Genomic DNA, 181,607 nt, shown 5'->3' with positions numbered 1-181,607 from the left:
AAGCGCTTCGTCGCACGCCGCGTCTTCCACGACCTCGCCACCGACCTCCGACCACCCAGACTCACTGCTTGACATCCATAGGACCATCCAGCATGTGGTGCTACGCCCTGTCCTCGAGCGCAATCGAGCGGCGCCGCCTTCATGCTGATCGAGTAGCCCGCGGAGCGGGCGTATCGAGATCCGCCACTCCGTCGACATCAGCCGGTGACGACGATCGTGACGGTGCGGACGGTGTTCGTCGTGCCGGTGTCGCTCGCGGTGAGGGTGTGGCTGCCCGGCGTCGCGAGCGCGGGAGGAAGAGTGACCTCGGTGACGAAGGCGCCGTGCTCGTCGGTGACGACGGAGGTGAACCGTCCTCCGCTATCGAGCCGGAATCCGACGCTGGTCATGATCGGCCAGCCTGCACCCGTGAGGGTCAGCCTCGGACTCCCGGCGGAGATCGTGGTGCGCAGAGCGGTCACGGAGGGCCCTGAGGCCGGCGCGGGCGCGGCGGGCCGATCGAGATCGACGGCGAGGCTGATCACCTCGCCGTGACGAGCGGCGACGATCTGCGTCCGTCCGCCGGCCGCCTCCGGGGAGAGGGTCAGCGTGAAGGCGCCGTCGGCGCCGGTGGTGACGGGGTCGGAGAGGTCCGGACCGTCGCCGTACCCCTCGGACATCCCCGGAGGCAGATGGCGCAGGACGACGGAGGTGCCTGCGGGGACGATTCCGGTGACGGTGCGTCCGTTCACGTGGAGGTCGTCGAACGCGAGTGGGACGGTCGTCGCGGCACCGGCGGTGCTGATGCTGAGCAGGTGCTCGGTGCGCGTGTACTCCCCGCTGTCGGTCGGAGACGTCCACAGCCGGTACTCGCGGGTCGTCCCCGGTCCCTGGAACGGGGTCGGCCCGGAATCGCAGCGCCAGAGGCCCTCCTGGTCGACCTTCTGCGCACCGCAGACGAGGGCGCCCGTCGCCTCGTCGGTGACCCTCACGAACGTGAGCGCCGTCCCCGTGCCCTTCAGCAGGGACACCGTCTGCTCCGCCGAGCGCCCGCCGGTGGTGATGAAGGCGGTCGGCAGGTCGGTGCGGGTGATCGCGTGGACCACCTCGACCGGGTCGACGGAGGGGACGACGAGGGCGTTCTTCGACGGGTCGAACAGGCGCAGGCTGTTCTCGGCGTGCTCGTACAGGTCCAGGGTCTCGTTCGTGATCGACCCGAACTGCGCCTCCGCGGCGCCGTGGTAGGCGTCCGGGTCGATCGGACGCGTGTTCACCGAGGGCAGCTCGTCCACCGAGACCGTGTGCTTGACGGACCCGCACTGGGTCAGGCCTCCCTTCTCGTTCACCGACTCGACCCACTGCGCACGGAAGTCGGTGAAGGTCTTCCCGGCGTTGACCTCATCGGTGAGCACGCGGATCGTCGTGCGCAGGTCCTGGAGGCCCGCCTGCCAGGTCAGCTGGAGCGCCTCGTTCGCGGAGACCTGGATGTCGTCGATCGCGCCCTGCACGGACGGCGGCAGCGTCTCCGCGGTGTACCCCTGCGCGGCCGCGTCCAGCACGATCCGCGACTGCGCGAACCGGGCCCGGTAGGCGATCTGGTCCTGCGCCAGCCGCACCGCGGTCAGCTCCTTCTCGGCCGCGACCCGCGTCATCCGCGACAGCGCCTCGTGTGCCGGCCACTGGAACGCGTCGATCAGCTTCTGCCCCGGTGACTCGCACTCCGCGGGGTCCGACCCGCGCAGCCACAGATCGAGCATCGCGATCACCAGCGCCACCGGACCCAGCTCCGGGAACGCCAGTGCCACCAGACCCACGACCGCCTCCGCCAGCTGGAACCCGTCCTCCGTCTCGGCGAAGTTCCGCAGGTTCAGCACCGTCCCCAACCCCACCGCGAGCGGACCCATCTCCGGGACCACCACCGAGGCCACCCCCGAGACCGCGACCGCGTCCGTCAGCGCGTCCGAGTCCCCGCTGAACGCATCGACCAGTCCCTTCACGGCGAACACCGCGTTCGCGATGCCCTCGCCGCTCCCGACCGAGCCCCGCATCAGCTCGGACGCCGTCGCCTCGAACCCCTTCCACACGCTCGCCCGCGCCTCAGCAGGCACGTACTCCCCGCCGAACCGCTCCGCCAGCGCCGCCATCCGCGCCGCCGCAGCGTCGTCCGCCAGACCCGCCTCCGGAGCCAGGCCCTTCCCGGAAGGCGACTGCTCCCGCCCGGGCGGGCCCGTCTCCGCAGCCGGTCTCTCCTCGGGCGACGGTTCCTCCTCCGGCGCGGAACCCTCCGGAGCGGGACCCGGGACCGTCCTCGGGCGGGCCGCGGTCGAGCCGGCGCCGTCGACGGCGCTCGGGCTCAGGTCGCAGAGGACGCACAGGGCGTCCGCGGCCGCCGGTGCCGGTTCCTCGGGGCTGTTCGTCCGCGACCAGACGGCGGCGAGGGTCGTCTCCCATCGGAGGTAGGGGGACCTGAGCGGATCCATGAGGTCGATGTGCCCGATCGGCCCGGCCTTCTCGAACGACCCGACGTTGTTGAGGAGCGTCCCGGCGCCGTTCCTCCGCACCATCGGCTCGTATTCGGCGCGGGCCGGGATGTGCAGTTCCTCGGCGATCCTGATCTCGGTGGGGTGCTGCGTCACGAGCCGGTCGAGGGCTCGCGTTCGACGCCCGAGAGCATCGCGGACGTGCTCGGGTCCGCTCTCCGCGCCCTGCTCCTCCGTCGTCGCCCGCATCAGTGCGAAGTTCAGGAACGGATTCGGGCCCCGCGCGAAGTGTGCCTCCCCGTAGGAGTCGTCGCGCCCCGACTCCGCTGCAGCCTCCTCCCCGGGATCTGCGGGGTCGGGACTCAGGAGCCAGTCCTTCACCGCCGCGAGACCGCGCGGTCCCCCCTGCGTCACGAGCTCGTCGACCAGGCTGAAGACCCGCTGATCCTTCTCCGGAGTGCCGGGTGTCCCCAGATCGCCACTGCGCACAGGGGTGGGGATCGAGAGCTCGTACTCCTTGCCGACCTGCGAACCGGCGAGCGCCTGGACCGAGTGGTACAGCTCGTGGGCGAAGGTCGCCGTCGGTGAGAAGGCGCGGATCTGCCCGGTCTCCTCATCGAAGTACGACGAGATGCGGTCCGGGTCGAAGGTGAGGAACGAGTCGGACCCGGTTCCTGCGATGGCGTGCTCCCTGCTCAGACGGGACGACGACCAGCTGTCCCCCGGGACGACGAGGACCCGGATGTCGGAGACGTCGCCGTTGACCTGCAGGAACCGGTTGCCCTTCACCTCGCTCGCCCCGAGGAGGTCCGGGACCACCTCGACGAGGCTCTTCGACGGCTCCGCCGTCAGGAGCTCGGACAGCATGGAGCTCACGAGCCGCTGGGTCCGCAGGCCCTTCGGCGAGATCGCCATCCCCCCGACACCGCTCGGCTGAGTGGCGACCGCGATCCCCGGAGCGACCTCCCACGCCTTGTAGACGAGACCTGTCCTCGGACTCTTCACGAGGCTGAAGGAGGCGGGCGGCAGCTCGCTGCCAGCCGGCGAGCCGCCGCCGGGCGCGGCCGACGCCCCGCTCCCCGAGATCAGGACGCTGACGACCGCGATCGCCGCGACGGCTGCGCTCAGTCGCCCCGTTCGTCCACGGTCCCGCCGCGTCGATCGGGGGAGGGGGATCGATGCTGCCAGACGCAGGATCGGAGCTGAGAGAACTGACATGCCCTCATCATAAAAATCCGCCGAGCAGCCGCGCAGAGCCGTGACGCGCGATCACGGGCCGAGCGCGAGACCGGTGAGCAGGTGCCGTCAGAAGCCGCGGAGCCGCTCGATCTCGCGCCGATCGCGCTTTGTCGGGCGGCCGGCGCCCCGGTCGCGCTCGATGATCGCGGGGGCCGCCTCGCGCGGCGGCGGCGGGGGAGTGCGGTCCTCGAAGCACTCGGCCGCGACCGGCGCGCCGACCCGCTTCACGATCAGGCCGCGGACGACGAGCTCGCGGTCGAAGCCGCCGATGCGGGCGCGGACCTCGTCGCCGACCTTCACGGTCTGCGCGGCCTTGGCCCGCTCGCCGTTCACCCGGACGTGACCGGCCCGGGCGGCCGTCGTGGCGGCGGAACGCGTCTTGTACACGCGGACCGCCCACAGCCAGGCGTCCACGCGGACGGAGCCGGTCACCGGGATCTGCATCCGTCCAGTCTACGAAGCCATGATGGGGGTGGTCCCATCGACGAGGGATCCGCGGCCCCACCGGCCGCCGACCGAGGAGGTTCACCATGAGCACGTACCACAGCTACGGCGAGGACACCGGCGAGGGCGTCCCCACCCGCGGAGCGCCCGAGCACAGCGGCTCGCCGTCCGAGCTGCGCGAGAGCCCCTTCCCGCACGCCGGACTCGAGTTCCTCCTGGTCCCGTCGGGTCACGAGGAGTGGCAGGTCCGCCACCCGGACGGCCGCGCGGTCGGCGTCCTCGCGATCATCTCGCACAGCGGCGAGGAGGGCGAAGCGGTCTTCGTGACCCGCCGTGTCGGCTCCGACGAGGCCGTCGCCGAGGGCACCGACTGGCGCGGCATCGTCACCGCCGTGATCAACGACGAGGCGGCCGACGAGCGCGTCCAGGGCAGCCTCGACCCGGCGCTGGACTACACGCGCGGCGGCCTGCTGCACCGCGGTGCGGCCGACGTCGAGGACCAGGTCTGAGCGGTCGCGCCTGAGCGGGCCGGTCCGAGCGACCGCCCCTAGCGCGCGAGGAGCGCCGCGTTGATCCGGGCCGTGAGCTCGTGGTCGACGCGGCGCTCCTGCGCGTCCACCGCGCGGATCGGCGCGGCGTTCCGCGCGCTGGAGACCAGCCAGGCGGCCTCGGCCGCCGCGAGGTCCTCGGCCCGCAGCGGGCGCTCCGCTGTGCCGAGCCCGAGCCCGCCCGCCAGCTCGAAGAGGTCCGCCTGCGTCGTCCCCGGCAGCAGCCCCAGGCTCGGCGGTGGAGTGACCAGCTCGCCGCCCGCGAGCAGCACCAGGTTCGAGGTCGGCCCCTCCAGCAGGAAGCCGTCGCTGGAGACGAACAGCGCGTCGTCCGCCCCGCGCCGCAGCGCCTCGCGCGAGGCCGCCCGGTTGACCGCGTAGGAGAGCGTCTTCGCGCCGGCGAGCAGCCACGGCGACGTGTGCTGCACGTCGGAGCGCAGTCCGCGGTCGAGCAGCACCACCCGCACGCCGTCCCGGCGGGCCGGCCCGAAGTCCGGGCTCGTCTGCACGAAGACGACGCCGGTCGGCCGTCCGTCGCCCTCGACCCCGCGGCTCAGGATCGTCTTCACCATCGCCTCGGGCACCCGCGGGTGGGCGGCGACCGCCTCGTCGATCGCCGTCCGCCAGGCGGCGCGGTCCGGGTGGGGAAGGTCCAGCATCCGCGCCGAGTCCTCGAACCGGTCGAGGTGCGCGTCGAGCGCCTGCAGCCGCCCGTCGACCAGGTTGATCGTCTCGAAGACCCCGTCGCCGCGGGTGAAGCCGAGGTCGGTGACGTCCAGCCCGCCCCGACCGGTCGGATCGAGCACGGGTGCGGAGCCTGCGTCGTGCGCCGGGGCGTCGAGCGAGGGGCGGCCGAGGACGACGAGGGTGTCAGCGGGCATGGGCGGTGCGGTCCTTCCGGGGGCGGAGCGGGAGACGGGCGAGCGCGACGACCAGCAGCGCACCGAGGAGGGCCCCGGTGCCGTTCGAGACGAGGTCGCGCACGTCCGCGACGCGCGAGGGCAGTGCGAGCAGCTGGATCGTCTCGACGAGCACCGAGACGCCGAGGCCGAGCGGCGCGGCGAGCAGCCGGCGCCGCCGCGGCAGCTGCAGCGCGACCAGCGCGCCGAGCGGCACGAACATCAGCACGTTGGCGACGAACTCGGCGACGTCGAAGGTGAACCAGGCGGTCAGCGGCGTGGAGGCGAGGAACGCGATGATCCCGCGGACGAGCACCGAGGGCTGACCGGCGGGGTACGGCGCCGGCGTCAGGGTGATCAGCGCGATCACGCCGAGCCAGGCGAGCGTCGCGGGCAGGAGGATCCTCGAGCGGCGCATCCGTCGATTCTGCCAGGTGCTCGATTCGACCCGGTGAGCGACTCGGTGCTGTGCGGCGGGCGGTCCGGGACGGTCGGCGCGATGTGGAAGGCTGGAGCGCATGACGAGCGACGGCCCGGCCGACGGCGGAGCGCTTCCGCGCCACCCCTTCGACGCCGCACTCGGTGACGGCTGGGTCGAGATCGGGGACGGGCGCCGCTTCTGGGGCCGCTTCGGCGCCGCCGGTCTGCTGCTGCGCGACCCGGACGGCCGCGTCCTGCTCCAGCACCGCGCCACCTGGAGCCACTTCGGCGACACCTGGGGACTGCCGGGCGGCGCCCGCCACCCCGAGGAGACCGCCTTCGAGGGCGCCCTGCGCGAGTCGGTCGAGGAGGCCGGAGTGCCCGACGGGATCGTCGTGCCCGTCCTCTCCCGCGTCGTCACCATCGGCCCCTGGAGCTACACCACCGTCGTCGCCCGGGCCCTCGAGCACTTCACCCCGCGGATCGCCGACGCCGAGAGCCAGGAGCTGCGCTGGGTCCCGCCGGCCGAGGTCGACGCGCTCCCGCTGCACCCGGGCTTCGAGGCCTCCTGGCGCGAGCTGCGCGCCCTCGATACCGAGCCGTGCGTCCTCGTCGTCGACGCGGCCAACGTCGTCGGCTCGCGTCCGGACGGCTGGTGGCGCGATCGCGCGGGTGCTGCGGAGCGGCTCGTCGCGGCGCTCGGGCGCCTCGCGAACCGGGGTGTCCCCGGCTCCCTGTTCGCCGTCGAGGCCGACACGGTCTGGCCGCAGATCGCCGTCGTCCTCGAGGGTGACGCCCGGGCGGCACGCACCGCCGACGCGGTCGGCGCGGCTCCGCGCGGGCGGCTGAGCGTCGAGAGCGCCGCCGGGTCGGGAGACGACGCGATCGTCGAGCGCGTCGCGGCGATCGGGTCGACCGCCCGCGTGGTGACCGCCGACCGCGGCCTCGTCGCCCGGATCGAGGAGCTCGGCGCCACGGCTCTCGGCCCGCGCACCCTGCTCGACCTGCTGGACTCCGCGGCGCCGACCACCCCTCCCGCAGCCCGGGAATAGCGCGCGGATCGGGTCGGTTGCATCCGTCATGGCCACGACAGCGATGACTCTCGACACCCACGACCAGACCGTCTCCGACGGCATCGTCCTCATCGACTTCTGGGCGGAGTGGTGCGGCCCGTGCCGCCAGTTCGCCCCCGTCTTCGAGGCGACCAGCGAGAAGAACCCGGATGTCACCTTCGCGAAGGTCGACACCGAGGACCAGCAGCAGCTCGCCGGCAGCTACGGCATCTCCTCGATCCCCACCCTCGTCGTGTACCGCGACGGCATCCCGCTGATGGCGCAGCCCGGCGCCCTGCCCGCCCCGGCCCTCGACTCCCTGCTCGAGCAGGTCCGCGGCCTCGACATGGTCGCCGTCCGCAAGCAGTACGAGGAGGCGAAGGCCGCGCAGGAGTCGGGAGCCCCGCAGAAGTTCGACCACGGCGCGCAGATCTGATCCGCACCACCCGCAGACGGAACCCCCGGCAGCCGCTCAGGCCGCCGGGGGTTCCGTCGTTCGTGCGGGAGTCCCGCGGCGAGCGGTATCAGCCCGTGTTCTGGAGGCCGGCGGCCACGCCGTTCACGGCCAGCAGCAGCAGCCGCTGGTTCTGCTCGGTGCCCGAGCCGCCCGGGTCCGTGCGCAGCGCCCGGAGCGCGCGCAGCTGCAGCAGCGACAGCGCGTTGACGTAGGGCGTGCGCAGCCGCACGGCGCGCCCGAGCACGCGGTGCCCGGTGAGCAGGCTCTCCTCGCCGGTGATCGAGAGCACCCAGCGGCGGGTGAGCTCCATCTCGTCGAGCACCAGCCCGGCGAGGTCGTCGCGGGAGTCGAGCGCCAGGTAGCGGCGGGCGATGCCCTCGTCGGTCTTGGCCAGCGACATCTCGACGTTGTCGATCATCGTGGTGAACAGCGGCCAGGTCTCGTAGGCGGTGCGCAGCTCGTCCAGGTCGCCGACCGCCTCGAGGGCGCTGCCGAGTCCGAACCAGCCGGTCAGGTTGACGCGGGCCTGGGTCCAGGCGAAGACCCACGGGATCGCGCGCAGGTCCTCGAGCGACTCGACCGAGAGGCCGCGGCGGGCCGGCCGCGAGCCGAGCGCGAGCAGGCCGACCTCCTCCTGCGGGGTGACTCGGGCGAACCAGGGCGCGAAGCCGTCGGCCTTGACCAGCTCGAAGAAGCGGCGGCGCGACTCGCGGTCCATCGTCGCGGCGACGTCGCGGAAGCGGTCCGCGGCACCGGCGTTGCGCTCGCCGATCGAGGGCGAGGAGGCCAGCAGCGTCGCGCCGGCGACCTGCTCGATGTGCCGGGTGGCGATGTCCGGGTTGCCGTAGCGGGCGAAGATGACCTCGCCCTGCTCCGTCAGCTTGAAGCGGCCGTCGACCGAGCCGGGCGGCTGCGCGAGCACCGCGCGGTTCGCCGGTCCGCCGCCGCGGCCGAGGGCGCCGCCGCGGCCGTGGAAGAGCGTGAGCACGATGCCCTCGTCCTCGGCCCACTTCGCGATGCGCGCCTGCGCGTCGTAGAGCGCGAGCGTCGCCGAGACCGGGCCGACGTCCTTGGAGGAGTCGGAGTAGCCGAGCATGACCTCGAGCCGGTTCCCGGTCGCCGCGAGGCGCGCGCGCACCTGGGGCAGCTTGATCATCTCGGCCAGGATGTCCGTCGACGCGTCGAGGTCGGCGAAGGTCTCGAAGAGCGGGACCGCGTCGATGATCGGCGGGTTCCCGTCGGTCGCCGCCTCGGCCAGGTCGAAGACCGTCTTGAGGTCCTCGGCCGACTGGGTGAACGACACGACGTAGCGGCGGGCCGCGTCGGTGCCGAAGCGCTCCTGGATCGTCGCGATGGCGCGATAGACCGAGAGGACCTCGATGCTGCGCTCGTCGAGCTCGCCGCCGGCGCGGACCGCCGCGAGGGTCTCGCGGTGCACCTTCGAGTGCTGCCGCACCTCGATCTCGGCGAGGTGGAAGCCGAAGGTCTCCACCTGCCAGAGCAGGTCCTGCAGGTCGCCGTAGGCCGAGCGGACGTCGCCCGCCTCGATCAGCGAGTCCTGCAGGGTCCGCAGGTCGGCGAGCAGCTCGGCGGCGGAGCCGTAGGCGAGCGCGCCGCCGGAGCGGGTCGCCGCGAGCCTGTCCGCGGTGAAGAGCAGGACGCGGCGGTGGGTCTCGCTCGGCGAGCGCTCGGCGATGACCGCGGCGAGCTCGGGCGCCTTCTCGACCCCTGCGGCCCAGAGCGCCTCGACGGCCGCCGACGGGGGAGTGGTGCCGGCGTCCAGCGTGAGGGAGCGGCCGACCCGGCGGGCGACGCGCTCGAGCCCGATCAGGACGTGCTCGGCGGCGATGTCGACGGCCTCGAGGGTCGTCTCGGCGGTGACGAACGGGTTGCCGTCGCGGTCGCCGCCGATCCAGGTGCCCAGGCGCACGAACGCGGGGGCGACCGGCTTGCGGGTGCCGGAGGCGTCGCCGAGCAGCGCGTCGTCGAGCCGGCGGTAGACCCGCGGCAGGACGGAGAACAGCGACTCGTCGAACACGCTCATCGCGGTCCGGACCTCGTCGAGCGGGCTGGGCTTCGACTCGCGCAGCGGCGCCGTGCGCCAGAGCGTGTCGACCTCGGCCAGCAGGCGCCGGCGGTTCTCGACCAGCACGACGCCGCCCGTGCGCGGGTCGTCCCGCTGCTCGAGCAGGGCGCTGATCCGGCGGATGGTGGAGGAGACCGCGCGGCGGCGCGCCTCCGTCGGGTGCGCGGTGAGGACCGGGCGGAACTCCAGGCGCGAGAGGCGCTCGAACGCCTCCTCCTCGCCCAGCTCGTCGGTGAGGGTCGCCATCGACGCGATGATCGAGTCCTCGGGCCGCTGGGCGCCGGCGTCGGCGTCGCGGCGGCGCAGGACCCGCACGCGGTGGAACTCCTCCGCCACGTTCACGAGGTGGAAGTAGCAGGTGAACGCCCGCGCCACCTCCTCGGCGCGCTCGGCGGTCAGCGACGCGACGAAATCCTCCGCCGCGGCCAGCTCGTCCGGGTGCCCGCTGTCGTAGGCGCCGATCGTCAGAGCGCGGAGCCGCTCGACATCGGTGTAGAGGCTGTCGTCGCCCGATTCCCGCAGGACCTGGCCGAGGAGCTCGCCCAGCAGATGGACGTCGCCGCGGATGCGGTCGTCCATCGGCGGCGCGACGGTCCCGTCGGCGGAGGAGGCGGAGGAGGCGGGTGCTGCGGTCGCGGCTGGCGCGTCGGAGATCGGAGGCACGGCACGACCTTAGCGGCGGCGCGTGTCCGGCGGATGACGCCACTGTCACGCGGCGGAATGGAATGATCGAGGGGTGACCGTGACCCCTGCACCTCCCGCCCCCGCCGTCCAGACCGAGCAGGCCGCCCCTCACGTCGTCGTCCTCTTCGGGGCCGTGGGCGACCTGTCCCGCCGCAAGCTCATCCCGGGCATGGCGCACCTGGCGCTGTCCTCGCTCGCACCCGACCTGCAGATCGTCGGCACCTCGCTCGAGGAGCACGACGACGAGTCCTTCCGCGCCTTCGCCAAGCTCGCCTACGACGAGTTCGGCAGCCGCTCGCTGACCCCCGCCCAGTGGGACGAGTTCGCCTCCAAGCTCCGCTACGTCCCGCAGTCCGCCGGCCCCGCCGCGCTGGCGAAGGCGGTCACCGACGCGGAGAAGGTGCTCGGCCCGGACGTCAGCCGCCTGCACTACCTCAGCGTCCCGCCGCGCGCCGCCCTCTCGGTCGTCCGCATGCTCGCGGAGGCCGGCCTCGTCGAGCGCTCGCGGATCATCATGGAGAAGCCCTTCGGCGTCGACCTCGAGAGCGCCGTCGTCCTCAACGCCGAGCTGCACGAGACGTTCGACGAGGAGCAGATCTTCCGGATCGACCACTTCCTCGGCAAGGAGCCGGCGCAGAACATCCTCGCCTTCCGCTTCGCCAACGGCCTCTTCGAGCCGATCTGGAACCGCAACTTCATCGACCACGTCCAGATCGACATCCCCGAGAAGCTCACCCTCGACCGCCGCGCCGAGTTCTACGAGTCGACCGGCGCCTACAAGGACATGGTCGTCACCCACCTCTTCCAGGTGCTCGCCTTCATGGCGATGGAGCCGCCGACCGCCCTCGAGCCGAAGGCGATCAGCGAGGAGAAGAACAAGGTCTTTCGCTCGATGCGGCTGCTCAACCCCGAGAACGTCGTCCGCGGCCAGTACATCGGCTACCGCGAGGAGCCGGGCGTCGCGCCCGACTCCGAGACCGACACCTTCGTCGCCCTCAAGTGCGAGATCGACAACTGGCGCTGGGCCGGAGTGCCGTTCTACCTGCGCACCGGCAAGCGGATGGCGGAGGGGCAGCGGATCATCTCCATCGCCTTCCGCGAGCCCCCGAAGAGCATGTTCCCGCAGGGCTCCGGAGTCGGCGCGCACGGCCCCGACCACCTCACCTTCGACCTGGCCGACGCGTCCAAGGTGTCGCTGTCCTTCTACGGCAAGCGCCCCGGCCCGGGCATGCGGCTCGACAAGCTGAGCATGCAGTTCGCGCTGCAGGAGACCGACCGCGCGGGCGACGCCCTCGAGGCCTACGAGCGGCTGATCCTCGACGCGATGCGCGGCGACCACACGCTCTTCACCACCGCCGAGGGCATCGAGCGCCTCTGGGAGGTGTCGGCGCCGCTCCTGCAGGACCCGCCGCCCGTGCGCCTCTACGCGCCGGGCTCCTGGGGCCCGAACGCGATCCACCAGCTGATCGCCCCGCACGCCTGGCGGCTGCCCTTCGAGCGGGTCTGGCGCGACAAGCGCTGACGAGGGCTCCCGGCATGGCGCGCGCGGCGGAGGACCGCATCTGGACGGTCCCGAACATCCTCAGCATGGTGCGGCTCGCACTGGTGCCGGTGTTCCTCGTGCTCATCATCGAGGGCGAGGACGCGCTCGCCCTGCTGACGCTCGTCCTCTCCAGCCTCACCGACTACCTCGACGGCTGGATCGCGCGCCGCTTCGACCAGATCACGCGCCTCGGCGCCGTCCTCGATCCGGCCGCCGACCGCCTCTACATCTTCGCGACAGTGATCGGCCTCGCCGTCCGCGAACTGGTGCCGTGGTGGCTGGTGGCCGTGCTGGTCGCGCGGGATCTGATGCTCGTCGTGCTCGCGGTCGTCCTCGCGAACCACGGCTACGGACCGCTGCCGGTGCACCACCTGGGCAAGTTCGCCACGTTCTGTCTCTTCTACGCGCTGCCGCTGATCATGCTCGGGCAGGCCTTCCCGGCGCTGGCCCCGGCGTCCCTCCCCGTCGCCTGGGCCTTCGCGCTCTGGGGCGCGTTCCTCTACTGGTGGGCGGGGATCGTCTACGCGGTGCAGACCCGAGGCCTCGTCCTGGGGGTCGACGGAGCGTCAGGGGCGACCGGCGGGCCCTCCGATTCCGATACGCTGAGGGGATAGCGAGGAGGTACGTCTTGGTCGAGTCCGTGCGCGGAGCGTCATCCGCAGATCCGTCCGTTCCCGTCGAGCCGTCGACGGAGACGACCCTCACGTTCACCGACGACATCGGCGCCCAGCTGGCGGCGCTCGACAACCGGGCGTCCCGCGAGGAGGCCGAGGCCGTCGGCGCTCTGCCCTCCGGCTCCGCTCTGCTCGTCGTCCGTCGTGGGCCCAACACCGGGGCCCGCTTCCTGCTCGACATCGACTCGACGACCGTCGGCCGGCACCCGGATGCGGGCATCTTCCTCGACGACGTCACCGTCTCGCGCCGGCACGCCGAGTTCGTGCGCCGCAGCACCTCGTTCGAGGTCCGCGACCTGGGCTCGCTGAACGGCACCTACTTCGACGGTGTCCGGATCGAGTCCGCGATCCTCACCGACGGCTCCGAGGTGCAGGTCGGCAAGTTCCGCCTCACCTTCTACGCGTCCCGCGCCGACCTCGTCGCCGCTCCGGACGCGTAGCCGTGGGTCGTTCGACCGCTCGCGCACTCCCGTCCGGCCCGGCCGCTCTCCTGAGCATCGGCCAGGTCCTCTCGCACCTCACCACCGAGTTCCCCGACGTCACGCCGTCGAAGCTGCGGTTCCTCGAGGAGCAGGGGCTCGTCTCGCCCGCCCGCACCGATTCGGGCTACCGCAAGTTCTCCACCGGCGACGTCGAGCGCCTGCGGATGATCCTCGCGCTCCAGCGCGACCACTACCTGCCGCTCAAGGTGATCCGCGGCTACCTCGACGACGTCGACGCCGGCCGTGAGCCGTCCCTCCCCGCCGGTGCCGGTGGCGCCGCCCCGTCCCTGCTGGCCCCCGCCACCCGGCTCACCCGCGACGGCCTCGCGAGCGAGTCGGGAGCGAGCCCGGCGCTGGTGCGCGAGGCGATCGCCGCCGGGCTGGTCCGCGGTGGGGACGTCTTCGGCGAGGAGGCGGTCACGACGCTCAAGGCGCTCGTCGATCTCGGTCGCTCGGGCATCGAGCCGCGCCACCTCCGTCCGCTCCGCATCGCCGTGGAGCGCGAGATGTCGCTGATCGAGAGCGTCGTCGCCTCGAGCACCCGCCGCGGCGACGCGTCCGGATCGGCCGGCGCCGCTGAGAACGCGATCGGCCTCGCCGCGCACCTCGGCGCCATCCGCGAGGCGATGGTGCGCAGCGCCCTCTCGCGGATCGCGCGCTCGTGATCCGCGGCCGAGGCGGACGACACGCCCCCTCGGAAGAGCGGATGTCGTTTACTCGGCATCCCCGGGTCGGTAGCTTAGGGAGCGCGTTCGGAGCGACCGGCGTTCGTATCCGGAAGGCACAGGGATGAGAGAAGTCAGCCGCGACGTCAGCGGCCAGCGCGACCTCGTCCTCTTCACCGACGGACTGCCCGACCTCGACGCCGACGCGGGCTACCGTGGAGCCGTCGCTGCACGGGCCGCCGGGATCACCTACCGCCAGCTCGACTACTGGGCGCGCACCGAGCTCGTCGAGCCGACCGTCCGGGGCGCCTCCGGCTCCGGCACTCAGCGCCTCTACGGCTTCCGCGACATCCTCGTGCTGAAGCTCGTCAAGCGCCTCCTCGACACCGGCATCTCCCTCCAGCAGATCCGAACCGCCGTGAACCAGCTCCGCGAGTCCGGCGTCGACGACCTCGCGCAGACCACGCTGATGAGCGACGGCGCGAGCGTCTACCTCTGCACCTCGAACGACGAGGTCATCGACCTCCTCAGCCGCGGCCAGGGCGTCTTCGGCATCGCCGTCGGCAAGGTCCTCCGCGAGGTCGAGACCAGCCTCGTCGAGCTCGACCACCAGTCCGTCGACCCCTCCGACGAACTCGCCCGCCGCCGCGCCTCCCGCAAGGTCGGCTGACCCGTCCAGGTCGAGCGCTCCCTGCCGCGCGGCGCCCGCACAACATGCTGGTCGAGTAGCCCCGAAGGGGCGTATCGAGACCCACCGTCCCCAGCACGCCCCGTGTGCAGACCCGCCGTCCGACGCCGGCGTTCCGGCGTGACCCGCTCCCGCACACAGCGACGGCGCCGCAGCCGAGGCTGCGACGCCGTGCGCGGACCTCGCCGGGCTAGTTCGTCGCCGCCGGCACCGCCTGCTCGCCGATGCGCCCCGTGCGGATGACGCGGTCGAGCAGCAGGTCGAAGTTGTGCGCCATCTCCTGCGCGCTCTCGCCCGGCCAGACGTGCACCGGCTTCGCGGCGCCCTGCGCCTGCTGGAGCGAGGTGCGCTCGGGCAGCTGCGGGCTGAGGACCAGCGGGCCGAACATGTCCCGCAGCTCCTTGATCCGGAACTGGTGCTCGAGCGACTGCACGCGGGCGCGGTTGACGATGATGCCGAGCGGCTGCAGTCGCGGGCTGAGACCGCGGCGGATCTCCTCGATCGCGCGCAGCGCGCGGTCGGCGGCGGCCACCGAGAACAGGCCCGGCTCGGTGACCACGGCGACCCGGTCGCTCGCGGCCCAGGCCGTGCGGGTGAGCGCGTTCAACGAGGGCGCGCAGTCGATCAGGACGAGGTCGTAGTCGGCCTCGACGCTCGCGAGCGCCTCCTCGAGCTTCCAGATGTCGCGGATGCTGGGGTGCGGTCCGTCGAAGTTGATCGCGGACGGGCTGCCGATCAGGACGTCGATGGTGCCCTGGCGCTCCTTCGTCCAGCCGGAGGGGGCGATCGCCGAGCGGACGATCTTCTCCTTGGGCGACGTGAGGACGTCGGCGATGTTGAGGTGACCGGCGACGTTGATGTCCATGCCGGTGGAGACGTCGGACTGCGGGTCGAGGTCGACGACCAGCGTTCGCAGGCCCTTCGAGAACGCCGCGGATGCAAGGCCGAGCGTCACGGTGGTCTTGCCGACGCCGCCCTTGAGGGAGCTCACGCTGAGTACATGCATGGCTGAGTACTTTACTTTCCCTCGGGTGGGAGAACCTAACCGTTCCCTGCACACGGTTCCACTCGGCGCCTAGCAGGCGCGAGGACGGGAGCAGAGCCCCCGTGCGCCGCCGGGCCCGTCGGTACACTGGCGGCAAGCGGAAGGAGGCTCGTTCGCATGGATGAGCGCAACGACGACCAGCCCGATCTCGACACCGGCCCGACTCCGCGGACGGCGCTCGACGCGGCGCGGGACTCCGAGCAGTACGCCCCGCGCGCGAGCGACACCGCTCCGACCCGCATCCCCGACGGCATCCGCCTCGACTCGCCCGCTCCGGCGCGCCGTCGGTCGAGCGCTCCGGCGCCCGTGGAGGACCCGACGATCGACGTCGGACGCCTCGGCATCCCGGACGCACCGGGCGCCGTCCGGCCGGTCTCGGCCGGCATCGCCTCGCGCGACGAGGTGTCGGTGCTCCCCGAGGACTCGGGCGAGCGACCGCGCGGTCGTGGCGAGCAGCGTCCTGCCGAGCCCGCCCCGGAGATCGAGCGCGAGTCCGAGACGGCTGCTGCGGATCCGGCTCCCGGCGTCACCCGGCGCGACCGCCTCCGCGCCGAGTCCGGCACCGGCGGGTCGTCCTCCGCGCCCGAGTCCGCGTCGATGCTGACGCCCGACCGGCTCCTCGAGGTCAACCGCAAGACCCGGCCCGCGCCGACCGGCGGCTGGAACCGCTTCGTCTACGGACTCACCTTCCACACCGTCAATCTCGGCGACTCCGCGAAGGTCCAGGCGTGGAAGGCGATGGACGAGCGGATCGGCCGCCAGTTCGAGGGCGGCACCCGCTTCGTCCCGGTGATGACCCGCAAGGGCGGCGTGGGCAAGACGACCGTCACGACCCTGCTCGGCATGGCCCTCGCCGACTCGCGCGAGGACCGCATCATCGCGGTCGACGCCAACCCCGACCGCGGCACCCTGGCCGAGCGCGTCCCCAAGCAGACCCGCTCGACCGTCCGCGACGTCGTCAACCGCGCCTCCGGCGTGACCGGCTTCACCGAGTTCTCGACGATGGTCTCGCGCGACGAGACCCGGCTCGACGTGCTCGCCTCGGACACGGACCCGCAGCTCTCCGAGGCCTTCGACGAGGACGACTACAACGTCGTCGCCGATCTCGTCGAGCGCTTCTACTCGATCATGCTCACCGACTGCGGCACCGGCATCGTGCACTCCGTGATGCGCGCCACCCTGCAGCGCGCGGACAGCGTCGTGATCGTCTCCGGCGGCAGCGTCGACGAGGCGCGCCTGGCCTCCGAGACCCTCACCTGGCTCGACGCCAACGGCTACGGCGACCTCGTCCGGAACGCCGTGGTCGCGCTGAACACGGCGACCCAGGGCACCAGCCTGGTGAAGCTCGAGGAGATCGAGTCGCACTTCCGCTCGCGCGTGCGCGACATCGTCCGCATCCCCTACGACCCGGTGCTCGCCGCCGGCTCGGTCGTCAAGTGGGAGCAGCTGCGCCCGGCGACCCAGGAGGCGGCGCGCCTGCTCGCCGCGCTCGTCGTCGAGGGCATCCCGGTCCGTCGTGCCTGACGCGGTTCTGCAGGACGCCGTGGCGGTCGACTCCACGGAGACCCTCGCGTTCGATCTGATCGTGCTCGGCGCCGGCTCCGGCAACTCGATCGTCGGCCCCGAGTGGGCCGGCTCCCGCGTCGCGATCCTCGACGACGGCGAGTGGTTCGGCGGCACCTGCCTCAACGCCGGCTGCATCCCGACCAAGATGTTCGTGCACGTCGCCGACATCGTGACCGACGTCGACCAGGGCGACCGGGTCGGCGTGCACGGCCGAGTCGCCCGGCCCGAGTGGGCCGAGGTGCGCGACCGCGTGTTCGGTCGCACCGACGCCATCAGCGCCGGCGGCCTCGACTACCGGGCGAACCGCTCCGAGAACGTCACCGTGCTGCGCGAGAGCTTCGGCTTCGAGTCGCTCGGCGACGGCGACCGGCCGCACGTGCTGGTCAGCGCGAGCGGGGTCCGGATCAGCGCACCGCAGGTGGTCGTCGCCGCGGGCTCGCGTCCGCGTCCGCTCCTCGCGGCCTACGAGCCCGACCCGCGGATCCATGACTCCGACTCGATCATGCGGATCGACGAGCTCCCCGCACGGATGCTCGTCCTCGGCGGCGGCGCGGTGGCCGTCGAGTTCGCCCACATCTTCTCGGCCTTCGGCACCGCGGTGACGGTCGCCGTCCGCGGTGACCGTCTGCTCCGCTCGCTCGACGAGGGCATCGCCCGCGGCTTCACCGCGCTGGCGCGCGAGCGCTGGGACGTCCGCACCGGCGTCTCCGCCGAGAGCGTCGAGGCGACTCCGGGCGGCCTCGTCACGACCTTCGACGACGGCTCGCGCGTCGAGACCGACACGATCCTCGTCGCCACCGGGCGCGACCCGAACAGCGACACCATCGCCGCGGCCTCCGTCGGCATCGACCTGCACCCGGACGGCCGCGTCGTCGTCGACGACGAGCAGCGGGTCCTCTCAGGCGGGCGCGTCGTCCCCGGGCTCTTCGCCCTCGGCGACGTCTCCTCGGAGTGGCAGCTCAAGCACGTCGCCAACCACGAGGCGCGGCTCGTCGCGCACAACCTGCTGCACCCGGGCGAGATGCTCTCGAACACCCTCGCCCCCGTGCCCGGCGCGATCTTCGCGCACCCGCAGATCGCGCACTTCGGCCTCACCGAGAAGGAGGCGGGGGAGCGCGGCATCGACGTCGTCGCCGTCACTCAGGAGTTCGGCTCCACCGCCTACGGCTGGGCGATGGAGGACGACTCGAGCATCTGCACCCTCGTCGTCGGACTCGACGGCGAGCTGCTCGGCGCGCACCTGATGGGCCCGCAGGCGAGTATCCTCATTCAGCCGCTCGTCCAGGCCGCCAGCGCGGGGGTCGGGATCCGCGGTCTCGCCCGCAGCCAGTACTGGCCGCACCCCGCGGCGAGCGAAGTCGTCGAGAACGCCCTCCTCTCCGCCGAGGAGGCACTGAGGGAGCGCACCGCATGACCGAACGCCAGATCCGGATCTTCGGCGATCCCGTCCTGAAGACGGTGTCCACCCCGATCGAGACCGTCGACGACGGGATCCGCGGACTGGTCGAGGACCTCGTCGACAGCGTGCGCACCCCCGGCCGCGCCGGCGTCGCCGCCCCGCAGATCGGCGTCAACCTCCGCGCCTTCAGCTACAACGTCGACGGCGTCGTCGGCTACATCCTCAACCCCGAGATCGTCGAGCTCAGCGGCGAGCCGGAGCCCGTCGACGAGGGCTGCCTCTCCGTCCCCAACCTCTGGTACCCCGCGATCCGCTACCCGCACGCCAAGGTCCGCGGCACCGACCTCGACGGCAACGAGGTCGTCCTCGAGGGCGACGGCCTGATGGCTCAGGCCCTCCAGCACGAGTGCGACCACCTCGACGGCCGCCTCTACCTCGACCGCCTCTCCAAGGACGACCGCCGAGCCGCCATGAAGGAAGTCCGCGAGAGCTCCTGGTTCTGAGTTCGTTTCCGAGCCGGTCCCTGCCCGGCTCGGCGCGGTCGGCCTCCTGGGGTGGTCGCGTTCCGCAGAGCGTCGTGCGTCCGCCGACGGCGAAGCGCTGTAACGCGCTTCGCCGGATACGGCTCGGCCTTCGGCCATCGTCCTTCGGCCGGCTTGCGCATCATGCTGATCGAGTAGCCCGCGGAGCGGGCGTATCGAGATCCGCCGTCGCACAGACGGTGGTCTCGGTACGCCCTGCGGGCTACTCGACCGGCGGAGGACCTGCGGTCTCCGCGGTCGGACGTCATGCTGATCGAGTAGCCCGCGGAGCGGGCGTATCGAGATCCACCAGCGTCAGGAGTGGAGTCTGCAGACCCGCCCTGCTGAGGGGGGTGGGTCTCGATACGCCCCTGCGGGGCTACTCGACCAGCATGAGCGTGCCCATGCTGATCGAGTAGGCCGCGGAGCGGGCGTATCGAGATCCACCGTGGTGCAGACGTGGACCCGTCAGCGGAGGCTGATGCCCTCCGTGGCGGGGGCGGCGCTGTAGACGCTGCTGATGGTCGCGGCGAAGTCGTCGAGGATGACGTTCCGCTTGATGCTCATCTTCGGGGTGAGGTGTCCGCTCGCCTCGGTGAACTCGGTGGGCAGGATCACGAACTTGCGGATGGACTCGGCGCGCGAGACGCGGGCGTTCGCGGCGTCGACGGCGCGCTGCACCTCGGCGAGGACGGCCGGATTCACGGCCGCCTGCTCGAGCGAGAGCTTCGCGTCCTGGCCGTTGTTGGCGAGCCAGGTCGGCAGCATCTCGGAGTCGAGGGTCACCAGAGCCGCGATGAACGGGCGCTGGTCGCCGACGACGACGACCTGGCCGACGAGCGGGTTGGCGCGGATCGGATCCTCGAGCGCGGCCGGCGCGACGTTCTTGCCGCCCGCGGTCACGATGATCTCCTTCTTGCGCCCGGTGACGCGGAGGTAGCCCTCCTCGTCGAGCGAGCCGAGGTCGCCGGTCTTGAACCACTCGCCGTCGAAGGCGTCGGCCGTCGCCTTCTCGTCGTTCCAGTAGCCGCCGAAGACGTCGATGCCGCGCACCTGGATCTCGCCGTCGGCGGCGATCCTGATGGAGCAGCCGGGCATCGCCGGGCCGACCGATCCGATCTTGAACCGCTCCGTCCGGTTGACCGTCGCGGGCGCCGTCGTCTCGGTGAGCCCGTAGCCCTCGAGGATCTTGATGCCGAGGCTGTGGAAGAAGTGGCCCAGCCGGTCGCCGAGGGGCGCGGACCCCGACACGGCGAAGCGGACGTTGCCGCCCATCGCCGTGCGCAGCTTCGAGTAGACGAGCCGATCGAACAGCAGGAACTGCAGCTTCAGCGCGAGCGGCACCGAGCCGGCCTCGACGGCGATCGAGTGGGCGACGGCGACGTCGGCCGCGCGCCGGAAGATCTTGCCCTTGCCGCCGGCCTCGGCCTTCTGCTCCGCCGAGTTGTACACCTTCTCGAACACGCGCGGCACGGCCAGCAGGAACGTCGGCTTGAACGAGCCGAGCGAGGGGAGCAGTTGCTTCGTGTCGGCCTGGTGGCCGACCTTGACCCCGCCGTGCACGCAGAGGATCGCGATGAAGCGGGCGAACACGTGCGCGGTCGTGATGAAGAGGAGCGTCGAGGCGCCCGGCTGGTGGATCAGCTCCGTGAGCGCGACCGCGGAGTTGCGGCTGAGCTCGACGAAGTTGGAGTGCCGGATGATGCAGCCCTTGGGTCGGCCGGTCGAGCCCGAGGTGTAGATGATCGTCGCGATGTCGGCGCCGGTGGCGATCGACCGGCGGCGCTCGATCTCGGCGTCCGGCACGTCGACCCCGCGCGCGGCCAGCTTGTCGAGGTCGCCCAGGCCGATCTGCCAGGCGAGCCGGACGTCCGGGAGATCCGGCCGGACCTCGTCGAAGCGGGCGAAGTGGTCCGCCGTCTCGACGATGACGGCCCGCGCTCCGGAGTCGAAGAGGTTCCACTGGACCTGGGCGGGGGAGGAGGTCTCGTAGACCGGCACGAGCACGCCGCCGGCGAACCAGACGGCGAAGTCGATCAGCGTCCACTCGTAGCGGGTCTTGCAGATCAGGCCGACCTTGTCGCCGGGCTCGATGCCCGCCGCGACGAGGCCCTTCGCGAGCGCGGTGACCTGGTCGAGGAACTCGCGGGCGGTGACGTCGCGCCAGCCGCCGGCCTCGGGGAGGGCGAAGAGCGCCCGGTCGGGCGTCTCCCGCACACGGTCGAGCAGCAGCGCCGTCGTGTTGGCCTGCGGATCCGGCGCGACCACGAGGGGGGAATCGAACTGCTCCACGGCAACTCCTTCGGTACCTGAATGATTGTCGGATCCAGCCTACCGGCGCTTCCCGACTGTGTATCCACTCAGGGTAACGATCCGCACGTCGGTTCTCAGCGGGTCACTACACTCGATGTGGCCGCCGCTCCAGGGCGGACCCGCGGCGCAGCGGCGCCGGAGGCTAGCGGAAGGCGGTTCGCGTGCACGCGATCGGTATCGACATCGGCGGCACGAAGATCGCGGGAGCCCTGGTCGACGAGTTCGGCGGCATCGTCCGCGAGGACCGCCAGCCGACGCCCGCCGGTCACCCCGAGCTCATCGTCGACGTCGTCGTGGAGATGGTGGCGCGCCTGCGCGAGGGCCTCCCCGCCGGCGACGTCTCGGCGGTCGGCGTCGCCGCGGCCGGCTTCATCGACGCCTCGCAGTCGATCGTCTACTACGCCCCCAACATCAACTGGCGCAACGAGCCCTTCCGCGAGAAGCTCTCGGCGCGGATCGACCTGCCGATCATCATCGAGAACGACGCCAACGCGGCCGGCTGGGCCGAGTTCCGCTACGGCGCCGGCCGACTGGTGAGCGACATGCTGATGCTCACGATCGGCACCGGCGTCGGCGGCGCGATCGTCATCAACGACCGGCTCCTGCGCGGCGGCTTCGGCGCGGCGGCCGAGATCGGCCACATGCGGGTCGTCCCCGGCGGCCTGCCCTGCGGCTGCGGCGCGCGCGGCTGCATCGAGCAGTACGGCTCCGGCCGCGCACTGCAGCGCTTCGCCGCCGAGCTCGCCGACGCCGGCGGGATCGGCCAGGGCATCGCCGACGCGCGCGCGAGGAACGGCGGCGAGCTCGACGGCGGCGTGATCGCCGAGCTGATCAGCGCGGGCGACCTGGGCGCCCTCGCGGCTCTCCGCCAGCTCGGCCACTGGCTCGGCGAGGCGGCGGCGAGCCTGAGCGCGGTCCTCGACCCGCAGATGTTCGTGATCGGCGGGGGAGTGGCGCAGGCCGGCGACCTCCTGCTCGACCCGATCCGCCAGGCCTACCTCGACAACCTGCCCGCCCGGGGGTACCACCCCGAGCCCGAGTTCCGCATCGCGGAGCTCGTCAACGACGCGGGGGTCGTCGGCGCCGCCGACCTCGCCCGCCTGCACGCGAGCTCGCTGTGACCCCGGTCGCGGACCGCTGAGGAGCGCCCCTTGTTCTACTGGTTCATGAAGCACATCGTCGCGGGGCCCCTGCTCAAGACGATCTTCCGGCCCTGGGTGGTCGGCGCCGACCGCGTCCCTGCCACCGGCGGCGTCATCCTGGCGAGCAACCACCTCTCCTTCATCGACTCGGTGTTCCTCCCGCTGGTGATCGAGCGCAACATGGTCTTCCTCGCCAAGAGCGACTACTTCACCGGCAAGGGCCTGAAGGGCTGGGCGACGAAGCTCTTCTTCACCGCCACCGGCATGCTGCCGATCGACCGCTCCGGCGGCAAGGCGTCCGAGGCGTCGCTGAACACGGGGCTCCGCGTCCTCGCCGGCGGTGAGGCGCTCGGCATCTATCCCGAGGGGACCCGCAGCCCCGACGGGCGGATGTACCGCGGCCGCACCGGCGTCGCGCGGATGGTCCTCGAGGCGCGGGTGCCCGTCGTCCCGGTGGCGATGATCGACACCGCACGGATCATGCCGATCGGCAGCCGACTCCCGAAGCTCGGGCGGATCGGCATCGTCTTCGGCGAGCCGCTGGACTTCAGCCGCTTCGAGGGCATGGAGGGCGACCGCTTCATCCTCCGCTCGATCACCGACGAGATCATGTACGAGCTGCTGGCATTGAGCGGCCAGGAGTATCTCGACGTCTATGCGACCTCGGTCAAGGAGAAGCGCGCGGCCCTGCTGCGCTGAACCTCACGACTCGGCGCACCTCCGCTGAGCGTCCTGCCGAGCCGATAAGCTCGTCAACCGTCGCCGTCCGACCGGGCGGCGATCACTGCGCGCGCCGCGCGCCCGTCAGAACCAGGAACCCTCGTGGTCATCGATCCGAACGAACCGTACGTCCTCGCCGCCCCCTCCGTGGTCGCCGGCCTGGACTATTGGCGTGAGCTCGAGGTCAAGCAGCAGCCGAACTGGCCGGACGCCGCCGCGGTCGCCGCCGCGTCCGCCGAGGTCGCCGCGCTGCCGCCGCTCGTCTTCGCGGGCGAGGTCGACCAGCTGCGCGAGCGCCTGGGCGCCGCGGCCCGCGGCGAGGCCTTCCTGCTGCAGGGCGGCGACTGCGCCGAGACCTTCGCCGGAGCGACGGCCGACCAGATCCGCAACCGGGTGAAGACCGTGCTGCAGATGGCCGTCGTGCTCACCTACGGCGCGAGCATGCCCGTCATCAAGATGGGCCGCATGGCGGGCCAGTTCGCCAAGCCTCGCTCGAGCGACCTCGAGACCCGCGGCGACGTGACGCTGCCCGCCTACCGCGGCGACATCGTCAACGGCTACGACTTCACTCCGGAGTCGCGGACCGCCGACCCGCGCCGCATCGTGCAGGGCTACCACACGGCCGCCTCGACGCTGAACCTCATCCGCGCCTTCACCCAGGGCGGCTTCGCCGACCTGCGGCTCGTGCACTACTGGAACAAGGGCTTCACCGAGAACCCGCAGAACCAGCGCTACGAGCAGCTCGCCCGCGAGATCGACCGCGCGGTGAAGTTCATGGTGGCCTGCGGCGCGGACTTCGAGGGCATGAAGCGCACCGAGTTCTACACCGGCCACGAGGGCCTGCTGATGGACTACGAGCGCCCGATGACGCGGATCGATTCGCGCACCGGCACGCCGTACAACACCTCCAGCCACTTCATCTGGATCGGCGAGCGCACCCGCGAGCTCGACGGCGCGCACGTCGACTTCCTCTCGCGCGTCCGCAACCCGATCGGCGTGAAGCTCGGCCCGTCGACGACGCCCGAGACGATGCTCGAGCTGATCGACAAGCTCGACCCGGACCGCGAGCCCGGCCGCCTCACCTTCATCACACGGATGGGCGCCGGCAAGATCCGCGACGCCCTCCCGCCGCTGCTCGAGGCGGTCAAGGCGAGCGACGCTCTGCCGCTGTGGGTCACCGACCCGATGCACGGCAACGGCCTGACGACGCCCACCGGCTACAAGACCCGTCGCTTCGACGACGTGGTCGACGAGGTCAAGGGCTTCTTCGAGGCGCACCGCGCTGCGGGCACGCACCCGGGTGGCATCCACGTCGAGCTCACCGGCGACGACGTCACCGAGTGCCTCGGCGGCTCGGAGCACATCGACGAGGCGACCCTCGCGACGCGCTACGAGTCGGTCTGCGACCCGCGCCTCAACCACATGCAGTCGCTCGAGCTGGCCTTCCTCGTGGCCGAGGAGCTGCGCGAGCGCTGAGCCGCAGTGCGGTGCGCGCCGGCGCTGTCCGGCGCGCACCGCCATCGGCTGTCTGTCGTCGGCTGCCGGTTTCCCGCTACAAGCGCGCAGTCAGCGCATGCCCGAAGAGCATTCGTGCTACGTACCGAGAACCTTCAACGACAGGTTCACCACAGTGCCGGGTAGGACGAGGTCTCCGGCGCTCTGGTCCGCTCCTGTGACCTGCGTCGCGGGATCAGGGATGAGATCCCACCCACTGGCGTACCCGGCGGTGAGCCTCGCATCGCTGAGCGCGGCCTTCGCCTGGTCGCGCGTCATCCCGACGACGTTCGGGACGGCGACGGGCTGCGGGCCCTTGGAGACGACGACGGAGACGGTGTCGCCGGTGGTCGCGGGCGCCTCCGGGTTGATCTGGGTGAGGACGACGCCTGCGGCGACAGTGTCGCTCCAGTCCTCGCGCTCGCGGTCGAGGGCCAGCCCGGCGTCCTTCGCCGCGGCGGTCGCCTCGTCGACGGTCAGGCCGACGACGTTGGGGATCTCCCCGAGGCTGACCGTCATCGCGATCGTGCTCGTCTCGGACATCGTCGCGGGCAGCTCGCCGCCGTCGGGCAGCGCCGCCGAGACGACGACGCCCGCGGGGACGTCGGCGTCGAAGATCCGCGTCACGTCGCCCACGGTGAACGGCGCGGCCTGGATCGCGGCCGTCGCCTCCTCCTCGGAGACACCGGCCAGTGCGGGCACCTCGATCTGGCGAGGGCCGCTGGAGACGACCAGCGTCACGACCTCGCCCTTGTGCAGACCCTGGCCGCCGGGCGGGTCGGTGCTGAGCACCGTGCCGGCGGGCACGGTCAGGTCGTTCGCCTGCTGCGGCGACACCTCGAAGCCCTGGCTCACCAGCGCGGCCGTCGCCTCGTCCTGCGACCGGCTCACCACGTCCGGCACGTTCACGATCGCGCCCGGGCCCTCGCCGTACCACCACGCGGTCCCGCCGCCGATGAGGGCGAGCAGCAGCACGATCACCGTCAGCAGCACGCCTCGACGGCGCCGCGTGCGGCGCTTGGTCGCGAGCCGCGCGACCGCGTCGTCGTCGTCGCGCTGCTCGAGCTCCGCCGGCGAGCCCTCGATCACCGAGGTGTGCCCGGTCACCGCCTCGTCGAACAGCAGCGCGGTCGCGGGCTCCGCCACCGGAAGGGGGGTGACGGCCTGGGTGTCCGCGCCGCGGCGGTCGGTCGGCGTGATGCCCATCAGGCGCTCGGCCTCGAGCAGCTGCGCCAGCATCACGCCGGCATCGCGCGGACGCATGTCCGGGTCGCGCTCCGTCGCCCAGAGCACCAGCTCGTCGAGCGAGGTCGGCACCGAGGGCACCTTCGCGCTGGGGTAGGGGACCGAGTCGTTCGCGTGCTGGTAGGCGATCTGCATCGGCTGCTCGCCCGTGAAGGGCTGCTCGCCGGTGAGCATCTCGTAGATCATGATGCCGATGGCGTAGATGTCGCTGCGGGTGTCGGCGGTGCCGCGGGTGACCAGCTCGGGGGAGAGGTACGCGATCGTGCCGAGCAGCGCCTGACCCGACGCGGTGTTCGCGCTCGCCGCCCGCGCGAGGCCGAAGTCGCCGATCTTGATCCGGCCGTCGTCGGCGAGCAGCACGTTCTCGGGCTTGAGGTCGCGGTGCAGGATCCCGGCCCGGTGCGCGGCCGCGAGGCCGGACAGCACCGAGTGCATGATGTCGACGACCTGCTGGGCCGTCAGCCGCCCGCGCTCCTTGAGCAGGTCGCGCAGCGTGATGCCGGGGAGGTACTCCATGACCAGGTAGGCCATGTCGGAGTCCTGGCCCTGGTCGAAGACGCTGACCACGTTCGGGTGGGCCAGGCGGGCGGCGGAGCGCGCCTCCTGGACGAAGCGGTTCTTGAACGTCGCGTCGTCGGAGAGGTGCCCGTGCATCACCTTGATGGCGACCCGGCGCTCGAGACGCTGGTCGTGCGCCAGATAGACGGTGGCCATGCCGCCCCGCGCGATGCGGGAGCGCACCTCGTACCGGCCGTCGACGAGACGGCCGAGGAGAGGGTCGAGCTGGCTGGTGGTCACGCGACGAGTCTAGGCAAGACCCTCCGGACAACCGGCGTGCAACGCGGAGGCGGCTCGTGGCACTCTTGACGGGTGACCGACTCGTCCGCTGCCTCCGCCTCCCCGTCCGCTCCCGAGATCGAGTGGCTGACCGTCCCCGACCTGGTCGAGGTCACCGGTCTCGGCGTCAGCCGGGTGCGCCGCCTCCTGGAGGAGCGCCACCTGCTCGGCACCCGCCGTGACGGCAAGCTCGTCGTCCCCTCCGTCTTCCTCCGCGACGGCGAGCCGCTCAGCGAGATCCGCGGCACCGCGATCCTGCTGTCGGACCAGGGCTTCTCGGACGACGAGGCGATCGACTGGCTGCTCTCGGACGAGGACAGCCTCGGCACCAGCCCGGTGCAGGCGCTGCTCGCCGGCCGCAAGGCCGAGGTGCGCCGCGTCGCCCAGGCACTCGCCTGAGCCGAGCCGGCACGCAGCCGGTTCGGCACTGAGCCGGTCCGGTCCGAGCTGTCCTACGCCGTCCGGGCGGTGACCCGGTCGGCGAGCTCGCGGAGCTCCGCGACGCCCTCCTCGCGCAGCGGCGCGTCCGGCAGCACGGCCAGCGCGGCCTCGACGTCGCGGGCGATGCGCTCCTCGAGCCGGTCGAGCGCCCCGGAGCCCGCCACGATCTCCTGAGCGCGGGCGATGTCGTCGGCGCTCGCGTCCGCACGGCCCACCACGGCGTCGAGCTCGTCGCGCTCGCCCGCCGAGGCGGCCGCGCGGGCGAGGCCGAGCAGCACGGTCCGCTTGCCCTCGCGGAGGTCGTCGCCGGCCGGCTTCCCGGTCACGGCCGGATTGCCGAACACGCCCAGCACGTCGTCGCGCAGCTGGAAGGCGATGCCGAGCGGCAGGCCGAAGCGGCGCAGGGCGTCGATCTGGGCGTCGTCGCCGCCGCCGAGCGAGCCGCCGATGGTCAGCGGCGCCTCGATGCTGTACTTCGCGCTCTTGAAGACGACCACGCGCTCCGAGCGCTCGAGGTGCTCGTGCTCGGGGTGCCGCACCCAGGCGCTCTCCTCCAGGATGTCGAGGTACTGGCCCAGGGTCACCTCCGTGCGCATCAGGTTGAACTCCGCCCGGGCCCGCGCCGCGGCGGTGCGGTCCTCGAGCGCCCACTCGGCGTCCGCGAAGATCTCGTCGGACCAGACCAGCAGCAGATCGCCGAGGAGGATCGCCGAGGAGCGGCCGAACTCGTCCGCGTCGCCCGACCAGCCGCCGCCCGCGTGCAGCGACGCGAAGCGGCGGTGCGCCGAGGGGGCGCCCCGGCGGGTGTCGGAGTTGTCGATCACGTCGTCGTGGACCAGGGCCGCGGCGTGGAACAGCTCCAGGCTCGCGCCGACCCGGGCGATCGGATCCGAGGCGCTCCGGTGCGCGTCGCTCGGGACCGCGGAGACCGCCGTCCAGCCCGCCTCGCAGAAGCGCGCCCGGAAGCGCTTGCCCCCGCTGAGAAAGTCCCGCGAAAGGTCGCCGAGGGCGGAGACGTCCTCTCCGATGGAGCGCAGAATTGGCGTGCGCCCGGTGAGGAATTCATCGATTCGGAACTGGACGCGATCGACCAGACGAGTGCTGTGGTTCACCCGACCAGCCTATGCACCGATGGCGCCTGGCGCCTCGGCGGGCCGCGGTCTACACTGAAGCGCCACCAGCCCGGTCGAGCAGACCGCCCGCCCACCCTCGGTGCCGTCCCCGCCGGGTCGACGCCACACCCTGAAGGGGTCCCGATGCCGCTTTCGGAACACGAGCAACGGCTCCTCGACGAGATGGAGCGCAATCTCTATCAGAACGACGCCGACTTCGTCGCGGCGGTCAGCAAGGGCCGGGGCGGCACCAACTACCGCGCGCTCGTGCTCGGCATCCTCCTCGCCATCGTCGGCCTGGGAGTCCTCGTCGCCGGCGTGATCGTCCGTCAGCCCCTCGTCGGCGTCGCCGGCTTCGCGCTGATGCTGGCCGGCGTGGTCGTCGCGATGCGCCCCGCACCCGGCGGCTCCACCACCTCCGGAATCCCCGAGGCGGGCCGGCCCTCGAAGCCGCGCTCCGCGAGCGGACGCCAGGGGTCCAACTTCATGGACCGTCTGAACGACCGGTGGGACAACCGCGGCGACGGCCGCTCCTAGCGCTCCACGGCGCGGGCCCTCCACCCCGCACCACCCACAGGGTCGATCCTCATGGATCGGCCCTTTTTTCGTGCCCGGACGCTCCCCGGGAGTGCGATTCCCCTCCACTGCGCTCCACCGCTGCGGATCCGCGGAACGACGCGGATCGACGGGGTGACTGCGGCGCGCCGCGGCGGTTCGGAGGGTTGTGGGTGGGGGGAAGTGGAGTACTGTGGGGCCCACACCAACCTTGGCCGGAGAGAAGTGGGGGCAGTCCGTTGTTCCTCGGCACTCATTCCCCCAAGCTCGACGAGAAGGGCCGCGTCATCCTTCCCGCCAAGTTCCGCGACGAGCTCTCCTCCGGAGTCGTCGTCACGCGCGGCCAGGAGCGGTGCCTCTACGTCTTCAGCCAGCGCGAGTTCGAGGCGATGCACGAGAAGATCCGCCAGGCGCCGGTCACCAGCAAGCAGGCCCGCGACTTCCTCCGCGTCTTCCTCTCCGGCGCCAGCGCCGAGACGCCGGATAAGCAGAACCGCATCACCCTCCCGGCGCCGCTGCGCGCCTACGCCGGTCTCGACCGCGACCTCACCGTCATCGGTGCGGGCAATCGCGCCGAGATCTGGGCCCAGGACGCCTGGGACAGCTACCTCACCGAGCAGGAGTCCGTGTTCTCCGACACCGAGGAGGAGGTGATCCCCGGACTGTTCTAGCTCCTGCCGCGCGACTCCCAGCCACTCGGCGCCCGGACGCACCTTCCCCGGTGTCCGGTCGTGAGCTGGATGGGGATCGGACGGCAGGAACAGGACGGCGGGACCGCCATGACAGAGAGCACCGAGAGCACCCCTGCGCACCGCGCGGACGTGAGCGCGGTCGACGCGACCAGCGCCGACGCCGCTCGCGCTGGCGTGCGCCCGACCGAGGAGCGGCACATGCCCGTGCTCCTCGAGCGCTGCGTCGAGCTGCTCGCGCCGGCGCTCGAGCGCGACGGCGCCGTGCTCGTCGACGCGACGCTCGGCATGGGCGGCCACTCGCTCGCGCTGCTCGAGCGCTTCCCGCGCCTCCACCTCGTCGGCCTCGACCGCGACCGGGAGGCCCTCGAGCTGGCGGGTGCCCGGCTCGCCGCGCACTCCGCGCGGATCGACCTCGTGCACGCCGTCTACGACGAGCTGCCCGACGTCCTCGACGAGCTCGGCATCGACACGATCGACGGCGCCCTGTTCGACCTCGGTGTCTCCTCGCTGCAGCTCGACGAGACCGAGCGCGGCTTCTCCTACTCCAAGGACGCTCCGCTGGACATGCGGATGGACGCGTCGGCGCCGCTCACCGCGGCGAGCATCCTCGCGGACTACGACGAGATCGCGCTCCGGCGGATCTTCCACGAGTACGGCGAGGAGCGGCTCGCGGCGCGCTACGCCAAGAAGATCGTCGAGGCCCGCGCGTCGGCGCCGATCGTGCGCTCCGGCCGGCTCGTCGAGATCATCCAGGCGGCGACCCCGGTCGCGATCCAGCGCAACGGGCACCCGGCCAAGCGCGTCTTCCAGGCGCTGCGCATCGAGGTCAACCAGGAGCTCTCCGTGCTCGAGCGGGCGATCCCCGCCGCACTCGGCCGGATCGCCGTCGGCGGGCGCCTCGTCGTCGAGGCGTACCAGTCGCTCGAGGACCGCATCGTCAAGCGCGCCCTGCAGGCCGCCTCCTCCTCCACGGCGCCGGTCGGCCTGCCGATGGAGCTGCCCGAGCACCGACCCGAGTTCCGGCTCGTCATCCGCGGCGCCGAGCTCGCCTCGGACGACGAGAAGGCCGCCAACCCCCGAGCAACACCCGTGCGACTGCGCGCGGCCGAGAGGATCAGGAGCACCGCATGAGCGCGACCGCCGTCATCGACCCCGTCATCGACCGCAGCACCGCACGACCGGCGCAGCCCGCCGAGCCGGCCCAGCGACCCCGCATCGAGGCGGTCCCCGCTCCGGCGCGCCAGGCCCGGCCGAAGCTCGTCTACGGGATCGTCGCCGTCGCGGGGCTGTTCGCGATCATCGTGATCCAGCTCCTGGTCAGCGTCGGCCTCTCCGAGGGCGCGTACCAGATCGCCACGCTGCAGGGCGAGCAGAAGACGCTCACCCGCGGCAACGCGGAGAAGCAGGACGCGGTCGACACCCTCAGCTCGCCGCAGAACCTCGCGACCGCCGCGCAGGGCCTGGGCATGGTCGCGAACACCGCGCCCGTCTACCTCCGCCTCTCCGACGGTGCCGTGCTGGGCGATCCCGCCACCGCCGCCGCGAGCGAGGTCGGCACCGCCGCGACCGCCTCCGCCGTGCCGAACGCGCTGATCGCACCGCCGGCCGCCGCGGCCGCACCGGGCTCCGCCACGGCGGTCGCACCGCTGCAGGGCGAGCTGCCCGCCCCGATCACGCACTGACTCCGCCCGAGCACGCACTGAGCCGCTCCGACCACGCACCGAAGGGCCCCTAGCGCCGTGAGACACCACCGTTCGAGCAGGCGACGCACCGCCGTCACCTTCCTCGTCATCGCCGCCGTCGTCGGACTCTTCATCGGCAAGCTGGTCGACATCCAGGTCGTCCGCGCCAATGAGCTGACCGATGAGGCGGCGCAGAACCAGTCGAACAGCGTCATCACCTACGGCACGCGCGGCTCGATCGTCGACCGCTCCGGCACGGTGCTCGCCGACGCCACGACCCGGTACCGGCTGACGACGTCGCCGAAGAACGTCGCGGAGTTCCTGCGCGAGATGCCCGACGGCCAGGAGGTGATGGTCAGCGTCGAGCAGGCCGCCTCCGAGATCGGCACCATCACTGGGCAGACGGTCCCGCAGATCGTCACGACCGTGAGCGACGCGGTCGCGAAGGACCCGAAGGCGAACTACCTGATCCTCTCCGAGGGCCTCGACCTCGAGGCGTACCAGAAGCTCGTCGCCCTCGACATCCCGTGGACCTACTTCGAGACGCAGCAGGGCCGGACGTACCCGAACGGCGCGGTCGCCGGCAACCTGGTCGGCTACGTGGGCGGCGACGGCGCCGCGCAGGAGGGCATGGAGTACGCCGAGAACGCCTGCCTCGCCGGGGCCAACGGCTCCGAGAGCTACGAGCGCAGCGCCGACTACGTCCGCATCCCCGGCAGCACCGTGGCGGAGACCCCCGCGGTCGACGGCGGGACGCTCGAGCTCACGATCGACGCCGACCTGCAGTACTACTCGCAGCAGGTGCTCGCGCAGCGGGTCGCCGAGGTCGGCGGCAGCTACGGCATCGTCGTGGTGCAGGAGGTCAAGACCGGCAAGCTCCTGACCGTCGCCGAGACGCCGACCGTCGACCCGAACAACGTTGCCGCCAGCGCGCCCGACGACCGCAGCTCGCGGGCGTTCCGCGCTCCGTTCGAGCCGGGATCGACCTTCAAGCCGATGACCGCGGCGATGCTGATCGATCAGGGCCTCGCGAGCCCGACGAGCCAGGTCGTCGTCCCCGACACCTTCGAGAAGGACGGCGCCTCCTTCAGCGACGACTTCGCGCACACGCCCACGAACTACACGCTGACCGGGATCCTCAAGGACTCCTCGAACGTCGGCATCGCGATGATGGGCTCCAAGCTCTCCGCCTCGCAGCGCTACGACTACCTGACGAAGTTCGGCCTCGGCGCCTCGACCGCCGTGGGCTTCCCCGGCGAGTCCGGCGGCCTCCTCGCCGACTCCGACGACTGGGACAACCAGACCAACTACACGACCATGTTCGGCCAGGGTGTCTCGGCGACCGCGGTCCAGGTGGCGAGCATCTACCAGACCCTCGGCAACGGCGGGGTGCGCCTGCCCGCGCAGCTGGTCGAGGGCTGCACCACGCCCGACGGCTCCGTGATCGACGTGCCCGACAGCACCGGGACCCCGGTGGTCTCCGCCGGTGCCGCGAAGGACGTCGTGGACATGCTGCAGACCCACTACAACGAGGGCTGGCTGGCGAACGACATCCACGTCGACGGCTACAACATCGCCACCAAGACCGGCACGGCGCAGCAGCCGGACGGCAACGGCGGCTACTCGAAGAGCTACACCGTCTCGCTGGCCGGCCTCGCGCCCGCGGAGGACCCGGAGTACGTCGTGACGGTCACCATCGCCGATCCGGTTAAGATGAACACGTCCCAGGCGACGGCCCCCGTGTTCCAGCAGGTCATGACCCAGGTGCTCAAGACCAACCGGGTGGAGCCGTCCACGGTCCCGCCGGTCGAGTACCCCACCACGTGGTGACCGCCCTCCCCGGGACCAGACGCAGCAGACCAGAGACAGCACCGGCGCGAGAGACAGCACGGGCACGAGAGACAGCACCAGCAGGAGAGAGAGGGCGGGCATTGCACGACACTCGCCCGCAGTCCTCCCTCCGGCCCGAGCACCCGGCACCGCGCGCGCTCGCGCAGCTCGTCGCCGAGTTCTCGCTCGGGCGCGTCCGCGGGATCGACGGCGTCGAGGTCAGCGGGGTCACCCTCGACTCGCGCTGCGTCCAGCCGGGCGACCTCTACGTCGGCGTCGCCGGCCGAGCCGCGCACGGCGCCGCCTTCGCGACCGGTGCCGCCGCCGCGGGAGCGGTCGCGGTGCTGACCGATCCCGAGGGCGCCGAGCTGGCCGCCGGCAGCGGCCTCCCCGTGCTGGTCACGCCCGACCCCCGCGCCGCCCTCGGCGACGTCGCGGCCTGGATCCACCGCACCCGCGAGGACGCGCCGACGCTGTTCGGCGTGACCGGGACCAACGGCAAGACGAGCGTGGTCTACCTGCTCGACGCGCTGCTGCGCCGCCTCGGCGTCGTCTCCGGTCTCAGCTCGACCGCCGAGCGCCGCATCGGCGACGTGGCCGTCGTCAGCTCGCTGACCACTCCGGAGGCGAGCGAGCTGCACGCGCTGCTCGCCCGGATGCGCGAGTCGGCGGTGCGCGCGGTCTCCATCGAGGTCTCCGCGCAAGCGCTCAGCCGCCACCGGATCGACGGCCTCGTCTTCGACGTCGTCGGCTTCACCAACCTGACGCACGACCACCTCGACGACTACACCGACATGGCGCACTACTTCGAGGCGAAGGCCGACCTGTTCGGTCCGGACCGCGCGCGCCGCGGCGTGGTGACCGTCGACAGCAGCTGGGGCCGCGAGCTCGTCGAGCGCAGCCGCATCCCCGTGACGACGCTCGCCAGCTCGCCCGTCGTCGGAGTCGCTCCGAGCACGCCGGCCGACTGGTCGATGACCGTCGTCGAGGGCACCGCCGACGGCACGACCTTCCGCCTCGAGGGGCCCGAGAACCGCGCGGTCGTCGTGAGCATTCCGCTGATCGGCTGGTACATGGCGGCCAACGCGGCGCTCGCGATCGTCATGCTCGTCGAGTCGGGCTTCGACCTCGAGGCCATCGCGCACGCGCTGGGCGAGGGCGCGCTCGACGTCTACATCCCCGGTCGCGCCGAGCGCGTCTCCGGGGACCGCGGTCCGCGCGTCTACGTCGACTACGGCCACACCCCGGACGCGTTCTCGAACGCGCTCGAGGCGCTGCGGGCACTGACGCCCGGCCGGCTGATCATGGTCTTCGGCGCCGACGGCGACCGCGACACCACGAAGCGGGCCGACATGGGGCGCATCGCCGCGGAGCTGTCCGACGTCGTGATCGTGACCGACTTCCATCCGCGCTGGGAGGACCCGGCGGCGATCCGCGCCGTCCTCGTCGGCGCGGCGACCGAGGCCGTGCCCGGCCGGGAGATCCACGAGATCCCCGACCCGCGCGCCGCCGTGCGGGCGGCCGTCGCCCTCGCGGACGAGGGCGATGCGATCCTCTACGCCGGACCCGGCCACGAGGACTATCAGGAGATTGCAGGAGTGCACATGCCGTATTCGGCCAGAGACGACGTCCGGCAGGCCCTGCGCGAGGCGGGCTGGCTCTAGATGATCGCCCTGACCCTCACCGAGATCGCCGCGGCCGTCTCCGGCCTGCTGCACCTCGCCGGCTCCTCCGCGAACGCGAGCACCGTCGTCGACGGCGCGACCGAGACCGACTCCCGCGAGATCGCGCCCGGCGGGATCTTCGTCGCCAAGCGCGGCGAGCACACCGACGGCCACCTCTTCGCTCCGGTCGCCGTCGAGCGCGGCGCCGCCCTGCTGATCGTCGAGCGGCCGCTCGACCTCGACGTGCCGCAGGTGCTCGTCGACGACTCCGTCGAGGCGCTGGGCGCTCTGGCGACCGAGGTCGTCCGCCGCGTGCGCGCGCTCGGGAACCTCACCGTCCTCGCGGTCACCGGCTCCAACGGCAAGACGACCACCAAGAACCTCCTCCGCACGATCCTCGAGCGCGAGGGCGAGACCGTCGCCCCGCAGGGCTCGTTCAACAACGAGGTCGGTGCGCCGATCACGATGCTGAAGGTGTCGCCCTCGACGCGCTTCCTGGTGGCCGAGATGGGCGCCAGCGCGGTCGGCGAGATCCGCCGCCTCGTCCGGATGGCGAAGCCCGACGTCGGGATCGTCCTCGCGGTGGGCCTCGCTCACGCCGGCGAGTTCGGCGGCATCGAGCGCACCCTCGAGGCGAAGACCGAGATGGTCGCCGACCTGACGGCTGACGACGTCGCGGTGCTCAACGCCGACGACGGCCGCGTCGCCTCGATGCAGGCGAGGACCGCCGCCCGGGTGCTGTGGTTCGGCCACGGCGAGCAGGCGGACGTCCGCGCCGTCGACATCGAGCCGACGGCAGAGGGCACGCGCTTCACCATCGAGATCAGCGCGGGGGAGGGTCGCGAGGCCGCCCGCGCCGAGCTCTTCCTCCGCGTCCTCGGCGAGCACCACGTGATGAACGCGCTGGCGGCCACCGCGGCCGCGCTCTCCGTCGGCGTCCCGCTCGATGCGATCGTCGACGCGCTCGGCACCGTCACGCTCGCCGAGCGCTGGCGCATGCAGGTGCTCGGCGGCGCCGACGTCACGGTCGTCAACGACGCGTACAACGCCAGCCCCGACTCCACCGCCGCCGCCCTGCGGACCCTCGCCCAGATCGCGAAGCCGGAGGGACGCACCGTCGCGGTCCTCGGCGAGATGAGCGAGCTGGGGGAGTGGGCCGACGAGGAGCACGACCGCGTGGGCCTGCTCGCGGTCCGGCTCAACATCGCGCAGATCGTGGTGGTCGGCGCGAAGGCGCGACGGATCCACGTCGCCGCCGAGCGCGAGGGCTCCTGGAGCGGCGAGTCCGTCTTCGTCGAGACCGCCGACGAGGCCTACGACCTGCTCGACGGCTATCTTCGGAGCGGCGACACCGTCCTGGTGAAGTCGTCCAACTCCGCCGGGCTGCGATTCCTGGGCGACCGACTGGGAGAGCGCCACCGATGAGAGCACTCCTTCTGGCCGGAGCCTTCTCCGGCGCCTTCACGCTGCTGCTGACGCCCCTGTTCATCCGGCTGTTCCACCGCCTGCAGTGGGGCCAGTTCATCCGCGAGGACGGACCGAAGTCGCACCACGTCAAGCACGGCACGGCGACGATGGGCGGCATCGTCATCATCATCGCCACCGTGGCGGGCTACTTCCTCGGCTCGCTCTTCGGCAACCGGGCGCTCGCGCCGTCGGCGCTGCTGGTGCTGTTCATGATGGTCGGGCTCGGCTTCGTCGGCTTCATCGACGACTTCCTGAAGACCCGCAATCAGCGCAGCCTCGGGCTCGGCGGCTGGGCCAAGATCGCCGGGCAGATCATCGTCGCGGCGGCGTTCGCGGTCATCGCGATCATGGTGCGCGACTCCAACGGACTGACGCCCGCCTCGACGTCGATCTCGTTCATCCGCGACCTGCCCTTCGACTTCGCCGCGCTCGGCTGGATCGGCATCGGGCTGTTCGTGCTCTGGATCTGCGTGATCGTGACCAGCACGTCCAACGGCGTCAACGTCGCGGACGGCCTCGACGGCCTCGCGACCGGCTCGTCGATCCTCGCGATCGGCTCCTACGTCATCATCGGCTTCTGGCAGTCCAACCAGTGGTGCTTCGACGCGCAGCTCAATCCTGAGGTGGCCGACAAGTGCTACCAGGTGAGCGATCCGTTCGACCTCGCGATCATCGCCGCGGCGATCTCCGGCGCGCTCGTGGGCTTCCTCTGGTGGAACACCTCGCCCGCGCAGATCTTCATGGGCGACACCGGGTCGCTGGGCCTCGGCGGCGCGCTCGCGGCCCTCGCCATCCTCACCCGCACCGAGCTGCTCGTCATCCTGATCGGCGGCCTGTTCGTCATCGTCACCGGCTCGGTGATCGTGCAGCGGATCTACTTCAAGCTCACCCGGGGCAAGCGCATCTTCCTGATGAGTCCGCTCCATCATCACTTCGAGCTCAAGGGCTGGGCCGAGATCACGGTGGTGGTCCGCTTCTGGATCATCGCCGGCATCTTCGTCGCGGCCGGCGTCGGGCTCTTCTACCTCGAATGGCTCTCCCTGGCATGACCGATCCCGCCTCGTCCGCCCGCCCCGAGTCGCTGACCAGCTGGCACGCCGACTGGCGCGGCCTGCGCGTCGCCGTGCTCGGCCTCGGGGTCACCGGCTTCTCCGTCGCCGACACGCTGACCGAGCTGGGCGCCGAGGTGCTCGTCCTGGCCGATCGCGCCGACGAGGAGCGCGAGCGCCTGCTCGAGGTGATCGGGGCGCGCCTGCACCGGGCCGAGCGGCTCGACCGCGTCCCGGAGGAGCTGGCGTCGTTCGACCCCGAGCTCGTCGTCGTCTCACCCGGTTTCGCGCCGACGCATCCGATCGTCGCGTGGGCGGGGGAGTCGGGCGTCGCACTCTGGGGCGACGTCGAGCTCGCCTGGCGTGTGCGCGACAAGGTCGTCCGCGCCGACGGCACCCCGGCCGACTGGGTGCTGGTCACCGGCACGAACGGCAAGACGACGACCGTGCAGCTCACCGCGACGATGCTCGTCGCCGGCGGGCTGCGCGCGGCCCCCTGCGGCAACATCGGCATCCCGGTGCTCGACGCGGTCCGCGACCCGCAGGGCTTCGACGTCCTGGTGGTCGAGCTCTCGAGCTACCAGCTGCACTACCTCGGCCGGATCGAGCCGCTCGCGAGCACCTGCCTGAACATCGCCGACGACCACCTCGACTGGCACGGCACCTTCGAGGCCTATCGCGCCGCGAAGGCGAAGGTCTACGCGAACACCCGGGTCGCCTGCGTCTACAACCGCGCCGACGCCGCCACCGAGCAGATGGTGGTCGACGCCGAGGTGATCGAGGGCGCGCGCGCCATCGGCTTCGGCCTCGGGGTCCCCGGGCCGAGTGACTTCGGCGTCGTCGACGGCATCCTGTGCGACCGCGCCTTCCTCGAGGATCGCGCGACGAGCGCGATCGAGATCGCGACCGTCGACGAGCTCGCCGCTCGCGGACTCGCCGCCCCGCACATCGTGCAGAACGTGCTGGCGGCCGCCGCGCTCTCGCGGGCCTGCGGCATCGAGCCCGCCGCCGTCCGCCGCTCCCTCGCGAGCTTCGAGCTCGACGCGCACCGCATCCAGGTGGTCGCGGAGAGCTCCGGCGTGGTCTGGGTGAACGACTCGAAGGCCACCAATCCGCACGCCGCCGACGCCTCGCTCCGGGCCTACCCGTCCGTCGTGTGGCTCGTCGGCGGGCTGCTGAAGGGCGTCGACATCGACGCTCTCGTGGGCGCCCACGTCGGCCGCCTGCGCGGCGCCGTGGTCATCGGCGCGGACCGCGCGGAGGTCCTCGAGGCATTCCGGCGACACGCGCCCGCCCTCCCCGTGACCGAGGTGGTCCCGGATGACACTGGGGCGGTGATGCAGGCGGCCGTCGAGGCCGCCGCGGTGCTCGCCCGCACGGGTGACGTCGTCCTGCTCGCACCTGCTGCGGCGTCGATGGACCAGTTCCGCGACTACGCGGAGCGGGGCCGCTTCTTCGCGGCCGCCGTGGCGACGTATCTGGGAGGGGGAGCCGATGACCGCTCCGACGACGAACCGCAGCCCGGGCCGCTCGCGCACTGACCGCTCGCGCGCCGAGGCGACCGAGGGCGAACAGCACAGGGAGCGCGGCGGACTGCGCACCGCGCGGATCGTGCTCGCCCGCGTCCTCGCCTCGGGATCGCCGAACTTCTTCCTGCTCTTCGGCACGACGCTCTTCCTCGTGCTCTTCGGGCTGACGATGGTGCTCTCCTCCTCGTCGGTCACCTCCTACGTGCGCAGCGACGACTCCTTCGGCGGCTTCTTCCGCCAGGGCGGCTTCGCCCTGCTCGGCGTGCCGCTGATGCTCGTGGTGTCGCGCGTGCCGATCCGCTTCTGGAAGAAGGCCACGCCGCTCCTGCTCGGGGCCGGCTGCGTCCTGCAGCTGCTCGTGCTGTTCTCGCCGCTCGGCTGGGAGGTCGGCGGCAACCGCAACTGGCTGCGGATCGGCGGCTTCACGATGCAGCCGTCCGAGATCATCAAGCTCGCGCTCGCGCTCTGGCTCGGCCTGCTGCTCGCCCGCCGCTACCGCGGCCCGAAGGACTGGAAGGACGCGCTGATGCCCGTCCTGATCGTCGCGGGCGGCTCGATCGGCCTCGTCCTCGGCGGCGGCGACCTCGGCACCGTCCTGATCCTCGCCGGCATCGTGCTGGCCGCGCTCTTCTACGCGAACGTGCAGATGAAGGTGCTGATCCCGATCGTGCTCGTCGGCGCGGTCGGCGCCGTGCTCTTCGCCATCTCGAGCGAGAACCGGCTGACCCGGATCATGTCCTTCCTCGGCGACTGCTCGGGCTCGGAGCAGTACGAGACCTCCTGCTGGCAGCCCGTGCACGGCACCTGGGCGATGGCCTCGGGCGGCATCTTCGGCGTCGGCCTCGGCAACTCCAAGGCCAAGTGGTCCTGGCTGCCCGCGGCCGACAACGACTACATCTTCGCGATCATCGGCGAGGAGCTCGGCCTGATCGGGGCGATCGTGGTCCTCGCGCTCTTCGTCGTCCTCGCGATCGCGTTCTTCCGCATCATCCACGCGTCCACCGACCCGTTCGTCCGCATCACCACGGGCGCGGTCATGGTCTGGCTGATCGGCCAGGCGTTCGTCAACATCGGGGTGGTGCTCGGGGTGCTCCCGGTGCTCGGAGTGCCGCTGCCGCTGATCTCCTCCGGAGGCACCGCCCTGCTCAGCTCGCTCCTCGCCATCGGCGTCGTGCTCTCCTTCGCGCGCCACCAGACCTCGCCGAGCGACGGCGCCGCCGCGCGCGCCGCCAAGAAGGCCGCCGCCCGATGACCCGCTTCCTGCTCGCCGGCGGCGGCACCGCCGGCCACGTCAATCCGCTGCTCGCGACCGCGGACGAGATCCGCGCGCGGAACGCGGAGGACGAGGTCCTCGTCCTCGGCACGGCCGAGGGACTCGAGGCCCGACTGGTCCCGCTCCGCGGCTACGAGCTGTCGGTGATCCCGCGCCTGCCGTTCCCGCGCCGCCCGAACGGCGCCGCCCTGCGCTTCCCCTCCGCCTTCCGCGCGACGATCGACGGCATCGTCCGCACCCTCCGCGAGCGCCGGATCGACGCGGTCGTCGGCTTCGGCGGCTACGCGGCCGCACCCGCCTACCTCGCCGCCCGTCGCGCCGGGATCCCGTACGTGGTGCACGAGGCCAACGCCCGGCCCGGTCTCGCCAACCGGCTCGGCGCCCGCTTCACCCCGTTCGTCGGCGTCGCCTTCGAGGGGACGCCGCTGCGGAACGCGCAGGTCGTCGGCATGCCGCTGCGCCGCGAGATCGCGCAGCTGGACCGCGCGGCCGTGCGCGACGAGGCGATGGCCGCCCTCGGTCTCGATCCCGCGCGCCGCACCCTTCTCGTCACCGGCGGCTCGCTCGGCGCCCGGCGGATCAACGCGACCGTGCACGCGAGTGCCGCCGCGCTCGTCGCGACCGGGTTCCAGGTGCTGCACATCACCGGCGACCGCGCCGAGATCACCGACCCCGGCGTCCCCGGCTACCACCTCCTCGCCTACTGCGACCGGATGGACCTCGCCCTCGCGGCGGCGGACGTCGCCGTCTCCCGCGCGGGGGCGGCCACCGTGAGCGAGCTCAGCGCGCTCGGCCTGCCGGCGGTGTACGTGCCCTACCCGGTCGGGAACGGCGAGCAGCGCTTCAACGCGCGCGGTGTCGTCGATGCCGGCGGCGCGGTCCTCGTCGAGGACGCGGCGTTCACCCCGGCGTGGGTCGCGAGCGACCTGGTGCCGCTCCTGCACGACGCTCCACGCCTGGCCGAGATGGGCCGCCGTGCCGCGTCCGTCGGCGTGCGCGACGGCTCCGGCCGACTGGTCGACCTCATCGGGTCCGGTCTCCGTCCGCACTGATCGCTCCGCGGTTAAACTGATCCCTTCGCCCGGCCTGCGGCACCCCGCACGCCGAGCCGACCACCCGAAAGCGAGAGCCCCGTGATCAAGCCCGACCTCGGCATCACCGTCCCCGACGAGCTCGGCTCGGTCCACTTCATCGGCATCGGCGGCTCGGGGATGAGCGGGATCGCGCGGCTGTTCCACCGCGCCGGTCACCGCGTCACCGGCTCCGACGTGCGCGAGTCGCACCCGATCGAGCAGCTCCGCGAGCTCGGCATCCCGGTCGCCATCGGGCACGACGCGGCGCACCTCGGCGACGCCGAGGCCGTCGTCGTCACCTCGGCCCTCTGGCCGGACAACCCCGAGTACCTGCTGGCGAAGGAGCGCGGCCTGCCCGTCCTGCATCGCTCGCAGGCGCTCGCCTGGCTCGTCCGCGGCAAGCGCCTGGTCGCCGTCGCCGGCGCACACGGGAAGACCACCTCGACCGGCATGATCGTCACCGGCCTGCTCGGTCTCGACGCCGACCCCAGCTTCGTCAACGGCGGGATCATCGAGGGCCTCGGCACCTCCTCCGCGGCCGGCTCCGGCGAGGTCTTCGTCGTCGAGGCAGACGAGTCGGACGGCAGCTTCCTGCTCTACGACACCGCGGTGTCGCTCGTCACCAACGTCGACCCCGACCACCTCGATCACTACGGCTCGCTCGAGGCGTTCGAGGAGGCGTTCGTCACCTTCACCTCGAGCGCGCGGGAGCTGGTGGTCATCTCCTCCGACGACGCCGGCGCCGTCAGCGTCACCCGCCGGATCGACGGACCGAAGGTCCTGACCTTCGGCGAGGCGGAGGGCTCGGACGTCCGTGTCGTCGACCTCGAGCTGGTCGGCCCGGTCGGCTTCACCGTCGAGTACGAGGGCCGCCGCTACACGACGCGACTGCGCATCCCGGGTCGCCACAACGCGATCAACGCGGCGGGCGCCTTCGCCGTGCTCATCGGCCTCGGCTTCGAACCGGCGCCCGCCCTGGCGGCGATCTCCGAGTTCGGCGGCACGGAGCGCCGCTTCGAGCTGCACGGCGCCGTGCGCGGCGTGAGCGTCTACGACGACTACGCGCACCACCCCACCGAGGTCGCCGCCGCCCTCTCGGCCGCGAGGACAGTCGTCGGCTCCGGCCGGATCATCGCCGTGCACCAGCCGCACCTCTACAGCCGCACCCGGCTCTTCGCCCGCGAGTTCGCCGAGGCGCTGGAGACCTACGCCGACGAGACGATCGTCCTCGACGTCTACGGCGCGCGCGAGGACCCCGAGCCCGGCGTCACCGGCGCGCTGGTCAGCGAGAAGTTCGCCGACCCCTCGCACGTCTCGTTCCTCGCCGACTGGCAGGAGGCGTCCCGCCGCACCGCGGAGATCGCGCGCGAGGGCGACTTCGTGATCACCCTCGGCTGCGGCGACGTCTACCGGATCATCCCGCAGCTGCTCGAGTCGCTCGGCGCGAGCGAGGTCGCGCCGGTCGCGCGATGAAGCGGCCGGACGGCGTGCGGCCGCCGAGCGGAGTGCGCTCAGCGTCCGCTCGTCCGGCGAGCCCTGCGCCGGCGGAGCCGCGCCCGTCCGGCGACGACGAGCACCCCACCGAGCCGATCCGGCTGACGACGCCGGCGTCGCTGCGGGTGCCGTCCGCTCCCCGGAGTGCGGCGGGGAAGCTGCAGGCCGAGCGGCTGAAGGCGGAGAAGGCGGCGGAGGCCGGGAGATCGGTGAAGGCCGCGAAGGCCGCTCCCGCGAAGACCACTCCCGTAAAGGCCGCACCCGCGAAGGCCGCAGCCGCTGAGCCCGCGTTCGCGGAGGCGAAGCCCGAGAAGGCGGTACCCGCGAAGGCGGAGCCCACCACGGCCGATTCGGAGGAGGCTCCGCCCGAGACGGCGGCCGAGCCGCGGAGGACGCCGCTGTCCCGGCTCCGGGGTCTCCCACTGCACGGCTCGGAGGGCCGCGCCCTCGCGAAGGCGGCTCGGGAGCGCCGGCGCTTCGAGCGCGGCGAGGTCCGCCGCTTCACCAAGCGCGCGCGTCGCCGCCGCACCATCGCCCTGGTCACGGCCGGCTCGCTCGTCCTCCTCGCCCTGGTCGTCGCTGCAGCGGCCTACTCGCCGCTGATGGCCGTGAAGACGATCGAGATCACCGGCACCCAGCGCGTCAGCGCCCAGGACATCCAGGATTCGCTCGCCGACCAGGTCGGGGTGCCGCTCACGCTGGTGGACCGCGCCGCCGTCGGGCGGGTGCTCGGCAGCTACCCGCTGGTGCGCAGCTACTCCGTGCAGACGCGACCGCCGAGCACGCTGATCGTCAGCGTCGTCGAGCGGACCCCGGTCGGCGTGATCGCCGACGGCGCCGAGTTCGACCTCGTCGACCCGGCGGGCGTGGTGATCGAGACGGCGCCCGCCGCGCAGGAGGGCTACCCGCTGCTCAGCACGCCGACCGGCTCCGCCTCGGGAGCGGCGTTCCGCGCGACCGCACGGGTGCTGCTCACCCTGCCGGAGTCGCTCGAGAGCCAGGTCGCCTCGGCGGCCGCGACCACGGGGGACGACGTCTCCCTGACCCTCGCGGACGGCGCCGTCGTCTTCTGGGGCGGGTCGGACGACTCCGCGCTCAAGGCCGTCGTCCTGGAGAAGCTGATGGCGGCGACGGACCCCGCGGCGGTCGCCTCCTACGACGTCTCCTCGCCCGAGGCCGCCGTCGTCGCCCGGCGGTGAGCGGCGCGCCCGGACGGATCCGCACGGCTCTTTTCCGATTGCGGGCGTGTCTGTCGCAGCGCGGCGCGCACTCCGCCTACCGTCGAGCCCACACCCCAAATGCATACTCAGCATAACTTTAAGCCTCAACTACAGGTTTAAGGTTCAGCCCGGAGGCCGGACACGTGACTTCAAACCAGAACTACCTCGCCGTGATCAAGGTCGTCGGCATCGGCGGTGGCGGCGTCAACGCCGTCAACCGCATGATCGAGCTCGGCCTCCGCGGCGTCGAGTTCATCGCGATCAACACCGACGCGCAGGCGCTGCTGCTCAGCGACGCGGACGTCAAGCTCGACGTCGGCCGCGAGCTGACCCGTGGACTCGGCGCCGGCGCCGACCCCGAGGTCGGCCGCCGCGCCGCCGAGGACCACGCGGAGGAGATCGAGGAGGTGCTCGCGGGCGCCGACATGGTCTTCGTCACCGCGGGCGAGGGGGGCGGCACCGGCACCGGCGGCGCGCCCGTCGTGGCGCGCATCGCGAAGTCGATCGGCGCGCTCACCATCGGTGTCGTCACGAAGCCCTTCGGCTTCGAGGGCCGCCGCCGCCAGACCCAGGCCGAGGCGGGTGTCGCGACCCTGAAGAACGAGGTCGACACCCTCATCGTCGTCCCGAACGACCGCCTGCTCGAGATCAGCGACCGCGGCATCTCGATGCTCGAGGCCTTCGCCACGGCCGACCAGGTGCTGCTCGCCGGTGTCCAGGGCATCACCGACCTGATCACCACCCCGGGCCTGATCAACCTCGACTTCGCCGACGTCAAGTCGGTCATGCAGGGCGCCGGCTCCGCGCTGATGGGCATCGGCTCGTCGCGCGGCGCGGACAGGGCGATCAAGGCGGCCGAGCTGGCCGTGGCATCGCCGCTGCTCGAGGCGAGCATCGACGGCGCGCACGGCGTGCTGCTCTCCATCCAGGGCGGATCGAACCTCGGCATCTTCGAGATCAACGACGCGGCGCGCCTGGTCCAGGAGGCCGTGCACCCCGAGGCGAACATCATCTTCGGCGCCGTGATCGACGACACCCTCGGCGACGAGGTGCGCGTCACCGTGATCGCGGCGGGCTTCGACGGCGGTGAGCCCGGCGCGACCGGTCCCGCGGCCGTCGCGGCACCGCGCCCGCAGCAGAGCCTGCCCGCGGAGGCGTCGTCCGAGCCCGCCCCGGCCCCGGTCGCCGCGCCGTCGGCCGGGTCGATCTGGTCGAGCACCCCCGTCGCCGCGCCGGCTCCCGTCGCCGACCCGTCGTTCGACGACGACGAGAGCGACCTCGACATCCCCGACTTCCTCAAGTAGTCGCCGCCGTGGTGGATCGCGAGCTGGCCGAGCGCTGGGCCTCGGTGACCGAGCAGGTCGCCGACGCCGCCCGCTCGGCCGGTCGCGACCCGTCGGAGCTGACCACGATCGTGGTCACCAAGTACCACCCCGTCTCCCTCCTGCGTGACCTCCTCGAGCTCGGCGTCGCCGACTTCGGCGAGAACCGCCACCAGGAGGCGCAGGAGAAGGCGGCCGAGCTCGCCGGCACGCCCGCGCGCTGGCACTACATCGGCCAGCTGCAGAGCAAGAAGGCGCGGCAGGTGAAGCGCTACGCGAGCTCGATCCACTCGGTCGACCGGCTCGCCCTGGTGCCGCTCCTCGACGCCGGCCCGCCCGAGCCCGGGCAGGCGCCCCTCGACGTCTTCCTGCAGGTCAACCTCACCGACGACCCCGACCGCGGGGGAGCGGCCCCCGACGAGGTCGAGCCGCTCGCGGAGGCACTCGCGGCCGCCCCGGGGCTGACTCTGCGCGGCGTGATGGCCGTCGCTCCGCTGGGCGAGGAGCCCCGCCCGGCCTTTGCGCGGCTGCGCGCGATCTCGGAGCGCGTGCGGTCGATCGATCCCGGAGCGACCGACATCTCCGCCGGCATGTCGAACGACTTCGCCGAGGCGATCGCCGAGGGTGCGACACACCTGCGAATCGGGTCGGCAATCACCGGCAATCGGCCCGCCCGCCCGTAGCCTCGTCGTGACCCAGCTGTGGGTGAGACGACAACACGGAGGACACTGATGGCCAACCCGCTGAAGAAGACGATGGTGTACCTCGGACTCGCCGACGAAGAGGTCGAGTACGAGCGTGCCGAGACCGTCGAGGCGGCCCCCGCGACAGCGCACCGCGCCCCGGTCTCCCCGGTCCAGCCGGTCCCGCCGGTCGAGCCGACCCCGCAGCAGCCCCGCGCGACGGTCACCCCGCTCCGCAAGCCCACCCCCCAGACCCCGAAGGCGACGGCACACGCTGAGATGAACGAGATCCTCACCGTCCACCCCAAGCAGTACCGCGACGCTCAGGTGATCGCGGAGAACTTCCGCGACGGCATCCCCGTCATCATCAACCTCTCGCAGATGAGCGACGCCGACGCTCGCCGCCTGATCGACTTCGCCAGCGGCCTCTCGCAGGGCCTCTACGGCCGCATCGAGCGCGTCACCAGCAAGGTGTTCCTCCTCTCCCCGTCGCACATCACGGTCGCGGGCGATTCGGCCTCCGCCGAGAGCGACGCCGACGCGTCGTTCTTCGCGAAGTCCTGATCCCGGGAGCCCTGTCGTTCGGTGAGCTCCGTCATCTCGCTCTTCGCGAGCGTCCTCTACTTCGCGCTCCTGCTGTACTTCTTCGCCATGTGGGCGCGGTTCGTCCTGGATCTCGTCCGGGTGATCCGCCGCGAATGGCGCCCCCGCGGCGTGGGACTCGTGGCGGCCGAGACCGTCTACACGGTCACGGATCCGCCGATCTCCTTCTTCCGCCGCGTGATCAAGCCGGTCTCGATCGGCCCGATCGCCCTCGACTTCGGCTGGAGCCTCACCATGCTCTGCGTCATCGTGGGCATGTACATCGCCACCTGGCTCCAGCGCGTCTGATGCCCGGCGGTGCACGGGTCGCCCGCGTCCCCTGTATCGTTGGCGTCGATCGGACGTGCTCCGCTGTGCCCGCACTGCGCCGCGCGCTCCCAGTTGCTAGCTTTAGTCGTTGCTAGCTCCAGCCGAACGTTCTTGAACGTGTACCTACTTGAAATCGAAGGTGGAAAGCCATGGCGCTCACTCCCGAAGATGTTGTCAACAAGCGGTTCCAGCCGACGAAGTTCCGCGAGGGATACGACCAGGACGAGGTCGACGACTTCCTCGACGAGGTCGTCGTGGAGCTCCGCCGCCTGAACCAGGAGAACGAGGAGCTGCGCCAGCGCCTCTCCTCCGGTGACTCGCGGCCGACGGACGCCCCCGTCGTGTCCACGCCGGCCCCCGCTCCCGTGGTCGACGAGAGCCCGGCTCCCGAGCCGGAGCCCGAGCCCGAGCCGGAGCCCACCCCGGCTCCCGCCCAGGCCGCTCCCGCCGCCTCGCAGTCGGCTCCGGTCGACGAGGCCGAGAGCTCCAGCGGACTCCTGCAGCTCGCGCGCCGTCTCCACGAGGAGCACGTCCGCGAAGGTGCCGACAAGCGCGACGCTCTCGTCGCCGAGGGCCGGGCCACCGCCGCGCGCATCGTCGCCGAGGCCGAGGCCAAGCAGCGTGCCCAGGTCGCGAAGCTCGAGGAGGAGCGCGCGACGGTGGAGCACCGCATCGACGAGCTCCGCACCTTCGAGCGCGAGTACCGCCAGAAGCTGAAGAGCTACATCGAGGGCCAGCTCCGCGACCTCGACACCCAGCCGGTGTCGGCCGAGTCGTCCTCGTTCCCCGGCTTTGGGGCGTAGCACCACCGCAGCGAACGTCAGGCCGAGGGTGCTCGTCACCCTCGGCCTCGTTGCGCTCGCGGTGTTCGCGATCGACCAGACCGCGAAGCACCTCGTCAGCACCGGGCTCACGCTCGGTGAGGACGTGCACGTCCTCGGCGACGTGCTGATCCTGCACTACGTGAAGAACCCCGGAGCCGCGTTCTCGCTCGCGAGCGGCTCCACCTGGATCTTCTCGATCATCGCCGCGTGCGTGGTCGTCGCCGTGATCTGGTTCTCCCGGCGCATCCGCTCGACGGCGTGGGCGCTGTTCTTCGGGCTGCTGCTCGGCGGCACGCTCGGCAACCTGTTCGACCGCCTCTTCCGCGAGCCGTCGTTCGGTCTCGGCCACGTGGTCGACTTCCTCTACACGCCGTGGCTGCTGCCGGCGATCTACAACGTCGCCGACATCGCGATCTGCACGGCGATGGGGCTCTTCGTGATCCTCAGCCTGCGCGGCGTGAACCTCGACGGCACGCGCTCCTCGCGCAAGGCCGAGCAGGCCGCCGCGGAGGACGCTGCGGACGCCGACAGCACCGCGGCGACCGACTCCGAGCCGCGCGGCGGCGCCTGATGGTGCAGTCCCGCGCGCTGCCCGTCCCCGACGGACTCGCCGGCCTGCGCGCCGACGCGGCCGTCGGCAAGCTCCTCGGCTTCTCGCGCACCTTCGCCGCCGAGGTCATCGATGCCGGCGGCGTCACCGCCGACGGCCGGGTCCTCGACAAGAGCGACCGCGTCGTCGCGGGCGCCTGGCTGAGCGTCGAGTGGAGTCCCCGCGAGGAGCCGCGCATCGTCCCGATCGCGGTTCCCGACCTCGGCATCGTCCACGACGACGACGACATCGTGGTGATCGACAAGCCCGTCGGGGTCGCGGCGCACCCGGCCGTCGGCTGGGAGGGCCCGACCGTGCTCGGCGCCCTCGCCGCGGCCGGCTTCACGATCTCGACCTCCGGCGCCGCCGAGCGGGCGGGCATCGTGCACCGGCTCGACGCCGGCACGAGCGGCCTGATGGTGGTCGCGAAGTCCGAGCGCGCGTACACGCATCTCAAGCGCGCCTTCCACGACCGGCTGGTCGAGAAGATCTACCACGCCGTCGTCCAGGGGCACCCCGATCCGCTGACCGGCACGATCGACGCGCCGCTCGGACGCCACCCCTCCTCGGACTGGAAGTTCGCGATCCGCGCCGACGGCAAGCCCTCGGTCACGCACTACGAGACGATCGAGGCGTTCCCCTTCGCCTCGCTCCTCGAGATCCGGCTCGAGACCGGCCGGACGCACCAGATCCGCGTGCACATGGCGGCCCAGCGCCACCCCTGCGTGGGCGACGCGATGTACGGGGCCGACCCCACGCTCTCGAAGCGCCTGGGCCTCACCCGGCAGTGGCTCGACGCCGTGCGGCTGGCCTTCACCCACCCGGGCACGGGGGAGTGGGTGCAGTTCGAGGCGACCTACCCGGACGACCTCGCACACGCGCTGGACGTCCTCCGCGGGGAGTGACGCGGGTAGACTTTCGGTCTCCCTGCCCGCAGTCCGTCGGAGGCGCATCCTTTGCCGAGTAACGATTCCTTCGTCCACCTGCACGTGCACAGCGAGTACTCGATGCTCGACGGTGCCGCCCGGGTCAAGCCGCTGATCGACGCGGCGGTGGAGGAGGGCATGCCGGCGATCGCCGTCACCGACCACGGCAACGTGTTCGGCGCCTTCGACTTCTGGCGCACCGCGACGGCGGCGGGCATCAAGCCGATCATCGGCACCGAGGCGTACATCACGCCCGGCACGCACCGCTCGGACAAGACCCGGATCCGCTGGGGCGACGGCGGCGGCGACGACGTCTCCGGCTCGGGCGCCTACACGCACATGACGCTGCTGAGCTCGACGACGACCGGCATGCACAACCTCTTCCGGCTGTCCTCGCGCGCCTCGATCGAGGGCTACTACTTCAAGCCGCGGATGGACCGCGAGATCCTCGCCGAGCACTCCGAGGGTCTCATCGCGACCACCGGCTGCCCGAGCGGCGAGGTGCAGACGCGCCTGCGCCTCGGGCAGTACAAGGAGGCGCGGCAGGCGGCCGCCGACTACCGCGACATCTTCGGCAAGGAGAACTACTTCGCCGAGATCATGGACCACGGCCTCGAGATCGAGCGCCGCGTCATCGGCGATGTGATCCGGCTGGCGAAGGACCTCGATCTGCCGCTGGTGGCGACGAACGACCTGCACTACACCCACGCGCACGACGCCACCTCGCACGCGGCGCTGCTCTGCGTGCAGTCGGGCACCACGCTCGACGACCCCAAGCGCTTCAAGTTCGACGCGGACGAGTTCTACCTCAAGTCCCCGCGCGAGATGCGGCAGGTCTTCCGCGACCACCCCGAGGCCTGCGACAACACCCTGCTGATCGCCGAGCGCTGCGACGTGCAGTTCGACACCTCCGCGAACTACATGCCGCGCTTCCCCGTCCCCGAGGGGGAGACCGAGGACACCTGGTTCGTCAAGGAGGTCGAGGCCGGGCTGAACGAGCGCTATCCGGACGGCATCTCGCAGGAGGTGCGGGACCGCGCCGACTACGAGACCCGCGTCATCCTGCAGATGGGCTTCCCGGGCTACTTCCTCGTCGTCGCCGACTTCATCAACTGGTCCAAGCGCAACGGCATCCGCGTCGGCCCGGGCCGCGGCTCCGGAGCGGGCTCGATGGCCGCCTACGCGATGAAGATCACCGACCTCGACCCGCTGAAGCACGGCCTGATCTTCGAGCGCTTCCTCAACCCCGACCGCGTCTCGATGCCCGACTTCGACGTCGACTTCGACGACCGTCGCCGCGGCGAGGTCATCCGCTACGTCACCGACAAGTACGGCGACGAGCGCGTCGCGCAGATCGTCACCTACGGCACGATCAAGGCGAAGCAGGCGCTCAAGGACGCCTCGCGCGTGCTCGGCTTCCCGTTCGGGATGGGCGAGAAGCTCACCAAGGCGATGCCGCCCGCGATCATGGGCAAGGACATCCCGCTCACCGGGATCAACGACCCGGAGCACCCGCGCTACAAGGAGGCGCTCGACGTCCGCAACGTCATCGCCGAGGACCCGCAGGCGAAGCTCGTCTTCGAGACGGCCCTCGGCCTGGAGAACCTCAAGCGGCAGTGGGGCGTGCACGCGGCCGGCGTGATCATGTCGAGCGACCCGCTCAAGGACATCATCCCGATCATGAAGCGGGAGCAGGACGGCCAGATCGTCACGCAGTTCGACTATCCCGCCTGCGAGTCGCTCGGCCTGATCAAGATGGACTTCCTGGGGCTGCGGAACCTCACGATCATCGACGACGCGCTCGACAACATCCGCGCCAACCGCGGTCAGGACCTCGTCCTCGAGGACCTCGCGCTCGACGACCCGGCCGCCTACGAGCTGCTGGCACGCGGCGACACGCTCGGCGTCTTCCAGCTCGACGGCGGGCCGATGCGCGGCCTTCTGCGCCTGATGAAGCCCGACAACTTCGAGGACATCTCGGCGGTCCTCGCGCTCTACCGGCCGGGCCCGATGGGCGCCGACTCGCACACCAACTACGCGCTGCGGAAGAACGGCGTGCAGGAGATCACGCCGATCCACCCGGAGCTCGAGGAGCCGCTCGCGGAGGTGCTCGGCGGCACCTACGGGCTGATCGTCTACCAGGAGCAGGTGATGTCGATCGCGCAGAAGCTCGCGGGCTTCACCCTGGCGCAGGCCGACCTGCTCCGCCGCGCGATGGGCAAGAAGAAGAAGTCCGAGCTGGACAAGCAGTTCGAGGGCTTCTCCGGCGGCATGGCCGACAACGGCTACTCGATGGCCGCGGTGAAGACCCTCTGGGACATCCTGCTGCCCTTCTCCGACTACGCGTTCAACAAGGCGCACTCGGCCGCGTACGGCGTCATCTCCTACTGGACCGCCTACCTCAAGGCGCACTACCCCGCGGAGTACATGGCGGCGCTGCTCACCAGCGTCGGCGACTCCAAGGACAAGATGGCCGCCTATCTCAACGAGTGCCGGCGGATGGGCATCAAGGTGCTGCCGCCGGACGTCAACGAGTCGATCGGCTTCTTCACCGCCGTCGGGCCCGACATCCGCTTCGGCCTCGGCGCCGTCCGCAACGTCGGGACCAACGTCGTCGAGGGCATCCGGGTCGCCCGGGAGGAGAAGGGGCGCTTCGAGTCGTTCCACGACTTCCTGCGCAAGGTGCCGCTCCCGGTCGCGAACAAGCGCACCATCGAGTCGCTGATCAAGGCGGGCGCGTTCGACTCGCTCGGCTCGACCCGGCGCGCGCTCGTCGAGGTGCACGAGGACGCGGTCGAGGCGGCCGTCGGCGAGAAGCGCAACGAGGCCAACGGCCAGGTCGGCTTCGACTTCGACAGCCTCTGGGACGAGCCGCAGGCCGCGATCCAGGTGCCGACCCGGCCGGAGTGGGCCAAGCGGGACAAGCTCGCCTTCGAGCGCGACATGCTCGGCCTCTACGTCTCCGACCACCCGCTCGCCGGGCTCGAGACGGAGCTGGCCAAGCACTACAGCACGACGATCGCCGACCTCCTGGTCTCGGAGTCGATCGGCGACGGCGAGACGGTGGTCGTCGCCGGACTCGTCACGAGCGTGCAGCACCGGATGGCGAAGGCCTCCGGCAACCAGTACGGGATGATCCAGGTCGAGGACTTCGGCGGCGAGATCACCTGCATGTTCATGGGCAAGGCGTACCAGGAGTTCGCTCCGGCGCTGACGAACGACTCCATCGTCGTCGTCCGCGGCCGCGTCAGCATGCGCGACGACGGCATGAACCTGCACGCGTTCAGCCTCTTCGCCCCCGAGATGAGCCAGGACGGCGACTCCGGGCCGCTGACCGTCTCGATGCCGGAGTCGCGCGCGACCACCGACACCGTCTCGCAGCTCAGCGACGTGCTCATCCGCCACTCCGGCCGCACCGAGGTCCGCCTCAAGCTGATCAAGGGCGACACCGCCCGCGTCTTCGAGGTCCCGTTCCCGGTCCGGATCACGCCGGACCTCTTCGGCGAGCTGAAGAGCCTCCTCGGGCCGAACTGTCTGTACTGAGCCGTCGTGCGAGCCGGTCCCTGCCCGGCTCGCCGCGGTCGGCTCGTGCGGGTGATTGCGTCGAGTAGAGCGTCCTGCGTTCGGCTGCGGCGATCCGCTGGCACGCGGATCGCCGATTCGCCTCGAGTCGTGCGCTGCCCATGCTGGTCGAGTAGCCTCGCAGCGGCGTATCGAGACCTGGCGTCGGCGGCGCGGGTGGCGCCCGCGGGGGAGCGGCGCGAGCGCGGCCGGTAGGCTGGGGCGGCCATGATTCAGACTCTCGATCTGCGGGGGCGGCGTCCGTCCGCCGCCGAGCTCCTCGCCCTCGTTCCGCGCAATCCGGGCACCTCCGCCGCCGTCGGGCCCGTCGTCGCCGAGCTGATCGCCGACGTCCGCGCGCGCGGCGCCGAGGCGCTGCTCGAGCAGGCGGAGCGCCTCGACGGCGTCCGCCCGCCGCGCCTGCGCGTGCCCGCCGAGGACATCGCCGCGGCGGTCCGCGACCTCGATCCCGCGATCCGCGCGGCCCTCGAGGAGGCGATCACCCGCGTCCGCAAGGCCAGCGCGGCGCAGATCCCCCCGGCGCGCACCACGGTGCTCGACGACGGCGCCACCGTCACCCAGCGCTGGCAGCCCGTCGGCCGCGCCGGCCTCTACGTCCCCGGCGGCAAGGCCGTCTACCCCTCCAGCGTGATCATGAACGCCGTGCCCGCCCAGGTCGCCGGCGTCGGCTCCGTCGCGCTCGCCTCGCCGCCGCAGAAGGCGTTCGGCGGCTCCGTGCACCCGACGATCCTCGCCGCCGCCGGGCTCCTCGGCGTCGACGAGGTCTACGCCATGGGCGGCGCGGGAGCGGTCGCCGCCCTCGCCTACGGCGTCGACTCCCTCGGCCTCGACCCGGTCAGCATCATCACAGGCCCCGGCAACGTCTGGGTCACCACCGCCAAGCGCCAGGTGCTCGGCCAGGTCGGCATCGACTCCGAGGCCGGACCCACCGAGATCCTCGTCATCGCCGACTCCAGCGCCGACCCGCGCCTGATCGCCGCCGACCTGGTCAGCCAGGCCGAGCACGACGAGGCCGCCTCCGCCCTCCTCGTCACCGACGATCCGGCCCTCGCCGAGGCCGTCGGCCGCGAGATCGTCGAGCAGGCCGCGCGCACCCAGCACTCCGAGCGCGTCGGCATCGCCCTCTCCGGCCCGCAGTCGGCCCTCGTGATCGTCGACGACCTCGAGATCGCCTGCGCGTTCAGCGACGCCTACGGCCCCGAGCACCTCGAGCTGCACACCGTCGACCCCGAGGCCACCGCCGAGCGGATCCACGACGCCGGTGCCGTCTTCCTCGGCCCGACCACCCCGGTGAGCCTCGGCGACTACCTGGCCGGTTCCAACCACGTGCTGCCGACCCTCGGGCAGGCGCGCTTCTCCTCCGGTCTCGGCGCGCACACCTTCCTCCGCCCGCAGCAGCTCGTCTCCTACGACCGCGCCGCCCTGCAGCGGGTCGCCCCGCACATCCGCGCGCTGAGCGACGCCGAGGCGCTCCCCGCGCACGGCGACGCCGTCGACGCCCGCTTCGCCTGACCTCGAGAGGCACCCGAGATGTTCTGCCCCTTCTGCCGGCACCCCGACTCCCGCGTGATCGACTCGCGCACCAGCGACGACGGCCTCTCCATCCGCCGCCGCCGCCAGTGCCCGTCCTGCGGCCGCCGCTTCTCCACCACCGAGACCGCGAGCCTCGTCGTGATCAAGCGCAGTGGAGTCGTGGAGCCGTTCAGCCGCGAGAAGATTGTGAGCGGCGTCCGGAAGGCCTGCCAGGGCCGCCCGGTGACCGACACCGACCTCGCCGTGCTCGCCCAGCGGGTCGAGGAGAACCTCCGCTCCACCGGCGCCTCGCAGATCGACGCGAACGACATCGGGCTCGCCATCCTCGTCCCCCTCCGCGAGCTGGACGAGGTCGCCTACCTGCGCTTCGCGAGCGTCTACCAGGCGTTCGACTCCCTCGACGACTTCGAGTCGGCGATCGCCCTGCTGCGCGCCGAGCGCCCCGCCGCCCTGCACACCGCCGACGAGCTGTGAGGGCCGCCGTGTACCCGCTGCTGTTCTCCACCGTGCTCAAGCGCCTCGATCCCGAGCGGGCCCACCACCTCGCCTTCCCGGTGATCCAGGCGCTCGGCCCGGTCGCCCCGCTCGTCCGCCGGCTCACCGTGCCGCGCGCCGATCTCTCGGTCGAGGCGCTCGGCCTGCGCTTCCGGACGCCGTTCGGCGTGGCCGCCGGCTTCGACAAGGACGCGACCGCCGTGCTCGGTCTCGGCGCGCTCGGCTTCGGCCACGTCGAGGTGGGCACGCTGACCGCCCGCGCCCAGCCCGGCAACGACCGCCCGCGGCTCTTCCGGCTGATCGCCGACCGCGCGCTGATCAACCGGATGGGCTTCAACAACCACGGCGCCCGCGCGGCGGCCGGTCGCCTCGCCCGCCTGCGCAGTGCCCGGGGCCGCCCCGTGATCGGCGTCAACATCGGCAAGAGCCGGGTGGTCGACGTCGACGACGCGGTCGAGGACTACCTGGTCAGCGCCCGGATGCTCGCGCCGCTCGCCGACTACCTGGTCGTCAACGTCAGCTCGCCGAACACCCCGGGCCTGCGCGGCCTGCAGGAGATCGACAAGCTCGAGCCGCTGCTCGCCGCGGTCGCCGAGGCGGCGGACACGACGCCGCTGCTGGTCAAGATCGCGCCGGACCTCTCGGACGAGGAGGTCGTCCGCGTCGCCGAGCTCGCGGTGCGCCTCGGCCTCGCCGGCGTCATCGCCACGAACACCACCCTGTCCCGCGAGGGACTGCGCACCGACCGCGCCGTCGTCGAGCGCGCGGGAGCGGGCGGGCTCTCCGGCGCTCCGCTCGCCGCGCGCGCGCTCGAGGTGCTGCGGGTCATCCGCGGTGTCGTCCCCGCGGAGTTCTGCGTGATCTCCGTCGGGGGAGTGGACACCGCGGAGGACGTGCAGGAGCGGCTCGACGCCGGCGCGACGCTGGTGCAGGGCTACTCGGCGTTCGTCTTCCGCGGCCCGCTCTGGGGCCGTCAGATCAACCGCGGGCTCGCCAGGCTGCGCGCCGCGTAGTCCGGCGCCGCTGGGTCCGGCCTCTGCCGGCCCGGTTCGTGCCGCCGGGTCAGGCCGGGAACGCTCCGCGCTTGACCTGAGGCTTGGGCAGGCGCATCACGCGCAGCTGCAGGGCGCGCATCGCGGCGTACCACGGGATGCCCTTCTCGACCTTGTCCGCGCCGCCGAAGCGCTCGGCGAGCTTCTTCTTCAGCCGGCGGCCCAGCAGGATGCAGTCGAGGACGGCGAGCAGGAAGAACGCCCACAGGATGATCAGGGTGAGCGAAGCCAGCTCGGGCTGCGGGAAGAAGCTGATCAGCAGCACGACGACCATCACCGGGATGAGGAACTCGCCGAAGCTGAAGCGCGCGTCGACGTAGTCGCGGACGTACTTGCGCTGCGGGCCCTTGTCGCGCACCGGCAGGTAGCGCTGGTCGCCGGCGGCCATGCCGACGCGGGCCTGCTCGCGCAGCTCCGCGGTCTTCACGCGGGCGTCCCGCGCGGCCTGCTTGCGGTCGGTGACGACCAGCGGACGCTTGCGGGCGAGCTCCTGCTCGCGGCGCGTCGGGGTCGGCCGGCCCTTCCCGATGGCCGTCACGTCGGCGTCGTCGGGGGTGTCGGGTGCGATCGGGTGCTTGGCCACAGGGGAACGTCCTTGGAATCGAGGGTCTCTTAAGATTACCTCCATGGCTCACGACGCTCCGACTCCGTCCTCCACCCTGTCCGCCGCCGAGGAGGAGGTGCTCGCCGCCGTGCGCGACGACCTGCCCCGCTCGCTCGGCGAGCTGGGCCGGCTCGTCCGGATCCCCTCCGTCTCGTGGGACGGCTTCGACGCCACCCGCGTCGCCGCCAGCGCCGAGGCGATCGCCGAGCTCGCCCGGGAGACGGGTGTCTTCGACGAGGTCTCGATCCGCAGCTCCACCATCGGCGACTCCGACCTCCTCGGTCAGCCCGCCGTCCTCGCGACGCGGGCCGCCCGCAACGGCGCACCGACCGTCCTGCTCTACGCCCACCACGACGTCCAGCCGCAGGGGGCGGAGGAGGCGTGGGAGACGCCGCCGTTCGAGCCGACCGTGCGCGGCGACCGTCTCTACGGCCGCGGTGCCGCGGACGACAAGGCGGGCGTGGTCTCGCACCTCGCCGCGGTCCGTGCCCTGCGCCGGGTGGCGGGCGACGACCACGACCTCGGCCTCGTGCTCTTCATCGAGGGCGAGGAGGAGTTCGGCTCCCGCTCGTTCCCGACCTTCCTCCGCGAGCACCACGACGCGCTGCGGGCCGACGTGATCGTCGTCGCCGACAGCGACAACTGGGACATCGACACCCCCTCGCTCACCGTGGGCCTGCGCGGCAACGTCACGCTGACCCTCACCGTCCGCACCCTCGACCACGCCTCGCACTCGGGCATGCTCGGCGGCGCGGTGCCCGACGCGATGCTCGCGACGATCCGCCTCCTCGACACGCTCTGGAACGAGAACGGCTCGGTCGCGGTCGCCGGGCTCACCGAGCACGACGGTGCCGTCCCGGAGACCACCGAGGAGGACCTGCGCCGCGACTCCGGCCTGCTCGACGGCGTCTCGCCGATCGGCTCCGGACCGCTCCTCTCCCGGATCTGGTCGAAGCCGTCGATCACGGTCACGGGCATCGACGCGCCCAGCGTGGTGGACGCCTCCAACACCCTGAGCCCCTCCGTGCGGGTCAAGATCAGCGCCCGCATCGCTCCCGGGCAGGAGGCGCAGGAGGGCTTCACCGCCCTCGAGCGGCACCTGCGGGCGCACGCCCCGTTCGGCGCTCACCTCGAGATCGCCGACGTCGACACGGGGGAGCCCTTCCTGGTCGACACCTCGGGCTGGGCCGTCGGCCTGGTCGAGCAGGCGATGGCCGACGCCTGGGGCCGCGCGCCGCTGGAGACCAGCGTCGGCGGCAGCATCCCCTTCATCGCCGACCTCGTGCGCGAGTTCCCGGACGCGCAGATCCTGGTCACCGGCGTCGAGGACCCGGACTCGCGCGCGCACAGCCCGAACGAGTCCCTCCACCTCGGCGTCTTCCAGCGCGCGGCGCAGACGGAGGCGCTGTTCCTGCTGCGCGCCGCCGAGCACCGGGCCTGAGCGATTCGGAATAGCCCGGCCCGCGCCCGGGTTGCCACCGTAGAATCGTCGGCAGCACGCCGTCCGATCCCGCCAGCTCTGTTCCCGCTCGGCTCCGTTCCGACCGATCCCACCGAGGAGTGACATGTCCGACACGACACTGACCGCCAGCACCACCACCGCGGCGCACGGCGTCTCGATGACCCCCGTCGCCGCCGCGAAGGTGAAGAGCCTCCTCGAGCAGGAGGGCCGCGACGACCTGCGCCTGCGCGTCGCCGTCCAGCCCGGCGGCTGCTCCGGCCTGATCTACCAGCTCTACTTCGACGAGCGCACGCTCGACGGCGACGCGGCGGTCGAGTTCGAGGGCGTGGGCCTGGTCGTCGACAAGATGAGCGTCCCCTACCTCGACGGCGCCTCGATCGACTTCGAGGACACCATCCAGAAGCAGGGCTTCACCATCGACAACCCCAACGCCGGCGGCAGCTGCGCCTGCGGCGACAGCTTCCACTGATCGACCGCGGCGACACGCCGCACGGCCCGCTCGAACGGCGCCCGACTCCCCGCTCCGGCGGGCGGCCGGGCGCCGTTCGCCGTTGCAGCACCACTTCGGCGAGAGGTCAAGAGCGGGCGCCGGTGCACTCCCTGCCGACGACGGCGGGTAGGCTAGGGCCGGTCTAATACAGTTTCGTGTGAACTGGTCCCCAGTCTTCCGAAAGGTCACCGGTGCGCTTCAATCGCCGTCTCCGCCGATGGGTCGCAGTACCCGTCGCAGGAGCTCTCGCCCTCGTCCTCGCGGGCTGCACGCAGGAGCAGCTGCAGGGCTGGCTCCCCACTGAACCCGGCACGACGAACCACGTCGACCGGGTCATCGGACTCTGGGTCACCTCCTGGATCGTCCTGCTCGCCGTGGGTGTCATCACCTGGGGTCTGACGATCTGGGCGGTCGTCGTCTACCGCCGCCGGAAAGGCCAGACCGGCCTCCCGGTGCAGCTGCGCTACAACATGCCGATCGAGATCTTCTACACGATCGTGCCGCTGATCCTCGTGATCGGCTTCTTCGCCTTCACCGCGCGCGACCAGGCCGCCATCGAGCAGGCCTACGACGACCCGGACGAGACCATCCAGGTGTACGGCAAGCAGTGGGCGTGGGACTTCAACTACGTCGACGAGGACGTCTACTCCGCGGGCATCCAGGGCCAGTACGAGGACAGCGCCGACGGCGCCGGCTCGCTGGTCGAGTCCGAGGTCCCGACGCTCTACCTGCCGGTGAACCAGAAGATCAAGATCCAGCTCGACGCCCGCGACGTCATCCACTCCTTCTGGGTCGTCGACTTCCTCTACAAGAAGGACATGATCCCCGGCAAGACGAACTACATGTACGTCACGCCGCTCAAGGAGGGGACCTATGCCGGCAAGTGCGCCGAGCTCTGCGGCGAGTACCACTCCGCGATGCTCTTCAACGTGAAGGTCGTCTCGCAGGGCGAGTACGACGACTACATCCAGTCGCTGCGCGACGCGGGCCAGACCGGCCAGCTCGGCGCCGAGTACGACCGCAACAGCAACCTGCCCGGCACCGGCGCGCCGGCCCGCACCGAGAACGAGGAGTAGAGGGAGCATGAGCACCGCCACAGCACCCGCCCCGTCCCGCTCATTCGGCACACCGCCGGTCGAGCGCAAGGCGAACGTCCTCGTTCGCTGGATGACGTCCACCGATCACAAGGTCATCGGGTACATGTACCTGATCACCTCGTTCATCTACTTCTGCATCGCGGGCGTGATGGCCCTAGTCATCCGCGCCCAGCTCTTCGAGCCCGGCCTCGCCGTGGTCGAGACCCGCGAGCAGTACAACCAGCTCTTCACCATGCACGGCACGATCATGCTGCTGATGTTCGCGACGCCGCTCTTCGCGGGCTTCGCCAACGTCCTCATGCCGCTGCAGATCGGCGCTCCGGACGTCGCGTTCCCGCGACTCAACGCGTTCGCCTACTGGCTCTACAGCTTCGGCTCGCTGATCGCGGTCGCCGGCTTCATCACCCCGCAGGGCGCCGCGTCCTTCGGCTGGTTCGCCTACGCGCCACTCTCGAGCACGACGTTCTCGCCAGGGCTCGGCGGCAATCTCTGGGTCTTCGGCCTGGCGCTGTCCGGCTTCGGCACGATCCTCGGTGCGGTGAACTTCATCACCACGATCATCACGATGCGCGCGCCCGGTATGACGATGTTCCGCATGCCGATCTTCACCTGGAACATCCTGGTGACGTCGATCCTCGTGCTGCTGGCCTTCCCGGTCCTCGCCGCCGCGATGTTCGCCCTCGGTGCCGACCGCGTGTTCGATGCGCACATCTACGACGCGGCCAACGGCGGCGTGCTGCTCTGGCAGCACCTGTTCTGGTTCTTCGGCCACCCCGAGGTGTACATCATCGCGCTGCCGTTCTTCGGCATCGTCTCCGAGGTCTTCCCGGTCTTCAGCCGCAAGCCGATCTTCGGCTACAAGACGCTGATCTACGCGACCATCGCGATCGCCGCCCTGTCCGTGACCGTGTGGGCGCACCACATGTACGTCACCGGCTCGGTCCTGCTGCCGTTCTTCTCGCTGATGACGATGCTCATCGCGGTCCCGACCGGCGTGAAGATCTTCAACTGGATCGGCACCATGTGGCGCGGATCGGTGACGTTCGAGACCCCGATGATCTGGGCGATCGGCTTCTTGATCACCTTCACCTTCGGTGGCCTCACCGGCGTCATCCTCGCGTCGCCGCCGCTGGACTTCCACGTGTCCGACTCGTACTTCGTCGTCGCGCACTTCCACTACGTGGTGTTCGGCACCGTCGTGTTCGCGATGTTCTCGGGCTTCTACTTCTGGTGGCCCAAGTGGACCGGCAAGATGTTGAACGAGACCCTGGGCAAGTGGCACTTCTGGCTGCTGTTCATCGGCTTCCACACCACCTTCCTCATCCAGCACTGGCTCGGAGTCGTGGGCATGCCCCGCCGCTACGCGAGCTACCTGCCCGAGGACGGCTTCACCTGGATGAACCAGCTGTCGACGATCGGCGCGATGATCCTCGCGGTCTCGCTCATCCCGTTCTTCCTCAACGTGTACATCACGGCCCGCAAGGCGCCGAAGGTCACGGTGAACGACCCGTGGGGCTTCTCGCGCTCGCTCGAGTGGGCGACCTCCTGCCCGCCGCCCCGGCACAACTTCACCTCCATCCCGCGCATCCGCAGCGAGGCTCCGGCCTTCGACCTCAACCACCCCGAGGCCGGCATCCCCGTCGGCATCGGTCCGGCGAAGGACGCTCCGGACGCCCCCACGTACGACAAGTCCGAAGGCACGGTGAAGTAGGGCCATGCGCGCCAACGTCAATCTGTTCTGGCTGCTCGCCGGGTTCTTCCTCCTCGCGGACGTCACCTACATCCTCTGGTCGCTGATCGACACCGGCCAGGTCGAGTGGGTCGGCACCGTGGGCATCGCGCTCTCGTCGGTGCTGGGCGGCTTCATCGCCTTCTACGTCGGCCGGGTGCACAAGGCCCAGGGCGCTGAGCTGCCCGAGGACCGCCTCGACGCCGACATCGACGACGGCGACCCCGAGCTGGGCTTCTTCAGCCCGTGGAGCTGGTGGCCGCTGATCCTGGGCGGCTCCGCCGCACTGGCCTTCCTCGGCCTCGCGGTCGGCTTCTGGATCACCTACATCGCCGTCGGCCTCTTCCTGGTCGCCATCGCCGGCTGGGTGTACGAGTACTACCGCGGGTACTTCGCCCGCTAGGCGGACTGCACGGCTCCGAGGGCCGGGTGCGGGAGGTTTCGACCTCCGGCACCCGGCCCTTTCGCGTGGGGCGAGTGAGCCCGCAGGGCGGGCCCGGGCCTCTGCAGACCACTCGGAGTGCGGACACGCGCGAACGGACGCGAAACGGGCTCGGAGGGGCCCCCGGAGGCTGCTCCGGGTCCACTCGCACCGCCACTGGGCCGCGAGCGGACCCGTAACGGGACTCGGCCGGCGGCGCGCGTCCGCTATGGGGAATCTGGAGAGGCAGAGCTCCCTTCATGCAGGTCGAGCAGCCCCACGGGGACGGATCGAGACCTGGCTTCCTCAGCGGGGCGGGTCTGCAGGCCACTGTTCTGAGGGTGGTGGATCTCGATACGCCCGCTTCACGGGCTACTCGATCAGCAAAGTCGACTCCACGCCGGCAGTGTGGATCTCGATACGCCCGCTTCACGGGCTACTCGATCAGCGATGTCGGCTCCACGCCGACAGGGCGTCCGAGAGAGGCACGCTGACACGGTGGTCAGCAGCCCCGCAGCGGCGTCGAGACCCGGCCCCTTCTGCGTCTTCTGGCGTGGGTGGATCTACTTGGAGGAGACGCGCGCAGACATGCTGGTCGAGTAGCCCTGCAGGGGCGTATCGAGACCCGCCCACCGCAAGGACGTCGGTCTCTCTTCCCCGCCCTCCGACGGCGCCGAAGGCGCCCACCTCCGCTCGATACGCGACCTGCGGTCGCTACTCGGGCAGCAGGGGGCCGGCCCGGCGGGAGCCGTCCGAGCCGCTGTGCGGCGTCTCGGGAGGTGGTGCCGCGTCGTCCACTCATGGCGTGGGGGAGGAGCCGTGCTTTCTCCCTGCTGGTCGAGTAGCCCCGCAGGGGCGTATCGAGACCAGCGGTCCCCAGCGGGGCGGGTCTGCAGACTCCCGTTCCGACGCCGGTGGATCTCGATACGCCCGCTGCGCGGGCTGCTCGATCAGCATGAGGGCGGCCGTGCTGTCCTTGCTGGTCGAGCAGCGCCAGAGGGGCTTATCGAGACCCGCCGTCCTCAGGAGAGCGGGTCTGCAGACTCTTGTTTTGACGGTGCTGCGCGGGCTGCTCGATCAGCATGAGGGGGCGGGCTCTGCTGTGCGGGGGTGCCGCTCGGTCAGTGGTGCGCTCTGTGAGGGAGGGTCGAACAGGGGACGACGAAGGGCCCGGACGCTGTGCGTCCGGGCCCTTCGGGGGAGGGGGGTCAGTGCTCGCTGTGCGAGCTCTCGAGCTCCTTCTGGGTGACGGGGGTGATCCGGTCCTCGAAGAACCAGCGGGAGAGGCCGGCGCGCACGCGCTCCGGGGCGGTGATGCGGCCGCGGGAGTCCGGGCGGATCATGAGGGGCTCGTACTCCTCCTGGCCGACCAGCTTCCAGCGCTCGTACGCGTCGAGCTGCTGGTGCACCTCGATGAACTCGCCGCCGGGGAGGCGGACGATGCGGCCGGACTCGAAGCCGTGCAGGGCGATCTCGCGGTCCTTCTTCTGCAGGGCCAGGCAGATGCGCTTCGTGACGAAGTACGCGATGACCGGACCGGCGAAGAGGAGGAACTGCAGGGCGTGGATGACGCCCTCCATCGTGAGGTGGAAGTGCGTCGCGATGATGTCGGAGGACGCCGCAGCCCAGAGGACGGCGTAGAACGTGACTCCGGCGGCACCGATCGCGGTGCGGGTGGCGGCGTTGCGCGGGCGGTCGAGCAGGTGGTGCTCGCGCTTGTCACCGGTGATCCAGGCCTCGAGGAACGGGTAGAGCAGGACGACGACGATGAACAGGCCGACCACGGAGAGCGGCAGGAGGATGTTGAACGAGATCGTGCCGAGGCCCGGGATCGCCCACTCGAGTCCCGGCGGGACCAGACGCAGGGCACCGTCGGCGAAGCCGATGTACCAGTCGGGCTGGGTGCCGGCCGAGACGGGGGAGGGGTCGTACGGGCCGTAGTTCCAGATCGGGTTGATCGTGAACAGCGAGGCGATGAGGACGACGACACCGAAGACGATGAAGAAGAATCCACCGGCCTTCGCGGCGTAGACCGGGAGCACCGGGTAGCCGACCACGTTCTGCTCGGTCTTGCCCGCACCGGGGAACTGGGTGTGCTTGTGGACGACCACGAACACGAGGTGCAGGGCGATGAACGCGAGCACCAGTGCAGGCAGCAGCAGGATGTGCAGGGTGTAGAGGCGGCCGACGATGTCGGTGCCGGGGAACTCGCCGCCGAAGAGGAGGAACGAGACCCAGGTGCCGACGATCGGGATGCCCTTGACCATGCCGTCGATGATGCGGAGGCCGTTGCCCGAGAGCAGGTCGTCCGGCAGGGAGTAGCCGGTGAAGCCCTCGGCCATCGCGAGGATGAAGAGGACGAAGCCGATGACCCAGTTGATCTCGCGCGGCTTGCGGAACGCACCGGTGAAGAAGATGCGGAGCATGTGCAGGCCGATCGAGGCCACGAACAGCAGGGCCGCCCAGTGGTGGATCTGGCGCATCAGCAGGCCGCCGCGGATGTCGAACGAGATGTCGAGCGACGAGGCCATCGCCGCGGACATCTCGATGCCCTTGAGCGGCAGGTAGCTGCCCTCGTAGTGCGTCTCGACCATGGAGGCCTGGAAGAAGAACGTGAGGAAGGTGCCCGAGAGCAGGATGATCACGAAGCTGTAGAGCGCGACCTCGCCGAGGAGGAACGACCAGTGGTCCGGGAAGATCTTGCGGCCGAACTCCTTGACGACCGCCGAGATGCTCGTGCGCTCGTCGATGTAGTTGGAGGCCTTGCCGACGTATCCCTTCTGCAGCTTGCCGCTGCCGAGGATGACGCCGTCGCCGGGCTCCGCGGGCGATGCCGCGGGGCGGGAAGGTGTGGTGGTGGACATGTGTGTCATCGCTCCCAGAAGGATGGTCCGACCGGCTCCGTGAAGTCGCTGCGGGCGACCAGGTATCCGTCGGCGTCGATGGTGATGGGGAGCTGCGGAAGCGGGCGCTTCGCAGGACCGAAGATGACCTCGGCCTCGCGCTTGATGTCGAACTGCGACTGGTGGCACGGGCACAGGAGGTGGTGGGTCTGCTGCTCGTACAGCGCCACGGGGCAGCCGACGTGCGTGCAGATCTTGGAGTAGGCGACGATGCCGTCGTAGTTCCAGGTCTCGCGACCCTCGCTGACGGTCAGGTCCTCGGGCTTCAGGCGCATCAGGAGGACGGCGGCCTTGGCCTTCTCCTCCAGCTTGCCCTCGACCTCGTCGAGTCCCTCGGGGATGACGTGGAAGGCGGAGCCCAGCGTGACGTCCGATGCGAGGATCGGCGCTCCGGAGGGGTCCAGGGTGAGCCGCGTGCCCTCGCGCCACATCGTGGTCTTGAGGAGGGCGACGGGGTTCTGATCCTGCGGTCCGAGGCCGCGGAACAGGATCACGGCGGGCAGCGGGAAGACGATCAGCGAGCCGATGAGGCTGTTGCGGATCAGCGAGCGCCGGCCGAAGCCGGACTCCTTGTCGGACTGGTCGAAGATCTCGAGCGCGCGGGCACGGGTGTCCTCGGCGCTGCGGACGGGGTGACGGATGTCGATGCCCTCGTGGTCGGACATCAGCTGCTTGCCCCAGTGGACGGCGGCGATGCCGATGCCCAGGAGTGCCAGCGACATGCCGAGGCCGATGAACAGTGTGTTCAGCCGGACCGACTCGATGCTCTCCGTGATCGGGAACGCCATGTAGGCGGCCACCGCGAAGATCGAGCCCGCGAAGGAGAGGTAGAAGAGCGTGTAGACCGTGCGCTCGGCCCGCTTCGCGACCTTGGGGTCGACGTCGGTCATCCGGGGGCGGTGCGGCGGGAGGCCCGGGTCCTGGACGCGGTCCCGCGTCACGACCGCGGTGCCGGCCGGAGCACTCCCGTGCCCGGTGGCCGACGAGGTGGCGAGGTCGGTGCCACCCTCATCGTGCTCTGCCATGGTTCTCCTTTTCACGCCGTGTCGACGCCGCTCGGCGTCGTGGGGGTCGAGCGCCCGCCAGGGCGCCGGTGTCTGCTAGTTGGATCGTGCGGTGATCCACACCGTCAGGGCGACGATGGAACCGAGTCCGAAGATCCAGAGGAAGAGGCCTTCGGCGACGGGGCCGAGGGAGCCCAGGGCGAATCCGCCCGGGGAGGGGTTGGCCTCGATGTACTTGAGGTAGGAGATGATGTCGCGCTTGTCTTCCGGCGAGATGTTGAGGTCGTTGAACACCGGCATGTTCTGCGGGCCGGTGACCATCGCCTCGTAGATGTGCGCCTCGGTGACGCCGCCCAGCGGGGGAGCGAACTTGCCTTCGGTCAGCGCGCCGCCGGCGCCGGCGACGTTGTGGCACATCGCGCAGTTGATCCGGAAGAGCTCGGCGCCGTTGGCCGAGTCGCCCTGGGCGTCGAGGACCTCGCCGGTGGGGATGGCGGGGCCGGGCGCCAGCGAGGCGACGTAGGCCGCCAGCTCGGCGACCTGGTCGTCGGTGAACTGCACCGGCTTCTCGAGGGCCTGCGGGCCGTGCATCTGCATCGGCATGCGGCCGGTGCCGACCTGGAAGTCGACCGAGGCGGCGCCGACGCCGATCAGCGACGGGGCGTTGTCGGTGCCCGCGGCGTCGAGGCCGTGGCAGGTGGCGCAGTTGGCGGCGAAGAGCTTCGAGCCCTCGTCGATCGTCTGCTGGCTGGTGGCCGAGGTCTCCGCGGAGGCGGAGGTCGCGACGCCGACGGCCGCGTAGGTGCCGCCGGTGAGGCCGAGGCCGATCGCGATCAGGGCCAGCGTGGCCAGGGGGTGACGGCGACCCTTCTTGGCGCGGCTCTTCGTCTTCGGGGAGGCCATCGAGGCAACCTTCCTGCGGGGTTCGGGAGTGTGGTGGGGCATGGAGGCGGCTGGCCTCACTTCAGGAAGTAGATGACGACGAAGAGGCCGACCCAGACGACGTCGACGAAGTGCCAGTAGTAGGACACGACGATCGCGCTGGTCGCCTCCTTGTGGCCGAAGTTCTTGACGGCGAAGGCGCGGCCGATGACGAGGAGGAAGGCGATGAGCCCGCCGGTCACGTGCAGGGCGTGGAAGCCGGTGGTGAGGTAGAACGCGGAGCCGTAGGCGTTGCTCGAGAGCGTGACGCCCTCGGAGACGAGGGTCGCGTACTCGAGGACCTGACCGCAGACGAAGACCGCGCCGAGGGCGTAGGTGAGGAAGAACCACTCGACCATGCCCCACTTGAACGGGCTGAGCCCGGTGGAGCGCGGCTGCAGGCGCTCCGCGGCGAAGACGCCGAACTGGCAGGTGAACGACGAGGCGACCAGGATCACCGTGTTCACGCTCGCGTAGGGGACGTTCAGGATGCTGGTCTCGGCCGACCACAGCTCCGGTGAGGTGCTGCGGAGGGTGAAGTAGATCGCGAACAGGCCCGCGAAGAACATGACCTCGCTGCCCAGCCAGACGATCGTTCCGACCGCGACCGGGTTGGGTCGGTTCACTGCGGGCACGGTGGCCGTGGGGGAGAGAGAGGTGCTCGTCACACAGACCATTATGGACGATCGCAAGGGGGGGAACTCGCACTTCCCGTGGGGCCTTCGTAGTCGCATAATCTGAGAGCCATGTCGGAAACCCTGTCCTGGCCGCTCATTCTCGGCTCCCTCCTCGACTCCTCCGATCTCTCGGTGTCGGAGGCGACCTGGGCCATGGAGCGGGTGATGCAGGGCGAGGCCACGCCGGCGCAGCTCGCGGGTCTGCTGATCGCGCTGCGCGCGAAGGGCGAGACGGTCGACGAGATCGTCGGCTTCCGCGACGCGATCCTCGAGCACGCGGTGCCGCTGGACGTGGATCCGATGGCCCTCGACATCGTCGGGACCGGCGGGGACCGCTTCGGCACGGTCAACATCTCCTCCACCGCGTCGATCATCGCGGCGGCCGCGGGCACGCCGGTCGTCAAGCACGGGAACCGTGCGGCGTCCTCCTCCTCGGGCTCCTCGGACGTGCTCGCGGCGCTCGGCGTCGATCTGACGCTCTCCGCCGACCGGGTGGCCGAGGTGTTCCGCCGGACGGGGATCGCCTTCGTCTTCGCCGCGATGTTCCACCCCGGCTTCCGCCACGCGGGTCCTGTGCGGGCCGAGCTCGGCGTGCCGACCGTCTTCAACTTCCTCGGGCCGCTCTGCAACCCGGCGCGGCCGGAGGCGTCCGCCGTCGGGGTCGCGCACCTGGACCGGGTCCCGCTCTTCGTCGGGGTGTTCCAGACCCGCGGCGCGACCGCGCTGGTCTTTCGCGGCGACGACGGGCTCGACGAGCTGACGACCACCGGTCACAGCCACATCTGGGAGGTATCGCGCGGCTCGGTCGTCGAGCACGACCTCGACCCGCGCGACCTCGGCCTGCGCCGCGCGAGCATCGACCAGCTCCGCGGGCGCGACGCCGCCTACAACGCGCAGGTCGTCCGCTCGGTCCTGGCCGGCGAGGAGGGGCCGGTGCGGGACATCGTGCTGCTGAACGCGGCGGCGGGACTGATCGCGTTCGATCTGGCGCGCGACCCGGGGCTGATCCGGACGGCGATCCTCGACCGCCTCCGCTCGGCGCTCGACCGCGCCGCGCAGGCGGTCGACTCGGGTGCCGCGACGGCGAAGCTGGACCAGTGGGTCGAGGAGACCCGGCGCGGCGCCTGAGCCGCGCGGCCGGGCCTGCGCGAGCCGGGACGGCGGGCGTAACGTGGAGCCGCTGTCCGCGACGGAGCGGAGCGCCCTGGAGGAGACCTCGATGAAGAAGCTCATCAACGACCCGAAGAACGTCGTCGCGGAGTCCGTGGCCGGATTCGGCCTCGCGCACGCCGACCTGGTGCGGGTCGAGCCCGATCCGCTGTTCGTGGTGCGCGTCGACGCTCCTCGGCAGGGGAAGGTCGGCATCGTCAGCGGCGGCGGCAGCGGGCACGAGCCCCTGCACGCCGGCTTCGTCGGCGTCGGCATGCTCGACGCCGCGGTGCCCGGGCCGGTGTTCACCTCGCCCACTCCCGATCCGATCGTCGCCGCCACGAAGGCGGTCGACGGCGGTGCGGGCGTCCTGCACATCGTGAAGAACTACACCGGCGACGTGCTCAACTTCGAGACGGCGGCCGACCTGGCCCTCGCCGACGACGTGGAGGTCCGCTCGGTGATCGTCGACGACGACGTGGCGGTGAAGGACTCCCTCTACACGGCGGGGCGCCGCGGCGTGGCCGGGACGGTGATGGTGGAGAAGATCGCCGGAGCGGCGGCCGAGCGCGGCGACTCGCTGGACGAGGTGGCGGCGATCGCCGAGACGGTCGTCGCGAACGTCCGCTCGATGGGCGTCGCGCTGCGGCCCTGCACGGTGCCGCACGCGGGGGAGCCGAGCTTCGAGCTGGCCGAGGACGAGATCGAGATCGGCATCGGCATTCACGGCGAGCCCGGCCGCGAGCGGATCCCGCTCGAGCCGGCCGACCGGATCGTCGACCGCCTGCTCGCGCCGATCCTCGAGGACCTGCCCTTCTCCTCCGGCGACGACGTCCTCCTCTTCGTCAACGGACTGGGCGGCACCCCGCAGGTCGAGCTCTACCTCGTCTACCGGCGTGCCGCGGAGGTGCTGGCCGAGAAGGGCGTGACGGTGCGGCGCAGCCTGGTCGGCAGCTACGTCACCTCGCTGGAGATGCAGGGCGTCTCGATCACGCTGCTGAAGCTGGACGACGCGCTGACGGAGCTCTGGGACGCACCGGTGCAGACCGCCGCGCTGCGCTGGGGACGCTGAGAGGCGTCGAGCAGAGGGCGGGCGCCCGGCCGGGACAGCGGCGCGCACACGACGACACGACCGCACGACGACACGACGGTCGCAGAGGCGACACAGGGAAAGAGGACGGATCGATGCAGGACGGACAGGGAGCGCAGGAGCTCGACGCGGCGTGGGCGGTGGCCTGGATCCGGGCCGCGGCGCAGGCGGTCTCGGAGCACCGGGTGGAGCTGATCACACTCGACCGCGCGATCGGCGACGGCGACCACGGCGAGAACATGGACCGCGGCTTCCAGGCCGTGGTGGCGAAGCTCGACGCGGCTGCCGAGCTCGCGACTCCGGCCGAGGTGCTCAAGCTGGTGGCGACCACGCTGATCTCGACGGTGGGCGGAGCCTCCGGGCCGCTGTTCGGCACCGCGTTCCTCAAGGCGTCCGGCGCGGTCACCGGGCAGGAGTCGCTCGACGGTGCCGCGGTCGCGGCGCTGCTCGCGGCGGCGCGCGACGGGATCGTGCTGCGCGGCAAGGCCGAGGTCGGCGACAAGACGATGGTGGACGCGTGGACGCCGGCGGTCGAGGCCGCGCAGGCCGCCTCGGCCGACGGCTCCTCGGCGGCCGCCGTGCTCGCCGCGGCAGCGGACGCGGCACAGGGCGGAGCGGAGTCGACCGACCCGCTCGTCGCGCGGAAGGGCCGGGCGAGCTACCTGGGCGAGCGGGCCGTCGGGCACCGCGATCCGGGCAGCGTGTCGAGCGTCCTGCTGCTGCGCGCCGCGGCCGAGGCGGCGGCGTGAGCGTCGGGCTCGTCCTCGTCTCGCACAGCGCGCGACTGGCCGAGGGACTCGTGGAGCTGGCGGCGCAGATGGCGCCCGACGTCGCGCTGATCGCCGCGGGCGGCACGGACGACGGCGGGATCGGGACGAGCTTCGAGCGGATCACCGCGGCGCTGGCCGAGGCCGACTCCGGCGAGGGCGCCGTGGTGCTCTGCGACCTCGGCTCGGCGATCATGACAGCGGAGACCGCGGTGGAGTTCCTGGACGACGAGGCGCGGGAGCGGGTCCGGATCGCGGACGCGCCGCTCGTGGAGGGCGCGGTGGCGGCGGCCGTGGCGGCGGGCACCGGTGCCGCGCTGGCGGACGTGGTCGCGGCGGCGGAGTCGGCGCGGGGTGCGCTCCTCGCCGAGTCGCCCGCGGCGCCCGCCGAGTCGGCGAGCGTGCGGCGGACGGTGCGGCTGATCAACCCGAACGGGCTGCACGCCCGGCCGGCGGCCGACTTCGTCACCCTCGCCACCCGCTTCGACGCCCGGATCGACGTGAACGGCAAGGACGCGACGAGCCTGCTCGGTGTGATGTCGCTCGGGCTCGATCGCGGCGACGAGGTCGCGATCTCGGCGACCGGTGCCGAGGCGGAGGAGGCCGTGGGGCGGCTCGCCGACCTGGTCGCGTCGGGGTTCGGCGAGGTCTAGCCGTCCAGGGCTCAGGGAGTCGCGGAAGGCGCCTCCTACCCTGGAGGCATGCCTCTGCGTGGAACCCGGCCCCCGTCCGTCCTGCTGCGGCGCGTCCTCGCGGTGCCGCGCGCCGTGCGCCGGGCCGATGCCCGCGCCGCCCGGAAGCTCAACGCGCGCCGTCCGGTGCCGCTCGTGGACGGAGCGCTGGTCGGGCTCTCGCGCGCCGCCGATCACGGGGTGCTCTGGTTCGGGCTCGGGGCGCTGCTGCTGCTGGCCGGCCGGCCCCGGGAGGCGGCGCGCGGCGCGGCCTCGCTGGCCGTCGCGAGCGCCGCGGCGAACCTCGTCGGCAAGCAGCTCTTCGGCGGCGTCCGGCCGCTCGTGGTGGACGTACCGGTGGGGCGGCGGCTCGCCCGCGTGCCCACTTCGCCGAGCTTCCCCTCCGGCCACGCGGCGAGTGCCGCCGCCTTCGCCGCCGGGGTCGCGCTCGAGAACCCGCGGGTGGGACTGGCCGTCGCGCCGCTCGCCGCGGCCGTGGCCTTCTCGCGCCTGCACGTCGGGGTGCACTGGCTCTCCGACGTGGTCGGCGGAGCGGCGCTCGGCGCGGCCGTCGCGGGCCTCGGGAAGGTGCTGGTGCCGGCGCGCCCGCGGCACGTCCCCGTCTCGGAGCGGACGAGCCGGCCGCCGGTCGACGTGCGTCCGCTCGGCGACGGTGCCGGCCTGCTGGTGGTGCTCAACCCGAGCGCCGGGCGCGACTCGCACCGGCCGGATCCGGAGCCGCTGATCCTGCAGCGCTTCCCCGCGGCGCGGGTGCACCGGCTGGCCGAGGGCGAGGACCTCGGCGACGTGGTGCGCTCGGCGCGCGCCGGCGACGCTCCGCCCGAGGTGCTGGGCGTCTACGGCGGCGACGGGACGATGGCGGTCGGCGCGGGGCTCGCGCGGGCCGAGGGGATGACGCTCCTGGTGCTGCCGGGCGGGACGATGAACCACTTCGCCAAGGCGCTGGGCCTGGTGACGATCCAGGACGCGCTCGACGCGGCGGCGCACGGCGAGCGCCGCGACGTCGACGTGGCCGAGGTGACGGCCGGGGACGCCGAGCCGGTCACGGTGCTGAACACCGTCTCGATCGGGCTGTACCCGGAGTTCGTGGCCGCGCGGGAGAAGCGCGAGAAGGTGATCGGCAAGCCGCTCGCCGCGGTCCTCGCCGCCTTCGAGGTGGTGCGCTCGACCGATCCGTTCGAGCTGCGGCGCGACGGGCGGACGGAGCTGGTCTGGTCGTACTTCGTCGGGGTGAACCGGGAGCACCCGCGCACCGCGACGCCGCTCGCCCGCCGGCGCCTGGACGACGGGCAGCTCGACATCCGCGTGCTGCACTCGGGCCGGACGCCCCGGACCCGCGGCGCGGTGTCGCTGGCGCTCGGGCGGGGCGCGACGCCGGTGGTCGGGCGGGTGCCCGGCTGGCGCGCGCCGGTGGTCGAGTCGGCCAGCACCGCGGGCGTCGCGGTCGGCGCGCGGCGACCGGCCGGCGTGGACCCGGAGTGGGCGCACGACGGCGAGAGCGAGGTGTTCGACGGCGAGCCGGAGGGCTTCCACGAGGCGAGGGTCCGGATCGTGCCGCTGGCGCTGCGGGTCTACTCGGCGGCCGACGACCGCGGGCACGGCGAGGGCGGGGCCGGGAAGTAAAGCCCCCGGCGGATGTCCGCCGATCCGCCTGCGCGCCGGGGAGCGCGTGCCACCCTGGGGAGGGAGCCGGCCGGGCTCTCCTGCAGCCGGCCGCTCCGCCGACTGAAGGAGTCCGCCGTGCGACGCATCCACTACGCCGAGGGGAGCGTCCTCACCGGGGACGACATCGCGGACGCGGTGCTCGAGTACGCCCGGATGCTCGCCTCGACGGCGACCGCCGCCACGGTGGAGATCCCCGTCCGGCGCGGCGAGGGCGTGCTGACGGCCCGGCTGCTGCTCGGGCCGTCGAGCCAGATGCTGGTCGAGGACGAGCCCGAGGACGCCGCGGAGATCGTCGACGAGGCGCTGGTCGCGGACCTGGCCGACCGCGCTCGCCGGCTCGGACGGCCCGTGCCGATGGCGACCGACGACGACCTGGCGATCCCGCTGGACGTCCTCGACTACTGAGCGGAGTCCCGCGCTTCCGGGCGCCGGGCCGCCGATCGGTCCGCGGCGGTCAGAGCCCGCTCGAGATCGTCGAGGGCGGGCACCTGGCCGGCGGTGATCTCCTCGCGGGCGCGCTCGAGCGCCAGCCACTCCGCGCGCTCGATCTCCGGGTAGGCGCGGAGCACTCCGGAGCCGCGCGGCCACTCGAGCTCGAAGGTGTTGCTCGCGACGAAGGCGATCTCGTCGGCGCACTCGGCGGCGAAGACGGTGACGGTCTTCCCGGAGCGCTGGCGGTAGGCGCCGAGGAGCGCGTAGTCGAGGTCCGGGGCGGCGACGCCGATCTCCTCCTCGAACTCGCGCCGGGCGGCGTCGAGCGGTGCCTCCTCGGGCGTGTGCAGGCCCTTGGGGATCGACCAGGCCCGCGGGCGGCGCGTCCACAGCGGTCCGCCCATCCGGCCGAGGAACACCTCGCGCTCGCCGTCACGCAGCCGGTGCAGGAGGATCCCCGCGCTCGTGGGTCCCGTCATCGCTGCGCTCATCCGCCCATCCTGCCGCCTGCCCGGGCCGCCGTGGAAGGATCGAGGGGCCGACCCGCGATCCGCCCGGAGTGACCCGCATGAGCAGCACCGAGACCAGCAGCACCGAGACCAGCAGCACCGAGACCAGCCGCGCCGAGACCGTCCGCACGGGGACCGGCATCGGAACGAGCACCGGGACGACCGGCCGTGCGCTCGTCCTCCGGAGGCTGCGCGAGGAGCTCGGCGACGCGGTGACGACCGAGGGGCCGGACTTCGAGTCCGCGCACACCGACAAGTCCGGTTGGACCGCCGGCGGTCGCGCGCTCGCCCTGGTCCGCGCGCGCTCGGTCGCCGACGTGCAGGCGACGCTCCGGCTCGCCACCGAGCACCGGGTGCCGGTCGTCCCGCGCGGCGCGGGGACGGGGCTCGCGGCGGGCGCCGTTGGCCGGGACGGCGCGATCGTCCTCTCGACGGCGGCCATGGACCGCATCCTCGAGATCTCGCTCGAGGACGAGCTCGCGGTCGTGGAGCCGGGCGTGCTCAATCAGGCGCTGTCCGACGCGGTCGCCGCGGACGGGCTGATCTTCTCGCCCGATCCGGCGAGCAAGGCGATCTCGAGCATCGGCGGCAACATCGCCACCAACGCGGGCGGGCTGCTCTGCGCGAAGTACGGGGTCACCCGCGAAGCGGTGCTCGGTCTGGCCGTCGTGCTGGCCGACGGGCGCCTGGTGCGGACCGGGCGGCGCAGCGTGAAGGGCGTCGCCGGCTACGACCTCACGGCGCTGCTCACCGGCTCGGAGGGGACGCTCGGCGTGATCGTCGAGGCGACGGTGAAGCTGCGGCCGATCCCCGCGGGCCGCGTGGTCACCGTCGGCGCGTACTTCCCGAGCGTCGTGGCCGCGGCGGCCGCCTCCGCCGCGATCACCGCCGCGCGCCTCCGACCGGCGGTGATGGAGCTGATGGACGAGGGGGCGCTCGCCGCGATCGGCCGCTACACGGGCGCGCCGCTCGACCGCGGCGCCGCCTACCTGCTCGTGCAGACGGACGGCGGGGGAGCGGAAGACGAGGCGCGCCGGATCCTCGCGATCGTCACCGGGGCCGGCGGGGACGCCGAGTCGACGGACGACCCGGTGGCGGGTGAGGCGCTGCTCGCGGTGCGGCGGGCCTTCCATCCCGCGCTCGAGGCCGAGGGCGAGGTGCTGATCGAGGACGTCTGCGTGCCGCGCTCGGCGCTGCCCGCGATGTTCGCCGCGATCCGCGGGATCGAGGAGCGCACCGGGCTGAGCATCCCGACCGTGGCCCACGCGGGCGACGGCAACCTGCACCCGAACTTCGTCGTGCCAGCAGGGTCCGACGGGGTCGGCGAGGAGGTCTGGGCGGCCGCGGGCGAGCTGTTCCGCACGGCGCTCGCGCTCGGCGGCACTCTCACGGGCGAGCACGGGGTGGGGCTGCTGAAGCGGCGCTGGCTCGCGGAGGAGCTCGGCGAGGACTCGATGGCGCTGCAGCGCGGGATCAAGGCGGTGTTCGATCCGCTGGGGATCATGAACCCGGGGGCGGTGTACTGAGGGCTCCCGCCCGGGGTCAGAGGAGCTCCTCGGCGAGCAGCCAGGCCGTCAGCACGATCGTGGCGGCCGACATCAGCCAGTAGAGGATCGTCTCGCGCCAGGAGCCGGCCGAGCCGAGCACGGGGATCGCGGCGTAGCCGCCGGACGTCCAGAGCCGCCGCAGCACGGGCGTGCGGCGCACCCAGCGCGGAGAGCGGATCCGCAGCGGCCAGAGCCAGTTGATCCCCTCGGTGGTGAGGGCGTCGCCGGCGACGTGCACGAGGTAGCCGAGGGTCGCGGCGACCTGCAGCCAGGCCCAGGTGCCGTCGGCGAGGGTGACCAGGAGGACGGTCACGACGAGCGCTCCGGCCCAGGCGATCGGCCAGGAGGGCGCCGCCCTGACCGCCTTCGCGGCGAAGGCGATCGCCGGCAGGGTGAGCACGGCGGCCAGCGAGACCGGGCCGACCAGCGGCACGGGGAAGCGTAGGGCGACCAGGAGCGGGACCAGGTACCAGACGACGGCGACGGCGAGCAGGGAGTGCATCCCGTGCCGGTGGCCGCCGCTGATGCGGCCGGCGGTCGCGGTGAGGAGGGACGCGCCGGGTGCCGAGCGCGAGATCGTCGCCCGGGCGTGGTCGGCGTCCGGGACGAGCGCCCAGCCGGCGGCGACGCCGAGGCCGACCAGCCGGAGGTCGAGCGGGAGGCCGGCGAGACCGAGCGGTGCGGCGAGGGCCGGGACGGTCGTGACGACGGACCAGGCGAGCGCGCCGGAGACGGCGTGGGAGCGACCCATCACGAGAGTGCCTCCGCGGGGTGGATCTTCAGAGCGATGAGAGCCGAGTCGCCACGCAAGAAACCGAATCGATCACGACTCCGGTCTGCAGAGTTGACCTCGCCGACTGCGATCGTAGCTCGACGCGATCGATCGGCTCGACGCACCGCGCCATCATGCGAATATCGGCGATATCGGTACCGCGCGGGCCACTGATGGCAGGAGCAGGGTCCCAGAGAGGGTCACTCGGCGGCGAAACGTCCGAGAAGATCGGCTTCTCGGGCGATCAGACGCTCGACCAGTGCTGCGGCATCGCCGTCCGGAACGACTGTGAGGCCGGCGACCTCGACGGTCGGAAGCTCCCGCAGGACCAGGGGCCGGTTCGCATCCTCCGCCGCACTCATGGGATCAGGCTAGGCCGGAGCGCAGCGAACTCGCGATTCCAGTCGCGTCCTCTGGCACGGCGTCAGCGGCACGGGCACGGCGTCTCTGGCACGGCCGCCGCACGCTTGGTGATGGACATCGCCGGAAATGCGAGAACCCCCGGCGGACCGGGGGTTCTGGTGGTGGGCGATACCGGACTCGAACCGATGACCTCTTCCGTGTGAAGGAAGCGCGCTACCAACTGCGCCAATCGCCCTGACGGCCGTCTTGTGGACGACCCGAGAAACGATCGTAGCGGATCCGCGGCGCTCCGCTGCACCGGGAACGGCGCGCCACGCCCGGGTGAACAGCGGATTGCGGGGCGGTTTCGCGCGGAAAGACGCGGGTCCGGCGTCGCGGTGCGCGAATCGGGCCGCCGTCGATTTGGAAGTTCGCGCGGCGTTCGGATACAGTCTTCTAGGTCGAGCCGGGCAGCGAAAGCGCCGGGGAGACAGGCAAGAAAAGCAAGTGGCAGCAAGACCGTGTGGCAACACACACATCATGCGGATGTGGCGCAGTGGTAGCGCATCACCTTGCCAAGGTGAGGGTCGCGAGTTCGAATCTCGTCATCCGCTCGAAGAACCGGCCCCCGGGTCGGTGTTTCACCTGGTCGGCCCGAGGAGCTCACGCTCCGAGGGGCCGCCGACACCGAATCCCGTACACGGTGGATTGGCCGAGAGGCGAGGCAGCGGCCTGCAAAGCCGTATACACGGGTTCGAATCCCGTATCCACCTCGATCGTTCACCGAGCGAGGCGCTCCTCCGGGAGCAGCGGGCGATTGGCGCAGCGGTAGCGCGCTTCCCTGACACGGAAGAGGTCACTGGTTCGATCCCAGTATCGCCCACCACGACGACACCCCCGGCTCCGGCCGGGGGTTCGTGCGTTAACGGGGCGGATCGTCGAGGACCACGTGCGTCGGCGGGTCCGCTCGGTCTAGCCTCGCAGGGTGTCAGCCTCGATCGCCGTCGGCCACGGCACCGTCCTCCGCCTGATCGTCCGCGAGGACGGTCCCGCGCTCGCCGAGGCGTACCGCCGCAACCGGCGCCGCCTCGCGCCCTGGGAGCCGCTGCGGTCGGCGCGGTTCTTCGAGGCCGGCGGGCAGACCGACGCGATCACCGACGCGCTGCACGGGCACCGATCCGGGGCGCTGCTCCCGCTGGTGCTCGAGCGCGGCGACCAGCTCGTCGGGCGGGTGACGCTCTCGAACGTGGTGCGCGGCGCCTTCGACAGCGCGGACCTCGGCTACTGGGTCGACGGCGAGCTCGAGGGCCGCGGGGTGATGACCCACGCGGTCGGCGCGACCCTCGGCCTCGCCCGTGACGAGCTGCGGCTGCACCGGGTGCAGGCGGGCACGCTGCTGCACAACGTCGGCTCGCAGACGGTGCTCGAGCGCAACGGCTTCGAGCGGATCGGAGTGGCCCGGCGCTACCTGAGGATCGCGGGGGAGTGGCAGGACCACCTGCTCTTCCAGGTGCTGCTCGAGGACGCCGCAGCGACGCCGCTGCTGCCGCCGCAGCCGTCGCCGATGCGGCTCGTCTAGGGTGATCGCGCCGACGCTCGCTCGGCGCGGGCAGCCGGAGGGACGACGGACGATGAGGCGCACGATCGGCGGACGCGGGTTCGACTTCGAGCGGGAGGTCGCGGTGATGGCGGTCGTGAACCGCACGCCCGACTCCTTCTACGACAAGGGCTCCACCTTCGCGCTCGACCGGGCCGTCGAGGCCGCGGTGCGGGCCGCCGAGCAGGGCGCCGACTGGGTCGACATCGGCGGCGTGCCGTTCGGCCGCGGGCCCGCCGTCTCGCTCCATGAGGAGCTGGATCGGGTGGTGCCGGTGGTCGCGGCCATCCACCGGCGCAGCGACGTGGTGATCTCCGTCGACACGACCCGCGCCGAGGTGGCGCGGGCGAGCATCGCCGAGGGCGCCTCCGTCGTCAACGACACCAGCGGGCTGCACGATCCCGGGATGCTCGCGGTGCTCGCGGACTCCTCCGCCCAGCTCGTCGTCACCCACAGTGTCGGTGCGCCGCGCAGCGAGCCGGCGGCGCCGCAGTACGAGGACGTCGTGGCGGAGGTGATCGAGCACCTCCGCGTGCGCGTCGACCGGGCGCGGGCGGCGGGGATCCCCGACGACCGGCTGATCGTCGATCCCGGGCACGACCTGAACAAGAACACGCTGCACACGCTGGAGCTGACGCGACGGCTGGGGGAGCTGTCGGTCCTCGGGCTGCCGGTGCTCGCGGCGGTGTCGAACAAGGACTTCATCGGCGAGACCCTCGACCGGCCGCAGGGCGAGCGGCTCGAGGGGTCGCTGGCGGCGGCGGTGATCTGCATCCTGAACGGGGCGCGGATCGTCCGGATGCACGATGTGCGGCAGGCGGTCGACGCGGTGCGGCTGACCGAGGCGGTGCTGGGCTGGCGGGCGCCGGCGTATCTGCGGCACAACGTCGCGGCCGACGAGACGGCGGATCGCGCGTGAGCACGGCGATCGACCGGCTCCGGCCGGCGCCCGCCCGGGACCTCGACGACGAGCAGCTGCTCGCGGCATACGCGGACGGCTCGGGCGAGGCATGGCTGCGGGTGAACTTCGTGTCGAGCATCGACGGCGCGGTGACCCGCGAGGGCGTCTCGGGGGCGCTGGGCGGCGAGGCGGATCTGCGGGTCTTCGATCTGCTGCGGCGTCTGGCCGACGTGGTGCTGGTCGCGGCCGGCACGGTGCGGACCGAGGGCTACGGGCCGATGGTGCTCGGCGACGAGGCCGCGGCGGCGCGGACGGCGGCCGGGCTGCCTCCGCATCCGGTGTTCGCGATCGTGTCGGGGTCGCTGGACCTCGATCCCGGGTCGCGGATCTTCACCGAGGCGCCGGTGCGGCCGATCGTGGTGACGACCGGGGCGTCGCCGGAGCGGCGGCGCGCGGAGCTGGCCGACGTCGCGGACGTGCTGGTCTGCGGCGAGGACGCCCTGGACGCGGGACGGATGCGCGCGGCACTCGTCGAGCGCGGGCTCGGCCGGATCCACTGCGAGGGTGGCCCGGGCCTCGTCGGCACACTGCTGGCCGCGGACGTCGTCGACGAGCTGTGCCTGACGATCAGCCCGTCCCTCGAGTCGGGCGACGCCGGCCGCATCGCCCGCGGCCCTGCGACTCCGCGCGAGATGCGCCTGGCTCACGTGCTCGCTGCCGGCGACACCCTCCTCCTCCGCTACCTGCGCTGACACGTCCCGCGAGATGCCACTTGTGCACGCGACACGCCGAGGAGGGCGTGCACAAGTGGCATCTCGCGGGAGGGTGGGGGGATGAGCGGGCCGGATTTGAGCAGGCAGACGTCGATGGTCGGGGTGCGGGTGCCCGAGGTGGCGATCGCGCTCAACGGGGGAGTCGCGCCGGAGCTGGTGTGGCGGAACCAGCTGGACGGGCTGACCTTCCGGGTGCGGGACGGGTACCTCAAGTGGAATCCGCGGGCGAGCGGTGTCGACCTCGGGCGGGAGGCGGCGCGGCTCGAGTGGCTCGCCGGACGGCATCCGGTGCCGCGGATCCTCGAGCGCGGGGAGGACGCCGAGGCGCAGTGGCTGCTGACGGCGCCACTGCCGGGGACGAGCGCCGTCGATCCGGGGTGGGTCGCTAGGCCGGAGGAGGCGGTGCGGGCGATCGCGGCGGCACTGCGGGCGGTGCACGCGCTGCCCGTCGCCGACGTGCCTGCTGGGCTGCGGGGGGACTCGTGGTTCGACCGGCGGCCCGCGGCGCTCGGCGCGGCTCCGGCGCTGGACGAGCCCGTCGTCGTGCACGGGGACGCCTGCGCGCCGAACACCCTGATCGGGGTCGACGGGCGCTGGTGCGCCTCCGTCGACGTCGGCGATCTCGGCGTGGGCGACCGCTGGGCCGATCTCGCGGTCGCGGTGGTCAGCCTCGGCTGGAACTACGGCGAGGGCTGGGCGCCGCTGCTGCTCCGCGAGTACGGGATCGAGCCGGACGAGGAGCGGGCGCAGTACTACCGGGAGCTGTGGGGGCGCGAGTCCTGAGCCGAGTGCGACTCGGGAGCTCGGCCATGCTGATCGAGCAGCCCGCGGAGCGGGCGCATCGAGATCCGCCGGCGTCGGGTCAGGAGTCTGCGGAGCTGGTGTGCTGAGGACGGTGGGTCTCGATACGCCCCTGCGGGCCTACTCGACCAGCATGGGGGCCGCTGCCGCGTCCTTTTCCGGGTCAGTCCTTCGCGGCCGCCCTCTCGGAGTCCTTCGCGGCCTTGTCGTCCTGGGAGGGGCCCTTCTGCCCGCGGTTCTCGCTGGAGAGGCGCAGCCAGCGGCCGTCGCGGACGTCCTTCTCGTGCACGGCGGCCTTCTTCTCGCTCGCGGCGGTGTCGCGCGGGGGCAGCTGGATGGTCTCCTCCGCCTCGATGCCGGCCTGGAGCTCGCGGCCGCGCTCGAGCTCGGCGTCGAACTCGGCGCCGAAGAGCAGAGCGATGTTGGTGATCCAGATCCAGAGCAGGAAGACGATCACGCCGCCGAGCGAGCCGTAGGTCTTGTTGTAGTTGGAGAAGTTGGCGACGTAGAACGCGAAGCCGACCGAGGCGAGCAGCCAGATGGCGAGCGCCAGGATCGACCCGACGCTGATCCAGCGGAACTTCGGCTGGCGGATGTTCGGCGCCCAGTAGTAGAGGATCGCGATGGTCAGCACCGCGATGATCACCAGCACCGGCCACTTGGCGATGTTCCAGACCGACAGCGCGGCGGGGCCGAGACCGACGACGTCGCCGACGGCGCTGGCGACCGGGCCGCTCAGCACCAGGATGAGCGCGGCGACGACGATCAGGATCACGGTGACGACGGTGACGCCGAGCATGGTCGGGCGCAGCTTCCAGAACGGGCGGCCCTCGTCGATCTCGTAGACGCGGTTCATCGCGCGGCCGAAGGCGCCGACGTAGCCGGAGGCGGACCAGAGCGCGCCGACGAGACCGGTGACGAAGGCGACGCCGGCGGCCGGGGAGTTCACCAGCGACTGGATCGGGTCGCGGAGCACGTCGACGACCTCGGCGGAGGCCAGGTTGCCGACCAGGTCGAGCACGGTCTGCGTGGTCGCCTGCGCCTGGCCGAAGAGGCCGAGGACGGAGACGATGGCGAGCAGCGCCGGGAACAGCGCCAGGACGGCGTAGTAGGTGAGGGCGGCGGCGAGGTCGGTGCACTGGTCGGCGCCGAACTCGCGTCCGGTCTTCTTCAGGACGTAGAACCAGGAGCGCTTGGTGATGTCGGTGACGTCGTCGGGCTTGCGCGCGTCGTCGGGCTCGGGCGCGGTCTTCTCGCGGGTCGTGCTCTTCTCGGCCATGCCGCCACGCTATTGCCCCGGGCGAGAGAACGGTGGCCCCTTGACGCCGAGCCGCCCGGTCGGGGAGGGGGAGCGCTCTCAGACAGCGCCGTCGACCCGGTGCCCGCGGGCCGTGCTCCCGCGCCGGCGCCTCGGACGGTGCCTCAGGCGCTGCGGCCCTGGCGGCTCGCGGCGAGGATCCCGAAGGCCAGGAAGGAGCAGGTCGCGGTGAGCACGATCAGCAGCGGGGCGTCCCAGCCGCCGCTGACGTCGTGCGCGAGGCCGACCACGGTCGGGGCGGTGGCCGCGACGGCGTAGCCGAGGCCCTGCACGGTGGCGGACAGCCGCGAGGCGTGCCGGTCGGAGCGGGAGAGGCGCACGAGCAGGACGAAGACGACGGTGATGCCGCCGCCCTGCGCCGCACCGCCGAGGAGGCACCAGAGCGCCCAGAGCGACGGCGCGAGCAGCAGGCCGAGCGGGACGGTGCACCAGAGCGCGCCGATCAGGACGATGCTGCCGAGCGGCCGGAGCCGGCGGACCACCAGCGGGACGCCGATCGCGCCGATGATCGCGGCGATCTGGAAGACGGAGGAGCTCGCTCCGGCCGCCTCGATCGAGAAGCCGTTGCGGTCGACCAGGAGCGAGGGCAGCCAGGCGGTGACGCCGTAGTAGGAGAAGGCCTGGCTGGCGAAGCAGACCGCGAGCGCGAGCACGGTGGCGCTGCGCCAGATCCGGGGCGCCGGCTCCTGCGGTCCGCGCGCGGCCGGCGGGCGCGGGGCGGGGCGGAGGGCGCGGGCGGGTCCGCGGGCGAGCAGCCAGCCGGCGACGGCCAGGGCGTTGAGCACCAGCCAGGCGAGCAGTGCGCCGCGCCAGCCGAGGACGAGGGCGAGCGGCGCGGTGCCGAGCGAGGTGATGGTCGAGCCGATGTTGAGCGCGGCGGTGTAGACGCCGGTCGTGAGGTCGACGCGCTCGGGTGCGACGTCGCGGCGGATGACGACGGGGACCACGACGTTGCCGATGGTGATGAAGACGCCGATGAGGATCGTGCCGGCGACGACGGAGACCACGTCGCCGGCCGAGCGCAGGATCGTGCCGAGGGCGACGCCGAGCACGGTGACGGTCACCGCGGCGTCCGGCCCGACCCGGCGGATCACGAGCAGGGCCAGCGGCGTGGCCAGGGCGAAGCAGAGCACCGGGATGCTGGTGAGGACGCCCGCCTGGCCGGAGGAGAGCGCGAGGTCGCCGCGGATCGCGTCGATGACGGGAGCCACGGCCACGATCGGGCCGCGGAGGACCAGCGCGACCAGGGCGACGGCGACGACGAAGAGCCAGGGGGCGCTCCGCCGCGTCACGCCGGTCAGCTGGAGAGCCCGGCGGCGCGTGCCAGGAAGGACAGCACTCCGAAGACGATGCCGATGACACCGGTGATCAGGCCCGCGGTGGCGAAGCCGCGGCCGCCGAGCTGCGCGGAGGCGGCCCGGCCGCGGACGCCGAAGACGATCGCGAGGATCGACGGGACGAGCAGCGGGTTGATCAGGATGCTGGCGATGCCGAGGACGAGGCTCGCGATCGCGAGGGAGTTGCGGCGCGCGGGGGCGGCGCCGTAGCCCGGGGCGGCGCCGTAGCCGGCGGCCGGGCCGTAGCCGGGGGCCGGCCCGGAGCCCGGGGTGACCGGGTACTGCGGGGCGGCTCCGTAGCCGGGGGCGGCCCCGTAGCCGGGCGCGGCTCCGTAACCGGGGGTGGCGGGCTGCTCGGGCTCGGGCGTCCCGTAGGCGGGAGCGGGCGGCACGGCGGGGCGCGAGCGATCCGTCCAGGCCGCTCCGTCCCAGTAGAGCTCGGCGCCGAGGTCGGCTGGGTGCGGGTACCAGCCGGGCGCGGGAAGAGGGGCGGAGTCGTCGGGCATGCGCTGATTCTAGGACGGCGGCGCGGAGCAGCGCGGCCGGGCAGCGGGACCGGGAGCGCGGTCCCGCCCGGTCGCCGCGGGGTGCGGGACCGCGGCGCAGGGCAGGATGGACCCGTCGAGCGGGCTCGCCGCGCGGCCGCCGGAGGAGGAGCCATGGGCTGGAGCATCGTCGAGGTCGAGTGGGCGGACCCCCGGGCCGAGAGCCTGCGGTCGGCGCAGCGGGTCGAGCTGGACGAGCGCTACGGCTCGGACGACCACGAGCCGGGGACGCCGCCGTCCGCCGACGACGTGCCGGTCTTCCTCGTCGCCGTCGACGAGGGCGGCGCCGCGGTGGCCTGCGGGGGGCTGCGCCCGCTGCCGGACTCGGTGCTCGGGCCGGACGTCGTCGAGGTCAAGCGGATGTTCGTCGACCGGGCCGCTCGCGGCTCCGGAGTCGCCGGGGCCGTGCTCGCCGCGCTGGAGGACAGGGCCCGCGAGCGCGGGGCGGTCCGCCTGGTGCTGGAGACGGGCACGCTGCAGCCGGACGCGATCCGGTTCTACAGGAAGCAGGGCTACGCGCCGATCCCGCTGTTCGGCTCGTACCTCGGCTCGGAGCACTCGGTCTGCTTCGGGCGCTCGCTGCGGCCGGCGCGCATCGAGGCGTCGGCGGACGTCGATCCGCGCGCCGAGGTCGGCGACGGGACGCTGGTCTGGCACCTGGCCCAGGTGCGCGAGCAGGCCCGGGTGGGCCGGGACTGCGTGATCGGCCGGGACGCGTACCTCGGCCCGGGCGTCGTGGTCGGCGACCGCTGCAAGATCCAGAACCACGCGCTGGTCTACGAGCCGGCCGTGCTCGGCGACGGGGTGTTCGTCGGCCCCGCCGTGGTGTTCACGAACGACCTGCGGCCCCGCGCCGTCACTCCGGACGGGGCGCTGAAGTCGGCGGACGACTGGCACGCGGTCGGGGTCGTGGTGGAGGAGGGCGCGGCGATCGGCGCCCGGGCCGTCTGCGTCGCTCCGGTGCGCATCGGCGCCTGGGCGATGGTCGCGGCCGGCGCCGTGGTGGCCGCCGACGTGCCGCCTTTCGCCCTCGTGGTCGGCGTGCCCGCCCGGCGGGTCGGCTGGGTCGGGCGGGCCGGTGCGCGACTCGAGGCGGCCGGCGACGGCGCGGAGGGCGCTCTCTGGCGCTGCCCGGAGACCGGCGAGGAGTACGTCGAGCGCGACGGGGAGCTGAGCCGGGTCTGAGCTGCGGGGCTGCCCGGCACAGGGCCCGGCCCGCACCGCATCCGGCACCGCGGCCCGCACTGCGGCCCGCTCAGCTGCGGTGCGGAGTGAGCCCGCTCCGCTCCGGGACGGGGTCGCGGTGCCGGACCAGGGCGGGCGGGGTGCTGTGCCCGGCGTGCGGGGCGGCGCGGAAGGCGGGCGGGGCGTCGTGCGCGGAGGTCACTGCGCTCGGCGCGGCGATCGGGAGACGCGGAGACGGTGCCGCCGCCGTCGAGGTGCCGGCCGGAGCGCCCCGTCGACCGACGCGCCGGCCGTCGACGGCGCGGGCGATCGAGATCGCGCCGAAGAGCAGCACCACGCCGCCGACGGCGACCATGATCACCGCGCGGAGTCGGTCCGAGATCTGCTCGACGGCCTTGCCGGGCGTCTGCACCTCGAGCGCGGTGAAGAGGTAGCGGTCGTCCGCGCCGTTGATCGTCTGCATGCTGCGCAGCGTGTCGACGAGCCGGTCACCGAGCGCCGTCGTCGTGGCGAGCGAGCCGTCGGCCGTCGGGGCGTCGGCGGTCACGCTCAGCAGCAGCCCCTGGCCGGCCCAGGCCGAGCGCTCGACCGCGAACTGGGTGCTGAGACCCTGCGCGGCGAGCGCCTCCGCGGTGTCGTCGCTGTTCATCACGGTGACGAGCACCTGGGCGGCGAGCGAGTTGTCCGAGGAGCGCAGGTACGGGTTGTCGGAGTTCAGCGCGGCGAGGGCCGGGTCGGCCTCCAGCTCCGCGGTGGAGGGCAGCTTCGGATTGACCAGCGCGTAGGTCGCGGTCGAGGCGTAGGTGCGCGGTGAGAGCACGAGGACGTACGCCATCGCGGCGACGGTGAGCACGAGGACGACGCCGGCGAGGAGCCGGTGGCGCCAGAGGGTGCGGAGAACGGAGACGGGGTCCATCAGGACAGCCTTTCTGGGACGTGATCGATCGCGCCGCGGGCGGGGACGGAGGCGTCCGTGCTCAGGGCGGAGGGGAGTCCGAGCTCGGCGCGGACCAGGAGCCAGCAGCTCCCGGACAGGCCGAGCACGAACGGGTACAGCAGGGCGAACACCGGGAAGCCCAGTGAGTCGAAGGTGGCGGAGGCGACCGCGGCGACCGTCGCGGAGGCGGCGACGCTCCCGGTCAGGGCGCGCAGGCGCGGGTCCCGGGCGAACTGGGCGGCGATCAGCCCGAAGAGGGCCGGGACGCCGAAGTAGGCGAGCACCGCGACGGCGCCGAGGAGGCCGAGCGTGATGGCGGCGCCGAGGTACTGGTTGTCGAGGATGAGCAGGGCGCTGTCCGGGAGGTAGGTGCCCGGGCCGGTGCCCAGCAGGGGCTGGTGCGCGACGAGGGCCGCCACGCGCGGGTAGTTGTCGAGGCGGTTGGTGATCGAGGAGTCGCTGGTGCCCGCACCGATCGAGCCGGTGAGGGTGCCGAGCAGGCCCGGGGTGGTCACGAAGAACGCGGCGACGGCGACGGGCGCGATCACGTAGCCCCACCGCCGGGCGTAGGCGGGCAGGAAGACCGCGCAGACCACTGCGCCCACCACCAGGGAGAGCACTCCCGACCGCGAGACCGTCAGCGCCAGGGCGACGACCAGCAGCACGCAGGACGCGGCGCGGAGGAACCGCGGGGTCGTCCGGTCGTACAGCAGCCGCCAGACGGCGAGCGGCAGGAGCATCGCCGAGACGACCGCGAGCTCGATCGGGTGGAAGGTGGTGCCCGCCACCCGGGTGAGCCCGTCCCGGTCCTGGAACGGCGTGCTGCCGCCGTTGTCGACGAAGCCGACCATGACGCTCCGGATCCACTCGACCGGGTCGACGTGGGTCGTGAACTGGATGATCGCCACGATCGCGCAGATCGACGCCGCGTTCACGAGCGAGCCGAGCAGCACCCGCGCGTCCTCGAGGGTGCGCACGCTCTGGGTGGTGACCAGGGCGATCCCGGCGGAGGCGAGCAGCAGCAGCAGCCAGCGGTCGGCGCTGAGCTGCCCCTCGCCGGTGCGCGGGATGGTGTCGTTCACGGCGTAGCGGACGTAGGACGCGATGCTCACGAGCAGCAGCAGGGTGAGCGCGGCCCGCCCCGGGTGGCGCATCGGGATCGGGTCGTGCAGCCCCAGCAGGGCCGACGCCGCCCACGCGCCGGTGAGCAGCAGCGCGAGCACCATCGCGACCGAGCCGGACGCGCCCAGGGGAGCGAGCACCTGATCCGCGGGGAAGAGGAACAGCGCGTAGGCGACCAGGCGCAGCAGCGTCGGGGGCCCGGTCCGCTCGATCATGACGGCCACGGGTCAGGCCCCCGACTGCGCGGAGGAGGCCCGGCGGGTGGTCTCGTCACGGGTCCAGCCCGCCGCCTGCAGCTCCGGCAGCCGGCTGGCGAGGGCGAAGCAGAGGTAGACGGCGGCGTCGGCGAGCTCGAGCGGACCCCGGGCGGACCGCAGCACCTGCACGGCGGTGCGGGACGAGCGGCGCTCGCCGCCGGGGGTCGCCGCCGCCAGCTGCGCGCTGCCGCGCTGGGTGCGGCGCAGGACGCCGAGCAGGCTGGTCGCGCTCCGGGGCACCTGCACCACGGCGGGGGCGGTGGCGACGACGGCGCGCTCGGCGACGGAGAACCGGCCGTCGACGAACTCGTCGTCGGCGATCAGGGCGGGGAACGTCCCGATCCGCTCGTGTCCCGGGCCGCTGACGGCGTAGCCGCCGGCGCCCCAGAGCGCGGTGTGCAGCGAGGCCGTGCGCGAGCGGGCGCGGTAGTAGGCCCGGACCAGCGGGTCGGCTCCGGTCGCGTCGTAGACCGCGGTCGGTCGGGCGGCGAGCAGCCCGCCGCGGGTGACGGCGTCGAAGACGTTCCAGACCGCGTCCGCCGTGACGCCGACGTCGGCGTCGAGGTAGAGGCGCGGCCAGGTGGCGGCCACCGCGTCGCCCGCGTTGAGGGCCGCGGTCTTGGACGCCTCGGCGATCTCGACCACGGTGACGCCGGCGAAGCTGCGCGCGATCTCGGCGGTGGCGTCGGTGCAGGCGTTGCAGACGACGATCACCTCGAGGGCGCCGCTCGCGGCAGCGGCGGCCAGCGGCGCCAGGGTGCGGGCGATCACCGCCGCCTCGTCGTGCGCGGGGACGACGACCGAGCCGCTCGGGTGCGGTGCGGCCAGCGGGCGGGCGAGCGCGCCGGAGGGGAGCGAGGCGAGCCGGGCGCCGACCGCGAGCGCGAGGGCCGCGTGCCGGTGCTCGCGGCCTCGGGCGCCGGGGAGGACGCTGCGGGCCGACTCCGCGGCCAGCACGACGAGGCGGAAGGTGCTCGAGTACAGCGCGCCGTGGAACTTCTGCACGTAGCGCACCCGGTTCACGGCGAGCAGCGCGGCGAGGGCGGTGGAGGAGCCGGAGCCGCCGCCGTCGTGCACGACCTGCGCGGCGGGCTCGAACCAGGCCTCGGCGCCGAGGTCGCGGGCGCGGCGGAAGTAGTCCGTCTCCTCGGAGTAGAGGAAGAACCGCTCGTCCCAGTCGCCGAGACGGGCGGCGACCAGTGCGTCGATCAGCATCGCGGCGCCGGTGGCCCAGTCGATCCGGTGGGCGTGCCGGTAGCTCTCCGCGTCGCTGTCGGTCTCGCTGGAGAACGCGGGGCGGTCGAGGACCTTGTCGCCCAGCAGTGCGTCGCCGAGGGCGCGCAGCCGGGTCGGCTCGCGGCGGAGCGAGCGCGACGGGGCGCCCGCGGCGTCGAGCAGGAGCGGCACGACGATGCCCGCGGAGGAGGAGTCCATCCGCGCCAGCAGCGTCGAGACGGCGCCCGGCAGCACGACCAGATCGGGGTTCAGCACGAGCAGCGCGCCCGCGTCGCCCGCGTGGCGCCGGGCGATGTTGATCGCGGCGGCGTAGCCGACGTTGGCCCCCGCGTCGACGGCGACGACGTCGGAGTGCGCCGCCGCGAGGGCGAGCGAGCCGTCGTCGGAGGCGTTGTCGACGACGACCACGCGGATCCGGACGCCGGTCGCGGCCTCGGCGCGCAGGCTCGTCAGCAGGCGCTCCATCGTCGCGGCCGAGCGGTAGCTGACGACGAGGGCGGCGACGTCGGCGCGCTCGCCGGCTCCGACGAAGCGGGCGCTCCCGCCGGGCAGGATCACGGGCAGCACGGGGGACGGCGCGGCGGGCTGCGCGGCCCTGCCGAGCACGGGGCCGCGCTGCGGGGTGGTCGAGCTGTGCCGGCGCAGGCTCGCGTAGGCGAGCGGGCCCTCGACGAGGTAGCGGCGCGCGAGGCGGCGCGGCTCGAGCGCGAGGCGCCAGAGCCACTCCACGCCGCGGTCGGCGACCCACTGCGGCGCCCGGCGGACGGAGCCGCCGAGGAAGTCGACGGCCGCGCCGAAGGCCAGCAGCACGTGCGCGCCGGTGCGCGGGCCGTGCTCGTCGATCCAGAGCTCCTGGCGGGGCTTGCCGAGTCCGACGATGAGGAGGTCGACCCGCGCACCGCGGATCGACTCGACCAGCGCGGCGTTGGCGGCGGGGTCGGCGAGCTCGGCCCGGGACGGCGACCAGAGTCCGGCCATCACCAGGTCGGGCCGCTCCTCGGCCAGGCGGGCGCGCAGCCGGGACTGCGCGGCCTCGGAGCCGCCGAGCACGCCGACGCGCACGCCGTCGGTCGCGGCGCGGTCCAGCAGCGGCCCGATCAGGTCGCTGCCGGCCAGGCGCGGCCAGGAGACGCCGGTGAGCCGCTCGGCCTGCTTGGCGATCGGGCTGCCGTCGATGAGCGAGAGCCACTCGACCGGGCGGGCCGGGACGTCCAGCGGCGCGTCGGTCCACTCGGTCTCGCCCTCGGCCACGGGGACCAGGACGAGGGTCGGCGCCTCGGCGACCGGCAGGGCGCGGCGCTCGAGCACGTGCTGCCAGCGTCCGCCGTGGCCGAAGTGGTTGACGTGGTCGACGTTCACGGAGAGGACGCCCAGCGGCGCGTCGTGCAGGGCGGCGGCGCGGTCCGCGATGGTGCGGACCGCCTCCTCGTGCCGGGCGAGATCGACGGGGCTGCCGCCGAGGACGACCCGGCGGTGGGTTTCGAGGGTCATGGGTCAGCTCTCCGATCGAGCGGGGGCGAGTGAGGGGACGAGCGCGGGGACGAGCGCGGGGGCCGGCGCCGCGGTGCGTGCCGGGCCGGCGACGGTCGAGCGGGCGAGCTCGTCCAGGACGACGCGCTCGACGACCTCCTGGGCGATGCCCCAGCCGTGCCGGACGCCGGCGGCGACCTCGCGGCCGGGCCGGGCGGCGTCGACCGCGCGGCCGAGCGACTCCGCGATGCCGGCCGGGGTCGGCCGGGCCCAGCTCGCGCCGGGGTGCGGCAGATCCGCGCGGGCGTCGACGGCGTCGTTCACCACGGCGACGGCGCCGCAGGCGAGCAGCTCCTCCGCCACCAGCGAGATGTTGGTGAAGGAGAGCGCGATGCCGGCCGAGCAGCGGTTGTAGAGGGCGGCGAGCTCGCTCGGCGCGAGGGTGCCGTGCTCGATCACCGGCACGTCCCACGCTCCGGGCGCCGTGCCGTAGACGTGGATCGGCACCTCGGGGTGCTCGGCGTGGAAGAGCGCGAGCGCCCGCCGGCCGAGCAGGTAGCCGCGCCGGTCGGCGGCGGGCTTCGCGTAGAACACCACGCCGGAGCGCTCGCCGTCGGGGTTGTCCAGCGTGTAGGTGGTGGTGTCGCAGCCGAACGGCGCGAGGTCGCTCGCGACGCCGAGCGCGTCGAGGTGTGAGCGCACCATCTCGCCGAGGGCGATGGTGCGGAAGCCGAACCGGTAGCTGTCCTCCGCCAGGGCCGCGAGGGTCCCGCGCGGGTGGAAGAACGGCTCGTAGTCCTGCACGAAGTACAGCCGAGCCATCGGCGCCGTCCCGCGGGTGGCGAGCACGTGCGCCGTCTCCCAGGAGGTCGCGACGGCCGCGTCGACGCCGGTGACGCCGTCGTCGGCGCTGCGGATGTCCACGTCGAGCCAGGGCCAGCCGGCCCGGATGATCGCTGCGCGGGTCTCGAAGTCGGCCCCGTGCCGGTCGTAGAGGAAGAGGGTGCAGCGGTGGCCGCGCTCGACCAGGCCCTGCACCATCCGGAACAGGGTGGTGTGACCGCCGGAGCCGCGGTCGGGCGGGGTGCAGATCCAGCCGATCGACGCGGGGCCCTCGGCGCGGGCCGGGGCAGAGGGTAGGTGGAGGAGACCGGAGTCGGCGATGTCGCCGGGGAGCAGCGGCATGTCGAGCTCGCGGACGCCGACGCGGTCGCCGAGCGAGCGGACGGCGCGCTGCAGCAGATCGCGGCCGCCGGTGCTGCGCAGGCGCCGGACGAGCTCTCGGGGGACGCGGGAGGCGCGCATCAGAAGCTCCCCTCGCGATGCCAGCGGCGCCAGGACCGGTCGGTGCGCAGGCGCCGCAGCACCCGCTCCAGCAGGAAGCGGGGGGAGAAGCGGTCGCTCGGCGCGCTCAGCAGCCGCGACTGCAGGCGCTCCCACTCGGGCAGCCGCGCCGCATCGCCGTAGACCCCGTGCGCGAAGCCGAGGTGCTCCTCGAGGTCCGCCGCGGTGGCGCCGCCGCTGTCGAAGCGCTGCGCGCCCTTGACGAGGGCGTCGCGGGCGAGGGCCCGCCGCGCGAGGTGCTCGAGCTCGTCGCGCCGCTCGAGCGGTCCGCCGGGATCGGCGAAGAACGTCTCGAAGGCGAGCAGCCGCTCGCGCAGGTCGTGCAGCGGCGTCACCGTGTCCGAGCGGCTGCCCGCGTGCTCGCGGTGCCAGGCCTGATCGACGCCCTGGATGTAGGCGACGTCGGACGCGGCCGAGAGGCGCAGCCAGAGCTCCATGTCGTAGGTGTGCGGCAGCGGCCGGGGCCAGCCGACGCGGTCGAGGACGGACCGGCGCACGAGCACCTCGGGCGAGGTGATCACGTTGAGCCCGGTGCGGCAGCGCTCGTGCAGCCAGTCGCCGCCGGACCAGAGCAGCCACGACGTCGGGGTCGTCCGCGCGGTCGGCAGCACCGAGCCGTCCGGGAAGTGCACGGGGTGGCCGTAGACCAGCCCGACCGAGGGGTGCGCGCGGGCGACGGCGACCGCGCGGGCCAGGGCGCCCGGGGCGATCACGTCGTCGGCGTCGAGATACCAGGAGAACTCGCCGGTCGCCACGGCCAGCGCGGCGAGCACGCTGCCGACGGGACCGAGGTTCCGCGGGTTCGCCAGCACCAGGACGCGGTCGTCGCCGGCCGCGATCGAGCGGGCCACCGCGAGCGAGTCGTCGGTGGAGCGGTCGTCGACGATCACCAGCTGCACGCGGACGCCCGTCTGGCCGAGGGCGCTCGCCGCGGCGGCGGGCAGGAACTGCGCGTAGTCGTGCAGCGGGATGAGGACCGAGACGGTGGCGTCGGAGGTGGCGACCTCCTCGACCGGCACCGTGCGACCGCGCCGGGTCGCCGCGGCCAGGGCGGTCGTCACGACAGCACCCCCGCCGGGCTCGGGGCCGCGGAGGTCGTGCTCCGCAGCGCGGCGATCAGCGACTCCGCCACGTACTCCTGCTGCGCCGCGGTGATGCCGGGGAACAGCGGCAGCGTCAGCAGCTGCCCGGCGAACGCCTCGGCGCGCGGCAGCGAGCGCGGGCGCCCGGAGGCGGGGAGGAACGGGGCCAGCAGGTGCACCGGCGTCGGGTAGTGCACGCCGGTCGCGACGCCCGCCTCGGCGAACGCGCTGCGCAGGCGGTCGCGCTCCGGCGTGCGCACGACGTAGAGGTGGTGCACGTGCTCGTTGCCCGGCGCGGTGCGGGGGAGGACCAGCCCGTCGACGCCGTCGAGGAGCTCGGCGTAGCGGGCGGCGGCGTCGCGGCGCTGCTGGTTCCACTCGTCCAGGTGCGCGAGCTTCGCGCTCAGCACGACCGCCTGCAGCGAGTCGAGCCGCGAGTTCGTGCCGACGACGTCGTGCCGGTAGGCGCTGAGGCCGCCGTGGTTGCCGAGGCGGCGGACGGCCGCGGCGAGCTCGTCGTCGTCGGTCATCACTCCGCCCGCGTCGCCGTAGGCGCCGAGGTTCTTGCCCGGGTAGAAGCTGGTGCCGGCGATGGCGCCGAGCGAGCCCGCGCGGGCGCCGAAGCGCCGGGCGCCCTGGGCCTGCGCCGCGTCCTCGACGATCCGCACCTCGTCGCCGAGAGCGGCGGAGAGCCGCTCCACCGGGGCGCACTGCCCGTAGAGGTGCACGGCCATCACCGCGCGGGTGCGGGGAGTGACGGCCTCCGCCGCCGAGTCGACGTCGATCAGGTAGTCGTCGTCGCAGTCGACGAACACCGGCTGGGCGCCGGCGCGGACGACGGCCTCGGCGGTCGCCACGAAGGTGTTCGCGGGGACGAGCACCTCGTCGCCGGGTGCGAGGTCGAGCGCCAGGAGGGCGAGCTCGAGCGCGTCGGTCCCGTTGCCGACGCCGATGGTGTGCCGCACGTCGCAGTACGCGGCGAACTCCTCCTCGAAGCGGGACACGTCCGGACCGCGGACGAACGACGAGTCCGCGAGCACGCGGTCGAAGCCCTCCCGGATCACGTCGGCGACGACGAGGTGCTGGAGGTGCAGATCGGCGAGCGGGACGATCGGCTCGGTGGTCATGACGGGTTCCTTCGGTCGGAGGTGAGCTCGCGGACCCGGCGCAGCAGCCAGGTCCGCAGGAGGAGGAGGTAGAGGACGCCGCCGATCGCGCCGCCCAGGAGCAGGGCGAGCCAGTCGGCGTCGAGGCCGACGGCGGCGAGGCCGATCGGGACGAGCAGTGCGGCACCGGCGGCGGCCGCCGCGGCGAGCGCCGGCGGCAGCAGGGAGCGGCCGACGGCGCGCAGGTCGACGTCGATCGAGCGCAGCAGCCAGGCGAAGACGGGACCGACCACGAGCGCGGCCACCCCGATCTGCGCCCAGGCCGCGCCGACGAATCCGCCGCCCAGCACCGCGGGGACGAGCGCGAGCGTGAGCGCCGCGAACCAGACGCCCTGCACGATCGCGACGCGACCGGAGTCGCCCTTCGCGAGCGCCGCCGAGCTGAAGAGATCGGCCACCACCCGCAGCGCGCCGACGACGCCGAGCAGCCCCAGCGCCGCCGCGGCCGGAGCCCAGCGCTCGCCGTAGACGACGTGCACGAGCGGGGCGGCCAGCGCGGCGAGCAGTGCGCCGAGCGGAGCGGCGAGCGCCCAGGTCAGCCCGGTCGCCGCGGCGACGGGCAGGGGCCGGCCGTCCTCGTGCGCCCGGGAGAACGCGGGCAGCGCGACCGAGCGGACGACCTGGCCCACCGCGGTCATCGGCCAGGTGGAGATGTTGAAGGCGAGGACGTAGTAGCCCAGCGCCACCGGGTCGATCAGGCCGGCGATCACCACCTTGTCGGTGCCGAGCACGCCCCAGGAGATCAGGTTGGCGATCGCCACCGGCAGTCCGAAGCGGAGCGCGGAGGGGGCGATCGAGCGGTCCCAGCCCAGGCGCGGCCGCTCGCGGGCCGCCACGAAGAGCAGCACCATCGTGCAGGTCTGCGCGACGACGCGGCCGACGGCCAGCGCCAGCACCCCGGTCCCGGCGGCGAGCAGCGCGAGGGTGATCGCGGTGGAGACGACGAAGTCGACGGCGGCGATCAGGAAGAGCGGCCGCTGGGCGAAGCGGCGCTGCAGCGCGGCGTAGGGGACCACTCCGGCCCCGGCCAGAGGCAGGGTGATCGCGAGGACCGCCAGCACGCCGGCCGTCTCGGGCGAGCCCGTCGCCGCGGCGATCATCGGCGCCGAGGCCGCCATCGCCGCGCCGAGAGTCCCGCCGAGGACCAGGCCGAGCACGGCCACGGTCGGCGCGCGCCGCTCGGGCTCGCTCGAGCGGATCAGATCGGTGCTGAGTCCGAAGTCGGACAGCGCCATCAGCACCGACTGCACGGTGAGCGCGAGCGCGTAGACGCCGAACGCCTCGGGAGCGAGCAGCCGGGCCAGCACGACGCCCAGGGCCAGGCTGCCGAGCCGGAGCGCGATCGTGCTGAGCGCGCTCCAGCCCAGGGCCGACGCGATGCGGCTCCGGCCCGCGGTGACCGGAGGGGACTCGACGGCGGTCACGAGAGCGGCCTCCGCGCGCGCTCGCCGGCGCGGACGAAGCGCCGCCACTCGGCGGTGTCGACGACGGCCGGCCAGCACTCGGCGGCGATCGAGGCGTAGCGGGCGCCCTCGGCCTGGTCCTCGGGGCGCGCCGAGGCGCGGCTGCGCAGCGCCAGGCCCATCGCCTCGTGGGCGAGGGCGCGGCCGGCGTTCGCGCGGCGGTCCCCGCCCTGCGCCCGGCGGCCGGAGGAGTCGTGCCCGGCGCTGGTGAAGAAGTGCTCGATGGTGCCGCGGCGCTCGCGCAGCTCCGCCAGCGGGTCGATGGTCGGCTGCGGGTGGCAGCGGGTCTGGACGACGCCGCTGATCCGGCCGATTCCGCCGAGTGCCGCGAGCCGCAGCCCGTAGTCGAGGTCGGCGGTGCGGGGGAGGTCCTCGGCGTAGCCGCCGAGAGCGTCGGCGAGGGAGCGGCGGACCAGCACGGCGTGGTCGACCAGGAGGTCGGAGCCGTGCCGGCTCGTGCGCTCGATCCAGTCGGCCCCGCTCCACAGCGTCCACTCCACGCGCCCGGTGGCCGCGGTCGCGGGCCGGACCGAGATCTCGGCGTCGCCGTGCACGGCGCCCACCCACGGGTGCGCGGCCAGCAGGGCCGCCGCCCGCTCGAGCGCCCCGGCGGTGAGCGCGTCGGTGCTCGGCAGCACCAGCACGGACTCGCCGCGGACGAGCGCGAGCCCGGCGTTGCGGGCGGCGATCGCGCCGAGGCCGGCGGGCACCTCGAGCACGCGCACGCGCTCGTCGTCGACGACCGGATCCGCGTCCGTCACGACGACGACGTCCAGCCGGACGCCGCGCTGCACGAGGACGCTCGCCAGCGCGGCGGTCGGCGACACGCCGTCGACGGCCGCGATCACGACCGAGACGAGCGGCGCCGGGCCGGAGAGGGGGAGCACCGGCGACCGGTGCCCGCGGACGGCGCTCATGCGGACGCTCCTTCGAGAGTGCTGTCCGCGCGCCGGACGGCGTCGGGATCGACCCGCGGTGCGGCGGGCACGCCGAGCCAGGTCTCGCCGGCCGGCTGATCGCGCAGCAGCACCGCGCCCATGCCGAGCGTCGCCCGGCGGCCGATCCGCGAGCGCTCGCGGACGGAGGCGCCCATGCCCAGGTACGCCTCCTCGCCCACCCGCACCCCGCCGCCGAGGGTGACCCCGGCGCAGAGGGTGGCGAACGAGCCGATGCGGTCGCCGTGGGTGAGGGTCACGTTCGGCATGGCCACGACGTGCCGGCCGATCGCCACATCGGCGGTCAGCACGACGCCGGCGAGCAGGATGCTCCCCGCGCCGATCCGGCAGTCGTCCGGCACGTGGATGGCCGGGTGCACGATCCGGGCGTAGCGGTGGTCGTGCACGCCGAGCGCGCGGAGGCGGTCGACGATGCGCGCCCGGCCGCTGCCGTGGCCGACGCAGACGGCGATCTCGGCGCGGGGGTGCTCGGCGATCGCGTCGAGGCCGCCGATCACGGGGACTCCCGAGATCTCGGTGCCCCAGCGCGCGGCGCCGTCGTCCACCACGCCGATCACGCGGTGGCTGCCGCTCACCGCGAGGAGCGCGAGGGTCTCCCGCGCCAGTCCGCTCGCGCCGACGAGGATCAGCTCACGCACGGAGGACCGCCGTCTCGTGCTCGCGGGCCAGGCGCGACGGGGCCAGAACGGCCTCGATCACCCGGTCCTGGTCCTGCTCGGTGAGGGCGTGGAAGAGCGGCAGGATCAGCGTCCGGTCGGTCAGGCGCTCGGTGACGGGCAGGCGGTCGGCGTTCGGGTGGTCGCGGTACGGCGGCTGGCGGTGGGCCGCCATGATGCCGCGGCGGGCGGAGACGTCGCGGGAGGCGAGCTCGGCCATCAGGCCGTCGCGCTCGAGCGGGTAGTCGTCGCCGACCTCGATCCAGAACGACTGGAAGTTGCCCGTGCCGTGCTCCGGGTCCGTCACCGTCCGCAGGCCCGGGACGTCGGCGAAGGCCGCCGCATAGCGGGCCGCGAGCGCCCGGCGGCGCTCGATCAGCGCCGGCAGCCGGCCGAGCTGCACGAGGCCGAGGGCGGCCTGCAGATCGGTCATCCGGAAGTTGAAGCCGACCTCGTCGTAGTGCTCCGGTGCGGCGAGCACGCTGCCGTGCCGGTCCGCCGCGGAGACGGACATCGAGTGCTCGCGCAGGCGGCGGGCGCGGGCCGCGAGGTCCGCGTCGTCCGTCGTGAGCATCCCGCCCTCACCGGTGGTGAGGAGCTTGCGGGGGTGGAACGACCAGGCGGTCAGCGCCGCGCCGGCGCCGACGGAGCGGCCGCGGTACCGCGAGCCCGCGCCGCAGGCGGCGTCCTCGAGGACGAGGATCCCGAGCGGGTCGCAGAGCGCGCGGATCGGCTCGAGGTCGACGGGCACGCCGCCCTGGTCGACCGCGATCACCGCGCGGGTGGCCGGGGTCAGCGCCGCGGCGATCGTCTCCGCGGTGACGTTGCCCGTGACCGGGTCGACGTCGGCGAAGACGGGCCGGCCGCCGGCGTGCACGACCGCGTTGGCGGTCGCGATGAAGGAGAAGGAGGGGACCACGACGTCGTCCCCGGCGCTCACGCCGCCGACCACGAGCCCGAGGTGCAGGGCCGTGGTGCAGCTGGACAGCGCGACCGCGTGGCCGACGCCCATCGCCTCGGCGAAGGCCGCCTCGAACCGCGCGACCCGGGGGCCCTGTGCGATCCAGCCGGAGGCGATCACCTCGGCGAGCGCGTCGCTCTCCTCGGTGCCCAGCCAGGGGCGCATCACGTCGATGCGCCCGGTGCTCGCTGCGCCGGTGCTCGCCGCGCTCATCGGGTCGCTCCGCTCAGGACGGCGGCGTCGAGCCGCTCGGCGCGCCACCACTCGACCAGCGAGCGCAGACCGCTCTCCAGGTCGTACGCGGTGACGAAGCCGAGCTCGTCGCGCGCCGCCCGGGTGTCGGCCAGGCGGCGGGTGACGCCGTTGACCGAGCGCGCCGGCGCGAAGACGACGTCGAGGTCGGACTCCATGACGTGCAGCAGCGTGCGGGCGAGCTCCAGCAGGCTGGTCTCGACCCCCGTGCCGATGTTGAACGCGCCGTCGCGTCCGGCCGTCGCCGCGACCACGTTGGCCCGGGCGACGTCGTCCACGTGCACGAAGTCCATCGTCTGCGCGCCGTCGCCCATGATCAGCGGCGGGACGCCCGCCTCGATCCGCTCCATCCAGCGCACGAGCACCTCGGTGTAGAGGCCGTGCACATCCATCCGCGGTCCGTAGACGTTGAAGTAGCGCAGCGCCGTCGAGCGCAGGCCGTTCATCGCGCCGAAGCTGGTGAGCATGCCCTCCGAGAAGGCCTTCGCCGCGCCGTAGATCGTGTCGTTGGCGTAGGGGTTGTTGCTCTCCGGAGTGGGGAACTGCGTCGCGAGTCCGTAGACGGAGGCGCTGGACGCGGCCACCACCCGGCCGACGCCGTGCGCCGCCGCCGCCTCGAAGACGGTGAAGGAGCCCTGGGCGAGGACGTCGAAGGCAAGGCGCGGGTCCTCCGCGCACTGGGTGATCCGGATCGCCGCCTGGTGGAAGACGACGTCCTTGCCGCGGACGACCGAGTCGACCGTCGCGCGGTCGCGGATGTCGCCCTCGATCAGCCGGACCCGGCCGTCCGCGAGCGCGTGCTCGAGGTTCTGCCGGCGCCCGCGGACGAGGTTGTCGAGGACGTCGACCCGGCTGACGCCGGTGTCGAGGAGGCGGTCGACGATCGTCGAGCCGATGGTGCCGGCACCGCCGGTCACCAGGACCTCGGCGCCCTCGAGCGAGACGGGGGAGGGGGTCAGCTCAGCCACGACGCCTCCTCCAGGCGGACCGCCGGAGCGGTGGTGCGGCTGACCTGGCCGGCGTCGAGCAGCCGGTCGCTGACCTGCTCCAGGACGCTGAGGACGCGCAGGGCGGCGCGGCCGTCGGTGCGGGGCGCGCGGCGCTCCGAGATCGAGGTCGCGAACTCCGTGACCATGTCGGCGAGCGGCTCGCGCTCGGGCAGGGCGGGCGACCAGGTGTCGCCGAGGCGGTAGGAGATCGCCGCATCGTGGCGGGAGGTCACGCCGCGGAGCGAGGTGCCGAGGTCGACGCCGCGGTCGAAGACGCTCAGCCGCTGCTGCGGGTTCACGTCGTCCCAGACCAGCGTGCGCCGCGAGCCGCCGATCACCATCCGGCGGATCTTGGTCGGGCTGAGCCAGTTCACGTGCACGTTGGCGATCGCGCCCTGGCCGAGCGGGACGGTCAGGTAGCCGACGCAGGCGCGGCCGGAGCCGAGCGGGTCGGAGCCCTGGGCGGCGACGTTCCCGGGGCGCAGGCCCCCGGGGATGATGAAGTCGAGGATCGACAGGTCGTGCGGGGCGAGGTCCCAGAACACGTCGACGTCGGGCTGGATGAGACCGAGGTTGATCCGCACCGCGTCGACGAAGAGCACGTCGCCGAGCGAGCCGGCGGCGATCAGCTCCTTCATCTTCAGCACGGCGGGCGTGTAGCAGTAGGTGTGGTCGGCCATCAGCACGACACCGGCGCGCTCAGCGGCGTTCACCATGTCGATCCCGAGCACGCTCGAGTCGGCGAGCGGCTTCTCGACCAGCACGTGCAGCCCCGCGGCGATCGCCGCCATGGCGATGGCGTGGTGGGTGCGCGCCGGGGTGGCGATGGCGATCGCGTCGAGCCCGGGCAGGTCGAGGACGTCCGAGAGGGAGCGCAGCACCGGCACGGAGCCGTTGGCGCGGGAGACGGCCTCCGCGCGGACCGGGTCGAGGTCGCAGATCGCGACCAGGTCCCAGTCGGCGCTGGCGGAGAAGTTCCGGGCGAGGTTCGGGCCCCAGTAGCCGGCGCCGACGAGCGCGACGCGGAGCCTCCGGGAGGGGATGGTGGTGGTCATGGCGGGTTCCTTCGGGTGAGGAGGGCGGCATGCGGGCACGCCGAGGGGACCGGGCGCTCCGACCAGGGAGAAGGAGCGCGCGGACGAGAGGGGACGGCGCGTCGGGGCGCGCCGAGGGAGGGGACGGCGGGGAGAGCGCCGGAGGGGAGAGGAGAGGAAGGAGGGGAGCGGTCGTGCGTCAGTACGCGCCGACCGGGCGCAGCATCACGCGCAGGGTCCGCCAGAGGATGAGCAGGTCGCCGGCCAGCGACCAGTTCTCGACGTAGTAGAGGTCGAGTCGGATCCCGTCCTCCCAGTCGAGCTCGGAGCGGCCGCCGGTCTGCCAGAGGCCGGTGATGCCGGGCTTGATGTAGAGGCGGCGGTTCACGACGTCGTCGTAGCGCTCCACCTCGCTCAGCAGTGGCGGGCGAGGGCCGACCAGGCTCATGCTGCCGCGCAGCACGTTCCAGAACTGGGGCAGCTCGTCGAGCGAGTACCGCCGCAGCACGCGGCCGAGCGGGGTCACCCGCGGATCGTCGCGCAGCTTGAACAGCAGGCCGGAGCCCTCGTTCGCCGCGCTCAGCTCCGCCAGCCGCGACTCCGCGTCGATGCTCATCGAGCGGAACTTCAGCATGGTGAAGAGGTGCCCGGCGCGGCCGACCCGCTGCTGCCGGAACAGGGCGGGCCCGGTGCTGTCGCGCCGGATCATGACCGCGAGCACGGCCAGCAGCGGCGAGAGCACCAGCAGCGCGAGGGCCGAGACGCTCACGTCCAGCACGCGCTTGAGCGCGTGGCGCGGACCGGAGTAGCGCGGCGGCTCGACCCGCATCAGCGGGAGTCCGTCCACCGGGCGCCAGTGGATGCGCGGTCCGGCGACACTGCTGAGTCCCGGTGCGAGCACCAGCTCGACCGCGAACGGCTCGAGCGCCCAGCAGAGCCGGCGGAGGTAGGCGTCGCCGCCGTCCACCTGACCGGCCACGACGACCGCGTCGGCGCGCTGCTCGACGACCGCCTGGGCGATCGTGTCGATCGCTCCGACGACCGGGATCGAGCGGCCGCGCACGGTGATCGAGCGCCGCAGGTCGGCGAGGCGGGTGCGCTCACCGCCGGTCGAGAGCGCGACGCCGACGACGTCGTACTCGACGCGGCCGCGCCGGCGGTCGATCTGCGTGACGATGTGGGTCACGTCACCGGCGCTGCCGACGACGATCACCCGGGACAGGGCGCGACCGGCCCGTCGCTCCCGGGCCAGGTGCCCGCGGCTGAGGGCGTGCGCCGCCAGCATCCCGCCGAGCCCGACGGGCAGGGCGATCAGCACGTGCACCCGCGGCAGGTCGACGTGCGTGAGGACCGAGGCGACGGAGGCGAGGCCGAACGTCGCGACCGTCGCCGAGAGCAGACGGCGGAACTCGTCCGCTCCCGCTCCGATGCGGTGCGCGAGGCGCCGCTGGGCGAGGAGGACGGAGCAGACCCAGAGGGCGCCGAGGACGGCGGCGACCACGAGGTCGGCCGAGCGCGCCTCGGCGGATCGCGCTTCGGCGGTCGAGCGCAGGCCGGCGGCCAGCGACACGGCCCCGAGCACGACCAAGACGTCCGCGGCCAGGACCCTCCGCGAGAATCGGCGTCGCCAGCTCGAAGCCTCCGCCGGCGGTGCCGGAACGAGGACGAGGGCGCGCGGATCGCGCTGAGGAGTCGGGGCCGCGGTGGAGACGGCGGTCACCGCGGTCTCCTGCTCTCACCGCCGCTCGTATGCCGGGTCGCCGGGGGGAGGCGACGGGGTCTCGAGGAGGGAGGGAGCCGTGTGGGCGCGCTGAAGGCGCGCACCAGTGGTGCATACAAAGGGATCAACCTGCATTTCGGGTTTACAGGGGAAGGGGTACTGCAGGGCGGGCTCGGAGGCGAGCGCGGTTTCGGGGCCGCACTGCTTCGTCGCCACATCGGCACCGCTGTGACCGTCGTGCTCCCAGGATGAGCAGATCGATCGAGGCGGGGCCTCGCGTCGGGAGGCGGTGCACGACAGGGTTCGTGCGCCGCCGGTTCCGGTGGTCGGGTGGTTCTCAGCTGAACATAGCGGCACTGGCAACCCGGTACCTGACCCCAGTAAGGGGGCCGCACAGGTAGTGACATCCTCGACCACTTTCCCGGGCTTCCTCAGCGGTCCTCCTAGAATCGTCCCGGTGCCGGGAGTGCGATCGGGTCGTGCCCCGGTGCCAGGGGAGCACTGTCGCCCCCGATCGCCAGGAATCGAGACGGGGCGCGGGAATCCCTGCGCGGCCCGGGAGGTCACCTCCCGGGCCGCGTCGCCGCGTCGAGGCGGCCGCGCCGACGACTAAAGTCGAGGGGTCCCCCAGCCCCAGAGGAGCACCCGCGCGTGTCGAACGCATCGTCGAACGTCCCCGAATCGTCCCGTCCCGCCGCCGACGCCGCCGTCGTCACCGAGGCCGGCACGGGGTTCACGCACTTCACCGACCGGGCGGTCGTCGCGATCCGCGTCAACGGCGAGCTGAAGGACCTGGCCGCCGACGTCGTCCCCGGCGACAGCATCGAGCCCGTCCTGATCTCCTCGCCCGACGGCCTGAGCATCCTCCGCCACTCCGCCGCGCACGTGCTCGCGCAGGCCGTGCAGCAGAGCAACCCGGAGGCGAAGCTCGGCATCGGCCCGCCCGTCACCGACGGCTTCTACTACGACTTCGACGTCACCGAGCCCTTCACGCCCGAGGCGATGAAGGCGCTCGAGAAGGCGATGGACCGCATCATCCGCCAGGGTCAGCGCTTCGTGCGCCGTGTCGTCACCGAGGACGAGGCGCGCGCCGAGCTGGCCGCCGAGCCGTACAAGCTCGAGCTGATCGGGCTCAAGGGCGCGGGCGCCGACGGCGAGTCGGTCGAGGTCGGCGGCGCCGAGCTCACCATCTACGACAACGTCGACCCGCGCACCGGCGAGACGGTCTGGAAGGACCTCTGCCGCGGCCCGCACCTGCCCAACACCCGGATGATCGGCAACGGCTACGCGCTGACCCGTAACGCCGCGGCCTACTGGCGCGGCTCGGAGAAGAACCCGCAGCTGCAGCGCGTCTACGGCACCGCGTGGCCCACGAAGGACGAGCTGCGCGCGCACCAGGCCCGCCTCGAGGAGGCCGCCCGCCGCGACCACCGCAAGCTCGGCCACGAGCTCGACCTCTTCTCCTTCCCGGACGAGATCGGCTCCGGCCTCGCGGTCTTCCACCCCAAGGGCGGCATCATCCGCTACGAGATCGAGCAGTACATGCGCGAGCAGCTGCTCGCCCACGACTACGAGCTCGTCTACACGCCGCACATCACCAAGGGCGACCTCTTCATGACCAGCGGCCACCTGCAGTGGTACGCCGAGGGCATGTTCCCCCCGATGCACCTCGACGAGCTGCAGGACGAGGACGGCACCGTCACCCGCCAGGGCCAGGACTACTACCTGAAGCCCATGAACTGCCCGTTCCACAACCTGATCTTCCGCTCGCGCGGGCGCAGCTACCGCGAGCTGCCGCTGCGACTGGCCGAGTTCGGCACCGTCTACCGCTACGAGAAGAGCGGCACCCTGCAGGGCCTCACCCGCGTCCGCGGGCTGACCCAGGACGACGCGCACATCTACGTCACGCAGGAGGACGTGTCGGCCGAGCTGACCCGCAACCTCGAGTTCGTGCTCCAGGTCCTGCGCGACTACGGCCTCGACGACTTCTACCTCGAGCTCTCCACCAACGAGGAGGGCAACCCGAAGTTCGTCGGCGACCCCGAGCAGTGGGAGTCGGCGATCGAGTCGCTGCGCGCCGTCGCCGTCGAGTCCGGCCTCGAGCTGGTCCCCGACCCGGGTGGAGCCGCGTTCTACGGCCCGAAGATCTCGGTCCAGGCGCGCGACGCCATCGGCCGCACCTGGCAGATGTCGACGATCCAGCTCGACTTCAACCAGCCCGAGCGCTTCGAGCTCGAGTACACCGCGTCCGACGGCTCGAAGAAGCGCCCGGTGATGATCCACCGCGCCCTCTTCGGCTCGATCGAGCGCTTCTTCGCCATCCTCACCGAGCACTACGCCGGAGCGTTCCCGGTCTGGCTCTCGCCGGTGCAGGTCGTCGGCATCCCGATCGCCGACGAGTACCTGCCCTACCTCGAGGACGTCGTCGGTCAGCTGAAGAAGGCCGGCGTCCGCGCCGAGATCGACTACTCCAGCGACCGGATGCAGAAGAAGATCCGCAACGCGACCCTGCAGAAGGTCCCGTTCCAGCTGATCGTCGGCGAGAAGGACCGCGACGCCGGAGCGGTCAGCTTCCGCTTCCGCGACGGCACCCAGGAGAACGGCATCCCCGTCGCCGACGCCGTCGCCCGCATCCGCGAGGCCATCGCGACCAAGGCCCAGGTCTAGCGGTGGGAGAGCCGCTCGACGACGCCGTCCCCGAGGGGGCGGAGTCCTCCGCGCACCTCGCCGGCGTCCCCGACGAGTTCCAGCGCCTGTGGACCCCGCACCGGATGGTGTACATCCGGAAGGGCCAGCCCGGCGACGACGACTGCCCGTTCTGCGTCGCCCCGACGCTGAGCGACGAGGAGGCGCTGATCGTCGCCCGCGGCGAGCACGCGTTCGTCCTGCTGAACCTCTTCCCGTACAACTCCGGCCACCTCCTGGTCTGCCCGTACCGGCACATCCCGCTCTACGACGAGGCCACTCCCGAGGAAGTGGCCGAGATCGGCGCGCTCACCCAGACAGCGATGCGCGTCCTCCGCGAGGTCTCGAACAACGACGGCTTCAACCTCGGCATGAACCAGGGCGCCGTCGCCGGCGCCGGCATCGCCGCCCACCTGCACCAGCACGTCGTGCCGCGCTGGGCGACCGACGCCAACTTCTTCCCGATCATCGCCCGCACCAAGGCCCTGCCCCAGCTCCTCGGCGACGTCCGAGCGAGCCTCGCGGCCGCCTGGCCCCGCCCCTAGCCGGCCGCACCCACGCCTGTCGAGCAGCCGCGCTGCGGCCGCCCGTCCCTCTCAGCAGTCGCGCCGCGGCCGCCCGTGGTGTTGAGCAGCCGCGCTGCGGCTGCCCGTGCTGTTCGAGTAGCGGCGCAGCGGCTGCCCATGCTGGTCGAGTAGCCCCGCAGGGGCGTATCGAGACCCACCGTCGTCAGCAGGCCGAGTCTGCAGGCTCCTGTCTTGGTGCCAGTGGATCTCGATACGCCCGCTCCGCGGGCTACTCGATCAGCATGGGTCCGCCTGCTGCCGGTCGAGCAGCCGCGCAGCGGCCCTCATGCTGGTCGACCAGCCCCGCAGGGGCGTATCGAGACCCACCCCGCCCCGCTTGTCCAGCGCCGATGTCGAGCAGCCCCGTCTCGTAGACTGGACGCTGCCGTCGGCGGAAGTCGCCGCACAGAACAGGACTCGCGAACATGACCGACACCACCCCCACGTCCTCCTCCGCCTCGGAGCAGTTCGGCTCGAGCCGCGTGAAGCGCGGGCTCGCCGAGATGCTCAAGGGCGGCGTCATCATGGACGTCGTCAACGCCGAGCAGGCGCGCATCGCCGAGGACGCCGGAGCCGTCGCCGTGATGGCGCTCGAGCGCGTCCCCGCCGACATCCGCTCGCAGGGCGGCGTCGCGCGGATGAGCGACCCCGACCTCATCGACGGGATCGTCGCCGCCGTCTCCATCCCCGTGATGGCCAAGGCCCGCATCGGCCACTTCGTCGAGGCGCAGATCCTGCAGGAGCTCGGCGTCGACTACATCGACGAGTCCGAGGTCCTCTCGCCCGCCGACTACGTGAACCACATCGACAAGTGGAAGTTCACCGTCCCCTTCGTCTGCGGAGCCACCAACCTCGGCGAGGCCCTGCGCCGCATCACCGAGGGTGCGGCCATGATCCGCTCCAAGGGCGAGGCCGGCACCGGCGACGTCTCCGAGGCCACCAAGCACATCCGCACTATCTCGGCCGAGGTCAACCGGCTGAAGTCGCTGACCAAGGACGAGCTCTACGTCGCCGCCAAGGAGCTGCAGGCGCCCTACGAGCTGGTCGCCGAGATCGCGCAGACCGGCAAGCTCCCCGTCGTGCTCTTCACCGCCGGCGGCGTCGCCACCCCGGCCGACGCCGCGCTGATGATGCAGCTCGGTGCCGACGGCGTCTTCGTCGGCTCCGGCGTCTTCAAGTCGGGCGAGCCCGCGAAGCGCGCCGCCGCGATCGTCAAGGCGACGACGTTCTTCGACGACGCCAAGGTGGTCGCCGAGGCGTCCCGCGGTCTCGGCGAGGCGATGGTCGGCATCAACGTGGCCGACGTGCCCGCGCCGCACCGCCTCTCCGAGCGTGGCTGGTAGCGAGAGCGCGCCCGTCGCGGGCGAGGACGAGACCCGGGAGTCCCTCGCGGGGCTCCGGGTCGGCGTCCTCGCCCTGCAGGGCGACTTCCGCGAGCACGCGCACGTGCTGCGGGAGCTCGGCGCCGAGGTGGTGCTGGTGCGCCGCCCGGCCGAGCTCGCCTCCGTCGCGGGTCTCGTGATCCCCGGCGGCGAGTCCACGGTGATGGACAAGCTCTCGCGCCTGTTCGGCCTCGCCGAGCCGGTGAAGGAGGCGATCGCCGCGGGTCTGCCGGTCTACGGCACCTGCGCCGGGCTGATCATGCTCGCCGACCGCGTGCTCGACCGCATCGACGGCCAGAGCAGCTTTGGCGGCCTGGACGTGACCGTCCGCCGGAACGCGTTCGGCAACCAGCTGGACTCCTTCGAGACCGACCTCGACATCGACGGCATCGGCGACCCGCCGATGCACGCGGTCTTCATCCGCGCCCCCGTCGTCGAGGAGCTGGGGGAGCGGGCTCACGCCCTCGCCGCGCTGGCCGACGGCCGCGTCGTCGCGGTCGAGCAGGGCGCCCTGCTGGGCACCTCGTTCCACCCCGAGATCACCGGCGACTACCGGTTCCACGAGCTGTTCCTGCGCAAGGTCGCGGCCACCCGCTTCGGCGCCGACACGTAGGGGCGCGCCGGTCTCCTCGGCCGCGGACCCGCTCGCACGGAGAGCGGGCCCGCAGGGACCGCTCAGACCTCGACGGTCGTGTTCCTCTCCGTGAGGTCGGATCCTCGGGTGTCCGCGGCGTCTCCGGAGGAGTCTCCCCGCGTCGCTGCCCGGGCGGAGAGGCGGCCCGACGACGCGCTCGACGGCGGGACGGACGCGGGGGCGCCGGGTGCGGCGGCGGTGGCGATCACCGGGCTCGCCGAGGCGACCGCCGCTGAGGAGCGCCGCGCGACTCGGGGCGACGCCTTGCGGTCGACGCCGCTCTCGCAGCCGTCCGGATCGGAGATCCCTCGGCAGATGTGGTCGGGGTGGTCGTGGTGGCGGCCGATCATCGTGGTGCTCCTCGTCGTGGGTCGTCGTTGTGGGTCGTCGTTCTGGGTCGTCATCGGCGCGGTGCGGGCGCCCCGGGCCACCGAGAGCCTGACGGCGGAGCGCCTGCAACGACGAACCCGTGGCGTGGACGAGGCGCTCTGGCAGGGTTCGACACACCGATGTGCGTCGTGCTCCTCCGCCGCGACCATCGGCGGCTCCTCCCGAGGGTCGCCGCCGATCGCCTCGGCACGGCACAGTAGGGGGATGCCCGAACTCCCCGAAGTGCACGCGCTCGCCCGCGACCTCGACGAGCGCCTCGGCGGCCGCGTGCTGGAGCGCCTCGACGTCTTCGCGATCTCCGCGCTGAAGACCGTGGCGATCCCGCCGTCCTCGCTCGCGGGGGAGACGGTGCACGGGGTGAGCCGGCACGGGAAGTTCCTCGATCTCGCGACCGGCGACGTGCACGTTCTGCTGCACCTGGCCCGCGCGGGCTGGGTGCGCTGGCGTCCCGAGCGGCCGACCGCGCCGGTGAAGCCGGGCCGTGGCCCGCTCGCCGCGCGCCTGATCCTCGACGACGGCTCCGGCTTCGACATCACCGAGGCCGGCACGAAGAAGAGCCTCGCGATCTCGATCGTCGAGGACCCGCGGGACGTGCCGGGCGTGGCCAGGCTCGGTCCCGATCCGCTCGACCCGGAGTTCACCCGCGAGATCCTCGGCGCGATCCTGGCCACCGCGGGCCGTGCCCAGCTCAAGGGCGTGCTGCGCGACCAGTCCCGGATCGCCGGGATCGGCAACGCCTACTCCGACGAGATCCTGCACGTCGCGCGGATGTCGCCGTTCAAGCCGGCGACACTCACGCCGGACGAGCTCGACCGCCTGTACACCGCGCTGCACTACACCCTGGAGGAGGCGCTCGGCCGGGCCGAGGGGCTGCACGCCGCCGATCTCAAGCGCGAGAAGAAGCTCGGGATGCGGGTGCACGGCCGCACCGGCGAGGCCTGCCCGGTCTGCGGCGACACGATCCGCCAGGTGATCTACTCCGACTCGACGCTGCAGTACTGCCCCACCTGCCAGACCGGCGGGAAGCCGCTGGCCGACCGGGTCCTCTCCCGCCTGCTGAAGTAGCGCGCCATCGGCTCGGCGCGCTCGCCGCCGAGGACGTTCTCCTCGGCTCGGCTGGAGCGGAGGAGCTCCGGTCAGACGTCGATGGTGCTGGTGGCGGACGGCAGACCCCATCCTTCGGTAGCGGAGGGATCCGGGCCCGAGAAGACCGGCCCTCGCACGATGGCGATCGTCGCGGAGAACGCGCCCCTCGGACTGGCACTGAGGCGTGTCACCGGGGGCCTGGAGGAGAAGGAGACCCAGAGGAGAGTGGTGCCGAAGGGGTAGCTCTCGATGACCGGGTACGATCCGGCGGGGAACAGGAAGCGCCCGGAGCGGGGTCCCTCGGGTACGACGCCGGTCCCCCAGGACTCGACGTCGTGTTCGACCGTGATCCTGACCTCGACGTCCTCCGCGAGCACGATCTGCCCGGTGGCGTTCCGGTCGCCGTTCACGATGACCCTGGTCTGGAAGCTGCGGGGGTAGACCCTCGACAGGATGAGGCCGGCGAAGGTCCCGGTGCCGACCGGTGCGGGTGACGCGGTGGCGCCGGGAGCCGCTACGGCGGCGGCGACGACCGGGGTGGTCCATGCGGCGGCGACGGCGGTGCGGCGCGCGATGCCCGGGGGCTGAGACGAGCGGAGACCGTCGTCGTGGTGGTGGTCCTGCGTCATGGTGTGTCCTCGTCCTCATTCGCATCGCGGGGCCGCGCGGAGCGTTCCTGCGCCTGCATCACCTTCCCGATGGGAGGTGGCGAGCGGCGAATCTCTGGCATCGATCGTGCCGCCTGGCGGGATCCGCCGGGGGCGCGGCCTCGGCGGCGACTCCGGCCGTTCGCCCACAGCCTCTTCGTGGAGGACCGGACCTCCTCCGATCGACGCCGCAGGACTGCCCGTTCCGACCGACCTGCCGGACCGGCGAGAAGCCCGCTGGCCGACCGCGTCGCTCCCGCCTGCTGCGCTGACCGCGGGCGATCGTCAGACCTCGATCACGGCGGTAGAAGACGGAAGGCCGCGTCCCCCCGTGACGGACGGGTCGGGTCCGGGGAAGACCGGGCCGCTGGCCACCGCGACGGTCACGGGGAACGAGCCGGCCGGAGAGGCAGTGAGGATGGAGATCTGCTGTCCGAGCGGGTTCGCGAGCGAGACCGGGCGTCCGAGGACCAGGAAGGTGTTGATGATCGAGTACGGGCCCGCCGGGACGAGAAGGCGGCCCGTTCGGGGACCTTCGGCGACGATTCCGGGTCCCCACTCCGCGACGTCGTGCCCCGCCGTGATCCTGATCTCCGCAGCGCGCTCGAGCCCGATCGTCGATGCGGATGTCTGAGGGGCATTGAGGAGGACCTGTGTGATGAAGATGCCGGGGCGGGAGTCTCTTCGGACGGTCACACCCAGGTACGTTCCGATCACCAGAGGGGCGGGGGACGCCGAGGCTCCGGGAGCCGCGACCGCGGCGGCGACCACCGGGGTCGTCCACGCGGCCATGACCGCGGTCCGCCGCGCGACTCCGGGCGAAGGGGGCGATCGGAGCTCGTCGTCGTGCGGGGGGTGCTCGTCGGGTGTCATCGGTCCTCGATCTCGTTCGCGGCGACCGGACGGCAGAGAGCTGCCCGGCTCGCCGGCCACTCTGCCGACGAGGGGCAGTGAGCGCCGAATCGGTGGCGCAGATCGTGCCGGTGGCTCGATCGGACGATCCCGAGCGCGCGGATCCTGCACGTCGGATCGTCACCGCGCCTTCGGACGACCGGCTTCCGCAGAAGACCTTGACGATCCGGTCCGTCCCCGCCGGGATCGAGGCGTGCCCGGCACGTGGACCCTCGCAGAACCGACCTCGTTCCTCCTTGTGCACGCGCGTCTGTGTGCCAGGGGCCTAGGGGCGGACCTCGGGCTCGTGGAACATCCCCCGGCTCGCTGGCCCGGTCCGTTCGGACGTGCCGGACGCAGCTCCTCGTGCCGGAGAGCCGCGCGGCTGATCTCCGGCGCGCGGAACAAGTCTCCGACGTGCGGAATCGACCGGTTCGAGCGTGCCGGAACGCGTCTCAGAACGTGAGGACGGCCACCGCGGACGGGCGGCCGTGGATGCCGGTCGCGTACGGGTCGGGACCTCGATAGGTGGGTCCCCGCGTCACCTTCGCCTCCACCGCGAATCGTCCCCGCGGCTCGGGGGCGAGCTCGCACACGGTCTGAGGCCCCGGGTACGGGGCGGTGACCACCACGCTCCTGGTGCGGACCGTGTAGCTCTCGACGGTGCGGTAGATCCCGGCGGGGATCGTGATCGTGCCGACCCGAGGCCCCTCGGGAACGATCCCGTCCGGCCAGACGGCGACGTCGTGGTCCGGTGAGTCGACGCGCACGACCGCGTCCTGGGGGAGGACGACCGGGGTCCCCGGAGTCCCGGTCCCGTTGAGGTACACCTCGACGCGGAAGGCCCGCGGGGACTCGCCGCCGAGGGAGGCGAGCCAGACGCCGAGGAAAGTGCCGTCCTCCTTCGGGGGCGTGGAGGCGGAGGCCGCAGGGGCGGCCACGGCGCCCGCGATCACCGGGACCGTCCAGGCGACCGCGAGCGCCGACCGGCGCCCGATCCCCGGTGGACGACCCCCGTCCAGTCCGGTCGTGTCGTCCCTCCGCGGGTCGTTCGTCATCGCGCTCCTCGTTCTCGTCTCGGCCGCGCGGCCCTGCGTCCTGGTGCGTCGACGTCCTCGTTCGAATCGCGGGTGCCGCGCGGAGCGTTCCAGCGCCGGCATCACCTTCTCGGTAGGAGGGAACGAGGGGCGAATCTCTGGCACCGATCGTGCCGCCTGGCGGGATTGCCGCGGAGCGCGGCCACGGCGGCGACTCCGGCCGTCCGCCCACAGCCTCCTGGCGGAGGACGGAATCCAATCCGATCGACGCCGCAGAGCTGCCCGCTCCGCCCGATCTTCCGGACCCGCGACGCGTCGGAGGCCGACCGCGTCCTCTCCCAGCTGCTGCGCTGACCGCCGGCGATCGTCAGACCGTGATCATGATGGTCTGCGAGGGAAGCCCGTATCCCTGCGTGACGGACGGGTCGGGACCGGGGTAGACCGGTCCGCTCACCACAGCGACGGTCACGGGGAACGAGCCGGTCGGAGAGGAGGTCAGGCCGGAGGTCAGCTGTCCGAGTGGGTAGGCGACCGAGATGCGTCGTCCGTCGATGTCGTAGATGGCGGAGACCGAGTACGAGCCCGCAGGGACGAGCAGGCGGCCCGCTCGGGGGCTCTCTGCCACGATCCCGGATCCCCAGTACGCGACGTCGTGCCCCGCCGTGATCCGGATCTCCGCAGCGCGCTCGAGCACGATCGGCGACAAGGACGTCTGAGGGGCATTGAGGAACACCGCCGTCACGAAGACACCGGGGCGGTAGCCCTGAAGGGTCACACCCAGGAACGCTCCGCTTCCCGCAGGGGCGGGGGACGCCGAGGCGCCGGGAGCGGCGACCGCGGCGGCGACCACCGGGGTCGTCCACGCGGCCGTAACAGCGGTCCGCCGTGCGATGCCCGGCGGAGGGGAGGATCCGCGCTCGTCGTCGTGCGGGTGGCGCTCATCGGGTGTCATCGGTGTCCTCGTTCTCGTTCGCGTCGACTGGACGGCAGGGTGCGACCCGGCTCGCCGGCCACTCTGCCGACGAGGAGCGGGCGGCGCCGAATCGCTGGCGCAGATCATGCCGGTGGCTCGATCGGGCGATCTCGAGCGCACGGGTCCTGCCCGTCAGATCGTCACCGTCCCTCTGAAGGACGGACTCCCGTAGACGGACGTCACGATCGGGTCCGACCCGCGGTACAGGGGTCCGCGGGTGACGGCGGCCGAGACGGCGAAGCTGCCGGTGGGGGAAGCCGTGAGCCGACAGAAGAAGGCCCTCCTGGCGACCGCGGCGAGTCTTCCCTCGGTCTCGTAGGTGGTGGTGATCGGGTGCGAGCCGGCCGGGATCGAGACGTGCCCGGCGCGCGGACCGTCCGCCACGACGCCCTCGCCCCAGGAGGCGACGTCGTGCTCTGCGGTGACGTCCACGCGGACGTCCTCGCCGAAGACCAGGTCCGCCGTGGTCGTGGTCGTGGTCGTGGTCGCCGTCGTCGTGAGGAGGACGAGGACGACGAACCGGCCGTCGCCGGCACCGGCGCCGATCGACACTCCGGCGAACCCGCCGGCCGCGACCGGGGAGGCGGAGGCGCCGGGCGCGGCGACTGCGGCGGCGATCACCGGGGCGGACCAGGCGGCCGCGACCGCTGCGCGGCGTGCGACTCCCGTGGGGTGGATCGGCGGGCGAGGGCCGTCCTCCGGGTGCTGGCGGTCGGTCACACCGTGACCGTGTCTGTCGTGGACGACCGCCCGTAGGTGCCGAGCAGTGCGGCCGAGACGGTGTCGATCGGGCCGCTGGTCACCGTGCCCGACACCGGGAAGGTGCCGGTCGGTGAGTCGGTCAGGAGCGCGGTGAAGGGACTCCGCGCCAACGCGACCGACACGTCGTGGCCGTCGCGCTGGTATCCGGTGTAGTTCGCGTACCGGCCGGCCGGAATGACGATCCGGTGCGTGCCGGGCCGGACCAGGCGGGCGAAGTCCGGCCATGCGACGGTGTCGTGCTCCAGGGTGATCTCCACCTGCCCTTCCTCCAGGCGCTCGACATCGGAGAGCAGGGGCGGGTTGCCCGGTCCGGTGGTCTGGAAGCGCGTCACGTAGAGATTGACCGCCACCTCCCGCGGGTTGAAGGAGCCGACGACCAGTCCGAGGACGACTCTCGCGTCGGCGACAGGACTCGGGGTCGACGCGGCGGCGCCCGGTGCCGCGACGGCAGCGGCGACCACGGGCGTGGTCCACGCGACCTCGATCAGCGATCTCCGTCGGACGCCGGCAGTGGTGGTCGCGGGACCGGGTCCCTGGGTGTGGTTCTGAGCTGTCATCGTCTCTCCTCGGGTCGTCGACCACCGTGGGGCCGCAGCGGGCCCACCGCGGCCGGGGTCTTCCCGGTGAGCGTTCCGGGTGCCGGCCGGATCCGCGAAGTCCGTGGCACGGATCGTCCGGCCTGTCCGATTCGCACCCCTCGCGCGGAGTCGCAAGGGCTCTTCCCTCGGGCGCGGCTCGGACCGCCCGCCCGGCGCTCGATTACACTGGACCAGCCATCAGCGGCGCCCGAGGGAGTCGCACGAACGAGATTTCCGAGGGAGCACCGTGTCCGGGCATTCCAAGTGGGCCACGACCAAGCACCAGAAGGCGATCAAGGACTCGCGCCGCGCGAAGTCCTTCGCCAAGCTGATCAAGAACATCGAGGTGGCCGCCAAGATCGGCGGCGCCGACATGTCCGGCAATCCGACGCTCGTCGACGCCGTGCAGAAGGCCAAGAAGACCTCCGTCCCGAACGACAACATCGACCGCGCGATCAAGCGCGGCGCCGGCCTCACCGGCGAGGTCATCGACTACACGACGATCATGTACGAGGCCTACGGCCCGAACGGCATCGCGCTGCTCGTCGAGTGCCTCACCGACAACAAGAACCGCGCCGCGGCGGACGTCCGCACCGCGATGACCCGCAACGGCGGCACCATGGCCGACCCGGGCAGCGTCGCCTACAACTTCGCGCGCAAGGGCGTCATCACCGTGCCGCACGGCGACGGCGTCACCGAGGACGACGTGCTCGGCGCGGTCCTCGACTTCGGCGTCGACGACGTCATCGACCACGGCGAGTCCTTCGAGGTCCGCACCGAGGCCGCCGAGCTGGTCCCGGCGCGCACGGCGCTCCAGGAGGCGGGCATCGACTACGACGCCGCCGACGTCGAGTTCGTCGCCTCGCTGCAGGTCGAGGCCGACGCGGAGACGGCGCGCAAGGTCTTCCGCCTGATCGACGCGCTCGAGGACTCAGACGACGTGCAGAACGTCTACACGAACCTCGACATCGCGCCCGAGGTCCGGGCCGAGCTCGAGAACGACGAGGAGTGACCCGGTGACCCCGGCCCGTCCCGGGCGGACGCGCTGATGCGCGTCCTCGGGATCGACCCGGGGCTCACCCGGTGCGGTGTCGGCATCGTCGACGTCGGCCGTGACCGCCGCGCGACGCTCGTGCACGTGAGCGTCCTGCGCACCCCGGCCGACGCGCCGCTCGAGCGCCGGCTGCTCGCCCTCGGCGACGGGATCGAGGCGCTGCTCGACGAGCACCGGCCCGACGCCGTGGCGATCGAGCGCGTCTTCGCGCAGAACAACGTCAGCACCGTGATGGGCATCGCCCAGATCAGCGGCGTCGCGCTGGTCGCGGCCGCCCGCCGCGACCTCGTCGTCGGCATGCACACGCCCAGCGAGGTCAAGGCCGCGGTCACCGGCTACGGCTCGGCCGACAAGCGCCAGGTCACCACGATGATCCAGCGCATCCTCCGGCTCGACGCCCCGCCGAAGCCGGCCGACGCGGCCGACGCCCTCGCCCTCGCCGTCTGCCACGCCTGGCGCGGGCCGATCGCCGCGGGCCCCGCCGCCGCCGAGGGGGAGACCACGGCGCAGCGGGCCTGGCGCGCCGCGGAGGCCGCCACTCGAACGCCTGTTCGAGCCTCTAGACTGACGCGGTGATCTCCTCCCTCCGCGGCACCGTCCTCTCCGCTCGCGGGAGCCTCGCCGTCGTCGACGTCCACGGCGTCGGCTACGCGGTCAACGTCACGCCGCAGCACGCGCTCGAGCTGCGGGTCGGCGACGAGACCGTGCTGACGACGACGCTGATCGTCCGGGAGGACTCGCTGACCCTCTACGGCTTCCCGGACGAGGAGCAGCTCGAGATCTTCGAGCTGCTGATCGGCGTCACCGGCGTCGGCCCCAAGTCCGCGCTCGGCGTGCTCGGCGCGGTCGAGCCCGAGCGCATCGCCCAGGCCGTCGCCGACGAGGACGACGCCGTCTTCCGCAAGGTCTCCGGCATCGGCCCCAAGACCGCGAAGCTCATCATCCTGTCGCTCGCGGGCAAGCTCGCCGTCCGCCCGCGCGCCGCCCGCGGCTCCGGGCCGGGTGCGACGGCCGCCCAGAGCGTGCTCTCGGCACTCGTAGGCCTCGGCTGGCCCGAGCGCGTCGCCGCCGAGGTCGTCGACGAGATCCTGCTCGACGCCCAGGCCTCCGACGCCGCGAGCGTGCAGTCCCTGCTCCGCCTCGCCCTGGCCCGGCTCGGTCCGGCGGCGCGCTCGTGAGCGGCGACGACGTGATGGGCCCGGAGGTCGCCTCCGAGGCCGAGATCGCCTTCGAGGGCGCGCTCCGCCCGAAGAACCTCGGCGAGTTCGTCGGCCAGCGCAAGGTCCGCGGCCAGCTCGAGCTGCTGCTCAAGGCGGCGGCGATGCAGGGCCGCACGCCCGACCACATCCTGCTGGCCGGCCCCCCCGGCCTCGGCAAAACCACCCTCGCGATGATCGTGGCGGAGGAGAGCTCCTCACCGCTGCGGATGTCCAGCGGCCCCGCGATCCAGCACGCCGGCGACCTGGCCGCCGTGCTCTCCTCGCTGCTCCCCGGCGAGATCCTCTTCATCGACGAGATCCACCGCATGGCGCGCTCCGCAGAGGAGATGCTCTACCTCGCGATGGAGGACTTCCGGATCGACATCATGGTCGGCAAGGGCGCCGGCGCGACCTCCGTCCCCCTGGATCTCGCGCCGTTCACCCTCGTCGGCGCGACCACGCGCTCGGGCCTCCTGCCGAATCCGCTGCGCGACCGGTTCGGCTTCACCGCCCACCTCGAGTTCTACGCCGAGGACGAGCTGCGCCAGGTGCTGACCCGCGCCGCGCGGCTGCTCGACCTCGACATCGACGGCGAGGCGGTCGCCGAGATCGCCGGCCGCTGCCGGGGCACCCCGCGCATCGCGAACCGCCTGCTGCGCCGGGTCCGCGACTTCGCGCTCGTGCACGGCGGCCGCGCCGACGTCACAGCGGTCCGCGCCGCGCTCGACCTCTACGACGTCGACGAGCTCGGCCTCGATCGCCTCGACCGCGCCGTGATGGACATCGTGCTCACCCGCTTCGACGGCGGACCGGTCGGCCTCAACACGCTCGCGGTCTCCGTCGGCGAGGAGGCGGAGACGGTCGAGGCGGTCGTCGAGCCGTTCCTGGTCCGGATCGGGCTGCTCACCCGCACGCCCCGCGGGCGCGTCGCGACCCCGGCGGCGTGGCGCCACTTCGGCGTGCAACCGCGCGGGTCAGCCGGTCCGGCCTCCCAGCGGCCCCTGTTCGGAGATGACCTATAATCTTCAAGGCCCGACGGGCCGCTCGATCTGCATGCGCCACCCCTTGTGTGCGCGGCGGATCACCCTCAACTCCGGAAGGCTCACCCATGGATCCGACGATCATCCTGCTCGTCCTGCTTCTCGCCGTGATGATCATCTTCATGTTCCGCAACAACAAGAAGCGGCAGCGCGACGCGGAGAAGATGAAGTCCGGGCTGGTCCCCGGTGTCGAGCTGATGACCGGCTCCGGCCTGTTCGGCACCGTCGTCTCGATCGACGACGACGAGAACAAGATCGTCATCGAGTCGACCCCCGGGACGCTCCTGACGATCCACCGTCAGGCCATCGCCCGCCTCATCGACCCGACCGAGAACGCGGTCGTCGCCGACGAGGACGAGGCCGAGTCCGTGGCAGCCGTCGAGTCGCCCGCGTTCGGCGAGCGCGACGCCGCGCACACGTCCGACCCGCTGGTCGACCCGGTCGAGCGCGACCGCAGGCCCGACGCGCAGTAGTCTCCAGGGCGGGCAGGGTGCATCGGCGCCCCGCCCGCCCTTCCACGTCCGGGGTGCGCCCCGGACCGAAGACCGTCGATCGGACGACAGGCGCGGCCCCCGGGGTCGGCGCCTGCGCGAGGATCGACGTCGACCGCAGAGCCAGCGTCGGCCGGAGAGCCGGCGCCGACCGAAGAAGAAGGTGAGCCCTGGGTGGCCGCATCAACCCCCGTCCGGAAGGCTCGGCGCTCGCTGAGCTGGCTCGGCGTCCTGATCCTCGCGCTCGTCGGCCTCAACGCCGCCGCCGTCGCCTTCGGCGGCGGCTCCTGGACGCCGAAGCTCGCGCTCGACCTCGAGGGCGGCACCCAGATCGTGCTCCAGCCCCAGCTCTCGGACGGCCAGACCGTCTCGTCCGAGCAGCTGACGCAGGCCGTCTCGATCATCCGCCAGCGGATCGACGCCGCGGGCGTCTCCGAGTCCGAGATCACGACCCAGGGCTCGAGCAACATCGTCGTCTCGATCCCGGGGACGCCGGACGACGCGACGCTGCAGCGCATCGAGGCCTCGGCGAAGCTCGACTTCCGCCCGGTGCTCGTCGCCAGCCAGGCGACCAACAGCTCGGTCGGCGGCGATTCGACCGCCTCGCCCACGCCGACCCCGGTCGACCCCTCGCTCGCCACCGAGCCGACGGCCGCGCCGACCAGCGCGAGCGACCTCGCCTACATCACGCCGGCGCTCGAGGCGCAGTACACCTCCTTCGACTGCGCGTTCCTCAATGCACAGGACCCGAACCTCGCGCCGGCCGATCAGCCCCTGATCACCTGCGACGACAACGACACGGCGAAGTACATCCTCGGACCCGTCGAGATCACCGGCGAGGACATCGCCGACGCCTCGAACGGCCTGATGACGACGTCCTCCGGCGCCAGCACCGGCACCTGGGCCGTCAACCTCTCCTTCGACGACCAGGGCACACAGGCCTTCGGCGACGTCACCTCGCGCCTCGTCGGCCTGCAGGGCGCGCAGAACCAGTTCGCGATCGTCCTCGACGGCCGCGTCATCTCGGCGCCGTCCACCAACGCGGCGATCACCGACGGCAACGCGCAGATCTCCGGCTCCTTCACCCAGGAGTCGTCGAAGACCCTCGCCGACCAGCTGAAGTACGGCGCCCTGCCGATCGGCTTCCAGGTGCAGAGCTCGGACAGCATCTCCGCGACGCTCGGCTCGACCCAGCTCGCCAGCGGCCTGCTCGCGGGCCTGATCGGCCTCATCCTCGTCGTCGTCTATTCGATCGCGCAGTACCGCGTGCTCGGCGCGGTCACCATCGCCTCGCTGATGGTGGCGGCGATCGTCACCTACCTCGTCGTGACGCTGCTCTCCTGGCGGGAGGGACTCCGCCTCTCGCTCGCGGGAGTCGCGGGTCTGATCGTCGCCATCGGCATCACGGCGGACTCCTTCATCGTCTACTTCGAGCGGATCCGCGACGAGCTGCGCGACGGCCGCGGGCTCGAGTCCTCGGTCGAGGCCGGCTGGCGGCGCGCGCTGCGCACGATCTTCGCCTCCGACATGGTGAACCTGCTCGCCGCCGTCGTGCTCTTCGCCCTCGCGGTCGGCAGCGTCCGCGGCTTCGCGCTCACGCTCGGCATCACGACGCTGATCGACCTCGTGGTGGTGATCCTCTTCACCCACCCGATGCTGCAGCTGCTCGCGACGACCAAGTTCTTCTCCGAGGGGCACAAGGCCTCCGGGCTGGATCCGCGCGCACTCGGCGCGGTCTACCGCGGCCGAGCGGCGTTCCGCCCGCAGGACGCCGTGCTCGCCGGCAAGGCCGCCTCGGGCAAGGGCTCGTCCGCCGCCCGCGAGGCCGCCCGCCGCCAGACCATCGCCGAGCGCAAGGCCGCCGAGGCGGCCGCCGCGCGCAGCTCCTCGAACGACTCGAACGGGAAGGACGCGTGATGGCCAGCTTCTCGCAGTTCGGAAACGACCTCTACACCGGCAAGCGCTCGGTCGACTTCGTCGGCCGCCGCCGCACCTGGTACCTCATCTCGATCGCGATCATCCTGCTCACCGTGCTCGGCACGGCGGCGCGCGGTGGCTTCAACTTCAGCATCGAGTTCACCGGTGGCTCCGAGTTCACGGTCACCTCACCGGAGAACCTGGATCAGACCGCGGCGACGGACGCCGTCACCTCGGTCTCGCCCGACGCCGTCCCGCGCGTCTCGATCGTCGGCGACGACTCGATCCGGGTGCAGACCAGCCAGCTGTCGACCGACGAGTCGACCCAGGTCCGCAACGCGCTGTCCGAGGCGTACTCCGTCCCGACGGAGCAGGTCGCGTCGTCCTTCATCGGCGCCGCCTGGGGCTCGGACGTCACGCAGCAGGCCGTCCGCGGCCTGATCATCTTCGTGATCCTGGCCGCCCTGGCGATGTGGGCCTACTTCCGGACCTGGAAGATGTCCCTCGCCGCCATCGTCGCGCTCCTGCACGACCTCGTGATCGTGGCCGGCGTCTACGGCATCACCGGGACGGAGGTGTCGCCGGCGGCGGTCATCGGACTGCTCACGATCCTCGGCTACTCGCTCTACGACACGGTCGTCGTCTTCGACAAGATCCGCGAGAACACCGCGGAGGCGCTCGGCAGCACCACGAAGACCTTCTCCGAGACGGTCAACCTCGCCGAGAACCAGACGCTGGTGCGCTCGATCAACACCTCGATCGTCGCGGCCCTGCCGGTCGCCGCGATCCTCGTGATCGGCGCCTTCGTCCTCGGTGCCGGCACGCTGCGCGACATCTCGCTCGCGCTGCTGATCGGCATCATCGTCGGCACCTACTCGACGATCTTCGTCGCCGCCCCGCTCTACGCCCAGCTACGCAGCGGCGAGGCCGAGATCGGCAAGCACGACAAGCGGGTCGTCTCGGCCCGCGAGCGCGCCGCAACCCCCGTCGTGCAGGGCTGATCGTGGCCGACTACGCACAGGTCACCGCCGCGGACGCGATCGGCCTCGTCGAGCGCGACGAGGTCTGGCTGCTCGACGTGCGCGAGCCCCACGAGTGGGCTCTCGGGCACGCCGCAGCCGCGCACCACATCCCGATGGGCAGCATCGGCGAGCGGCAGGACGAGCTCCCACGGGACGTGGCGATCCTCGTCGTCTGCCACTCCGGCGTCCGCTCGGCCATGGTCGTCCAGGCGCTCGACGGCGCCGGCTACGAGACGGCGAACATCGAGGCCGGGATGACCGCCTGGGCGGCGGCCGGCGGCGAGGTCGTCGACGACGAGGGACGCCCGGGCCGGATCGACTGACCGCGGGCCTGTCCGCTCCCGGCGGACCGCTCACGAGGCGCCCCGCGACGGGCGATAATGAGGCGATGGAGATCTCCGCGTGAGCGACACCACGACCACGTCCTCGACCGCCGCCCTGCGCCGGCTGGTCCCGCGGATCTTCTCGCGCGCACAGCCCTCCGGCGCGGTGGACACGCTCGTCCGGACGGTGCGGACGCACCACCCCAAGAGCGACATCGCGCTGATCGAGCGGGCCTACTCGGTCGCCGAGCGCGCGCACGCGAACCAGAAGCGCCGCAGCGGCGAGCCGTACATCACGCATCCGCTGGCCGTCGCGCAGATCCTCGCCGACCTCGGCATCGGCTCGAAGACCATCGCCGCCGCGCTGCTGCACGACACCGTCGAGGACACCGACTACAAGCTCGACGAGCTGCGCGCCGACTTCGGCGACGAGGTCGCGATGCTGGTGGACGGCGTCACCAAGCTCGACAAGGTCAAGTACGGCGACAGCGCGCAGGCCGAGACCGTCCGCAAGATGATCGTGGCGATGTCGAAGGACATCCGCGTTCTGATCATCAAGCTGGCCGACCGCCTGCACAACGCGCGCACCTGGGGCTTCGTCCCCGCCGAGTCCGCGGCCCGCAAGGCGACCGAGACCCTCGAGATCTACGCGCCGCTGGCGAACCGCCTCGGCATCCAGGCGATCAAGTGGGAGCTCGAGGACCTGTCCTTCGCGGTGCTCTACCCGAAGATCTACAACGAGATCGAGAGCCTCGTGAAGGTGCGGACTCCGCAGCGCGAGGAGTTCGTCCAGAGCATCATCGACCTCATCGGCGAGGACCTGCGGGCGGGCAAGATCCGCGGCCGCGTCGTCGGCCGGCCGAAGCAGTACTACTCGATCTACCAGAAGATGGTCGTCCGAGGCCGCGACTTCGACGAGATCTACGACCTGGTCGGCATCCGCGTCCTCGTCAACTCGGTGCGCGACTGCTACGCCGTGCTCGGGTCGATCCACGCGCGCTGGAGCCCGATGCCCGGGCGCTTCAAGGACTACATCGCCACGCCCAAGTTCAACCTGTACCAGTCGCTGCACACCACGGTGATCGGGCCGAAGGGCCGCGCGGTCGAGATCCAGATCCGCACCAACGAGATGCACCAGCACGCCGAGTTCGGCATCGCGGCGCACTGGAAGTACAAGGAGCAGATGGCGACGGGCAAGGTCGCCTCCGGCTCGAACGACACCGACCTCGCCTGGCTCGCGCACCTCTCCGACTGGCAGTCCGAGACGACCGACCCGAACGAGTTCCTCGACTCCCTCCGCTTCGAGATCGGTGCGAAGGAGGTCTACGTCTTCACGCCCAAGGGGCGCGTCATCGGCCTGCCGACCGGCGCGACCCCGGTCGACTTCGCCTACGCCGTGCATACCGAGGTCGGCCATCGCACCATGGGCGCCAAGGTCAACGGGCGCCTCGTGCCGCTCGAGTCCTCGCTGACCACCGGCGACGTCGTCGAGGTCTTCACCTCGAAGAACCCCGACTCCGGTCCGAGCCAGGACTGGCTGAACTTCGTGCAGAGCCCTCGGGCCCGGAACAAGATCCGCCAGTGGTTCACCAAGGAGCGCCGCGACGAGGCGATCGAGCAGGGCAAGGACTCCATCGCGCGGGCCATGCGCAAGCAGAACCTGCCGCTGCAGAAGCTCATGAGCCAGGACACCTTCACCGAGGTGGCCAGCCAGCTGCGCTACAACGACGTCGAGGCGCTCTACGCCGCGGTCGGCGAGGGGCACGTCTCCACCCAGTCGGTGCTGGAGAAGGTCGTCGCGACCATCCAGGGCGACCCGGAGTCGGACGAGCACGAGGTCACCCTCCCGCGCTCCCCGCGTCCGCGCAGCCGCAGCAGCGAGTCCGGGGTCCTGGTCAAGGGCGCGCCGGACATCCTGGTCAAGCTCGCGAAGTGCTGCACCCCGGTGCCGGGCGATCAGATCGTCGGCTTCGTCACCCGCGGTGCCGGCGTCTCGGTGCACCAGGCCAACTGCCACAACGTGCAGGAGCTGCTCAAGGAGCCGGAGCGGATCGTCGACGTCGAGTGGGCGCCGTCCTCGAAGAGCATCTTCCTGGTGCAGATCCAGGTCGAGGCGCTCGACCGGTCCGGCCTGCTCAGCGACGTCACGCGCGTGCTCTCCGAGCACCACGTGAACATCCTGTCGGCCACGGTCTCCACCTCCAGCGACCGACTTGCCATCAGCCGGTTCGTGTTCGAGATGGGCGACACGACGCACCTCGACCGGGTGCTCAACGCCGTCCGCAGGATCGACGCCGTCTACGACGTCTACCGGGTGAACGCGGGCTGATCGGCCGGCGCGGCCGGCCTGGAGCGAGGCTCCGTGCCGGGTCAGCCGAGCGCCGCAGTCAGGCGGAGCAGGGCGATCCGGCGGCTCGAGACGGGAGGGCCGCTGTCCAATCGCTCGAGCACCCGCTCGAGCGAGACACCGGTGACGGACACCAGGCTGCGCAGGAGATCGTCGTCGCAGGTGCTGCGGGTGCGCGCCAGATCGATCAGGGTGCGCTCGGGGGTCGTGACGGAGCAGCCGCCGAGGAGCACGACGTCCTCGTCGGTGAGCCGGACCTCGTGGAAGCGCACCCGCGCGAGCATCGGCGGGTGCAGGCGGTTCCGTCGGTCGATGGAGGCGCTGTGCACGGGGGGAGCGGCGGGCATCGCGCCGTGCACCCAGGCGGCCGACAGCCGGTCCGCCACCGCCTTCGACGGGACGACCGCCCGCAGCGCCGCCCCGCGCTCGGCCGGGCCGACCGGCAGATCGGCGAGGAGGAAGCCCTCGTCGAGCGCGACGACCTCGCCGTCGAGACGGGCGGCGCAGAGCTCCGCGAGCGGCAGCTGCCCCGGGAGCAGCACGGAGGGGAGGAGGCGCGTCATCCGCCCATGCTGGCCGAGCCGCGGCCCCCGCGGGACAGCCACGGCACATCTGTGGACGGATCCGCACGAGCCGGCGTCGTGCGGTTCCCGCCGGCGAGCGGTGGGTCTCGATACGCCGCCTCCGGCGGCTGCTCGACCAGCATGACGGTCACGGACGCGTGCTCATGCTGATCGAGCAGCCCGCGCAGCGGGCGCATCGAGATCCACGTCGTGCGAGGGACGGGTCTCGATACGCCGCCTCCGGCGGCTGCTCGACCAGCATGCCGGTCACGGACGCGTGTTCATGCTGATCGAGTAGCCCGCGCCGCGGGCGTATCGAGATCCACCTCGCTCGAGGAGCGGTTCTCGACACCCCGCCTCCGGCGGCCACTCGACCAGCACGCGAGCCGGCCGGGCTCAGCCGAGGGCGTCCAGCCACACCTTGCGGGCGTCGAGGGCCTCCTGCGCCTGGGCGATGGCGGCGCGGTCGCCGCGGGCCTTCGCCTCGTCGAGCTCGTCCTGCAGCTTCTGGATGGCGGCGGTCAGCTGCGAGGCGAGACCCTCCGAGCGCGCCTTGCGCTCGGGGTTGCTGCGGTTCCAGTGCTCCTCGTCGAGCTTGCGCACGTGCGCCTCGACCTTGCGGAGGCGGTCCTCGACGGTGCGCACCTGCTCACGCGGCACGCGGCCGACGGCGTCCCAGCGCTCCTGGACGGAGAGCAGCACGCGCTTGGCCTTCTCGCGGTCCTGCTCCTGCAGGAGCGGCTCCGCCTCCGCGAGGAGGGCGAGCTTGAGGTCGAGGTTCTCGGTGTACTCGACGCTCTCCTGCGCGACGACCTCGGCCTTCGCGCCGTAGATCGCGTCGCCGGCGGCCTTGAAGCGCGCCCAGAGGGCGTCGTCGAACCGCTTGCCGGCGCGACCGGCGACCCGCCAGCGCTCGAGGAGCGCCCGGTACTCCGGGATCGCCTCGGCGCCGCGCGAGACCAGGGCGTCGGCCTGATCGATCAGCGACTGCTTGGCCTGCTTGGCCTCGCGGTGCGCCGAGTCGAGGTCGGCGAAGAACGCCTTGCGGTTCTGCTCGATCGTCGTGCGCGCTCCGCGGAAGCGGCGCCACAGCTCGTTGGCGTCGTTCTTGGGGAGGCGCGGACCCTGCTGCTGGTGGCTCTGCCAGCGCGCGAAGAGGTCGTCGATCGCGGCGCTGGCCTGCTTCCACTGCGTCTTCGCCGGGTCGACGGCGGCCAGCGCCTCGGCCTCGGCGACGATCGCCTCGCGGTGCGCGATCGCGTCGCTGAGAGCGGCCTTCGTCTCGGCGGCCTGCTGCTCGGTCAGATCCTCGACCGAACCGCTGAGCGCGCTGACGCGGGCCTGCAGGGCGTTGAGGTCGCCGACGGCGTGCGCCTGCGAGATGGCCGCGGTGAGCGTCTGCACCCCGCGCGACACGTCGTTCGCCGGAGCGCCGCGCTTGGCCCGCTGCTCGAGCAGGGAGACCTGCCCGGCGAGCTCGGTGTACTTGCGCTCGTAGTAGGCGAGGGCCTCCTCGGGAGTCGCGTCGGGGTACTGGCCGACCTCGCGCTCCTCGTCGCCGACGCGGACGTAGACCGTGCCGTCGTCGCCCACGCGGCCCCACGGCTGCCGGGCGCCCGCCTGCGGGCGGGGAGCCGTCGGGACGGCGGGAGGCACCGCGCCCTCGGGAGTCGTCGCCTCCTCGGAGGTCGAGGCCTCGTCGGAAGTCACCGCCTCGTCGGAAGTCACCGCCTCGTCGGAGGGCACCGCCTCGACGGTGGTCGCTGCCTCCTCGGGTGCCGCCACGTCGTCGGAGGTCGCCGCCTCGGCCGTCTCGGATCCGGACGTCGCCGCCTCGGGGGAGTCCTCTCCCGTCTCGGGAGCGTCCGTCTCGGCCGGGCCGTCGGCGCCCTCGGGGGCGCCGGTGCTCTCGGGAGCGTCGGTCGTCTCGGAGGACGCGCTGTCGTCGGGTGACACGGTGCCGGGGGTGGACACGGTGTCGATGTCGCCGTCTGGAGTCAGCATCGGGTGCCGCCTTTCGCTGTCGTCCCGCCCCTCGGCCTCGGTGCTCGACAGCCGGAGGCCGACGACCGCGCTCAGCCGCGAACGGGCAGTGACGACAAGCCTATTGCACTCCCCGCGCCCCCGTTCGTCCGCGGTCCCGCGGGTCGTGCGCGCCGCTCGCCGGCGGCGCGCACTAGGGCTACTGCAGCGTGATGCCGCCGATCGTGACCGGCTCGGCGGGAGCGCCGTCGCCGGAGCCGTCCGCTGTGCCCTTCGCGACCACGTCGGCGATCAGCGCATCGAGACCCGAGGTGACCTGCCCGACCACCGTGTAGCCGCCCGCCGCGTCCTCGGGGAGCTGGGTGTCCTGGTAGACGACGAAGAACTGGCTGCCCTGGCTGTAGCCGTTGCCGCCCTGGCGAGCCATGGCGATCGTGCCCGCGGGGTAGACGCCGTCGGCGGGCGCGTTCTCGACGGGTCCGTAGCTGTAGCCGGGGCCGCCGGTGCCGTCGCCGTTCGGGTCACCGCACTGCAGGACGTAGAGGCCCTCGGTGGTCAGGCGGTGGCAGGAGACGCCGTCGTAGAAGCCGGACTGCGACAGGGAGAGGAAGGAGGAGACGGCCTGCGGGGCAGCCGCGCCGGCCAGGGTGATGCCGAGCTCGTCGCTGTTGATCGACATCGTGCCGGTCCAGTCGCGGCCCTCGGCGAGGTCGGCGGAGGGGACGTCTCCGGTGTTCTGGCCGGTCGCCTCGGGGGTCGGCGTGGGGGTCGCGCTCTCGGAGGACGTCGGCTCGGCGACCGGGGTGCCCGGGCCGCCGGAGAAATAGAGGAGTTGTGCGACGACCGCGAGGGCGATCACGATGACGCCCGCGACGGCCGCGATCACGTTGTCGCGGACCCGGCGCTTGGCGCGCGTGCGGTGCAGGGTCTGCCGCGCCTGATAGGCCCTCAGCCGGGTGCGCGCCTCGCGATCGTTCGTCCTGCCCTGGGCCACGTGTTCCTCCGCCGTCGTGCGTCGCGCCTGCGTCCGGCGCGGCCCCGCGCGAGCGCGGAGCGCGTCGAGCCTACGAGAATCGCCGCGCCCTCGCCGGACGCCGCGGCGCCGGGTGCCGGGTCGGCGCCGGGGCCGACTGTCGGAGGCCGTCGTTACGCTGGTGCGATGACCATGCAGCAGGCCGGACTCCGCTCCGGGGCGACACCGCTCGCCGTGCGCATGCGTCCCCGGAGCCTCGAGGAGGTCGCGGGGCAGCGGCACCTGCTGACGCCAGGTTCGCCGCTGGTGGCCCTCGCGGCCGACACCACGGGTGAGCGCGGCGCCGTCTCCGTCATCCTCTGGGGTCCGCCCGGCACCGGCAAGACGACGCTCGCCCAGGCCGTCGCGCACTCCAGCGGCCGGCGCTTCGTCGAGCTCTCCGCCGTCACGGCCGGCGTGAAGGACGTCCGCCAGGTGATGGAGGAGGCGCTCTCCACCCGCGACCTCTACGGCACGTCGACCGTCCTCTTCCTCGACGAGATCCACCGCTTCACCAAGGCGCAGCAGGACGCGCTGCTGCCCGGCGTCGAGAACGGCTGGGTGATCCTCATCGCGGCGACGACCGAGAACCCGTCCTTCTCGGTGATCGCCCCGCTGCTCTCGCGCTCCCTGCTGCTCACGCTGAACACCCTCGACGACGAGGACCTCGGGCTGCTCGTCGACCGGGCCCTGCACGACGAGCGCGGGCTGCGCGGCTCGGTGCGACTCGACGACGAGGCGCGGGCGAGCATCGTCCGGCTCGCCTCGGGGGACGCGCGCCGGGCCCTCACGGCGCTCGAGGCCGCCGCCACCTCCGCGAGGTCGGAGGCGCGCGAGGCGGACCGCGTCGCGCGGGCGTCCGCGGTGGAAGGGGACGACGAGGACGACGACGACGAGGACCCCGCCGAGCCCGCCGAGGCGGAGGAGTCCGAGCTCCCGCTGATCACGGTGGAGGTGGTCGCCCGGGCCGTCGACCGCGCGCTGCTGCGCTACGACCGCAACGGCGACGAGCACTACGACGTCATCAGCGCGTTCATCAAGTCGATCCGCGGCTCGGACGTCGACGCCGCGCTGCACTACCTGGCCCGGATGATCGAGGCGGGGGAGGACCCGCGCTTCATCGCCCGCCGGATCATCGTCTCCGCCTCCGAGGACATCGGGATGGCCGACCCGCAGGCGCTCGTCGTCGCGATCGCCGCGGCCGACGCGGTCCAGTTCATCGGCATGCCCGAGGGGCGGATCCCGCTCGCGCAGGCGGTCGTCCACCTCGCCACCGCGCCCAAGTCGAACGCCTCCTACACCGCCATCGACAGGGCGATCGCCGACGTCCGCGCGGGCAAGGCCGGCCGGGTGCCGCCGCACCTGCGCGACGCGCACTACCCGGGTGCCAAGCGGCTCGGGCACGGCAAGGGCTACCGCTACCCGCACGACGCCGAGCTCGGCGTGCTCGAGCAGCAGTACCTGCCGGACGAGCTCCGCGGCGCCCGCTACTACGCGCCGACCGAGCACGGCAACGAGCGCGACGTGTCGGCCCGGCTGGCGAAGCTACTCCGGATCATCCGCGGCCGCGGCTGACGGCCCGGGACGGCGGACCCGGAACCGCGCGTGACGCCGGCCCCCGCGCCTGGTAGTCTTGCGAGGTTGCCCACCGCTCTGTAGCCGAGCGGAGCAGCGCATCCCTCTGAATCGCGCAGTCCGCCACCGCGGTCACCCTGCCTCCCGCACCCGCGGGGGGACACGACCTCGGCGCCCGCCCTCCTCCCGGAGCCGGCGGACGAGGACTGCGACCGAACCTCTCAGACTCTGGAAGGACCACAGTGTCGACCACCTCACGTACCCGTTCGAAGACGCGCCTCTCGCGCGCCCTCGGCATCCCCCTGACCCCGAAGGCCGCCCGCTACCTCGAGAAGCGTCCCTACGCTCCCGGTGAGCACGGCCGCTCGAAGCGCAAGGCCGACTCCGACTACGCGGTCCGCCTGCGGGAGAAGCAGCGTCTGCGAGCCCAGTACGGCATCCGCGAGAAGCAGCTGCGCATCGCCTTCCAGGAGGCGCGCCGTACCCAGGGCCTGACCGGTGAGAACCTGGTCGAGCTCCTCGAGATGCGTCTCGACGCCCTCGTCCTGCGCTCGGGCTTCGCCCGCACCACGGCGCAGGCCCGCCAGTTCGTCACCCACCGCCACATCATGGTGGACGGCCAGACGGTCGACCGTCCCTCCTTCCGCGTGAAGCCGGGCCAGGTCATCCACGTCAAGACCCGCTCCGAGGGCACCGAGCCCTTCCAGGTCGCGGCCGCCGGCGGACACGTCGACGTCCTCCCCAAGACCCCGGGCTACCTCGAGGTCGAGATCGACAAGCTCCAGGCGACGCTCCTGCGCCGCCCGAAGCGCGCCGAGGTCCCCGTGACCTGCGAAGTCCAGCTCGTCGTCGAGTACTACGCGGCCCGCTAGTCAGCGCACCCCCGTTGGAAGGCCCCGGCTCCTGCCGGGGCCTTTCCTCGTTCCCGGGCCCGTTCGGCCCGCGGCCGGTGCGCTCCGGGCGCGGCCGTCCGGCTCGCGATCCGAGCTCCGGCTCGCGGGATCCGGGTGCTCCGGCGTGCCGGGGCTGCTTCCGCGTGCCGGAGGTCCGCCGGGCCGAGCTCCGGCCCGTGATCACTGCCTCGGCTCGCGGGAATCGCCTGATGCGGCGTGCCTCAGGTGCTTCCGCGTGCCGGAGGTCCCCGACCGTCGCCGGGGGAGCCGGGGCCGCCGCGCGCCGTCGGTAGGCTGGGGTGCCGCATCCGGCGGCGCCGAAACGGAGGTCATCGTGTCCGGTGGAGACATCGCAGGGCTCATCGCCGCGGGGGTGTTCGCGATCCTCGTCGCCGTCGCCGCGATCCCGCTCTGGAAGCTCGGTCGGGTCTTCGACAGCACGAGCGAGGCCATCAAGCAGGCCAGCGACGGCCTGACCCCGATCCTCGACGAGTCGGCGTCGACGCTCCGCGAGGCGAACCAGCAGCTGGCTCGCGTCGACACCATCACGAAGGACGTGGCCGAGGTCACCGGCAACGTGAACGCGCTCGTGGCCCTCACGGCCGCGACCATCGGCGGACCGCTGATCAAGCTCGCCGGCTTCACCGCCGGAGTCCGCGCCGTCCTCGTCGCCGGCCGCACCGCCGACAAGGCGGGTGACGCGGTCGGACGCGGCGCCGCGCGCCGCTCTCGGCGCACCCGCAGGTCGTCCTCCAGGTAGCCCCCTGCCCGCGCCCTACAATCGAGGGGGTCGTCGCGCCCTCGGGCCGGCTGCCGTGAGCAGGAAACGCTGTGGGAGGAATCGCTGTGAAGAACATCGTGCTGATCGTCATCGGGATCGGCCTCGGATTCGCGGTCGCGCACCAGGTGGCGCGCACCGAGGCGGGTGCCCGTCTCTTCGAGGACATCAACCGCACGGCGAAGGAGCTCGGCGACGCCGTCTCCGAGGGCTACCACCAGCGCGAGGCCGAGCTCAAGGCCGCCATCGGCGAGGGCTGACTCCCTGCCCGTCCCGGCGCACCCGACAGACCCGCACGACCCGCTGGAACCGCACCACCCGACAGACATCCGCGTCGACCCGGTCGACCGAAACGTAACGGAACCCATGCAGACCGCAGACATCCGCAACCGCTGGCTCGACTTCTTCGGAAGCCGCGGGCACACCGTGGTCCCCTCCGCCTCCCTCGTCAGCGACGACCCGAGCCTCCTCTTCACCGTCGCAGGCATGGTGCCCTTCGTGCCCTACCTCACCGGGGTCGTCCCCGCGCCGTTCGACCGCGCGACGAGCGTGCAGAAGTGCATCCGCACGAACGACATCGAGGAGGTCGGCAAGACCCCTCGCCACGGCACGTTCTTCCAGATGAACGGCAACTTCTCCTTCGGCGACTACTTCAAGGAGGGGGCGATCGGCTACGCCTGGGAGCTCCTCACCGGCAGTGAGAGCGACGGCAACCTCGGCTTCGACGAGAAGGACCTCTGGGTCACCGTCTACAAGGACGACGACGAGGCCATCGCGCTCTGGAAGAAGATCGCCGGACTGCCCGACGAGCGGATCCAGCGCCTCGACAAGGACACCAACTACTGGTCGACCGGCCAGCCCGGCCCCGCCGGGCCCTGCTCGGAGATCTTCTTCGACCGCGGGCCCGCCTACGGCATCGACGGCGGCCCGGCCACCGACGACGACCGCTACGTCGAGATCTGGAACCTCGTCTTCATGCAGTACCTGCGCGGGCAGGGCACGAGCAAGGTCGACTTCGACATCCTCGGCGAGCTGCCGAGCAAGAACATCGACACCGGCATGGGTCTCGAGCGCGTCGCGTTCCTCAAGCAGGGCGTCGAGAACATGTACGAGATCGACCAGGTGCGCCCGGTCCTCGACCGCGCCGCCGAGCTCTCGGGCCGCCGCTACGGCGCCGTGCACGAGGACGACGTGCGGATGCGCGTCATCGCCGACCACGTCCGCTCCTCGCTCATGCTGCTCTCCGACGGTGTCACGCCGTCGAACGAGGGCCGCGGCTACATCCTGCGCCGCCTGATGCGCCGCACCGTGCGTGCGATGCGCCTGCTCGGCGTCGACACCGCGACGTTCCCCGAGCTGTTCACCGCCTCGCGCGACGCGATGGCCTCGGCCTACCCCGAGGTCTCCACCGAGTTCGAGCGCCTGTCGACCAGTGCCTACGGCGAGGAGGAGGCGTTCCTGCGCACCCTCGCGGCCGGCACCGAGATCCTCGACCTCGCGGTGCTGAAGACCAAGAAGGCCGAGGCGGCGACCCTGCCCGGCGACACCGCCTTCCTCCTGCACGACACCTTCGGCTTCCCGATCGACCTCACGCTCGAGATCGCCGAGGAGTCGGGGCTCAGCGTCGACCGCGAGGCGTTCGACTCGCTGATGACGGCGCAGCGCACCCGCGCGAAGGCGGACGCGAAGTCGAAGAAGAACGCCCTGGCCGACCTCTCGGTCTACGCCGACTTCCGCGCCAAGGGCGAGACGCTCTTCACCGGCTACGACGTGCTCGACACGGAGTCCCGGATCCTCGGCCTCATCGTCGGCGGCCACGCTGTCCAGAAGGCGGTCGCCGGCGACATCGCCGAGGTCATCCTCGAGGCGACGTCGCTGTACGCGGAGTCGGGCGGTCAGGAGGCCGACGCCGGCCGCATCGTCGGCAACGGCTTCGACCTCGAGGTCCTCGACGTGCAGAAGCCGGTCAAGGGCCTGATCAGCCACAAGGTCCAGGTCGCCAGCGGCGAGGTCGGGGTCGGCGACGCCGCCACGTCCGTCGTCGACCGCGACTGGCGGCGCGGTGCGCGCCAGGCGCACTCCGGCACCCACCTCATCCACGCCGCGCTCCGCCAGGTCCTCGGCCCGCAGGCGCACCAGTCCGGCTCGTTCAACAAGGCCGGCTACCTGCGCCTCGACTTCTCCTGGAACCAGGCGCTCTCGCTCGAGACCCGCAGCGAGATCGAGGACATCGCCAACGGCGCCATCCGCGACAACCTCGAGGTCGTCACCCGCGAGCTCCCGCTCGACGAGGCGAAGGCGCTCGGCGCGATGGCGCTCTTCGGCGAGAAGTACGGCGAGGTCGTCCGCGTCGTCGACATCGGCGGCCCCTGGTCGCGCGAGCTGTGCGCCGGCACCCACGTCGGCACCTCCGCGGAGATCGGGCTGATCAGCCTGATCAGCGAGTCCTCGGTCGGCTCGACCAACCGCCGCGTCGAGTCGCTCGTCGGCCGCGAGGCGCTGAGCGAGCTCGTCGCCGAGCGCGCGCTGGTCAGCACCATCTCGTCCTCGCTCAAGACCCCGCGCGAGCAGCTGCCCGACCGGATCGCCGAGCTCGTCGCGAGTCTCAAGGCCGCCGAGAAGCGGATCGCGACCTTCGAGGCCCGCGCCCTCGCCGAGCGGGTCCCCGCGATCGCCGCCACGAAGCGCTCGATCAACGGCGTGACGATCGTCGCCGAGAACGTCGGCACGGCCGGCTCGGGCGACGAGCTGCGCTCGCTCGTCATCTCGGTGCGCGAGCGCCTCGGCCAGGACGCGGCGGTCGTCGCCCTCGCGGCCGACGTCGCCGGCAAGCCCGCCGTGATCGTGGCGACCACCCCCGCCGCCCGCGAGCTCGGCCGGAAGGCGGGCGTGCTCGCCCGTCGCGCGGCCGGTGTCCTCGGCGGCGGCGGAGGCGGCAAGGACGACCTCGCCCAGGGCGGCGGCTCGGACGTCTCCGCCATCGGCGCGGCGCTCGACGCCGTCGTCGAGGAGGCGACGCGCTAGATGGAGAGGTTCGGCGTCCGGCTCGGCATCGATGTGGGCCGCTCCCGCATCGGTGTCGCGCGCTGCGACGCCGACGGCCTCCTCGCCGTGCCGGTGGAGACCGTCGCGCGCGTCGCGGAGGCGCCGGACGGCGCCGACGTCGCCCGGATCGCGGCCCTCGCCGCCGAGTTCGGCGCGTCGGCGATCGTGGTCGGCCTCCCGCTGTCGCTGTCGGGCGCCGAGACGGCCTCGACGGACGACGCTCGCGCCTTCGCGGCGCGCCTCGCCTCCGCCGTCCCGACCGCCCCGGTGCGGCTGGTGGACGAGCGGCTCTCGACGGTGAGCGCCCAGAGCGCGCTGCACCGCTCGGGACGCAGCACCCGCGGCTCCCGCGCCGTGATCGACCAGGTCGCCGCCGTGGTGATCCTGCAGCACGCCATCGATTCCGAGCGCTCGTCCGGTACCCCCGCCGGATCCGCGCTCGAACCGAACGAAGGACGACCCAGCCGTGACCGACGTCCCCCCGAGCCGCCGCGCCGCCCGCGCCGCGGAGGCCGATCAGCAGAGTCAGCTCCCGCACGACCCGGAGCAGCACCCCGCTTCTGAGACGGAGCCGACGGCGCCCGACTCGATCGACCACCTGTTCGCCGGCCCCGAGGTCGGCGCCCCGCGCGACCGCGGAGAAGCCGTCGCCGCCGCGCACCCCGACGCCGCCCCCTCCACCCGCCGCCGCCGCGCGAAGCGCGAGAACAGGCCCCGACGCAGCCGTCGCGGGCTGATCGGCGGGCTCCTCGCCTTCGGCGTCTTCGTGGCCCTGGTCGCGATCGCGGTGACGATCTTCGTCGAGCCCGTCCGCGCGCTGTTCGCGGAGCCGGAGCCGACCGACTTCACCGGCACCGGCACCAGCGAGGTGGTCTTCACCATCCACCAGGGCGACGGCGGCAGCACCATCGCCGAGAACCTCGTCGCGGACGGCGTCATCAAGTCCTACACGCCGTTCTACGAGCTGCTCCTCGCGGAGAATCCCGAGCCCGTCTTCCAGCCCGGTGCCTACTCGCTGAAGGCGGAGATGAGCGCGAAGGCGGCGCTGTCGGCGCTGCTCGACTCCGACTCGACCCGGCTCGCGAACACCTTCGTCATCCCGGAGGGCACCTCGCTCAAGGGCGCGCTGCCGCTGATCGCGGACGGCTCGGGCGTCGCCCTCGCCGACCTCGAGGCCGCGGCCGCGGACTGGGGCTCCTACGGGCTCCCCGCCGAGGCGACCAGCCTCGAGGGCTTCCTGTTCCCGGCGACCTACGACATCGACCCGGGCACCTCGGCGCACGACATCCTGCAGACGCTCGTGAACCGGATGTACCAGTCGCTCGACGCGGCGGGCGTGCCGGTCGAGAACCGCTACCGGACCGTCGTCTTCGCCTCGCTCGTCCAGCGCGAGGCCCGCGTCGCGGACGACTTCCCGAAGGTCGCGCGGGTGTTCCAGAACCGCCTCGACCAGGGCTGGCGCCTGCAGTCGGACGCGACCGTCGCCTACGGCACCGGTGCCACCGACCGGGTGACCACGACCGACGCGGAGCGCAACGACGCGAGCAACATCTACAACACCTACCAGCGCGACGGCCTGCCGCCCGCGCCGATCTCGAACCCCGGCGACGTCGCCATCCAGGCGGTGCTGCAGCCCGCGGACGGCACCTGGCTCTACTTCGTCACGGTGAACCTCGAGACCGGCGAGACGGTGTACTCGACCACCGATGCGGAGCACAACGCCGCGGTGGCGCAGTGGCAGGCGTGGATGCGGGACCACCCGGAGTACCAGTGACCGCGGAGCCGGCGCCGGGCGGGCGCCGGCTGGCGGTGCTCGGCTCGCCGATCGCGCACTCGCGCTCGCCCGAGCTGCACGCGGCGGCCTACCGGGTGCTCGGGCTCGACTGGAGCTACACCGCGGTCGAGGCGACCGAGGCGTCGCTCGCGGCGCTCGTCGGTGATCCGGTCGCGCAGTGGCACGGCCTGTCGCTGACGATGCCGCTCAAGCACGTGGTGCGGCCGCTGCTCGACGAGGAGGACCTGGTCGCGCGGGCGACCGGTGCCGTCAACACCCTGCTGATCGACCGCTCCGCCGGCGCACCCCGCCTGCGCGGCTTCAACACCGACGTGGCCGGGATCGTCCGGGCGCTCGGCGAGGCGGGCGTGCACTCGGCCGAGCGCGTCGAGATCCTCGGGGGAGGGGCGACCGCCGCCTCCGCCCTCGCCGCGGCGGCCGAGCTGGGCGCGGCGCGGGTCACCGTCACACTCCGCTCGCCGGAGAAGGCCGCGCCGCTGGCCGCGATCGCCGAGGCGGTCGGCGTCGCCCTCGACGTCCGCCCGTTCTCGGAGTGGGACGGCACGGACGCGGCGCCGCTGCTCGTCTCGACGCTGCCGGGCGGCGCCTCCGCCGAGCTGGCCGTGCCGGACGCGGTGGTCGCGGCCTCGACGCTCTTCGACGTGGCCTACTCGCCCTGGCCGAGTCCGCTGGCGCTGCGCTGGAGCGCGGCCGGCTCGCCCGTCGTCTCGGGGCTGGGGATGCTCCTGCACCAGGCGCTGCTGCAGGTGCGGGTGTTCGTCGCCGGCGATCCGGCCGTGCCGCTGCCCGGCGAGGACGCCGTGCTCGCGGCGATGCGCGCGACTCTCCCGGCGGACTCCGCCGCCTGACTCCGCGGGCCGCCGGGCGCGAGCGCGGTCGGGCGCGTGTGCGAGAATCGGAGGATGCTCCGTTGGCTCACGGCCGGGGAATCCCACGGCCCCGAACTCGTCGCCGTCCTCGAAGGACTGCCGGCGGGTGTCCCCGTCTCCCTCGACGACGTCCGCGCCGACCTCGCTCGGCGCAAGCTCGGCTACGGCCGCGGCGCCCGGATGAAGTTCGAGCAGGACGAGCTGAACGTCTCGTCCGGCATCCGCCACGGCGGCACGACGGGCGGCCCGATCGCGCTGCGCATCGGCAACACCGAGTGGGCGCGCTGGGTCGACGTGATGGCGGCCGAGCCGCGCGATCCCGAGACGCTGCCCAAGGGCCGCGGCGCCGCGCTCACCCGCCCGCGCCCGGGTCACGCCGACCTCGTCGGCATGCAGAAGTACGGCTTCGAGGAGTCGCGCAACGTCCTCGAGCGCGCCTCGGCCCGCGAGACGGCCGCTCGCGTCGCGCTCGGCGCCGTCGCCCGCCGCTTCCTCGGCGAGCTCGGCATCACCCTCGTCAGCCACACCCTCGCCATCGGCCCGGTCCGCGTGCCGGAGGGCTCGGCCCTGCCGACCCCCGCCGACGTCGACGCGCTGGACGCCGATCCGCTGCGCTGCCACGACGCGGCGACCAGCGCCCTGATGGTGGCCGAGGTCGACCGCGCGCACGACGACGGCGACACCCTCGGCGGCGTCGTCGAGGTCCTCGCCTACGACCTCCCGCCGGGACTCGGCTCCTACGTGCACTGGGACCGCCGGCTCGACGCGCAGCTGGCCGCCGCGCTGATGGGCATCCAGGCGATCAAGGGCGTCGAGGTCGGCGACGGCTTCCTGACCACCACCCGCCGCGGCTCCGAGGCGCACGACGAGCTCTTCGTCGCCGAGGGCGGCATCGGCCGCTCGAGCGATCGCGCCGGCGGCACCGAGGGCGGCATGAGCACGGGCACCGTCCTGCGGGTCCGGGCCGGCATGAAGCCGATCGCCACCGTCCCGCACGCGCTGCGCACCGTCGACGTCGCCACCGGCGAGGCCGCGGGCGCGCACCACCAGCGCTCCGACGTCTGCGCGGTGCCCGCCTCGGGCGTCGTCGCGGAGGCGATGGTCGCCCTGGTGCTCGCGAACGCCGTGCTGGAGAAGTTCGGCGGCGACAGCGTCGTCGAGACCCGCCGCAATCTGCAGGGCTACCTCGACGCGATCCCGGAGGAGCTGCGCACCCTCGCCGCCAGCGACCCGGCGCTCGGTCTCGTCTGATGCCCGAGCACCTACCTGGGCGGGCCCGCTGATGGCGGGTCACGATACCGGCGCGGCCCGCGCCCGCGTCGTCCTGATCGGCCCGATGGGGGCCGGCAAGACGACGATCGGCAAGCGGGTCGCGAAGGCCCTCGCGGCCGAGTTCGTCGACTCCGACGCCGAGTTCGTGCGCCGGCACGGACCGATCGCCGCGTACTTCGACCTCCACGGCGAGGCCTCCTTCCGCGTGGAGGAGCGCCGCGTCGTCGAGCAGGCCGTCCGGCGCGCCGTCGTGCTGAGCCTGGGCGGGGGAGCGGTGCTCGACGAGGGCACGCGCGCCGACCTGGCCGGCGTCCCCGTCGTGCTGCTGACCACGACCGCCGAGGCCGTGCGCGACCGGCTCGGCTCCGGCCGCCCGCTGGTGCGCGGCGGCGTCGCGGACTGGACGCGCATCTTCGAGTCGCGACGCGCGGTCTACGAGTCGCTCGCCGACACCGTCGTCGACTCCTCGCGCCGCCCGATCACGACCCTGGCCGCCGAGGTCACCGCCTGGGTGCGCGAGCGCGAGGCGGCCGTCGGCGAGCCCGCTGCCGGCACCACCGGCACCACCGAGTCCACCGGCACCACCGAGTCCACCGGCACCACCGAAGCCACCAGCACCACAGAACCGGCGGCCCCCATCGGCCGCCCGACCGGAAGAAGAGCATGAACGACGGCGCCACCGCCCTCACCGTCACCGGAGAGAACGGCTACGACATCACGGTCGGCCGCGGCCTCCTCGACGGCCTCGCCGACGCGATCGGCCCGCGAGCGGCCAAGGTGCTGATCGTGCACCCGCCGACCCTCGCGGTCCTCGCCGCCGAGATCCGGGAGAGCCTGCTCGACCGCTACGAGGTGCTGCTCGCCGAGGTGCCCGACGCCGAGGCCGCGAAGCGCGTCGAGGTCGCCGCCTTCTGCTGGCAGGTGATGGGGCAGTCCGACTTCACCCGGACCGACGCGGTGGTCGGCTTCGGCGGCGGTGCGATCACCGATCTGGCCGGCTTCGTCGCCGCGACCTGGCTCCGCGGGGTCGACCTCGTGCAGGTGCCGACCACGGTGCTCGGCATGGTCGACGCGGCCGTCGGCGGCAAGACCGGCATCAACACGGCCGAGGGCAAGAACCTCGTCGGCGCCTTCCACGCGCCCCGCGCCGTCGTCGCCGACCTCGACGTGCTGACGAGCCTGCCGCGCAACGAGATCCTGGCCGGCTTCGGCGAGATCGTGAAGTACGGCATGATCGCCGAGCCGCGCATCCTCGACATCATCGAGTCGGACGTGGACCTCGCGACCGACCCGACGTCGGAGGAGTTCCGCAGCCTGGTCGAGCTGTCGATCGGCATCAAGGCCCGGGTGGTGAGCGAGGACTTCACCGAGCAGGGCCTGCGGGAGATCCTGAACTACGGGCACACCCTCGGCCACGCCGTCGAGCACGCCGAGCGCTACCAGTGGCGGCACGGCGCGGCGGTCTCGGTCGGCATGATGTTCGCAGCGGAGCTCTCCCGGCTCACCGGCTCGCTCAGCGACGCCGTCGTCGATCGCCAGCGCAGCGTCCTCGAGTCGCTGACGCTGCCGACGAGCTACCCGCTCGGCCGGTGGGAGACGCTGCTCGCCGCGATGCAGCGCGACAAGAAGTCGCGCGCGGGCATGCTCCGCTTCGTGGTGCTCGACGACCTGGCGCGCCCGAGCATCCTGCAGGGACCGGAGACGTCGCTGCTGTTCGCGGCCTATCAGGAGATCGGCGCGTAGCGGCACCTGGCGGGGTCAGCCCCGCCGGTCGTCCGGCCCGCGGTCGCCGGTGAGCGCGGCCTCGCGGGCGCGGGCGTGCTCCTCGGCGCTGATCGTTCCGGCGGCGCGCAGCCGGTCGAGCTCGGCCAGGCGGTCGGTGAGCGAGGAGCCCGCCGGGCCGACGCCGTGGCGGAGGTAGCGGGCGGCCATGTCCGTCCGCATCGTGGTCGGGTCGACGCCGAGCTGCTTGGCACGGCGCACGTTGCGGACGATCAGCACGATGATCAGGACGATCACCGCGACGATGACGATCGGCACGACCGCGAAGACGACCGCGAACCACGGCGGAACGATGTTCTGGGCCGGGAGCGTCGGGGCGAAGAAGTCCGAGCGGGCCGCCGCGGAGACGATCCCGGAGTGAGCGGTGCTGAGGGTCATGCGACCTCCTCGGTCGTGGGCGTCCCTCCAGTCTGCTCCGGGCACCTCCGTGCCCGCATCGTCCGGCCGAGGGAGGCGGCCCGGCCGCTCGCGGGCCGGACCGACTACACTCGATGGGTTGGCCGGATCGGCCGATCAGCAGACTTCCACGAAACGGATCCCCCTTCGCATGGCCTCTACCACCGACATCAAGAACGGCACCGTCCTCAGCATCGACGGTCAGCTCTGGAACGTCATCGACTTCCAGCACGTGAAGCCGGGCAAGGGCGGCGCGTTCGTGCGCACCAAGATGAAGAACGTGCTGACGGGCAAGGTCGTCGACAAGACCTTCAACGCCGGCGCCAAGATCGACACGGCCAACGTCGACCGTCGCGACTTCCAGTACCTCTACCGCGACGGCGCGGACTTCGTCTTCATGGACACCTCGGACTACGACCAGATCACGGTCCCCGAGGCCGTCGTCGGCGACGCGGCGAACTTCATGCTCGAGAACCAGAACCTCACCCTCGCGCTGCACGACGGCGACCCGCTGTACGTCGAGCTCCCCGCCTCCGTGGTGCTCGAGATCACCTACACGGAGCCCGGCCTGCAGGGTGACCGCTCGACCGGCGGCACCAAGCCCGCGACCGTCGAGACCGGCTACCAGATCCAGGTCCCGCTCTTCCTCGAGCAGGGCACCAAGGTCAAGGTCGACACCCGCACGGGCGACTACCTCGGCCGCGTCAGCTGAGCCGGGCCTTCTGTGAGCGCTCGGACGAAGGCGCGCAAGCGCGCCCTCGACATCATCTACAACGCCGACGTGCGGCAGATCTCCTTCTCGGAGTCGCTGCGCTCCGAGGCGGAGCGCGCGGCCAACGAGCCGGCGCGTGAGGCCTCCTGGCTGTACGCCCGCGAGATCGTCGACGGCGTGATCGACAACGCCGACGAGATCGACGCGCTGATCGCGCAGCTCGCGAAGGGCTGGACGCTCTCGCGCATGCCGCTGGTCGACCGCGCGATCCTCCGGATCGGCGTGTGGGAGATCCTGCACAACGACGCGGTCCCGGACGGCGTCGCGATCTCCGAGGCCGTCGAGGCGGCGACCCTGCTGTCCACCGACGACTCGGCCGGCTTCATCAACGGCCTGCTCGCCTCCGTCGCCGAGTCGCACGCGACGGCCTGACCCCCGCGGGTCCCGCTGCATGCTGATCGAGTAGCCCGCGGAGCGGGCATATCGAGATCCACCAGCGTCACAACGTGGGTCTGCAGATCCGCCCGGCTGAGGACGGCGGGTCTCGATACGCCCCTGCGGGGCTACTCGACCAGCAGGAAGGACCGCCGCTGAGTCCTTCGCCTCGCCGCTCGATCTGCATGCTCCGCGTCCGCGGCAGGCGGACCCCTATACTCGGGGAGGCATTTCCTTTAAGGCCGTCCAGAGAGACGGGGAAGGAGGTCGGTGTGACGGCACGAATCGTGCTCAGCAGCGCTGACATCACGCGCGCTCTGACGCGCATCGCTCACGAGATCCTCGAGTCGAATCGCGGCGCGGAGTCGCTGGTGATCCTCGGGATCCCGACCCGTGGAGTCGCGCTGGCGCGGCGCATCGCGGACACGATCGCCAGGATCGAGCCCGGGGCCGACCCGGTGTTCTCCGGCTCGCTCGACGTGACGATGTACCGCGACGACCTCGCCCACCATCCGACGCGCACGCCCGCGCGCACCGCGGTCCCGGCGAGCATCGACGGCCGCACGGTCGTCCTCGTCGACGACGTGCTCTTCTCCGGCCGCACCATCCGCGCAGCCCTCGACGCGCTCAGCGACATCGGCCGCCCGCGCGCCGTCCGCCTCGCCGCCCTGGTCGACCGCGGCCACCGCGAGCTGCCGATCCGCGCGGACTTCGTCGGCAAGAACCTGCCCAGCAGCCTCAGCGAGCGGATCAACGTCCGCCTGGTCGAGACCGACGGCGAGGACCTCGTCGCGATCGAGTCCGCGCCGGACGGGGGCACCCGATGAGGCACCTGCTCTCCACCCGCGACCTCGACCGCGCCACCGCGATCGGCCTCCTCGACATCGCCGAGGACATGTCGGACGTGCAGAACCGCGAGGTCAAGAAGCTGCCGACGCTGCGCGGCAAGACCGTGGTCAACCTCTTCTTCGAGGACTCCACCCGCACCCGCATCTCGTTCGAGGCCGCGGCGAAGCGGCTCTCCGCCGACGTCATCAACTTCAGCGCCAAGGGCTCGAGCGTCTCGAAGGGCGAGAGCCTCAAGGACACCGCGCAGACCCTCGCGGCGATGGGCGCGGACGGCGTCGTCATCCGCCACCACGCCTCCGGCGCCCCGGCGGTGCTCGCGGCCAGCGGCTGGATCGACGCCGCCATCCTCAACGCGGGCGACGGCACGCACGAGCACCCCACCCAGGCGCTGCTCGACGCCTTCACCATCCGCCGCCGGCTGCACGGCGCCGCCGCCTCCCGCGGCAAGAGCCTCGACGGCGTCGCCGTCACGATCGTCGGCGACATCCTGCACTCGCGGGTCGCCCGCTCGAACGTGTGGCTGCTGACCGCGCTCGGCGCGGAGGTCACCCTCGTCGCGCCGCCCACGCTCGTCCCCGTCGACACGCTCGACTGGCCGGCCACGATCCGCTTCGACCTCGACGACGCGATCGACTCCGGACTGCCGGACGTGGTGATGCTGCTGCGCATCCAACTGGAGCGGATGTCGAGCGGCTTCTTCCCCAACGGCCGCGAGTACGCGCGGATCTGGGGCCTGGACGACGAGCGGCTCGCCCGCCTCGGCCCGGATACCATCGTGATGCACCCCGGACCCATGAACAGGGGCGTCGAGATCTCCTCGGCCGCCGCCGATTCGAGCCGCTCCACGGTGCTCGAGCAGGTCGCGAACGGGGTGTCCGTGCGGATGGCGGCGCTGTACCTGCTGCTGTCCGGTGAAAGGGAGGTCCTGTGATGACCGGTACGAGGATCCTCCTCTCGGGAGCGACGCTCGCCGACGAGACGACGGCCGACGTCCTGATCGACGGCGGGACGATCGTCGAGATCGGCACCGACGTCGACTCGAGCGGCGCGCGCGTGATCGACGCCGACGGGCTCCTGGCGCTGCCGGGTCTCGTCGACCTGCACACCCACCTCCGCGAGCCCGGCTTCGAGCAGAGCGAGACCGTGCTGACCGGCACGCGCGCCGCGGCCGCGGGCGGCTTCACCGCGGTCTTCGCGATGGCCAACACCTCGCCGGTGCAGGACACGGCCGGCGTCGTCGAGCAGGTGCAGAGCCTCGGCGAGGACGCGGGCTACGCCACCGTCCGCCCGATCGGCGCCGTCACCGTCGGCCTCGCGGGGGAGTCGCTCGCCGAGCTCGGTGCGATGGCCCGCAGCCGTGCCGCGGTGCGCGTCTTCTCGGACGACGGCAAGTGCGTCTCGGACGCGCTGCTGATGCGCCGCGCGCTCGAGTACGTGAAGGCCTTCGACGGGGTCGTCGCCCAGCACGCGCAGGAGCCGCGGCTCACCGTCGGCGCGCAGATGAACGAGGGCGCCGTCTCCAGCGCCCTCGGGCTGCAGGGCTGGCCGGCCGTGGCGGAGGAGGCGATCATCGCCCGCGACGTCCTGCTGGCCGAGCACGTCGGCTCGCGCCTGCACGTATGCCACGTCTCCACCGCCGGCTCCGTCGACGTGATCCGCTGGGCCAAGGCCCGCGGCATCGACGTGACGGCGGAGGTGACCCCGCACCACCTGCTCCTCTCCGAGCAGCTGATTGCGGGGACCGACGGTGCAGCGGGCTACGACGCCCGGTACAAGGTCAACCCGCCGCTGCGCCGCGACGAGGACGTGCTCGCCCTCCGCGAGGCCCTCGCCGACGGCACCATCGACATCGTCGCCACCGACCACGCCCCGCACCCGGTCGAGGCGAAGGACTGCGAGTGGGACGCCGCCGCGTTCGGCATGGTCGGCCTCGAGAGCGCCCTGAGCGTCGTGCACGCCGCGGTCGTCGAGGACGGCCGGCTGAGCTGGACGGACGTCGCCCGCGTGCTCTCCTCCGCCCCCGCGCGGATCGGCCGGCTCGACGGCTACCAGCACGGCCTCGCCGTCGGCGCCGCGGCCAACGTCGTGCTCTACGACCCCGAGGTCCGCCGCCGCTTCTCCACCGGCGACCTGCGCGGGCGCAGCACCAACTCGCCGTACCTCGGCCGCGAGCTGCCGGGCCGCGTCGTCGCGACGCTGCACCGCGGCGTGCCGACCGTCCTCGACGGCGAGCTCGTCGACGCGGCGACGGTCGCCGCGGCAGCGAGGGGCGCCCGTGGATAGGACCGCCATCGCGATCGTCATCGCCGCGGCCGTCGCCCTCGTCTTCGTCGGCATGGCGCTGTCCTGGCGCGCGCGCCGGCGCCGCTCGGCCGCGCTCGCCCCCGAGGCCGTGCCCGCCGCGTCGCTCGGTGCCGAGCGCGAGGCGGTCGAGCTGCCCTACGTCGCGACCACCCGCTTCGAGCAGCCGCTCGAGCGCGTGGTGCTGCCGGGCCTCGGCTTCCGCGGCCGGGCGACGCTCCGCCTGCACGAGCGCGGCGTGGTGATCGCTCCGGTCGGCGAGCGCGAGACCGTGATCCCCGCGGCGCTCCTCCGCGGCGCGGGCGAGGGCTCCTACGCCATCGACCGCGCGGTCGAGGAGGGCGGGCTGCTCGTGCTCTCCTGGTCGCCTCGCGGCGAGGAGGTCGTTGACAGCTACCTCCGCGTGGCCGACCCCGCGCTCCGACGACGACTGGTCGACGAGCTCCGCCGGCTCGCCGGCCCCGATTCCTCCCCCTCCCACCCCGGGACCGCCGACGGCGGCTCCGACTCGATCCAGAAGGGCTCCTAGTCCGTGCCAACCACACGCCTCAGCACCGAACCCACCGCCGTCCTCGTCCTCGAGGACGGGCGACGATTCTCGGGTCAGGCCTACGGCGCACGCGGCCGCACGCTCGGTGAGATCGTCTTCGCGACCGGCATGACCGGCTACCAGGAGACGCTGACCGACCCGTCCTACGCCGGTCAGATCGTCGTGCAGACCGCCCCGCACATCGGCAACACCGGGATGAACGACGAGGACGAGGAGTCGCGCCGCATCTGGGTCGCCGGCTACGTCGTCCGCGACCCCTCCCGCGTGGTCTCGAACTTCCGCTCGCAGCGCTCGCTCGACGACGACCTGGAGAAGGACGGCATCGTCGGCATCTCCGGCGTCGACACCCGCGCGATCACCCGCCACATCCGCTCGCTCGGCTCGATGCGCTCCGGCGTCTTCTCCGGCGAGGACCTCGCCCTCCCCGAGGAGGAGCAGCTCGCCCTGGTGCTCGGCGGCGCGCAGATGGCGGGCCTGAACCTGTCCTCCTCCGTCTCCACCGAGGAGCGCTACACCGTGCCCGCGCAGGGCGAGCGCGTCGGCTCCGTCGCCGTCATCGACCTGGGCGTCAAGACCTCGACGGTCAACTACCTCGCCGAGCGCGGCTTCGACGTGCACGTCCTGCCCGAGTCGACCACGGCCGAGCAGGTGCTCGCGCTCGAGCCCTCCGCGCTGTTCTTCTCCAACGGACCCGGCGACCCCGAGGCCTCCGACCGCCACGTCGACCTGCTGCGCACCACGCTCCGCGCGGACCTGCCGTTCTTCGGCATCTGCTTCGGCAACCAGCTGCTCGGCCGCGCGCTCGGCTTCGGCACCTACAAGCTGCCGTTCGGCCACCGCGGGATCAACCAGCCGGTGCTCGACAAGCTGACCGGCCGGGTCGAGATCACCTCGCAGAACCACGGCTTCGCGGTCGACGCGCCGATCGACGGCGAGCTCGACTCGCCCGAGGGCTTCGGCCGGGTCGAGGTCAGCCACTACAGCCTCAACGACTCGGTCGTCGAGGGGCTGCGCTGCCTCGACATCCCCGCGTTCTCGGTCCAGTACCACCCGGAGGCGGCGGCCGGCCCGCACGACTCCAACCACCTCTTCGACCGCTTCCGCGCCATGGTCGTGCAGCGCACGGCCGAGCAGGGCGGCGCCGAGCCCGCCACCGCAGACTCCACCACCTCGACCACCACCACCGCCTCGACCACCGGAGAGCAGAAGTAATGCCCCGCAGGGAAGACATCAGAAGCGTCCTCGTCATCGGCTCCGGCCCGATCGTGATCGGCCAGGCGGTCGAGTTCGACTACTCGGGCACCCAGGCCTGCCGCGTGCTGCGCGAGGAGGGCGTCCGCGTCATCCTCGTCAACTCCAACCCGGCGACGATCATGACCGACCCGGACTTCGCCGACGCGACCTACGTCGAGCCGATCACCCCGAAGGCGATCGAGGCGATCATCGCCAAGGAGCGCCCCGACGCGATCCTGCCGACCCTCGGCGGCCAGACCGCGCTGAACGCCGCGATCCAGCTGCACGACCTCGGGATCCTGGAGAAGTACGACGTCGAGCTGATCGGCGCGAGCTTCGAGGCGATCAACCGCGGCGAGGACCGCCAGATCTTCAAGCAGCTCGTGCTGGACGCGGGTGCCGACGTCGCCAAGTCGTACATCGCGCACACCGTCGAGGAGGCGATCGGCTTCGCCGAGGACCTCGGCTACCCGCTGGTGATCCGCCCCTCCTTCACGATGGGCGGCCTCGGCTCCGGCTTCGCGCACTCGGTCGACGAGCTCGTGCGGATGGTCGGCGACGGCCTGCACCAGAGCCCGACCACCGAGGTGCTCCTCGAGGAGTCGATCCTCGGCTGGAAGGAGTACGAGCTCGAGCTGATGCGCGACACGGCCGACAACACGGTCGTCGTCTGCTCGATCGAGAACGTCGACCCCGTCGGCGTGCACACCGGCGACTCCATCACGGTGGCCCCGGCGCTGACCCTGACCGACCGCGAGTACCAGAAGCTGCGCGACATCGGCATCCGGATCATCCGCGACGTGGGCGTGGACACCGGCGGCTGCAACATCCAGTTCGCGATCGACCCCGCCGACGGCCGGATCATCGTGATCGAGATGAACCCGCGCGTCTCGCGCTCGTCGGCGCTGGCCTCGAAGGCGACCGGGTTCCCGATCGCCAAGATCGCCGCCAAGCTCGCGATCGGCTACCGCCTCGACGAGATCCCGAACGACATCACCAAGGTGACGCCGGCGAGCTTCGAGCCGACCCTCGACTACGTCGTGGTCAAGGTGCCGCGCTTCGCCTTCGAGAAGTTCCCGGCCGCGGACAAGACGCTGACCACGACCATGAAGTCGGTCGGCGAGGCGATGGCGATCGGCCGCAACTACGCGCAGGCGATGCAGAAGGCGCTCCGCTCGCTCGAGAAGCGCGGCTCCTCCTTCCACTGGGGCGACCAGTCGCGCTCGGTCGAGGAGCTGCTCGAGATCGCGAAGACCCCGACGGACGGCCGCATCGTCACCGTGCAGCAGGCGCTGCGTCTCGGCGCGAGCGTCGAGCAGGCCTTCGAGGCGACCAAGATCGACCCGTGGTTCCTCGACCAGATCGTGCTGATCAACGAGATCGCCGAGCTGGTGCGAGAGCACGACGGCCTCGACGCCGGCGTGCTGCGCCTGGCGAAGGACCACGGCTTCTCCGACGTGCAGATCGCGCAGCTGCGCGGTCTCGACGAGGCCGAGGTGCGCCGCACCCGGTACGACCTCGCCGTCCGCCCGGTCTACAAGACGGTCGACACCTGCGCCGGCGAGTTCCCGGCGCTGACGCCGTACCACTACTCCTCCTACGACGAGGAGACGGAGGTCGTCGCGGCCGACCGCCGCAAGGTCGTCATCCTCGGCTCCGGCCCGAACCGCATCGGCCAGGGCGTCGAGTTCGACTACTCCTGCGTGCACGCGTCCTTCGCGCTCTCGGCCGCCGGGTTCGAGACGATCATGATCAACTGCAACCCGGAGACGGTCTCGACCGACTACGACACCTCCGACCGCCTGTACTTCGAGCCGCTGACGCTCGAGGACGTTCTCGAGGTCATCCACGCGGAGTCGCAGTCCGGCGAGCTCGTCGGCGTCGTCGTGCAGCTGGGCGGCCAGACCGCGCTCGGTCTCGCCGCGGGCCTCGAGGCCGAGGGCGTGCCGATCCTGGGCACCACCCCCGCCAACATCGACCTCGCGGAGGAGCGCGGCGCGTTCTCCCGCATCCTCGACGAGGCCGGACTGCTCGCCCCGCGCAACGGCACGGCGACCGACCTCGAGGGCGCCCTCGAGGTCGCGGTCGAGATCGGCTACCCCGTCCTCGTCCGCCCGTCGTTCGTCCTCGGCGGCCGCGGCATGGAGATCGTCTACGGCTCCCCGCAGCTGGAGGACTACTTCGCCCGGATGGCAGACGAGGGGATCATCGACGCGACGCATCCGCTGCTGGTCGACCGCTTCCTCGACGACGCGATCGAGATCGACGTCGACGCGCTCTACGACGGCGAGCAGCTCTACATCGGCGGCGTGATGGAGCACATCGAGGAGGCCGGAATCCACTCCGGCGACTCGGCGTGCACCCTGCCGCCGGTCACCCTGGGCCGCCAGCAGATCGACAAGGTCCGCGAGGCGACCCTCGCCATCGCCGAGGGCGTCGGTGTCCGCGGCCTGCTCAACGTGCAGTTCGCGATCGGCCAGGGCGTGCTCTACGTCCTCGAGGCGAACCCGCGCGCCTCCCGCACCGTGCCGTTCGTCTCGAAGGCGCTCGGCATCCCGCTCGCGAAGGCCGCCTCGCGCCTGATGGTCGGCGAGACCATCGCCGAGCTCAAGGCCGAGGGCCTGCTGCCCGAGCGCGACGGCTCCGACGTGCCGATGGACTCGCCGATCGCGGTCAAGGAGGCGGTCCTGCCGTTCAAGCGCTTCCGCACCAAGGAGGGCAAGATCGTCGACTCGCTGCTCGGCCCCGAGATGCGCTCGACCGGCGAGGTCATGGGCATCGACCGCGACTTCCCCCGGGCGTTCGCGAAGAGCCAGGAGGCGGCCTACGGCGGCATGCCCGCCAGCGGCACCGTGTTCATCTCGGTCGCCGACCGCGACAAGCGCTCGATCGTGCTGCCGGCCCTGCGCCTGCGCCAGCTCGGCTTCGAGATCCTCGCCACCGAGGGCACCGCCGAGGTGCTCAACCGCAACGGCATCCAGGCCCGCGTGGTGCGCAAGTACAGCGAGGAGGCCGTCGACGACGCGCCCTCGATCGTGGAGCTGGTCAACCGCGATCAGGTCGACGTCGTGATCAACACGCCGAGCGGCGGCGCCTCCCGCGCCGACGGCTACGAGATCCGCGCCGCCGCGGTCGCCGCGGACAAGCCGCTGTTCACCACCATCGCCCAGCTCGCCGCGGCCGTCGCCTCGCTCGACGCCGCCGCCGAGCCGTTCGAGGTGACGAGCCTGCAGGACTACGCGATCCGCCGGGCGGAGCGCACCGCGTGACGGACGCCGTCGCGCAGCCGGGCGCCGAGTCCTTCGGCGCCCGGCTCGAGGCCGCGTTCGACGCGTTCGGGCAGCTCTGCGTCGGGATCGATCCGCACGCGTTCCTGCTCGACGCCTGGGGCCTGGACGACAGCGCGGCGGGCCTGGAGTCCTTCGGCCGACGCGTCGTCGAGGCCTCGGCCGGCCGGGTCGGTCTGGTCAAGCCGCAGGTCGCGTTCTTCGAGCGGCACGGCTCGGCGGGCTACGCGGCGCTCGAGCGCGTTCTCGCCGACGCGCGCGCGGCGGGGCTGCTGGTGATCGCGGACGCGAAGCGCGGCGACATCGGCACGAGCGTCACGGCCTACGCCGAGGCGTGGCTGCGCCCCGGCTCGCCGCTCGAGGCCGACGCGATGACCGCCGCCGCCTACCAGGGCGTCGGCTCGCTCGAGGGCATGCTCGCGCTGGCCGAGGAGGCGGGCAAGGGCGTCTTCGTCCTCGCCGCGACCTCCAACGCCGAGGCGCGGCCGGTGCAGCGCGCGCTGCTGCAGGACGGGCCGGCCGCCGGCTCGACCGTGGCGCACGCGGTGCTGGCCGACGTGGCATCCTGGAACGCGGGACACGCGCGCTCGTCGATCGGCTCGGTCGGCGTCGTGCTCGGGGCCACGGTCGCGCTCGGCGACTACGGCATCGGCACGGGCACTCCGCTCCGCCCCGCACTGCCGGTGCTGGCGCCCGGCTTCGGCCACCAGGGCGCCGACACCGCGGACGCGTCGCGGCTGTTCGGAGCGCTGGCCGCCTCGACGATCGTGAGCGAATCGCGCAGTGTCCTCGGCGCCGGACCCGACGGGATCGCCGCCGAGATCGACCGCCGAGCCGCACACCTCCAGGAGACCCTTGTCCGCTGAAGCCGTCAGCCCGATCGACCCCGCCGCCGAGGCGCCGTCCGGCGCGCGCCGCCCTGCGCCGCCCGCGGTCGACCGCCGCGCCGCCTCGGAGGCCGCGATCGCCGCGCGCCGCGCCCGCGCCCTGGTGAAGAAGGGCGTCGCCGCCGGCGACCGGCCCGCCACGGCCGTGCTCGCCGCCGCGCAGGAGGACCCGACCGGCGTCGAGGGTCGGATGCGCGTCAGCGAGCTGCTGCGCGCCGTCCCCGCCCTCGGCGTGGTGAAGACCCCGCGGGTGATGGAGCAGCTCGGCATCGCGCCGTCCAAGCGCCTCGGCGGCCTCGGCCGCCGTCAGGTCGAGGGCCTCGGCGCGTTCCTGGAGGAGCGCGAGTCGCGTCAGCGCCGCGGCGAGCGCAACCGGCTCGTCGTGCTGGCCGGTCCGACCGCGGTCGGCAAGGGCACCGTCTCCGGCTACATCCGCGAGAACTACCCCGACGTCCTGCTGTCCGTCTCGGCGACCACCCGCGCACCGCGCCCCGGCGAGATCGAGGGCGTCAGCTACTACTTCGTCGACGACGCCGAGTTCGACCGCATGGTCGAGGCGGGGGAGTTCCTCGAGTACGCGACGGTGCACAACGCCTACCGCTACGGCACGCCCCGCGGCCCGATCGACGCGGCCCTCGCCGCCGGCCGCCAGGTCATGCTCGAGATCGACATCCAGGGCGCGCGGCAGGTGCGCGAGCGGATGGGCGACGCCCGGCTGGTCTTCCTGCTGCCGCCGAGCTGGGAGGAGCTGGTCCGCCGCCTGGTCGGCCGCGGTACCGAGAGCCCCGAGGAGCAGGAGCGCCGGCTCACCACCGCGAAGGTCGAGCTGGCCGCGCAGGACGAGTTCGATTTCTGCGTCGTGAACAGCACCGTGCCCGAAGCGGCCCGCGAGGTCGTAGAATTGATGTCGCCTCGTGCCGACAGCACGCCCGCCGATCCGGGCCGCTGAGACCGAGACCACCGACCACCTCCGGGCCTTGCCCCGATCGCCCTCCCCGGTGATCGCGCGCCGTGCCGCTCCGGAGCCGCAGATCGGCGCTTCGCGCCACGCTAGGAGACACCATGGCCAACAACCTCGGCATCATCGACCCGCCCATCGACGAGCTGCTCTCGAAGGTCGACTCGAAGTACGCGCTCGTCATCTTCGCCTCCAAGCGCGCGCGCCAGATCAACGACTACTACGCCGACCTGCACGAGGGCAGCCTGTTCGACAACGTCGGCCCGCTGGTCGACTCGACCATCGACGACAAGCCGCTCTCGGTCGCGCTGCACGAGATCAACGAGGACAAGCTCGTCGCCCGTCCGGTCGCCGAGCCCCTCGACGAGTAGTCCCGACCGGGGGCGCTCCGCGACATGCGGTCATCGAGACGGGCCGCACGGCTGAACGTCGTCGTCGGGATCACCGGCGGCATCGCCGCCTACAAGGCGGTCGGAGTCGTCCGCGCGCTGGTCCTCGAGGGTCACGACGTCCACGTCGTGGCCACCGAGCCGGCGCTGCGCTTCGTCGGCAAGCCGACGCTCGAGGCAATCTCGCGGAACGCGGTGCACACCGAGCTCTACGAGGGCGTCGCCGAGGTGCGGCACGTGGCGATCGGCCAGGCGGCCGACCTCATCGTGATCGCCCCGGCCACCGCGCACACCCTGGCGAAGCTCGCCACCGGCCTCGCCGACGACCTGCTCGGCAACACGGTGCTCGCCAGCACCGCTCCGGTCGTGGTCGCTCCGGCGATGCACACCGAGATGTGGGCGAACCCGGCCACGGTCGCGAACGTCGCGACGCTCCGCTCCCGCGGCGTCCACCTCGTCGGCCCGGCCGTCGGCCAGCTCACCGGCGCCGACTCGGGCCCGGGCCGGATGGAGGAGCCCGCGACGATCGTCGCCGAGGCCCTCGCCGTCCACGCCCGCGCCACCGCCGCCCGGCGCGACCTCGAGGGCCTGCGCGTCCTCGTCACCGCCGGCGGCACCCGCGAGCCGCTCGACCCGGTCCGCTTCGTCGGCAACCGCTCCAGCGGCCGGCAGGGCGTCGCGCTCGCGGTCGCCGCGGCCGCGCGCGGAGCGAGGGTCACCCTCCTCGCCGCGAACCTCGACATCGAGGCGCCGCAGGGCGTGGCGGTGGTCCCCGTCGGCACCGCGCTCGAGCTGCGCGAGGCCGCGCTCGCCGCCGCCCGCGACGCCGACATCGTGATCATGGCCGCGGCCGTCGCCGACTACCGGCCGGCCGACGTCTCCGAGGCCAAGATCAAGAAGGAGCAGCAGGGCGACCGCCTCGTCCTCGAGCTCGTGAAGAACCCGGACGTCCTCGCCGAGATCTCCGCCGCGAAGACCGACGGGCAGCTGATCGTCGGCTTCGCCGCCGAGACCGAGCCCGACCGGGACGCCATGCTCGCCCTCGGCCGCGCCAAGATCGCCCGCAAGGGCTGCGACCTGCTCGTCCTCAACAGGGTCGGCTGGGCCGAGGGTTTCCAGAGCGACAGCAACACCGTGGTGGTCCTCGATCGGGCCGGAGATATAGTGATCGAGGCTTCCGGCAGCAAGGCGTCGGTCGCCGATCGCGTCCTCGACGTGGTCGCGCGCTAGGGCGACTCCCTGGCCCGGTCCGCCCCCGGTGAGAGGGCGAGCCCGGTGCGGGACTGCACCGGATCGAGACAGCTCCGGCTGCCGCGCCCTACGGAATGAGACGCTCGACATGACCTCCGGCCCCCTCCGCCTGTTCACCTCCGAGTCCGTGACCGAGGGTCACCCGGACAAGATCTGCGATCAGATCTCGGACCGCATCCTCGACGCGCTCCTCCGCGAGGACCCGCGCAGCCGGGTCGCCGTCGAGACGCTCGTCACCACGGGGCTCGTGCACGTCGCCGGTGAGGTCTCCACCTCCGGCTACGTCGAGATCCCCGCGATCGTCCGCGACACGATCGTCGAGATCGGCTACGACTCCTCGCTCAAGGGCTTCGACGGCCGCTCCTGCGGCGTCTCCGTCTCGATCGGGCAGCAGTCGCCCGAGATCGCCGCGGGTGTCGACACGGCCCTCGAGGTGCGCGGCGACGCGTCCGACGACGACGCGTTCGACCGCCAGGGCGCGGGCGACCAGGGCCTGATGTTCGGCTTCGCCACCGATGAGACCCCCGAGTACATGCCGCTGCCGAGCTGGCTCTCGCACCGCCTCGCGGAGCGCCTCGCCGAGGTCCGCAAGACCGGCGAGCTGGACTACCTCCGGCCCGACGGCAAGACGCAGGTCACCATCGGCTACGACGGCACGACGCCGGCCACGATCGACACGGTCGTCCTCTCCACCCAGCACGCCGAGCACGTGAGCACCGCCACGATCCACGCCGACATCGAGGAGCACGTGATCCGCCCCGTCCTCGAGCGGGTCGACCTCGACTCCTCCGCGGTGCGCCTGCTGATCAACCCCTCCGGCCGCTTCGAGATCGGCGGCCCGCAGGGCGACGCCGGGCTCACCGGCCGCAAGATCATCGTCGACACCTACGGCGGAGCCGCGCGCCACGGCGGCGGCGCCTTCTCTGGCAAGGACCCGTCGAAGGTCGACCGCTCGGCCGCCTACGCCATGCGCTGGGTCGCGAAGAACGCGGTCGCCGCGGGGCTCGCCCGCCGGATGGAGGTGCAGGTCGCCTACGCGATCGGCAAGGCCGCCCCGGTCGGCCTCTACGTCGAGACCTTCGGCACCGGCACGCTGCCCGACGAGCAGATCACCGAGGCGATCCGCTCGGTCTTCGACCTGCGTCCCGCCGCGATCATCCACGCGCTCGATCTGCTCCGCCCGATCTACTCGCAGACCTCGGTCTACGGGCACTTCGGCCGCGAGCTGCCCGACTTCACCTGGGAGCGCCTCGACCGCGTCGACGACCTCCGCTCCGCCGCGGGTCTCTCGTAGGCGCCGACGCGGCGGGGGAGGCGGTGACCGGTCCGGCGGGGCGCGTCGCGCGCGTGCTCCTCGACTCGCCGCTCCCGCAGCTCGACCGGCTGCTCGACTACGCGATCCCCGAGGCGCTGCGCGACGGCGTCCGGCCCGGTGTGCGGGTGCGGGTTCCGCTGCGCACCGGCGGACGGATCGCCGACGCGTTCGTCGTCGAGGTCGGCGAGGGCTCCGAGCACGCGGGCGCACTGAGCGAGCTCGAGGAGCTCGTCTCGCCGCTCGTCGTGCTGACCCCGGAGGTCTGGGCGCTCGCCCGGCGCGTCGCCGACCGTGCCGCCGGGGGAGCGAGCGACGTCCTGCGCCTCGCGGTGCCGCGGCGCCACGTGCGTGTCGAGCGGGCGCACCTCGCGGCCCTCGCCGAGGTGGACGCGGCCGCCGACCCGTCCGAGCCGGACGCGGACTCCGTCCCGGCCGAGCCGGTCGCGGACGGCACCGTGCCCGGCTCGGTGACCGGCTACCCCGCGGAGACGTTCGACGGCCTCCTCGACGGCGGTCGCCTCGCGGTGAACGCGGTACCCGCGCCGGTGCAGCTCGCCTCCGGAGCGTGGGTGGGCGGCTGGGCGGTGACGCTCGCCGAGCTCGCCCGCGCCGCGCTGGCGGCCGGGCGCGACGCGATCCTCGCGGTGCCGGACTACCGCGACCAGGAGCAGCTCGAGCAGGCCCTCGCCGAGCACGTCCCCGAGGACGCGGTCGTCCGCCTCGACGCCCGGCAGAAGGGCGCCGGCCGCTACGCCGCGTTCCTGCGCTGCCTCACGCCGGGTCCGCGGGTCATCGTCGGCAACCGCTCGGTGCTCTACGCGCCCTCGTCGGCGCTCGGCCTGATCGCGCTCTGGGACGACGGCGATCCGCTCTTCGCCGAGCCGCTCGCGCCGTACGCGCACGCCCGCGACGTGGCGCTGGTGCGGCAGGAGCAGAGCGGCGCCGGGCTGGTCCTGCTCGGCAACACCCGCACGGTCGAGGTGGAGCGGCTGGTCGGCCTCGGCTTCGCCGCCCCGGTGCAGCCGCGGCCCTCGCGGCGCCCGCACGTCGTGCCGACCGCGCAGCAGGCGGCCGCCGACGAGCACGACCAGGCCGCGCGCATCCCGTCGACCGCCTGGCGGCAGGCGCGGATCGCCCTCGACTCGGGTCCCGTGCTCGTCCAGGTGGCCCGCCCCGGCTACGCGCCGGTCGTCGCCTGCGCCCGCTGCCGCACCGTGGCGCGCTGCAACCGCTGCCAGGGTCCGCTCGCCGTGCACGCGGCGGGGGCCCGGCCGAGCTGCGGCTGGTGCGGCCTGATCGCCGCCGACTGGCACTGCTCGGTCTGCGAGGCGACGGCGCTGCGCCTGGTGAGCCTCGGCGCCGGCCGCACGGCGGAGGAGCTCGGTCGCGCGTTCCCGGGCGTCAAGGTCGTCGTCGCGGACGGTACCCACCCGATCCTCACGGTGCCCGGGACGCCCGCGCTCGTCGTCGCCACCCGCGGCGGCGAGCCCCGGGCCGACGGCGGCTACCACGCCGTACTGCTGCTCGACGGCGAGCGGATGCTCGCGCGGGAGAGCCTGCGCGTCGCCGACGACGCCCTGCGCACCTGGTCGAACGCGGCCGCGCTGGCCCGCCCCGGCGCTCCCGTGCTGCTGGTCGGCGTCGCCGGGCGCCTCGCGACGGCCCTCGCGACCTGGCGCCAGGACGAGTACCTCCGCGCCGAGCTGATCGAGCGGCGCGAGCTGCGCTTCCCGCCCGCCGTCCGGCTCGCGACCGTCAGCGGCGACGCGCACGCCGTGACGGAGGCGCTCGACGCGCTCGACGAGGCGGACCGGCACGAGGTGCTCGGCCCGGTCGGGCTCGAGGACGGCTCCGTCCGGGCGATCGTGCGCTTCGACTACGCTCGCGGGGCGGAGGTCGCCGCCCGCCTTCGGTCCGCCGTGATCCGCAACGCGACCCGCCGCCGCCGGCCGCCCACCACGCCGGGCCGCTTCCGGCCGGCACCGAAGCTGCGCGTCCGGCTGGACGACCCCGACATCCTCTAGACCCGTCCCCCCGGACCCGTTCTCCGCTCGACCCCCACGCTCAGGAGCTCCTCGTGCGCCTCGTCTTCGCCGGCACGCCGGCCGCCGCCGTCCCCACCCTGCGCGCCCTCGCCGCCTCCGAGCACGAGATCGTCGCGGTGGTCACCCGGGCCGACGCGCCCGTCGGCCGGAAGCGCGTGCTCACGCCCTCGCCCGTCGCCGCGGTCGCCGAGGAGCTCGGCCTGCCGGTGCTCAAGGCGAACCGCCTCGACGAGGCGGTCACCGACCGGATCGCGGCCCTCGAGCCGGACCTCGGCGTGATCGTGGCCTACGGCGGCCTGGTCCGCGCGCGGCTGCTGGCGGTGCCGCGCCTCGGCTGGATCAACCTGCACTTCTCGCTACTGCCGCGCTGGCGCGGGGCGGCGCCCGTCCAGCGCGCGCTGATGGCGGGGGAGGAGCGGATCGGCGCGGCCGTCTTCCAGCTGGTGGCCGAGCTCGACGCGGGCGATGTCTTCGCCGAGATCGAGGAGGAGGTCGCCGGGCGCTCGGCGGGCGAGCTGCTCGAGGTGCTCGCCGAGCGCGGGGCCGCCCTGACCGGCGAGGTCGTCGACGGGCTCGCCGCCGGCACCGCGGTCGCCGTGCCGCAGTCGGGCGAGCTCACGCTCGCCCCCAAGCTCGACGTGACCGACGGCAGGATCGACTGGTCCCTGCCGACCGCGCGGATCCTCGCACTCGTTCGCGGAGTCACGCCTGAGCCCGGAGCGTCGACGGCGGTCGGCGCCGCGCGGCTGAAGGTGCTCGCCGTCCACGAGGCGCGCACGGACGCTCCCCTCGCGCCCGGCGCCGTGCTCCTCGATGCCGGCCGTGCCCTGGTCGGCACGGGCGACGGCGCCGTCGAGCTCGTCTCGGTGCAGCCCGCCGGCAAGACCCCGATGCCCGGCGTCGCCTGGGCCCGGGGCCTGCGCGAGAGCACGGTGCTCGCGTGACCGGCCGCACCCGCGTCGCGCCGGCCCGCCAGGTCGCCTACGACGTCCTGCTCGCGGTCAGCGGCGGAGACGCCTACGCCAACCTCGTGCTGCCCGCCCGGATCCATGCCGCCGAGCTGTCACCGGCCGACGCGGGCCTGGCCACCGAGCTCTGCTACGGCACCCTCCGCCTCTCCGGCTACTACGACCGGGTGATCGCCCTCGCCGCCGGCCGCGCCGTCGAGACCCTCGACGCCCCGGTGCTCGACGCGCTCCGGCTCGGCGTGCACCAGCTGCTCGGCACCCGCGTCGCCGCGCACGCCGCCGTCAACGAGAGCGTCGCGCTGGTCGCGGGCGGCTCCTCCCGCGGCGCCGTCGCCTTCGCGAACGCGGTGCTGCGCTCGGTCACCCGCTCGAGCGCCGAGGAGTGGCAGCAGCGCGTCGCGGACGCGGCGACCTCGGGCGACGACCGGATCGCCGCGGCGACCTCGCATCCGGTCTGGATCGTCAAGGCCCTGCGCCGCGCCCTCGCCGCGGAGGGCGCCGCCGACGAGCTCGAGGCCCTGCTCGCCGCCGACAACGCGGCCCCGCGGGTGAACCTCGTCGCCCTGCCCGGACTCGCCGAGGCCGCCGAGCTGCCCGACGCGGAGCCCGACCGCTACTCGCCGGTCGGCCTCGTCAGCACCGGAGGCGACCCCGAGGCGATCGCGCCCGTGCACGAGGGCCGCGTGCGCGTCCAGGACGAGGGCTCCCAGCTGGCCGCGCTCGCACTGTCCCGCGCCGAGCCCGTCCGGGCGGGCGAGCGCTGGCTCGATCTCTGCGCCGGCCCCGGCGGAAAGGCGGCGCTGCTGGCCGCCGAGGCGCGCGCGGGCGGCGCGACGCTGCTGGCCAACGAGGTCGTCCCCGCGCGGGCCGGGCTGGTCCGCCAGGCCCTCGCCGCGGTCGACCCGACCGTCGAGGTCCGCACCGGCGACGGTCGCACCCTCGGCGAGGAGCAGCCCGGTGCCTTCGACCGCATCCTCCTGGACGCGCCGTGCACCGGACTCGGCGCCCTCCGCCGCCGCCCGGAGGCGCGCTGGCGGAAGACCGCCGACGACGTCGCCCCGCTCGCCGCCCTGCAGGGCGAGCTGCTCGACTCCGCCCTCGCCGCGCTCGCGCCCGGCGGACTGCTCGCCTACGTCACCTGCTCGCCGCACCTCGGCGAGACGAAGCGCGTGCTCGCCCTCGCCGCGGAGCGCCACCCCGGCGGCTTCGAGCTCGTCGACACCCCGGCGGTCCTCCGCGGCATCACCCGCGAGCCGCTGCCGCTCGCCGAGGGCGCGCTGCACGCGCAGCTCTGGCCGCACCGGCACGGGACGGACGCGATGTTCATCCAGCTCCTGCGCGGCAGCCCGGCCTGACGGCCCGGCCGCCGCGCCTAGGCTGGGGAGCATGCCCGCACGGATCAACCCCAGCATCCTGTCCGCCGACTTCGTCAACTTCGAGGCCGAGCTGCAGCGGATCGCCGGGGCCGATCTCGTGCACGTCGACGTGATGGACAACCACTTCGTGCCGAATCTCACCTTCGGCCTGCCGATGGTGCAGCGCCTGCAGGAGGTGTCGCCGCGCCCGCTCGACGTGCACCTGATGATCGACGACCCCGACCGCTGGGCCCCCGGCTACGCCGAGACGGGCGCCTACTCCGTCACCTTCCACGCCGAGGCCGCGCACGACGCCGTCGCCCTGGCCCGCCGGCTGCGCGAGATCGGCTCGCGCGCGGGCATCGCGCTCAAGCCCGGCACCCCGGTCGACGACTACCTCGACCTGCTGCCCGAGTTCGACCAGGTGCTCGTGATGACGGTCGAGCCCGGCTTCGGCGGCCAGTCGTTCATGGCGGAGACGATGCCGAAGCTGCACGCCCTGCGCGAGGTCGTCGACCGCACCGGCCTCGACGTCTGGCTCCAGGTCGACGGCGGCATCGCCCCCGGCACCATCGAGATCGCCGCCGAGGCGGGCGCCGACACCTTCGTCGCCGGCTCCGCCGTCTTCGGCGCCGACGACCCCGAGGCCGCCATCGTCGCCCTCCGCGACACCGCCTCCTCCCTCCTGCACCGCCACTGACTCGACCGCCCTCGCCGGTCCGCCGCCGCGTATAGACTTCCCCGGTGAAAACTTTCGACGACCTCTTCGCTGAGCTGGGCGAGAAGGCCGCCGCGCGTCCCGAGGGTTCGGGCACGGTCCTCGAGCTCGACGCCGGTGTGCACTTCATCGGCAAGAAGATCGTCGAGGAGGCCGCCGAGGTGTGGATGGCCGCCGAGTACGAGGGCGACGAGCGCACGGCCGAGGAGATCTCGCAGCTGCTCTACCACCTGCAGGTGCTGATGCTCGCGAAGGGCCTGACGACGGCCGACGTCTACCGACATCTGTGAGCGTCCCCCCGATCGCCGGAGTGCGCCGCCGCCAGGTCGCCGCGCGCTCCCACGCTCTCCGAGGTGCCGTCGCGCCTCCGCTCACCGAATCACCCTCGACCTCCAGAGGACGTCCCGTCGTGACCACGACCACCCCCACTACTCCTGACACCGCCGCCACCACCGCCCCGCCCGCGCTCCTGCGCGTCGCCGTGCCCAACAAGGGCTCGCTCTCCGAGACCGCCGGCCAGATGCTGGCCGAGGCCGGCTACACCGGCCGCCGCGACCCCAAGGAGCTGCACGTCGTCGACGAGCGCAACGGCGTCGAGTTCTTCTACCTCCGCCCGCGCGACATCGCCACCTACGTCGGCTCCGGCGCGCTCGACGTCGGCGTCACCGGCCGCGACCTGCTGATCGACTCCGGCTCCGAGGCGCGCGAGATCGCCAGCCTGGGCTTCGCCGACTCGACCTTCCGGTTCGCCGGTCCGGCCGGCCGCTACACCGAGCTGCAGCAGATCGACGGCCTCCGCGTCGCGACCAGCTACCCCGGGCTCGTCGGCCGCTTCCTCCGCGAGCACGGCGTCGAGGTCACCCTCATCCGCCTGGACGGCGCGGTCGAGTCGGCCATCCAGCTCGGCGTCGCCGACGTGATCGCCGACGTCGTCGAGACCGGTACCACGCTGCGGAAGGCGGGCCTGGAGATCTTCGGCCCGGTCATCCTGAAGTCCACGGCCGTCCTCGTCTCCGGCGCGGGCGAGCCGGAGGGCATCCCGGTCCTGCTCCGCCGCCTGCAGGGCGTCCTCGTCGCGCGCGAGTACGTGCTGCTCGACTACGACTGCCCCGTCGCGCTACTCGAGACCGCCACCGCGCTCGCGCCCGGCTTCGAGTCGCCCACCGTCTCGCCGCTGCACGACCCCGAGTGGGTCGCCGTGCGGGTCATGGTGCCGCGCGCCGACATGAACCAGGTGATGGACCGCCTCTACGACCTCGGCGCCCGCGCGATCCTGGTCACCTCGATCCACGCCGCACGCCTCTAGGAGGGGGAGCGATGAGTCTCGCCGTCCGCGTCATCCCGTGCCTCGACGTGGCCGCCGGCCGCGTCGTCAAGGGCGTCAACTTCCAGAACCTGCGCGACGCCGGCGATCCGGTCGAGCTCGCCCGGCTCTACTTCGAGCAGGGCGCCGACGAGCTGACCTTCCTCGACGTCACGGCCACCGTCGACGACCGCTCCACCACCTACGAGGTCGTCCGCGCGACCGCCGAGCAGGTCTTCATCCCGCTGACCGTCGGCGGGGGAGTGCGCTCCGTCGAGGACGTCTCGCGCCTGCTCGCGCACGGCGCGGACAAGGTCGGCGTCAACTCCGCCGCGATCGCCCGCCCCGAGCTGATCGGCGAGATCGCCGACGTCTTCGGCGCGCAGGTGCTGGTGCTCTCGCTCGACGTCAAGCGGAGCGACGCCACGCCCTCGGGTTTTGTCGTCACCACCCACGGCGGCCGCCGCGAGACGACGCTCGACGCGCTCGCCTGGGCGGCCGAGGCCGTCGAGCGCGGGGCCGGCGAGCTGCTGGTCAACTCGATCGACGCCGACGGCACGAAGCAGGGCTTCGACCTGCCGCTGATCAGCGCGATGCGCGAGCTGAGCACCGTGCCGGTGATCGCCTCGGGCGGCGCCGGTGCCGTCGAGCACTTCGCCCCCGCCATCGTGGCGGGCGCCGACGCGGTGCTCGCCGCCTCCGTCTTCCACAATCGCGAGCTGACGATCGGCGACGTGAAGCGCGCCCTCGACGACTCCGGGATCGAGATCCGCCGATGAGCACCGAGACGACGACCGACGGCACGACGACCCCCGACGACCTCACCGCGGTCCTCGACCGCGCGACCTTCGACGCGAGCGGCCTCCTGCCCGCCGTCATCCAGCAGCACGACACCGGCGAGGTGCTGATGCTCGGCTGGATGGACCGCGAGGCGCTGCGCCGCACGCTGACCGAGGGCCGGGTGACCTTCTGGTCGCGCTCCCGCCGGGAGTACTGGCGGAAGGGCGACACCTCCGGGCACGCCCAGTACGTCCGCGGGGCCGCGCTGGACTGCGACGCCGACACGCTGCTCGTGCAGGTCGAGCAGATCGGCGCCGCCTGCCACACCGGCGAGCACTCCTGCTTCGACGTCGATCCGCTCGCCCCGGTGACGGACCTCGGGCCGCAGGCGTGAGCGGCCGGCGCCTCAAGTACTCCGCGATCCTCGGGATCGTGCTGCTCGCCGCGCTCGAGCTGACCGCCTCCACCCAGCCCTGGGCGACCCTGGTGCTCACCCCGGGAGTCGGCGACGGCCGGGCGCTCTCCGTCGTCGGCACCGTCGCCGCGCCGGCCCTGTCGGCCCTGGCCCTCGCGGGGCTCGCTCTCGCGGCCGCGCTCGCCATCGCCGGCCCGGCCTTCCGGATCGTCCTCGGGCTGCTGCAGATCGTCCTCGGCGGCTCCGTCGTCCTGGCCGCCTCGACCGCGCTCGCCGATCCCGTGCGCGCCGGCTCGTCGCTGGTCACCGATGCGACCGCGATCGCGGGCCGGGAGTCGGTCGCCGCGCTCGTCGCCTCGTCCTCCGCCACGGCCTGGCCGGTCGTCGCGCTGGTGGCCGGCGTGCTGACCGCCGTCATCGGCGTGCTCGTGCTCGTCACGGTCCGCCGCTGGCCCGGCGCGAAGAAGAAGCGCGCCTCCCGGTTCGAGCCCGCCGACGGCTACGGGCACGGCGCGACGACCGTGCAGACCGACGACGGCGACATCGATCCCGTCGTCTCCTGGGACGAGCTGTCCCGCGGGGACGACCCCACGTCCGCCCGCTGAGCGGGGCCCGGCGGACCCCGCCCGTCGGCGAGGCCCTTCAGGCGCGAGCCGCTAGACTGCTCTGGTTCCCACGCACGTCCAGGAGGAGAGCCATGAGCACCGAGCACGACGACGACAACCACGGCCACTCGCCCGCAGCGTGGACGGCCGTCGTCATCATGCTGGTCGGCTTCACGGTCGGCACGATCGCCTTCTGGTTCGACCTGCCCCTCGTCGTCTGGCTGTCCGCCGGACTCGTCGTGGTCGGCCTTCTCGTCGGCGTGATCCTGGCCCGCCTGGGCTACGGCGTCGACGGCGCGAAAGCCAACCCGAAGGCGCGCGCGTAGAGTGCTCGGCGATCTGACCGCCGGCGCCCTGGCCGACGCGGCCCGGCGTCGCGAGACCGTCCCGCTCGCCGCCCTCGAGCGGCGCGCCGCCGAGCGCCCGCCCGCCCTCGACGCCCTCGCCGCGCTGGCTCCGGCCGAGCGCGTCAAGATCATCGCCGAGGTCAAGCGGTCCAGCCCGTCCCGCGGCGCCCTCGCCGAGATCCCCGACCCCGCGCTGCTCGCCGGGCAGTACGAGCTCGGGGGAGCGAGCGCGATCAGCGTCCTCACCGAGGAGCGCCGCTTCAAGGGCTCCCTCGCCGACCTCGAGGCCGTCCGCGCGAAGGTGTCGATCCCGGTCCTGCGCAAGGACTTCATCGCGGAGCCCTACCAGGTGCTCGAGGCGCGCGCCTCCGGAGCGGACCTCGTCCTGCTCATCGTCGCCGCGCTCGAGCAGCCCGTGCTGGCCGAGCTGCACGCCCTCGTCCTCGAGCTCGGGATGACCCCGCTGGTCGAGACCCACTCGGGCGACGAGCTCGAGCGGGCCGCCGACCTCGGCGCGCGCCTGATCGGCGTCAACGCCCGGGACCTCTCCACCTTCGAGCTCGACCGCGACCTCTTCGGCCGGCTCTCCGAGCGCTTCCCGGCGGACGCCGTCAAGGTCGCGGAGTCGGCGGTCCTCTCGGCCGACGACGTCGCGCACTACCGCCGCTCCGGCGCGGACGTCGTCCTCGTCGGCGAGGCCCTCGTCACCGGCGGCGACCCCGTCTCCACCCTCGCCGGCTTCCTGGCGCACTGATCACGATCCACCGATAGGCGGCACTGCCATGGCACTCCGAGACGAACTCGGTCCCTACTTCGGCGACTTCGGCGGACGCTACGTCCCCGAGTCGCTCGTGAAGGCGCTCGACGAGCTGAGCGCCGAGTACGAGCGCACCAAGGTCGACCCGGCGTTCCGGGCCGAGCTGACCGAGCTGCACCGCAGCTACACCGGCCGGCCCTCGATCATCACCGAGGTGCCGCGCTTCGCCGAGCACGCGGGCGGTGCGCGGATCATCCTCAAGCGCGAGGACCTCAACCACACCGGCTCGCACAAGATCAACAACGTGCTCGGCCAGGCGCTGCTGACCAAGCGCATCGGCAAGACCCGCGTGATCGCCGAGACCGGCGCCGGCCAGCACGGCGTGGCCACCGCGACCGCCGCCGCGCTCTTCGGGCTCGACTGCGTCGTCTACATGGGCGAGGTCGACACCGAGCGCCAGGCGCTCAACGTCGCCCGGATGCGCCTGCTCGGTGCCGAGGTCGTCTCGGTGACCACCGGCTCGCGCACCCTCAAGGACGCGATCAACGACGCGATGCGCGACTGGGTCACCAACGTCGAGACGACGAACTACGTCTTCGGCACCGTGGCCGGCCCGCACCCCTTCCCGGCGATGGTGCGCGACTTCCAGAAGATCATCGGCGAGGAGGCGCGCGAGCAGGTCCTCGCCCTCACCGGCGCCCTGCCCACGGCGGTCACCGCCTGCGTCGGCGGCGGCTCCAACGCGATGGGCATCTTCCACGCGTTCCTCGACGACCCCGAGGTCAGGCTCGTCGGCTTCGAGGCCGGCGGCGACGGGATCGAGACCCCGCGCCACGCGGCGACCATCAGCAAGGGCCGCCCCGGCGTCCTGCACGGCGCCCGCAGCTTCCTGCTCCAGGACGAGGACGGCCAGACCGTCGAGTCGCACTCGATCTCGGCCGGTCTCGACTACCCGGGCGTCGGTCCCGAGCACGCCTGGCTCTCCAGCATCGGCCGCGCCGACTACCGCGCGGTCACCGACTCCGCCGCGATGGACGCCCTGATGCTGCTGAGCCGTACCGAGGGCATCATCCCCGCGATCGAGTCGGCGCACGCCCTCGCCGGCACGCTCGAGCTCGGCCGCGAGCTCGGCCCCGACGCGACCATCCTGGTCAACCTCTCCGGTCGCGGCGACAAGGACATGACCACCGCCGCGCGCTACTTCGGGCTCGTCGACCAGGGCGCGGTGCAGTCGTGAGCGGCGTCGGCCCGAGCGTCGCCGAGACCGTCCGCCGCCGGAACCAGGAGGCCGCGGGCGCCCTGATCGGCTACCTGCCCGCCGGCTTCCCGGACCTCGCGACGAGCATCGACGCCGCGGTCGCCCTCGCCGAGAACGGCGTCGACGCGATCGAGCTCGGCCTGCCCTACTCCGACCCGGTCATGGACGGCCCGGTCATCCAGGAGGCGACCCAGGCCGCCCTCGCCGGCGGCTTCCGCCTGCGCCACGGCTTCGACGCGGTCCGCGAGATCCGCGCCCGCGTCGATGTGCCGGTGCTGGTGATGACGTACTACAACCCCGTGCTGCAGTACGGCGTCGAGCGCTTCGCCACCGACCTCGCCGAGGCCGGCGGCTCCGGTCTGATCACTCCCGACCTCATCCCCGACGAGGGTGCCGAGTGGATGGCCGTCTCCGAGCGCCTCGGCCTCGACCGGGTCTTCCTCGCCGCCCCCTCCTCGAGCGACGAGCGCCTGCGTGCGACCGTCGAGGCGAGCCGCGGCTTCGTCTACGCGGTCTCGACGATGGGCATCACCGGAGCGCGCGCCGACGTGGACCGCGCCGCCCGCACGCTCGTCGAGCGCCTGCGCACCGCCGGCTCGGACAGCGCCTGCGTCGGCGTGGGCGTCTCGACCGGCGACCAGGTCGCCGAGATCCTCGCCTACGCCGACGGCGCGATCGTCGGCTCGGCCCTCGTGCGCGCGCTCGCCTCCGGGGGAGTCGCCGCGGTGGCGGAGACGGCTCGCGGTCTGGCAGAGGGCACGCGTCCGCGCGCCTGACGCCTCCCAGTACACTCGGGATGCCCGTCGGGGCGCGGCGCCGCCGCGACCGCGGGATCCCTCCTTCGAAAGGTCGACGTACCGGTGTCCGTACCGCTGAGCATCCCGAGTCCGCCCGAGGCGTGGAGTCAGTACGACTTCACGCTCTTCGATCGCGCGTTCTCGATCCACACCTACGCCGTCTGCATCCTGGTCGGCATCGTGGTCGCCACGATCATGACGAACGCCCGCCTCAAGCGGCGCGGCGCCGAGCCGTGGGTCGTCCTCGACATCATCATCTGGGCCGTGCCGCTCGGCATCATCGGCGCGCGGCTCTACCACGTGCTCACGCACCCCGGCGACTACTTCTACGCCGGCGCGGACCCGTGGGAGATCATCCGGATCTGGAACGGCGGCAACGCGATCTTCGGCGGCCTGATCGGCGGTGCCGTCGGCGCCTGGATCGGCTGCCGCTGGACCGGTGTCCGCTTCTGGACCTTCGCCGACGCGCTCGCACCCGGCATGCTCGCCGCGCAGGCCATCGGCCGCCTCGGCAACTGGTTCAACCACGAGCTGTTCGGCCTCCCGACGACCCTGCCCTGGGGCCTCGAGATCGAGAGCAGCAACCCGGCCTTCCCCGTCGGCCTGCCCGCCGGCACGCTCTTCCACCCGACCTTCCTCTACGAGATCCTCTGGAACGTCGTCGGCATCGCGGTCATCCTGCTGCTCGAGCGCCGCCTCAAGCTGCAGTGGGGCACCGTCTTCGCCGCGTACCTGATCTGGTACGGCATCGGCCGCGTCTGGTTCGAGTCCATCCGGATCGACCCGAGCGAGTTCTTCTGGGGCATCCGCACCAACGTCTGGGCGGCGCTGGCCGCCGTCGTCGTCGGCCTGGTCCTCGTCGTGATCCAGCGGCGCGAGCACCCGGGTCGCGAGACCTCGGCCTATCGGCCCGGCCGCGAGTGGACGCCCGCCCCGGCTGCGGTAGAATTCGAGGACGTCGAGTCCGACTCCGACGCCACCACTCCTTCTTCCGGCACCGACGCCGAGAAGTCGACGGTCTCCCGCAGCTGACGCGGTCCGCGGCACCCCCGCGGCCCCGCATCCAGCTCACCTCTCCGTCCGTCCGCCCCACCGCGGCTCAGCCACAAGCGCTGCCGCGGGGGAGCGAGCGCACGACCCCGACGACGGCGCCAGACCTCCGCTCCGCGACCACCGAATGCACGGCCCTCCCGATCGGGGAGCCGCTCCTCCACCACCACACCGCGGGCCAGCGACGTCCCGATCCGCTACGACTCTCGTGAGGACGGTCCCCATGGCTCCCGTTCAGCCCTCGCCCCGCGTCCCCGCCGTGCCGTTCATCGGCACCCCGTCCGCGCAGGGGATGTACGACCCGGCGGCCGAGAAGGACGCCTGCGGTCTCGCCATGGTCGCCACCATGCGCGGGACGGCCGGGCACGACATCATCGACGCCGCGCTCGACGCGTTGCGCAACCTCGAGCACCGCGGCGCGGTCGGCTCCGACGCCGGCACCGGCGACGGCGCGGGGATCATCACCCAGATCCCCGACGACTTCCTGCGCGCCGTCGCGGCCGTCGAGCTGCCCCCCGTCGGGCAGTACGCGGTCGGCAACGCCTTCCTCCCCGTCGACGTCTTCGAGCGCGAGCGGGTCAAGTCGACCATCGCCGAGCTGGCGCGGGAGGAGAACCTCACCGTCCTCGGCTGGCGCTCCGTCCCGGTGCAGCCGGACGAGATCGGCACGCTCGCCCGCGCCGCCATGCCGGCGATCGAGCAGCTCTACGTCTCGAGCGAGCTGACCGACGCGGCCGGCGTGCCGCTGGCCGGCCTCCGCCTCGACCGCCTCACCTTCCGCCTGCGCAAGCGCGTCGAGCGCGAGCTCGAGGTGTACTTCATGTCGCTCTCGAGTCGCACGCTCGTCTATAAGGGCATGGTCACCACGCTCCAGCTCGAGCCGTTCTACCCCGATCTCTCGGACGAGCGCTTCACCTCGAAGCTCGCGCTGGTGCACTCCCGCTACTCGACCAACACCTTCCCGTCCTGGCCGCTCGCGCAGCCGTTCCGGATGATCGCGCACAACGGCGAGATCAACACGGTGCAGGGCAACCGCAACTGGATGCGCGCGCGCCAGTCGCAGCTGAAGAGCGCCGAGCTCGGCGACCTCTCGCCGCTGTTCCCGATCGTCTCGACCGGCCGCAGCGACTCCGCCTCGTTCGACGAGACCGTGGAGCTGCTCACGCTCGCCGGCCGCTCGCTGCCGCACGCGATCATGATGATGGTGCCGGAGGCGTGGGAGAACCAGGCCGCCGCGATCGACCAGAAGCGCCGCGCCTTCTACGAGTACCACTCGATGCTCATGGAGCCGTGGGACGGCCCCGCCGCGATCGTCTTCACCGACGGCGACCTCGTCGGCGCCACGCTCGACCGCAACGGCCTGCGCCCCGGCCGCTACGTCGTCACCGATGACGGCCTCGTCGTGCTCGCCAGCGAGATCGGCGTCCTCGACATCGACCCCGCGAAGATCGTCCGCAAGGGCCGCCTCCAGCCGGGCCGGATGTTCCTGGTCGACACCGAGCAGGGCCGCATCGTCGAGGACGAGGAGATCAAGGCGCAGCTCGCCGACTCCGGTCCCTTCGACGAGTGGCTCGACAAGGGCCGCATCAACCTCAAGGACCTGCCCGAGCGCGAGCACATCGTGCACACGCCCGCGTCGGTCAACCGCCGCCAGCGGACCTTCGGCTACACCGAGGAGGAGGTGCGGCTGCTGCTGCTGCCGATGGCGAAGGCCGGTGCCGAGCCGCTCGGCGCGATGGGCTCCGACACGCCCGTCGCGGTGCTCTCCAAGCGCCCGCGACTGCTGTTCGACTACTTCACCCAGGCGTTCGCGCAGGTGACCAACCCGCCGCTCGACTCCATCCGGGAGGAGGTCGTCACCTCGCTGCGCCTCGGCCTCGGCCCGGAGCGCAACCTGCTCTCGGCCGGCGCCGAGCACGCCCGCCAGGTCGTCCTCGACTTCCCGGTGATCGACAACGACGAGCTCGCCAAGATCCAGCACATCGCGCCGCGCCCGCTCAGCCACATCACCACGACGATCCGCGGTCTCTACCGCGTCGACGCCGGTCCCCGCGCCATGCAGGACCGTCTCGACGCGATGTGCGCCGAGGCCGACGAGGCGATCGCCGCCGGAGCGCAGTTCCTCGTGCTCTCGGACCGCGACTCCACCAAGGACCTCGCGCCGATCCCCTCGCTGCTGATGCTCGCCGCCGTGCACCACCACCTGATCCGCACCGAGAACCGGATGCGCGTCGGGCTGGTCGTCGAGGCCGGCGACGTCCGCGAGGTGCACCACGTCGCGACGCTGATCGGCTACGGCGCCTCCGCGGTGAACCCGTACCTCGCGATGGAGACCTGCGAGCAGCTGGTGCGCAGCGGCATGATCTCGGACCTCTCGCCCGAGAAGGCCGTCAAGAACGTGATCAAGGCGCTCGGCAAGGGCGTCCTCAAGATCATGTCCAAGATGGGCATCTCGACCGTGTCCAGCTACGCCGGCGCGCAGACCTTCGAGGCCGTCGGCCTCAGCCAGGTCTTCGTCGACCAGTACTTCACCGGCACCGCCTCCAAGCTCGGCGGCATCGGGATCGAGGTCGTGGCCGAGGAGAACGCCGCGCGCCACCGCGCCGCGTACCCCGAGGACGGCGCGGTCGTCGCGCACGAGCGCCTCGCGGTCGGCGGCGAGTACCAGTGGCGCCGCGACGGCGCGCCGCACCTCTTCAACCCGGACACCGTCTTCCGGCTGCAGCACTCCACGCGCAACCGCCGCTACGACGTCTTCCGCGAGTACACCAAGATGGTCGACGACCAGGCGCTCTCGCTGATGACGCTGCGCGGCATGTTCACCCTCGACACGGAGGGCCGCACGCCCGTCCCGATCGACGAGGTCGAGTCGGTCGAGTCCATCGTCAAGCGCTTCTCCACCGGGGCGATGAGCTACGGCTCCATCTCGCCGGAGGCGCACGAGACGCTCGCCATCGCGATGAACCGCCTCGGCGCCAAGTCGAACACCGGCGAGGGCGGTGAGGACACCGAGCGACTGCTCGACCCCGAGCGACGGTCCGCGATCAAGCAGGTCGCCTCGGGCCGCTTCGGCGTCACGAGCATGTACCTGACGCACGCCGACGACATCCAGATCAAGCTCGCCCAGGGCGCCAAGCCCGGCGAGGGCGGACAGCTGCCGCCGACCAAGGTCTACCCGTGGATCGCGCGCACCCGGCACGCGACCGCGGGCGTCGGCCTGATCTCGCCGCCGCCGCACCACGACATCTACTCGATCGAGGACCTCAAGCAGCTGATCTTCGACCTCAAGCGGGCGAACCCGAAGGCGCGCATCCACGCGAAGCTCGTCAGCCAGTCGGGCATCGGCGCGGTCGCGGCCGGCACGGCCAAGGCCCTCGCCGACGTGATCCTCGTCTCGGGCCACGACGGCGGCACCGGCGCGAGCCCCGTCAACTCGCTCAAGCACGCGGGCACGCCGTGGGAGCTCGGCCTCGCCGAGACCCAGCAGACGCTGATGCTCAACGGCATGCGCGACCGCGTCGTGGTGCAGGTCGACGGCCAGATGAAGACCGGCCGCGACGTCGTCATCGGCGCCCTGCTCGGCGCCGAGGAGTTCGGCTTCGCCACCGCCCCGCTGATCGTCGAGGGCTGCATCATGATGCGCGTCTGCCACCTCGACACCTGCCCGGTGGGCGTCGCGACGCAGAACCCCGAGCTGCGCAAGCGCTTCAACGGCAAGCCCGAGTTCGTCGTCAACTTCTTCGAGTTCATCGCCCAGGAGGTGCGCGAGTACCTCGCCCAGCTCGGCGTCCGCTCGATCGACGAGATCGTCGGCCACCGCGAGCTGCTCGACGTCAACCGCGCCATCGAGCACTGGAAGGCGAGCGGGCTCGACCTGACGCCGATCCTGGTCGGCCCGGTCTTCCGCGCCGAGGAGCCGCGCCGCCACGGCCGCGCGCAGGAGCACGAGCTGGAGAAGCACTTCGACAACGAGCTGATCCGCCTCGCCGCGAACGTCCTCGACCACCGCGGCACCGTGGTGATCGACCGTGAGATCAAGAACACCGAGCGCGCCGTCGGCACGATGCTCGGCCACGAGGTGACCGTCCGCTACGGCGAGAACGGGCTGCCGGCCGACTCCATCACCGTGAACCTGCGCGGCTCGGCCGGGCAGTCGCTCGGCGCGTTCCTGCCCGCGGGCATCACGCTGCGCCTCGAGGGCGACTCGAACGACTACGTCGGCAAGGGCCTCTCCGGCGGTCAGATCGTGGTGCGGCCCGACCGCCGCAGCACCTTCGACGCGTCGGCGAACGTCATCGCCGGCAACGTCATCGGCTACGGCGCGACCCAGGGCACGATGTTCATCCGCGGAATGGTCGGCGAGCGCTTCCTGGTCCGCAACTCCGGCGCCACGGCGGTCGTCGAGGGCGTGGGCGACCACGCGCTCGAGTACATGACCGGCGGGCTCGCCGTCATCCTCGGCGCGACCGGCCGCAACCTCGGCGCGGGCATGTCCGGCGGCACCGCCTACATCCACGACCTGAGCCGCGAGCTCGTCAACCGCGACGCGATCGCCACCGGCGAGCTGACGCTCTCCGAGCTCGGCAGCGCCGACGTGGAGATCCTGCGCGACCTGCTCGAGCGGCACGTGGCCGAAACCGAGTCGACCCTGGCCCAGGGGATGCTCGACGATTTCGACGGAACCGTCTCGCGTTTCGTCAAGGTACTGCCCCGCGACTTCGCCGCGGTGCTCGCGACGCGAGCATCCGCCGTCGAAGAGGGGCTCGACCCCGACGGCGACGTCGTCTGGGGACGGATTCTGGAGGTGACCGGTGGCTGATCCCAAGGGATTCCTGAAGGTGCAGGACCGGGAGCTGCCCAAGCGGCGCCCGGTGTCCGTGCGGCTGATGGACTGGAAAGAGGTGTACGAGCAGGGCGACACCGCCGTGCTGCGCCGGCAGGCCGGCCGCTGCATGGACTGCGGCATCCCGTTCTGCCACAAGGGCTGCCCGCTCGGGAACCTGATCCCCGAGTGGAACGACCTGATGTGGCGCGGCGAGGGCCGTCAGGCGATCGAGCGCCTGCACGCGACCAACAACTTCCCGGAGTTCACCGGCCGTCTGTGCCCGGCGCCCTGCGAGTCGTCCTGCGTGCTCGGGATCAACCAGCCCGCGGTCACGATCAAGCAGATCGAGGTCTCGATCATCGATCAGGCCTTCGGCAACGACTGGGTGCAGCCGCACCCGCCGGAGCGCCTGACCGGCAAGACGGTCGCCGTCGTCGGCTCCGGCCCCGCCGGTCTCGCCGCCGCGCAGCAGCTCACGCGCGCCGGGCACACCGTCGCGGTCTACGAGCGCGACGACCGCATCGGCGGCCTCCTGCGCTACGGCATCCCCGACTTCAAGATGGAGAAGAAGCACCTCGAGCTGCGCCTGAACCAGATGAAGGCCGAGGGCACCCGCTTCCGCGCCGGCGTCGACATCGGCACGGACATCACCTGGGACGACCTGCGCGCGCGCTACGACGCCGTCGTGGTCGCCACCGGCGCGATGGTCCCGCGCGATCTGCCGATCCCCGGCCGCGACCTGGCCGGCGTGCACTTCGCCATGGAGTACCTGGTGCAGTCGAACCACGCCATCGCCGGCGACCGCGTCTTCGAGCAGATCTCGGCCGAGGGCAAGCACGTCGTCGTCCTCGGCGGCGGCGACACCGGAGCCGACTGCATCGGCACCGCGCACCGCCAGAAGGCGGCCTCGGTCACCAACCTCGCGATCGGCACGCAGCCCCCGTCGCAGCGTCCGGACAGCCAGCCCTGGCCGATGGACCCGACCGTCTTCGAGGTCGCCAGCGCCCACGAGGAGGGCGGGGAGCGCGTCTACCTCGCCTCCACCGTCGAGTTCCTCGCGAACGAGGTCGGCGAGGTCCGCGCCGTGCGCGTGGCCGAGACCGAGTACCTCGACGGACGCCGCGTGCCCAAGGCGGGCACCGAGCGCGAGATCCCGGCCGACCTGGTCCTCCTGGCCCTGGGCTTCACCGGCCCGGAGTCGGAGCACCTCGCCGGCCAGCTCGAGGTCCCCTTCACGGACCGCGGCAACGTGGTCCGCGGCGACCGCTTCGAGACCAGCGTCCCGGGCGTCTTCGTCGCCGGGGACGCCGGCCGCGGCCAGTCGCTGATCGTCTGGGCGATCGCCGAGGGCCGCTCCGTCGCGGCCGAGATCGACCGCTACCTCGAAGGCACCACCCAGCTGCCCGCGCCCGTCGGGCCCAACGACCGGGGCTTCACGCTCTAGTCCCACGGACGCGATAGTCTTCGCGCGCCAGCTTCACAGCTCACCCTCCCCGCTATCGACGCGCCCTCGGGCGCAGAACAACGGAGCACCCCCTCAATGAGACGAGCGAAAATCGTCGCCACCCTCGGCCCGGCAACGTCGTCGTACGAGACCATTCGTGCGATCATCGACGCCGGCGTGGACGTGGCCCGCATGAACCTCAGCCACGGCAGCTACGACGTGCACGAGGGCATCTACCGCCTCGTGCGCAAGGCCGCCGAGGACTCCGGTCGCGCCGTCGCGATCATGGTCGACCTGCAGGGTCCCAAGATCCGCCTCGGCAAGTTCGAGGGCGGTCCGTACCCCCTCGCCGAGGGCGACGTCTTCACGATCACCACCGAGGACGTCCTCGGCACCAAGGAGCTCTCGGGCACCACGTTCAAGGGCCTGCCCGACGACGTGAACCCGGGCGACATGCTCCTGATCGACGACGGCAAGGTCGCGGTCCGCGTCACCGCCGTCGAGGGTCCCCGCGTCATCACCGAGTGCGTCGTCCCCGGCAACATCTCGAACAACAAGGGCATCAACCTGCCCGGCGTCGCGGTCAACGTGCCCGCGCTGTCGCAGAAGGACGAGGACGACCTCCGCTGGGCGATCCGCCTCGGCGCGGACATCATCGCGCTCTCCTTCGTGCGCAACGCCAGCGACATCGTCCGCGTGCACGAGATCATGGCGGAGGAGGGCCGCAAGGCTCCCGTCATCGCCAAGATCGAGAAGCCGCAGGCGGTCGACAACCTGCAGGAGATCATCGACGTCTTCGACGGCATCATGGTCGCCCGCGGCGACCTCGGCGTCGAGCTGCCCCTCGAGGCCGTGCCGATCGTGCAGAAGCACGCCGTCGAGCTCGCCCGCCGCTGGGCCAAGCCCGTCATCGTCGCCACCCAGATGCTCGAGTCGATGATCGAGAGCCCGCGCCCCACCCGCGCCGAGGCCTCCGACGTCGCCAACGCCATCCTCGACGGAGCCGACGCGGTCATGCTCTCCGGCGAGACGAGCGTCGGCGCCTGGCCGGTCGTCACCGTCCAGACCATGGCCCGCATCGTCGAGTCGACCGAGGAGCACGGGCTCGAGCGGATCCCCCCGCTCGGCAGCAAGCCGCGCACCCAGGGCGGCTCCGTCACCCTCGCCGCCGCCGAGGTCGCCGAGTTCGTCGAGGCCAAGTTCCTCTGCGTCTTCACCGAGTCCGGCGACTCCGTCCGCCGCATGACGCGCCTGCGCCACGGCATCCCGATCATCGGCTTCACCCCCGAGCCCTCGGTCCGCCGCCGCATGGCGCTCAACTGGGGCGTCCAGTCCTACGTCACGCCCCGCGTGAACCACACGGACGCCATGTTCGCCCAGGTCGACGCCGTCCTCCTCCGCGAGAACCTCGCGAAGGCCGGCGACACCGTCGTCGTCGTCTCCGGGTCGCCCCCCGGACGCGCCGGCACCACCAACGACATGCGCGTGCACGTCGTCGGCTCCTCCAGCTCCTCCGAGCCGGTGGAGAACTGGGACCACTGAGTTCCTGCAGAAGGGCCCGGTCGCTGTCGCGACCGGGCCCTTCTGCGACGGACTCCTCGTTCCTCGTCGTCCGTCGGCGGTCGGCTTCTCGACGGGTCGCGCTGGCAAGGGCCGGTCGCGTTCCGGGTACGACGATCCGCTGGCACGCGGATCGCCGGTGACCCTGCGGAGCGGCGGCCGGTCTGCAGGGGTGGCGACCCCTCCGGGGCGCCACGCTCCGGAGCGGGGGTGGGTGCTTCCGCTCCTGCTGATCGAGCAGCCGCGCAGCGGCCCCAGCACGCTGGTCGAGTAGCCCCGCAGCGGCCCAGCATGCTGGTCGAGTAGCCCCGCAGGGGCCCCAGCATGCTGGTCGAGTAGCCCCGCAGGGGCGTATCGAGACCCACCACCGCATGAACGTCGGCCTCTTCCCCGCCCTGCGCTGGCGCCGAAGGCGCCCCCTCCGCTCGATACGGCCGCTCCGCGGGCTACTCGATCGGCATGCACGCGCCCAACGCTGCGGTGCCGATCCTCGGGGGCGTCGCCGCCGTCCAAGGGCGGCTGCGGGCCGCGCTAGCGTGGGGGCATGCGACTCGGCGTGCTCGACATCGGCTCCAACACGGTCCATCTGCTGCTCGTCGACGCGCACCCCGGGGCGCGGCCCGTGCCGTACCGGTCGCACAAGCGCAGCCTCGCGCTGGTCGCCCACCTCGACGCCGCGGGCGACATCACGGAGGAGGGACAGCGCGAGCTGATCTCCTTCGTCGCGGAGGCGCACGAGGTCGCTCGCCGCCACCGCGCGGAGGACCTGCTCGCCTTCGCCACCTCCGCGATCCGCGAGGCCGGCAACGGCGCCGCGGTGCTCGAGCGCGTCCGCACCGAGACCGGCGTGCACCTCCAGGAGCTCGGCGGCGAGGCCGAGGCGTCCGCGACCTTCCTCGCCGTGCGCCGCTGGTTCGGCTGGGGCGCCGGCTCGATCCTCGACCTCGACATCGGCGGCGGCTCGTTCGAGCTGTCGATGGGCGTGGACGAGGTCCCCGAGCTCGCCGTCTCGGTGCCGCTCGGTGCCGGCCGCGTCACCCGCGACCTCCTCGACGGCGACCCCGCCTCCGCCACGAGCGTCAAGGCCGCCCGCCGGCACGCCCGCGAGGTGCTCGCCGAACCCGTCCGCGCCTTCCTCGCCCTCGGCACCCCCGACCTCGTCGCGGGCACCTCGAAGACCTTCCGCTCCCTGGCCCGGATCACCGGCGCCGCCCCGAGCGCGGCCGGCCCGCTCGCCCGCCGGGAGCTGCACCTCGTCGACCTGCGGCTGTGGTCCTCCCGCCTCGCCGCGATCAGCGCGGCCGACCGCTCGGCGCTGCCCGGCGTCTCCGCACTCCGCGCCCCGCAGCTGCTGGCCGGCGCGCTCGTCGCCGAGGCCGCCATGGAGGCGCTGCACGTCGAGACGCTCGTGATCTGCCCGTGGGCGACCCGCGAGGGGCTGATCATCCGCCGCTTCGAGCTCCTCGACGCGCAGCTGCAGCGCGAGGAGCCTCAGCTGAGCGTGATGCTGTAGGAGAAGGCGCGCTGCTCGCCCGGGGCGAGCACGAACTGCCGCGGCTTGTCGACGATGTCGCCGTCCCAGCCCTCCGGCGTCGGCACGCTCCGCCACGGCTCGATGCAGACGAACGGCGCGCCGACCGGCTTCCAGACGCCGACGACGTCGAAGTCGCCGCTGTCGACCGCGATCGAGCGCGCGCCGTCGGCCTCGAGGGTCAGCGTGCGCCGGCGCGGCTCGTCGAAGATCAGCACGCCCTCCTCGAAGTGCGCGTCTTCCACCGTGAGCACGCCGTCCTCGAGCGGTGCCGGGTGGCGCTCGGCGACGAGGAGGTTCTCGGGAGCGCGGCGGAAGCCCTCCGGCTCGGGCTGCGCGAAGCGGATCCGGTGCTCACCGGTGGCCCCGGGCAGCGGCAGAGCGAACGCCGGGTGGTTGCCGACCGAGGCGCCGAGCGGCTCCGTGCCGCGGTTCTCGACGGTCTGCGTGATCCGCAGCGTCGATCCGGTCACCGCGTAGGCGATCAGCAGCGACCAGTCGAAGGGGAACACCGCGCGGGTCGCGTCGTCGCTGCGCAGCCGGAAGACGGCCTCGTCGCCACCGACGCCGGCCAGCTCGAAGACGCGGTCGCGCGCGAAGCCGTGCTGGCCCATCGGGTAGTCGCGGCCGTCGTGGTGCAGGGTGTCGCCCGGCAGCCGCCCGATGATCGGGAAGAGCACGGGAGCGTGCCGGCGCCACTCGGGGCCGGCCTGCCAGAGGTACTCGCGGCTCTCGGTGTCGCGGAGGGAGGTCATCTCGGCGCCCGCGGTCGTCAGCGCCACACGCAGCTCGTCGCTGCCGATCGCGAGGACGGTGGGCTCGGGGGAGTCGTTGCTGCTCATCCTCCGATTCTGCCGCTGACCCGGGCCGGCGCGGGGACCGGCGCCGCACCGACCGCGGATCGGTGTCGGACCGGCGTGACAGCATGGGGCGATGCCTCCCGAGAAGTCCGCCGCCTCCTGGCGCGCCCGCGTGGGCGAGCTCAGCGGCGGCGAGCCCGGAGAGCCGACTCCGACCCTCACGCCGATCGGCCTGCAGTTCGAGCTGCGCCGCCTCGTCCGGCGTGCCGACGACCCGTGGCGCGCGCCGACGAGCGAGCGCGTGACCGCGGCGACCTACGACCCCGCCGAGCGCGACGACCACCGTCTCGCCACCCGCCCGGTCGTGCCCGGCCGCGGTGGCGGCTGGAACCGCTCGACGCTGACCTGGAAGTCGCTGAACTTCCAGACTCACCGGCTCTCGCTGGATCCGGCGCATCAGCGCTGGTTCGCCGAGTTCGCCGCGCTGCACCGGGCCACCCGCACCGTGCACCTCGGTCAGGACCCGGACTGGATCCACCTCGACGACTACGAGAGCCCGCTGCTCTGGCGCCTGCTCGAGCAGGCGGAGGGCCTGCGCATCCCGCTGCTGACCACCGGCACGGGTGCTCTCGCGCGCTCCGCCTCGGCGCACGTCGCCCTGGTCGCGTCCGAGCTGGCGGGCGCCCTGGAGCTCACCCCCGTCCTCCGGCTCGACGTCGGCGAGCGCCCGCTCGAGGCCGCCAGGCCCATCGCTCGACACGGCGTCTACCTGGTGGAGTCCGGCGACCCGACCGCGCTGCTGCTCGCGCCGACCCCGCAGCCGCTCGACGACGAGGAGCTGCGGCTGCTCCGCCATCCCGAGCCGACGAGCGTCCCGGCGGAGGACGTCGCCGAGTTCCTGGCGGAGCACCTGCCGACCCTGCGAGGCCGCGTCGCTGTGCGGGGCGCGGACGCCGGGATGGAGCTCGATGAGCCCGAGCCGCCCCGGCTGGTCTGCACCGTCTCGTTCGAGCCGCGCCGCGTCGTCCGCGTCGGCTTCCACTGGCGGCGCAGCCCCGACCGGGCGCGCGAGCTCGACGGGGGCGGGGACGACGTGCTCGAGGACTCGATCCTCCGCCGCGCCCGGACCGTCCTGGCAGCCGCGCAGTCGGACGTCGTCCCCGACGTCGACCGGCCCGCGGTCCTGCGCGGCGCGGCGGCGGCGGTCTTCGTCGTCGAGCAGCTGCCGCTCCTCGAGGGCGTCGGCGGCGTGCGGATCGAGCGCGAGGGCAAGCAGCCCGACTACCGGCTGCTGAACGGGCCGCTCACGCTCACGCTGACCGCGGCGGACACCGAGAGCGCCGACTGGTTCGACCTCGGCGTCGTCGTCACGATCGGCGACGCGAGCGTCCCCTTCGGCCCGCTGTTCCGCGCGCTCGCGAACGGCGGCGACCGGATCCGGCTCGTGGACCACTCCTACCTCTCGCTCACGCACCCGGGCCTCGACCGGCTCCGCGAGCTGCTGCAGCGCGCCGACGAGCTGGAGGAGTGGGAGACCGGCCCGCGGATCGGCCGGCACCAGACCGCGCTCTGGGAGGAGCTGGACGAGCTCGCCGACGCGAGCACCGCCTCCGACGCCTGGAAGGACGTGCTCGAGAACGCTCTGGCGGCCGGAGCGCCGGTCGACGTCGAGCCGCCGGCCGGCCTCACCGGAGAGCTGCGCTCGTACCAGCGCGAGGGCTACTCCTGGCTCGTGCACCGCCACCGGCACGGGCTCGGCGGGATCCTCGCCGACGACATGGGGCTGGGCAAGACGCTGCAGACCCTCGCGATGATGCTGCAGGCGGTGGAGGAGGCGCGCGCCGCCGGAGTCCGCGCGGCGCCGTTCCTCGTGGTCGCGCCGACCTCGGTGCTGCCCGGCTGGCTCTCGGAGGCGGCCCGATTCGCCCCGTCGCTCCGGGTCGCGGCGGTGACCAGCACCCGGGACGGGCGCGGCGACACCCTCGCCGCCCTTCCCGGCGATCTCGACGTCGTGGTCACCAGCTACGCGGTGCTCCGCCTGGCCGGCGAGCAGTGGGCCGAGCGGGAGTGGTCGGCGCTCGTCCTCGACGAGGCGCAGTTCGTGAAGAACCCGTCCTCGCAGGCGCACCGGGCCGCCCGCGGCGTCGGCGCGCCGATCACCCTCGCGCTCACCGGCACGCCGCTCGAGAACTCGCTCGACGAGCTGTGGGCGGTCCTCGCGCTGACCGCGCCCGGTCTCCTGCCGTCGCTCCGCCGCTTCCGCGAGGAGTTCACCCGCCCGATCCTGCACGCGGACGAGCCGGTCGGCATCGTCTCGCCGGACCTGTCGGCGGGGCGCACGGTCTCGCACTCCGAGGGTGCGCGGCGGCGCCTCGACCGGCTGCGCCGACGGATCCGCCCGTTCCTGCTGCGCCGGACGAAGGAGGCGGTGGCGCCCGAGCTGCCCGAGAAGCAGGAGCAGACCCTCGAGGTCACCCTCGCCCCGAGTCACCGCGTGCTCTACGACGGCTACCTGCAGCGCGAGCGGCGGAAGCTCCTCGGGCTGGTCGACGACCTCGACCGCCAGCGCTTCACCGTGTTCCGCTCGCTCACGCTGCTCCGGCTGCTCGCCCTCGACGCCTCGCTGGTCGATCCCGCGTACCGGCACGTGCCCTCGGCCAAGCTCGACGCGCTGATCGAGCAGCTCGACGACGTGCTGGCCGAGGGGCGCCGGGCGCTCGTCTTCAGCACCTTCACCTCGTACCTCGAGCGGGCGGCCGAGCGGCTGCGGCGGCGGGGGATCCCGTTCGTGCAGCTCGACGGCTCCACCCGCGATCGGGGTGCGGTGATCGAGGAGTTCCGCTCCGGAGCCGCGCCGGTGTTCCTGATCAGCCTGAAGGCGGGCGGGACCGGGCTCACGCTGACCGAGGCCGACCACGTCTTCATCCTCGACCCCTGGTGGAATCCGGCAGCCGAGGCCCAGGCGGTGGACCGCGCGCACCGGATCGGCCAGGAGCGCCGGGTCAACGTCTACCGGCTGGTGGCGAAGGACACGATCGAGGAGAAGATCGTCCGGCTGAAGGAGCGGAAGGCTCGGCTGAGCACCGCCGTGCTCGACGAGGGCGAGCTGTTCGCGCAGGCGCTCACCGCCGACGACCTGCGGGAGCTGCTGGGGGAGTGAGGCGGGCCGGCACCTCCTGGCGTCATCCGAGGACCTCGGACGACCCCAGCGGCCCGGGCGCCTCATGCGCTGTAGCACCCCTGGCGGAGTGAGGGAAGAGACGGTCGCACCCAGGATCCGAGCGCAGACTCGATGGATGAGTCGACGCCGTCCCCGCCCCCGCCCCGACTGGGTCGCCGCCCTCGAGACGGGCGACGACGCGGGCCTCTTCGGCCCCGGCAGCGCCGTCTGGGCCGTGAACGGCGCGATGCCGACGATGGTCGCCGGCGTCCGCGCGCTGCTGATGCAGACGCTGCACGCGGGCGCGATGGCCGGCGTGCACGACCACTCCCGCTACCGCGAGGACCCGATGGGCCGCCTCGACAACACCGTGCGCTGGGTGCTCACCACCAGCTTCGGCGACACCGCCACCGCCTCCGGAGCCGCCCGCTGGGTGACCGGCGTGCACGAGCGAATCGTCGGCACCTACCAGGACGCCGCCGACGTCGAGCGGCACTACTCGGCCCAGGATCCGCGGCTGCTGCTGTGGGTGCACGACGCCTTCACCGACGCCTTCCTCGGCGCGCACCAGCTGTGGGGCGGCCCGATCCCGGGCGGCGCCGACGCCTACGTCCGCGAGTGGGCCGCATCGGGCCGCCTGCTCGGGGTCGAGAACCCGCCCGAGAGCGTCGCCGAGCTGCGCGAGCAGCTGGCCGGGTTCGCGGGCGAGCTGCGTCCCGACGAGCGCGTGCACGAGGCGGTCGAGTTCCTCCGGACGGTGAAGCTCCCCGGGGAGGCCGGCGTGATCTACCCGCTGCTCTTCGCCGGTGCCACCGCCTCCCTGTCGCCCGAGGTGCGCCGCCTCCTCGGCCTCCGCCGCCCGTGGTGGCCCGCGATCACCGCGACCCGCCTGCTGATGCGCTCCCTCGAGCTCTACCTCGGCCGCGTCTCGCCCAGCGAGCGCGCCGCGCGCACCCGCCTCGGCCGCCTCGCCGCGACCCGCACCGCCGCGAGCTGACCGCGGTCTCGGACTCCGCCGTTCTGCCGCGGCCCGTTCCGCGCACCTCCGGCTCGCGGAATCGCTCCCGGCACGCCGGAACCGCTCGTTCCCGCGTGCCGAAGCCGGTTTCGCGAGCCGGAGGTGGCGCGCGGAGCAGCCGACTGCCCGTTCGGCTCGCAGAATGACGTCCGGCACGTCGGATCGGCTCGTTCCCTCGTGCCGAAGCCGGTTTCGCGAGCCGGAGGTGGTGCGGCGAGTGGTCGCGTACCCGTTCGGCTCGCGGAATCACGTCCGGCACGTCGGACCAGCTCGTTCCCGCGTGCCGAAGCCGGTTTCGCGAGCCGGAGGTGGTGCGGCGAGTGGCCGCGTACCCGTTCGGCTCGCGGAATCACGTCCGGCACGTCGGACCAGCTCGTTCCCGCGTGCCGAAGCCGGTTTCGCGAGCCGGAGGTGGCCCGGAGAGCGGCCGGGCGCACGTTCGGCTCGCCGAATCACGTCCGGCACGCCGAATCACGTCCGGCACGTCGGAACTGCTCGATTCTGCGTGCCGAGGCCGATTGCGAGTGCCACAGGTGATGGCGCGAGCAGCCGTGCACGCCTCCGGCACGCAGAAACGCGTCGGGCACGTCGGATCCACCGGATCCCGCGTGCCGAACCGCTTCTCGCGAGCCGGAGCCGACCGCCGCACCAGTTCTCCGGGCTTTCCGAACACCTGTCCGGGAAGTGGTAGACTGCCGGAGATGTCTTCCGCTCGAGCCGCCTCTCCGCACGGAGTGGAGGCAGCCGTCACCCCGGGGTCCGCGTCGGCCGATCCGCGCACGCGCCGCACCCGCCGCCGGGTCTTCGACGCGGTCGAGCGGCTCGTCATGCAGACCGACGGCGGCCGTGCCGAGGGCATCGCGGTCAGCGACATCGTCCGCGAGGCCGGCATCAGCCGCAGCTCGTTCTACTCGCACTTCGAGGACGCGGCGGCCGTCGCCTCCGCCCTCCTCCGCGAGGACCTCGTCGTCGCGGACGTCGCCGCTCCTGACCCCGCGGACCGCACCGGCGCCCGCGCGCTCCGGCGCGGCTACGTCCGTCTCGTCGACCGGCTGGTCGACCGGCACGCCTTCCACGCCCGGCTCCGCGCCCGCGCCTCGGCCCGGGTCGCCTCGGACGACGCCGTCCTCGACACCGTGCTCGCCCTCCACCGCGAGGTGCTCGCCCGAGTCGACGTCCCCGCCGGCGTCGATCCCGAGCTGATGGCGACCTTCGCGGCCGGCGGCCTGCTCGCCGTGGTCGGCGCCTGGCTCGCGGGCGGCCTCGACGGCACCGACGAGGAGCTCGTCGAGCAGCTCGTCGCACTCCTCCCGCCCTGGCTGGCCGACGCGCCGCTGCGGGCCCCGGACTCCTCCTCCCTCCCACCACGCCCCACGATGAAAGGCACGACATGATGACATTCGAGGTCGGCGAGACCCTGGTCTACCCGCACCACGGAGCGGTGACGATCACCGGGCTCGAGAAGCGCTCGGTCAAGGGCGTCGAGAAGACGTTCATGACGATGAACGTGCACACCAGCGAGCTCACGATCACCCTGCCCGTCGAGAACGCCGAGCTCGTGGGGGTCCGCGAGATCATCGACGACGCCGGCGTGCAGGCCGTCTACGACGTGCTCCGCAGCGACGTGGCCGAGGAGGCCAGCAACTGGTCGCGCCGGTTCAAGGCCAACCAGGAGAAGATGGCGAGCGGCAGCGTCTACCGCGTCAGCGAGGTCGTCCGCGACCTGTGGCGCCGCGAGCAGGCCGGCGGAGTCTCGGCCGGCGAGAAGCGCATGCTGCTGAAGGCCCGCCAGATCCTGGTCTCGGAGCTCTCGCTCGCGCTGAAGGCCACCGACGAGGAGGCCTCCGCGAAGCTCGACGAGGTCCTCGCCTCGGCGATCTGATCCGCCCCGACGGCGCGTCCACCCTCCGGGGCGGGCGCGCCGTCGGCGTCTCCGCGCCCCGGCTCGCCCCCGTCGTCAGCCGTCCTAGGCTGGTGGAGTCGGCCGGACGCGGTCGCGTGCAGGGGAGCGGACGGGAGCGCGGGTCGATGACGGCATCGGACGAGGCGACGAGCGCCGCCGCCGCGCTGCAGGAGCTGCTCGCACAGACCGTCGTCGAGCTCGAGCTCCGCGGTGTGCCCGATCAGGCCCTCGCCGAGCTCCGCCGGCCGCGCGCGATCCTCGGCTTCCGCCGCGCGCCCGTGATGGCCCCGGTCACCCGGGCCTGGCGACTCGGCGTCCTGCTGCTCGGGCACGACGGCGACGTCTTCGCGACCGGCTCGGTCACCCGCTCCGTCGCACCGCTGCACGCCAACAACCAGTCGGAGTCGCAGGAGGCGCGCCGGGAGATCCGCAAGGCAGCCTTCGACGGGCCCTTCCAGGAGGGCGAGATCGTCAACCACGGCTGGCGCCGCCTGGCGATCGACGCCGACAGCCTCGCCGACGGTCAGGAGCCGCTGTCGCTCCGGGGCGACCGGGTGGTGGTCCGCTGGGCACCCGGCCTGGGCGAGCAGGGCCTCATGCCGCTCGAGCGCTACCTCGCCGACCGGCTCGATCTGCTCGACGGGGCGTAGGAGCCGACCGCTCCGGCCGGCTCCTACGCGTCACCCCCTGTGTCACTCCGCCGCGTCAGTCCGCAGCGTCACTCCTCTTCGGCGACCGGGTGGAACCACGGCGGGTAGACCGCGACGCGGGGCGAGGCTCCGCTGTTCTCGAACATCGCCTTGACCTTGTTCTTCATG

The 181,607-nt window shown here is 72.6% G+C and carries 163 protein-coding genes, 4 tRNA genes and 1 pseudogene (1 of these 168 running past the window's edge); 121 read left to right on the top strand and 47 right to left on the bottom strand.

Annotated elements, in window-relative coordinates:
* Window positions 1-197 precede the first annotated feature (197 nt).
* Window positions 198-3,677, bottom strand: coding sequence for a hypothetical protein (locus tag EDF22_RS10510; protein ID WP_148059174.1), 3,480 nt, complete (start codon window positions 3,675-3,677; stop codon window positions 198-200).
* 87 nt (window positions 3,678-3,764) lie between these two features.
* Window positions 3,765-4,142 (bottom strand): RNA-binding S4 domain-containing protein, encoded by a 378-nt coding sequence (locus tag EDF22_RS10505; RefSeq protein WP_123446113.1) that lies wholly within the window; start codon window positions 4,140-4,142, stop codon window positions 3,765-3,767.
* Window positions 4,143-4,228: 86 nt separating this feature from the next.
* On the opposite strand from EDF22_RS10505, the gene EDF22_RS10500 reads away from it, so the two are divergent.
* Window positions 4,229-4,651, top strand: a complete 423-nt coding sequence (locus EDF22_RS10500; protein WP_123704562.1) for a hypothetical protein — start codon at window positions 4,229-4,231, stop codon at window positions 4,649-4,651.
* A 38-nt stretch (window positions 4,652-4,689) separates the two neighbouring features.
* Here the strand turns inward: EDF22_RS10500 and EDF22_RS10495 are convergent, their stop codons facing one another.
* Both EDF22_RS10495 and EDF22_RS10490 read right to left on the bottom strand, forming a co-directional pair.
* The gene (locus EDF22_RS10495) at window positions 4,690-5,571 is read right to left on the bottom strand and encodes an aminotransferase class IV (RefSeq protein WP_123704560.1); all 882 of its coding nucleotides are present in this window, start codon (window positions 5,569-5,571) and stop codon (window positions 4,690-4,692) included.
* On the bottom strand, window positions 5,561-6,007 hold the full coding sequence (locus EDF22_RS10490; protein ID WP_185038845.1) for a VanZ family protein: 447 nt from the start codon (window positions 6,005-6,007) through the stop codon (window positions 5,561-5,563). The genes EDF22_RS10495 and EDF22_RS10490 overlap by 11 nt, the downstream gene beginning before the upstream one ends.
* A gap of 100 nt (window positions 6,008-6,107) precedes the next feature.
* On the opposite strand from EDF22_RS10490, the gene EDF22_RS10485 reads away from it, so the two are divergent.
* A complete protein-coding gene (locus EDF22_RS10485) occupies window positions 6,108-7,061 on the top strand; it encodes an NUDIX hydrolase (protein WP_123704556.1) in 954 nt (317 codons plus the stop codon).
* Between the two features lie 28 nt (window positions 7,062-7,089).
* Entirely contained in the window at window positions 7,090-7,497 is a 408-nt protein-coding gene (trxA, locus tag EDF22_RS10480; protein ID WP_123446118.1) for a thioredoxin, read from the top strand.
* An 88-nt stretch (window positions 7,498-7,585) separates the two neighbouring features.
* Here trxA and EDF22_RS10475 read toward each other — a convergent pair whose 3' ends face one another.
* Window positions 7,586-10,183, bottom strand: coding sequence for a phosphoenolpyruvate carboxylase (locus EDF22_RS10475; RefSeq protein WP_123704900.1), 2,598 nt, complete (start codon window positions 10,181-10,183; stop codon window positions 7,586-7,588).
* Window positions 10,184-10,346: 163 nt separating this feature from the next.
* Here EDF22_RS10475 and zwf point away from each other — a divergent pair, with 163 nt between their 5' ends.
* The 5 genes from zwf (at window position 10,347) to EDF22_RS10450 (ending at window position 14,322) form a co-directional block, all read left to right on the top strand.
* Window positions 10,347-11,810 carry a glucose-6-phosphate dehydrogenase gene (zwf, locus tag EDF22_RS10470; protein WP_123704898.1) on the top strand — a complete coding sequence of 488 codons (1,464 nt, stop codon included), beginning with the start codon at window positions 10,347-10,349 and terminating at the stop codon, window positions 11,808-11,810.
* A 14-nt stretch (window positions 11,811-11,824) separates the two neighbouring features.
* The gene (locus EDF22_RS10465) at window positions 11,825-12,445 is read left to right on the top strand and encodes a CDP-alcohol phosphatidyltransferase family protein (RefSeq protein ID WP_123446119.1); all 621 of its coding nucleotides are present in this window, start codon (window positions 11,825-11,827) and stop codon (window positions 12,443-12,445) included.
* Between the two features lie 14 nt (window positions 12,446-12,459).
* Window positions 12,460-12,945 (top strand): FHA domain-containing protein, encoded by a 486-nt coding sequence (locus tag EDF22_RS10460; RefSeq protein WP_397460145.1) that lies wholly within the window; start codon window positions 12,460-12,462, stop codon window positions 12,943-12,945.
* Between the two features lie 2 nt (window positions 12,946-12,947).
* A complete protein-coding gene (locus tag EDF22_RS10455; RefSeq protein ID WP_123704554.1) occupies window positions 12,948-13,652 on the top strand; it encodes a MerR family transcriptional regulator in 705 nt (234 codons plus the stop codon).
* 124 nt (window positions 13,653-13,776) lie between these two features.
* Window positions 13,777-14,322, top strand: a complete 546-nt coding sequence (locus tag EDF22_RS10450) for a MerR family transcriptional regulator (RefSeq protein ID WP_123446121.1) — start codon at window positions 13,777-13,779, stop codon at window positions 14,320-14,322.
* 208 nt (window positions 14,323-14,530) lie between these two features.
* Here the strand turns inward: EDF22_RS10450 and EDF22_RS10445 are convergent, their stop codons facing one another.
* Window positions 14,531-15,346, bottom strand: a complete 816-nt coding sequence (locus tag EDF22_RS10445) for a ParA family protein (protein ID WP_123704552.1) — start codon at window positions 15,344-15,346, stop codon at window positions 14,531-14,533.
* Between the two features lie 156 nt (window positions 15,347-15,502).
* Between EDF22_RS10445 and EDF22_RS10440 the strand changes: the two genes are divergently transcribed.
* From EDF22_RS10440 to def, 3 genes are read left to right on the top strand one after another with little or no spacing between them, the layout of a single operon-like run.
* Window positions 15,503-16,909, top strand: a complete 1,407-nt coding sequence (locus EDF22_RS10440; RefSeq protein ID WP_260300672.1) for a MinD/ParA family protein — start codon at window positions 15,503-15,505, stop codon at window positions 16,907-16,909.
* Complete coding sequence (locus EDF22_RS10435) at window positions 16,902-18,365, top strand: mycothione reductase (RefSeq protein ID WP_260303380.1); 1,464 nt, start codon at window positions 16,902-16,904, stop codon at window positions 18,363-18,365. The genes EDF22_RS10440 and EDF22_RS10435 overlap by 8 nt, the downstream gene beginning before the upstream one ends.
* Window positions 18,362-18,853 carry a peptide deformylase gene (gene def, locus EDF22_RS10430; RefSeq protein WP_123704550.1) on the top strand — a complete coding sequence of 164 codons (492 nt, stop codon included), beginning with the start codon at window positions 18,362-18,364 and terminating at the stop codon, window positions 18,851-18,853. The genes EDF22_RS10435 and def overlap by 4 nt, the downstream gene beginning before the upstream one ends.
* A 486-nt stretch (window positions 18,854-19,339) precedes the next feature.
* Here the strand turns inward: def and EDF22_RS10425 are convergent, their stop codons facing one another.
* Complete coding sequence (locus tag EDF22_RS10425; protein WP_123704548.1) at window positions 19,340-21,163, bottom strand: long-chain fatty acid--CoA ligase; 1,824 nt, start codon at window positions 21,161-21,163, stop codon at window positions 19,340-19,342.
* 182 nt (window positions 21,164-21,345) lie between these two features.
* Between EDF22_RS10425 and EDF22_RS10420 the strand changes: the two genes are divergently transcribed.
* From EDF22_RS10420 to EDF22_RS10410, 3 genes are all read left to right on the top strand, one after another.
* Window positions 21,346-22,305, top strand: a complete 960-nt coding sequence (locus EDF22_RS10420) for an ROK family glucokinase (protein WP_123446125.1) — start codon at window positions 21,346-21,348, stop codon at window positions 22,303-22,305.
* A 30-nt stretch (window positions 22,306-22,335) separates the two neighbouring features.
* Window positions 22,336-23,025: a 1-acyl-sn-glycerol-3-phosphate acyltransferase gene (locus EDF22_RS10415; RefSeq protein WP_123446126.1), complete on the top strand. Its 690-nt coding sequence runs from the start codon at window positions 22,336-22,338 to the stop codon at window positions 23,023-23,025.
* A 168-nt stretch (window positions 23,026-23,193) separates the two neighbouring features.
* Window positions 23,194-24,522, top strand: a complete 1,329-nt coding sequence (locus EDF22_RS10410; protein ID WP_123704894.1) for a class II 3-deoxy-7-phosphoheptulonate synthase — start codon at window positions 23,194-23,196, stop codon at window positions 24,520-24,522.
* A gap of 117 nt (window positions 24,523-24,639) precedes the next feature.
* Here the strand turns inward: EDF22_RS10410 and pknB are convergent, their stop codons facing one another.
* Complete coding sequence (gene pknB / locus EDF22_RS10405; RefSeq protein WP_260303378.1) at window positions 24,640-26,583, bottom strand: Stk1 family PASTA domain-containing Ser/Thr kinase; 1,944 nt, start codon at window positions 26,581-26,583, stop codon at window positions 24,640-24,642.
* Window positions 26,584-26,655: 72 nt separating this feature from the next.
* Between pknB and EDF22_RS10400 the strand changes: the two genes are divergently transcribed.
* Entirely contained in the window at window positions 26,656-27,021 is a 366-nt protein-coding gene (locus tag EDF22_RS10400; protein WP_243839955.1) for an Rv2175c family DNA-binding protein, read from the top strand.
* Between the two features lie 53 nt (window positions 27,022-27,074).
* Here EDF22_RS10400 and EDF22_RS10395 read toward each other — a convergent pair whose 3' ends face one another.
* The gene (locus EDF22_RS10395) at window positions 27,075-28,175 is read right to left on the bottom strand and encodes a polyprenyl synthetase family protein (protein WP_123704546.1); all 1,101 of its coding nucleotides are present in this window, start codon (window positions 28,173-28,175) and stop codon (window positions 27,075-27,077) included.
* Between the two features lie 144 nt (window positions 28,176-28,319).
* Between EDF22_RS10395 and EDF22_RS10390 the strand changes: the two genes are divergently transcribed.
* From EDF22_RS10390 to EDF22_RS10270, 24 genes are all read left to right on the top strand, one after another.
* Entirely contained in the window at window positions 28,320-28,712 is a 393-nt protein-coding gene (locus EDF22_RS10390) for a DUF3040 domain-containing protein (RefSeq protein WP_123704544.1), read from the top strand.
* Window positions 28,713-28,969: 257 nt separating this feature from the next.
* Entirely contained in the window at window positions 28,970-29,401 is a 432-nt protein-coding gene (gene mraZ / locus EDF22_RS10385; RefSeq protein ID WP_123446130.1) for a division/cell wall cluster transcriptional repressor MraZ, read from the top strand.
* A gap of 219 nt (window positions 29,402-29,620) precedes the next feature.
* A complete protein-coding gene (gene rsmH, locus EDF22_RS10380; RefSeq protein ID WP_260303402.1) occupies window positions 29,621-30,553 on the top strand; it encodes a 16S rRNA (cytosine(1402)-N(4))-methyltransferase RsmH in 933 nt (310 codons plus the stop codon).
* Window positions 30,550-31,104 (top strand): hypothetical protein, encoded by a 555-nt coding sequence (locus EDF22_RS10375; protein ID WP_123704540.1) that lies wholly within the window; start codon window positions 30,550-30,552, stop codon window positions 31,102-31,104. The genes rsmH and EDF22_RS10375 overlap by 4 nt, the downstream gene beginning before the upstream one ends.
* Before the next feature lie 57 nt (window positions 31,105-31,161).
* Window positions 31,162-32,934: a penicillin-binding protein 2 gene (locus EDF22_RS10370; RefSeq protein ID WP_260303377.1), complete on the top strand. Its 1,773-nt coding sequence runs from the start codon at window positions 31,162-31,164 to the stop codon at window positions 32,932-32,934.
* A gap of 101 nt (window positions 32,935-33,035) precedes the next feature.
* A complete protein-coding gene (locus tag EDF22_RS10365) occupies window positions 33,036-34,598 on the top strand; it encodes a Mur ligase family protein (protein ID WP_123704538.1) in 1,563 nt (520 codons plus the stop codon).
* The gene (gene murF, locus EDF22_RS10360) at window positions 34,599-36,023 is read left to right on the top strand and encodes a UDP-N-acetylmuramoyl-tripeptide--D-alanyl-D-alanine ligase (protein ID WP_123704536.1); all 1,425 of its coding nucleotides are present in this window, start codon (window positions 34,599-34,601) and stop codon (window positions 36,021-36,023) included.
* Complete coding sequence (gene mraY, locus EDF22_RS10355) at window positions 36,020-37,114, top strand: phospho-N-acetylmuramoyl-pentapeptide-transferase (protein ID WP_123446135.1); 1,095 nt, start codon at window positions 36,020-36,022, stop codon at window positions 37,112-37,114. Before murF ends, mraY begins: the two co-directional genes overlap by 4 nt.
* The gene (murD, locus tag EDF22_RS10350) at window positions 37,111-38,655 is read left to right on the top strand and encodes a UDP-N-acetylmuramoyl-L-alanine--D-glutamate ligase (RefSeq protein ID WP_123704534.1); all 1,545 of its coding nucleotides are present in this window, start codon (window positions 37,111-37,113) and stop codon (window positions 38,653-38,655) included. Before mraY ends, murD begins: the two co-directional genes overlap by 4 nt.
* Window positions 38,609-39,895 (top strand): putative lipid II flippase FtsW, encoded by a 1,287-nt coding sequence (gene ftsW / locus EDF22_RS10345; RefSeq protein WP_123704532.1) that lies wholly within the window; start codon window positions 38,609-38,611, stop codon window positions 39,893-39,895. The genes murD and ftsW overlap by 47 nt, the downstream gene beginning before the upstream one ends.
* A complete protein-coding gene (gene murG / locus EDF22_RS10340) occupies window positions 39,892-40,968 on the top strand; it encodes an undecaprenyldiphospho-muramoylpentapeptide beta-N-acetylglucosaminyltransferase (RefSeq protein WP_123704530.1) in 1,077 nt (358 codons plus the stop codon). Before ftsW ends, murG begins: the two co-directional genes overlap by 4 nt.
* A gap of 81 nt (window positions 40,969-41,049) precedes the next feature.
* Complete coding sequence (gene murC / locus EDF22_RS10335) at window positions 41,050-42,462, top strand: UDP-N-acetylmuramate--L-alanine ligase (protein ID WP_123704529.1); 1,413 nt, start codon at window positions 41,050-41,052, stop codon at window positions 42,460-42,462.
* The gene (locus EDF22_RS20500) at window positions 42,459-43,682 is read left to right on the top strand and encodes an FtsQ-type POTRA domain-containing protein (protein ID WP_148059173.1); all 1,224 of its coding nucleotides are present in this window, start codon (window positions 42,459-42,461) and stop codon (window positions 43,680-43,682) included. Before murC ends, EDF22_RS20500 begins: the two co-directional genes overlap by 4 nt.
* 164 nt (window positions 43,683-43,846) lie before the next feature.
* Window positions 43,847-45,007, top strand: coding sequence for a cell division protein FtsZ (gene ftsZ, locus EDF22_RS10320; RefSeq protein ID WP_123704523.1), 1,161 nt, complete (start codon window positions 43,847-43,849; stop codon window positions 45,005-45,007).
* 8 nt (window positions 45,008-45,015) lie between these two features.
* Entirely contained in the window at window positions 45,016-45,708 is a 693-nt protein-coding gene (locus EDF22_RS10315) for a YggS family pyridoxal phosphate-dependent enzyme (protein WP_260303375.1), read from the top strand.
* Window positions 45,709-45,756: 48 nt separating this feature from the next.
* Window positions 45,757-46,272 carry a cell division protein SepF gene (locus EDF22_RS10310; protein ID WP_123446142.1) on the top strand — a complete coding sequence of 172 codons (516 nt, stop codon included), beginning with the start codon at window positions 45,757-45,759 and terminating at the stop codon, window positions 46,270-46,272.
* Window positions 46,273-46,293: 21 nt separating this feature from the next.
* A complete protein-coding gene (locus EDF22_RS10305; protein ID WP_260300677.1) occupies window positions 46,294-46,599 on the top strand; it encodes a YggT family protein in 306 nt (101 codons plus the stop codon).
* Between the two features lie 170 nt (window positions 46,600-46,769).
* Window positions 46,770-47,423 (top strand): DivIVA domain-containing protein, encoded by a 654-nt coding sequence (locus EDF22_RS10300; RefSeq protein ID WP_123704521.1) that lies wholly within the window; start codon window positions 46,770-46,772, stop codon window positions 47,421-47,423.
* A gap of 28 nt (window positions 47,424-47,451) precedes the next feature.
* Complete coding sequence (gene lspA / locus EDF22_RS10295; RefSeq protein ID WP_123704519.1) at window positions 47,452-48,015, top strand: signal peptidase II; 564 nt, start codon at window positions 47,452-47,454, stop codon at window positions 48,013-48,015.
* 2 nt (window positions 48,016-48,017) lie between these two features.
* Window positions 48,018-48,938 carry an RluA family pseudouridine synthase gene (locus EDF22_RS10290; RefSeq protein WP_123704889.1) on the top strand — a complete coding sequence of 307 codons (921 nt, stop codon included), beginning with the start codon at window positions 48,018-48,020 and terminating at the stop codon, window positions 48,936-48,938.
* Window positions 48,939-49,040: 102 nt separating this feature from the next.
* Window positions 49,041-52,502: a DNA polymerase III subunit alpha gene (gene dnaE / locus EDF22_RS10285; RefSeq protein WP_244250573.1), complete on the top strand. Its 3,462-nt coding sequence runs from the start codon at window positions 49,041-49,043 to the stop codon at window positions 52,500-52,502.
* Window positions 52,503-52,748: 246 nt separating this feature from the next.
* Window positions 52,749-54,053, top strand: coding sequence for a histidinol dehydrogenase (gene hisD / locus EDF22_RS10280; RefSeq protein WP_123704515.1), 1,305 nt, complete (start codon window positions 52,749-52,751; stop codon window positions 54,051-54,053).
* Between the two features lie 18 nt (window positions 54,054-54,071).
* Entirely contained in the window at window positions 54,072-54,548 is a 477-nt protein-coding gene (nrdR, locus tag EDF22_RS10275; RefSeq protein WP_123446147.1) for a transcriptional regulator NrdR, read from the top strand.
* Window positions 54,549-54,556: 8 nt separating this feature from the next.
* Complete coding sequence (locus EDF22_RS10270; RefSeq protein ID WP_123704514.1) at window positions 54,557-55,582, top strand: quinone-dependent dihydroorotate dehydrogenase; 1,026 nt, start codon at window positions 54,557-54,559, stop codon at window positions 55,580-55,582.
* Between the two features lie 49 nt (window positions 55,583-55,631).
* Here EDF22_RS10270 and EDF22_RS10265 read toward each other — a convergent pair whose 3' ends face one another.
* Window positions 55,632-56,204 (bottom strand): DUF3043 domain-containing protein, encoded by a 573-nt coding sequence (locus tag EDF22_RS10265; protein WP_243587142.1) that lies wholly within the window; start codon window positions 56,202-56,204, stop codon window positions 55,632-55,634.
* Between the two features lie 43 nt (window positions 56,205-56,247).
* On the opposite strand from EDF22_RS10265, the gene EDF22_RS10260 reads away from it, so the two are divergent.
* The 5 genes from EDF22_RS10260 to EDF22_RS10240 all read left to right on the top strand — a co-directional run bounded on the left by EDF22_RS10260 (window position 56,248) and on the right by EDF22_RS10240 (window position 61,406).
* Complete coding sequence (locus EDF22_RS10260; protein ID WP_123704512.1) at window positions 56,248-57,666, top strand: dipeptidase; 1,419 nt, start codon at window positions 56,248-56,250, stop codon at window positions 57,664-57,666.
* 124 nt (window positions 57,667-57,790) lie between these two features.
* The gene (erpA, locus tag EDF22_RS10255; RefSeq protein WP_123446151.1) at window positions 57,791-58,156 is read left to right on the top strand and encodes an iron-sulfur cluster insertion protein ErpA; all 366 of its coding nucleotides are present in this window, start codon (window positions 57,791-57,793) and stop codon (window positions 58,154-58,156) included.
* A gap of 212 nt (window positions 58,157-58,368) precedes the next feature.
* Window positions 58,369-59,253, top strand: coding sequence for a cytochrome c oxidase subunit II (gene coxB, locus EDF22_RS10250; RefSeq protein WP_123446152.1), 885 nt, complete (start codon window positions 58,369-58,371; stop codon window positions 59,251-59,253).
* Between the two features lie 7 nt (window positions 59,254-59,260).
* A complete protein-coding gene (gene ctaD / locus EDF22_RS10245) occupies window positions 59,261-60,985 on the top strand; it encodes a cytochrome c oxidase subunit I (protein ID WP_123446153.1) in 1,725 nt (574 codons plus the stop codon).
* A gap of 4 nt (window positions 60,986-60,989) precedes the next feature.
* Window positions 60,990-61,406 carry a cytochrome c oxidase subunit 4 gene (locus EDF22_RS10240; RefSeq protein WP_123446154.1) on the top strand — a complete coding sequence of 139 codons (417 nt, stop codon included), beginning with the start codon at window positions 60,990-60,992 and terminating at the stop codon, window positions 61,404-61,406.
* Between the two features lie 1,226 nt (window positions 61,407-62,632).
* On the opposite strand, the gene EDF22_RS10235 is transcribed toward EDF22_RS10240, so the two are convergent.
* From EDF22_RS10235 to EDF22_RS10220, 4 genes are all read right to left on the bottom strand, one after another.
* Window positions 62,633-64,288: a ubiquinol-cytochrome c reductase cytochrome b subunit gene (locus tag EDF22_RS10235; RefSeq protein ID WP_123704510.1), complete on the bottom strand. Its 1,656-nt coding sequence runs from the start codon at window positions 64,286-64,288 to the stop codon at window positions 62,633-62,635.
* A 5-nt stretch (window positions 64,289-64,293) separates the two neighbouring features.
* Window positions 64,294-65,352, bottom strand: coding sequence for a ubiquinol-cytochrome c reductase iron-sulfur subunit (locus EDF22_RS10230; RefSeq protein WP_123446156.1), 1,059 nt, complete (start codon window positions 65,350-65,352; stop codon window positions 64,294-64,296).
* Between the two features lie 75 nt (window positions 65,353-65,427).
* Window positions 65,428-66,234: a c-type cytochrome gene (locus tag EDF22_RS10225; protein ID WP_123446157.1), complete on the bottom strand. Its 807-nt coding sequence runs from the start codon at window positions 66,232-66,234 to the stop codon at window positions 65,428-65,430.
* Between the two features lie 56 nt (window positions 66,235-66,290).
* Window positions 66,291-66,929: a heme-copper oxidase subunit III gene (locus EDF22_RS10220; RefSeq protein WP_123446158.1), complete on the bottom strand. Its 639-nt coding sequence runs from the start codon at window positions 66,927-66,929 to the stop codon at window positions 66,291-66,293.
* 69 nt (window positions 66,930-66,998) lie between these two features.
* Between EDF22_RS10220 and trpD the strand changes: the two genes are divergently transcribed.
* The 6 genes from trpD to EDF22_RS10190 all read left to right on the top strand — a co-directional run bounded on the left by trpD (window position 66,999) and on the right by EDF22_RS10190 (window position 72,697).
* Window positions 66,999-68,057 (top strand): anthranilate phosphoribosyltransferase, encoded by a 1,059-nt coding sequence (gene trpD / locus EDF22_RS10215; RefSeq protein WP_123446159.1) that lies wholly within the window; start codon window positions 66,999-67,001, stop codon window positions 68,055-68,057.
* 91 nt (window positions 68,058-68,148) lie between these two features.
* Entirely contained in the window at window positions 68,149-69,150 is a 1,002-nt protein-coding gene (gene dhaK / locus EDF22_RS10210; RefSeq protein WP_123704887.1) for a dihydroxyacetone kinase subunit DhaK, read from the top strand.
* A 113-nt stretch (window positions 69,151-69,263) separates the two neighbouring features.
* Complete coding sequence (dhaL, locus tag EDF22_RS10205) at window positions 69,264-69,917, top strand: dihydroxyacetone kinase subunit DhaL (protein WP_123704508.1); 654 nt, start codon at window positions 69,264-69,266, stop codon at window positions 69,915-69,917.
* Entirely contained in the window at window positions 69,914-70,588 is a 675-nt protein-coding gene (gene dhaM, locus EDF22_RS10200) for a dihydroxyacetone kinase phosphoryl donor subunit DhaM (RefSeq protein WP_123704506.1), read from the top strand. The genes dhaL and dhaM overlap by 4 nt, the downstream gene beginning before the upstream one ends.
* A 48-nt stretch (window positions 70,589-70,636) precedes the next feature.
* Complete coding sequence (locus EDF22_RS10195) at window positions 70,637-72,250, top strand: bifunctional phosphatase PAP2/diacylglycerol kinase family protein (RefSeq protein WP_123704503.1); 1,614 nt, start codon at window positions 70,637-70,639, stop codon at window positions 72,248-72,250.
* Between the two features lie 117 nt (window positions 72,251-72,367).
* On the top strand, window positions 72,368-72,697 hold the full coding sequence (locus EDF22_RS10190; RefSeq protein WP_123446162.1) for a hypothetical protein: 330 nt from the start codon (window positions 72,368-72,370) through the stop codon (window positions 72,695-72,697).
* Here EDF22_RS10190 and EDF22_RS10185 read toward each other — a convergent pair.
* Entirely contained in the window at window positions 72,691-73,215 is a 525-nt protein-coding gene (locus EDF22_RS10185) for an NUDIX domain-containing protein (protein ID WP_260303374.1), read from the bottom strand. The genes EDF22_RS10190 and EDF22_RS10185 overlap by 7 nt on opposite strands.
* A 77-nt stretch (window positions 73,216-73,292) precedes the next feature.
* On the opposite strand from EDF22_RS10185, the gene EDF22_RS10180 reads away from it, so the two are divergent.
* Window positions 73,293-74,759 carry an FAD-binding oxidoreductase gene (locus EDF22_RS10180; protein WP_123704883.1) on the top strand — a complete coding sequence of 489 codons (1,467 nt, stop codon included), beginning with the start codon at window positions 73,293-73,295 and terminating at the stop codon, window positions 74,757-74,759.
* 16 nt (window positions 74,760-74,775) lie between these two features.
* Here the strand turns inward: EDF22_RS10180 and EDF22_RS10175 are convergent, their stop codons facing one another.
* From EDF22_RS10175 to EDF22_RS10170, 3 genes are all read right to left on the bottom strand, one after another.
* Window positions 74,776-75,531: a metal-dependent hydrolase gene (locus EDF22_RS10175; protein ID WP_123704502.1), complete on the bottom strand. Its 756-nt coding sequence runs from the start codon at window positions 75,529-75,531 to the stop codon at window positions 74,776-74,778.
* A gap of 221 nt (window positions 75,532-75,752) precedes the next feature.
* On the bottom strand, window positions 75,753-75,914 hold the full coding sequence (locus EDF22_RS20795) for a hypothetical protein (RefSeq protein WP_166674098.1): 162 nt from the start codon (window positions 75,912-75,914) through the stop codon (window positions 75,753-75,755).
* 160 nt (window positions 75,915-76,074) lie between these two features.
* Window positions 76,075-76,150 (bottom strand) — tRNA-Val (locus EDF22_RS10170).
* 286 nt (window positions 76,151-76,436) lie between these two features.
* Here EDF22_RS10170 and EDF22_RS10165 point away from each other — a divergent pair.
* From EDF22_RS10165 to EDF22_RS10135, 7 genes are all read left to right on the top strand, one after another.
* Window positions 76,437-76,508, top strand: a tRNA-Gly gene (locus tag EDF22_RS10165).
* A gap of 88 nt (window positions 76,509-76,596) precedes the next feature.
* Window positions 76,597-76,667: transfer RNA gene (locus EDF22_RS10160), tRNA-Cys, on the top strand.
* A 38-nt stretch (window positions 76,668-76,705) separates the two neighbouring features.
* Window positions 76,706-76,780: transfer RNA gene (locus EDF22_RS10155), tRNA-Val, on the top strand.
* A gap of 99 nt (window positions 76,781-76,879) precedes the next feature.
* Complete coding sequence (locus EDF22_RS10150) at window positions 76,880-77,473, top strand: GNAT family N-acetyltransferase (protein ID WP_123704500.1); 594 nt, start codon at window positions 76,880-76,882, stop codon at window positions 77,471-77,473.
* 52 nt (window positions 77,474-77,525) lie between these two features.
* Entirely contained in the window at window positions 77,526-78,410 is an 885-nt protein-coding gene (gene folP, locus EDF22_RS10145) for a dihydropteroate synthase (RefSeq protein ID WP_123704498.1), read from the top strand.
* Window positions 78,407-79,144, top strand: coding sequence for a pyrimidine reductase family protein (locus tag EDF22_RS10140; RefSeq protein ID WP_123704496.1), 738 nt, complete (start codon window positions 78,407-78,409; stop codon window positions 79,142-79,144). Before folP ends, EDF22_RS10140 begins: the two co-directional genes overlap by 4 nt.
* A gap of 81 nt (window positions 79,145-79,225) precedes the next feature.
* Window positions 79,226-79,948 (top strand): aminoglycoside 3'-phosphotransferase, encoded by a 723-nt coding sequence (locus tag EDF22_RS10135; protein ID WP_221180901.1) that lies wholly within the window; start codon window positions 79,226-79,228, stop codon window positions 79,946-79,948.
* Between the two features lie 181 nt (window positions 79,949-80,129).
* On the opposite strand, the gene EDF22_RS10130 is transcribed toward EDF22_RS10135, so the two are convergent.
* The 3 genes from EDF22_RS10130 to EDF22_RS10120 all read right to left on the bottom strand — a co-directional run bounded on the left by EDF22_RS10130 (window position 80,130) and on the right by EDF22_RS10120 (window position 83,127).
* Complete coding sequence (locus EDF22_RS10130; protein ID WP_123704492.1) at window positions 80,130-81,245, bottom strand: YihY/virulence factor BrkB family protein; 1,116 nt, start codon at window positions 81,243-81,245, stop codon at window positions 80,130-80,132.
* Window positions 81,246-81,388: 143 nt separating this feature from the next.
* The gene (locus tag EDF22_RS10125; protein WP_260303372.1) at window positions 81,389-82,576 is read right to left on the bottom strand and encodes a CynX/NimT family MFS transporter; all 1,188 of its coding nucleotides are present in this window, start codon (window positions 82,574-82,576) and stop codon (window positions 81,389-81,391) included.
* 5 nt (window positions 82,577-82,581) lie between these two features.
* The gene (locus tag EDF22_RS10120; RefSeq protein WP_123704488.1) at window positions 82,582-83,127 is read right to left on the bottom strand and encodes a DUF4190 domain-containing protein; all 546 of its coding nucleotides are present in this window, start codon (window positions 83,125-83,127) and stop codon (window positions 82,582-82,584) included.
* Window positions 83,128-83,280: 153 nt separating this feature from the next.
* On the opposite strand from EDF22_RS10120, the pseudogene EDF22_RS21095 reads away from it, so the two are divergent.
* Together EDF22_RS21095 and EDF22_RS21090 are read left to right on the top strand one after the other, a co-directional pair.
* Window positions 83,281-83,673: pseudogene (locus EDF22_RS21095) on the top strand (GNAT family N-acetyltransferase); the annotation flags it as partial.
* Between the two features lie 72 nt (window positions 83,674-83,745).
* Window positions 83,746-84,351, top strand: a complete 606-nt coding sequence (locus EDF22_RS21090; protein ID WP_221180916.1) for an acyltransferase — start codon at window positions 83,746-83,748, stop codon at window positions 84,349-84,351.
* Window positions 84,352-84,421: 70 nt separating this feature from the next.
* On the opposite strand, the gene EDF22_RS10110 is transcribed toward EDF22_RS21090, so the two are convergent.
* From EDF22_RS10110 to EDF22_RS10050, 13 genes are all read right to left on the bottom strand, one after another.
* Window positions 84,422-85,267: a chain-length determining protein gene (locus EDF22_RS10110; RefSeq protein ID WP_123704484.1), complete on the bottom strand. Its 846-nt coding sequence runs from the start codon at window positions 85,265-85,267 to the stop codon at window positions 84,422-84,424.
* A complete protein-coding gene (locus EDF22_RS10105; RefSeq protein ID WP_148059172.1) occupies window positions 85,267-86,625 on the bottom strand; it encodes an O-antigen ligase in 1,359 nt (452 codons plus the stop codon). Before EDF22_RS10105 ends, EDF22_RS10110 begins: the two co-directional genes overlap by 1 nt.
* A gap of 12 nt (window positions 86,626-86,637) precedes the next feature.
* Entirely contained in the window at window positions 86,638-89,394 is a 2,757-nt protein-coding gene (locus tag EDF22_RS10100) for a WecB/TagA/CpsF family glycosyltransferase (protein WP_123704479.1), read from the bottom strand.
* Between the two features lie 3 nt (window positions 89,395-89,397).
* Window positions 89,398-90,678 (bottom strand): glycosyltransferase family 1 protein, encoded by a 1,281-nt coding sequence (locus EDF22_RS10095; RefSeq protein ID WP_123704477.1) that lies wholly within the window; start codon window positions 90,676-90,678, stop codon window positions 89,398-89,400.
* Window positions 90,678-91,778, bottom strand: a complete 1,101-nt coding sequence (locus EDF22_RS10090) for a glycosyltransferase family A protein (RefSeq protein ID WP_123704475.1) — start codon at window positions 91,776-91,778, stop codon at window positions 90,678-90,680. The genes EDF22_RS10095 and EDF22_RS10090 overlap by 1 nt, the downstream gene beginning before the upstream one ends.
* Window positions 91,775-92,926 carry a DegT/DnrJ/EryC1/StrS aminotransferase family protein gene (locus tag EDF22_RS10085; protein ID WP_123704473.1) on the bottom strand — a complete coding sequence of 384 codons (1,152 nt, stop codon included), beginning with the start codon at window positions 92,924-92,926 and terminating at the stop codon, window positions 91,775-91,777. The genes EDF22_RS10090 and EDF22_RS10085 overlap by 4 nt, the downstream gene beginning before the upstream one ends.
* Window positions 92,923-94,389, bottom strand: coding sequence for an oligosaccharide flippase family protein (locus EDF22_RS10080; RefSeq protein ID WP_166674096.1), 1,467 nt, complete (start codon window positions 94,387-94,389; stop codon window positions 92,923-92,925). The genes EDF22_RS10085 and EDF22_RS10080 overlap by 4 nt, the downstream gene beginning before the upstream one ends.
* Window positions 94,386-95,345, bottom strand: coding sequence for a glycosyltransferase family 2 protein (locus EDF22_RS10075; RefSeq protein ID WP_123704469.1), 960 nt, complete (start codon window positions 95,343-95,345; stop codon window positions 94,386-94,388). The genes EDF22_RS10080 and EDF22_RS10075 overlap by 4 nt, the downstream gene beginning before the upstream one ends.
* Window positions 95,342-96,022 (bottom strand): NeuD/PglB/VioB family sugar acetyltransferase, encoded by a 681-nt coding sequence (locus EDF22_RS10070; RefSeq protein ID WP_123704467.1) that lies wholly within the window; start codon window positions 96,020-96,022, stop codon window positions 95,342-95,344. Before EDF22_RS10070 ends, EDF22_RS10075 begins: the two co-directional genes overlap by 4 nt.
* The gene (locus tag EDF22_RS10065) at window positions 96,015-97,214 is read right to left on the bottom strand and encodes a DegT/DnrJ/EryC1/StrS aminotransferase family protein (RefSeq protein ID WP_123704465.1); all 1,200 of its coding nucleotides are present in this window, start codon (window positions 97,212-97,214) and stop codon (window positions 96,015-96,017) included. The genes EDF22_RS10070 and EDF22_RS10065 overlap by 8 nt, the downstream gene beginning before the upstream one ends.
* On the bottom strand, window positions 97,211-98,221 hold the full coding sequence (locus EDF22_RS10060) for an NAD-dependent epimerase/dehydratase family protein (protein ID WP_243587121.1): 1,011 nt from the start codon (window positions 98,219-98,221) through the stop codon (window positions 97,211-97,213). Before EDF22_RS10060 ends, EDF22_RS10065 begins: the two co-directional genes overlap by 4 nt.
* Window positions 98,209-99,297, bottom strand: a complete 1,089-nt coding sequence (locus EDF22_RS10055; protein ID WP_123704881.1) for a Gfo/Idh/MocA family protein — start codon at window positions 99,295-99,297, stop codon at window positions 98,209-98,211. The genes EDF22_RS10060 and EDF22_RS10055 overlap by 13 nt, the downstream gene beginning before the upstream one ends.
* Window positions 99,298-99,475: 178 nt before the next feature.
* Window positions 99,476-100,996 carry a sugar transferase gene (locus EDF22_RS10050; RefSeq protein ID WP_123704463.1) on the bottom strand — a complete coding sequence of 507 codons (1,521 nt, stop codon included), beginning with the start codon at window positions 100,994-100,996 and terminating at the stop codon, window positions 99,476-99,478.
* A gap of 651 nt (window positions 100,997-101,647) precedes the next feature.
* Here EDF22_RS10050 and thrS point away from each other — a divergent pair.
* The 4 genes from thrS to pdxT all read left to right on the top strand — a co-directional run bounded on the left by thrS (window position 101,648) and on the right by pdxT (window position 106,242).
* On the top strand, window positions 101,648-103,663 hold the full coding sequence (gene thrS / locus EDF22_RS10045; protein ID WP_123704461.1) for a threonine--tRNA ligase: 2,016 nt from the start codon (window positions 101,648-101,650) through the stop codon (window positions 103,661-103,663).
* Window positions 103,664-103,665: 2 nt separating this feature from the next.
* Window positions 103,666-104,226: an HIT domain-containing protein gene (locus EDF22_RS10040; protein WP_123704459.1), complete on the top strand. Its 561-nt coding sequence runs from the start codon at window positions 103,666-103,668 to the stop codon at window positions 104,224-104,226.
* Window positions 104,227-104,672: 446 nt separating this feature from the next.
* Entirely contained in the window at window positions 104,673-105,590 is a 918-nt protein-coding gene (gene pdxS, locus EDF22_RS10035; RefSeq protein WP_123446185.1) for a pyridoxal 5'-phosphate synthase lyase subunit PdxS, read from the top strand.
* Window positions 105,591-105,663: 73 nt separating this feature from the next.
* Window positions 105,664-106,242 (top strand): pyridoxal 5'-phosphate synthase glutaminase subunit PdxT, encoded by a 579-nt coding sequence (pdxT, locus tag EDF22_RS10030; protein WP_397460153.1) that lies wholly within the window; start codon window positions 105,664-105,666, stop codon window positions 106,240-106,242.
* Window positions 106,243-106,304: 62 nt separating this feature from the next.
* On the opposite strand, the gene EDF22_RS10025 is transcribed toward pdxT, so the two are convergent.
* Complete coding sequence (locus EDF22_RS10025; RefSeq protein ID WP_123704451.1) at window positions 106,305-106,613, bottom strand: hypothetical protein; 309 nt, start codon at window positions 106,611-106,613, stop codon at window positions 106,305-106,307.
* 244 nt (window positions 106,614-106,857) lie between these two features.
* On the opposite strand from EDF22_RS10025, the gene EDF22_RS10020 reads away from it, so the two are divergent.
* Window positions 106,858-107,718: an Fpg/Nei family DNA glycosylase gene (locus tag EDF22_RS10020; RefSeq protein WP_123704449.1), complete on the top strand. Its 861-nt coding sequence runs from the start codon at window positions 106,858-106,860 to the stop codon at window positions 107,716-107,718.
* A 71-nt stretch (window positions 107,719-107,789) separates the two neighbouring features.
* On the opposite strand, the gene EDF22_RS10015 is transcribed toward EDF22_RS10020, so the two are convergent.
* The 6 genes from EDF22_RS10015 to EDF22_RS09990 all read right to left on the bottom strand — a co-directional run bounded on the left by EDF22_RS10015 (window position 107,790) and on the right by EDF22_RS09990 (window position 112,606).
* A complete protein-coding gene (locus tag EDF22_RS10015) occupies window positions 107,790-108,368 on the bottom strand; it encodes a hypothetical protein (RefSeq protein ID WP_123704447.1) in 579 nt (192 codons plus the stop codon).
* A gap of 303 nt (window positions 108,369-108,671) precedes the next feature.
* Complete coding sequence (locus EDF22_RS10010; protein WP_148059171.1) at window positions 108,672-109,178, bottom strand: hypothetical protein; 507 nt, start codon at window positions 109,176-109,178, stop codon at window positions 108,672-108,674.
* A gap of 554 nt (window positions 109,179-109,732) precedes the next feature.
* Complete coding sequence (locus tag EDF22_RS10005; RefSeq protein ID WP_123704443.1) at window positions 109,733-110,335, bottom strand: hypothetical protein; 603 nt, start codon at window positions 110,333-110,335, stop codon at window positions 109,733-109,735.
* A gap of 346 nt (window positions 110,336-110,681) precedes the next feature.
* Window positions 110,682-111,266 carry a hypothetical protein gene (locus tag EDF22_RS10000; RefSeq protein ID WP_133962574.1) on the bottom strand — a complete coding sequence of 195 codons (585 nt, stop codon included), beginning with the start codon at window positions 111,264-111,266 and terminating at the stop codon, window positions 110,682-110,684.
* Window positions 111,267-111,419: 153 nt separating this feature from the next.
* A complete protein-coding gene (locus EDF22_RS09995) occupies window positions 111,420-112,007 on the bottom strand; it encodes a hypothetical protein (RefSeq protein ID WP_123704439.1) in 588 nt (195 codons plus the stop codon).
* Window positions 112,004-112,606 (bottom strand): hypothetical protein, encoded by a 603-nt coding sequence (locus EDF22_RS09990; RefSeq protein ID WP_123704437.1) that lies wholly within the window; start codon window positions 112,604-112,606, stop codon window positions 112,004-112,006. Before EDF22_RS09990 ends, EDF22_RS09995 begins: the two co-directional genes overlap by 4 nt.
* A gap of 268 nt (window positions 112,607-112,874) precedes the next feature.
* On the opposite strand from EDF22_RS09990, the gene EDF22_RS09985 reads away from it, so the two are divergent.
* The 9 genes from EDF22_RS09985 (at window position 112,875) to EDF22_RS09945 (ending at window position 122,002) form a co-directional block, all read left to right on the top strand.
* Window positions 112,875-113,639, top strand: coding sequence for a YebC/PmpR family DNA-binding transcriptional regulator (locus EDF22_RS09985; protein ID WP_123704435.1), 765 nt, complete (start codon window positions 112,875-112,877; stop codon window positions 113,637-113,639).
* 36 nt (window positions 113,640-113,675) lie between these two features.
* On the top strand, window positions 113,676-114,257 hold the full coding sequence (gene ruvC, locus EDF22_RS09980; protein WP_123704433.1) for a crossover junction endodeoxyribonuclease RuvC: 582 nt from the start codon (window positions 113,676-113,678) through the stop codon (window positions 114,255-114,257).
* The gene (gene ruvA, locus EDF22_RS09975) at window positions 114,254-114,859 is read left to right on the top strand and encodes a Holliday junction branch migration protein RuvA (RefSeq protein ID WP_123704431.1); all 606 of its coding nucleotides are present in this window, start codon (window positions 114,254-114,256) and stop codon (window positions 114,857-114,859) included. Before ruvC ends, ruvA begins: the two co-directional genes overlap by 4 nt.
* Window positions 114,860-114,873: 14 nt before the next feature.
* Complete coding sequence (gene ruvB, locus EDF22_RS09970) at window positions 114,874-115,902, top strand: Holliday junction branch migration DNA helicase RuvB (protein WP_123704429.1); 1,029 nt, start codon at window positions 114,874-114,876, stop codon at window positions 115,900-115,902.
* A gap of 86 nt (window positions 115,903-115,988) precedes the next feature.
* Window positions 115,989-116,393: a preprotein translocase subunit YajC gene (gene yajC, locus EDF22_RS09965; protein ID WP_123704427.1), complete on the top strand. Its 405-nt coding sequence runs from the start codon at window positions 115,989-115,991 to the stop codon at window positions 116,391-116,393.
* A gap of 192 nt (window positions 116,394-116,585) precedes the next feature.
* A complete protein-coding gene (gene secD, locus EDF22_RS09960; RefSeq protein WP_123704425.1) occupies window positions 116,586-118,328 on the top strand; it encodes a protein translocase subunit SecD in 1,743 nt (580 codons plus the stop codon).
* A complete protein-coding gene (secF, locus tag EDF22_RS09955) occupies window positions 118,328-119,329 on the top strand; it encodes a protein translocase subunit SecF (protein WP_123446199.1) in 1,002 nt (333 codons plus the stop codon). Before secD ends, secF begins: the two co-directional genes overlap by 1 nt.
* Window positions 119,330-119,331: 2 nt before the next feature.
* Complete coding sequence (locus tag EDF22_RS09950) at window positions 119,332-119,673, top strand: rhodanese-like domain-containing protein (RefSeq protein WP_123704423.1); 342 nt, start codon at window positions 119,332-119,334, stop codon at window positions 119,671-119,673.
* 79 nt (window positions 119,674-119,752) lie between these two features.
* Entirely contained in the window at window positions 119,753-122,002 is a 2,250-nt protein-coding gene (locus EDF22_RS09945) for a bifunctional (p)ppGpp synthetase/guanosine-3',5'-bis(diphosphate) 3'-pyrophosphohydrolase (protein WP_123446201.1), read from the top strand.
* 41 nt (window positions 122,003-122,043) lie between these two features.
* Here the strand turns inward: EDF22_RS09945 and EDF22_RS09940 are convergent, their stop codons facing one another.
* The 3 genes from EDF22_RS09940 to EDF22_RS09930 all read right to left on the bottom strand — a co-directional run bounded on the left by EDF22_RS09940 (window position 122,044) and on the right by EDF22_RS09930 (window position 125,560).
* Window positions 122,044-122,583 carry a type IV toxin-antitoxin system AbiEi family antitoxin gene (locus EDF22_RS09940; protein WP_123704421.1) on the bottom strand — a complete coding sequence of 180 codons (540 nt, stop codon included), beginning with the start codon at window positions 122,581-122,583 and terminating at the stop codon, window positions 122,044-122,046.
* Window positions 122,584-122,979: 396 nt separating this feature from the next.
* Window positions 122,980-124,587: a DUF349 domain-containing protein gene (locus EDF22_RS09935; protein WP_123704420.1), complete on the bottom strand. Its 1,608-nt coding sequence runs from the start codon at window positions 124,585-124,587 to the stop codon at window positions 122,980-122,982.
* A gap of 178 nt (window positions 124,588-124,765) precedes the next feature.
* A complete protein-coding gene (locus EDF22_RS09930; RefSeq protein ID WP_123704418.1) occupies window positions 124,766-125,560 on the bottom strand; it encodes a peptidylprolyl isomerase in 795 nt (264 codons plus the stop codon).
* Window positions 125,561-125,725: 165 nt separating this feature from the next.
* Here EDF22_RS09930 and EDF22_RS09925 point away from each other — a divergent pair, with 165 nt between their 5' ends.
* The 11 genes from EDF22_RS09925 to aroB all read left to right on the top strand — a co-directional run bounded on the left by EDF22_RS09925 (window position 125,726) and on the right by aroB (window position 137,548).
* The gene (locus tag EDF22_RS09925; protein ID WP_123704416.1) at window positions 125,726-127,153 is read left to right on the top strand and encodes a replication-associated recombination protein A; all 1,428 of its coding nucleotides are present in this window, start codon (window positions 125,726-125,728) and stop codon (window positions 127,151-127,153) included.
* Window positions 127,154-127,395: 242 nt separating this feature from the next.
* Window positions 127,396-128,025 (top strand): 30S ribosomal protein S4, encoded by a 630-nt coding sequence (rpsD, locus tag EDF22_RS09920; RefSeq protein ID WP_123446206.1) that lies wholly within the window; start codon window positions 127,396-127,398, stop codon window positions 128,023-128,025.
* A gap of 355 nt (window positions 128,026-128,380) precedes the next feature.
* On the top strand, window positions 128,381-128,806 hold the full coding sequence (locus EDF22_RS09915; RefSeq protein WP_123704414.1) for a DUF948 domain-containing protein: 426 nt from the start codon (window positions 128,381-128,383) through the stop codon (window positions 128,804-128,806).
* Between the two features lie 86 nt (window positions 128,807-128,892).
* Window positions 128,893-129,084: a hypothetical protein gene (locus EDF22_RS09910; RefSeq protein ID WP_123704412.1), complete on the top strand. Its 192-nt coding sequence runs from the start codon at window positions 128,893-128,895 to the stop codon at window positions 129,082-129,084.
* Between the two features lie 106 nt (window positions 129,085-129,190).
* Entirely contained in the window at window positions 129,191-131,848 is a 2,658-nt protein-coding gene (gene alaS / locus EDF22_RS09905) for an alanine--tRNA ligase (RefSeq protein WP_123704410.1), read from the top strand.
* Complete coding sequence (ruvX, locus tag EDF22_RS09900) at window positions 131,849-132,433, top strand: Holliday junction resolvase RuvX (RefSeq protein WP_123704408.1); 585 nt, start codon at window positions 131,849-131,851, stop codon at window positions 132,431-132,433. It begins immediately after the preceding gene.
* Window positions 132,336-133,643 carry an endolytic transglycosylase MltG gene (gene mltG, locus EDF22_RS09895; protein ID WP_166674095.1) on the top strand — a complete coding sequence of 436 codons (1,308 nt, stop codon included), beginning with the start codon at window positions 132,336-132,338 and terminating at the stop codon, window positions 133,641-133,643. Before ruvX ends, mltG begins: the two co-directional genes overlap by 98 nt.
* The gene (locus EDF22_RS09890; RefSeq protein ID WP_123704406.1) at window positions 133,640-134,512 is read left to right on the top strand and encodes a shikimate dehydrogenase; all 873 of its coding nucleotides are present in this window, start codon (window positions 133,640-133,642) and stop codon (window positions 134,510-134,512) included. Before mltG ends, EDF22_RS09890 begins: the two co-directional genes overlap by 4 nt.
* A gap of 54 nt (window positions 134,513-134,566) precedes the next feature.
* The gene (aroC, locus tag EDF22_RS09885; RefSeq protein WP_123704404.1) at window positions 134,567-135,784 is read left to right on the top strand and encodes a chorismate synthase; all 1,218 of its coding nucleotides are present in this window, start codon (window positions 134,567-134,569) and stop codon (window positions 135,782-135,784) included.
* A 31-nt stretch (window positions 135,785-135,815) separates the two neighbouring features.
* Window positions 135,816-136,472 carry a shikimate kinase gene (locus EDF22_RS09880; protein ID WP_123704402.1) on the top strand — a complete coding sequence of 219 codons (657 nt, stop codon included), beginning with the start codon at window positions 135,816-135,818 and terminating at the stop codon, window positions 136,470-136,472.
* A complete protein-coding gene (gene aroB, locus EDF22_RS09875; protein ID WP_123704400.1) occupies window positions 136,469-137,548 on the top strand; it encodes a 3-dehydroquinate synthase in 1,080 nt (359 codons plus the stop codon). The genes EDF22_RS09880 and aroB overlap by 4 nt, the downstream gene beginning before the upstream one ends.
* Before the next feature lie 15 nt (window positions 137,549-137,563).
* Here aroB and EDF22_RS09870 read toward each other — a convergent pair whose 3' ends face one another.
* A complete protein-coding gene (locus EDF22_RS09870) occupies window positions 137,564-137,965 on the bottom strand; it encodes an SHOCT domain-containing protein (protein ID WP_123704398.1) in 402 nt (133 codons plus the stop codon).
* A gap of 169 nt (window positions 137,966-138,134) precedes the next feature.
* On the opposite strand from EDF22_RS09870, the gene efp reads away from it, so the two are divergent.
* From efp to EDF22_RS09710, 31 genes are all read left to right on the top strand, one after another.
* Window positions 138,135-138,695 (top strand): elongation factor P, encoded by a 561-nt coding sequence (efp, locus tag EDF22_RS09865; RefSeq protein WP_123446216.1) that lies wholly within the window; start codon window positions 138,135-138,137, stop codon window positions 138,693-138,695.
* Window positions 138,696-138,707: 12 nt separating this feature from the next.
* A complete protein-coding gene (gene nusB / locus EDF22_RS09860) occupies window positions 138,708-139,127 on the top strand; it encodes a transcription antitermination factor NusB (RefSeq protein ID WP_123446217.1) in 420 nt (139 codons plus the stop codon).
* Window positions 139,128-139,402: 275 nt separating this feature from the next.
* Window positions 139,403-139,957 (top strand): bifunctional pyr operon transcriptional regulator/uracil phosphoribosyltransferase PyrR, encoded by a 555-nt coding sequence (pyrR, locus tag EDF22_RS09855; protein ID WP_123446218.1) that lies wholly within the window; start codon window positions 139,403-139,405, stop codon window positions 139,955-139,957.
* Complete coding sequence (locus tag EDF22_RS09850) at window positions 139,954-140,910, top strand: aspartate carbamoyltransferase catalytic subunit (protein WP_123704396.1); 957 nt, start codon at window positions 139,954-139,956, stop codon at window positions 140,908-140,910. Before pyrR ends, EDF22_RS09850 begins: the two co-directional genes overlap by 4 nt.
* Window positions 140,910-142,262, top strand: a complete 1,353-nt coding sequence (locus tag EDF22_RS09845; protein ID WP_123704394.1) for a dihydroorotase — start codon at window positions 140,910-140,912, stop codon at window positions 142,260-142,262. The genes EDF22_RS09850 and EDF22_RS09845 overlap by 1 nt, the downstream gene beginning before the upstream one ends.
* Window positions 142,255-142,809, top strand: a complete 555-nt coding sequence (locus EDF22_RS09840; RefSeq protein ID WP_123704392.1) for a hypothetical protein — start codon at window positions 142,255-142,257, stop codon at window positions 142,807-142,809. The genes EDF22_RS09845 and EDF22_RS09840 overlap by 8 nt, the downstream gene beginning before the upstream one ends.
* 3 nt (window positions 142,810-142,812) lie before the next feature.
* Entirely contained in the window at window positions 142,813-144,042 is a 1,230-nt protein-coding gene (gene carA, locus EDF22_RS09835) for a glutamine-hydrolyzing carbamoyl-phosphate synthase small subunit (protein ID WP_123704390.1), read from the top strand.
* Window positions 144,042-147,332: a carbamoyl-phosphate synthase large subunit gene (gene carB / locus EDF22_RS09830; protein ID WP_123704388.1), complete on the top strand. Its 3,291-nt coding sequence runs from the start codon at window positions 144,042-144,044 to the stop codon at window positions 147,330-147,332. Before carA ends, carB begins: the two co-directional genes overlap by 1 nt.
* Window positions 147,329-148,216, top strand: coding sequence for an orotidine-5'-phosphate decarboxylase (pyrF, locus tag EDF22_RS09825; RefSeq protein WP_123704386.1), 888 nt, complete (start codon window positions 147,329-147,331; stop codon window positions 148,214-148,216). Before carB ends, pyrF begins: the two co-directional genes overlap by 4 nt.
* A gap of 13 nt (window positions 148,217-148,229) precedes the next feature.
* A complete protein-coding gene (gene gmk, locus EDF22_RS09820) occupies window positions 148,230-149,186 on the top strand; it encodes a guanylate kinase (RefSeq protein ID WP_123704877.1) in 957 nt (318 codons plus the stop codon).
* Window positions 149,187-149,299: 113 nt separating this feature from the next.
* Window positions 149,300-149,566 (top strand): DNA-directed RNA polymerase subunit omega, encoded by a 267-nt coding sequence (rpoZ, locus tag EDF22_RS09815; protein ID WP_123446225.1) that lies wholly within the window; start codon window positions 149,300-149,302, stop codon window positions 149,564-149,566.
* 51 nt (window positions 149,567-149,617) lie between these two features.
* The gene (gene coaBC, locus EDF22_RS09810; RefSeq protein WP_123704875.1) at window positions 149,618-150,814 is read left to right on the top strand and encodes a bifunctional phosphopantothenoylcysteine decarboxylase/phosphopantothenate--cysteine ligase CoaBC; all 1,197 of its coding nucleotides are present in this window, start codon (window positions 149,618-149,620) and stop codon (window positions 150,812-150,814) included.
* A 109-nt stretch (window positions 150,815-150,923) separates the two neighbouring features.
* Window positions 150,924-152,129, top strand: a complete 1,206-nt coding sequence (gene metK, locus EDF22_RS09805; protein WP_123704384.1) for a methionine adenosyltransferase — start codon at window positions 150,924-150,926, stop codon at window positions 152,127-152,129.
* Between the two features lie 23 nt (window positions 152,130-152,152).
* Window positions 152,153-154,174, top strand: a complete 2,022-nt coding sequence (locus tag EDF22_RS09800) for a primosomal protein N' (RefSeq protein WP_123704382.1) — start codon at window positions 152,153-152,155, stop codon at window positions 154,172-154,174.
* A 53-nt stretch (window positions 154,175-154,227) separates the two neighbouring features.
* Window positions 154,228-155,139, top strand: a complete 912-nt coding sequence (locus EDF22_RS09795) for a methionyl-tRNA formyltransferase (RefSeq protein ID WP_123704380.1) — start codon at window positions 154,228-154,230, stop codon at window positions 155,137-155,139.
* The gene (locus EDF22_RS09790; RefSeq protein ID WP_123704378.1) at window positions 155,136-156,518 is read left to right on the top strand and encodes an RsmB/NOP family class I SAM-dependent RNA methyltransferase; all 1,383 of its coding nucleotides are present in this window, start codon (window positions 155,136-155,138) and stop codon (window positions 156,516-156,518) included. The genes EDF22_RS09795 and EDF22_RS09790 overlap by 4 nt, the downstream gene beginning before the upstream one ends.
* Window positions 156,519-156,549: 31 nt before the next feature.
* Window positions 156,550-157,218 carry a ribulose-phosphate 3-epimerase gene (gene rpe, locus EDF22_RS09785; RefSeq protein ID WP_123704376.1) on the top strand — a complete coding sequence of 223 codons (669 nt, stop codon included), beginning with the start codon at window positions 156,550-156,552 and terminating at the stop codon, window positions 157,216-157,218.
* Between the two features lie 44 nt (window positions 157,219-157,262).
* Window positions 157,263-157,526: a phosphoribosyl-ATP diphosphatase gene (locus tag EDF22_RS09780; RefSeq protein ID WP_123704374.1), complete on the top strand. Its 264-nt coding sequence runs from the start codon at window positions 157,263-157,265 to the stop codon at window positions 157,524-157,526.
* A gap of 119 nt (window positions 157,527-157,645) precedes the next feature.
* Window positions 157,646-158,542 (top strand): ATP phosphoribosyltransferase, encoded by an 897-nt coding sequence (gene hisG, locus EDF22_RS09770; RefSeq protein WP_221180900.1) that lies wholly within the window; start codon window positions 157,646-157,648, stop codon window positions 158,540-158,542.
* Between the two features lie 11 nt (window positions 158,543-158,553).
* Complete coding sequence (gene hisF / locus EDF22_RS09765) at window positions 158,554-159,318, top strand: imidazole glycerol phosphate synthase subunit HisF (RefSeq protein ID WP_123704368.1); 765 nt, start codon at window positions 158,554-158,556, stop codon at window positions 159,316-159,318.
* Window positions 159,315-159,713, top strand: a complete 399-nt coding sequence (gene hisI, locus EDF22_RS09760) for a phosphoribosyl-AMP cyclohydrolase (RefSeq protein WP_123704366.1) — start codon at window positions 159,315-159,317, stop codon at window positions 159,711-159,713. The genes hisF and hisI overlap by 4 nt, the downstream gene beginning before the upstream one ends.
* On the top strand, window positions 159,710-160,339 hold the full coding sequence (locus tag EDF22_RS09755) for a Trp biosynthesis-associated membrane protein (RefSeq protein ID WP_123704364.1): 630 nt from the start codon (window positions 159,710-159,712) through the stop codon (window positions 160,337-160,339). Before hisI ends, EDF22_RS09755 begins: the two co-directional genes overlap by 4 nt.
* A 92-nt stretch (window positions 160,340-160,431) precedes the next feature.
* Window positions 160,432-160,665: a DUF6704 family protein gene (locus EDF22_RS09750; RefSeq protein ID WP_123446235.1), complete on the top strand. Its 234-nt coding sequence runs from the start codon at window positions 160,432-160,434 to the stop codon at window positions 160,663-160,665.
* 1 nt (window position 160,666) lies between these two features.
* Window positions 160,667-161,440 carry an indole-3-glycerol phosphate synthase TrpC gene (trpC, locus tag EDF22_RS09745; protein ID WP_123704362.1) on the top strand — a complete coding sequence of 258 codons (774 nt, stop codon included), beginning with the start codon at window positions 160,667-160,669 and terminating at the stop codon, window positions 161,438-161,440.
* 28 nt (window positions 161,441-161,468) lie between these two features.
* Complete coding sequence (trpB, locus tag EDF22_RS09740; protein ID WP_123446237.1) at window positions 161,469-162,680, top strand: tryptophan synthase subunit beta; 1,212 nt, start codon at window positions 161,469-161,471, stop codon at window positions 162,678-162,680.
* A complete protein-coding gene (gene trpA / locus EDF22_RS09735) occupies window positions 162,677-163,477 on the top strand; it encodes a tryptophan synthase subunit alpha (protein ID WP_123446238.1) in 801 nt (266 codons plus the stop codon). The genes trpB and trpA overlap by 4 nt, the downstream gene beginning before the upstream one ends.
* Before the next feature lie 84 nt (window positions 163,478-163,561).
* Window positions 163,562-164,530: a prolipoprotein diacylglyceryl transferase gene (lgt, locus tag EDF22_RS09730; RefSeq protein WP_372487855.1), complete on the top strand. Its 969-nt coding sequence runs from the start codon at window positions 163,562-163,564 to the stop codon at window positions 164,528-164,530.
* 241 nt (window positions 164,531-164,771) lie between these two features.
* Window positions 164,772-169,367: a glutamate synthase large subunit gene (gene gltB / locus EDF22_RS09725; RefSeq protein WP_123704360.1), complete on the top strand. Its 4,596-nt coding sequence runs from the start codon at window positions 164,772-164,774 to the stop codon at window positions 169,365-169,367.
* Window positions 169,360-170,817, top strand: a complete 1,458-nt coding sequence (locus EDF22_RS09720; protein ID WP_123446240.1) for a glutamate synthase subunit beta — start codon at window positions 169,360-169,362, stop codon at window positions 170,815-170,817. The genes gltB and EDF22_RS09720 overlap by 8 nt, the downstream gene beginning before the upstream one ends.
* A gap of 96 nt (window positions 170,818-170,913) precedes the next feature.
* Window positions 170,914-172,359, top strand: coding sequence for a pyruvate kinase (pyk, locus tag EDF22_RS09715; protein WP_123446241.1), 1,446 nt, complete (start codon window positions 170,914-170,916; stop codon window positions 172,357-172,359).
* Between the two features lie 562 nt (window positions 172,360-172,921).
* A complete protein-coding gene (locus tag EDF22_RS09710; protein ID WP_123704358.1) occupies window positions 172,922-173,890 on the top strand; it encodes a Ppx/GppA family phosphatase in 969 nt (322 codons plus the stop codon).
* Here the strand turns inward: EDF22_RS09710 and EDF22_RS09705 are convergent.
* Complete coding sequence (locus EDF22_RS09705) at window positions 173,869-174,750, bottom strand: aldose 1-epimerase family protein (RefSeq protein WP_123704356.1); 882 nt, start codon at window positions 174,748-174,750, stop codon at window positions 173,869-173,871. The two genes, EDF22_RS09710 and EDF22_RS09705, sit on opposite strands and share 22 nt — an antisense overlap.
* A 91-nt stretch (window positions 174,751-174,841) precedes the next feature.
* Between EDF22_RS09705 and EDF22_RS09700 the strand changes: the two genes are divergently transcribed.
* The 5 genes from EDF22_RS09700 (at window position 174,842) to EDF22_RS09680 (ending at window position 181,439) form a co-directional block, all read left to right on the top strand.
* The gene (locus EDF22_RS09700; RefSeq protein WP_123704354.1) at window positions 174,842-177,868 is read left to right on the top strand and encodes a DEAD/DEAH box helicase; all 3,027 of its coding nucleotides are present in this window, start codon (window positions 174,842-174,844) and stop codon (window positions 177,866-177,868) included.
* 136 nt (window positions 177,869-178,004) lie between these two features.
* Window positions 178,005-178,865 (top strand): oxygenase MpaB family protein, encoded by an 861-nt coding sequence (locus EDF22_RS09695; protein ID WP_123704352.1) that lies wholly within the window; start codon window positions 178,005-178,007, stop codon window positions 178,863-178,865.
* 722 nt (window positions 178,866-179,587) lie between these two features.
* On the top strand, window positions 179,588-180,280 hold the full coding sequence (locus EDF22_RS09690; RefSeq protein WP_148059170.1) for a TetR/AcrR family transcriptional regulator: 693 nt from the start codon (window positions 179,588-179,590) through the stop codon (window positions 180,278-180,280).
* Window positions 180,280-180,768 (top strand): CarD family transcriptional regulator, encoded by a 489-nt coding sequence (locus tag EDF22_RS09685; RefSeq protein ID WP_123446565.1) that lies wholly within the window; start codon window positions 180,280-180,282, stop codon window positions 180,766-180,768. Before EDF22_RS09690 ends, EDF22_RS09685 begins: the two co-directional genes overlap by 1 nt.
* 146 nt (window positions 180,769-180,914) lie before the next feature.
* Window positions 180,915-181,439 carry a hypothetical protein gene (locus EDF22_RS09680; RefSeq protein ID WP_123704348.1) on the top strand — a complete coding sequence of 175 codons (525 nt, stop codon included), beginning with the start codon at window positions 180,915-180,917 and terminating at the stop codon, window positions 181,437-181,439.
* A 68-nt stretch (window positions 181,440-181,507) separates the two neighbouring features.
* On the opposite strand, the gene EDF22_RS09675 is transcribed toward EDF22_RS09680, so the two are convergent.
* A protein-coding gene (locus EDF22_RS09675; protein ID WP_159422559.1) for a DarT ssDNA thymidine ADP-ribosyltransferase family protein crosses the window boundary here: on the bottom strand, window positions 181,508-181,607 show its 3' portion. Its footprint extends 683 nt past the window's final position; 100 of the gene's 783 nt are visible here — the last part of the coding sequence; its start codon lies off the right edge, out of view; its stop codon occupies window positions 181,508-181,510.

This window comes from Rathayibacter sp. PhB127, assembly GCF_003751665.1.
Classification (GTDB): Bacteria; Actinomycetota; Actinomycetes; order Actinomycetales; family Microbacteriaceae; genus Rathayibacter; species Rathayibacter festucae.
Note: the sequence above shows the minus strand (reverse complement) of the source record. Positions and strands in the feature narration are given on the sequence as shown.

Coding starts and splice junctions, on each gene's coding strand:
- EDF22_RS10510 (WP_148059174.1), bottom strand. CDS start 3,677: ATGTCAGTTCTCTCAGCTCCGATCCTGCGTCTGGCAGCATCGATCCCC.
- EDF22_RS10505 (WP_123446113.1), bottom strand. CDS start 4,142: ATGCAGATCCCGGTGACCGGCTCCGTCCGCGTGGACGCCTGGCTGTGG.
- EDF22_RS10500 (WP_123704562.1), top strand. CDS start 4,229: ATGAGCACGTACCACAGCTACGGCGAGGACACCGGCGAGGGCGTCCCC.
- EDF22_RS10495 (WP_123704560.1), bottom strand. CDS start 5,571: ATGCCCGCTGACACCCTCGTCGTCCTCGGCCGCCCCTCGCTCGACGCC.
- EDF22_RS10490 (WP_185038845.1), bottom strand. CDS start 6,007: ATGCGCCGCTCGAGGATCCTCCTGCCCGCGACGCTCGCCTGGCTCGGC.
- EDF22_RS10485 (WP_123704556.1), top strand. CDS start 6,108: ATGACGAGCGACGGCCCGGCCGACGGCGGAGCGCTTCCGCGCCACCCC.
- trxA (WP_123446118.1), top strand. CDS start 7,090: ATGGCCACGACAGCGATGACTCTCGACACCCACGACCAGACCGTCTCC.
- EDF22_RS10475 (WP_123704900.1), bottom strand. CDS start 10,183: ATGGACGACCGCATCCGCGGCGACGTCCATCTGCTGGGCGAGCTCCTC.
- EDF22_RS10465 (WP_123446119.1), top strand. CDS start 11,825: ATGGCGCGCGCGGCGGAGGACCGCATCTGGACGGTCCCGAACATCCTC.
- EDF22_RS10450 (WP_123446121.1), top strand. CDS start 13,777: ATGAGAGAAGTCAGCCGCGACGTCAGCGGCCAGCGCGACCTCGTCCTC.
- EDF22_RS10445 (WP_123704552.1), bottom strand. CDS start 15,346: ATGCATGTACTCAGCGTGAGCTCCCTCAAGGGCGGCGTCGGCAAGACC.
- EDF22_RS10440 (WP_260300672.1), top strand. CDS start 15,503: ATGGATGAGCGCAACGACGACCAGCCCGATCTCGACACCGGCCCGACT.
- def (WP_123704550.1), top strand. CDS start 18,362: ATGACCGAACGCCAGATCCGGATCTTCGGCGATCCCGTCCTGAAGACG.
- EDF22_RS10390 (WP_123704544.1), top strand. CDS start 28,320: ATGCCGCTTTCGGAACACGAGCAACGGCTCCTCGACGAGATGGAGCGC.
- rsmH (WP_260303402.1), top strand. CDS start 29,621: ATGCCCGTGCTCCTCGAGCGCTGCGTCGAGCTGCTCGCGCCGGCGCTC.
- EDF22_RS10375 (WP_123704540.1), top strand. CDS start 30,550: ATGAGCGCGACCGCCGTCATCGACCCCGTCATCGACCGCAGCACCGCA.
- murF (WP_123704536.1), top strand. CDS start 34,599: ATGATCGCCCTGACCCTCACCGAGATCGCCGCGGCCGTCTCCGGCCTG.
- mraY (WP_123446135.1), top strand. CDS start 36,020: ATGAGAGCACTCCTTCTGGCCGGAGCCTTCTCCGGCGCCTTCACGCTG.
- murD (WP_123704534.1), top strand. CDS start 37,111: ATGACCGATCCCGCCTCGTCCGCCCGCCCCGAGTCGCTGACCAGCTGG.
- ftsW (WP_123704532.1), top strand. CDS start 38,609: ATGACCGCTCCGACGACGAACCGCAGCCCGGGCCGCTCGCGCACTGAC.
- murG (WP_123704530.1), top strand. CDS start 39,892: ATGACCCGCTTCCTGCTCGCCGGCGGCGGCACCGCCGGCCACGTCAAT.
- EDF22_RS20500 (WP_148059173.1), top strand. CDS start 42,459: ATGAAGCGGCCGGACGGCGTGCGGCCGCCGAGCGGAGTGCGCTCAGCG.
- EDF22_RS10310 (WP_123446142.1), top strand. CDS start 45,757: ATGGCCAACCCGCTGAAGAAGACGATGGTGTACCTCGGACTCGCCGAC.
- EDF22_RS10300 (WP_123704521.1), top strand. CDS start 46,770: ATGGCGCTCACTCCCGAAGATGTTGTCAACAAGCGGTTCCAGCCGACG.
- dnaE (WP_244250573.1), top strand. CDS start 49,041: ATGCTCGACGGTGCCGCCCGGGTCAAGCCGCTGATCGACGCGGCGGTG.
- hisD (WP_123704515.1), top strand. CDS start 52,749: ATGATTCAGACTCTCGATCTGCGGGGGCGGCGTCCGTCCGCCGCCGAG.
- nrdR (WP_123446147.1), top strand. CDS start 54,072: ATGTTCTGCCCCTTCTGCCGGCACCCCGACTCCCGCGTGATCGACTCG.
- EDF22_RS10260 (WP_123704512.1), top strand. CDS start 56,248: ATGGCTCACGACGCTCCGACTCCGTCCTCCACCCTGTCCGCCGCCGAG.
- erpA (WP_123446151.1), top strand. CDS start 57,791: ATGTCCGACACGACACTGACCGCCAGCACCACCACCGCGGCGCACGGC.
- ctaD (WP_123446153.1), top strand. CDS start 59,261: ATGAGCACCGCCACAGCACCCGCCCCGTCCCGCTCATTCGGCACACCG.
- EDF22_RS10240 (WP_123446154.1), top strand. CDS start 60,990: ATGCGCGCCAACGTCAATCTGTTCTGGCTGCTCGCCGGGTTCTTCCTC.
- EDF22_RS10235 (WP_123704510.1), bottom strand. CDS start 64,288: ATGTCCACCACCACACCTTCCCGCCCCGCGGCATCGCCCGCGGAGCCC.
- EDF22_RS10230 (WP_123446156.1), bottom strand. CDS start 65,352: ATGGCAGAGCACGATGAGGGTGGCACCGACCTCGCCACCTCGTCGGCC.
- EDF22_RS10225 (WP_123446157.1), bottom strand. CDS start 66,234: ATGGCCTCCCCGAAGACGAAGAGCCGCGCCAAGAAGGGTCGCCGTCAC.
- EDF22_RS10220 (WP_123446158.1), bottom strand. CDS start 66,929: ATGGTCTGTGTGACGAGCACCTCTCTCTCCCCCACGGCCACCGTGCCC.
- trpD (WP_123446159.1), top strand. CDS start 66,999: ATGTCGGAAACCCTGTCCTGGCCGCTCATTCTCGGCTCCCTCCTCGAC.
- dhaK (WP_123704887.1), top strand. CDS start 68,149: ATGAAGAAGCTCATCAACGACCCGAAGAACGTCGTCGCGGAGTCCGTG.
- dhaL (WP_123704508.1), top strand. CDS start 69,264: ATGCAGGACGGACAGGGAGCGCAGGAGCTCGACGCGGCGTGGGCGGTG.
- EDF22_RS10195 (WP_123704503.1), top strand. CDS start 70,637: ATGCCTCTGCGTGGAACCCGGCCCCCGTCCGTCCTGCTGCGGCGCGTC.
- EDF22_RS10185 (WP_260303374.1), bottom strand. CDS start 73,215: ATGAGCGCAGCGATGACGGGACCCACGAGCGCGGGGATCCTCCTGCAC.
- EDF22_RS10180 (WP_123704883.1), top strand. CDS start 73,293: ATGAGCAGCACCGAGACCAGCAGCACCGAGACCAGCAGCACCGAGACC.
- EDF22_RS10175 (WP_123704502.1), bottom strand. CDS start 75,531: ATGGGTCGCTCCCACGCCGTCTCCGGCGCGCTCGCCTGGTCCGTCGTC.
- EDF22_RS20795 (WP_166674098.1), bottom strand. CDS start 75,914: ATGAGTGCGGCGGAGGATGCGAACCGGCCCCTGGTCCTGCGGGAGCTT.
- folP (WP_123704498.1), top strand. CDS start 77,526: ATGAGGCGCACGATCGGCGGACGCGGGTTCGACTTCGAGCGGGAGGTC.
- EDF22_RS10135 (WP_221180901.1), top strand. CDS start 79,226: ATGAGCGGGCCGGATTTGAGCAGGCAGACGTCGATGGTCGGGGTGCGG.
- EDF22_RS10130 (WP_123704492.1), bottom strand. CDS start 81,245: ATGGCCGAGAAGAGCACGACCCGCGAGAAGACCGCGCCCGAGCCCGAC.
- EDF22_RS10120 (WP_123704488.1), bottom strand. CDS start 83,127: ATGCCCGACGACTCCGCCCCTCTTCCCGCGCCCGGCTGGTACCCGCAC.
- EDF22_RS10110 (WP_123704484.1), bottom strand. CDS start 85,267: ATGGACCCCGTCTCCGTTCTCCGCACCCTCTGGCGCCACCGGCTCCTC.
- EDF22_RS10105 (WP_148059172.1), bottom strand. CDS start 86,625: ATGATCGAGCGGACCGGGCCCCCGACGCTGCTGCGCCTGGTCGCCTAC.
- EDF22_RS10100 (WP_123704479.1), bottom strand. CDS start 89,394: ATGACCCTCGAAACCCACCGCCGGGTCGTCCTCGGCGGCAGCCCCGTC.
- EDF22_RS10095 (WP_123704477.1), bottom strand. CDS start 90,678: ATGCGCGCCTCCCGCGTCCCCCGAGAGCTCGTCCGGCGCCTGCGCAGC.
- EDF22_RS10085 (WP_123704473.1), bottom strand. CDS start 92,926: ATGACCACCGAGCCGATCGTCCCGCTCGCCGATCTGCACCTCCAGCAC.
- EDF22_RS10075 (WP_123704469.1), bottom strand. CDS start 95,345: ATGAGCGCCGTCCGCGGGCACCGGTCGCCGGTGCTCCCCCTCTCCGGC.
- EDF22_RS10065 (WP_123704465.1), bottom strand. CDS start 97,214: ATGAGCGCGGCGAGCACCGGCGCAGCGAGCACCGGGCGCATCGACGTG.
- EDF22_RS10055 (WP_123704881.1), bottom strand. CDS start 99,297: ATGACCACCACCATCCCCTCCCGGAGGCTCCGCGTCGCGCTCGTCGGC.
- pdxS (WP_123446185.1), top strand. CDS start 104,673: ATGACCGACACCACCCCCACGTCCTCCTCCGCCTCGGAGCAGTTCGGC.
- EDF22_RS10025 (WP_123704451.1), bottom strand. CDS start 106,613: ATGATCGGCCGCCACCACGACCACCCCGACCACATCTGCCGAGGGATC.
- EDF22_RS10020 (WP_123704449.1), top strand. CDS start 106,858: ATGCCCGAACTCCCCGAAGTGCACGCGCTCGCCCGCGACCTCGACGAG.
- EDF22_RS10015 (WP_123704447.1), bottom strand. CDS start 108,368: ATGACGCAGGACCACCACCACGACGACGGTCTCCGCTCGTCTCAGCCC.
- EDF22_RS10010 (WP_148059171.1), bottom strand. CDS start 109,178: ATGGCCGCGTGGACGACCCCGGTGGTCGCCGCCGCGGTCGCGGCTCCC.
- EDF22_RS10005 (WP_123704443.1), bottom strand. CDS start 110,335: ATGACGAACGACCCGCGGAGGGACGACACGACCGGACTGGACGGGGGT.
- EDF22_RS10000 (WP_133962574.1), bottom strand. CDS start 111,266: ATGACACCCGATGAGCGCCACCCGCACGACGACGAGCGCGGATCCTCC.
- EDF22_RS09990 (WP_123704437.1), bottom strand. CDS start 112,606: ATGACAGCTCAGAACCACACCCAGGGACCCGGTCCCGCGACCACCACT.
- ruvC (WP_123704433.1), top strand. CDS start 113,676: ATGCGCGTCCTCGGGATCGACCCGGGGCTCACCCGGTGCGGTGTCGGC.
- ruvB (WP_123704429.1), top strand. CDS start 114,874: ATGGGCCCGGAGGTCGCCTCCGAGGCCGAGATCGCCTTCGAGGGCGCG.
- yajC (WP_123704427.1), top strand. CDS start 115,989: ATGGATCCGACGATCATCCTGCTCGTCCTGCTTCTCGCCGTGATGATC.
- secF (WP_123446199.1), top strand. CDS start 118,328: ATGGCCAGCTTCTCGCAGTTCGGAAACGACCTCTACACCGGCAAGCGC.
- EDF22_RS09940 (WP_123704421.1), bottom strand. CDS start 122,583: ATGACGCGCCTCCTCCCCTCCGTGCTGCTCCCGGGGCAGCTGCCGCTC.
- EDF22_RS09935 (WP_123704420.1), bottom strand. CDS start 124,587: ATGCTGACTCCAGACGGCGACATCGACACCGTGTCCACCCCCGGCACC.
- EDF22_RS09925 (WP_123704416.1), top strand. CDS start 125,726: ATGACCATGCAGCAGGCCGGACTCCGCTCCGGGGCGACACCGCTCGCC.
- alaS (WP_123704410.1), top strand. CDS start 129,191: ATGCAGACCGCAGACATCCGCAACCGCTGGCTCGACTTCTTCGGAAGC.
- ruvX (WP_123704408.1), top strand. CDS start 131,849: ATGGAGAGGTTCGGCGTCCGGCTCGGCATCGATGTGGGCCGCTCCCGC.
- aroC (WP_123704404.1), top strand. CDS start 134,567: ATGCTCCGTTGGCTCACGGCCGGGGAATCCCACGGCCCCGAACTCGTC.
- EDF22_RS09880 (WP_123704402.1), top strand. CDS start 135,816: ATGGCGGGTCACGATACCGGCGCGGCCCGCGCCCGCGTCGTCCTGATC.
- aroB (WP_123704400.1), top strand. CDS start 136,469: ATGAACGACGGCGCCACCGCCCTCACCGTCACCGGAGAGAACGGCTAC.
- EDF22_RS09870 (WP_123704398.1), bottom strand. CDS start 137,965: ATGACCCTCAGCACCGCTCACTCCGGGATCGTCTCCGCGGCGGCCCGC.
- efp (WP_123446216.1), top strand. CDS start 138,135: ATGGCCTCTACCACCGACATCAAGAACGGCACCGTCCTCAGCATCGAC.
- EDF22_RS09850 (WP_123704396.1), top strand. CDS start 139,954: ATGAGGCACCTGCTCTCCACCCGCGACCTCGACCGCGCCACCGCGATC.
- EDF22_RS09845 (WP_123704394.1), top strand. CDS start 140,910: ATGACCGGTACGAGGATCCTCCTCTCGGGAGCGACGCTCGCCGACGAG.
- carB (WP_123704388.1), top strand. CDS start 144,042: ATGCCCCGCAGGGAAGACATCAGAAGCGTCCTCGTCATCGGCTCCGGC.
- rpoZ (WP_123446225.1), top strand. CDS start 149,300: ATGGCCAACAACCTCGGCATCATCGACCCGCCCATCGACGAGCTGCTC.
- metK (WP_123704384.1), top strand. CDS start 150,924: ATGACCTCCGGCCCCCTCCGCCTGTTCACCTCCGAGTCCGTGACCGAG.
- rpe (WP_123704376.1), top strand. CDS start 156,550: ATGCCCGCACGGATCAACCCCAGCATCCTGTCCGCCGACTTCGTCAAC.
- hisF (WP_123704368.1), top strand. CDS start 158,554: ATGAGTCTCGCCGTCCGCGTCATCCCGTGCCTCGACGTGGCCGCCGGC.
- hisI (WP_123704366.1), top strand. CDS start 159,315: ATGAGCACCGAGACGACGACCGACGGCACGACGACCCCCGACGACCTC.
- EDF22_RS09750 (WP_123446235.1), top strand. CDS start 160,432: ATGAGCACCGAGCACGACGACGACAACCACGGCCACTCGCCCGCAGCG.
- trpB (WP_123446237.1), top strand. CDS start 161,469: ATGGCACTCCGAGACGAACTCGGTCCCTACTTCGGCGACTTCGGCGGA.
- gltB (WP_123704360.1), top strand. CDS start 164,772: ATGGCTCCCGTTCAGCCCTCGCCCCGCGTCCCCGCCGTGCCGTTCATC.
- pyk (WP_123446241.1), top strand. CDS start 170,914: ATGAGACGAGCGAAAATCGTCGCCACCCTCGGCCCGGCAACGTCGTCG.
- EDF22_RS09710 (WP_123704358.1), top strand. CDS start 172,922: ATGCGACTCGGCGTGCTCGACATCGGCTCCAACACGGTCCATCTGCTG.
- EDF22_RS09705 (WP_123704356.1), bottom strand. CDS start 174,750: ATGAGCAGCAACGACTCCCCCGAGCCCACCGTCCTCGCGATCGGCAGC.
- EDF22_RS09700 (WP_123704354.1), top strand. CDS start 174,842: ATGCCTCCCGAGAAGTCCGCCGCCTCCTGGCGCGCCCGCGTGGGCGAG.
- EDF22_RS09695 (WP_123704352.1), top strand. CDS start 178,005: ATGAGTCGACGCCGTCCCCGCCCCCGCCCCGACTGGGTCGCCGCCCTC.
- EDF22_RS09690 (WP_148059170.1), top strand. CDS start 179,588: ATGTCTTCCGCTCGAGCCGCCTCTCCGCACGGAGTGGAGGCAGCCGTC.
- EDF22_RS09685 (WP_123446565.1), top strand. CDS start 180,280: ATGACATTCGAGGTCGGCGAGACCCTGGTCTACCCGCACCACGGAGCG.
- EDF22_RS09680 (WP_123704348.1), top strand. CDS start 180,915: ATGACGGCATCGGACGAGGCGACGAGCGCCGCCGCCGCGCTGCAGGAG.